The sequence below is a fragment of the Streptomyces sp. JLSY215 genome (genome assembly GCF_059682825.1).
The window spans coordinates 7734340-7957957 of sequence record NZ_CM185022.1 but is presented as its reverse complement, the minus strand read 5'-3'; the positions used below and the strand labels follow the sequence as shown (position 1 = coordinate 7957957).

Genomic DNA, 223618 nt, shown 5'->3' with positions numbered 1-223618 from the left:
GCGTGGACATCTGCCGCATCTGCTGGCACGCGCCGGCACCGTCTCCGCCCTCACGATGGTCACGGTCGCGGGCACCACTGTGGCGCCAGGAACGACCCCGGACGCCGAGGCGGCCGCCGTCTCCTCGGCGGCGCTGCGGATCGCGGCCTCCAAGCGGGGCTCCCCCTACCAGTGGGGCGCCCAAGGCCCGCACCGCTTCGACTGTTCGGGGCTGACCCGGTACTCGTTCAAGCACGCGGGCAAGGTGCTGCCCCGTACCGCGGCCGCGCAGTACAACGACACCAGCCATGTCTCCCGCTCGGCGCGCCGGAGCGGCGATCTGGTCTTCTTCCACGCGGGCCGCGGTGTGTACCACGTCGGCATCTACGCGGGCAGCGGCCGGATCTGGCATGCGCCGAAGAAGGGCGCGGTGGTGCGGCTGGAACGTATCTGGAGTTCCGCCGTCTGGTACGGGCGGGTGGGCTGACCTGCGGTGATCGGGCGGACCACCGACGGCGGCGGCGCGCGGGAGCTGCCCGCCCGCCGCCGTCGGCCCCAAGGCCTCAGGTGAGAACCAGCTCGGCGAGCAGGACGCCGCCCAGGGCGGTCAGCAGCGCCCCGGTGGTCACTTCCAGCGCCCGGGACACCCGCGGACGGCGCAGCCAGGTGCCGAGCCGGTCGACGAGCAGCGCCACGGCGGGAAACCACACCGCCGCCATGCCGACGACGATGGCCGCCAGCAGCAGCGTGCGGGGCAGCGGGGGCTGCCCCGCCGGGACGAACTGCGGGAGCAGGCTGAGGAAGAGAACGGGCGCCTTGGGGTTGAGCGCATTGGTGAGGAAGCCCTGGCGCAGGTAGCGCGCGGTGCCGGGGCGGGCCGTCGGGTGCGTATCCGCGTCCGCGCCCTGCTCGCCGGCCCCCGTCCGGGCGGCGGCCGGCCGGCGGGCGACGGCGATCAGCGCACCGGCACCGAGGTACAACAGGTAGGCCCCGCCCAGGAGTTGGACGGTCTCGAACAGCGCGGGCACGGCGACCAGCAACGCCGCCAGCCCGGCCACCGCCAGCGCGGTGTGCACCAGCAGTCCGCCCGCGACCCCGATGGCGGTCGCCACCCCAGCCCTGCGTGCGGCGAGTGCATTGCGCACCACGACCGCGAAGTCCGCGCCCGGCATGGCGACCATGCCCGCGGCGATGCCGGTGAAAGCCATCAGCTGTCCGTCCATGACAGCAGCATCGCCCGCCGGAGCCTTTAATAGGTATGGGCAATTTCCTGGGTCGGTGTAAAGAGGTTCTTAAGGGAGGCGGGGTTCCGTGTACGACCCCACGCGGCTGGCCGCCCTGGTGGCGGTGGCGGAGGCCGGCTCGATCACCCGGGCGGCCGAGCGGCTCGGCTACACCGCGCCGGCCCTCTCCCAGCAGCTCAGCAAGCTGGAACGGGAGGCGGGGGCGGCGCTGCTGGTACGCCACCACCGCGGCGCCCGGCTGACGGCGGCCGGTGAGCTGCTGCTCGTCCGGGCGCGGCGGGTGCTGGACGAACTGGATCTGGCGCGGCACGAGCTGTCCCGGCTGGCGGGGCTGTCCGGCGGGCGGCTGCGGGTGGGCACGTTCGAGACGGCCGGTACGCATCTGCTGCCGCCCGCGCTCAGCGCGTTCCGGCGGGCCCACCCGGATGTGGAGCTGAGCGTGACGGAGTTCGTACCGCCGCAGGAGATGACGGCGGTGGCGCTCGGCGAGGTGGATCTGGCGCTGACGCATGAGTATGTGCCGGGCGAGGCGGTGCCGGTGCCGGACGGGGTGCGGCTGGCGCCGCTGCTCACCGAGGAGCTGGTGCTGGTCACGGCCCCCGGGCATGCGCTGTCGGCGGGCAGCGGGCGGCTGGCGCTGTCCGAGCTGGCCGGGCAGCCGCTGGTCAGCATGGCACCGGCCAATCCCAACCGGCGCGCGGTGGAGGCGGCGCTGGCGGCCGCGGGGGCGAGCGTGGCCGTGCGCTGCGAGTCACCGGGCTACGGGGTGGTGTGTGCCCTGGTGAGCGCCGGCCTCGGAGTGGCGGTGGTACCGCGGATGATGGCGACCGGTTCGGTCACCCCGCTGGGTATCCGCCCGCTGGACCCGCCCGAGCTGCACCGCACGATCTCCGTCGCCTACCGCGCGGGCGGCGGCACCCCGGCCGCGGACACCCTGCGGGCCCTGCTGCACGGCGCGTTCACCCGCAAGTCCGCGGCGCCCTGACGGGTGACGGGCCCGCATGGCGCGTTCAGCGGACACCGGCCGTCCACGGCATCGCGATGCTGACGGTCTTCCCGCCGCAGGCCGAGGGCACGACGCTCAGCCGGCCGCCGGACTCCGCCGCGAGCGAGCGGATGATGCCCATACCGCGTCCGTTGTCCTGCTGGACGGCGGCGGGCAGTCGGCGCGGCCGGCGCGGGTGGCTGTCGGTGACACCGATCCGCAGCAGCTCCGCGCGGTCCAGGCGGAGGGCGACGGTGAAGGTCGGGGAGCGGCCGAAGGTGTGCTGAACGGCGTTGGTGGCGAGTTCGGAGACGATCAGGCGGACGGCGTCGGCGTACTCCGTGTCGGCGGGCAGGCCCCAGGCGGCGAGCACATCGAGCGCATGCCTGCGGGCGAGCGAGACCGAGGCCGGGGCGCTCGGCAGGGTGAGTGCGGATTCCTGGTGGTCTGCCATCGTGACGCCGTCCCTTTCCCGCCGGCGGCGTAGCGGATGCCCGCTGCGGCCCCGGGCCGGTGCTGTGCGCGTCAGGGTGCCACCCTCGTCGGCGGTGTTGCGGTCGATCCACCGAGATGTGCGGATATATGTCGCCCAATGCGGTGAACTCCGCGCCACAAGACCGTATTTGGGCTATGGGCGGGGCTCAGGACGGCGGTGCGGTCGCGGTGATCACGCCCACCGCGGTGTCGACCTGCGCGCTCGTCAGGTCCGCGCGGGCGGTGAGCCGCAGCCGGGAGATCCCGTCCGGCACGGACGGCGGCCGGAAGCAGCCGACCGCGAGTCCGGCCTCGCGGCAGTCGGCCGCCCAGCGGACCGCCTGCTCCGGAGAGGGCGCCTGTACGGAGACCACGGCGGCATCCGGCCGTACCGCCACCAGACCGGCGGCGGTGAGCCGGGCGTGCAGCTCGCGGGCCACCTCGCGGGCCCGGGTGGCGCGCTCCGGCTCGCGGCGCAGCAGCCGCAGCGCCGCGAGCGCGCCGCCGGCCGCCGCCGGGGCCAGCCCGGTGTCGAAGATGAACGACCGGGCGGTGTTGACCAGATGCTCGATGACCCGCGCCGGGCCGAGCACCGCGCCGCCCTGGGCGCCGAGCGATTTGGAGAGCGTCACGGTCGTCACCACATCGGCGTCGCCGGCCAGTCCGGCGGCCGCCATCGCGCCGCGGCCGCCCTCCCCCAGGATGCCCAGGCCGTGCGCGTCATCGACGACGAGGGCCGCGCCGTGAGCCCGGCAGGCCGCGGCGAGGCCGGTCAGCGGCGCGGCGTCGCCGTCGACGGAGAACACCGAGTCGGTGACGGCGAGCGCCCGGCCGTCGTGGCCGCTCAGCGCGGCGCTAACGGCCTGCGGGTCGGCGTGCGGGACCACCGCCGTACGGGCCCGCGAGAGGCGGCAGCCGTCGATCAGGGAGGCGTGGTTGCCCGCGTCGGAGACGACGAGGGTGCCCGGGGCGGTGAGCGCGGTGATCGCCGCGAGGTTGGCGGCGTAGCCGGAGGACAAGACCAGGGCCGCCTCGAAGCCGCAGAACGCGGCGAGTTCGCCCTCCAGCCGGGCGTGCAGTTCGGTGCTGCCGGTGACCAGCCGGGAGCCGGTCGCGCCGGCGCCCCACTGCCGGGCGGCGCGGGCCGCGCCGCCGGTCACCTCGGGGTGCCGGGCGAGTCCCAGGTAGTCGTTGCCGGCGAGGTCCAGCAGCGGGGAGTCGGCGGGGCGCGGGCGCAGCGTACGGACCAGCCCGGCCCGCCGGCGTTCGGCCTGCGCCTCGTCGATCCAGTCGAAGGCCGCGCTCCGCGTCCGCCGGGAAGTCTCGGCGGGGGCCGCGGGCGAGGCGTCGCGGAGCGGCGACGGGGCGGAGTCCTGAAGCATCGGCGTCCTTCGTCTGGCGGCCTCGTCCATCGGCCTCGATTGTGGGCTGTCGATAGACGTTAGCGGTCGTTCCGCACGGCTAGGGTGTGGCGATACACACACCCCGAACACGCCGCGTTGTGGGAATCCTCCTTGGCCGGGGGCGGTGCCGTACGCCAGGATCAACGCCATGGACCTGTTGAACACGCTGGTGGACAAGGGACTGCGGCGCGAGTTGCCGACCCGCGAAGAGGCGCTCGCCGTGCTGGCGACGTCCGATGACGAACTGCTCGATGTGGTGGCCGCGGCCGGAAAGGTGCGCCGCCAGTGGTTCGGGCGGCGGGTCAAGCTCAACTATCTCGTCAACCTCAAGTCGGGTCTGTGCCCTGAGGACTGCTCATACTGCTCCCAGCGGCTGGGGTCGAAGGCCGAGATCCTCAAGTACACCTGGCTCAAGCCCGATGACGCCTCCAAGGCGGCCGCCGCCGGGGTGGCCGGCGGCGCGAAGCGGGTCTGCCTGGTGGCCAGTGGCCGCGGGCCCACCGACAAGGACGTGGACCGCGTCTCGGAGACCATCTCCGCGATCAAGGAGCAGAACGAAGGCGTCGAGGTGTGCGCCTGTCTCGGCCTGCTCTCCGACGGCCAGGCCGAGCGGCTGCGCACGGCGGGCGCCGATGCGTACAACCACAACCTCAATACCTCAGAAGCCACTTACGGCGACATCTGCACCACTCACGACTTCTCCGACCGGGTCTCCACCGTCCAGCAGGCCCAGGCGGCGGGCATGTCCGCCTGTTCGGGACTGATCGCGGGCATGGGCGAAAGCGACGCCGACCTGGTCGATGTGGTCTTCGCGCTGCGCGAGCTGGACCCGGACTCCGTCCCGGTGAACTTCCTGATCCCCTTCGAGGGCACCCCGCTCGCCAAGGAATGGAACCTCACCCCCCAGCGCGCACTGCGCATCCTGGCGATGGTCCGGTTCGTCTGCCCGGACGTGGAGGTACGGCTCGCCGGCGGCCGCGAGGTGCATCTGCGCAGCATGCAGCCGCTCGCCCTGCACCTGGTCAACTCCATCTTCCTCGGCGACTACCTGACCAGCGAGGGCCAGGCCGGCAAGGACGACCTGGCGATGATCGCGGACGCCGGGTTCGAGGTCGAGGGCACGGACACCACGACGCTGCCGGAGCACCGTACGGACGCCGATGCGCAGGCGGCCGCCCCGGCCCCCGCCGCCACGGTCCCCGCGCCCCCCGCCGACGACACCCGCCGGGACCTGGTCTCGGTGCGCCGCCGCGGCGCCGGCACCGACCTTCCGCCCAATGCCTGAGCCGGCCCTGACGCCCGGGGAACTCCTCGCGCTCGACCGGCAGCACGTCTGGCATCCGTACGGGCCGATGCCCGGCCGCGCCGAGCCGCTGCTGGTGGAGTCGGCGGCGGGCGTGCGGCTGCGGCTCGCCCGGCCCGCCGAGGGGCAGGACGAGCTGGTGGACGGCATGTCGTCCTGGTGGTCGGCGGTGCACGGCTACAACCACCCGGTGCTCAACGACGCCGCCCGCGGCCAGTTGGAGCGGATGAGTCATGTGATGTTCGGCGGGCTCACGCACGAGCCCGCCGTACGTCTGGCGAAACGTCTCGTCGACATCACGCCGGAGCCGCTCCGGCACGTCTTCCTCGCCGACTCCGGATCGGTGTCGGTCGAGGTCGCCGTCAAAATGTGCCTCCAGTACTGGCGCTCGGTCGGAAAGCCGCGCAAACAGCGGCTGCTGACCTGGCGGGGCGGCTATCACGGCGACACCTGGCAGCCGATGGCCGTCTGCGACCCCGAGGGCGGGATGCATGAGCTGTGGCAGGGGGTGCTGCCGCGCCAGATCTTCGCGGAGGCGCCGCCGGCCGGCTTCGACGCCGCGCCCGATGCGGCCTACGCGGACCAGCTGCGCGAGCTGATCGCCCGCCACGCCGAGGAACTCGCGGCGGTGATCGTGGAACCGGTCGTGCAGGGCGCGGGCGGTATGTCCTTCCACTCCCCCGCCTATCTCCGGGTCCTGCGCGAGGCCTGCGACGCCCACGACGTCCTCCTCGTCCTCGACGAGATCGCCACCGGCTTCGGCCGTACGGGCGCGCTCTTCGCCGCCGAACACGCCGGTGTCTCACCGGACGTCATGTGCGTCGGCAAGGCCCTGACCGGCGGCTATCTGACGCTTGCGGCGACGCTGTGCACGTCCGCGGTCGCCGATGGCATCTCGCAGGGCGCACTCCCCGTCCTGGCCCATGGCCCCACGTTCATGGGCAATCCCCTCGCCGCCGCCGTGGCCGATGCCTCCATCGACCTGCTCCTCGGGCAGGACTGGGCGCAGGAGGTCAAGCGGATCGAGGCGGGGCTGCGGAACGGCCTGGCGGCGGCCGAGGAGATCGCCGGGGTGCGGGACGTCCGTGTCCTGGGCGCGATCGGCGTCGTCCAGCTCGACCATGCGGTGGACATGGCGGCCGCGACCCGGGCGGCGGTCCGCGAGGGCGTCTGGCTGCGGCCGTTCCGGGATCTGATCTACACCATGCCGCCGTACATCACCGGTGACGACGATGTGGCGCGTATCTGCGCCGCGGTGTGCGCCGCGGCGCGCGAGGGCTGACGGCGACGGGCCGCGAGGCCGAGGAGAGAGGCAGAGAAATGTCGGTGCTGTTCATCACGGGCACGGGCACGGAGATCGGCAAGACCGTGACCACGGCCGCGATCGCCGCGGCGGCGCTCGCGCAGGGCCGTCCGGTGGCCGTGCTCAAGCCCGCCCAGACGGGCGTCGCCGTCGACGAGCCGGGCGATGCGGCGGAGGTCGTGCGGCTGGCGGGTGCGGTCACCACGGCCGAACTCGCCCGCTACCCGGACCCGTTGGCGCCCGTCACGGCCGCGCGGCGGGCCGGCCGGCCCGCGGTCCGCCCGCACGAGATCGCCGAAGCCGTCGCCAAGCTGGACGCCTCGCACGACCTGGTGCTGGTCGAGGGCGCCGGCGGTCTCCTCGTGCGCTTCGACGACGACGGCAACACCCTCGCCGACGCGGCCCGCCTCGCGAAGGCGCCCGTCCTGGTGGTCGCCCAGGCCGGCCTCGGCACCCTCAACGCCACCGCCCTGACCGCCCTGGCCCTGCGCGCGTACGGCCTCCACTGCCCCGGCGTCGTCATCGGCAGCTGGCCCGCCGAGCCCGACCTCGCCTCCCGCTGCAACCTCGCCGACCTCCCCGAGGCGGCCCAGGCCCCGCTGCTGGGCCTGATCCCGGAGGGCTCCGGCGCCCTGTCCCCCGACGCCTTCCGGGCCGGGGCGCGGCAGTGGCTGGCGCCCGAACTCTGGGGTGCGGGGGCGCTGCACATCCCGTCCTGACGTCGCCCGCGGCGGGGCGGGGCGACCGGAGCGGCCCACCCCGACAGCCCCCGCTCCACAACAGCACCTTGTCCGCGGACAAAGGCGAGGAACACAGTGCGCGCGAGCGGCACACTGGCCGCATGACCTCCGCAGATCCCAAGGCCGACCTTCACTCGTACCTGCAGTCCGCCCGTGACGCGCTGCTGTGGAAGCTCGAAGGGCTCTCCGAGTACGACATCCGCCGCCCGCTGACGCCGACCGGCACCAACCTGCTGGGCCTGGTGAAGCACGTGGCCGGGGTGGAGCTGGGGTACCTCGGCGACACCTTCGGACGGCCGTCCGGCGAGCCGCTGCCCTGGCTCGAGGACGGCGCGGAGGCCAATGCGGACATGTGGGCGACCGCTGAGGAGTCACGCCGGTACGTCGTGGAGCTCTACCGCCGGGCGTGGCGGCACGCGGACGCGACGATCGAGGCGCTGGCGCTGGACACGGTCGGCACGGTGCCGTGGTGGCCGGGCAACAAAAATGAGGTGACGTTGCATCATGCCGTCGTGCGGGTGATTGCCGATACCCAACGGCACGCCGGGCACGCCGACATCCTCCGGGAGCTGATGGACGGTGCCGTCGGTATGAACAAGGGCAAGGACAGCATGGCGCCGGGCGATCCGGCGTGGTGGGAGAACCATCGGAGCCGGCTGGAGCGGGCAGCTCGGGAAGCCGACCGGGCAGCCGACCCGGGGGCGTGATGTCGGACCCGGTTGTATCCCGGCGTCCCCGCGTCGCAACGGATCCGGTCGGCGCCGTTCACAGGGCCGGGCCGAGGCCGGACCATGGGAGACGGAACAGCGGCGGGCGGTGCGCACGCGTCGGCCGGTTCAGCGGCGGAAGGGGCCATGATGTTCCAGCGCAGAAGCGTCCCTCGGACCACCGTCCACCACCCGGTCTTCGCGCGGTTCTACGCGCACTGCTGCGGACCGGCCGCCGACCGGCGGCTGGGGCTGGCGGCGCTGCGGGACGAGATGCTCGTGGGGGCCACCGGGCGGGTCATCGAGGTCGGGGCGGGCAGCGGACTGAACTTCGCGCACTATCCGCGGGCCGTCTCGGAGGTGGTGGCGATCGAGCCCGAGGCCACGTTGCGGGCGGCGGCCCGGACGGCCGCGGCGCAGGCCGGGGTACCGGTGGATCCGGTACCGGGGGTGGCGGAGGCGCTGCCGGTCAAGAGCGAGGCGTTCGATGTCGCGGTGGCGTCGTTGGTGCTGTGTTCCGTTCGGGATGTGCGGCGGGCGCTGGCGGAGCTGCGGCGGGTGCTGCGGCCCGGCGCCGAGCTGCGGTTCCTCGAGCACGGCCGGGCGCCGGGGCGGGGACCGGCGGCGGTGCAGTGGGCGTTGGACCGTACGGTGTGGCCCCTGCTGATGGGCGGCTGTCACACCTGGCGGGACCCGCTCGGGGAGATCCGGGCGGCCGGCTTCGAGGTGGTGCGGGTACGGCGGTTGACGGTGCCGGAGCGGGGGCCGACGCTGCCGACGTCCCCCATGGTGCTCGGGACGGCGCGGCGGCCGATCGACTGAGCCGCGGCCCGTCGGCCGAGCGGGGCCCCCGGCCGGGCCGGGGCGTTCACGCCGTCCAGGTGCGCAGTACGTCGGCGATGGCGCGGACGTCCGCCGTGCCTTCCTTGACGAGGCGGGCGAGTTCGCGGACCTGCTCGGGTGAGATGGCGACCTTCAGGCCGCTGGCGACGAGATAGCCGTAGGCGACGGCGGTCGCGAACATCGCGTTCGAGCGCTCCAGCGCCGGTACCTGGAGCAGGAGTTGGAGCAGCGCCGCGGCGCGGTCCTGGGGGTCCGTGTAGACGGGGACGCCGAATATCTCCGCCTCGTGGCGGCTGACGGCGGCCACCAGGGCACCCCAGTCGGTGACTTCGGGGTCTCCGGGGGTGTGCCGTTCGGCGATCAGGAGCAGCCAGGCGAGGTCGATGCGCAGGGTGATGTCGGCTCCCGGTGGGGTCTTGTGGGACTCGTCGGCCAGTGCCGTGATCTTCGCAGACGCGCGGCGGGCCGGCGGGGCCTCGCCGCACGGCCGGCGGCGGCCGGCGGGGGCCGTGGGGGCTTGCCTACATGCCCTGTCCCTGTCGGCCTTCCCGGTCCGGTGGCGTCGCGCGCCCGGCGGCCGGGCCGGGTTCGGGGTCGAATTCCTCGGTGAAGACCCGTTCGTACTGCTTCATGAAGTCGGCGGCGGCCTCGACGAAGGTCTGGCCGACCTCCCCGGCGTCCCGGAGGACGAGCTCCTCGATATAGCGGTTCACGCTCACTCCCCGCTGCAGGGCGCGCTCCCGCGCCGCGTCGGCGGTGGCTTCGTCCACTCGGACGTTCAACTGTGTCTTCGCCACGGTTTCACGCTAGCGCGGAGGCGCTAGCACCGGCAAGCATCCGCCTCCGGGCCGTCGGCGCCCCGCCCGGGTGCGTCCGGGCCCTCGCGGTCCCCTGTTCGCCGTTCGTCGGCCGTGCCCGGCCAGCCGCGCAGCCCGCGCAGTACCTCCAGGAATGCCCGCTCCGCCGGGGACAACAGCCGGTCCCTGCGGCGTATGAGGCTGATGGGGCGCGGCTGCGGGGCCGGGGCGGCGGGCAGGACGGCCAGGGTTCCGGCGCGTATCTCGTCGACGACGGCGTGTTCGGAGATCAGGGCCAGGCCCATGCCCGCGGCCACGCACTGCTTCACCGCCTCCGGCCCCCAGATGTCGGCGCGCGGCGCTTCGGCCAGGCCCCAGTCGGCCAGTACCCGTTCCTGCAGTGCGCGCGTCTGGGAGCCGGGTTCGCGGAGCAGGAAGCGGGCGCCGGTGAGGTCGTCGGGGCCGATGCCGGGGCGACGGGCGAGGGGGTGGCCGGGGGCCGCGATCAGGACGAGGCGCTCGTCCAGGACGGACTCGACGACGAAGCGGTCGCCGTGCGGGGTCCCGGCCACGACGGCCACACCGATGTCGCCGCCGAGCAGCCGTTCCTGGACCGCCTCGTAGTTGCCGACGAAGACATCGCAGTCGATGCCGGGGTGCCGGCGCTGGTAGCGGGCGAGGAGGGCGGGGAGCAGATACGTCCCGACGGTGGTCGAGCCGCCGATGAGGAGCCGTCCGGTGACCAGCCCGCCGACCTGCTGGACGGCGGCGACCGCCTCCTCCGCGAGCAGAAAGACCCGCTTGCCGTAGGCGGCGAGGACCTCGCCCTCGGCGGTGGGGCGGGCGCGGGTGCCGGAGCGGTCGATCAGCGTGACCCGGAGCGACTGCTCCAGCCTGCGGACCTGGTTGGAGACGGAGGGCTGGCTCATATAGAGCTTATGGGCCGCGGCGGAGAAGCCCTGGTGCTCGACGACCTGCATGAAGATCCACAGTCGGTGGAGGTTGAGTTCCATGGCCCTCCCTCGGTGCCGGCGCCCGGCAGCCGGGCGGTCCATGATCGACAGCGCGGCGAGCCTAGCCCGGTACGTCGTTCCTGGACAGGGGTCGGACCGGAACGGCGGGCGGCGCCCGGGAGGGCGAAGGGCTATGGCCGGTATAGCGATTTCGGTGGTTCTGCGGCGCTCGCGGCCGGTGCTACCCATGAGGGGCGGGGCGGATCCGACCGCCCGGCCGACTTCGATCTCAGGGGTGGATCCGTACATGAAGCATGCCGGTGCCGAGCAGCTGCGGGTGAACGGACGTGACTACGCCTGGCCGGCCCGCCCGGTCGTCGTGGTGTGCATCGACGGCAGTGAGGACGCCTATCACGAACGGGCCGTCGCGGACGGGCGGATGCCGTTCCTGGAAGAGATGCTGCGACGTGGCAGCGATCTGCGCGCGGACTGCACGATGCCGTCCTTCACCAATCCCAACAACCTCTCGATCGCGACCGGTGCGCCGCCGTCCGTGCACGGGATCTGCGGCAATTACTTCTACGACCCGGACACGGACAGCGAGGTGATGATGAACGACCCGGCGCTGCTGCGCGCCCCGACGCTGTTCGCCGAGTTCTCGCAGCGCGGCGCCCGGGTCGCGGTGATCACCGCCAAGGACAAGCTGCGGCGGCTGCTGGGGCACGGTCTGCGGAACGGGATCTGCTTCTCGGCGGAGAAGGCGGACCGGGTGACGGAGGCCGAGCACGGCATCGACAAGGTCCTGGAGCGGGTCGGGATGGACCTGCCGTCCGTCTACAGCGCCGAGTTGAGCGAACTCGTCCTGGCGGCGGGCGTGGACGTGCTGGAGCGGGAGCGTCCGGAGCTGATGTATCTGTCGCTGACGGACTACATCCAGCACAAGCACGCTCCGGGCTCGCCGGTCGCCAATGACTTCTACGCCATGCTGGACCGCTACTTCGCGCGGATCGATGCGCTGGGCGCCGTTCTGGTGGTCACCGCCGACCACGGCATGAACGCCAAGAGCGACGGGGCGGGCGAGGCCCAGGTGGTGTACGTCCAGGACCTGCTGGACCGCGAGCTGGGCGAGGGTACGGCGCGGGTGGTGCTGCCGATCACCGACCCGTACACGGTCCATCACGGGGCGCTCGGCTCGTATGCGACGGTGCATCTGCCGGCCGCGGTCGACGCGGCGGGCATCGATGCGCAGGCCGCCCGCCTCGGCGCGGTGGCGGGCGTGGCGGCGGTGCTGACGCGCGCCGAGGCCTGTGCGCGCTTCGAGCTGCCCGGGGACCGGATCGGCGAGCTGGTCGTCATCGCCGAGCGGAACACCGTGCTGGGCACCACGCCCGCCCGGCACGACATCTCGGGCTTCACCGAGCCGCTGCGCTCGCACGGCGGGCTGACCGAGCAGCGGGTCCCGTTCCTGGTCAACGCGCCGACCGGGCCGCTGCCCGAGGGGCACCGGCTGCGGAACTTCGACAGTTACTGGGTGGGGACGGCGCTGGCCGCGGACCGGCCGCTGACCGGCTGACCCCGCGCCCCGCACCGCCCCCGCCCCTCCCCGGCCCCGGCGTGCGCCGAGGCGCGCGCCGGGGCCCCGCCATGCCGCCACCCCCCTCAACTCCCCCGATTCCCCCGTCACTTGACGCCGAGGAGAGGACACCGCCATGGCCGGCCTCGCACCGCAGCACGTCCCGCCCGACCCGCCCTCGACGCCGGTCGGCGCCCGCAGCACCCCCACGGGCGCGGCCCGCTGGCGCCGTCAGATCTTCGCGATCACCTGGATCGCCTACGCCGGGTTCTACTTCGTGCGGCAGGCGTTCTCCGTCGCCAAGCTGGGGATCCTGGACGATCCCACCGTCCACACCGTCCTCACCGAGCGGGTCCTGGGGGTGATCGACGCGGTGTATCTCGCGGCGTACGCCGTGGGCCAGTTCCTGTGGGGCATGTGGGCCGACCGCTTCGGGCCGCGGGTGGTCGTGGCCGGCGGCATGATCGGCGCGATCGTGGCGTCCTGTGTGATGGGCGTCAGCAGCGCGCTGCTGGTGTTCGGCGGCGCCATGGTCGTCCAGGGGCTCTCCCAGTCGGCCGGCTGGGCACCGCTGTGCAAGAACATGGGCAACTTCTTCGGGGTGCGCGAACGCGGCCGGGTGCTCGGCATCTGGAGCAGCAATTACGCGTTCGGCGGGCTGGTCGCGCCGCCGTTCCTGGGCTGGTGGGCGTACTCGGTCTTCGACAGCTGGCGGGTGGCGTTCCTGGCCGGGGCGGGGACGCTGGCGGTGGTGCTGGCGGCGTTCCTCGTCTTCCAGCGGAACACGCCACCGTACGAGGGCGGCCCGACGGCGTCTTCCTCTCCCGCGGCCTCTCCCTCCTCCGCTGCCCCACCCTCCTCCACTGCCGGGGAGGAGGGCGAAGAGCGCCCGGCGCAGCCGCGGCGGGCGCCCCTCGCCCTGTACCGCGAGGCGCTCAAGGACCGCATGGTGGTCACCCTCGGCGCCGCCTACTTCCTGCTCAAGCCGGCCCGTTACGCGATTCTGCTGTGGGGCCCGGTCATCGTCAGCCGTCGGCTGCCGGAGGTCGGCAAGGTGGGCGCCACCCTCATCCCGATCGCCTTCGGGGTGGCCGGGGTGCTCGCCCCGGTGCTGGTGGGCTGGCTCTCCGACACCGTCTTCGGCTCCCGGCGGACGCCGCCGTGCGTACTGGCGCTGGGGCTGCTGACGGTCGCACTGGCGCTGTTCATGCCGCTGACGGCGACCGGCAGCACGGGCGTGATGATCGCGGTGCTGGCGGTGATCGGCCTGACCGTGTATGCGGCGGACGCGATGATCTCGTGTGTCGCCGCGGTCGACTTCGGCAGTTCGGGCGGCGCGGGGACGGCCGCCGGCCTGGTCAACGGCTGTGGCTCGGTCGGCGCGGTGCTCGGCGGCCTGCTGCCCGGCTTCCTGTCCGGCACCACCCTCTTCTACGGCTTTGCGGCCGCCGCCCTGGTGGCCGGGCTGCTGATGCTCCCCCAGTGGAACCGCGTGCCGGTCACCGCCTGATCCACGCCTCCTGGCACTCCCGTTCAGCGCTCCCCTCCGTGCTCCCCTTCCGTGCTCCCTTCGGTGCTCCCCTTCCGCGTTCCTGTCTCGAGAGAGGGCTTCATCCATGGCGATCAACCAGGTCCATCGCGCCGACACGGCGGTCGTCGGCGGCGGAATCGTCGGCCTCGCGCACGCCCTGGCCGCGGCCCGGCGCGGCGACCGGGTGGTGCTCTTCGAGCGCGACACCTACGCCGTCGGCGCCTCGATCCGTAACTTCGGCATGATCTGGGCGGTCGGACAACAGCGCGGCGCGGCGTATCTCCGGGCGCTGCGCAGCCGCGAGATCTGGCAGGAGATCAGCGCCAAGACGGGGTTGTGGGCGGCGCCGACCGGCTCGCTGCATCTGGCACACCGGCCCGACGAGCTGGCGGTGCTGGAGGAGTTCGTCGCGACGACGGAGCCGGCCCGCGAACACGGCACGACGATGATCACCGCGGCGGAGGCGGTACGGCGCGGTCCCGCGGTGCGTGAGGAGGGCCTGCTCGGCGCGATGTGGAGCCCCACGGAGCTCAATGTCGATCCCCGCCGGGCGATTCCCGCGATCGCGCGGTATCTCATCGAGGAGTACGGCGTGGACGTCCGCTTCGGTACGACGGTGCGCGACGTGTCGGCCCCGGTGGTGTCCACCACCGCCGGTGAATGGCGCGCGGACCGGGTGCTGGTGTGCAGCGGCAACGACTTCGCGACGCTGTATCCGCAGGTCTTCGCGGAGAGCGGGCTGGTGCGCTGCAAGCTGCAGATGCTGCGCACGGGGGTGCAGCCGGGCGGCTGGCAGCTGGGGCCGATGCTGTGCGGCGGGCTGACGCTGCTGCACTACGCGGCGTTCGAGGACTGTACGGCGCGGGCGGCGCTGGATGCCCGGATGCGCGCGGAGCTGCCGTTCCACCGGGAGCACGGGATCCATGTGCTGCTGTCGGCGACCGCGGACGGCCGGCTGACGATCGGCGACAGCCATGCCTATGCCGCCACCCATGACCCGTTCGCCGACGAGCGGATCAATGCGGCGATCCTCGGCTATCTCGGGGGCTTCGCGCGGCTGCCCGACACCCGGATCACCGAACGCTGGACGGGCTGCTATCCGTCGCTGCGGGACGGCCGTACGGAACTCGTCGTCGACCCGGAGCCGGGGGTGACGGTCGTCAACGGTGTGGGCGGCGCCGGGATGACGCTGTCGTTCGGGCTGGCGGAGGAGGTATTGGCCACCCGCTGAGCGCCCGGCGAGGGCCGGTCACCCGCGGAAGGGTGACCGGCCCTCGTCATGTCGTGCGCCCCGGGGCGGCCCGTGAGGCACTCGCCGGGCCGCCGGGTTCAGTAGCTGATGCAGGCCGAGTGCCAGGTGGTGTAGAAGTCCCAGACCTGCGGGGAGCATTCCGGCGGGCCGTACTGGGAGGCCTTGGCGCCGACATGCGGGAGGTGCGCGTAGGCGCCCACGCCCGGCCGGTTGACGTGCAGCATGCCCGCCTCGAAGCGGTCGACGGCCTCGAAGGCGCGGGACTGGGAGGCGGTGAAGACGGTGCCGGACATCCCGTACCGGACGGAGTTGGCGATCCACATGGCGTCGTCGAAGCCGTCCGCGTCGACCACGGCGAGGACCGGGCCGAAGATCTCTTCCTGGGCGAGTTCGCTGTCCCAGGGGACGTCGCGGATGACGGTCGGCCGGACATAGCAGCCCTCCGGCAGGCCGGGACCGACGGCGCGCTCGCCGCCGCACAGCACCTTGCCGCCGTCCCGCCGCGCCCCGGCGACGGCGTCCAGCGCGGCCGCCATCCGGGCGGTGTCGACGACCGGGCAGATCTGGGAGTCCGGGTCGTCACCGGGGCCGACCCGCAGCGCGGCGACCCGGTCGACCAGCCGGTCCAGGAACGCATCCCGTACCCGGTGGTCGACGACGGCGCGGCTGGTGGCGCTGCAACGCTGGCCCGCCTGCCCGAACGCGCCGTGCACCACCGCGTCCACGGCCCGGTCGAGATCGGCGTCGTCCAGCACGATCACCGCGTTCTTGCCGCCGAGTTCGAGCTGGGTGCGCAGCAGGCGGTGGGCGCCGCCGGTGTGGATGGCGGTGCCGACGGCGAGCGAGCCGGTGAAGCTGATGCCGGCCACGTCCGGGTGCGCGACCAGCGCCTCGCCGGCCGCCGCATCGCCCTGGACGAGGTTCAGCACGCCGTCGGGCAGGCCCGCGCGGCGCCCCGCATCGACGAGCAGGGCCGCGGTGAGGGGCGTGAGCGGGGAGGGCTTCAGGACCGCGGTGCAGCCGGACAGCAGCGCGGGGGCGACCTTCCATACGGGGATGGCGAGCGGGAAGTTCCAGGGCGAGACCAGTGCGACGACGCCGATGGGGCGGCGGAAGGTGTAGGCGAAGGTGCGGTCCTCCTCGGCGGGTGCGGTGACGCCACCCAGCAGCCGGGCCTGGCCGGCGGTGAAGTCGAGCACCGCGCGGGCGCGGGCGACCTCGCCGCGCGCCTCGCTCAGCAGCTTGCCCTGTTCACGGGTGATCGCCGCCGCGAACTCCTCGGCGCGCTCGGCAAGTTGGCGTCCGATCTCGGTCAGGTACGCGGCCCGCCGGATCGGCCCGAGCGCCCGCCAGGCGGGGAGCGCGGCGGCCGCCGCGTCCACGGCCCGGTCGGCGTCCACGCCACCGGATTCGGCGAACTCCCCGAGGTGGTCGTGGAGATCGGCCGGATTGACATTGGTCCGGGTCTGTCCCGACTCGGCCGGCGTCCACCGGCCGTCGATGAAGTTCAGCAGCTGGTGCGCCGCCACCGGGTGCCGCTGCGGTACGTAGGCCATGGTCTGCCCCTCCGTCGGACGTCTCGGTCCCGGCCAGGCTCACCCACCGCACGGCCCGAGACCATCCGCTGATTGCGAATGCGGGCGATAGCCGGGGCCTATCGGCGGCGGGAGGCGTCGGCCATGGCCGCGGGCGCCCCGCCCCCGGGCGCCACCGGGAATCGCCAAGTCGGCCACGGCATCGCGACGATGATGATTTTCTGGCCGTGATCGAGCACGACCGTACGCACCGCACACGCTCTCAGGGGGTCCCATGCCGCGCCCGTTCCGCTTCGGCGTCAACATGATCACGCTCGACGACGGAGAATCCTGGCGCCAGAGGTGCCGTCGCGCCGAGGAGCTGGGCTACGACGTCCTGCTGGTCCCGGACCACCTGGGCATGCCGGCGCCGTTTCCCGCGCTGATCGCCGCGGCGGACGCGACCGAGCGGCCGCGGGTGGGGACGTTCGTCCTCAACGCCGGTTTCTGGAACCCGGCGCTGCTGGCCCGTGAAGTGGCCACCACGGACGCGCTCACGGGTGGTCGGCTGGAGCTGGGGCTGGGCACGGGATATGTCCGCGCCGAGCACGAGACGGCCGGGCTGCCCTGGGGCACACCCGGTCAGCGGGTGGACCATCTCACCCGCACCATCGAGGAGTTGGACCGGCTGCTCGGCGACCCCGAGCAGGCACCGCGGCCCGCGCAGCGGCCCCGCCCGCCGCTGCTGATCGGCGGCAACGGCCCCCGGATGATGCGGCTGACGGCCCGGCACGCCGAGATCGCGGCATTCACCGGCGGCCGGCAGTCGCCCGGCAAACCCGAAGGCGTGCTGGAGCTGCTGCCGGCCGAGGAGCTGGCGGCCTCGGTGGCCCGCTACCAGGAGTACGCCGCCGAGCGCCCGGAGCCCGCCGAACTGAACATCCTCGTCCAGCAGGTGCTGCCCACCGACGACCGCCGGGCCGCCGCCCGGGAGATCGCCGCGCGCGGCATCGGGCTGGACGAGGACCAGGCACTCGACACGCCGACCTTGCTGATCGGCACGCCCGCGCAGATGGCGGAGCAGCTGCGGGAGCGGCGGGAGCGCTTCGGCTTCTCGTACATCACCGTGCTGGAACCGTTCATGGACGCGTTCGCTCCGGTGCTGGAGGAGTTGAAGGGCAGCTGAAACAGACGGAGAGAGGCTGCGGCCGGCCGCGGCCTCTCTCCGTGTGGCGGAGTTCTCACCGGGCCGCGGAAGCCGACCCGATGACCACCACGCGCGCCCAGTCGGGAGGCGAGTCCGGCACGTAATCGGGGTTGTCCTCGTCCCATGACCGGGCCGCCCGCTGCCGGGGGAAGAGACCCACCACGGTCCGGCAGGGCGGCCGCGTGCCCGGCCAGGGCGTCTGTCCGTCGGTCAGGGCCACGATGACATCCGGCCGGGGCCGCGCTCGCAGCGCCCTGGCGAAGCCCCGGCGCAGATCCGTCCCCCCACCGCCGATCAGCGGGATGCCCTCGGCGCGGCACAGCGGGTGCACGATCCGGGCCGCGGCATCGCACGACAGCACGGTGACCAGGTCGCGGCGACCGCCCACGGCACGGCAGATCGCGGCAACCTCGATGAGCGCGCTGCCCAGTTCGGTGTCGCTGACCGACCCGGACGTGTCGATGACCACGGAGACATGGGGCGGTCTGCGCCGCAGGCTCGGCAGCACGGCGCCGGGCACCCCGGCCGAGCGCCGGGACGGCCGGCCGTAGGTGTAGTCCTCGCCCGCGCCGGCTCCGGAGGCCGCCGAGCGGACCGCCGCGCCCAGCAACTCCCGCCACGGCTGCGGCGGATGGAACGCCTCCTCCGCCCAGCGCTGCCAGCCCTTGGGCGCGTTCCCGGGACGCCCGGCGATGCCCTGCGCCACACGGAAACGGACCGCGTCCTGTTCCTGGGCGCTCAGCCCGTGGGCGCCGTCCGGACCCAGGTCCCACTCCCGCTCCAGCCCGTCGGCGCCGCTGCCGCAGTCCAGCCAGGAGAGTTCCTGTGTGCGCGGCCCGAGCCGGAACTGGTACAGGTAGTCCTCCATGAGTTCCCCCTCGGGCAGCCCCAAGGACTCCGGATCGACGGCGCCTTCGGGCCCGACCAGCCCGTCCCCGAAGACATCGTCGTTGATCTCGCAGTCCGCCGCGATGTTCATCCGCAGCCGCTCCCCGGGGCCGGTCAGCCCGCGCTGGCGTGCGACCCGGTCGCTGCGCCCGTGGTGGTCCCGCAGCAGGTGCGAGACCTCGTGCACCCACACCCCCGCCAGTTCCTCCACCGGCGTCCGGTCCACGAACGCCGGTGAGACATAGCACCGCCAGTGCCGGTCGACGGCCATCGTCGGGACCCGCCGCGACTCCACGGTGTGCAGCGCGAACAGGGCCGTCGCCAAGTAGGGCCGGACCCGGGCGGCGTGCAGTCGGGCCGCGAAGAGTTTGTCGAGGTCCAGTGCCCCCGGTGCGTCCGCGGTCATCGGCCCGCCTTCGCGGCGACCGCGGACCGGGCCGCCGCCCGGTCCGCCCGCCGGGACAGCGACACCACACCGGCGAGCTGTTCGATCGCGGGCGGCACGTCCCAGTCCTCCTGGCGCAGCGAGGCGAGGGTGGTCGCCGGGACGACCACCAGGTCCGGTGCTCCGGACTCCACCGCCCGGACCAGGAGCGCCCAGGCCGCATCCCAGCGGGACTTCGCCGGGCGCCGGCGGACCGCGTCCACCACGCCGTCCAGCACGGCCTGGCGCAGGTCGCCGCGCTCGGGCAGGACGGCGCCCGCCGGGTCGGCCAGCAGCTCCTCGGGGTCCGGGAGGTCCATCCGGTCCAGGCAGGCCAGCAGCTCCAGCCCCGGCCCGTCTCCCACGGCGCCCCGGACCAGCAGGGAGAGCACTTCACGGGAGGAGCCGGCCGCGGTCGCGAAGGCGATCAGGCACAGCGCCGTCTCCCAGCTCCGGGGCGACGGCCAGGCGCCGCCCCGGCGCGTTTCGGTGCCGGGCAGTTGGTGGACGAGCTTGGGGCGGGCGGCGAGAAGGCCGCACACCGCACGGCGGGCGAAGTCCACGGCCTCCGGCAGTTTCTCCGGGTCGAGCCGCGGCAGGGTCGCCCGGGGCCAGGTCCCGCCGAGGCCGCGTACGACGACCTCGTGGTCGTGGGCCCACTGAAGATGAACGAAACGGTTGGCCAGCGGCGGACTCAGCTCCCAGCCGTCGGCGGCCGAGGAGCGCGGATTGGCGGCGGCCACGATCCGTACGCCGGGCGGCAGTTGCAGGGTGCCGATCCGCCGTTCGAGCACCAGGCGGAGCAGGGCGGCCTGCACGGCCGGTGGTGCGGTGGACAGCTCGTCCAGGAACAGCAGTCCCCGGCCGGCCCGTACCAGGCGGACGGCCCAGTCCGGCGGCGCCATCGGGACACCGTGCTCGGCCGGGTCGTCGCCGATGATGGGCAGGCCCGAGAAGTCGGACGGCTCGTGGACGCTGGCGATGACGGTGGTCAGCGGCAGGTCCAGGGCCTCGGCAAGCTGTGTCAGGGCCGCGGTCTTGCCGATTCCCGGCTCACCCCACAGCAGTACGGGCAGGTCGGCGGACACGGCCAGGGTCAGGGCTGCGAGTTGGGTGTCGGGGCGCGGTTCGGTGGTGGTGGTACGCAGCAGGGCCAGCAGCTCGCCGGCGACGTCGAGCTGGGTGGTGTGAGCCGCGTCGGAGGGGGTGCCGGTGGCGGTGCACGGGGCGTGGGAACGCATGGAGGATCACCTTTGGGTGCGTGGTGGACCGAATGTGTGCGGGGTGGACCGAAGGAACGAACGCAGGGGGACGGCGCCCCCGGGGTCAGTGGGACGTCGTGTGGCGTGGGTGTGAGCGGTGGTCACGGGGACGGCGGACACCTGGGCGGATGCGGTCGGGTCCGGGCCCGGTCAGGCCCGACCTGTACAGCCCGTAGGTGATCCGGCGCCGCGCGGCCGTCTCCAGTGCGTCCCGCAGCGGGCCGTCGCGCAGCAGCGCGTCGGGGCCCAGCAGGCCCTCGACGGCGGCCAGCGCACCGGCGATATCGCCGTGCTCCAGGCGTTCGCGTACGCCTTCGAGGCAGTCCGGATGACGGTGTGCCTCGTCGATGGCGCGCAGGCAGGGAAGCGGGGTGCCGGTCAGGGCGACGAGCAGTTCCTCCCGCCGGATCTCGGCCGGGTCGTGGTCCAGCGGGGCCAGTACACCGTCGACCAGGCCGATCCGGTGCAGAGCGCCCCGGCACTCCACGAGCCGCGGTTGTCCTGCCCGGTCCGGGGCCGGGGATGCACCGGCCGGCGCCCGATCCGGTACCAGTGCCGCGGCGACCAGCGGGTGCAGCCGACCGGCCTCGATCGCCCCGGCGCGGAGCAGTTCCAGATCGGGTGGCAGCCAGGTGGCCGCGTCGGGCAGGACCGGCAACGTCCGGGCGCCGCCGTCCCGGCACGCCGCGATCCGTACGCCGGGCGGCCCGGGACCGTCCCCGTCCGCCACCAGGTCCAGCACCAGCCGACGTCGGGCCCCGAGCCACACCGTGACGGGACCGGTGGACCGCCCTTCGGCGCGGAGCAGTAGCTCCGCCTCGGCCGCCCAGCGGTCAACGGCACAGTGACGCCCCGGCGGCAGCCACCGCAGCAGATCCGTGTCCCTCGCGGTACGCCCGCCGACAGCCGGTCGATCGGCCCCGGACCGCATCCGCAGCTCCGCACTCCGGCGCGCGTCCCACAGGTGACGGTGCAGGTCGAGACGGAACCGCGGGTGGGGGTGGGGATGAGGATGCGGATACCGGCGGGCGCAGTCCGCGGAGCGGGATCCGTCCCACAGCGCAAGGCTGATCCGCTGCCCGGCATCCGCCCAGGCCGGCGGCGTCCGGACCACGAGGTGCACCGGGCCGGCGCCGTCACGTCCCGCGACGTCGTACCTGGCCAGCGCGATGGTCACGCCGGGGCGCAGCAGCCCGTCGGGAGCGACCCTGGGCAGATGCCAGCGCAACAGGTCGGGTGCCAGATGGCGCAGATCGGCCCGGACCCGGGCCGCGAGCTCCTGGCCGTGGGTACGCGCCAGGGAACGCATGTCAAGATCGACATCGATGCCTGCGGCGGCGCACGCCCCCGCCCAGTCCCCGGCACAACGGCGGGCGGTCGCAATCTCGATCATGGACGGCGGCACGGCGTAGGCACGCACGCGCCGCCAGAGGGAAAGGCGGGAATCCTCGTTCGCGGTCTGAGTGAGCATCAGCACTCACCTTGCGCGGACGGGACCCCCAATCTGCTGGCAGTGTGAGTCATCATCACGGAGATCGTAACGCTCCCCGCCTCGACCCGTCAGGGAATTTCCGGCTGAAGCGCCGTCCGGGGAAACCCTTCGCCAGACCTGCGAGCCATCTGCTTGGCTCGCCGTATGAGCGATCTTCACATCCGGCACGCCACTCCCCCGGACATCGACACCGTGCTGACGTTCTGGCGCGAAGCCGCGGAAGGCACGAGCATCAGCGACGACCACGACGGAGTGGCCCGCCTCATCGCGACGGACCCCGAAGCCCTGATCCTCGCGGAGCGCGACGGCCTCCTCGTGGGGACGGTCATAGCCGGTTTCGACGGATGGCGGTGCTCCGCCTACCGCCTGGCCGTACATCCGGACTGCCGTCGGCAAGGCATCGCCACCGCTCTGATGGATGCGGCGGAACAGCGGTTCGCCGCCCTGGGCGGGCGACGGGTCGATGCCATGGTCCTGGAGGTCAACGAACCCGCGCACCACACCTGGGCCTCGGCAGGCTTCCATCGCGAGGATCACTGGCGACGCTGGGTCAAGCCGCTGTAGGCGTCCCGGGGCCGGCCGGTCCGGTTACGCCTACGAGCCCGCCCCTCGCGGAGGGGGCGGGCTTTCGTCACCCCGCCGACTTTGCTGTTCCTTTACTATTGGGGGGCTTCCTTGACTTCCCTTCCCCCAGTGAAAGGTGTGTGAGCGTCCAGCCATGGACGAGCCTCCCAGTTGCCCGGCCGCCGGCCGGGTGTCCTCCCGACGGAGGGCGAACCTCCCGAACCTGTTCGATCATGGGACGGAGGTGACCCGATGACCGACCTGCTTCTGCTGGGCGTGGCGCTCCTCCTGACTCTCGCCTGTGGCATCTTCGTCGCGGCCGAGTTCTCGCTGACGACCGTCGAGCGCAGCGACCTCGAACGCGCCGCCGAGCGCGGCGAGCGCGGCGCGGACAGTGCCCTCAAGGCCGTCCGCAGCCTCACCTTCCAGCTCTCCGGCGCACAGCTCGGCATCACGGTCACCGGCCTGGTCATCGGCATGCTGTCCAAACCGGCCATCGCCACCTTGCTGGCCGGGCCGCTCGCCGCGATCGGCCTGCCGCACTCCGCCGCCGAATCGGTGGCCCTGGTCCTCGCCACGGCGATCTCCACGGTTGCCCTGATGGTCGTCGGCGAGCTGGTCCCGAAGAACTGGGCCATCTCCAGCCCGCTGGCCATCGCCAAGAACGTCGCCACCGCCCAGCGCGGCTTCAGCGCCACGTTCAAGCCGCTGATCCGGCATCTCAACAACGCCGCGAACCACATGGTCCGCCGGATGGGCCTGGAGCCCGCCGAGGAGCTGGCCTCGGCCCGCGGTCCCCAGGAGCTGATGGCGCTGGCCCGGCACTCCGCCAAGGAGGGCGCACTGGAGCCGGACACCGCCGAGCTGTTCGTCCGTACCCTCAATCTCGCCGATCTGACCGCGGAGAACGTGATGACGCCGCGGGTGCAGGTGGTGGCCCTGGAGGTGCAGTCCACGGCCGAGGACATCGCCAATGCGACCCGGGCGACGGGGCTGTCCCGCTTTCCCGTCTACCGCGGCAGCCTGGACGCCGTCGTCGGTGTCGCGCACATCAAGGACGTCCTGACGGTCCCGGCCGACCGCCGTCCCCGTCACCCCGTTTCCGAGCTGCTGCGCGAGCCGCTGCTGGTACCGGAGACGCTCACCGTGGACCGGCTGCTGGACCGGCTGTCCGGCAGGCGCACCATGGCCGTGGTCATCGACGAGTACGGCGGCACGGCCGGTGTCGTGACGCTGGAGGACATCGTCGAGGAGGTGGTGGGCGAGGTCCGTGACGAGCACGACCCGCTGGAGACCCCCGACCTCGCGCCCGCCGGTTCCGACGCCGACGGCCGCGGCCTCTATCAGGCCGACGGCGCCGCCCGCACCGACCAGCTCGAACGGATCGGCCTGCGGCTGCCGGACGGTCCGTACGAGACGCTGGCCGGGCTGATCGCCACCGAGCTGGGCCGGATCCCGGTGCGCGGCGACAGCCTGGAGGCGGCCGGCTGGACGATGGACGTGCTGGATGCGTCCGGGCACCGCGCCGCGCGGGTGCTGCTGCACGCGCCCCTTGCCGACGGCACGGGGGACGCGGACGCGGAGGCCGGCCGATGACCGCCCTCCAGCTCTTCGTGGGCCTGTTGACGCTGGTCGTCAACGCCTTCTTCGTGGGCGCCGAATTCGCGCTGATCTCGGTGCGCCGCGGTCAGATCGAGCCGCATGTGGAGCGCGGTGACCGCCGCGCCACCAGCGTGCTGTGGGGCCTGCAGCACGTCTCGGCCATGCTGGCCGCCGCCCAGCTGGGCATCACGCTGTGCACCCTGGTGCTGGGCGCGGTCGCCGAGCCCGCCATCGCCCATCTGCTGGAGCCGGTGTTCCATGCCGTGGGCATCTCGCAGACCCTGATCCACCCGATCTCGTTCGTGATCGCGCTGTCCCTGGCCACCTATCTGCACATGCTCTTCGGCGAGATGGTGCCGAAGAACGTCGCGCTGGCCGAGCCGGTGCGCAGCGCCCTGATGCTGGGTCCGCCGCTGGTCGCGCTGACCCGTGCGCTGCGTCCGGTGATCTTCGCGATCAACGCCTTCGCCAATGTGCTGCTCAGGCTGCTGCGGGTGGAGACCAGGGACGAGGTCGCCGCGACGTTCTCGGACGATCAGCTCGCGAAGATGGTGGAGGACTCGCGGGCCGCCGGCCTGCTGGACGAGCGGGCCAAGGAGCGGCTGCGGGACGCCCTGGAGCTGGGCCGCCGGCCGGTCCGGGACGTGGTGCTGCCCGCCGAGCGGGTCGTTTCCGCGCGCATGGGCGTCACCGCCGACGACCTGGAGCGGCTGGCCGCCCGGTCCGGTTTCTCGCGCTTCCCGGTCATCGACGACAACAGCCGGATCCTCGGCTATCTGCACGTCAAGGACGCGCTGGACGCCACCCCGCGCGATCTGCCGTTCCCGGTCGGGGCGCTGCGCCCGATCGCCCGGGTCAGGGCGGCGACACCGCTGGACGACGTGCTGACGGCGATGCGCGCCTCCCGTACGCATCTGGCCGCGGTGATCGACGACGAGGGGACGCTGGCCGGGCTGGTGACGATGGAGGACGTCCTGCGGGAGCTGGTGCTGCAGCAGCCGCCCGCGGCCTGATCCCACCCCCGCAACCCGCGGGACTGACCGATCGGTTAGATTACTGACCGATCGGTTAGTCGCGGGGGCGTACGCGCGGCCGGTCGCCGTGTCCGTATGCGTCGAGGGGGCAAGAGCATGGACCGCACAACGTGCTGCATCGTGGGCGGGGGCCCGGCCGGAATGATGCTGGGGCTGCTGCTGGCCAGGGCCGGCGTACGGGTCACCGTCCTGGAGAAGCACGGCGACTTCCTGCGCGACTTCCGCGGGGACACCGTCCATCCGTCGACCCTGCGCCTGCTGGACGAGCTGGGCCTGGGCGAGGCGTTCGCGCGGTTGCCGTTCCCCAAGCTGGAGGAGATGCGGGCGCAGATCGGCGGCACGACCGTCGTGATGACCGATATGCGGCGGATCCCGGGCCGGCACAAATACTTCGCGATGGTCCCGCAGTGGGACTTCCTCAACCTGATCGCGAGCGCGGCCGCCGAGGAGCCGTCCTTCACCCTGCGGATGCGCACCGAAGTCACCGGACTGCGCACCGAGGGCGGACGGGTGACGGGGGTGCGGTACGTCGATGAGCGGGGCGCCGCGGGTGAGCTCGCCGCGGATCTGACGGTGGCCTGCGACGGCCGGGACTCGGTGGTGCGCGGCGCGGCCGGGCTGCGGCAGGACCTGTTCGAGGTGCCGATGGACGTCTGGCAGATCCGGGTGGACGGGCCCTCCGACGCCCGCAAGGACGGCCGGGTCTTCGCGCGGTTCGGCGGCGGCCAGGCGGCGGTCACCATGGACCGGGGCACGTACTACCAGACGTCGTATCTGATCGCGAAGGGCCGGGACGCGGAGCTGCGCGCCCGCGGCATCCAGCGGCTGCGCGACCGGCTCGGCGTGCTGTTCGACTGGGACGACGAGGTCACCGGCGCGATCGGGTGGGACGACGTGAAGCTGCTGGAGGTGACGTTCGGGCGGCTGCGGCGCTGGCACCGGCACGGTCTGCTGTGCATCGGGGACGCGGCGCACACCATGTCGCCGGTCGGCGGGGTGGGCGTCAATCTCGCGCTGCAGGACGCGGTGGCGGCCGCCCGGATCCTGGCGGGACCGCTGCGCCGGGGCACGGTGACCGCCGCCGACCTGGCGCGCGTGCAGAAGCGGCGGCACCTGCCGATGGCCGTGGTGCAAAAGGCACAGCAGGCCGAGCACGGGATGATCCGGGACGCCCTGAACGGCACGCTCGACGAGCGGCGGCTGCCGGTGCCGATGCGGCTGCTGCGGCGGGTTCCGGCGCTGCGGACGGTCAGCGCCGTACTGGGCGGGTTCGGTATCCGTCCCGAGCGCGCTCCGTCCTTCGCCCGGGTCAGTCCCGGCGTTCGATCGCGTTGAGGGTGAAGGTCACCAGCTCGGCGGCGGCGGCATCCAGGTCGAGGTCGGGGTGGACGAGCCAGTGCGCGATCACCCCGTCGATCGCGCCGCCGATCGCCAGGGCCACCGTCTCGGGATGGAACTCCCGCAGAGCGCCCGCCTCTTGACCCTCTGCCAGGAGCGCGGCCAGGGCCTGCCAGCGGCCCTGGGTGTCATGTGAGGACGGTGTCTTCAGCTTGGTGCCGCCCTGGTCGTCGAGCAGCATCTCGGTGATCACGCGGACGTGCCGGCGGTTGGCCTGCTGGTAGCCGATCATCGCCCGTACGTAGGCGATGACCGCTTCCCGGGGGTCGGCCGCGCACGCCAGCCGCTCGGCGACATACGCGCGGAACCGGCCCATCACGTGGTCGAGCGCGGCCCGGGTGAGGTTGTCCTTGGAGGCGAAGTGGTAGAGCACCGCGGCCTTGGAGAGCCCGGCCCGCTCGGCGATCGCCGACAGCGAGGTCGAGGGATAGCCCCGGGTGGAGATCAGGTCGATGGTGCACTCGATGAGCTGCTGCCGGCGGGCCTGCTCCGTGAATGTGGGCGCATGGGGGCTGCCGTCGCCCCGGCGGGGAGTCATGGCGCGTTCACCTCTACCTTTCCTCGCCCTCCGGACGACATCCGACCGTACACCGGGAATACCGGCCGTCCGGCGCGGGATAGGATCTCCGCGCCATGGAGATGAATGCCCACTACACCAGTTTCGTCGCGGTCGGCGACAGCTTCACCGAGGGAATGTCCGACGGCCTGCCCGACGGCTCGTACCGCGGCTGGGCCGATCTGCTCGCCGCCCGCCTCGCGGCGGCTTCGCCCGGTTTCCGCTACGCCAATCTCGCGGTGCGCGGCAAGCTCATCGGCCAGATCGTCGACGAGCAGTGCGGCCCCGCGGCCGCGATGGGCGCGGATCTGGTGACGCTGGTGGGCGGACTCAACGACGTACTGCGGCCCAAGTGCGATGTGGGCCGGGTGTGCGCGCAGCTGACCGAGGCCGCCGGGCGGCTGGCCGCGGGCGGCGGGCAGCTGGTGCTGATGCGCAGCCCGGGGCGCGAGGGACCGGTGATGGAGCGGTTCCGGCCACGGATGGAGCAGCTGTTCGCGCACATCGACGCGCTGGCGGAGCGGCACGGCGCGGTGGTCGTGGACCTGTACGCCTCGCGGGCGCTGGCCGACCCCCGGCTGTGGGCGGACGACCGGCTGCATCTGAACGCCGAGGGGCACCGGCGGGTGGCGGAGGCCGTCTGGCAGGCGCTCGGGCTGGCCGCCGCGTCGGACTGGGACGCGCCACTGCCGGCCTCGGAGCCGCCCGGCTGGGGCGCGCGGCGGGCCGCGGACCTGCGGTTCGCGCGCGAACATCTGGTGCCGTGGATAGGGCGCCGACTGACCGGACGGTCCTCGGGGGACGGCCGGACGGGCGCCCAGTTCAGCGCCGAGCTGGGCAAGGCCTTCTGGGTCAGCCCCGCGGACCACACGAACCCGGGGCCCGTGACGGGCTGGCAGCGCGTGGGGGCGTAACCACCGGAGCCCGGTCGCAGGGAGCGACTCGGGCGGGGTGCGAGGCGTTGGCCGGGCGCGGACCGGCGTGCGCAATACTGCCGTCCACAACTGCTGGTCATGGGTGGGGGTATGGGTGCGACCGTTGGCGAAGGACGATCCGCAGCAGATCGGACCGTTCGAGATCGTCGGGCTGCTCGGGGGCGGCGGCATGGGCCGGGTCTATCTCGGCCGGACCGGGGACGGACGGATGGTGGCGGTGAAGACCGCGCGGTCCGAACTCGCCGACGACCGGGGCTTCCGTACCCGCTTCGCCCGTGAGGTGGCCGCCGCCCAGCGGGTGGGCGGGCCGTTCGTGGCGCCGGTGGTCGATGCCGCGCCGCACGACGACGTGCCCTGGATGGCGACCGACTACGTGCCGGGCGTCTCGCTGGCCGATGCCGTGCACGACTGCGGACCGCTGCCCGAGCAGACGGTGCGGCTGCTGACGGCGGGCCTGCTGCACGCCCTGACGGCGGTGCACGCGCACGGCCTGGTGCACCGCGACCTCAAGCCGTCGAACATTCTGCTCACGGCCGAGGGCCCGCGCGTCATCGACTTCGGCATTGCCTACTCCGCCGCGGACACCGCGCTGACGATGACCGGTACCGCCCTCGGCACCCCGGGATTCATGGCGCCCGAGCAACTCGTCATGACAGGCCCCACCATCACGGGCGCGGCGGATGTGTTCGCGCTCGGCGGGGTGATCGTGTTCGCGGCGACGGGCGGCGGCCCGTACGGCGGCGCCGAGCCGCAGATCCTCATGTACCGCACCGTGCACGAGGAACCTCGCCTCGATGAACTCCCTTACGGGCTGCGGGAGTTGGCGGCGTCCTGCCTGGCGAAGGAGCCGGAGCGGCGGCCCGCCCTGCCCGCCCTCATGGCATCGGCGGGCGCACCGGGCCCGTACGGCGACTGGCTGCCCGCCCCCGTCGCCGAACAGCTGCGCCGGCTCGCCGCGCAGCTCCGTGACGTCGGATCCCCGGCCACCCTCGCGCTGCGGCCGCCGGCCGCGCAGCCCACCGGCGTCCCCTACCACCAGCTGCCGACCCGTACGACGGTCGGCGGCGCACCGCCGGCGTACGGCGTGACGCCCCCGCTGCCGCACCCCGCCGGGCAGCCCCCGGCGCCGGGGCCGAGCCGGCGCCGTGTGCTCGCCGCGCTGTCCGCCGTCGGGGGCGTGGCCGGCGGCGGGGTGCTGGCCTGGGCGCTGTGGCCGGACGGCGGCGGTGCCGGTGCGAGCGCCGGGAACAAGCCCCGCGGCAGCGGCGGCCCGAGCGCCGCGGAAACCCCCGACCACACCGGCGAACCGTCGGGCCGGTTGCCGCAGCAGATACGCAGCAAGGGCATCGTCACCGTCGGCTCGGACATCAGCTACTCCCCCATGGAGTTCAGCAAGGACGGCTCGCCCGCCGGCTTCGACGTCGATCTCGCGAACGCCCTCGGCCGTGAGCTGGGGGTGCGCTTCCAGTTCGAGGACACCGCCTTCGGCTCCCTTCTCCCCGGTCTGGCCGCGGGCCGCTTCGACCTGGTCATGTCCGCGATGAACGACAACAAGGACCGCCAGGAGGGGCGCTCGGGCGGCACGAAGACCGGCGCGGGCGTCGACATGATCGACTACCTCAATTCCGGACTCATGCTCGTCGTCCGCAAGGGCAACCCGGAGGGCATCAAGAGCCCCGACAGCCTGTCCGGCCGGACGGTCGCCGTCCTGCGCAGCTCGTATGCCGGTGACTTCCTGAACAATCTCCGCCCCGCCCTCTCCGGGAAGCTGAAGATCCGGGAGTTCGACTCCGGGGCCGAGGTCTACGACGACGTCGCCAAGGGCCGGTCCTCGGCCTGTCTCGACGAGTTCATGGTCGCGGCCTACACCGCCGCCACGCACTCGGGCGGCGGCGCCCTGGAGCGGGCCGGCAAGCAGATCGCCCCTCTCCCCTACGGCATAGCGGTCGCCAAGACCAATACGGCGCTGCGGGACGCCGTGCGGGAAGCGCTCGGCCGCCTCATCGCGAGCGGCGAGTACCGGAAGATCCTCAAGGAGTGGTCCCTGGAGGACGGTGCGGTGGAGCGGGCGATCGTCAACGGGGGCCATTAGGGGCGGGCGGGCCGGAGCCACTCCGGGCGGATGCGGAGCGGACCTGCGGCTTGGAGGAACGCACGACCGGGGCCGGGGCTCCGGCCTGCGTAAACCGCCAGTAGACTCTGACCACGTGACTGCTGTGTCTGCGAAGCCTCGCATCCCCAATGTTCTGGCCGGCCGCTATGCCTCCACGGAGCTGGCCGTGCTCTGGTCCCCCGAGTACAAGGTGAAGCTGGAGCGGAAGCTGTGGCTTGCCGTGCTGCGTGCACAGAAGGACCTGGGGGTGGAGGTCCCCGAGCAGGCACTCGCCGATTACGAGCGCGTCCTGGAGAACGTCGACCTGGCCTCCATCGCCGAGCGGGAGAAGGTCACCCGGCACGACGTCAAGGCCCGGATCGAGGAGTTCAACGCCCTCGCCGGTCATGAGCAGATCCACAAGGGCATGACCTCCCGCGACCTGACGGAGAACGTCGAGCAGCTGCAGGTGCGGCTGTCGCTGGAGCTGATGCGCGACCGCACGGTCGCCGTCCTGGCGCGCCTGGGCTCGCTGGCCGCCCAGAACGCCGAGCTGGTGATGGCGGGCCGCTCGCACAATGTCGCCGCGCAGGCCACGACGCTGGGCAAGCGCTTCGCGACCGCCGCGGACGAGCTGCTGGTGGCGTACGGGCGGCTGGCGGACCTGCTGGCCCGCTACCCGCTGCGCGGCATCAAGGGCCCCGTCGGCACCGCACAGGACATGCTCGACCTGATGGGTGGCGGCTCCGCGGGCGCCGCCAAGCTCGCCGAGCTGGAGCAGCGGATCGCCGCGCACCTCGGCTTCGGGCAGGCCTTCACCTCCGTCGGCCAGGTCTACCCCCGTTCGCTGGACTACGACGTGGTGACCGCGCTGGTGCAGCTGGCCGCCGCTCCCTCGTCGCTCGCCAAGACCATCCGGCTGATGGCCGGGCACGAGCTGGTGACCGAGGGCTTCAAGCCCGGCCAGGTCGGCTCCTCCGCGATGCCGCACAAGATGAACACCCGCTCCTGCGAGCGCGTCAACGGCCTGATGGTGATCCTGCGCGGCTACGCCTCGATGGCCGGTGAGCTCTCCGGCGACCAGTGGAACGAGGGCGACGTCTCCTGCTCCGTGGTCCGCCGGGTCGCCCTCCCCGACTCCTTCTTCGCGCTGGACGGCCTGCTGGAGACGTTCCTGACCGTGCTGGACGAGTTCGGCGCCTTCCCCGCCGTCGTCGCCCGTGAGCTGGACCGCTACCTGCCGTTCCTCGCCACGACGAAGGTGCTGATGGGTGCCGTACGGGCCGGGGTCGGCCGCGAGGAGGCGCACGAGGCGATCAAGGAGAACGCCGTCGCGTCGGCGCTGGCGATGCGCGAGCAGGGTGCGGAGCGCAACGAGCTGCTCGACAAGCTGGCCGCGGACTCGCGGATCCCGCTGGACAAGGGGCAGCTGGACGCCCTGATGGCGGACAAGCTCTCCTTCACCGGCGCCGCGGCCGACCAGGTGGCGTCCGTCGTCGCCCGGATCGAGGAGATCGCCAAGCAGCACCCCGAAGCCGCGGCGTACACCCCGGGCTCGATCCTGTGACCGCGGGCCGCTGACGTGCGCTTCACCCCCGAAGAGCTGCAGGCCGCTCGCGATCGCCACGTCCCCGACGTGGCCGCGAGCGGGCTGCGGGTGCTCTTCTGCGGCATCAACCCCGGGCTGATGACGGCCGCCACCGGCCATCACTTCGCCCGCCCCGGCAACCGCTTCTGGCCCGTCCTGCACGCGTCCGGTTTCACCCCTCGGCAGTTGCAGCCGGCCGAGCAGGAGGAACTGCTCGCGCACGGCCTGGGCATCACCAATGTCGTGGCCCGGCCGACCGCCAAGGCGGACGAGCTGAGCGCGGAGGAGTACCGCGAGGGCGGGCGGCTGCTGGCCGAGAAGGTGGCGCTGCTGCGGCCGCGCTGGCTGGCGGTCGCGGGCGTCACGGCCTACCGCGTCGCCTTCGGCGACAAGCACGCCGCCATCGGCCCCCAGGAACGCACCCTGGGCACCACCCGGATCTGGGCGCTGCCCAATCCCAGCGGTCTGAACGCCCACTGGACGCTCGCGACCATGGCGCAGGAGTACGGCCGGCTGCGCGCCGCGGCCTTCAGCGACGACTGACGTCCCACGCCGGGCCGGGAAAGCCCCGCACCGCCCCCTCCTCCGCTGTCGCCGCCAGCACCTGGCACGGCTGCTCCGGTCCGCCCTGCCCGGCGCCGACCGCCACCCAGCGGCCCGCCGTCCGCCAGGTGTGCAACCGGGGCACCAGGCCGCACAGGATGTCCAGCGGCGGCGGCACGGGCAGGCCCATCGCCACCCGCTCCAGGGGCCCGGCGAGATCGAGGACGCCGGGCTCCCCCCACCGTAAGGACAGCAGCGCGGTCAGCGCCGCCAGGGCGGCCGCGCAGTCCTCGCGTATCTCCTCGGCATCCGCCGGGTCCGCGTCCCACAGCGGCGGGCCCGCCCACAGCCGCACCACATGGAACCCGGGCCCGCTTTCCCCTTCCGCGGACCGCTCCCGCCGGGCCGGGAAGGCGCGGCCGCGCAACGCGTCGATCACCGCCAGCTGCTCACCAGTCGTCATACCGTCAGTAAACCGCCGGGGTCTGACAATTGGCCGTCCGTCAGGCCGGGTGGGGTCCGGCGGGCCGGTGACGTGGCGGGGGCGCGGCCGCTTCGCGCACCGTCCTCGATGGCCGAAGGCGCGTCCCCGGTAGCCCCTCCCGCCCCCGTCGGGTCTCGCCGCACACCCGCTGACCGGCTACGATCCGCCAGACACGCAACGCGAGGGAGAGTGACCTTGGGGCGGCTCACGGGTGGGGACCCCTCCCTGCTGCGACGGATCAATTCCGCGGTGGTGCTGCACGCGCTGCGCGCCGCGGACTCCCCCACGCTCACCCATCTCGTCCAGGTGACGGGCCTGTCCCGCCCGACGGTCGAGGGCGTGGTCGAGGGGCTCATCGAGGCGGGGCTGGTCGCCGAGGCGGCCGCCGAGGAGGGCGAGACGCGGCGCCAGGGGCGGCCGGCCCGCCGGTTCCGGTTCCGTACGGAGGCGGGTCATCTGCTGGGCATCGAGATCGGTCCGCACCGCGTCGCGGCCCAGCTCGCCGATCTGAGCGGGCAGGTGCTGGACTCGGCGCAGCGCCCGGTGGCGGTGACCGCGCCGGCCGACGAGCGGCTGGAGCGGGTCCGTGGCGTGGTGGCCGACCTGCTGCGCCGGGCGGGCGTGCCGCGCCGTTCGCTGCGGGCGGTCGGCGTGGGCAGTCCGGGCATCGTGGAGGCGGACGGCACGGTGCGGCTGGGGACGGCGCTGCCCGGCTGGACCGGCCTCCCCCTGGGCGAGCGGCTGCGGCGTTCCTTCCGCTGTCCGGTCCTGGTCGAGAACGACGCGAACGCCGCCGCGGTGGCCGAGCACTGGAAGGGTGCGGCGGCCGCGTCCGGCGATGTGGTGTTCGTGCTGGCGGGGCTGAGTCCGGGGGCCGGTTCGCTGATCGGGGGGCGGCTGCACCGCGGGTTCGGCGGCGCGGCCGGGGAGATCGGGGCGCTGCATCTGCTGGGGCGGGAGGCGACGCCGGAGACGCTGCTGTCGACGACCGGGGAGCCGCTGCATCCGCTGGACGAGGCACAGGTCGCCGCGGTCTTCGCGCTGGCGCGGGACGGCGATGTCCGGGCGCGGGAGGCGGTGGAGCGGTTCATCCGGCGGCTGGTGCACGATGTGGCGGCGCTGGTGCTGGCGCTGGACCCGGAGCTGGTGGTGATCGGCGGCTGGGCGGCGGGCCTGGCCGGTGTACTGGAGCCGCTGCGCACGGAGTTGGCGCGCTACTGCCTGCGTCCGCCGCAGGTCGCGCTGTCGGAGCTGGGTGAGGCGGCGGTCGCCACGGGGGCGTTGCGGCTGGCGCTCGATCACGTGGAGGGGGAACTCTTCGCGGTGGAGGGCACGGTGACGGGCCGCCGGTAGCACGAGGCGCGGCGGGCCCGTGCCGCAGCTCGGCACGGGCCCGTACGGCCGGACGGATCACCGGCCGGACGGATCACCGGCGGGTGGATCAGCGGCCGACCGGATCGGCAACCAGGCGGATCAGCTCGCGAGCAGCGCGACCGCGTCGCTTTCGCCGAAGGTGAGCCGGCAGGTGTCGGCGCGGTAGGTCGAGACCGCCACGGCCGCCGTCCGGCCCCCGGAGACATAGCGGGTGGTGACGACGAGCACCGGCGCGCCGGGCAGCCGGTCCAGCTGCTTGGCGTCCTCCGCGCGGGCGGAGCCCAGCTCGACGGTGCGGTCCTGGCCCTCCAGCTCCCGCTCCCGCAGGGCGTTCAGGACGGCGCGGGCGCGGCCCGGCGCGCTGAGCGCGGCCACCGTGGAGCACCCGGGGACCACGGCCGACGGTACGTACAGCAGCTCGGCGGCGACCGGCTGACCGTTCGTGACGCGGCTGCGGCGGACGATGTGCACCCGGTCGCCGGGCGCCGTCTCCAGGAGGCGGGCGACGGCGGCGGGCACCGCGTCGGTTTCGGTGGCGTCCAGCGGCTGCCAGTCGTCACCGGCGGCGCCGGGCCAGGTGTGCCGGGCGGGGTCCACGGCGACGCCGACGCGGGGCGGTGCGACGGTGGTGCCCACGCCGCGGCGGCGCTGCAGCCGGCCTTCCAGTTCGAGCTGTTCGAGCGCCTGACGGAGCGTGGCACGGGCGACGCCGAACCGCGCGGCCAGCTCACGTTCGTTGGGCAGAATCTCGCCGACCGCGAATTCCGAGTCCAGCGCCTCGCTGAGCACGGTCTTGAGATGCCAGTACTTCGGCTCCGGCGCCGTTTCGAGCTGCGTGGTCCCCACCCTGTCCTCCGCACTGGCCGTTGCCCCGCGGGGCCCCATGGACCGGGTCCGCCCACGGGACCCGCTTCCACCGGTCCCGCCGGCGCACCCGATTATGAGCGCTTCTTTATTAAAGGTTGTTGCAGTATCCCGACGATATGGCCGGTCCACACCTTGGTCAAGACCAATCCGCGGGCCTTTCGCCGCATGGGCGCCGCCTGGTGGACGGGCCCGCAGGCCCGCCGTACCACGGGCTACCCTGCGGTCATGCTCACCCTGCTGCACACCTCGCCCGTCCACGTCCCGGTCTTCGACGCCCTGCGCGACGAGGAGGCCCCCGGCCTCGCGCTGCGGCACCTCGTACGGCCCGAACTCCTGGACCGGGCAAGGGAGCTGGGGCCCGACGCGGTGGCGGACGAGGTCGCGGCGGCGCTCCTGGGGGCGGCCCGCGAGGGGGCGCGGGCGGTGCTGTGCACCTGCTCGACGATCGGGTCGGTGGCGGAGGCGGCCGGTGCCGCGGCGGGCCTGCCCGTCCTGCGGGTGGACCGTCCGATGGCCGCGGCCGCGGTCGCCGCGGGCCCGCGGATCGTGGTGCTCGCCGCGCTGGAGAGCACGCTCGGCCCGACCCGGGACCTGATCGCCGAGGAGGCGGAGCGGGCCGGACGCGAGGTGCGGGTGCGCACGGTGCTCGTGCCGGGCGCCTGGGAACGGTTCGAGGCGGGCGATGCGGAGGGCTATCTGGGGGCGGTGGCCGCCGCGGCGCGGGACGTACCGGCGGCCGATGCGATCGTGCTGGCCCAGGCGTCGATGGCGCCCGCGGCGGACCGGCTCACCGGCCGGGTGCCCGTGCTGTCGAGCCCGCGGCCCGGCCTGCGGGCCGCGGCTCAACTCGCCGCGAGCGACGCCAGCTTGTCGGGGTTGCGGACGACGTAGACCGTCTGGATCCGGCCGTCCTCGACGTCGAGCTGGAGGACGGAGTCCGGCGTGCCGGCGCGGTGCGCCAGCAGCGCGATGCCGCCGTTGAGTTCGAGGAGGGCGAATTCCATCCCCGGGAGCAGATTCCTGGTGACGCCGAACAGGAACCGGGCGACCTTGTCGGCGGACTCGATGATCCGCAACGGGGCCTTGGCCTTGCCGCCGCTGTCCCCCACCAGCCGCGCGTCCGCCGCCAGCAGCTTCAGCAGGCCCTCCAGGTCGTCACCGGCCGCGGCCGCCATGAACCGTTCGGTCAGATCGCGCTGCCGGCCCGGATCGACCTCGAAGCGCGGCCTGCCCTCGTCCACATGCCGGCGGGCCCGCCCGGCCAGTTGGCGTACCGCCGCCTCGCTGCGGTCGAGGGCCTCGGCGATCTGCGCGTACGGATAGCCGAAGGCCTCGCGCAGCACGAACACGGCGCGCTCCAGAGGGGAGAGCGACTCCATGACGACGAGGACGGCGAGCGTCACGGACTCGGTGAAGACCGCCCGCTCCGCGGTGTCGGGTGCGGTGGCGCCGATGTCCGTGGCGAGGGGCTCGGGGAGCCAGGGCCCGACGTACGACTCGCGACGGGACTGCACCTGGCGGAGCCGGTCGATGGCCAACCGGGTGGTGATGCGGACCAGATAGGCACGCGGTTCGCGTACCTCGCTGCGGTCGGCGGACGACCAGCGCAGCCACGCGTCCTGGACGACGTCCTCGGCGTCGGCCACCCGGCCGAGCATGCGGTAGGCCACGCCGTGCAGCATGGGGCGGTGCGCCTCGAAGAGGTCGGTGGCATCGGTCGCGTAATCGGTCTGCACCCTGCCATCCCAGCGGGCCGTCACCGCGTTGTCCAGCGCAAACGGCGGTCGGCGGGCGGTGGGTGACGTGGTGTGCGGCACACTGCCGGGCCGAGTGGGCCGCGCACCGGCCACGGCTGGCATCGTGAGTGCCCACGCCCCGGCACCACCGCACGCCTCACCCCCCAGGAGTCCCCCTCATGGCCGCCTCGGTCTCCTTCGCCCGGATCCTCCCCGACGACCGGCCGCCCTTCACGCTCGCCTACGAGCGCAAGGGCGCGGGCGAACCCATCGTCCTGCTGCACGGCATCGGCCACCATCTCCAGGCCTGGCGCCCGGTGCCGGACATCCTCGCCGCCTCCCACGAGGTGATCGCCCTGGACCTGCCCGGCTTCGGCGCCTCGCCCGCGCTGCCCGGCGGCTCCTCGTACGACCTGCCGACGGTGGTGGCGCTGCTCGTCGCGGCCTTCAGGGAACTGGGCGTGGACCGGCCGCATGTCGTGGGGAACTCGCTGGGCGGGCTGCTGGCGCTGGAGCTGGGCCGGGCGAAGGCCGTACGGTCGGTCACCGCGCTGTCGCCCGCGGGCTTTTGGACGCCGGCCGAGCGCCGGTACGCCTTCGGGGTGCTGCGCGGCATGTACGCGGGGGCGCAGGCGCTGCCGGAGCCGGTGGTGGAGTCGCTGGCCCGCTCCGTCATCGGGCGGGCCACGCTGACCGGGTCCATCTACGCCCATCCCGGGCGCCGTTCGGCCGAGGCGGTGGTGGCGGAGACCCGGGCGCTGCGCGAGGCGCCCGGGTTCGCGCCGACGCTGGCGGCCGGGCAGGCGGTGCGGTTCACCGACGATGTGCCCGACGTTCCGGTGACCATCGGCTGGGGCAGCCGGGACCGGCTGCTGCTGCGCCGTCAGGGCGTACGCGCCAAGCAGACGATCCCGGGCGCCCGGCTGGTGCGGCTGCCGGGCTGCGGGCATGTCCCGATGAACGACGATCCGGGGCTGGTGGCCCGTGTCATTCTCGACACGGTGGGCTGAGGCCGGCATCCGCTCCCGGGCGGGGCACCCGCCGTTCGGGCGCCCGTCACCGTCCGTTCGGGCGCCGGGCATCGGCCCCCGGTACGAACAGCACAGCACCCAAAGCCGCTTCGACGATGGAGGTTTCAGATGGCGCAGGGATCCGGCGACGGCTTCGGCCGGCGGTCGTTGTTGCGGGGCGCGGCGGCCGGTTCCGGGATGCTGGCGCTGCCCTCGCTCGCCTGTGCCGCGCCCGCGCAGGCGCGCAGCGGGCGGCCGAGCGCCGACTGGGGCGTCCAGGTCGGGGACGTGACGACGTCCTCGGGTCTGGTGTGGGTACGGTCCGACCGGCCGGCCCGGATGGTCGTGCAGACCGCCGCGACGGAGTCGTTCCGGGGCGCCCGGACCTGGCACGGCCCGGTGATCGGGGCCGGTACGGACTTCACCGGGGTCACCTCGCTGCACGGGCTGCCGTCCGGGGAGCAGATCCACTACCGGGTGCTGCTCGCCGATCCGGACGATCCCCGGCGCAGCGGCGAGCCGGTCACCGGGACCTTCCGCACGGCGCCCGAGCGGCGGGGCGGCAGGGTCCGCTTCCACTGGTCGGGTGATCTGGCCGGGCAGGGCTGGGGCATCAATCCGGACCGGGGCGGCTATCGCATCTACGAGGACATGCGGCGCCGCGACCCGGATTTCTTCCTGTGCAGCGGCGACAACATCTACGCCGACAACCCGATCCTGGAGCGGGTGACGCTGCCGGACGGGCGGATCTGGCGGAATGTGACGACCGAGGAGAAGGCGAAGGTCGCCGAGACGCTCGGGGAGTTCCGGGGCGCGTTCCGCTACAACCTGCTGGACGACAATCTGCGCCGGTTCAATGCGCAGGTGCCCACGATCACCCAGTGGGACGACCACGAGGTGCACAACAACTGGTATCCGGGACAGCTGCTCGACGACGACCGGTACACCGTCAAGGACGCGGATGTGCTGTCGGCGCGGTCGCTGCGCGCCTTCAGCGAGTACTTCCCGATCCGTACGCTGCGGGCCGACCGCGGGGGCCGGGTCTACCGGGTGGTGCGGCACGGCCCGCTGCTGGATGTGTTCGTGCTGGACATGCGCCGGTACCGCAACGCCAACTCGCCGGGCCGCCAGACGGACGACCCGCAGGGCATTCTCGGCGCCGAGCAGCTGCGCTGGCTCAAGCGGGAGCTGTCGCGCTCGCGTGCGGTGTGGAAGGTGATCGCCTCCGATATGCCGCTGGGGCTGGTCGTCCCGGACGGCAAGACCGACTTCGAAGCGGTGGCGCAGGGCGATCCGGGCGCTCCGCTGGGGCGTGAGCTGCAGCTGGCGGAGCTGCTGCGGCACATCAAGCACGAGCGGGTGACCGGCACCGTGTGGCTGACGACGGACGTTCACTACACGTCGGCGCAGCATTACGCGCCGGAGCGGGCGGCGTTCAAGGACTTCGCGCCGTTCTGGGAGTTCGTGTCCGGGCCGCTGAACGCGGGCGGGTTCCAGGCGCTGAAACTGGATGGAACGTTCGGCCCCACGCAGCCGTTCATCAAGGCGCCGGACCGTGCCAATACCTCTCCCGCGGAGAGTCCGCAGAACTTCGGCGAGATCGACATCGACGGGGACAGCGGGGAGCTGACGGTGCGGCTGCGCCAGGAGGGTGGAGTGGTGTTGTTCAGCAAGGTGCTGCAACCAGGACGGGTAGGGCAGTAGGGACCAATGCGTCGATTGCACCTTTTACTGGTTTTACTCGTCGGACACAAACTGTTGGCGATCAGGCAACACCGGTCGGCAAGGCTGTCTGCATGACTGAAGCCTCCTCTGCCAATTCCGCCCGCCGCCATCACTGGCGCCGGGAAGCCGTCGAGCTCGCCGCCCTGTTCACGGCCGTGGCCGTGGCGGACATGGTGGCCAATACCGTCGCGCACGGCCCCCGGGGCCCGCTGCTGCTGTGCGCCTCGGCGGTGGCCCTGGTCGCCACGGCCGGGTTCCACATCTGGTGGTCACGCCGCCATGAGAACGCCCCGCCGCCGACCGATACCGGCGCCACGGCACCGTCCTCCGCCGGCCGGCCCGCCGTGGCCGGCCGGCAGGAGACGGCGCTGTGGCGGATGCGGACCACGGTCCGGGACGAGCCGGGCAGCCTGGCCGCGCTGTGCACGGCGCTGGCCGGGCAGCGGGTGGACATCCTCAGCCTGCAGGCGCACCCGCTGTCCGACGGTACGGTCGACGAGTTCCTGCTGCGCGCGCCGGCCGCGCTCGCGCCCGGGGAGCTGACCCGTACGGTGGCCGGTGCGGGCGGCGCGCACACCTGGCTGGAGCGGGCCGACACCCACGATCTCGTCGATGCGCCGACCCGGATGCTGGGCCTGGCGACCCGTACGGCCCTGGATTCCGCCGAACTCCCGCTCGCCCTACGGCAGTTGCTGGGGCGCTGCACGATCCATTCGGTGCCCGCGCGTTCGCTCCGCGGGCAGCCGCTCGCCGAGAAGGTGCCCGCCGAGGGCGTGCTGGCCGAGCACACCATGAAGTTCCGCGACCCCTCCGGGGGGTCCTTGACCATCGAAAGGCCGCAGTTGCCGTTCACGCCCACCGAGTTCGCCCGTGTGCGCGCCCTGGTCGACCTGGATGCCAGGCTCGGTCAGCGGGTGCCGCCGCGGCGTGATGTGCTGACGCTGCCCGAGGGCAACGAAATCACCATCCGCCGCGCCGACACCAGCGATCAGGCAGCCGCCCGCGAGATGCACGACCGCTGCTCCTCGGCCACGCTGGGGCTGCGCTACCACGGCCCGGTCGCCGACGCGGACCGCTATCTGGGGCATCTGCTCAGCCCCCGGTTCGGCCGCACCCTCGCGGTGGAGACCGCGTCCGGCCGTCTGGTGGCGCTGGGCCATCTGCTGTGGGACGGCGACGAGACCGAGGTCGCGCTGCTGGTCGAGGACGCCTGGCAGCAGCGCGGCATCGGCACGGAGCTGCTGCGCCGGCTGGTGGCGATGGCGGCCGAGGCGGGCTGCGAGAGCGTGTACGCCATCACGCAGGCCTCCAACACCGGCATGGTCGCCGCGATGCGCGGCCTGGGGCTGCCGCTGGACTACCAGATCGAGGAGGGCACGCTGGTGATCACCGCGCGCCCGTCCGGGGTTCCCGCCCAGGTGGCGGCCCCGTCGCCCGCCCTCGAGACCGTACGGACCCAGGACGGCCCCGGCCGTCGCTGAGCAGGTCACCGCGGGGCCGGCCGGGCGCAGTGACGCCCGGCCGGCCCCTCTGCGTCGGGCCCTCGGCGCGCGCCGTTGGGCAATGGGCACGCAAAGCGACAGGAACGTCCGGCCTATTGTTGGTGACGCGGCGGGGTGATCCGTACAAGGATGGCCCGCATGTCCAACACCACTTCTTCCGACGGCGGCCTGCTGCCCCGTCAGATCGCCGATGCCTACGTCGACGCCCTCGTCGAACTGGACCCCATCACCGGCACCTACCTCGGTATCGCCGAGAGCTCCGGCAAACTCCCCGACTTCTCCCCCACCGGCCAGGAAGCGCTGGCCCAGCTGGCCCGTACGACGCTGGAGAAACTCACCGAGGCCGAGGCCCGGCCGGGCGCGGACAGCCCGGCCGAACAGGTCTGCGCGCGGCTGCTGCGGGAGCGGCTGACCGCGGAGCTGGCGGTGCACGAGTCGGGCGAGGGCCTGCGCACGGTCAGCAACCTCAGCTCGCCGCTGCACCACGTCCGCGAGGTCTTCACCATCACGCCCGCCGAGACCGACGAGGACTGGGCGGCGATCGCCCGGCGGCTGCGGGCGGTACCGGACGCGCTGGAGGGCTACCGCGCCTCGCTCGACGCCGGTCTCAAGCGGGACCTGCCCGGTGGCCCGCTCCAGGTCACCACCGTCATCGGACAGTTGGACGAGTGGATCGGCGCGGACCGCAGCTGGTTCGCCGAGTTCACCGACCCGGGCCCCGAGGCGCTGCGCGCCGAGCTGACCACGGCGGCCGAGGTGGCGACCGGCGCCCTGGTGGAGCTGCGCGACTGGTTCCGGGACAGCTATGCGCCGGCCATCGAGGGCGCGCCGGACGTCGTCGGCCGGGAGCGTTACGCCCGTCTCGCCCGCTACTACAACGGCGCCGACCTCGACGCGGACGAGGCGTATGCGTACGGCTGGTCCGAGTTCCACCGGCTGCTGGCCGAGATGGAGACCGAGGCCGAGAAGGTCCTGCCCGGCGCGAAGACGCCCTGGGAGGCGCTGGCCTGGTGCGATGAGCACGGCGAGGCGGTCGAGGGCGTCGAGGAGACCCGGCAGTGGCTCCAGTCGCTGATGGACGAGGCCATCGACGCGCTGGACGGCACCCACTTCGAGCTCGCCGAGCGGGTGCGCCGGGTGGAGTCGCGGATCGCCCCGGCGGGCAGCGCCGCGGCCCCGTACTACACGCAGCCGTCGCTGGACTTCTCCCGTCCCGGCCGCACCTGGCTGCCGACGATGGGCGAGACCCGTTTCCCGGCCTACGACCTGGTGTCCACCTGGTACCACGAGGGTGTGCCGGGCCATCACCTCCAGCTGGCGCAGTGGGCGCATGTCGCCGACCGGCTCTCCCGGTACCAGACGACGGTGGGCATCGTCAGCGCCAACGCCGAGGGCTGGGCGCTGTACGCCGAGCGTCTGATGGACGAGCTGGGCTTCCTGACCAACGCCGAGCGGCGGCTGGGCTATCTGGACGCCCAGATGATGCGCGCGGTCCGGGTCATCATCGACATCGGCATGCATCTGGAGCTGGAGATCCCGGCGGATTCGCCCTTCCACCCGGGCGAGCGCTGGACGCCGCAGCTGGCGCACGAGTTCTTCGCCCGGCACAGCAGCCGCCCGGCCGACTTCGTCGAGAGCGAGATCATCCGCTACCAGGGCATGGCCGGCCAGGCCATCGGCTACAAGCTCGGTGAGCGGGTCTGGCTCCAGGGCCGGGAGGCGGCCCGCGCCCGGCATGGCGCGGACTTCGACCTCAAGGCCTGGCACATGGCGGCGCTCTCGCAGGGCTCGCTGGGCCTGGACGATCTGCTGAGCGAGCTGTCGGCGCTCTGACCGGGGGTCTGCGCAACGGCGGCCGGCCACCGCGGAATCGTGTTGTGGCCGGCCGCCGCCGCCCGTAGGGTCCGCTGACATGACCGAGGACCGCACGCCCGCCCCACCGCTGTTCCTGCTCCCCGGCGACCCGCTGCGCCCGCGGCGTACCGACCCGCACTTCGCGGCCGAGGCCGCGGCGGCGGGGGCGGCCGGCGCGGCGAGGGCGGTCCTCGACCATGAGGCGCTGCTGGCCGGTGACGCGGAGGCAGCGGTCTCGCGGGTCCCCCGCGCCGACGGGCCGGTCTGGTACCGCGGCTGGATGCTGCCCGCCGAGCACTACACCGCGCTGGCCGCGGCCCTTGCCGCCCGCGGCCGCCGGCTGCTGACCTCCCCCGCCGCCTACCGCACCGCCCATGAACTCCCCGGCTGGTACGCGGCGTTCCGCGCGCTCACCCCGGACAGCGTCTGGCTCCCCTGCGCCCCCGGCCGCGCCCCGCAGGACGCGGAACTGGCCCGGCTCGCCGCGCCGTTCGGCGACCGCCCGCTCGTGGTCAAGGACTGGGTCAAGTCCCGTAAGCACGAGTGGGCGGAGGCCGCCTACGTCCCGAACGCGGCCGACACCGCCCGCCTGACCTCGGTCGTGGCGCGCTTCATCGCGCTCCAGGAGGAGTTCTTGACCGGCGGTGTGGTGCTGCGCGCCTTCGAGGACTTCGTCCCGGCGGCCGGCGAGGCGCGGGTGTGGTGGGTGGACGGTGAGCCGGTGCTGACCGGCCCGCATCCCGACACCCCCGGGCTGTGCCCCGCTCCCGATCTCGCTCATGTGGCGCCTGTGGTACGGGAGTTGGGGCCGCGGTTCCTCACGACGGATCTGGCGCTGCGCGCCGACGGGGTCTGGCGGGTGGTGGAGGTGGGCGACGGCCAGGTCAGCGGCCTGCCCGCGGAAACGGACCACCGGCCGCTGTTCGAGGCGCTGGTCACCGTGGGCACCGGCTGAGCGGCGGCGCTCACGAGCGGCCGGGCTCCGTCGTCCGGATACCCCTTTATGCCGCGGTGCCGGACGGTGCCGCCCCTCGCCCCGCTCAGCAGCCGCAGTCCTCCGCATCGAGGGGCGCGGTCAGCGGGTCGGCCGGGCGCCGTTCCGTGCCCTGCCAGGTCTCCACCTCGTACCCCTCGCGGATCCAGTACTCGATGCCGCCGAGCATCTCCTTGACGCGGTAGCCGAGCCGGGCCAGGGCGAGTGCGGCGCGGGTGGCGCCGTCGCAGCCGGGGCCCCAGCAGTGGACGACGACGGGGACGGCGGGGTCCAGCAGCTCCCCCGCGTCCTGGGGGATGCGGGCGGTGGGCAGGTGGACGGCACCGGGCACATGCCCCTGGTCCCAGGCCGCGGTGCTGCGGGAGTCGACGACGACGAAGTCGGTGGCACCGGCCGCGAGGGCGCCGTGCACATCGGCGACATCGGTGTGGAAGGCGAGGCGCGCGGCGAAGTAGGCGGCTGCGTCGGCGGGCGCGGCGGGCGGGGTGGCGAGGACGGGGCTGGTGGCAGGAGCGGAAGCGGGTCCCGGCGTCCGGATCGCCGCAGTCCTCCCGTTCGTCGCACTCGTCCGGTCCGTCACGGTCGTCTCGGTCTCTTCTGTGATCATGGCCGATAATCTACGGTCCACCCGTCGGGCCGAGAAGCGATGATCACCGGCAAAACCCTTGATCCGCCGGGGATTCCCCTGCTAGACAGCGGAGATGACCGGCTATTCCCCCGACGCCACCGACTGGCGCATCCTCGACGTCCTGCAGCGCAACGGCCGCGCGGGCTACGCCGAGCTGGCGCGCGCCGTGAACATGTCCGCGAGCGCCGTCACCGAGCGCGTGCGCCGCCTGGAGGAGGCCGGGGTGATCTCGGGCTATGCGGCGGTGATCGACCCGGAGCGGATCGGCCTGCCGGTGCTCGCCTTCGTCCGGCTGCGCTATCCGAACGGCAACTACAAACCGTTCCACGATCTGCTGGAGAGCACGCCGGAGATCCTGGAGGCCCATCACGTCACGGGCGACGACTGCTTCGTCATCAAGGTCGCCGCGCGGTCGATGCGGCATCTGGAGGAGGTCTCGGGCCGGATAGGGGCGCTCGGCGCCGTGACGACCAGCGTCGTCTACTCCTCGCCGCTCCCCCGCCGCCCCGTCGGCCACTGACCGGCCCGGCGGCGGGGACCGTGCAGGCCCCGCCGCACCGCACCGGCCCGTGCGGCTCAGCCCTGCACCCGGTGCCGCACCGTCGAGCCCGACCGGTCCTTGACGACCTCCAGCTGGGCGGGGATACGCGCGCGGAGGTCGGCGACGTGACTGACGATGCCGACGCTGCGGTTGCGTTCCCGGAGCCCGTCCAGGACGTCCAGGACCTCGTCCAGGGTCTGCTCGTCCAGGCTGCCGAATCCCTCGTCGATGAAGAGGGTGTCCAGCCGGGTGCCGCCCGCCTCGTCGGTGACGACATCGGCGAGGCCGAGGGCGAGGGCGAGCGAGGCGAAGAAGGTCTCCCCGCCGGAGAGGCTGGAGGTGTCCCGCTCCTGGCCGGTCCAGGCGTCGATGACGTGCAGGCCCAGGCCGGAGCGCCGGGTGCCGCCGGCCCGTTCGTCGGAGTGGACGAGGGTGTAGCGGCCCGAGGACATTCTGTGCAGCCGCTCGCCGGCCGCGGCGGCGACCTGTTCGAGCCGGGCGGCAAGGACGTACGACTCCAGGCGCATCCGCCGTTCGTTCTCGCTGGAGGTGCCCGAGGCCAGCCCGGCCAGGCGCGCGATGCGGTCGTGGGCGGCGCGCATCGGGGCCAGTTCGCGGGCGTCGGCGGCCGCGCGGGCGGAGAGCCGGTCGAGTTCGCCGCAGCGGTCGCGGGCCGCCGCCTGGGCCGCGGCGGCGCTCCGCAGCCGGTGCCCGGCGGCCTCGTGTGCGGTGCGCGCGGCGTCCGGATCGGCGGGCGGCAGCGCCGCCGCGGCGACGACCTCGGGGTTCGCCAGCTCCGCCGCCACGGCGGCCGATTCGGCCCCCCACTCGTCGAGGCGCTGTTGCAGCGCCCGCCATTCGCCGTCCCCTACGAGTGCCTCGGCGGCGGCCTGCGGGCTGTCGAATCCGGCGCGGCCGGCGGCGTCGGACAGCCCGGCGGCGGCGTCCTCGTACCGCTCGGCGCAGGCGCTCGCCGTACGGGATGCCTCGGCCGCGGCGGCCAGCTGCCGTACCTGCCGCTCCAGCCGCCCGGCGCGCTCGGCCACCCCGGCGCAGTCGCCGCGCGCGCGGCTCACCTCCTCCTCCAGCGCGGCCCGCTCGCGGTCCAGCGCTTCGCGGTGGGAGGTACGGGCGGCGACCCGGCGCTCGGCCTGCTGGCGCTCGGCACGGCGGCGCTCGTACTCGCGCTCCGCCCGGTCGAACGCCTCGCGTGCGGCATGCAGATCCGCGCCGGTCGCGTGGTCGCGGGCGTGGTCCTTGCGCAACTCCTCTACCTGCATGGCGAGTTCGGCCGTTGACACGTCCCCTGCCGTGGCGGCCGCACCGGCCAGCGCCTCCTTGCGCGACTGACAGGCGGCCTCCGCGTCCCGGCGGCTCTCCTCGGCCCGGCGGTGCCCGGCCAGCGCGGCCTCCTCGGTCGCCCGGTCGACATGTCCGGCGCCCGGACGGGCCGGTTCGGGATGGTCGGTGGCGCCGCACACCGCGCAGGCCTCGCCGTCCCGCAGCCCCTCGGCCAGCTCGGCGGCGATACCGCGCAGCCGCCGGTCCTTGAGGTCGAGCCAGCTCTCGTGGGCCGCCGCGGCGCGCTCCCGGGCGCGCAGCAACTCCCCTTCGGCGGACCGCACTTCGTCGCTGAGGGCGTCGCGCCGACGGGCCGCTTCGAGGCGTTCGACGGCGGGCCGGAGCGTCGTGGCGAGCTGTTCGGCGCGGGTGGCGGCCTCCTGCGCCGTCGCGATGCGCCGCTGGTGGGCCTCGCGGGCGGCTTCCCAGCCGGCCAGCCATTCGGCGGCATCCAGCAGCGTCTGCTCGTCGGCGCGCGCCTCGCGGTCCAGTCCGGCGCGCTCCAGGCCGATGTCGGCGGCCCGCCGCTCGGCCCGTTGCGCCGCCGCCAGCGAACCCAGATCGGCCCTCAGCCGGCGTTCCAGCGCGACGAGTCGCTCGCCTTCGGCCTCCGCGAGTTCCGGCGACAGTACGGCCCTGGCCCGCCGTTCGGCGTCCTGCGCGGCCGCCAGCTCACGCCGGGCGGCGTCGCGCAGCGCGAGGGCCGGGGCGACCGCGGCGGCCGCACGGGCCCGCTCCAGCCTGCGCCGGGCCCGCTCCCGCTCCTCGGCGCGGGCCTCCAGATGGGCGGCCCGCCGGCGGGCGTCGTCGTACCGCCGCTGGAGCCGGTCCCGCTCGTGCGCCTCCTCCAGCCGCCCGGCGGCGGACCGTTCCGCCTCCTCGGCGGCGCGCACCGTGGCCTGGGCGACCTCCAGCCGCTCGCGGGCGCCGACCCGGGCGATGGCGGCCCTGGCCAGTACGGCGTCGGCGAATCCGGGAGCACCGGGACCGGCGACGGGCCGCTCGGCGCTCCGGCTCTGCTTCGGGACGGCGGCCGCCGGCCGGCCCCCCGTACGGCGCGGCGCGTCGGCGACCTCGCGCTCCGGGACCGGCCCCGCCGCCTCGTCGAGTTCGTCGCTCTCCCCGGCCGCCTGTGCCATCCGGTGCGCCAGCGCCAGCAGCCGTTCGTCGCCCGTCGCGACCCGGTCGGCGGCGGCCTTGCGCCGCGCGTTGAGCTGGTCCTCCAGGGCGGCGAACCTGCGGGTGTCGAAGAGCCGGCCGAGCAGCCGGGCGCGGGCCTCCGCATCGGCCCGCAGAAAGCGCGCGAAATCGCCCTGCGGCAACAGCACCACCTGGCAGAACTGCTCCTTGCTCATTCCGAGCAGCTGGCCGATCTCCTCGCCGATCTCCTGGTGCGAGCGGCTCAGCGCCTTCCACTCCCCCGCGGCCGCGTCGAACTCCCGCAGCCTGCTCTGCGCCTTCTCCCGGGTGGTCCCGCTGCCCCGCTTCTTGGGGCGCGGCTGCTCGGGCAGCCGGGTGATCTCCAACCTCCGTTCGGCCACGGTCAGTTCGAGGACCACCTCGGTCAGCGTCAGCGGCTCCGCCAGATCGCTGCGCAGCGCCTGGCCGCTCCCCCGCACCCCGGGCACCGACCCGTACAGCGCGAAGCACACGGCATCCAGGACGGAGGTCTTGCCCGCCCCCGTGGGGCCGTGCAGCAGGAAGAGCCCGTCGCGCGAGAGCCGGTCGAAGTCGATGACCTGATTGCCGCCGAACGGCCCGAACGCCGTGAGGGACAGCCGGTGCAGCCTCATCGCGCCACCTCGTGCAGGGTGTCGTCCAGACGTACGTCATCGATGGCCGACCGCAGTTCGGCCCGTTCGTCCGCGTCGGCCGCGCGTCCGGCCCGTACGTGTTCCACAAAGTCCTCGGCGATCTCCTGGTCGCTGCGCCCGCGCAGCCGCTGGGCGTAGGAGGCGAGCGTGCGGGCGGGGCCCTCGTCGGGGTCGAAGACGAGGCTGACGATGCCCGGGAAACGCGCGGCGAGCCGGGCCATCGGCTCGTGCGGCCGGGAGCTGTCGGTGAGCGTCGCCTCCACCCACGCCGCTTCGTGCACCGCCAGCGCCGGGTCGTCGAGCAGCCGGTCCAGCGGCCCCCGGATACGGGCCAGCGGCCGCGGCACCGGGCAGTCCACCCGTTCGGCGGTCACCGCGCCCGCCGCATCGAGGTCGATGATCCACATCGATTTGCGGTGGGTGGTCTCGGAGAAGGAATAGGCGAGCGGCGAGCCGGAGTAGCGGACCCGTTCGGTCAGCGTCTGGCAGCCGTGCAGATGCCCCAGCGCGGCGTAGTCGACGCCGTCGAAGACCGCCGCGGGCACGGAGGCCACCCCGCCGACGGTGATGTCGCGCTCGCTGTCGCTCACGGCGCCGCCGGTGACGAAGGCGTGCGCGAGCACCACGGAGCGGGTGCCCGCGGGCCGTTCCGCCAGGTCGGCGCGGACCCGCTCCATCGCCGCGCCCAGCACCTCGGCGTGATCGGCACGCCGGGCGCCGAGTGTCTGCCGCACCATCGCCGGTTCCAGATACGGCAGTCCGTAGAGCGCCACCGGGCCGTGTGCGTCCTCCAGCAGCACCGGGGTGCCGCAGGTGGCCGGGTCGGTACGGAGATGGATGCCGGCCTGCCGCATCAGGCCGGAGCCGACGCCGAGCCGGCGGGCGGAGTCGTGGTTGCCGGAGATCATGACCGTCGGGACGCCGAGGCCGGCGAGGCGGTGCAGTGCCTCGTCGAAGAGTTCCACGGCCGCGAGCGGCGGCACCGCGCGGTCGTAGACATCGCCCGCGACGAGCACCGCCTCGATCCCCCGGGCGCGGACCGTCTCGACGAGGTGATCGAGGAACGCGCGCTGGGCCGTGAGCAGGCTCACTCGGTGAAACGACCGTCCCAGATGCCAGTCGGAGGTGTGCAGGACTCTCACGTAACCGCCCCGGGACGCATTTCTTCTCTTCTCCTCACAGATCCCCGTCAACCGGCGCCGGAGGCCGCGCAGTGCCCCGGACGCCGGCGACCACGCTAGCCTCCGGCAGCCCGTGGTCCCTCACCCGCCTCATCCTTTCACCCACGTCAGGGCTCTGGTGGCGGTCCGGGAGATCCGGGAGTTCATCGGCCCGAAATGCGGTCCGATGCCCCGCTCATCCATGCTCATCCGTCCGCGCGGAATAACGGAACGTGACCGGGGTAGATGGCCGCTGCGACCGGGACAGACGTTGCGCGGCAGGTCAACGCCCGCGACCGGGCGCCGGCCCTGCAGTGATCGTGAGAAGGGATTGACGCTTCGTGAACAGCATCGCGGCGAACCTGATGAGCAGCACCGCGGGCCTTCGACCGAACCCGTCGCCGCCGGCGCACGCGGTGACGCTGGAGCGCTGCCCGCAGGCCGCGGCCACCGCACGGGACGTCGCCATGCGGTTTCTGGCGGGTCTGCGGCCCCCGGTGCACGAGGCGGCCGCCGACACGGTGGTCCTCGTCGTCTCCGAGCTCGTCACCAACTCCGTACGGCATGCGCAGGGCGACTCGTGCTCCTTGCGGCTGGCCGTCTGCGGGGACGCCGTGGTGGTGTCCGTGAGCGACTCCAGTCCCGTCCCGCCCGTGGGGCGCTGTCCCGACGTCGATGGGGACGGCGGCGGTTTCGGCTGGCCCATGGTCCGCCGGCTGGCGGTCGCCACCTCCGTGTGTGTCACGCCGCGGGGCAAGACCGTGCATGCGCTCATGCCCTGCCGCGCGCTGCGAAGCCGCGAGCCCGGGGGCGGTGCGCCCGCCCACTGATGACCGGCCGGGGGCTCACCCGGGGGCTCACCGGATCGTCGGAGGCTCATCGGGGCCTCGTTCCGCCCTTGCGAGCTGCACCGCCGCGGGCCCGCCGGAAGCGGGTCCGGCCGCCGGTCCGCGCACCGCTGGCGGCCTGCGCGATATTGCGGGCCATACCGCCGAAGACCACGGAGTGGAACGGCGAAATGCACCACCAGTAGGCGTGCCCGAGCAGTCCGTGCGGATGGAACAGCGCCCGTTGCCGGTAGCGGGCGCCGCCCGACGCACCGTGCTCCACCCGCATCTCCAGCCAGGCCAGTCCCGGCAGCCGCATCTCGGCGCGCAGCCGCAGCAGCCGGCCGGGGTCGATCTCCTCGACGCGCCAGAAGTCCAGCGAGTCCCCCACCCGCAGCCGTTCCGCGTCGCGCCGGCCGCGGCGCAGCCCGACGCCGCCCACCATCCGGTCGAGCCGGCCGCGCACGGCCCAGGCGAGCGGGAAGGAGTACCAGCCGTTGTCGCCGCCGATGGCTTCGACGACCCGCCACAGCGCGTCCGGGGAGGCGTCGACGGAGAGCTCGCGGCGATCGGTGTAGAGGCTGCCGCCGGCCCAGTCGGGGTCGGTGGGCAGCGGATCGCTCGGCGCTCCCGGCACGGCCGCGGAGGACCAGCGGGTGGTCACCTTGGCCTCGCGTACCCGTTGCAGGGCCAGCGACAGCGCGTGGGGGAACGGAATGGGGCGGCCCGGCAGGTCGGGGACGTAGCGCGCGATGTCGTGTTCCTGGCAGACGACTTCGTACCGCAGCGATTCGGTCAGCGGCCGGGCGATGCCGTGCGGGACGGGCGTCACCAGGCCGACCCAGTAGCTGGACAGCCGCGGCGTGAGCACCGGCACCGGCATGATCAGGCGTCGCGGCAGGCCGGAGACCGCCGCGTAGTGCCGCATCATCTCCAGATACGTGAGGACGTCGGGGCCGCCGATGTCGAAGGTGCGGCTGACCTCGTCCGGCATCCGGGCGGAGCCGACGAGATAGCGCAGCACATCGCGGACGGCGACCGGCTGGATCCTGGTCCGCACCCAGCTGGGGGTGACCATGACCGGCAGCCGCTCGGTGAGGTAGCGCAGCATCTCGAACGACGCCGAACCGGAGCCGATGATGACCGCCGCGCGCAGTGCCGTGACCGGTACCCCCGAAGCGAGGAGGAGGCGTCCCACCTCCGCGCGCGAGCGCAGATGCGGGGACAGCTCCCGCTCCGGTACGCCCGCGGGGGTCAGGCCGCCCAGGTAGACGATGCGCCGCACGCCCGCCGCACGGGCCTGCTCGCCGAAGATCCGGGCCGCCCTGCGGTCGGTCTCCTCGAAACGGGAGCCGGTGCCGAGGGCGTGCACCAGGTAGTACGCGACGTCGATGCCCGCCATCGCCGTCCGTACCGATGCCGCGTCGGTGACATCGCCGCGCATCACCTCCGCGCGGCCGGCCCACGGGTGGTCCCGCAGTTTCTCCGGCGAGCGGGCCAGGCAGCGCACCTGGTACCCGGCGTCGAGCAGCTCCGGCACCAGCCGCCCGCCGATATAGCCGGTGGCCCCGGTCACCAGGCACCGGTCCCCGGATTCGCCGTCGTCCCTCGTCATGCCGCGCCTCCGCCGGAGTAGGCCGGGCTCAGGCAGACGCCCGTTCGGTGGTGCCGTCCGCCACCTCTCCGAACGGCCGCTTCACCCTCCCCGTGTCCCTCCCCCTCCCCTACTTCTACTTCCCCAGGGCGGCCGCTTCGCCCGTACCGGCGCGTACGGTGTGGCGCGGCGCCGGACGGCTCCCGGCCGGGGGACCGCGGCCGCGGGCAGCGGCTACACCGGCTCGGCGTCCGGATCCGCCCGCTGTGCGTCCGCCGCGCCCTCCGCACCCCGCACGCTGTCCGTCAGATACTCCTCGCTGATCCGCTTCGGGCCGAACGGCCATTCCTTCTCGTAGCGGGCCCACAGCACAAAGGCCACGACGCCCGCCGCGACCCACGCCAGCGACCACTCGATGGGGTGCCGGCCGGGCGCGTTCCGGTCCGCGTAGCCGTAGATCACCAGCCAGCCGGCCAGCGCGACGATGCTCGGCAGCGGGTAGAGCCACATCCGGTACGGGCGGCGCAGCGCCGGCTGCCGGCGGCGCAGCACGGTGACCGCGGCGACCTGGGCCAGCGCCTGCACGATCACCATGACGGTGGTCAGCAGCTGGATGATGGTGGCCAGGTCGGTGTGCCGGCCCAGGAGGAAGCCCGCGCCCATGATGAGCCCCATGGTCAGCAGTCCCAGTACGGGGAAGCGGTGGCGCGGGTGGAGTGTGCCGTACGGGCGGAAGAAGACCCGGTCGCGGGCGGCGTCGTAGGGGATCCGGGAGCCGCCGAGGAGTCCGGCGAGGACGGAGGCGACGGCGGTGACGAGGATGAGCACCGTGACGGCTTCGGCGGGGCCCTTGCCCCAGGCGCGCTCCAGGACGGCGGAGGCGACGGACGAGGATGCCGGATTGTCCGGGTCGAGCATGTCCTGCCAGCGGATGACGCCGAGGGTGCCGATCTGCAGGAGCAGATAGATCGTCATGATGCCGAGGATGGAGAAGAGGACGGCGCGCGGGATGGTGCGTCCGGGCTCTTTGATCTCGGCGCCCATGTAGGCGACGGTGTTGTAGCCGAGGTAGTCGTAGATGCCGATGGTCAGGCCCGCCGCGAAACCGATCCAGAAGTGGGACGACGTCAGCTCGAAGGCGTGCGCGGGATAGGTGAAGGCGCTTTCCGGGCTGAAGTGGGTGAAGGCGGCGGTGATGACGAGGACGACGGAGACGATCATCACCGTCCACAGCACGACGGTGAGCTTGGCGATGCTCTCCACCCGGCGCCACAGCAGCACGACGATGCCCACGGTGACGACGAGGCCGACGGCGTCGCCCTGACCCTGGCTCATGTCCGGCCAGAGGTAGCCCAGATACTGCACGAAGCCGATGACTCCGGTGGACATCCCGAGCGGGACGAAGAGCATGGCCGTCCACACGAACAGGAACGGCATCAGCTTTCCGGTGCGGTACTGGAAGGCCTGCCGCAGATAGACGTAGCTGCCGCCCGCGCCCGGCAGGGAGGCGCCCAGTTCGGCCCAGATCAGCCCGTCGGCGAGTGCCAGGACCGCGCCGGCGAGGAATCCGATGACGGCCTGCGGTCCGCCGAACGCCGCCACCATCAGGGGGATGGTCACGAAGGGGCCGATGCCGCACATCTGGCTCATGTTGAGGGCGGTGGCCTGGAACAGTCCGATACGGCGGACGAATCCCACGCGCTCGTCGAGGAGTTCAGGCATCGGGCGGCCCCTCTCGTGCCGACTGTGCTTGCCGGATCGCGGCGGCGCGCGCCGCGCCACAGGCTGACACGATCGGCGGCCGGGCGCACCGGTGCGGACACGAATTCCCGGTCCCTGCGTCACCGGGGCACCCCGCGCCTCACACCTCCCCGTACGCCTCGCCGCCGACCTCCAGCACCGCCGTCCCGGCCGTCGCATCGGCCAGCCAGGCGCGGAAGCCGTCCAGATCGGCTTCCGGCAGCCCGACCTCGATGCGTACATCGGCCCCGTACGTGACCTCGCGCACCGCACGCCCCGTCGTCCGCAGGTCGTTCTCGACCCGGCCGGCCCTCTGGTGGTCGACGCGGATGGTGACCAGCCGGAAGCGCTGCCGGGTGACCGTGCCCAGCGCGTCCAGCGCCTCGCCGACGACTCCGCCGTAGGCGCGGATCAGGCCGCCGGCGCCGAGCTTGATGCCGCCGAAGTACCGCGTGACCACGGCGACCACAAAGCGCATCTCGCGCCGCAGCAGCATCTGCAGCATCGGCACACCCGCGGTACCGCCCGGCTCCCCGTCGTCGCTCGCCTTCTGGACGCCGCCGTCGGCACCCAGGACATACGCCCAGCAGTTGTGCCGTGCCCCCGGGTGCTCCTTGCGGATACGCGCGATGAAGTCCTGGGCTTCGGCCTCGCCGGCCACAGGGGCGAGCGCGCAGAGGAAGCGGGACTTGTTGATCTCTATCTCATGGACGCCCTCGCGCGCGAGAGTCCGGTACTGCTCCTGCATCCGACCAGCCTATGCGGCCCCTGTGACACACGGACACCGGCCGGTCCCGGTGCCCCTCGGCGCGCTGCGGTGTCCGCCGTACGGGCGCAGGGCGCACGGCCAGGCGGCGTACCCACGGGCTCCCCACGGTGCGTCGGGGAGACGTCCGCGCCGCCCGTGGGCAGGGTGAGCCAGGGCGAACGCCTTGGTGTTTGCGGGGTCCGCCCGTGCACTCAGGAACGGAACGGCGGCGGAGGGCTTCATGGACGAGAGCACACAGTCGGCGATGACGGCGGGCGTTCCCGTGACGGGCGACGACATGCCCGAGCCGCCTCCGGAGGTCGTCGAGGCGGCACGCACCGCCCCCGATCACTGGCTGGCCATGGTCGATCTGACCTGGCAGGGCGAGGGGGCGCCACCGCTGTGGGCACTGATCGGGCAGTGGCGTTCCGGCCCGACCGGCGAGATCGAGGAGTGGCGGGACAACCCCGAGTACCGGCCGTCGCCGCAGGCGCTGGACTGGGCGGAGCCGGCCGACGCCGTCGACGGCGCGGTGCAGCTCGCCGCCACCGGCTACGGTCCCGCCGATGACGTCCATGCCACGCTGGCCCGCGCGGAGGTCTCGGTCCTGGTGACCGCCACCGGTACGCCGCTGGCCGCGGCCTCCCCGGACGGCACCCCGGTGATCCCCGTCTACACCTCCCCCGGCCACCTCGAATCGGTGGGCCGGCTGCTGTACGACCGGCGGCCGGTGGCCGAGCTCATCGAGCAGCTGCCGCCGGGGCATGCCCTGTATCTGAACCCGACCGGTCCGGTGAGCATGCTGGTGGAGACCGAGCCGCTGCGGGCGGCGATCGCGGCGGCCGGGACCGGGGCCGGGACCGGGGCCGGGCAGCAGACGGAAGAGACGCACGAGCCGGGCGCGGGTGCGCTGCGCCCGGGTACGGCGGCCGCCGGGATCGAGCCGGTGGCCGGTGGCGCGGCGATCGGCAAGCCCGCCCGTACCGCGAACGGCAGCCCGGTCGTCGGAGCCGGAGTGGTCGGCGGCGCCGGCTGACCCACCCAGGAACTCGCCCCGCCCGTCTTCCCCTTCGGGCGGGGCGTCTGCATGTCCGGCGTACGCCCCGGCCACCGTCGGCGGGCGGGGCCGGGAATCAGCGCGGCCGGCCGCTGGTTGTGCTCCTGCAGGACCATGAACCACTCAAGGAACCACAGGAGGCAGCCATGTACGGCGACCCGGCGACGATCCGCAGGATCCTGACCGGCCTCGGGGACACCTGGGCCATCGTCGGGCTGTCCTCGAACCAGCAGCGCGCCGCGTACGGCGTGGCCGATGTGCTGCGGCGCCACGGCAAGCGAATCGTCCCGGTGCACCCGAAGGCCGAGACCGTGCACGGGGAGGTGGGCTATCCGTCCCTCGACGCCGTTCCCTTCCCGGTCGATGTCGTCGACACCTTCGTGAACAGCGACCTCGCCGGGGCCGTCGCCGACGAAGCCGTCGCGATCGGCGCGAAGGCCGTCTGGTTCCAGCTGGGCGTCATCGACGAGGCCGCCTACGCCCGCACCCGCGCGGCCGGTCTCGCCATGGTCATGGACCGCTGTCCGGCCATTGAGATACCCCGTTTGGGCTGAGTTCCGGGTGCGTTAGCGTCCGCATATGATCACGCCCCGCGCCGCTCGCCCCGAAGACGCCGCCGAGCTCGTCCGGCTGCGCCGGATGATGTTCCTGGCCATGAACGGGCGTGATGAGCCCGGGAGTTGGGAGCGGGAGGCGGAGGCGGTGGCGCGTCGCCAGCTGACCGGGCCGGATGCGCCGCTGGTCGCGTTCGTGGTGGACGGCGAGGGGGCGGGGGCGCCGCATCTGGCGGCCTGCGCGGTCGGACGGGTGGAGGAGCGGCTGCCCGCGCCCGGACATCCGTCGGGGCGCTTCGGGTTCGTCTTCAGCGTCTGCACCGACCCCCGCTACCGCGGCCGCGGCCATGCGCGCGCCACCACGGAGGCGCTGCTGGACGGCCTCGCCGAGCGGGGCGTCACCCGCGTCGATCTGCATGCCACGGACGCGGCGGAGCCGCTGTACCGGAGCCTGGGCTTCACCGAGCACTCCACGCCGCTGTCGCTGGACCTGCGCTCCCGCGCGCGGCCCCGGCAGGCGGAGCGGACCGAATAGCGGCCGGGAGCCGCAGTTACCCGACGCCCAGCCCGTCCAGAACGGTGGCGCCGGGCAGTTCGGCCAGCGCCTTGCCCGGCACGATGAGCTTGCCGCGCCGGCTGCCGCTGCCGATCAGCGCGTACGGGATGTCCGCGACGGCGGCGTCGACCAGTACCGGCCAGCCGGCGGGCAGGCCGATCGGGGTGATGCCGCCGTACTCCATGCCGCTGTCGCCGACCGCGGTGTCCATCGGCGCGAACGACGCCTTGCGGGCGCCCAGTTGGCGGCGGACGGTGCCGTTGACGTCCACCCGGGTGTGCGAGAGGACCAGGCACGCGGCCAGGGTGACCTCGCCGCCGCGCTTGCCCGCCACCACGACGCAGTTCGCCGACTGCTCCAGCAGCCAGGCGCCGTGGTGCGCAACGAGCAGCTCGGTGTCCGCGATGGCCGGATCGGTGTCCACGTAGCGGAGTTCCTGCACCGGTACGGATCCGCTCCAGTTGCGGATCGCCGCGGCAACCGGCGCCGCCAGCACGTCCAGGCACTCGGCGGCGGGGCGGACATCGTCGAAGGCATCCATGGGCGCGCGCATGTCCGTCAAGCTAACAGGCACGGGCCATACAGGGCGGCCCGTCTCGGGGAGTGGATCAGCGCCCCAGCGGGATGATCACCGACATGGTCATCTCGACCGGATCCGACCCGTCGTTGCGGTATGCGTGCGCCACCTTGGCCTCGAAGGTCGCCGAGGCCCCGGCGGTCACCGTGTGCTCCGCGCCATCCACGACGAGCGTCAGCGTGCCGGACCGGACGTGCAGCAGCTCGACGGTGCCCGGGGGGTGCGGATCCGAGGCGCTGTGGTCGCCGGGCATCAGCCTCCAGTCCCACATCTCGAACGGGCCGGGCGCCTCGGCTCCCACCAGGAGCGTGGTGCGGCTGCCGGCGTCGGTGGACCACAGCCGCACGGCCTCGCCCGGCGGCACGATCCGTACCTGCGGACCCTGTTCGTAATCCAGGAGCGTCGTGATGCTGACGCCGAGCGCATCGGCGATCTTGACGGTGGTCCCCACGCTCGGGTTCGTACGGGCCTGCTCGATCTGAATGATCATGCCTCGGCTGACCCCGGCCCGCGCCGCCAGCGCGTCGAGGGTGTAGCCGCGTTCGGTGCGCCAGTGCTTGAGGTTGCGGGCGAGCGACTGGGTGAGCTGATCGAGATCCGTCACGGGTCCGTCCAGGTCGAGGTCCATCGGAGTGCAAAATATTCAATTCCGTAGTCCAATTCAATGAACTACCGTGTGGTGTACTTCAGCGTTCACGTCACTGTACTGCGAGGTTTCACCATGACTGCGGTCTTCGCCCTGGCCACCAGCCTGCTCTTCGGGCTCGCCGACTTCGGCGGCGGACTGCTCACCCGACGCCTGCACCCGCTGACCGTGGTGGTCGTCTCGCAGACCCTGGCCTCCCTCGTCCTGGGCACCGTCGTGCTGGCCACCGGCGGCTGGCGGGAGGCCGGTCCCCAGCTGTGGTTCGCGGTCGCGGCCGGCGTCGTCGGCCCCGCCGCGATGCTCTGCTTCTACCGCGCCCTGGCGCTCGGCCCGATGGGCGTGGTCTCCCCGCTCGGCTCCCTGGGCACCGTCCTGGTACCGCTGAGCGTCGGCTTCGTGGCGGGCGAACGGCCGGGGCTCATCCAGGTCGGGGGCATGCTCGTGGCCGTGATCGGCGTTCTGCTGGCCGGCGGACCGCGGATCGGCGGGGCATCGGTGGAACGCCGGACCATTGCGCTCACCCTCATCGCGGCGTTCGGCTTCGGCACGGTGATGACGCTCATCTCCCAGGCGTCCACGACCGTGACCGGCCTGTTCCTCGCCCTGTTCGTCCAGCGGGTGTGCAATGTCGCGGTGGGCGGCGCCGCGCTGTACGCCACGACGCGGCGCGGCACCCCCGCGCTGCCCGAGGGCGGGTTCACGGCGCTGCGCGGCTCGCTTCCCGCGCTCGCCTTCATAGGCATCGCCGATGTCGCCGGCAACGGCACCTACGCCCTCGCCGCCCAGAACGGCCCGGTCACCATCGCGGCCGTCCTCGCCTCGCTCTACCCCGTCGTCACCGCCCTCGCCGCGCTCGGCCTCCTCAAGGAGCGGATGCGCGCCGTCCAGACGGCGGGCGCCTCGCTCGCCCTGGTCGGTACGGTCCTGCTCGCGTCGGGCGGCTGACGGACGCGGGCCGGCGCGGCTGACGGCGGCTCAGGAAAGCTGCGTCCGGTCCGCGGCCAAGGGCGCCTCGTACGCCTCGTCGGCCGCGACCCCGGCTTCCACCGGCGCCCACCCCTGCAGCGCGAGCAGCTGCTCCGGCGTGACGCCTTCGGGGATCGGCACGGGCGTCGGCGTACGCAGCGGCGGCTGCCAGCCCGCCTCGGGGTCCCAGCTGCGGACGACCTTGGCGGGCGCGCCCGCGACCACCGCATGGTCGGGCACCTCGCCACGCACCACCGCACCGGCCGCGACCACGACGTTCCTACCCAGCCGCGCGCCGGGCAGGATGACCGCCCCGGTGCCGATCCAGCTGCCGGAGCCGATGCTGACGGGGTCGGTGCGCGGCCACTGCTTCCCGACCGGCACCTCGGGATCGTCGTAGCTGTGGTTGGTGGTGGTGACATACACCCCGGGGCCGAAGAAGCAGTCGTCGCCGATCGTCAGGCGGACATCCGCGATCACATGACTGCCGCGGCCCAGGACGACGCCGTTGCCCAGCGTGAGAATGGGGTCCGGGCCGAGATCGAGGTCCGGCATCATGCCCGCCGTCAGGGTCACGTCCTGCGCGATGATGCAGTGGTCGCCGATCTCGATCCACGGGTCGCCGAAGACCGTGCCCTGCGGGAAGGCGAGCCGGGCGCCGGCGCCGATCCGGCGGAAGCGGTACGGGCCGGGTCGTTCGGCCGTGACGGCGGCGGTCCGCCTCACCCAGCGCACGCCCTGATGGACGGCGCTCGACACGGCCCGGCGCCGCCAGGCCGCAAGGGACGAGAACACGTTCTTATGTGACGGCACCCGCACACCGTACTCAGCGCACCGGCCGGCCGGTCGCGCCCCGCGCTGTGATCTTCGCCCTACCGGCAGCCGCGCCCGCCCGCCGGTGCGGCCGTCGTCTACGGTGCTGTTGGCGCGGCACGGTTTCGGCAAGGAGATACGGACATGGCAGGACGGGCGTTGATTTCAGGGGTGGCCGGCAAGGAACCGGCGGTCGATCCGGCGGCCTTCACCGCGCCCACCTCCGTCGTGCTCGGCGAGGTCACGATGGCACCGGGGGCGAGCGTCTGGTACCACGCGGTGCTGCGCGCCGACTGCGGCCCGATCGTGCTCGGCGCCGACAGCAACATCCAGGACAACTGCACGGTGCATGTGGACCCGGGCTTCCCGGTAACCGTCGGCGAGCGGGTCTCCGTGGGGCACAACGCCGTCCTGCACGGCTGCACCGTCGAGGACGACGTCCTGATCGGCATGGGCGCCACGGTCCTCAACGGCGCACACATCGGCGCCGGCTCGCTGGTGGCCGCGCAGGCGCTGGTCCCCCAGGGCATGCGGGTGCCGCCCGGTTCGCTGGTCGCCGGGGTGCCGGCGAAGGTCAAGCGGGAGCTGACCGACGAGGAGCGCGAGACGATAAAGCTCAATGCCGCGATGTACCTCGAACTGGCGGCGCAGCACCGGGAATCGGTCCGGGCCACGGAAGACTGAGCGGCCCCCTCGGGCGCCGCCGCCCTCCCCTCCCGTCAAGCGTTCCCGTCGCGTTTCCCCCGATAGATAAGCGCACTTGCCCTGTTTGCCGCACGGTCGGTTCTGGCATCGTTGGTCGTTCACAGGACGGCGCGGGGCTGTGCCGTGGACGAGGATGACGGATGAGCGCGTGGGCCGAGCTCCGGCCACTGCCCGAGGTGGTGGGACGGGCCGTTGAGCACGAGCGGGTGTCCGGGCTGCTGGACGGCTCCCCTCTGGTGACGCTCACCGGGGCCGCGGGAGTGGGCAAGAGTGTGCTGGCCCGCGCCGTACTGGACGAACGCCTCGCGCGGCACGGTGGCACGGTCGTCCGGGTCGGCTGCTGGGACGGCCTGGCCGAGGGCGCTCTGACGGACGCTCTGCTCCGGGCCGTCGGCCTGCCCGCCGCCGCGCCGGCCGCCGCGGGGGGCGCCCCGCGCCCGTACGAACCGCGCCACGGCCGGCCCGAGCGGACGGATCCGGCGGGCGGCGCCACCCTCGCGGAGCTGGCCGCGCACTGCGTCCGCCGGCGGGCGATCCTGCTGCTGGACGACTGCGACCCGGTGCTCGACGCATGCGCGCTGCTGGTGCGGCGGCTGCTGCGGGCCGAACCGGCGCTGCGGATCGTGGCGACGTCCCGCCGGACGCTGGGGCTGCCCGGGGAGCAGGTGGTCGAGGTCGGGCCGCTCCCGGTGACGCTGGGCGAGGGCATCGCGGGAGCGGCCGTCGAGCTGCTGGCCACGCGGGCCGGGGCGGCCGCCCCGGAGTTGCTCGTCGCCGTGTGCGAGGCGCTGGAGGGCTCGCCGCTGGCGATCGAACTGGCCGCCGGGCAGCTGGACCGGCTGACGCTGCCGCAGCTCGCGGCGCAGGTGGACGCGGACGGCCCGCTGTTCTACTCGGGCCCGGCACCGACCGCGCGGCACACCTCCCTCTACGCGGCACACGCCGCCGGCTACGCCCTCTGCTCGCCCACCGAGCGCCGGGTGTGGGCGCGGCTCTCGGTGCTTCCCGGCGATTTCGACCCCTGGCTCGCGGGGTGTGTCTGTGCCAGCAGTGACGTTCCTGCACCGGAGATCGACGCCGCTCTCGAACGGCTCCGGCTGGCCTCCGTGCTGGAGTGCGCACGGGATGCGGGCGGCGCCCTGGAGGGCACCCGGGCCGCGCTGCCGCCGCGCTACCGGCTGCCGCGCGGCGCCCGGGACTTCGGGCGGGCCCAACTGCGCGAGGCGGGCGAGGAATCGGCGGCGCTGCGCCGGTTCCGGCAGGCCTGTGCGGCGCTCGCGGCCGAGGCCCAGATCGCCTGGCAGGGGCCCGACCAGCAGATCGCCGTCCGGCTGGTGGAGGACGAACAGCACCATCTCGACGCGGCGCTGACCCGGCCGCCGCAGGACGCGGACGATGCGCTCGGCGCCCTGGAGATCGCGGTCTCGCTGTGGTTCCAGTGGGGCGCGTGCGGCTTCCGCCGTGAGGGCCGGGCGCATCTGGAGCGGCTGCTGCTGCTCTCCCGGGACGACACCCCGCTGCGTGCGCGGGCGTTGTGGCTGGCCGGCTGGCTCGCCGCACAGGAGCATGCGCCGGCGGCCGCGGAGGCGCTGCTGGACCAGGCGTGGACGGCGGCCGTGATGCACGCGGACTCCGACGGCCTGGCCCGGATCGCGCATGCGCACGGCGTGCTGGCGCTGTACCGGGAGGACACCGGGACGGCCGTGGCGTGCCTGGAGGAGGCGGCCGGGCACCGGTCCGCGGACCCGTGGTTCGGCCCCGGGCCCGCCCACAGCTGGGCGCTGCTGGCCATCGCGCTGTCGGCGGTGGACGCGGAGGGGGCGACGGCCGCCGCCCGCCGCGCCTGGGAGTTGCGGCACTCCGACGGCGACTTCTGGCTGCACTCCACCATCCTGTACGCCCGCGCCCTCACCGAACGGGCCCATGGCCGGCCGGAGGCGGCGCTGCGGGCCTGCCGTAAGGCGCTGGCGGCCAAGAGGCTCGTCGGGGATCCGCTGTTCATCGCGGGGGCCCGCAATCTGCTCGCCGCTCTTCGGCGCGAGGTGCGCGAGGGCGGCTCCGGGCCGGACTCCGGCGGGGGTGCCCGGTGGTGGCGGCGCGGCGGCGGGGTGCGGCCGGCCCCGTTCTTCTCCCGGCTGCGTACGGGGTCCTGAGGCGCGGCCCTCGCCCGGCGGCCGGCCCCGCCGCCGGGCGAGGGCCGCGCAGCGCCGATGGCCACACAGTGTGACCGGGTGTTCGCGTTCGGGATGCGGAGGCGCCGGGTCCGTCACATCCTGGAGGGCATGAAGCGTGCTCCCGTGATCGTGCACCCGCCCTGTACCGGCGGCCGCCGCGTCACGCTCTACGGACAGGACCTGGGCCGCGCACTGCGCCCCGGCGACGTGGCCGCGTATCTGCGCCGGGCCGGATTCCCGACCGCGGAGTTCGCCTGGGACGACACCCGGCTCATCGAATGGCGCGACGGCGGCCCCGACGTCTGGTCGACGCCCTGACCCACCGCGCCCGGCTCCACAGAAAACCACCGGCCCGGTAGCGCGTGCTACCGGGCCGGGCGTTCACGGGGCTCATCCCCGCGGAGATCCGATGGACGTCAGTCGACCGCCGCCGGGATCTGGTCCTGCGCCTGCGCCTCCCGCTCGGCGGCCGCCTTCTTCGTGCGGCGCTTCATGACCAGGAAGGAGCCGAGGCCGAAGAGCAGCGCGGCGACCAGGCCGAGCCACTGGAAACGCCGCAGCCACGACTCGGCGACCATGCCGACGCTGTAGATGAGCGCCGTGGTCCCGCCGGCCCAGACGATGCCGCCGAGGACGTTGGCGATCAGGAACTTCCAGTACGGCATCTTCAGCACGCCGGCGAGCGGCCCGGCGAAGATGCGCAGCAGGGCGATGAAGCGGCCGAAGAACACCGCCCACATGCCCCACTTCTCGAACTTCTCCTCGGCCATCGCGACATGGTCGGGGCCGAAGTGCTTGGGGAACTTCCGGCCGGCCCAGTCCAGCAGCGGCTGGCCCCCCTTGCGCCCGATCAGATACCCGATGGAGTCACCGACGATCGCGCCGACGGACGCACAGGCGCCCAGCACGAACGGGTTGATGTGGTCCGTGGTCGCGGCGAGGATCGCCGCACTGACGAGGACAATCTCACCGGGCAGCGGAATCCCCAGGCTTTCCACTCCGATGACCACCCCCACCAGGAGGTAGACGCTCACGGCCGGTACGGTCTCGAGCCACTCCTGGATGTGCAAAGCCGCTTCCTCCACTTGGTGTAGGGCCCCCGTGGGCCGCTGCCCGGCCGTATGTGCCACCGGGCCGGTCGATTCCCCTGGCGCGCCGCAGCGGCGCGCCAGGGAAGCGTACTCGATTGCCCGGTTCGGACGCGGATCGACGACGGCCCGCCGTGCAGTGCACGACGGGCCGGGGAGCGGTCTTCGCCTACTGGCTCACTTGTGGGGACGCAGCGTCCACACGATGGTCATCTCGCCCGTGACGGCGCCGTCCTCGCGGGTGATCGTGACCTTCACCGGGAACTCCGGGCGCTCACCGGCATCCAGGTCGGCGACCACCTCGGCCACCGCCCGGCCGAGCTCGGCGGTCGCGGTGACCGGCCCCATGGCGAGCTTCTTGTAGCCGATCTCGGCGTTCACGGCCAGCGGCACCGCGCGGCTGAGCTGATCGCCGAAGGCCGTCATCACGATCGCGCCGCTCGCCGACTCGGCGAGGGTGAACATCGCGCCGGCGTGCGGCCCGCCGACGTGGTTGTGGAAGTCGGACTGATCCGGCATGCGGACCACGGCGCGCTCGGCGGTGGTCTCGGTGAACTCGAGGTTCAGGGTGCGGACCATCGGCACGGAGGCCGACATCATTTCGCCGATCGACGGCAGGGTCTCGGAGGACATGGCGCCATGTTACCTAGCGGTAGCTTAGGTTGGGAAGAGCACGCCCCGCACCCGGCCCCGGCGGGCTTCGCGTACCCCCAAATCGGCGTGCGGCGGCGCTCCGGGCCCGCATATCGTTGACGCCCATGTGGCCAGGACGAACCCGACGAACCGCGCACCACCCGAGCCCGATACGACGCCGGGCGGTGCGAGCGTGGTGACGGCCCGCCCCGCCTGGGCCGGGCGTAACTTCCTGTTGCTCACCGGCGCCACCGTGATCGCCGGCCTCGGCAACTCCGGAGCACAGATCGCGACCGCGTTCGCGGTGCTCGCCGCCGGCGGCTCGGGCACGGACGTCGGCCTGGTCGCCGCCGCCCGCACGCTCCCGCTCGTCCTGTTCCTGCTGATCGGCGGCGCGCTCGCCGACCGGCTGCCCCGGCATCGTGTGATGGTCGCCGCGAACACCCTCAACTGCGTCTCCCAGGGTCTGTTCGCGCTGCTCGTACTGACCGGGGATCCGCCGCTGTGGCAGATGGCGGCGCTGGCCGCGCTCGGCGGCACCGGGCAGGCGTTCTTCGCCCCGGCCTCCGAGGGCATGGTGCTCGCCAGCGTCTCCGGCGCGCACTCGGGGCGCGCCTTCGCCGTGTTCCGGATGGGCATGAACGGCGCGAACATCGGCGGCGCGGCGCTCGGCGGAGCGCTGGTCGCCGCCGTTGGCCCCGGCTGGGTGCTGGCCGTCGACTCCGCCGGCTTCGCCCTGGCCGGAGTGCTGCGGGCGTTCCTCGACGTCAGCGGGGTACCGGCGCGCACGCCCGGCGGAGGAATGCTGCACGACCTGCGGGACGGCTGGCGAGAGGTCGCCTCCCGGCGCTGGCTGTGGGCGATCGTGGTGCAGTTCTCCCTCGTCAACGCCGTGATCGCGGCGGCCGAGGCGGTCTACGGGCCGCTGGTCGCCGAGGAGCATCTGGGCGGCGCGGGGCCGTGGGGACTGGCGATGGCCGCGTTCGGCGTGGGCACGGTGGGCGGTGCGCTGCTGATGACCCGCATCAAGCCGCGCCGCATCCTGCTCACCGGCACGCTCTGCGTCTTCCCGCTCGCGCTGCCCTCCGCCGCGCTGGCCGTACCGCTGGCCACCCCGGGACTGACCGCGGTCATGTTCGGTACGGGTATCGCCATCGAGGTCTTCGCCGTGACGTGGATGATGGCGCTCCACCAGGAGATACCCGAGGAGAAGTTCTCCCGGGTCTCCTCCTACGACTGGTTCGGCTCCCTGGTCGGGGTCCCGATGGCCACCGCGCTGGCCGGCCCCGTGCAGGACCTCATCGGCCGGTCGGCCGCGCTGTGGGGCTGCTCCGCGCTGGTCGCGCTGCTGACGGCGGCCGTGCTGTGCGTACGCGACGTCCGGGGACTCGTGCGGCGGGACACGCTGTCGGACGGCCACCGCCCCGCCCCGGCCACTGAGCAGCCGGCGCGGCAGGCGGAGGAAACCAACACCCCATGACCCACAGCGGGTGAGGCGGCGCAGGAGCCGTACGTCCCGCGGCGTCAGCCGACGCTGAAGGCTCCCGAGGGCGGTTCCGGTGACGCGACCGCGTCGGCGTCCCGCACGGGCAGCGCGTCCGCGATCAGCCGCCGCAGCGCCGCGCCGTGCTCGACCCGGGCCGGGAACGCGTCACCGGCCACCCGCCGGGCCAGCGCGGCGAGCGGCAGTTCCGTGGGCGAGGCGAGCAGGACCGCGTTGCCGAAGCGGCGACCGCGCAGCACCGAGGGCTCGGCGATCAGCGCCAGATGCGCGAAGACCGTGGCGAAATTGGCGAGTTGGCCGCGCAGAAAGCCGAACGGCGCACTGTCGGCGAGGTTGGCGGCGTACACACCGTGCGGTCGCAGCACCCGCGCCGCGGCCTGCGCGTATTCGACCGAGGTGAGCTGGGCCGGCACCCGCGAGCCGCCGAAGACGTCCGCCACGATGACATCGGCGCTGTGGTCCGGCGCCGCCTCCAGTGCCGTACGGGCGTCCTGGGCGTGCAGCGCGATGCCGGAGCGCTCGGGCAGCGGCAGGTGTTCCGTCACCAGGGCGAGCAGCCCGCGGTCGGCGTCGACCACGTCCTGCCGGGAGCGCGGGCGGGTGGCCGCCAGATAGCGGGGCAGGGTCAGCGCGCCGCCGCCCAGGTGGAGCGCGTCGAGGGGCTGTCCCGGGGCCGCGGCCTCGTCCAGGACGTGGGCCAGCCTGCGGACGTACTCGAATTCCAGGTGGGTGGGCGCGTCGAGGTCCACGTACGACTGCGGTGCGCCGTCGACCGTCAGCAGCCATGCGCGGGGGCGGTCGACATCCGGCATCAGCTTGGCGGTGCCGCAGTCCACGGTGCGGATGACGGGTATCGGACCGTCCGGGTCGGGCTCGTCCGCCGCCGGTCCGGGGTGCTCGGCCGTGGGCCCGGTGTGCTCGTTCACCGTGCCATTGTGCCGGGCGGGACGGGACGGTGGTCAGTCCGACCAGATCCGGCGGATCTCCTCGGCGTGGTCGGCGGACTGGCGGCGCCCGGCGCGGGCCGCGTCCGCGCGCTTGGCGGGATCCAGGACGTTGCGCCCGAACGCCGCCCTGGCCGCCCGGTCGGGTGTGATCACACGGACCCGGGCTCCCTCGCGGGCGAGCGTCTCGCCCTGTCTGCGCGGGGCGGCGATCGGCCCACCGCTGACCGCCATCGGCGCGATGACCACGACGCGGCGGTACCCGGCGGCCAGGTCGGCATTGGCGCTGGAGTGCACACCGCCGTCGATCCAGCGCTTGCCGCCGAGGCTGACCGGCGGAAACACCCCGGGCACGGCGCAGCTGGCGGTCACCGCGTCGACCAGCGGCACCCCGCTGGCGCCATCGAAGGCGGTCCGCTCCCCCGTCCCCGCGTCCACGGCCGTGATCATCAGCCGGCGCGCGGGCCATTCGGCATGGTCCAGGGTCCGGGCGATCACCGCGCGCTGTTCCGCCTCCGGGACGGTACGGGCCGCCAGCGCGAGCCGTCCCATCCGCACGCCGAAGGACGTCGCGTTCCGCGAGCGCAGCGCGATGGCGGCGAACCGTGCCATCGCCGCCGGGCCCATGCGCGCGGCCGACCGGTCCTCGGGCGCGGCCAGCTGGCGCGCGTACATCTCCTCCAGCGTGAGCCGTCCGGAGGCGACATGGGCGCCGACGATCGAGCCGGCGGAGGTGCCGATGACGACCTCGGCGGAGGTCAGGTCGATCCCCGCCTCGATGAGACCGGCCAGCATCCCGATCTCCCAGCCGATTCCGGTGAGTCCTCCGCCGCCCAGGACCAGTGCCGTACCCGCCATCCGACGTCCCTCCCTGTCCTGTGGATCCGCCCCTGTGCTGTGGATCTGCGTCCTGTGGATCCGCCTTCGTCCGGGCGAGCAGTTTCGCATCCCGCCCGCGCCGCGGACAGCAGGCGACTGCGCCCCGCTCCCGAGAGGATGCGGGGCGCAGTGCGCGGAGTACAGGCTTACGGCCCGGGGCGGCTCAGTCCGTCACGGAGCGCACCGTGCCCGCGCCGACCGTCCGGCCGCCCTCGCGGATGGCGAAGCCGAGGCCGCGCTCCAGCGGTACCGCACGGCCCAGTTCGACGGAGACGGTCACGGTCTCGCCGGGGCGGGCCACACCGCGGTCCCCGAGGTCGAGGTCGCCGACCACATCCGCCGTCCGGATGTAGAACTGCGGCCGGTAGCCGGTGGACAGCGGCGTACGGCGGCCGCCCTCCTCCGTCGAGAGCACATAGACCTCGGCGGTGAACCGGCGTCGCGGGGTGACGCTGCCCGGCGCCGCGACCACATGCCCGCGACGTACCTGGTCGCGGTGCAGGCCGCGCAGCAGCAGCGCGACATTGTCCCCGGCCTCGGCCGACTCCATGGGCTTGCCGAAGGTCTCCAGTCCGGTGACCGTCGTCTCGGTGTCCGCGCCGAGCACGGCGACCCGGTCGCCGACCCGCACCGTGCCGCGCTCGACGGCCCCGGTGACGACCGTGCCGCGCCCGGTGATGGTCAGGACGTTCTCCACCGGCAGCAGGAACGGGGCGTCGACATAGCGCTCGGGCATCGGGACATAGGTGTCCACGGAGTCCAGCAGCGCGCCGATCGCCTCCGTCCAGCGCGGGTCCCCCTCCAGGGCGCGCAGTCCCGAGACCCGTACGACGGGGACGTGCTCCCCGTCGTAGCCGTGCGCGCCGAGCAGTTCGCGTACCTCCAGCTCCACCAGGTCGGTGAGCTCCGGGTCGCCGGCGTCGGCCTTGTTGAGGGCGACGACGATGTGCCGTACGCCCACTTGCTTGGCGAGCAGCACATGCTCGGCGGTCTGCGGCATGATCCCGTCGAGCGCGGAGACGACGAGGATCGCGCCGTCGAGCTGGGCCGCGCCGGTGACCATGTTCTTGATGAAGTCGGCGTGGCCCGGCATGTCGACATGGGCGTAGTGACGGGTGTCGGTCTCGTACTCGACGTGCGAGATGTTGATGGTGATACCGCGGGCGGCCTCCTCCGGAGCCCGGTCGATGCGGTCGAACGGGACGAAGGTGCCGCTGCCCCGGTCGCTGAGGACCTTGGTGATGGCGGCGGTCAGGGTGGTCTTGCCGTGGTCGACATGGCCCATGGTGCCGATGTTCAGATGCGGCTTGGTGCGCACGTATGCCGTCTTGGGCATGGTGTTCTTCCTCGCAAAGATGCGGTGAGAACGGCGACTTGGCGCCGTGGGGACCCCTGAGCCACTCCGACCCTCCCCCTGTGGGGTCCGCCGGACGATCCGGAGAGGGTCAGCTTCGTGCGCCGCCGGTGGCTGCGACGACCGCGGCGGCTGCGGCCGCGGCCGCGGCCGGGAAGAAGACGACGGCAGCCTTCGGCGCGTCCACGACTGCGGACGGCAGGGAGAGGAAGGCGTGCCGGAACATGTGTCACATCGTGCCGGGTGCGGGGCTCTGCGTCGAACGATTTATCCGCGGCGGGCCGTTGGCGGCGGGCGATGTCCGACGACCGGTCGCCCGGCCGCCGGACGGCAGCTGGACGGCAGCTGGACGGCAGCCTGCCGGGGCTCTTGATGGACCCGTCATCTCCGGGCGTTACGCTGCCTGCGGCCGCCGATGATCCCCGTCCGCTGCCACCGTCCCCCTTGTCCCCGCGCGCCGGCAAGCGCTCGATCACCCCTGGATATGTCGTCCCCATGACCTGGTTTGAATCCTTCGTCCTCGGACTCGTCCAAGGGTTGACGGAGTTCCTGCCCATCTCCTCCAGCGCGCACCTCCGTCTGACCGCGGCGTTCGCCGACTGGCAGGACCCTGGTGCGGCGTTCACCGCGATCACCCAGATCGGCACCGAAGCCGCCGTCATCATCTACTTCCGCAAGGACATCGCGCGGATCATCTCGACGTGGGCACGCTCCCTCTTCAACCGGGAGCTGCGGCACGACCACGACGCCCAGATGGGCTGGCTGGTGATCGTCGGTTCCGTCCCCATCGGCGTGCTGGGCCTCGCGCTCAAGGACGCCATCGAGGGCCCGTTCCGCGATCTGCGGGTGATCGCCACCACGCTGATCGTGATGGGCGTCGTGCTCGGCATCGCCGACCGGCTGGCGGCCCGCGACGAGGCCGGCGGCCGGCACCGCGCCGCCAAGCAGCGCAAGGATCTCGCCGATCTTTCCGTCAAGGACGGCCTGCTGTACGGCGTGTGCCAGGCGATGGCGCTGATCCCCGGCGTCTCCCGCTCCGGTGCGACCATCAGCGGCGGCCTCCTGATGGGCTACACCCGCGAATCCGCCGCGCGTTATTCGTTCCTGCTGGCCATCCCGGCCGTACTGGCCTCGGGCGTCTTCGAGTTGAAGGACGCCGGTGAAGGCCACACCGCCTGGGGCCCCACTCTCTTCGCGACGGTCATCGCCTTCGTCGTCGGATACGCCGTCATCGCCTGGTTCATGAAGTTCATCTCCAACAAGAGCTTCATGCCGTTCGTGATCTACCGCATCCTGCTGGGCATCGCCCTGTTCGCCCTGGTCACGGCCGGAGTGCTGGCGCCGCATGCGGGGGAAACGGCGGGCTGAGGGAGGACTCTGGAGCGCCAATCCGGCTCGCACTCCAGCCGCCATTTCTCAGTAGGTACCAGTAGAAACTCGTACCTACGTGCAGGCGCCTACCTAGATCATCTCCCATTCGTCTCCCATCTCCCACTCGCGGACGACGAAAAGCCGGCCCCGGGCCACCCACTTGGGAGGTGGGAAGGCGGTCCGGGCCGGGCGTCACACAAGGGAGTGCGACGCCCGCTGGCCGAGGATTCGCCAAGCGGGCGAACGGGTTTCAGCTGATGATCACCCCTTCGGGACGGGGCGCTCAGTCGTCGGCGATCTGCAAGGCCAGCACGAAGTGCTCACCGTCCGTCCCTGCGAGCAGACTGTCGAACAGAGGGGTGAGCCCATTCACTGCGCCGCATTCGGCGTCGTGGTTGGTCCACCAGCTGGCCTCCGGTCCGAGCAGGGACACCACCCGGTCCGCCGCGCGCTCGGCGCTCTCGACGGGCAGGTGCCGGTGGCTCGGCCAGAGCAGGTCGACGGCCGCGACCTGGGCCAGGAAAGAGGCGGCCTCGTGCGTCTCCACCGGTTCCAGAGCGGCGCAGATCTCGGGGGCGGATGGCGGGGCGTACCCGGACAGGAAGCGCCGCCAGGCCTCGTCCGCCGCGATCGCGACCAGCAGCGAGTGGATCCGGGCCGCCAGCTCCGGCAGGTCGGCTTCCGGCTCGGTGAAGCGGCCGGCCGCCACGTACACCCGCACCGGCGTGGACAGCTCCGCCATGCCGGCTTCCAGCTCGGCCAGGACCCCCATGGACGTCACATCGTGATTCTGCCGTAGGCCCCGCGCGGTCCGCTTCCAGGCCACCGTCCTCGTTGCCGCCATCAACGGGTGGTGGTGACGTACTGGTCCGACGACAACGCGAACACCCGTACTCGCCGACCGGAGGTGGGATTGACGGTCTCACGGACCGGACGCATCCCCAGTTTGGTCATGATCCGTTCGGAGGCGTCGTTGCCCACTTGAGCGATGCTGACGATCCGCTCCAGCCCTCGCTCTTCGAACCCGAACCGTACAGCGGCCGCAGCGGCCTCGGTGGCCAAGCCCTGCCCCCAGTGGGAACGTCCCAGCCGCCAGCCGACCTCGACCGCCGGCAGTACCTCCGGCAAGAAGTGGGGCACCGAAAGGCCGGTGAACCCGGCCAGCTCGCCAGTGGACCGGATCTCCACGGCGAACAGGCCGAAGCCCTCGGACTCCCACTCGCTCTCCCACGCCTGGACCCCGCCGCGAGTCTGCTGTTCGTCACGGACGCTGCCGTCACGGATCCACCGCATGACCTGGGGGTCGGCATTGATGGCAGCCATGGGCGCAACGTCTTCCTCGCGCCAGCGACGCAGGATCAAACGGGGAGTCTCAAGCGTGACCATCCCATCATTCTGGATCGCACATGGGCTCTCCGCTATCCCCACCAGGCACTTTCGACACACGCTTCAAGCGTGTTGCAGTCCGGTGTTGGTGTAGGCGCCGTCGCCCGGCGACCGTCACGCCCTCACACCGCTCGGCCGGACCGGAATCGCGCCAGGCCCTCGCATTGGCGGTGGTGCCGGGCACCGGGCGGGCCGCGGCGACCACCGGCCTGGAGTCTTCGTCCGCCAGCCGGCACGTCCGCCAGCCGGCAGGGCCTGGGTAGATCTGCCCTACGGCTCATATCGCTGACGACAATTGAGCACGTTGAGCCATCTGGCCATGCGCGACAAGACGCCCCGCCGCCTGCGGCTTGAGTTCTAGTACGAGGGGCCCCATCCCGGAACGTAGCGGGATGGGGCCCCTCGCTGAGCATCGTTTCCTGTCCTGGCTCAGCCGGTTGCGTCCTGCTTGCGGCGTCGCATCCACCAGGTGAGTGCCGCACCGGTCACGGCGAGCGCCGCCGCGATGCCCACGATCAGGCCGACGGGGGCATGGGATCCGGTGTCGGCGAGGTCCCCATCAGGATCCTTGGCGGCCGGCGGCCGGCTGTGGTCGCCACCGGGCGTGGACGGGTCCGGTGCCGGAGTTGACGGATTGTCCGTCGGGGTGGGCTTGCCGGTATCCGTCGGGCTCGGGGTGGGCTCGCCACCGCCGCCACCGGTGCCGCGCTCACCGGAGGATCCGAGGAAGACCTGCTCGGTGCCGTGGTGGGTGGTCTCGGCCAGGGTGGAGGTCTTGGTGGTCTTGTCCAGGTCGCGGTGCTGGGCATTGAACTGGCCGCGCGTGATGTTGCGCTTGGGGGCCTTGGAGAAGTCGACCCCACCCATGGACAGGATCCACACCTTGCCGCCGTAGTTCCGCTTGAACTTGTAGTCGCCGTTCCTGAACGAGGTGACGTACTTGTCGTAGACGGTCTTCTTGTCCCAGTTCTGGTTCGGGGCGCGCAGCTTCCACTTGCTGATCTCGTTGCTGTTGATGATCTTGCGGAAGTCGGTGGGCTTCGCCGCATCCGCGCGGCGGACGTGCTCGGCGGCGACGCGGGAGCGGTAGACGTAGCGCAGGTCCTTGTAGGCGGCGTCCTCGTTCACGCGGCGCTCCACCTCCGGCAAGATCATGGAGCGGATGAGGGCTTCGGCCTGCTTGGTCTGCGCGTCGGTGATCTTGCAGGCGTTCGGCGGCACGTCGGGGCCGGTGGGCACCTCCATGTTCACCTTCAGCGGCGCATCGAGGATGTAGATGCCGCCGTCCTGCTCGCGGACCTTGGCGGGCTTGGGCGTGATCCACTGCCGGATGATCGGCAGGCACGGCTGGCCGTCGGCGGTACGCGGCACCGAGCGCCAGAAGCGTTCCCCGCGGTCGTACTTGTCGGGGTTCATGACGTCGGCGTAGTCGTGCTTGAGGGTGAGGTCCGCCTCCAGCAGGATGCGGCCGGCGTCGGTCTTGGCGAACTCCTTGTCCATGACGACGTCCGGCCGGATCGGGTTGAGGTTCACCCAGAACTTGTCGGGGGTCAGGGCGAGCCACGTGAAGAACGCGTCGTTGGCCAGGTTCAGGCGGGCTTCGCCGCCCCAGCCGGGCTTGTTCTCCTGGTCGGCGACGTAGTGGGACTTCATGGAGTACTTCATCCCCTTGCCCTTGACGGGCGTGGAGACGTAGTTGAGCTGCATGTTGGAGAAGTCGATGCCGCCGGGGCCTCGGTTGAAGTAGCCGCCACGGTTGTTGGCCTCGTACTGCTTCTGCAGCCGGTACGCCTCCTCGGGCGTCTTACCCGAGCGCAGCGCCTGGTCCATGATGTCGGAGTAGCCGGCCTTGAGCGGATCGGCGTTGAAGCGCCTGTCGTAGCTGGTGTAGACGTTCGGCTTCTGCGGGCGCTCGATGGCGTTGGACCGGCGTTCGACGATGTTGGCCTGACGCTCGCTGGTGCCGCGGGCCGATTGCATCTCCTTGTTGAAGGCGTCGACCTTGTCCTTGGTCCCCTTCTCGGTCGTCTGCCCGGTCAGGTACTGGAACTTGTCCTTGGGGTACTGCTTGGCGAGCTGCTTGTCGCCCTTCATCTGGTCGTTCTCGACGTGACCGTTGGACTTGCCTTCGACGTTTATGCCCTTGGCGCGGTTGCGGGCGTCGATGCGGCGTTCTTGTTTGTTGCCCTTCTCGTCGGTGTATTCGAGGGTGTCCTCACACCACCAGTCCGGGCCGACCATGTTGTACTTCTTGACCATCCGCTGCATGAACGCGAACCCGCGGGGCGGGTTGCCGTGGGGGGGCGAGCCAGCGGATCTGCTTCCACTCGTCCCAGTTCTGGTAGCCCTTCGGCTTGTTCTTCTGCTCGTTGTAGCGGGCGTACATCTCCATCACGCGGTCGGCCGGGTTGCCGTTCTTCTCCCACAGGCGCTGCCACTTGCGGTAGTCCTTGCCCGCGGCTTCGAGCTGCTTTTCGGTGGGCGCGAGAACCCCGTCGAAGTCCTTCGCGGGGTTGACGTACGTGTAGTTCTCATCCGTCGGGAAAGGGTCGTAATCCGCGTCCATCGGCGGCCCGGAGTTCTCCGGGGTCTTGCCGTAGCGGTGCCCGAGATACATCTCGTCGCAGCGCTTCGGCTTGGGCTTGGCCTCGGCCTTCTCGACCTGTAACCCGGGAATCCCCGGAAGTCCGGTCAGGGCGATAGCCGTTGCCGCGCTCAGGGCGAGCGCGGTGCGCGCCCACAGGCGGCGCGCGCGGCCTGGCGGCCGTATCTGGGTGGTCACGTTCTTTCTCCCCCCGGAGAGCCCGTGAACTTCCGCGCCGCGTGGGGCTCCCGTGGTTGTCTGGAAGAGTGCGGCGCCGGAGACTTGTCAACCTTTAGAGGTGACCTGGCCGATCGAAGCAGATGGTGCGGCGATCGATTTCCTCCAACTCCCCTTAGTTTCAGGATTGTTACTCTTCGAGCCAGGTCTCTTCCAGGTGCGCGGCGGCCTCTTGGGTGCGCTCCACGCGGAAGGTAGACAGGAGCTGTTTGCGCCGGTCGATCGGCATCAGGGTGCTCAGAACCGCGTCTTCCACCTCGGAGAGGTCCATGACGCTGGGCTCGGCGTCGATGTCGAAGTCGGAGTCCAGCGCGGTGTGCGCCTCGAAGACACCCAGGATGTCGTCGACGCTGCCCTCCACGCTCCACGGCTCGTCACCTGGCCACCCCTCGGCCCACAGCTGCTTCCCGCCCGGGTGGATGAAGATCCACGCGCCGTAGCGGATGGAGAAGTCGATCCGGGCCGACCCGATCACCGCGGCCCCCGGGTTCTGCTCCGCGAGGGCCTCGGCCTGCTCGGCCAGCGGGAAGAACCCGCCCCGGTAGGCGAGTGCCGGATCGGTGATCTCGGTGACCGGGCCCCAGCAGCCGATTCGCACCTGTTCCAGATCCGCGCGGGTGTCATGGACGATCCGGTCCGTGGCACGCTGCCGACCCAGCTCCGCGGCGACACCGGCGACCGATACGAGGGACGCCGCCACCTCGCGGGCCCTGGCGTGATCGTGCGGGGGAAGGGACTGGATCTTGTGCGGAGCGGGGTTGTTGATGACGGTCAGCGTGAACGAGCCGTCGCGGACCACAGGGGCGTCGGGCGGGTAGTCCCAGATGTTGTTGTCGGTCATAGCCGCACACCGTAGTGGCAGCCGCCGACAGCAACCTGCTTATGGACGTGGCAGGTTGGCGCCTGCGGCGAGCTCCCGCGAAAGGGCATCCGTCCCGCCCGGCTCCGGCAGCCCGACGGCAGCCCCGCTCTGGCTGCCGTGCGGCTCCTGTCCTCGGAACGAGACGGTCACCGGGAACTCCTTGAGGAGCCACGCCATGTGTGCCCACGCGGGGGACAGCGGAAGCGGGTCCACATGGTCTCGGCGCGCTCGTCTTCATCGGCCGGGACGTGCCCGTAGGTGACCAGGGTGCGGGGGTCGGGATCGCGGGCCGGTGATGGTGCGTGAGGTGACGTCCGGACAGGAGCCGTGGGCCGTGCACGGTTCGGCTTCAACAGTCGAACACCGACCAGCAGATGTCGTTGCGCAGCCGCTGGTCATCAAGGACGAGCTCGCGGATCGCCTCCGGGAGCTGATCGCGCTGCCACTGGCACTCGAGTCGCCCCGCGGTCTCGCTCTCGCCTTCCGGTGCCGCTGCACGTGCGGCCTTGATCGCGTAGGCGGCCGCGCCGAGCTCGTGCGCGGCGACGTGGGCGACGACCCCGGCCTGGCCGGCGGCGTACGCGGCATGCCGTGCCGCCCCACGCAGGTCTCTGGCTGCCCCCATCGCATGGCCGCCCGCCGCGCGGGCCTGCATCATCTTGACCTCGCCACGCACCCAGGCCCGGGCATGCTCGATCGCCTGGCGCGGTCGCGGGTCCTCAGGCCGGGCCGACTCGAAGAGGCCAAGGACGTGCTCTGCACAGGCGGCAGCCCATAGAGCGAGGAGACGGTGATCCGCATCGGTGAGAGTCCCGCCACGGCGGATGGTCACGAAGCGGGGGTCGCGGACCTTCGGGAGGATCATGACGTGTGCTCCCTTCTGCGCACATCGGCGCCACTTGCTGCGGTGTGCCCTGGCGGCCGGTCGGCCGCCTGGCGCAGGGAATGATCCAGAGTGCTCATCAGCCGGGCGACACGACTGCTGCCGCCTGTCACGGGCGGGTAGCGGCAGAGCACGTCGATGAGCACCGGTGTCGCACGCCGCCGCGACCGTTCCAGCAGGGCATCCCCGATCGCGGGATCACCGCCCGCCTCCAACTCCCCGATGCGCGCAGCGCTCGCGCAGGCCCGCAGGATGTGGCCGACCTGGCCGGCCTGGGCGATGGGGTGCAGGTATGCGGCCGATGCGGCGTCACCGGCGGATCGCGCGGCCAGTCGCGCGGCTTCGGAGGGTGCGGACCGGGCGGCTCGATGAGCGTCGAAGGAAGTGACGCGCTGCAATTTCGTCCTTCTGGCACCGTTGACGAACGTCCAGGCCGCGTCGATCGCCGCACGGGGGCGCGGATCATCGGGAACAGCCTGCTCAAAGACAGACAGGACGTCCTCCGCGTGCCGGACCACGTAACGCGCCACGACGCGCAGCTCGTCCATCGTCAGATCGAAGTCTCCGGAAACGGTGTGCGTGCTCTGTGCCATGGCCCTGAATCGTATCCTTGAACGCCCGGTGGAGACTCTGCGACGAATCCTCCGCTCATCTGCGTCGGAACCCTCAATCGCAGGTCACATGCGGCCCGTTGACCTGGCCGGTCGCCATGGCCTCTCCACGCACACGGTCCGCAACTACGAGGACGTCGGCCCTGCGCGATCAGCAGGCAGCGGAGCGGGCCTTCGGGGCCCTGCGTGCCGAACTGGACGACCGAGCCGCCCGATGGCCAGGGGACCGAGGGGTGCTTTCACAGGCGGCTCCATGGTTGCTCTCATCGTGGTTTCATCGTGGGTTTCATCATGGGACCCAAGGATGGGCCGAGGGTGGGAAGCCGCCTTCGACGTCATGCCCCATTGACGCAGGTCAGGCTGCAAGGGCACACCCTTCCGACGTGCCGACATCATTTCCACGAGATAGTCGGAGGTAGGGAGTCCCTGATCAGCATGCCGCGCGACGCCTCGCCACGATCGCGGCCGGCAGGCGAACAAATCGGCGGGGCGCCGTTTCCTGGGCCTCTGAACGGTCGCGCATGCTTACCACTCTCTGACCTGCGGTGATGCGCCGGGTGACTGAGCTCAGGGCGGAGCCCTCGGAGTCCATGGGGTGGTGGGACGCCTCGTGTCCGAGCGTGTCACGGCGGCGGTCGGCAGCCGGGATCCGGGGGTCGGCGCGCGGCGCATCCCGATCCTGCGGTCGCCCGACGACCTGCCCAGCCGCGGCGACGGGCGGTCGCCCGTCGCGTCAGCGCGCGGACCGCTGTGCGGCGGTGCCCGCGCGCCCGGAGAGATGCGGCGGCGCGGCGATCCCGGAGGCCAGGTCGGGGTCCGGCTGGAGGGCGCCCCATGTGGAGTGCAGCGGCAGCACCCCGGCCCACACGCCCAGTTCCGCATCCGGGCCGTCGCCGTCGTCCGGCGGGCCGGTGCGTATCTTCACCGAGGCCTCGTCGAGGGAGAGGGCGAGCAGCGCGGTGGCGGCCAGTTCCTTGCGGCTGGGACGCCGGGCGTAGGCCCACTGGCCCGGTGCGGATTGCTCGGTCAGGCACCGCAGACCGGCGAGCTTCTCCTCCTCGTCGGTGACCGGGCGGGGAACCCCGTAGATCATCGCGCTGCGGTAGTTGACGCCGTGCTCGAAAACGGAGCGGGCGAGGACGAGCCCGTCGACATGGGTCACCGTCACGCAGACCGTCGCCCCCGGTGACGCGACAAGGCTGCGGCTGGCCACCGAGCCGTGGAAGTAGAGCGTGTCGCCGTCCGAGCCGTAGACGGTGGGGACGACCATCACGGTGCCGTCGACCGTCACCCCGAGATGACACACGAACCCGTCCGCGAGCACGGCATCCAGCTCGCCCCGGTCCAGGCTGCCCTGCTCACGCAGGCGGCGGTGGCGGGTGCGTTCCGTTGACGACAGGGGACGGTCGGGGGCCGGGGTGGTCATGGGGGTTCCTTGGGGATTCCTCGGGGTTCCTTGCACGTGGTGGCCGCCGTTGACGACGACGAAAAGGGAGCCTACCGATTCCACATCAGAGCGGCCACACTTTCCACCGAATTCGTTGTCGATCCACTTCGGTGCCACCGATTTCGCAGAGTCCCCCTCCCCGCCGCCCCCTTCTTCTCGTCAGCGATAGCCGCTGTCATCGGCGGCAAGGCCTGCGTCCTGGACCTCCACGAGATAGCGCCAGCAGTCCGGCCGGGTGCCGTCCGTGTCCGTGAAGCCGTAGAGCGGGGCGAGTTCGCCACTGGAGACGACCTTGCCCGTCCAGCGGGCGACGTCCGGGTCGGCGGCGAGCGCGGTCACCGCACGGGCGACGTACGCCGGGGATTCCGAGATGCAGAAATGCGGTACCCGGGCCGTCGCATCCCGCCAGTTCTCCTCGGTCACGCCGAAGGCCTCCAGCATCTTCTCCGAGCGCAGCCAACCGGGAGTCACGGCGACGGCCGCGCAGCGGTACGGGGCGAGTTCATGGCTCTGCGCGAGGGTCATGCGCTGGACGGCGGCTTTGACCAGGTCGTAGAAGAAGCCTTCATGGTGGCGGTAGGCCGCGTTGTATTCCGCCGTTCCGTCGGTCATCTCGATCACCAGCCCGCCGGGGCGGCGGATAAGCAGCGGGAGCGCGTAATGGCTGGTGATCGCGTGGGTGTCGATTCCCATACGCAGCATTCGCAGGCCCCCGGGGAGGCTGTGCTCCCAGAGCGTGGTGCCGAACTGCGCGTAGGTATCGCCGCCGAAAATATCGTTGACCAGCACATCGAGGCGGCCGTGGTCGCGGTCGATGCGCTGGACGAGGGCGCGCACCTGATCGCCGTCGAGATGGTCCACCCGGAGAGCCGTACCGGTGCCCCCGGTGGCGGCGATGAGCTCGCCGGTTTCCTCGATGGTCTCCGGCCGGTCGATCTCCGAGCGGCCGGCCGTCCGGCTGCTGCGTCCGGTGGCATAAACGGTGGCGCCCGCGCGGGCCAGTTCCACCGCGATCGCGCGCCCGGCGCCGCGCGTGGCGCCGGCCACCAGTGCCACGCGCCCCGCCAGCGGTCCTGCGGGAGCTTCCGTGTTCCCCATCGTTCCCCTTCCCCCCTTCTCTTCCTCCCTTGCCGCCTCGGGCTACGCCCCCGCCCACAGCGCCGACAAAGCCCCGCCGGTCGGTCACCGAGGCGGGGCGGGGTACGCAGCAAGAAAAGAGCGTGTCAGGAGCTGAGGTGGTACTGGGTCCAGGGCTGGTGGGCCGGCTCGGTTTCCTCGTGGGGCTGCGTGATGGTCCCCCACGGGGCGAGGGCGCTGTCCCAGTCGGGGGTGAGGGCAGCCATATCCGCCACGGCGTCGGCCATTTGCGTCGTTCCCGGGTGCCAGGACCCCATGGCGCTGCCGGAAGCGGAGGCGTTCCAGGCCGCGGTCTGCTGTGCCGGAATGGTGCACTCGGCCTCGTGCAGATCGCCGTGGCCGCGGCGGTGGCGTCCCATCTGGGTCTCACCGGCATGCTGGTGGAATCGCCCTTGAGCCGCCAACTGCTGTGCACGGGAGAGCAGTCGGCTGAAATCGAGGCCGAATTCGTTGGCAAGTTCCCGCAGATCCACGCCGGTCTGCCAGCTGCCGACCAGTACGGCGTCCAGGGCGGCCGACCATGATGGCTCCGGCGCCGCACCCGGACTCTCCCGGCTCTCGCGCGGCGTGGCGGCCGGACGGCTTCCGGAAGCGGACGGGCCGGCGTCGGCAGCGTGGGCGGCAGTGGATTCGGCCTCGGATGCCATCGCATCGGGGTCCCGGGCGACCGCGGTGGGAGCCGCGGCGAGCAGCTGCTCGGCGACCGCACGGGCATCGTCCTTGCCCACCGTGCGCCGGGCGATCCGCACTTCCCGCTCGTTCAGGCCGAACAGGCCCGCGACCGCACCCGTGCTGCCCACGGTCACCGCAAATGCCGCCAGGACCCGCGACCGGTCGGCCTGCGCCTCGTCCAGCCTGGCCTGGGCCTCCCGCACTCCCTCATCCCGAAGGCAAAACGCTTCTGCGAGTACGGCGTTGCGGTCCCACAACTCTCTAGGCTCCATACCCAGACAACGCCGCACCTCCGCAGGTGATCCGATCTTGTCTAGCAAAGCACCCCAAAGCAGGCATCCACCGACCAACTGAAAATATCCCTGCAAGCATCTCGGGCGTGCGCCAAGAGCACCGGCCGGGCGCGATATCGGCGCTGAGCTGCGGCTCCGCCCGCATGGTCGCGATGGTGCGCACGGCGGAGTGTCAGTGCCGTGGGTTACTGTCTCCGTCAGACAGACATTCGAGTGGTCGCCGATCCGCGATTCCTGGGCCATGGCCCTGAGTCATGGCTCGTGCGCCGCGCTTCATGTCCGCACTCATTGGGGGGGGCCATGGCTCATCGTTCTTCGCTCGCACTTTCCCGTTCCACGGTCCGTACCGCGGGGGCCCTGCTCGCCGGCGTGATGCTGTGCGGCACGGCGGCATGTACGTCGCCCGGCGGCGGGTCGCACGACCGGTCGGCCAAGCCGGAGAAGTTCAATGCCGCGCCGGTCGCCGCGGTGCGCAAGGCCGTCGACAAGGGCGCCAAGCTCAACTCGGTGTCGTACCGCATCAACGGCAAGGTCGCCGGTCAGGGGACCGTCGAGGGCAAGGTGTCCTTCAGCCTCCACCCGCGGGCCGCGGACATGCGGATGAAGGCGTCCGGCGGTGCGAAGGAGGGCGAGTTCTCGCTGCGGATCATCGGCGACACGATGTATGTCGGCGGGGGCGCGCAAGCGGCCGCCGCGTTGCACGGCAAGCACTGGCTGAAGTTCCAGATGAAGGGGAAGGGCGCGGGCGGCTTCGGCGGAATGCGGCAGCAGGCCGACCAGGACCCGGCGGCGCAGGCGTCCTTGCTGACGCAGTCCGGTGACGTCAAGAAGGTCGGCGAGGAGACCGTCGACGGCGTGAAGGCCACGCACTACGCCGGGACCGTCGCGGTGGAAAAGCTGCTGAAGCGGGGGGACGTCCAGGGCGCGCCGGCCGCCGAGCGACGCCGGCGGGCGGTCGAGCAGTACAAGGCACTCGGCGTGAACACTCTGAAGCTCGACCTCTGGGTCGGGCCAGACGACCGTACGGTGAAGTTCCGTGAGCGCGCGCAGACCCTGCGCGGACCGCTGGACCTCACCATCCACTTCTTCGACGTCAACAAGCCGGTCACGGTCAAGGCGCCGCCCGCGTCCGACACCATGGATCTGACGCAGAGGTTCAAGGGCCTCAAGGGCGCCCGCATATGAATCCTGGGCTGAGTCCCGGACTGAATCCCGGACTGAATCCCGGACGGTGATCGCGCCGCCGGCTCCCCGGCGGCTCAACCCACCGACTCGTACACATCCGCAAGAACGCAGTCCCACGTCGGCAGGCGCGGCGCGTCCTCGGCCGCCTGGTCGCACTCCTCCGACCAGGCGGGCTGCGTCCCCTCGAAGGGCAGCGGATCGGCCCGGATCATCCGCTCCCGGAGGGCCTCCGCCACTCCCTCCGAGTCGGTGACGTCGTCCGACACCGTGAAGTCGTAGCCGGGGCGCTCGCGTTCCAGCAGATAGAGGAAATAGCCGAAGGAGTCGAGGCTGAGGTTCAGCGGGCGTGCGGTGTACTCCCCGTCCGGCAGGCAGTGGACAGCCCCGGAGGCGGGGTCCAGGATGACGGCGTCATAGAAGATTTCCCCGATGACCAGCCAGTTCTCCCAGCCCTTCGGCATGTCCCGGTAATTGGAGAAGAAGTCGAGGTCGGCGCACCGGCGAAACCCGCGGGGAGTGCCTTCCTCGAAGAGCCCTCCGTCGATCACGAAGAAGGAACTCCGGTCGTCCGGTAGGCCAATGCTGGTCAGGAACGCATGGGCCGACTCATGAAGTCCGGCAGGCAGCTTCTCGTCGTCCAGCCTCAGCAGGCTCTCCGGAGGGAAGACCGACTCCATCATCGTGCGGTCGACGAGCTGGGGCATGCGCTGTCCTGTCGGGTAGGCCGTCTTGGTGCGGCTTGGTCGTCCAGGCCGTCCGGTGCGTCATCATTCCGGGGCCGCCGGTGTCGGCCTATCGACTCGATGTGCCGGTTCGCCATAGCGATTCGACGTAGCGATTCGCCGTAGCGATTCGACGTATTCGGCGCGCCGGTTCGGTGCGCCGGTTCGACGTGCCCGTGTCGAGAAACGGTATCCCGCCGGACGTTCCGGCTGCGCGCTGGGCCGCTTGCTGCGGCCGACGGCGGCCGCCTACCCCCAGGACTCGCTCTCGGCGGGATGCGGCAGGCCGATCGGATTGGGGAAGGGCAGCGCCTCCGCGGCCAGGATGTGGCGTACGACGCCCTCAAGTCCGTGCAGGAGCCGGTCGGTCTCCGGTCTGAGGAGCGGGCCGAGCAGACGCGCCGCCAGGCGGTCGGTCTCCGCCTCGATGCGGGTCCGCTCCTGCCGGCCGCGGTCGGTGGCCTCGCCGTGCTCGTCCACCAGCCCGCGGGAGCGCAGCCGGTCGGCGGCGGCCGCCCATTCCTCTTCGGTCCAGCCGCGGTCCTGCCGCATGGTGTCCTTGGGTACGCGGCCGGAGGCGGCGGCGAGGACCAGGGCTTCGCAGCCGTCGAGGCCTTCGTCGGCGAGTACGGCCAGGTGCGCGTCACCCCTGAACTCGCGGAGTGCGGTGCTCAGTTGCCACAGCCGCTCGACCGGGTCGGCGTGGTCGCACAGCGCACGGTTCGCGGCGAAGAGCGGCCGTGCGACGGTGGGGGCCTGCTCGACGATCATCCCGAGCGGGTCCGACAGCTCGGCGGCCGTCTCGTCCAGGTCGGGATGGATCCTGCGCAGGGCGTCGGCGGCGCGGCGGGCACGCTCGTCGAGCACATGTGCCGGGCTGACGATCCCCCAGGCCGCGGGCAGCGCACGGGCGATCATGCCGGGCGCGAACACCCCCAGTACGGCGGTGGCGAGTGCGGGCTCCACGGCGCCCAGCGGCGCGGTGCGGGAGGCGAAGTAGCCCATCCAGAAACCCTTGAGGCCAAGGGCCTTCCCCAGGCCGCGGCACTCCTCGTCGAAGTATGTGACGGCGTGCAGCGGTTCGGTCAACAGCCAAAGCGATCGTGCGCGCAGCTCCATGCGCGCACGCTACCGCGCTCCGCTCACCAGGCGCGGCCGGCAACGCGCGCATCATGCAGCACCCTCGAACGCGCGGCGTGTGACGCGCGGCGTGTGACGCGTGGCGTGTGACGCGTGGCGTGTGACGCGTGGCGTGTGACGCGTGGCGTGTGACGCGTGGCGTGTGGCGCGCGGCGTGGCGGAGATCAGCGGCGGGTCAGCGGCAGCGGGTCACAGGGCGGGGCGGCCGCCCGCTCCGAAGCCCGACTGCCAGGCCCAGAGATGGGTGCAGTTGGGGCACTGGAGGTGCAGCAGGCTGCCCTCGTTCGACAGGAGGTAGCGCCAGTGGTCGGCACAGGTCCGCCCGTCGAGGCAGACGGCGCAGTCCCGGTCGTCCTCGCATCCGGGGCACGACACCCATGCCCGGCGCCCGATATCGGCGGTGGGATCGAGCGGCAGCATGCTCATGCCTGCCCGGAGGCCGGAAGGACGTTCGCGGCGACCAGCATGTCGTAGGTGGCCTGCTGTTCGGCGTCCAGGCCGGAGTAGAGGAGCCGCTGGGCCTCCTGTTCGGCCTCCATCACCTCGATGGGGTTCCAGGTGTCGCCCAGCGCCGCCAGGACTTCGGTCCGACGCCGCGTCTCGTGCTCGGCGAGGTCGAACGCGAATATGTGCTGGTCCGAGGTGTTGCGGTCGATCATGGTGCGCGTCCCATGCCACTTGGGGATGATTCGGACGTTTGTACCAAGGGGAATGGGATTGAGGAAGCGTCAGGTGGGGACGGTGGGGCTTCACGGCGAGACGTGCATCACAGCGAACAGGGGGCCCGTGCCGCAATTTTGGTGATACCGGACAAATTCCCCTCGCCTTTCGTGGTGCTATGCCCGATATAAGGGGCAAGGGCGAGCGTGACGCATCTCATCGCCGCCGACCCGGCCACTGCGCACCCGGCGGCGACGGACGGCGATCGATGCACGGCGGACGGCGGCGGCGGGCTCACCGCGGACGGCGCCTCCGAACCCACAACACCCGCCCCGCCGAGCCCAGTTGACGCCCCCGGCCCGTCGGGTCACGCTCGGAGCCCTGCCCTTCCCCCAGGAGGTACCCATGCTCCGACGCCCCGCCGCGATCGGCACCGGCATTGTCATGCTCGCAGCAGCGTCCCTGGTGGGCGGTGCCACCACCACGTACGCCGCGACCACGTACGCCGCCACCGCCGCCCCGCTCGCCAAGCTCAGCCATGCGCAGGCCACCGGTAAGTTCCGCGCGGCCGGTATCAGCTGGTCCTCCAGCGGCGGCTGCGCGGACCGCAACAACGCCACCTGCACCTCGTTCGACCAGATCAACTCCGCCACCGTGGACGGCGTGATCACGCTCAAGAGCGCCAGCGGCTGCGCGGTCAACCTCACCGGCGGCACCGAGACCGGTCACGCCAGTGGCACCTACAGCCACTGGAACGGCTACAAGGTCGACTTCAGCCTCTCCACGTGCCTGACCCACTACATCACCACCGCCTTCGCCTCCATCGGCGGCTCCAAGTGGAAGTCCGGCAGCGGGAACGTCTACTACAAGGAGGGCAACCACTGGGACGTGACGTACTACAACTGCGGTGGTTGCCTGACCGCTCGGCGGCCGTAGGCCCTGGTACGCGGCGGACGGCTGGGCAGCCGCCGCACGGCGACCGCGGCGGCGTCGTCGCCCAGCCGGCCGTCCGTATGCGTCAACAGCTCCTCGCGCAGGCACCGCAGCAGCTGCTGCGGACTGCTCGCACTCCAGGCGGCGGCCCGCTCGACGAGCGGGTAGAACACCCCTCTGCTGTCACGGGCCTCGATCACCCCGTCCGTGTACAGCAGCAACAGGTCACCGGGCTCAAAGGGAAAGGTCTCGACCTCGTACTCAAGCTCTCCGGCCAGGGTGCCGAGCCCAATGGGCAGGGCGGGCCGCTGGGCATGCAGGATGACGGTCTTCCCCTCGTGCAGCAGGAGGGCGGGCGGGTGGCCGCAGGTGATGGTGCGGAGCACGGGCCACCGGTCGGGGATGTCGAAGAGCGAGGCGGTCGCGAAGGTCTCTTCGGAGTCGGAGTCGGAGTCGAGGTCGAGGTCGGAGCCGAGGTCCGGGTCGGTGGCGCCGTGCCCGCGCTCCGCCCGTTCCTTGGCCGCCCCCGCGGCGGCCGGATCCGCGCGCCACTGGCAGCTGTCCCAGCTGACCGCGCCATCGAGGTGGATGGCCAGATTCGGCAGGGTGGCCTGACGGTGGGCGGCCGCGCGGAAGGCCCCCAGAATGAGGGCGGCGTTGCCGTACGCCGGCAGGCCCTTGCCGCGCACATCGCCGATGATCAGCCGGGTGCTCCGCGCGGTGCGCGCCGCCGCGAACAGATCGCCGCCCATCTCCGCCTCTTCCTCGGCAGGCAGGTAGAGCGAGGCGATCTCCAGCGCGCCGCTGCGCCGGGGCAGCGGACGCAGCAGCACCTGCTGGGCGACGCCGGCCACCGAACGACTCTGGACGAGCCGCCGCTCATTGCGGTCCCGTACGACGGTGAAGACGACGACCAGCGCGGAGACGACCACCAGCGCGGCGATCTGGGCCTGGAGGTTCTCGGTCAGCAGTACGCCCCGTGCGACGCCGATGCCCACCTGGGCGGCGACCGCCAGGGCGCCGATCGCGGCCGTGCGGCGGGGGCCGGAGAAGGCCGCCGTGATGGCGGGGGCGGCGACGAGCAGCGGTCCGAGATGGACATGGGGCGGCGCCAGCACGTCGATGACCACGACCGCGACGATGAGACCGATCGGGATCAGGGTCAGGTACGGGCTCAGATTTCGCCGTCGAGGCGATCGTCCAGGCATATGCACCAGCCGTCGAAGGGGCATGCACCATGTTTGCACCCGCGCGAGAGAAATACCCGATTGGATACGCTATCCATCTGTTTAGTAATGATTCATCGCTCTAACCGTGATCCACCGCTTTACTCCTGAGTAGCGCGCGCACCCGCCCCGACGGCAACCCGGCTGCGCGCGGCGGCCCACCGATGACCCCAAACGCGCGCAGCCGCCTCAACTCCCCATGCTACGGACGCAGTTGGCAACGCCCCACACGCCCCACACCCCCCGCGCCCCGCCCTACCGCGCCGCCCGCAGCCCCGCGATCAGCAGATCCAGCGCCGCCTCGACCGCCGTGCCCGACATGAGCGGAAGGTGGTCCCGTACGCGATGGACGTTCGGGTACGTGTCCTCGGACAGGCCGCCGTACGCCGCCTGCCAGGCCTCCTCGTCCGCGGCGCGCTGGGCGGGCGCCAGCCGCAGGAACGCGGCGTCCACGGCCGCGTGCCCGAGGACGGTGTCGACGAGGGCGTGGTAGTGGCGTACGGCGGTGGCCTCGTCGAAGCCGGCCTCCAGGAGCAGGCCGATGCCGGTGTCGACGGCGCGCTGCTCGTGCGGGCGGCCCGTGACGCGGACGGTGCTGAACACCGCGATCTGCGGATGGCGCAGCGCCGAGCGGTAGGCGCGCAGCCCGAAGTCACGCAGGTCGGCGGCCCAGTCCCCGCTCGGCGCGAAGCCCGCCATGGACTCGCCGATCAGCCGGTCGGCCAGCGCCAGCAGGAGGTCCTCGGTGTTGCGGAAGTAGCGGTAGACGGCGGAGGGATCGGCTCCGAGGGCCGCGCCCAGTTTCCGTACGGTGAAGGCGCCCGCGCCCTGCGCGTCGATCAGTTGGCACGCCGTGTCCACGATGAGGTCGGCGGACAGCACCACACCCGAACTCGTCGGCCGGCGCCGTTTGCGCTCGGCCGGAACGCGTTCGCTCTCCGTCACGCCGATCCCCTCCGCTTCGCCCGCCGCCGCCTCGGCCCTGACCCGGGCCAGTTAATCACCAGGTTACGTCAACACCGTTGACACAAGGCGGAGCGGACTGTTTCATCGGCGGACACACGGCCCCGCCGGAACCGGCCCGGCCCACCCGCCCAAGGAGCGTGTGCCATGCCCCCCTCCGAAGTGCAGCAGGCGCAGCAGGCGCCACCAACCCCCGGACCAGCGACGATGCGCCGCTCGCTGGGCGTGAAGGACGGGGTGGCGATCGCCGCGTCGAGTACCGCCGCCACCACGAGCATCGGCATCGGCATGGGCACGCTGGCCATGTACGCGGGCCGCCAGACCCCCGCCCTGCTCCTGCTCGCGTTCCTCCCGATCCTCGGCATCGCGCTGTCGTACGCCCGCCTCAACCGCACCGAGCCGAACTGCGGCAGCGGCTACACCTGGGTGGGCCGGTCCATCGGCCCCTGGCCGGGCTTTCTGACCGGGTGGGTGGTGCTGGTCGGCAACGTGATCTTCATGGCGTACACGGGCGCGGTCACCGGCTCCGTCGTGCTGCAGTTCCTGAACAAGCTCGGCGTGCACAGCGTGCTGGGACTGCGGATGGACCCGTCCTCCACGGGCATCAGCACCGCGGTCGGGCTGGTCGCCCTGGTGGCCGTCACGATCACCGCCATCACGGGTGTGCGGTCCGCGACCCGGATGCAGCTGGGACTGCTGATCTTCGAGTACGTGGTGCTGCTGGGCTTCTGCGGCTACGCCCTGGTCGTCGGCGACCAGCCGTTCTCGCTCTCCTGGCTCAACCCCTTCGAGATCGGTTCGCCGCAGGACCTCGCGCAGGGCATGGTGATCGCGGTGTTCATCTACTGGGGATGGGACGCCGCGTTCAGCGTGAACGAGGAGACCCGCAGCGCGTCCGATGCCGCCCGCGGCGGCCTGATAGCGCTGGTGGCGATGCTCGGCCTGTTCCTGGTCGGAGCGTTCGCCTTCCAGCGGGTGATGGACAACGCCGAGCTGATCCACAACGGACCGCAGGCGCTCACCTTCCTCGGTAACCGGCTGGCTCCGGAGCCCTGGGCGTCCCTGCCGCTGGCCGCCCTGATGTGCTCCGCGTTCGCCTCGCTCCAGTCCAGCGTCATCCCTACCGCCCGGGGCGCGCTGGCCATGGCGCGGGACCGGACCTTGGGCGGGGTGTGGCAGCGGGTGCATCCGCGGTACGGATCCCCCGCCGCGGGCACGCTCCTAATCATGGCCCTCGCCGCGCTGCTCGCCGTACTCGCGGTCGGCATCCCCAAACTCAGCGACATGATCCTCACCGCGGTCAACTCGATCGGCCTGACGGTGGCCCTCTATTACGGGCTCACCGCGCTCGCCTGCGCGGTGCGGTTCCGCGCGAGCCTGCGGGAGGGGGTGGCCCGCGCGCTGCGGGATGTGGTCATCCCGGCGGCGAGCGCGCTGGCGCTGTTCGGGCTCGGCGGCTACCTCGTCTGGGACTACGCGACGATGAGCGACCACTTCGAGGCGAGCCCGGACAACGGCTGGTTCCTGCTGTTGCTGCCCGCGCTCTTCGTGGCGGCGGGCCTCGCGGTCGCCGCCTGGGCCAAGTGGGTGCGCCACGCCCCGTACTTCCGTACCGGCCGTGGGACGGACGCCGACGCGATCACGCTGCCGATGGATGGGGAGGGCGGGCGGCTGCCCGGCACCGCCGAGGGATGATCATCCTCCCGGTCCGCCCGGTCCCGTGACGGCGCGGACCGCGCGCCTCCCCTCTCCCCCTCTTCCCGCCTCTCCTCCTCTCCCCATCGACTCCACCCACTCCCCGACCCGCCCCCAACGCCACAGGAGCAGCCCCCCATGGACACCACCACCCCCGCCGACCTCGTCTTCCTCTCCGGTCCCGTGCACACCGTCGACTCCGCACGGAGCCGGGCGAGCGCGGTGGCCGTGCGCGGGGACCGGATCGTCGCCGTCGGACACGACGGGGAGAAGGGCGGGATACCCGACCTGATCGGGCCCGCCACGGAGGTCGTCGACCTGCGGGGCAAGCTGCTCATCCCGGGGTTTCAGGATGCGCATGTCCACCCGGTGGGCGGCGGGCTGGAGCTGGGCCAGTGCGATCTCAGCGCGGCGGTGACCTCCGAGGCGTACCGCGAGCTGATCCACGCCTACGCCACCGCGCATCCCGACGCGCCCTGGATCACCGGCGGCGGCTGGTCGCTCGAGGCGTTTCCCGGTGGCATGCCGACCCGGGACTTCCTGGACGCCATCGTTCCCGACCGCCCGGTGTTCCTGGTCAACCGCGACCACCACGGCGGCTGGGCCAACTCCCGCGCCCTGGAACGGGCCGGGCTCACCGCCCGTACCCCCGACCCGGCCGACGGGCGGATCGAGCGCGACGCCGCCGGCGAGCCGACCGGCATGCTGCAGGAGGGCGCCATGCGGCTGGTCGGCGACCTCGTCCCGGAGCCGACCCTCGCCGAACGGACCGAAGGGCTGCTCCGGGCGCAGCGACTCCTCCACGGGTACGGCGTGACCGCCTGGCAGGACGCGATGCTGGGCCGCGGCCCCGGTGTGGCCGACGCCACCCCCGCCTATCTGGCGGCCCGCGACGAGGGGAAGCTGACCGCGCGGGTGACCGGGGCCCTGTGGTGGGACCGGTCCCGCGGGGCCGAGCAGATTCCCGAACTGCTCGCACGCCGGGCGGAGTTGAGCGGCGGACGGCTGCGCGCGACCAGCGTGAAGATCATGCAGGACGGGATCGCGGAGAACCACACGGCGGCCATGCTCGGCCCGTATCTGACCGCGTGCGGGTGCGCCTCCGACAACAGCGGGATCTCGTTCATCGACCCCGAGGCGCTGCGGGCGTATGTCACCGAGCTGGACGCCGAAGGGTTCCAGGTCCACTTCCACGCGCTCGGTGACCGGGCGGTCCGGGAGGCCCTGGACGCCGTCGAGGCCGCCCGGACGGCCAACGGGTGGCGGGACACCCGGCCGCACCTCGCGCACCTCCAGGTCGTCCACCCCGATGACGTACCGCGCTTCCGCAGGCTCGGTGCGACCGCGAACATCCAGGCGCTGTGGGCGGCCCACGAACCGCAGATGGACGAGCTGACCATTCCCTTCCTGGGCGCCCAACGGGCTTCCTGGCAGTACCCGTTCGGTGATCTGCTGCGCTCCGGCGCCACCCTCGCGGCGGGCAGCGACTGGCCGGTCAGCTCGCCCGATCCGCTCGCCGCCCTGCATGTCGCGGTCAACCGCCGGGAGCCGGAGGCCGGGCCGTCGACGCCGGTCTTCCTGCCCGACCAGCGGATCGACCTGGGCTCGGCGCTCGCCGCGTACACGGCGGGCAGCGCCTACGCCAACCATCTCGACGACACCGGCACCATCGCGCCCGGCAAGCTGGCGGATCTGGTGGTCCTGGACCGCGATCCCTTCGACGGCCCGAGCGAGGCCATCGCCGAGACCCGGGTCCTGCAGACGTTCGTGGGCGGGCAGCGGGTGTATGCGGCGGGCGACGCCTGAGGGGGCCGCCCGCGCGGACCGGCGTGCGGTGCAGGGCGGCCGGGCGCTCGTCGCGCGGCCGCCGGGCCCGCCGCGCCGCCCTACTCGATGACGAGCTCGACGTCGATGTTGCCGCGGGTGGCCTTGGAGTACGGGCAGTACTGGTGGGTCGCCTCGACCAGCCGGCGTCCGGTCTCGCCGGCGAGGGCGTCCGGCAGCTCCACCCGCATGATCACGCCGAGGCCGAAGCCGGTGTCGTCCTTACCGATGGAGACCTCGGCGGTCACCGAGACGTCCTTGGTGTCGATCTTCATCTGGCGTCCGACATTGGCCATCGCGCTGGCGAAGCAGGCCGCGTACCCGGCGGCGAAGAGCTGCTCGGGGTTGGTGCCCGCGCCGTTGCCCCCGAGCGCCGACGGCATGGCGAGGGCGAGGTCGATCTGCCCGTCGGAGCTGACGGCCCGGCCCTCACGGCCATTGGCGGTGGCGACGGCGGTGTACAGCGCGTCCATCGGATTCTCCCTGCGTCTGGTGGGTCCGGCGGCCGCTTCCCGGCCGCCCGATGCCCTCAACAATTGCACACACTTAAGTTGCACGCAACTAAGTTGTACACAACTAGATAGTCGGCGAGCTAGCCTGAACCCATGACCACGCTCCCGGTACCCGACTCCGAACTGCTCCGCCTCGACCATCAGGTCTGCTTCCAGCTGCATGCCGCCTCGCGCGCGTTCGGCGGCGTCTACCGGGACGCCCTCAAGGACCTCGGCCTGACCTATCCCCAGTACCTGGCGATGCTGGTCCTCTGGGAGCACGGTCCGCAGCCCGTCAAGTCCATCGGCGAGCGACTGCGGCTGGATTCCGGCACCCTCTCCCCCCTCCTCAAGCGACTGGAGGCGGCCGGCCTGGTACGCCGCGAGCGCAGCGCCGAGGACGAACGCTCGGTCACCATCCACCTGACGGCGGCGGGCGAGGACCTGCGCGCCCAAGCCCTGCCGGTCCCCCGCCGGATGCTGGCCGCGACCGGCCTGACCGTCGAGGAACTCCGTACGCTGCGGGGCCTGTTGGGGCGGGTCACCGAGGCGCTCGACCAGGCCTGACGGCCGCCGCAGGGGCGAGGTCCGCCGGGCCCGGCGGACCTCGCCCCGCACCCTCCGCCGGCCCGCACGATCAGCGCGGACGGGCGTGATCCGCACCCCGCACACCCTTGCCCACACCACCTCGATCCGCTCATCACTCCATTGAGCTACCGAGGTTGGGGGGTCTTTGGGGCCTGGGCGTATAAAGATGGCCAAACCAGCCGGAGCCGCCGGCGAGCACCCGCCAGGACGCGGTTGGCAGCACGCCTACGAACAGCGGAGGAGCGCCACGTGAATGCGGCAGAAGTTGTCAACGACCTGCTGGTCCAACGATTCGGGGTCGTCAGGGCCAACATCAGCCACGAGATTTCGCTGCGCGATCTGAAGATGGACTCCCTGGCGCTGGAGGAACTCCGCGTGCTCATCGAGGACCGGCTGGGCATCGACCTCGACGAGGTCGCGCTGTCCTCGCGGGACACGGTCGGTGCGCTGGTGACGGCCGTCGACGGCAAAGTCGCCGCGTGACGGCCCGGCAGCAGCCGTTCGCCGCGGCGGTGACGGGACTGGGACTGGTGACCGCAGCGGGCGTGGGGACGAAGGCCACCTGGCACTCCGTCACCCAGGACACCGTGCCGAGCGGAGTGTCCCGGCAAGAGGAACTGGTCGACCTGCCCTGCGACTTCATGTACACGATCGCGGATCTGGACCCGGCCGCGGTGCTCGGCGTGGCCACCCAGCGGCTGATGGACCGCTTCTCGCAGCTCGCCGTGATCGCCGCACGGGAGGCGGTCGCGGATGCCGGGCTGGACCCGGAGACCTGGGACAGCAGCCGGGTCGCGGTCGTCATCGGCTCGGCGCACGGCGGACTGCCGTTCTACGACGAGCAGCATGTCGCGATGTCGCAGCGCGGCGCCCGGCGGGTCTCCCCCAAGCTCGCCCCGCTGACCGTCATCAACGGCGCGGCCAGCAGCGTCTGCACGGACCTCACGGTGCACGGCCCGAGCTTCGGCGTGGCGACCGCCTGCTCCTCCGGGACCGTCGCCCTGGGCACCGCGCACCAGCTGCTGCGCGCCGGGGTCTGCGACATCGCCATCGCGGGCGGCGCCGAGTCGACCGTCTCCCGGCTGCTGATCGCCAGCGCCTGCCAGATGAAGGCGGTCTCCCTCCGGCGGGACGACCCGGCCGCCGCCTGCCGGCCGTTCGATGCGGAACGGGACGGCTTCGTCGTCGGCGAGGGCGCCGGCCTGCTCGTACTGGAGCGGCCCGAGCACGCCCGCGCCCGTGGGGCCACCGTCCGCGCCCAGGTCCGCGGGTACGGCGCGTCCAGCGATGCCTACGCGGCGGTCGCTCCCGACCCCGACGGCGCGGGCATCGAACGGGCGCTGCGCACGGCGCTGACGGACGCGGACCTGACGCCCGGCGACGTCGGGTACGTCAACGCGCACGGCACGTCGACGGTCGTCAACGACCTCATCGAGGCGACCATGCTGGGGCGGGTGCTCGGCGATCACCCCCTCGTCACGTCCACCAAGGCGATGACCGGGCACACGCTCGGCGCCGCCGGCGGTATCGAGACCGCACTCACCGTGCTCGCGCTGGAGCACCAGCTGGTGCCGCCGACCGCCAACCTCGACGTACCGGATCCGCGGATCCCGATCGAGATCGTGCGCAAGGAGGCCCGGCCCGCGCGATTCGACTGCGCGGTCAAGACGTCGCTCGGCTTCGGCGGGCACAACGCCGCGCTCGTGCTGACGCGCGGATAGCGCGGTTGTCCGTTGTCCGCACCCCACCGACAGTGACCGACGGGAACGGCCACGCCGCATCGGCGCGGCCCGTTCCCGTCGGCCTTCCCCAGAAGGAATCAGTCATGGCCGAGGAAACGATCCGCGCTTTGTCGGTGAGCGGGGTGTCCTATTCATACCGGTTGCTCCGGCAGCAGGACCGGGTCACCGAGCCCGTCATGGTGCTGGGCGGCGCACTGCAGGGAATGTTCGGCTGGCCACAGATGGAGGACCGGGTGGGGCCGGTGGCGGACGTGGTGACCGCCGACCTGCCCGGCATGGGCAGCGCCGACGCGCTGCCCCCTGGGCCGAGCACCAACCTCCTGTGCGCGGCGATCGTGCGCGTCATCGACGACCTGGACGTCCCCCAGATCAATCTCTTCGGCTTCTCCTACGGCGCCGGCCTCGCCTATGCGTGCGCCCAGCGCTTCCCGCGCCGTATCGCGCGGCTGGCGCTCGGCGGCGTACCGGCGCACATCACCGCCGCGCAGCTCGACCACTGGCGGCAGGCCGCCGACCATCTCGCACGCGGCGATGCGGAGTCCTTCGCCACGCTGGTCACCGAGGGTCTGATGTGCCTCGACGAGCGCCGGCACGTCACCAAGCGGCGGCTGGCCTACCGCTATGTCCGGCGCTCCCTGCTGCATGCGGCCCGGCACTCACCGCATGCCGTCGATGCGCTGCGCCGCGCGCTGATGGACCGCCCGGACTTCTCCGCCGGCCTGGCCGGCGTGCCGACGCTCGTCTTCAGCGGGGAGCACGACACGGTGACTCCCCCGGCCCGGCAGCGCGATTTCGCGGCCCGCATCCTCGGCAGCCGCTTTCTGACGATTCCCGACGCCGACCACTGGGTGGTGCTGGAGCGCCCGCAGGACGTCGCGGACCTGGCTGCGCGCTTCTTCACCGACGCGCCGCTGGCCTCGGCGCCGTGCCTGATTCCGGCGGGGCGGGAGGAGGAGGTGCCGGTGGGGGATCCGGCGTACGCGTAGCGGCCATGGGGCCGCGCGGCTCGGGGCGCTTGGGGCGTCCCGAGCTCGACGGGCGCTCTGACCTGCAGGGATTCACATTCCCTTGCGGTTATATAACCACTGAGCAATACTCTGGGCATGCCCATACCGTTCGACGTACTCGCGGAGCCGAGCCGGCGCAAGATCCTCGATCTGCTTCTGGAGCGACCGCATCTGGTCGGTGAGCTCACGGAGCGGACCGGGCTGAGCCAGCCGGGCACGTCCAAGCATCTGCGGGTGCTGCGCGAGGCCGGGCTCGTACAGGTCCGGCAGGACGCCCAGCGCCGCTGGTACGAGCTGCGGCCCGAGCCGCTCGCGGAGCTCGACGCCTGGCTCGCTCACTACCGGCATCTGTGGACCGGGAGCCTCGACGCTCTCGAACGGCATCTCGACGCCATGGAGGACGACCCCCTATGAACCCCCACTCCGACACCCTCAGCACCGCCGACGGCCGCACCGCGCTGCGAATGGAGCGGCGGCTCGCCCATCCGCCCGAGAAGGTCTGGGCCGCGATCACGGACCCGGCGCAGATCGAGCGGTGGTTCCCGTCCGAGGTCACGGTGGAGCTCAGGCCCGGCGGGACGATGACCTTCTCGATGCCCGGGGTGAGCGGCGCCGCCATGACCGGCACGGTCACCGATGCGGACGAGCCCCGCCTCTTCGCGTTCACCTGGGGCGAGGACCATCTGAGCTGGGAGATCACCCCCGATGGCGACGGTTCGCTGCTGACCTTGGTGCACACCTTCGGCGACCGCTTCGGCGGCGCGAGCTTCGCCTCCGGCTGGCATCTGTGCATCACCGCGCTGTCGCAGCTGCTCGACGGCGAATCGACCGCCGTGTATCCCGACTCGGGCGCGCTGCACGAGGCGTATCTGGAGCAGTTCGATCTGGGCCACGGCACCGTTGAGGACACCCCGGACGGCCCCCGGATCCGCTTCGAGCGGCAGCTCGTACGGCCCGCCGACGCCGTCTGGGCCGCGCTGACCGGGGGCGACGAGCCCTCGCCGGGCGCGCCCGCCCCGGAGGGCTTCACCGCGGAGAAGGTTCCGGCCGGGCCGGTCACCGAGGTGCGGGCGCCCGAGCTGCTCGCCTACCGCTGGCACCCGGAGGGCACCGTCCGCTGGGAGCTGCGGCGGGGCACCGGCCACGGCCCCCGGCTCGTCCTCACCCAGACCGGGCCGCGGGGCTTCGATACCGCCGCGGCGCTGGCCGCATGGCATTCCCGGATCGAGCACCTGGCCGCCCGACTGCTGGAGGACTGACCGCCGAGCGGCCCGCGTCACGCCCCCCGCGCCGCGACGCGCGGGGGCGTCGTCGCGTTTCGGGAAAATCCCCCATGAAACGCCCATCGACCGCGTGAGCCAGGCCACTTTGGCGGCCTCCGGGAGCCGGAAAAAGGCGCCCGCCAGGTGATGCCGGGCACAGGGCGTACGTCACTTACGAGCCCCCCTAGTCGGTGCATATCCGGCACAGGGCGCCAACCGCGGCCTTTACATCGGACATTTCACTGCAACTCACGAACATAGGTAGTACTCGGCATCATTGCCACGATCCAGGGCGCTCGCTAAACATTGTTTCCGGCAGCACCGAGGACGACCCGACGAACGCCGCCCGCAGCGGCAAGTCACCGACTCCCGGACCGCACAAGCCACCGAAGACCAATACCCCCGCCCCCCTGGAAGAGGTCACTTCGTATGCCCAGCATCACCCTGCCCCGCACCTCCCGCATCGGCCGCAAGCACAAGTTCTCCGCGGCGCTGGTGGCCACCGCGAGCTGCGCGGCAGCCGTGGCGCTCGCCTCCCCGAGCCAGGCCGCGACGCCGGCCGACCACGCGGTCACCGCGTCCGTCGCCAACCACGTCAAGGTCACGGCCGTCAACACGCAGGCGCACACGGCGAAGCAGGACGCTTCCCAGGGCGAGAACAAGCAGTACTCGAACAACCTGGACGGCTGGATCCGCCAGTCGCTGGACATCATGAAGGCCAAGGGCATACCCGGCTCCTACGAGGGCCTGCACCGCAACATCATGCGCGAGTCCAGCGGCAACCCCAACGCCGTCAACGGCTGGGACGTCAATGCCGTCAACGGCATCCCGTCCAAGGGTCTGCTGCAGGTGATCCAGCCCACCTTCAACTCGTACCACGTCGCGGGCACCGCCAATAAGCTCACCGACCCGGTCGCCAACATCACGGCCGCCGCCAACTACGCGGCCGACAAGTACGGCTCGATCGACAAGGTCAACTCCGCCTACTGAGCCACCGGCTCATGGCGCCGCCGTGCTCCGTCACGGCACCAGCAACGGCAGTGGCCCTGCCCGCATGATGCGGGCAGGGCCACTGCCGTTTTTCTTGCCGATCAGACGTCAGATCCCGCCGTGACCGTAGAGGAAGTGGCCGCCGAGCAGCGCGTGCAGCAGGCGGCCGACGAGGAACAGACCCTCGCGGTCCTCTTCGCGCTCCTTGCGCTGCTTGCGCTTGCCGCCGTCCTGACGGGCGCCTTCGATGCGGACCTCGACGCGGGTGCGGCGGTGATCGCCGCCGACGCGCTTGTGCTGAGCCTGGCTCTGGTGCATGCGCTGACCGTGCTCGGGGGCGGGCGCCGCGGCGGCGCCCCCGGTGGCGATGACGCCCGCCACGAGAGCGCCGGCGAGAACGGTGGATACACGACGAAGCATGAGCGTTTCCCTACGATGAGTGAGCGGGGGACTACTGCTTGCCGACTCACCATCAGGCACGGCAGGTCCCGGAGCCACGCGACAGTCCGGTTGATGCTGCGAACGGACCATCGACACCGCCGCTTCGCCGTAACGGAACTCCCTGACGGGCTAGTGCAATGAGCGCTTCGGGGCGCGGTGACGTACCGCACTCATTCCTGCCCCGCGAGAGGCATTTCCCGCTCACCCGGGGCTTCGGAAGGTGCCTTGCACCACATTCGGAGAATGCCGCGGCGGACTCCCGCGAATTAACTCGCATTCCCACCACCTCGTCCGGGCAGACGGTGGGTACGGGAATGGCCAATTCGCATGTGAGCCAGGCAACTTTGCCGTGGGACGAGAAGCGATTTCGGGGCCCCGCCAGGTGATGCCGGGCACAGGGCGCAGGTCACGTACGACCTCGGCTAGTGGGTTAAATCCTGGCCCTCGGGCGGGAAATGAGCCCGGCTTCGGGCATTGCCGCCTTTCGCACGAAGGCGCCTAGTACAAGCGGCCATTGCCAGCGACCGGGCCGGTCGCTAACTATGGATTTGCGCCGGGAACGAGCCAGCGAATTCCGCCCCTAAGGGCAAACGCAGCGAATAACTCCCGGACTCTCTACGCGCCGTAGAAGGCCGCCTCCCCGTCCCCAGTACCTGGAAGAGGTCATCGCATGCCCAGCTTCACCCTGCCCCGTACCGCCCGCATCACCCGCACCCACAAGGTCGCCACCGCCGTTCTGGTCGCCGCCGGCGCCACCACGGCCCTGACGATGACCGCCCAGCCCGGCAACGCCCAGGCCGCCTCCGCGCACGCCCCGGCCGCCGTGAAGCCGGTCAGTGCGAACGGTATGCCGGTCGCGGTGCACGCAAAGGGTGACGCCCCCAAGGCCGAGCACCCCGCGATCGAGACCGTCGCCGCCCAGCTCAAGGTGAAGGAAGCCCCGAAGCAGGCGCACACCGCGAAGCAGGCCGCCAACCGTTCCACCGAGCGCAAGGCCGAGCCCAAGCGCTACGCGAACAACCTGGACGGCTGGATCCGCCAGTCGCTGGACATCATGAAGGCCAAGGGCATACCCGGCTCCTACGAGGGCCTGCACCGCAACATCATGCGCGAGTCCAGCGGCAACCCCAACGCCGTCAACGACTGGGACATCAACGCCATCAACGGCATTCCCTCGAAGGGTCTGCTGCAGGTGATCCAGCCCACCTTCGACACGTACCACGTCGCGGGCACCGCCAATAAGCTCACCGACCCGGTCGCCAACATCACGGCCGCCGCCAACTACGCGGCCGACCGTTACGGCTCGATCGACAACGTCAACTCCGCCTACTGAGCCACCGGCAACAATCGGCGAACCGGCGATGAGCACGACGCGAGACATCAGAAAAAAGCCGACAGGGTGGTCGGCGTAGGCAGTGCGAAGCGGCGGAATGGCGCGTTCGCCGCTGCGCAGTGAAGCGGGCCCCGGCAATTGCCGGGGCCCGTTTCCCATGGGGATATGACGGCCGGTCGGGTGAGATGCCCCGGCCGGTCGGCGTACGGATGGCCGGTCGGGTCTTGGCTGCGGTCAGTTCAGCGTATGAGTCTTCTTATCGGCAGAATTCTGCTCGCATTCCGCCGCACCGACCCAACCGAAGGACTTCGGAGGCACGCGATGCCCTTGCGCACATCCGGTCCGGCCCGCCGCCCACGCCCTCTCGCGGCCGGAACGTTCGTCACTCTCTTCTCCGTGCTCGTGCTGCCCCTCGCACTGCCCGGTACCGCTGGGGCGTCGGACGCGGGAAAGAGACCCGCGCACCCGGAGCAGGACTGGATGGGCTCCACCATCGCCGCCCACGAGGGGGGCGACCGGGCCGGCGGCTCCGAGCCCCGGGCGACGCGTCCCACCGTGGCCGGCGTGGATGTCTCCAGCCACAACGGCAACGTCAAGTGGTCGGCGCAGCGCGAGGCAGGCGCGAAATTCGCGTACGTCAAGGCCACGGAGGGCGTCAGCTACCGCAACCCGTACTTTCTGCAGCAGTACAAGGGCGCCTATGACGCCCGCCTGATCCACGGTGCGTACCACTTCGCGCTGCCGGACCATTCCACCGGTGCGGCACAGGCGAACTATTTCGCGGCGCACGGCGGTGCCTGGTCCAAGGACGGCAAGACGCTGCCGGGGGCGCTCGACATGGAGTACAACCCGTACGGATCGACCTGTTACGGCAAGACCCACCCGGAGATGGTCGGCTGGATCGCGGACTTCGTGAAGACCTACCGGGCGAAGACCGGGCGCGATGCGGTGATCTACACCTCCTTCAACTGGTGGAAGCGGTGCACCGGCAACTCGGCGCAGTTCGGGAACAGCAACCCGCTGTGGATCCCGCGCTACGCCGGCTCGGTCGGCTCGCTGCCGGCCGGCTGGAAGTTCCACAGCATCTGGCAGCACACCTCTTCGGGCCCGGGGGTCGGCGACCGCAACCGTTTCAACGGCTCGATCGCCCGTCTCAAGGTGCTCGCGAACGGAGGCTGATCCCGCGGCACCCGAGCAGCAACGGCCGGTCCCCGACGCCTTCTTCGGTGTCGGGGACCGGCCGTTGTGCCCAAGTTGATGCGTACTTCATGGAGTTGCCGAAATACGGCACAACCATCCCGGTACGTCCGGTGTCCAACACTGCGACATGACCACGCGGTGCATACACCCGACGGGGGTATTCCATGAAGCGTTCACGTGCCATCGCAGGATCGGCGGTACTGGCCGTGGCGGGCATCGCCACCATGGCCACGGCCACCACGGCCACGGCCGCCCCGGCCCGCGCCGCCGCATACAACGGAGCGTGCGGCAGCGGTTACAGCGTAGTGAATTCCGTACCGATCACCGGAAAGGGGACGGTATATCTGACCTACAGCGCGAAGACCGGCAAGAACTGTGTCGTGACGGTGCGCAACAGTCCCGGTAAGCCCGTGTACATGTACACCTATCTCGGGCCGAGCGACGGAAGTGCCGACGCGGTCTTCGACAGCGGTCTGTACACCTCGTACGCCGGTCCGGTGTATCTGCCGGCGAAGGGGCGTTGCGTCGACTGGGGCGGCACCATCGAATCCGTCAGCGTGAGCGTCTCGGGCTCGAACTGCGGCCGGCTGGCGGCGGGAGTCGTGACGCATCACTGATGCGGATCGCACCACATGAAGGGGAGCGGGCCGCAACGGCCCGCTCCCTCCTGGCCGTTCACCGGATACGGCTCAGCTCTCGGCGTTCCCGTACGGCTGGGTGAGGATCTCCATGGCGTGCCCCGAGGGATCGAGGAAATAGACGCCGCGGCCGCCGTGGTTGTGGTTGATCTCGCCCGGATGCTGCTGCCGGGGATCGGCCCAGTACGTCAGCCCGGCCTCCTCGATGCGGGCGAACGACGCGTCGAACTCTTCCTCCGAGACGAGGAAGGCGTAATGCTGGATGGTGATCGACCCGGGGTCGACTTCGGCGAAGTCCAGCGTGACGCCATTGGCGGTCTCGACCGGAATGAACGGACCCGATTCGGTCCCGACCGGCAACCCGAGGATGTGCGCCAGGAATTCGGCGGAAGCCCGGCTGTCCCGGGCGGAAATGATGGTGTGGTTCAACTCGACTGACACTGTGGAATGCCTCCAACAGGCAACTCCCGGACACCTCCACGCCTCACCCTGCCGGTGACCGACGCGCGATGCCGTGCGGTGATCCTCGGACGGCACGGGCGGCGCTGTCAAGGCGCTCCGGTGCTCTCCCGTGCTTCCAGGCGCGGGAGTTCGCCCTGCACGGTGCGCGGCGCTCCGCCGTCGAGGACGGCGAGCAGCTCCTGGGCGGCGAGCCGGCCGAAGCCGGGGGTGTCGCGGACGAGCGCGGTCAGCCGGGGGTGGGTGACCCGGCAGAGGGCGGAGTCGTCCCAGGCGACGATCGACAGCGCGTCCGGTACCCGGATGCCGCGCTCGGCGGCGACCGAGGCGCCGGCCACGGCCATCACGTCGTTGTCGTAGATGATCGCCGTGGGGGGCTCGGCCGCGTCGAGGATGCGGCGGGTCGCCTCGGCTCCTTCGGCGTCGGAGTAATCGGTGGTCACCGAGCGGACGCGTCCTTCGCCGAGGCCCCGCAGGTCCGCTTCGGTACGCAGCGAGCGGATCCGGCGCTCGGTATGGGCCAGCCCCGGCAGGCCGGCCACATGCGCGATGCGGCGGTGCCCGAGGCCGTAGAGGTGGTCGAGGACGCGGGCCATGGCCTTGGCGTCGTCCGCCCAGACCGTGGAGAGCGGGGGGTTTCCGGCGGCCGGTCCCGGGTCGGCGAGGCCACCGACGACGACCGCGGGCAGGCCGAGCGAGGCGAGCAGCCGCGGCCGCGGGTCCTGAGTGCGCGGGTCGACGACGAGGACGCCGTCCACGCGGCGTTCGGCCCACCAGCGGCGGTAGAGCGTGCATTCGGCGTCGAGGTCCGGCACGACCTGGAAGAGCAGCGCGGTCTTCCGTGCCGAGAACACTTCCTGGATGCCGGAGACGAGCTGGAGGAAGAAGGACTCCACGCCGAGGGTCTGGGCGGGGCGGGCGAGGACCAGGCCCGCGCAGCCCGCGCGGTCGCCGGACAGTGCGCGGGCGGCGCTGTTGGCCTGCCAGCCCAGCTCCTGCGCCACCCGCCGTACCCGGGCGCGGGTGTCCTGGGAGACGCCCGGCCGGTCGTTGAGCGCGAAGGAGACGGCGCTCTCCGACACCCCGGCCCGGCGGGCGATGTCCTTGATCGTCGGCCGGCGTGCCGGTTTGCGGCGGGCGGCCTCACCGGGCGCTGTCATGGCGGGCCCCCTCCGGACTGAACCGCATTAGTACGGCCAGTCTGATCAGCGGAGAAGGGCCTGTCAATCGGCCTGCCAATCGGCCTGCCGAACGCGCCTCACCGGCGATTCCTCACCCGGGTATTGACACTCACTAAATCGCATTAGTACGGTCTGCCGCGGCGTTACCCGAGAGTGGCTCTCGCACAGCATTCCCCGTCCGGGAAAGTCGGAGCGAAGGGGTCGGACAGCCATGCGTATCTCCCGCAGAACGGCCATTGTCAGCGCGGCCGTCATGACATCGGCGCTTGCGCTGACCGCATGTGGGGCCGGAGGAGGATCCGGCGGATCCGAGGATGTTTCCGGGAAGGTCGAGGGGCAGGTCACCTTCCAGACCTGGAATCTCAGGGCACATTTCAAGAAATACTTCGAGGGCGTGATCGCGGACTTCGAGAAGAAGTACCCGGACGCCAAGGTGAAGTGGATCGACCAGCCGGCCGAGGGGTACGCGGAGAAACTCAGCGCCGATGCGGTCGGCGGTACGCTGCCCGATGTCGTGAACGTCTCGCCCGATCTCGCGTATCCGCTGGCCAGGGCCGGTCTCGCGCTGGACCTGGAGAAGGCCGCCGGGAAGTATCGCGGGGAGTATCTCGACGGGGCGTGGCGGAGCCAGGAGATGCCGGGCATGCCGGGGGTCTACGCCTTCCCCTGGTATCTGAACACCGGGCCGATGTTCTACAACAAGGAGCTCTTCCGGCGGGCCGGGCTGGATCCGGAGAAACCGCCGAAGACCTACGGTGAGCTCTTCCGGGACGCCGTGTCCATGGCGCGGAAAAGCGGCCGGCGGACGGCGATGCTCGCGAGTACGCCGGCCATCGAGGATTTTGGGCGCTATGGCGTCCGGCTGATGAATGCGGAAGGCACCCGGTTCACCTTCAATGAGCCCAAGGGCGTCGAGCTGCTGGGCCACTACAAGGAGCTGTATGCGGCCGGGGCGCTGGATTCCCAGGCGCTCACCTCGAACGCCGAGTCCGCGGGGCGGAAATTCCAGCAGCAGTCCGTGGCCATGAATCCGGGCGGTGCGCTCGATCTGCAGAATTTCAAGAAGGAGGCGCCGAGCCTCTACCGGAACATCGGGATCACGGACACGGTCAACAACACCGGTAAGGCCAATATGTACGTCCAGGGCCTGATGGTGAACGCGCAGAGCAAGGTGAAGCCGGCGGCCGTCGCGTTCGCGCACTTCGTCACGGACAGGAAGCATCAGATGGCCTTCGCCAAGGAGGTCACGATCTTTCCGAGCACCAAGGGTTCGCTGGACGATCCGTACTTCACCAAGGAGGACGGCACCGACGCGACCCGGGTGCGGGTGGCCTCGGCCGCATCGCTGAAGACCGCGGTGAATTACACGCCGGCGCTGCTCAGCGATCAGATGAAGACCGTGCTGCGCAATGCGGTCGCCAGGGCAGTGCAGGGCAAGGAGTCCCCGAAAGCGGCGCTGGACGGCGCGGTCGCCGAGTGCAATCGCCTGCTGAAGACCGGCTGAGACGGAGGCGCGGGGTGAAAACGCACGGTCCGGCCACCCCCTGGCTGTTCCTGGCTCCCGGGCTGCTGATTGTCGCGGCGTTCGGTCTGTATCCGTTCCTGAGCACGGTGGCGTATTCGTTCACCGATGCGCGGACACTCACCGAGGGGCACTCCATCGGCGGCGCCAATTACCGGGAGCTGATGCATGACGCGATGTTCTGGACGGGGCTGCGCAACAGCGTGCTGTACGTCCTGGGGGTCGTCCCGCTGCTGGTGGTCCTGCCGCTGCTGCTGGCCGTGCTCGTACGGCGGCACATTCCCGGGATCGCGTTCTTCCGGGCCGCGTTCTACACCCCGGTGGTGGCCTCCGTCGTCGTGGTCGGGCTGATCTGGGTATGGCTGCTGGACGACCGCGGGCTGATCAATGCGCTGCTGGAGGCCCTGGGCTTCGGCCGGGTCGGGTTTCTCAGCGATCCCTGGCTGCTGCTGTTCAGCGCGATGGCGGTGACCGTGTGGAAGGGCCTCGGCTACTACATGATCATTTATCTGGCGGCGCTGGCCGACGTCCCGCGTGAGCTGCACGAGGCGTGCGCGGTCGACGGCGCGGGCGCGGTGCGCCGGTTCATGACCGTGACGGTGCCCGCGGTGCGGTCGACGATGGTGCTGGTGGCGGCGCTGTCCTCGGTGGGCGCGTTCAAGGTGTTCTCCGAGGTCTATCTGATGGCCGGGCCGACCGGCGGCCCCGGCGGCGAGGACACCACTCTGGTGATGCTCGTCCAGCAAGCCGGGACGGGCCTCAGCGGCCGGGTGGGCTATGCCTCGGCGCTGTCCGTCGTGGTCTTCGTCATCACGCTCGGCCTGATGCTGCTGGTCCTGCGCGCCAACCGGCGGGGGGACGCGGCATGACCCGGGAATCCGGCGAACGACGGCTGCCCGCCTGGCAGTTGGCGCTGCGCTATGTGCTGCTGCTGGCCGTGCTGGCGCTGACGGTCGGGCCGTTCCTGTGGCAGCTGTCCACCTCCCTCAAGGGCCCCGGCGAGGACATCTACCGCTCTCCCCCGGGCCTGCTTCCGCAGCGGCCCACCCTCGGCAACTACTCCGGCGTCGCGGACATCATCCCGGTCTGGGACTTCGCGCTGAACTCGCTCAAGGTCGCGTCGGCGAATGTGCTCACCAACTGCGTGGGCGCGGCGCTGGCGGGCTATGCGCTGGCCCGGTTGCGCTTCCGGGGCCGCGGGACGGCACTGGTCGTGTTCGTCATGGCGATGCTGGTACCGGTCGAGAGCATCATGATCGCCCAGTTTGTGACGATGCGGGAGCTGCAGCTCAACAACACCTTGATCGGTGTACTGCTGCCCGGCTGTATCGGTGCGATGAATGTGCTGCTGATGCGCAATGCGTTCGCGGGGCTGCCGTACGAGGTGGAGGAGGCCGCGTTCGTCGACGGCGCCAATGCCTGGCAGCGGTTCGTACGGATAGCGCTGCCGTCGGTCAAGGGGACCCTCGCCGTCGTCGCGATCTTTGCGTTCATGGGCGCCTGGGACGACTTCCTGTGGCCGCTGATCGTGCTCAGCGACCAGTCGAAGTTCACCCTGACCATCGGTCTGAATTTTCTGCACGGCACGTTCGCGGACAATCAGCGGCTGGTCGCGGCGGGCACCGTCATCGCCGTCCTCCCGCTGATCGTGATGTTCGCCTGTCTGCAGCGTTATTTCTTCCGCGGTGTGGGCGAGGGGGCCGTCAAGGGCTGACCCCGTCGCCGCACTCCCCCGCTGCCGTACTCACAGGAAGCGCAGGAAGCCCATGCCCGTACCGCATACCCGCCAGGTGCGCTTCGGCGCCAACTACACGCCCGCGCAAGGGTGGTTCCACCACTGGCTGGACTTCGACCTGGATGCCGTACGCGCCGACCTCGACTCGCTCGCCGGTCTCGGCCTGGACCACGTCCGGGTCTTCCCGCTCTGGCCGCTCTTCCAGCCCAACCGCACCCTGATCCGGCCGCGCGCCGTGGAGCAGCTCGTACAGCTGGCGGACGCCGCCGCGGAGCGCGGCCTGGAGGTGAGTGTCGACGGCCTTCAGGGGCATCTGTCGAGCTTCGACTTCCTGCCCGCCTGGACGCAGACCTGGCACCGCCGCAACCTCTTCACCGACCCCGAGGTGCTGGCCGGCCAGGAGGAGTATCTGCGGACGCTCGCGGCCGCCCTCGCCGACCGGCCGCATTTCCTCGGCATGACCCTCGGCAACGAGATCGACCAGTTCTCCGACGGCCCGCACCCGGACCCGGACCGCATCACCGCCGCCCAGGCCACGGCCTGGCTGGAGCGGATGCTGGCCGCGTGCGAGCGGGGCGCGCCGGGCCGGATACATCTGCATGCCGCGTACGACGCCGCCTGGTACCGCGACGGGCATCCCTTCACGCCCGCCCAGGCCGCCCGGCTCGGCGCCGCGACCGCCGTGCACTCCTGGGTGTTCAACGGCACCGCCCAGCGGCACGGTCCGGCCGGCACCGCCACCGAGCAGCACGCCGCGTATCTGATCGAGCTGTCCAAGGCCTGGGCCACCGACCCGCACCGCCCCGTATGGCTTCAGGAGGTCGGTGCCCCCGCCCCGCACATCCCCGAGGACCGGGCGGCGCGCTTCACCGAGGCCACCGTCCGCAATGCGCTGGACTGCCCGGACCTGTGGGGCGTCACCTGGTGGTGCTCGCACGACGTCGCGCGGTCGCTGGCGGACTTCCCCGAGCTGGAGTACGGGCTCGGGCTGCTGCGCAACGACCGTACGGTCAAGCCCGCGGGGAAGGCGATCGCCGCGCTGGTCGAGGAGTGGCGCGGCCGCGCGCACCGCCCTGCGGTACGGAGCACCGCGCTGGTCGTGGACGTCGGCGGGGCAACGGCCGCGCCGTACCGCTCGGTGTGCGCACCCGGTGGCGCCGTCTTCGACGCCTGGATGAGGCTCACCGCGCAGGGCGTGCGCCCCTGTCTCGTACTGGCCGAACTGGCCGATGACGGGCGGCACTTGGCCTCGCGCGGGATCACGGAGGTGTGCACGCCCGACGAGGTCGGCTGAGGCGGCCGACCGTCGCCGGAGAACGGCCGGAGAGCGCCAGAGGCCCCTCTCCGGAGGAGCACCCGCCATGCCCCGGTCCCAGCCCCAGCTCCCCTTCCCGCTGTCCCGCCGCCGTGTCCGAGCTGTTCACCGTCTCGGACGCCGCGGAGCCCACGCACCCCTGGAAGTCCCTCCTCTCCCCCCTCCCTGTCCTCTCCCACCACCCTCCCCGTCTCTCTCCCCGGAGCCGCCCCATGCATGACGATCGCGCCCTGGTCGAAGCCCGTCTCACCCGTGTGCTGAACGAGCGCATCCGGCCCGCCCTGTACCCGGAATCGGTCCCCCTGGAGGTCTCGGCCTGGGTCGCGCCGGGTGGGGAGGTGCCCGTGGCGGAGGGGCTGGCGGCGACGCACACCCCGGTGGCCGTGGGCGACGCCTGGGGTGCGCCCTGGGCGACGACCTGGTTCAAGGTGCGGGGTCAGGTGCCGCCGGAGTGGGCCGGGCGCACCGTGGAGGCGGTGCTGGACCTCGGGTTCGACGAGCGGATGCCGGGTTTTCAGTGCGAGGCGCTCGTCCATACACCCGACGGCAGCCCGGTGAAAGCCCTCAATCCGCGCAATCAATGGGTGCGGGTGGGCGCGCCGGTGCGGGGCGGGGAGCGCGTCGAATGGCATCTGGAGGCCGCGTCCAATCCGGTGATCCTCGGCGTCCCACCCTTCCGGCCCACCCGGCTGGGCGACCCCGAGACGGCGGGCGGCGAGCCCCAGTACCGGCTGGCGCGCCTGGATCTGGCGGTGTTCGACACGGCGGTGTGGGAGCTGATCCAGGATCTGGAGGTGCTCGGCGAGCTGATGCCGGAGCTGGCGGTGGACAGCCCCCGGCGCTGGGAGGTGCTGCGGGCGGTGGGCCGGGCGCTGGACCTGGTGGATCTGCAGGACGTCAACGGGACGGCGGAGCGGGCGCGTGCGGCGCTGCGCGAGGTGCTGGCGGCGCCCGCGGCGGCGTCCGCGCACCGGATCAGCGCGGTGGGGCATGCGCATATCGACTCGGCATGGCTGTGGCCGCTGCGGGAGACCGTACGGAAGGTGGCGCGTACGGCGTCGAACATGACGGCGCTGCTGGAGGACGAGCCGGAGTTCGTCTTCGCCATGTCGCAGGCGCAGCAGTACGCCTGGATCAAGGAGCACCGGCCGGAGGTATACGCCAAGGTCAAGAAGGCGGTGGCGGATGGACGGTTCGTGCCGGCGGGCGGGATGTGGGTGGAGTCGGACACCAATATGCCGGGGTCGGAGGCGATGGCCCGGCAGTTCGTGCACGGGAAGCGCTTCTTCCTGGAGGAGTTCGGCGTCGAGAACGACGAGGCGTGGCTGCCGGACACCTTCGGCTTCGCCGCGGGGCTGCCGGGGATCATCAAGGCGGCGGGCTCGAAATGGCTGCTGACGCAGAAGATCTCCTGGAGCCGGACCAACGCCTTCCCGCATCACACCTTCCGCTGGGAGGGCATCGACGGCACCCGGATCTTCACCCACTTCCCGCCGGTGGACACCTACAACTGCCAGATGGCGGGCGGAGAGATCGCCCATGCGGCGCGGAATTTCAAGGACAAGGGCGTGGCGCGGCACTCGCTCGCGCCGACCGGCTGGGGCGACGGCGGCGGTGGCACGACCCGCGAGATGATCGCCAAGGCCCGGCGGCTGCGCGACCTGGACGGGTCGGCCACGGTGACGTGGGAGAGGCCCGCGGACTTCTTCGCGAAGGCGGCGGCGGAGTACCCCGACGCGCCGGTGTGGGTGGGTGAGTTGTACCTGGAGCTGCACCGGGCGACGCTCACCAGCCAGGCGCGGACCAAGCGCGGCAACCGGCGCAGCGAACAGCTGCTGCGGGAGGCCGAACTCTGGTCGGCGACGGCCGCCGTTCTGACCCAACATCCTTATCCCCACGAGCAGTTGGACCGGATCTGGAAGACCGTGCTGCTGCACCAGTTCCACGACATCCTGCCGGGATCGTCCATCGCCTGGGTGCACCGCGAGGCGGAGCGGACCTATACCGCGGTGGCCGCCGAGCTGGAGGAGATCATCGCGGCCGCGCTCGCGGCGCTGGCCGGCGACGGGGATCGCGCCCTGACGGTGAACTCGGCGCCGCACGCCCGCGGCGGGGTCGCCGCCGGGGCGATCGGCAACGCGGCGGAGGAGGGACCGCGGGTACGTGCCGAGGCCCGGCCCGACGGCGGATTCACGCTCGACAACGGCCTGTTGCGCATCGGGATCGACGCCCGCGGGCTGGTCGGCTCGGTCCACGACCACGCCGCCGACCGCGAAACCCTCGCGCCCGGCAGTGCCGCCAACCTCCTCCAGATCCACCCCGACTTCCCGAACATGTGGGACGCCTGGGACGTGGATTCCTTCTACCGCAATGTCGTCACCGATCTCACGGAGGCCGACGAGGTGACGCTGTGCGCGGCGGCGCCGGAGGCGGCGACGGTGCGCGTCACCCGCTCCTTCGGCGCCTCGCGCGTCGTACAGGAACTGACCCTGGCGCGCGGTCAGCGGCGCCTCGACATCGCCACCGAGGTCGACTGGCACGAGACGGAGAAGTTCCTCAAGGCCGCCTTCCCTCTGGATCTTCATGCCGAACGGTATGCGGCGGAGACCCAGTTCGGGCATCTGTACCGGCCCACTCACACCAACACCAGCTGGGAGGCGGCCAAGTTCGAGGCCTGCGCGCACCGTTTCGTACACGCCGAGGAGCCGGGGTGGGGCGTGGCGCTGGTCAACGACTGCCTCTACGGGCACGACGTCACCCGCACCGTCCGGGAGGACGACGCCCCCGGCACGACCACGACCGTACGGCTCTCGCTGCTGCGCGCGCCGCGCTTCCCCGACCCGGAGACCGATCAGGGCCTGCACCGTTTCCGTTACGCGCTCGCTCCCGGTGCCACCCTCGCCGACGCCGTGCGCGAAGGCCACCGCATCAACCTCCCCGAACGGCGCATCGCCGGTTCGAGCCCCGTACCGCCGCTGATCACGGTCGACAACGACGCCGCGGTCGTCACGGCCGTCAAGCTCGCCGACGACGCGAGCGGTGATGTGATCGTCCGCCTCCACGAGGCGCACGGCGGACGGGCCAGGACCTGCCTCACGGCCGCGTTCGCGCTGAGCGACGCGCTCGCCACGGACCTGCTGGAACGCCCGGTGGACGACGGCCCGGCGGTGGAGCGCGCGGGGAACCGGGTCCGGATGGCGCTGCGGCCGTTCCAGATCGTCACCCTGCGGTTGGTGCGGGCGGACCGGCGCTGAGCGTCAGCCGGTTTCGCCCGACCGCGAGCGCGCGTCGGCGCAGGTGTCGCGGCGGGTGTCGGGCCGGCGCTCGCGTCCGGCGTCGCGCTCGTGGTCGGCCGGCGGGTCCTGGGCCGCGTCATGGCAGGGGTCGCCGGCCGGGTCCAGGCCCAGCATGTCCATCAGCAGCGACAGGTCGTCCGCGTTCCGGGCCCGGCCGGCCAGCGCCCTTCGGGCGAGCCGTCGTTGCTCGCGGGACGGCATGCGGCGGGGCTCGGTGTCGTCGGCAGTGCACTGTTCATCGCTCACCGCTGCATTGTCGGCCGGGCCGCGGCGCGGTGCGCGTCGAGCGGGCCGACGGGCTGTCGTGCCATGTCCCGGGGACAGCTTGACCCGAACGGGTGACGGCGGTGGGCTCGCGCCGTTCCGCCGCGCGGATGCAGATCGCGCGGCAGGGGGTGATGCTGGAGGCGTGGGGGATCGTCGTGAGGAAGGTGTCCCATGTCCATGCTGGACAAGATCAAGCAGATGCTCAAGGGCCATGAATCGCAGGCCGACAAGGGCGTCGACAAGGCCGGGGACTACATCGACAGCAAGACCCAGGGCAAGTACGAGCGGCCGGTCGACACCGCCCAGGACAAGCTCAGAGGGCAGTACGGCAGTCAGGGAGACCAGGGTCAGCCGCCGCAGCCCTGACGACGACGCATCGCGCCGCCCGGCCGGCGCGGCCATCGGCTCCCGTAGCGTCCTCGACGCCGACCGGCGTCCTTGAAGGACCGCGGGAGGCGTCCCGGCATGCCAGGGCGCCCGCTCCCGGTACGGGGCGGGCGCCCTGGCCATGGGCAGGGATCAGACCGCCTGCGGGCGGATCCTCTCCGCCTGGGGGCCCTTGTTGCCCTGGGTGACCTCGAAGGTCACCTTCTGGCCTTCCTGCAGCTCACGAAAGCCCTGGGCGTCGATGTTCGAATAGTGCGCGAATACGTCGGCGCCGCCGCCGTCCTGCGCGATGAATCCGAAACCCTTTTCGGAGTTGAACCACTTCACGGTGCCGCTGGCCATAAAACCTGTCTCCTTCGTCAAAAAACGGGCTTGAATCGGGTTCCGCGACCTGCGGAACCCGGAGGTGATCGCCCTGGTCCGGAGACGCACTGCACACAAGCAAGAACGCCCGTGAATGCGACACGGGCGCCCGGCACTTCGGAACCACGACAGCTGATCAGGACGCTACACCGAGCAGCGCCCATCCGCGCGCAATGCCCGCCCCAATGAGGTCGGGAATGTCCGCCAGGAAAATCGGACCGGCCTCGGCGGACCGCCGCCACACGGGCCGCCCCGGCCGCCGGCAACCCCGGCCGGGCGCCGGTGGGCTCGCGCCGTACGGTGCGGCGGCCGGGGGTGCGGGTGACCTACGGGGCGGGAGCCCCGCGGGTGTCGGCTACCAGATCGCGTCGACCCACTCGGGGTGGTCGATGAACGGGTTCCGGTTGTGCTGGTACTTATCGAATATCACCTGGTTGCGGTGCTGTTCGAAGGAGGACGGCGGGTCCTGGTCGCTCCACTGCTTCAGTACGGAGAGCCGCCCGATGTTCGGCGCGGAGCCGTTGTCCACCTTGTCGTTGGGCTCCAGGTCGGGGAACCCGTCGCCGCCGTCGTAGCGGACGGCCATGTAGAGGATCATCCGCGCGACATCGCCCTTGTCGGCGTCGCGGGGCTCGAAGGAATCGGCGTCGGTGTAATTGCCCGGCGCCTCGCCGATCTCCGTGCCGCCGTTGTCGAAGTCCTTGTTGCCGCGGGTGCTGTTGACGGATACATCCGCCGGGCGGAGATGGTGAATGTCGGTGCCGGGCCCGGTGGCCGTACCGAAATCGCCATGGGATTTCGCCCAGACGTGCTCGCGATTCCAGTCGTCCGGATTTCCGCCGCTGGAGCTCTTGCTCTGGGACTTGCCGGTATACAGCAGAATGACGTTCGCGCTGTTGGCCGGATCCTGGTCGGTTTCCTTGAGGGCGTCCCAGACCTGGGAATAGGACAGTTTCCCGGTCTGGGTGCTGCTGATGATCTGGTGCAGCGAATTCTTGAGTTCCTGACCGGTCTTTCCTATCGCGTCCTTGTAGTACGTGTCGTCGTACGCGGTCACGGATCTGCCGTGCGCCACCGCGCCGGTCGCCGTACCGGCCGTGGCAGTGGACGGGATCTGGACGGCCAGCGCCGCCAGTGCGGTGCCGGCGGCCACGGTCAGCGCGATGCGCGCGCGGCGCGTCAAGCGGGTGTTGTCCACGGATGGTGTCCTCTCCCCGAAATGTGGCACCGAGCCGTGAAATGTGGGGGCACGACCGGCGCCGGCCGTTGGGTATACGGCCTCAGGAAGCCTTCCATCGCGACATTCACCACAGTGTGAACACCGGGCGAGAATTATGTGGTTCCTCCGTGGCGAACAGGCAACTGGGCCGATGACTCATCAAAAGCGGCAAGCCGGGGAATTGTTCATTCGCCGTCAGGAAACACCGTCAAAAGGTCGCCCGGAGACCGCCGGCAAGGGATGCCGGAAAGGAATGCCGGAGAGGTCGTCAGAAACCTTCGCGGCAAAGGAGTCACAGCGGACGGCCCGGGAGCGGCCTGGCCCGGTCGGGGTCGAGGAGCGGGGCGAGCAGGTCGCCGTGGCGGGCGAGGCGGGGCGCGATGTCGTCGAAGCGGAAGGCGAGTTGGCCCGGGTCGGCGCAGGCGGCGACCTCGTCCCAGGTGACGGGGGTGGAGACGGTGGGGGTCGCGCGGGCGCGCAGCGTGTAGGCGACCGCGGTGGTCTTGGCGGCGGCGTTCTGGGAGAAGTCGATGAAGACCTTGCCGGGGCGCAGCGCCTTGGTCATCTTGTGGACGACGAGGTCCGGGAGGGCCGCCTGCGCCTCGACGGCGAGGCTCTTCGCGTAGGCCGTGGCCCGTTCCGACGGGGTCGGTTCGAGGGGGACGAGGAGGTGCAGTCCCTTGGAACCGCTCGTCTTGGCGTGGACGTTGAGGCCGTCGGCGGCCAGCCGGTCGTGCAGCCAGGCGGCCGCGGCGCAGCATTCCACGATGGTGGCCGGGTCGCCGGGGTCGAGGTCGAGCACGAGACGGTCGGCGGAGCCCGGCGCCCCGCTGGTCCATTGGGGTGCGTGCAGCTCGACGACCAGGTTGGCGGCCCAGACCAGCGAGGGCAGGTCCTGCAGCAGGACCTGGCGGGTGGGCCCGGAGGACGTGTGCGGCACCTCGCAGGTCTCCACCCAGGAGGGCGTCCCGGGCGGCACGTTCTTGGTGAAGAAGCGCTGGCCGTCGGGCCCGTCGGGGTAGCGCAGAAAGGAGAGCGGCCGGTCGTGGAGGTGCGCGAGGAGCGGGCCGGCGGTGAGGGTGCAGTAGTGCACCACCTCGCCCTTGGTCGTGCCGGTCTCGGGATAGATGACCTTGTCCAGGTTGGTCAGCGAGAGGCGGCGCCCCTCCACGTGCGTGATCGGCGACATACGATGAGAATTCCACAGATCCCGACTCAAGGGATGAAACATGCGTTCCATCTGGAATGGGTCCATTTCCTTTGGCCTGGTCACCATCCCCGTGAAGACGTACAGCGCCACGGACCGCACCTCGTCGGTCTCGTTCGCCCGTATTCACACCAAGGACGGGGCGCAGATCCGGTACCGCAAGATCTGTGAGCTGGACGGGGAAGAGGTGCCGAACGAAGAGGTCGGCAAGGGGTACCAGGCACCGGACGACGAGACGATCGTGCAGATCACCGACGAGGACCTGGCACGGCTGCCGATGCCGACCGCCAAGACGCTGACGATCCTGGCGTTCGTCGACGCCACCGAGATCGACCCCCTCCAGCTGGACAAGGCCTACTACCTCGGCCCGAACGGCTCCTCCGCCACCAAGCCCTACGCGGTGCTGCGGGAGGCCCTGGAACACCAGCGGAAGGTCGCGATCGGCAAGGTGGCGATCCGCGGGCGGGAGTCGCTGGCGATGCTGCGGGCGCACGACGGGGCCATCGTGATGCACTCGCTGCTGTGGCCCGACCAGATCCGGCCGGCCGCCGGGCTGGGGCCGCGCGCCGACGTCTCGATCCGCGAGAACGAGCTCACGCTCGCCGAGACGCTGATGGATGCCCTGGGCGAACTGGACCCGGACGAACTCCACGACGACTACCGCGCGGCCGTCGAGCAGCTGGCTGCCCAGAAGCTGGCGGGCGGGGTGCCGGCCACGCCCGCCGCCGCGGGCGCCGGTGGTCAGGTCATCGATCTGATGGCCGTGCTGGAGAAGAGCGTCAAGGCGGCCCAGGGCGGCGGCGCGGAGTCCGGACGGTCCGCGTCGGTCACGCCGCTACGGGGACGCAAGGCGGCCGGGAAGACGGGCTCGGCGCCGGCGGAGAAAACCGGCGGCACGGCCGGGGCCGCGACGAAGAAGACACCCGCCAAGAAGGCCGCCGGCCGTAAGACGACCGCGAAGAAGGCCGCCGCGAAGAAGACGGCGACGGCCAAGAAGGCGGGGACGGCGACGGGGAAGAAGACGGCGACGGCCAAGACGAGCGCCACCAAGGCCGCCGCCAGATCCACCGGCAGATCCACCGCCAAATCCACGCCGAAGGCCACCGCCGAAGCCACCGCCAAGAAGGCCCCCGCGAAGCGGGCGGGCCGGAAGGCATCCGCTTAATTCGCTCACGCCCGCCGCCGCTCGGCCTAGAGTCGTGTCATGGCTTCAGACGAGGGGACCACCACCCGTATCGACAGCTGGATCTGGTCGGTACGGCTGATCAAGACGCGTTCGCAGGCCACCGCGGCCTGCCGTGCCGGTCACGTACGCGTCAACGGCGACCGGGTGAAGCCTGCGCACGCCGTGCGCAACGGCGACGAGGTGCGGCTGCGGTACGCCGGCCGGGAGCGGGTCGTGGTCGTCTCGAAGCTGGTGCGCAAGCGGGTGGGCGCGCCCGTCGCCGCGGAGTGCTTCATCGACAACAGCCCGCCGCCCCCGCCGCGCGAGGAGGCCCCCGTCGCCCCCGTCCGCGACCGCGGCGCGGGACGCCCCACCAAGCGCGACCGCCGCGAGATCGAGCAGCTGATGTTGCGCGGGCGGTAGGTCCGGGTCAGGGCGTGCTACGCCCTGGTTACGGTCCGGCAGGCCCGGGTCAGGCGGACGGCAGGGCGTCCAGGTAGACCCACAGGCCGTTCTCGCGGACGAAGCGGCTGTTCTCGTGCTGGCTCTCGGCCTGCCCCTGCAGCGAGTAGTGCGCGCGGAACTCCACCGTGCCCTCGGAGTGGAAGGCGCTGCCGCCGGTGGCGCCGAGGATCTCCAGGCCGGTCCACCGCTGCCCCGAGACGAATTCCAGGCCCGCGGGCCGGGTCGTCGGGTGCCAGGTACGCAGCAGATATCCGGCGTCGCCGACGACGAAGGCGCTGTAGCGCGAGCGCATCAGCCGCTCCGCGGTGGGGGCGGCGGCGCGCCCGGCATGGCAGGCGCCGCAGCAGTCGCCGTAGGTCGCCTCGCGTCCGCAGGGGCAGGGCGAGTCGGGGGTCACGGCGGCCGGGCGGTGCGGCTTCTTCTTCGACTTCTTCGACACCCCCCGATTGTGCCGGAGGGCGCGCGGCCGCCGGGCGGCGGGACGGTACCAGGGCGCGACACGCGAAGCACAGTTCCAGACGACGCGCCCTACAGAAGGGGCCCGTCTGGGGGGTTTCAACGACAAATCACCCATTCGCTGCTTTTGATGGCTTGATACTTGCTGTGAGGTTGGAAGAACTCTTGGTGATCGTCCCCACCACCCAGGAGAGAACCCCCATGATTCTGTCCATTTCCGGCGTCATCCTGCTCGGCGTCATCGTCTTCCTCTTCTTCCGCAAAGACGGCCTCAAGCTGTCCCACGCCCTGGTCTGCGCGCTCTTCGGGTTCTATCTCGCGGGCTCCGCCATCGCACCCAGCATCAAGGCCGGCGGTGCCAGCCTCGCGAGCCTCCTGGGAGGGCTGAAGATCTAGCCCGCCGCACCGCCCAGGCTCGCCGCCCGCGTCGAGCCGTCACGACCCACCGCACGAACAACAGGAGACAGATGTGGCCCGGCGCCCCTTGCCCCGCATCCTGACCGACAGCGCTTCCCTCGCGCGCAGCAGAGACATCGCGCGCACCGCCGCTGACAGCGCCACCGATGTGTTCCATCCGCTGATCACCATCAGCCGTGGACTGCGTCGGCTGGCCGCCACCGGCAGACAGCGCTGGGATGCGACGCCCAAGGATCGCCGGGGTCCACTGTTCTTCTTCGTTGCCGCGTGCGTACTGGCCGTGGTGGTCGTGCCGTACGGGCCGCTGCTCGCGGCCCTTTCGGTGATGGGGGCGGCGGCCTGGGCGGGGCGGGACCCCACATCGTCGGAATCCGGCCCCAGCGAGGCCGAGGCGGAGCGGCTGCAGGCGCTGTACGAGGCGCTGGTGCCGTACTTCTCGGCGGACGGTGATCCCAGTCCCCTCTACTCCCACGGCGGCGAGTGGGATCAGGCCTTCACGGAGTTCAGCTTCGACGACAGCGGGCGGCTGGAGCACCTGCAGCTGAAGTACCCGGCGTATTTCACCGACGGCGAGGACCAGTCCCGGGCCCGTATCGAGCAGGTGCTGCACGCCAAGTCCGGCCGCGGCCGGGAGTATCACTTCGCCTGGGACGAGGCGGCCAATCAGCTGGTGCTGAGCGTTCTCGACGCGCTGCCCACGGATATCGCGGCGCAGCGCTTCGTCACCTCGCCGGGCGAGACGGTCCTGGGATTCACCGATCCGGATGCCGTGCACCGGACCCTGCCGGTCGTCCAGGGCGGGGAGCCGGAGGATGCGCCGCCGGTGCTGTGGCGTACCGGTCAGCGGTCCACCGAACCGCATCTGCTGGTGCTGGGGCAGCCGGGGACGGGCGGCACGACGCTGCTGCGGTCGATCGCGCTGCAGGCGCTGACCGACGGCGATGTGCTGGTCATCGACGGCAGCGGCGCCGGGGAGTTCGCGTGCCTGGCCGGGCGGTGCGGTGTGCTGGGGGTGGAGAGCGGGCTCGCGGGGGCGCTGGCGACACTGGAATGGGCCGCGCACGAGACCGAGCGGCGGCTGATCTCGTCGAACCGTGCGCGGCAGGCGGGCCATTCCGCGCCGGAGGACACCCGCCGGCCGCTGTGGGTCATCGCGGACCGTCCGACGGCGCTGGCCCATCTCGCGGCCGCGGAGGGCCGGAGCGATCCGCAGCGGCTGCTCCAGGTGCCGTTGCGGCACGGCGGGGCGGCCAATGTCACCGTCGTGGTGGCCGATCAGTACCAGAGCGCCGAGCTGCTGAGCGATGCCGTACGGACCTACACCAGGGCGCGGGTGGTCCTCGGTCCCGCGACGACGGAGATGGTGGGGGCGGTGCTCGGGGCGCCGCCGCACACCACACCGACCGCCCATGTGCCGCCCGGCCGCGGCTACGCCCGGCTCGGCGGCGGGCCGGTGCTGCGGCTCCAGGTGCCGGCCACGCCCGATCCGTTCGACGAGGCGACCTGCGAGGCGGACCGGCTGGCGGTCATGGCGCTGCTGCCCGAGCGGACCGTCCCGATGGCCAAGGCGACGTCGTTCGCCAAGCCCGCGTCCTCCGCGGCCGAGACCGGGCCGCGCGGTGCCGGGCCGCTCGGCGGCGGCCCCTTGGGCGGGGGCCCGCGGGTGACGACCGTCGACGGCGGCGGTTCCGTCGCCGTCAACGGCTCCGAGGCCGCGCACCTGGAGGGCTGAGCCCCGTCGCCTGAGGTCCCGTCAGGCGTCGAAGGCGTCAGCCGACGAAGGCGTCAGGCGACGAAGGCGTGGCGCGGTTCGGAGGCGATCGGGGCGCCGCTGGCCACCAGCCGCGCGGCGCCCGCCAGCCGTACGGCGGCCTCCTCGGCTACCGCGCCACTGACCGTGAACGGCAGCCGCACGAAGCCCTCGAAGGCGCCGTCGACCCCGAACCGCGGGCCGGACGGGACGCGGACCCCCAGCCGCTCCCCCGCCTCGGCGATGCGGGAACCGGACAGGCCGCCCGTACGGGCCCACAGGGTCAGGCCGCCGTGCGGGACCGTGAACTCCCAGTCGGGCAGGTGCCGGCGGACCGCGGCGACGATCGCCTCGCGGTTCTCGCGGGCCTGCTGCCGGCGGATCTCGACGGCTTCCTCCCAGCCGCCGCCTTCCAGCAGCGAGGCGATGGCGAGCTGTTCGAGGACGGGTGAGCCGAGGTCGGAGTAGGCGCGGGCGGCGACCAGGCTGCGGATGATGTCGGGCGCGGCACGCACCCAGCCGATACGCATACCGGCCCAGAACGCCTTGCTGGCCGAGCCCACGGTGATCACGGCGCTGCCCGCGGGGTCGAAGGCGCAGACCGGGCGCGGCGGTTCGGGATCGTCGTCCAGGTGGAGTTCGGCCATGGTCTCGTCGACGACGAGCAGCGTGCCGGCCGAGCGGGCGGCGTCGACGAGGCGGCGGCGCTGGTCGTCGGTGGCGAGCGAGCCCGTGGGGTTGTGGAAGTCGGCGACGACGTACGCCATGCGGGGGGCCGCATCGCGCATCACCTGGCGCCAGACGGGGATGTCCCAGCCGGCCAGCCGCTCCGCCAGGGCGACGGGGACGAGCCGGGCGCCGGCGTCCCGCATCAGCTGGAGGATGTTGGCGTACGAGGGCGAGTCGACGGCCACCCGCTCGCCGGGGCTCGTACACAGGCGGCAGATCGCGGCGACGGCGCCCATCGCGCCGGTCGTCACCATGATCTGCTCGGGCATGGTGGGGATGCCGCGGGCGGTGTAGCGGTCGGCGAGGGCCTGGCGCAGGACGGGCAGGCCGGCGGGGTAGTCACCGTGGGTGTGGGCGTAGAGCGGGAGGTCGGCCATGGCGCCCTGGACGCCGCGGGTCAGCCAGGGCTCCGGCGCCGGGAGGGCGGCGCAGCCGAGGTCGATCATGGAGCCGGTGGCCTCCGGCGGCAGGGGCTCCAGGCCGCGGGTGGGCAGGGGGTTGCCGGCCGGGACGGCGGTCCAACTTCCCGAGCCGCGGCGGGACTCCAGGAACCCTTCGGCGCGCAGCGCCTCGTAGGCGGCGGCGACGGTGGTACGGCTGACGCCGAAGGCGGCGGCCAGCTCCCGCTCGGCGGGGAGCCGGGCGGCGACCGGTACCCGCCCCTCCAGTACGAGCAGGCGCACGCCGTCGGCGAGGGTCCGGTACGCGGGCAACTTGCGCCCGGCTGCGGTGAGTTCGGCGTCCCGAGGGTCCTGCGACCGGAGCAGCCGGGCGAGTTGGGGCGCGCCCACCGCCGAAGTCCACTGAGCCATGGAAATCAGTCCACCTTCGCCGAATTGGCTCTACTTCCCGAATCCGTACCTGCCACATCGTGTCATGCGTCAGTCCAATTCTGCCAGGAGGGGGAAGATTCATGTCCATCACCGGGGGTTCCGGCGCCATCACCGGGGAGTCCGGCACCGGCGGGTCCGGCACCGAGGCATCCGGCACCGCGGCACCCCGCGATGCCGCATCCGACGGAGAGGCGGCCGACCCCACGGGATCCCGCATACCGCGGGCCCTGCTGCCCCGGCGGCTGGTCCAGCTCTACGTGGGGCTGGTGCTGTACGGCGTGAGCATGGGCCTGATGCTGCGCGCCGAGCTCGGCCTGGAGCCATGGAGCGTGCTGAACCAGGGCATTTCCCGGCATACGGGACTGACGATCGGCACCGTCACCATCGTCTCCGGCGCGCTGATCCTGCTGCTGTGGATTCCGCTGCGCCAGCGTCCGGGCCTGGGGACGGTGTCGAACGTGGTGATCCTCGGGCTGGTGATGGACGCGACGCTGGAGCTGGTCCCCGAGCTGCACGCGCTCGGCGCCCGTATCCCCCTGCTGGCCTTCGCCGTCCTCCTCAACGGCGCCGCGACCGGCCTGTACATCTCCGCCCGCTTCGGCCCCGGCCCCCGCGACGGCCTGATGACCGGGCTGCATCTGCGGACCGGCCGCCCGGTGCGGCTGGTGCGGACCTGCATCGAGGTGACCGTCCTGGCGGCGGGCTTTGCGCTCGGTGGCTCCATCGGGGTCGGCACGGTGGTCTACGCCCTGGCCATCGGACCGCTGGCGCAGTTCTTCCTCCGGCGCTTCGCGATCAAGGGACTGCCGGAGCGGCCGTCCCCGGTGGTGGCCCGCGGAGGGGCTTCATCCCGGCGCGCAATACTGCAGAAGTGACCTCAGCGATACGCATCCGCCACGCCTATCTCGACCACCCCGCCCCGCTCCCCTTCGCCCACCGGGGCGGGGCGGCGGACGGCCTGGAGAACACCGCCGCCGCGTTCCGGCGCGCGGTGGATCTCGGCTACCGCTATCTGGAGACCGACGTCCACGCCACCTCGGACGGCGCGCTCGTCGCCTTCCACGACGCGACCCTCGACCGCGTCACCGACACCCGCGGCGAGATCGGGGCGCTTCCCTGGCGGGCGGTGAACCGGGCCCGGGTCGGCGGCCGGGAGCCGCTGCCGCTGTTCGAGGAGCTGCTGGAGGAGTTCCCCGGAGCCCGCTGGAACGTCGACCTCAAGGCGGAGGCCGCCCTCGCGCCGCTGCTGGATCTGCTGCGCCGCACCAACGCCTGGGACCGGGTGTGCGTGGGCTCCTTCTCCGAGGCCCGGGTCGCCCGCGCGCAGCGGCTGGCCGGCCCGCGGCTGGCGACATCGCTCGGCACCCGCGGCGTGGCCGGGCTGCGGCTGCGCTCGTACGGGCGCGGCGTGGTGCCGCTGGACCGGCTGCTGGGCGCGGCGGTGCGGCGCAACGCGGTGTGTGTGCAGGTCCCCGCGCGGCAGTCCGGAATCCCCGTCGTCGACCCGCTGTTCCTGCGTGCCGCGCATGCGCTGGGCATGCAGGTCCATGTCTGGACGGTCAATGACGCGAAACGGATGGCGGCGCTGTTGGATCTTGGCGTGGATGGCATCATGACCGACCACATAGAGACGTTGCGGAAGGTACTGACCGAGCGGGGCTCCTGGGTCTGACCGCCCACCGTCGGTCCTCCGCGGCGACGGGGACGATATGTCGGGGGTGGGCGCGGTGGGCGCACAGGCCGTGATCGGGGACGTCGACGAGGGGACGGCTGCCAGACGCCGGGAACAACGCGGCTGGTACTGGTACGACTGGGCGAACAGCGTCTACTCGACGAGCGTCCTGACGGTGTTCCTCGGGCCGTATCTGACGTCGGTGGCCAGGGCCGCCGCGGACCCGGACGGCTTCGTCCACCCCCTGGGCATTCCGGTGCGGGCGGGTTCCTTCTTCGCGTACTCGGTTTCCGCGTCCCTGCTGCTGGCGGTGCTGGCGATGCCGGTCGCCGGGGCGCTGGTCGACCGGACCGGACGCAAGAAGCCGCTGCTGGGCGGCTGCGCGTATACGGGGGCGGCGGCGACGGCGGGGATGTTCTTCCTGGCCGGCGACCGCTATCTGCTCGGCGGGGCGCTGCTGATCATCGCGAACGTCTGCTTCGTCGTGTCGATGATGCTCTACAACTCCTTCCTGCCGCAGATAGCCGAGCCGGACGAACGGGACGCGGTGTCCTCCCGGGGCTGGGCGTTCGGCTACGCGGCGGGCGCGCTGGTCCTGATCGTCGATCTGGCGCTGTACGCCGGTCACGACTCCTTCGGCGTCTCCGAGGGCACCGCCGTACGGATCTGTCTGGCCTCGGCGGGGCTGTGGTGGGGCGCGTTCTCGCTGATCCCGCTGCGCCGGCTGCGCGACCGGCGGGCGGCGCGCAGTGCCGTGGCCGGCGGATCCGGTGGCGCGGCGCTCGGCCAGGGCTGGCGGCAGCTGCGCGAGACCCTGCGCGAAATGCGCCGCCATCCCCTGACGCTGGCCTTTCTTCTGGCGTATCTCGTCTACAACGACGGGGTGCAGACGGTGATCAGCCAGGCGTCCGTCTACGGCTCCGAGGAGCTGGGGCTGGACCAGACGACGCTGATTCTCGCCGTGCTGCTGGTGCAGATCCTGGCAGCGGCGGGCGCGATGGTGATGGGTCGGATGGCGCGGCGGTACGGCGCCCAGCGCACCATCCTGGGATCGCTGGCGGCCTGGGCCCTGACGCTGGCGGCGGGATTCTTCCTGCCGGCGAAGGCACCTGGCTGGTTCTTTGCGCTGGCGGCGGCGATCGGTCTGGTCCTGGGCGGCAGCCAGGCGCTCTCCCGGTCTCTTTTCTCGCATCTCATTCCGCGCGGCAAGGAGGCGGAATACTTCTCCGCGTACGAGATGAGCGACCGGGGCGTGAGCTGGCTGGGTCCGCTGGTGTTCGGGGTGACCTACCAGCTGACCGGGAGCTACCGGGATGCGATCGTGTCCCTGGTGGCCTTCTTCGCGGTCGGATTTGTCCTGCTGGCGAGGGTGCCGGTGCGGCGGGCGATCGCGGCGGCGGGCAACTTCGTCCCGGACCGGATTTAGGTTCGGAGGGCGCGGGCCGGTAGTGTACGCCTTTGGCTCACCAGGCGGACCGTTACTGCGCGCTCAAATCGGGAAAGCGTTGGGTGACATCTGCTGCCAGATGTGACAAACCGGGCGCTGGTGGGTACAACAAGGGGCGGCACGACGGGCGACGCAGATTACGGGAATCTTCACCGCCGACCGGACGTTGACCGGATGACGACGACAGCGACACCTGTCCTGTGGGCGACAAGCCCGGGAGGCACGATTCATGAGTGAGCGAGCTCTCCGCGGCACGCGACTCGTGGTGACCAGCTACGAGACCGACCGCGGCATCGACCTGGCCCCGCGCCAGGCGGTGGAGTACGCATGCCAGAACGGCCATCGATTTGAGATGCCGTTCTCGGTTGAGGCCGAGATTCCGCCGGAGTGGGAGTGCAAGGTATGCGGTGCACCCTCTCTTCTGGTGGACGGTGACGGCCCCGAGGAGAAGAAGGGTAAGCCCGCGCGTACGCATTGGGACATGCTCATGGAGCGGCGCACCCGCGAGGAGCTGGAGGAGGTGCTGGCCGAGCGGCTGGCCGTCCTGCGCTCCGGAACCATGAACATTGCCGTGCATCCGCGCGACAGCAACCGCAAGTCCGCCTGACAACCGGACTGCGCCTGAGAAGTACGCAGCACAAGGGCCGGGGCCACTGCATCGCGCAGTGGCCCCGGCCCTTGCTCGTTCCCCGGCTCTCAGCCGGTCAGCGGCGGGTCCTGGCGGGGCGGGGCCGGGGGTCCGTCGTCGCGGATGACCTCGCCCTGGACGACCTTGCCGTCCGGCCGGTGGATGCGGGCCTGCTGGAAGGCATCGCCGAACGACCCCGGGGCGTAGGCGGTCCGCCGCCGGGACAGCAGCTTCTCCGCGCGGCGCGCGATCAGCCTGCCGGTCGGCGGGAAGAGGCACAGCAGCGCCGCGGCATCGGACACCAGCCCCGGCACCATCAGCAGCAGCCCGCCGAGCATCGGCAGCGTATTGCCGTTGCCCGATGCCCCGCTGCCCGAGGACGCGGGTTTCCCGGGCGCGGTGGGGTCGGCGGCCTGGAGGGTCTCGGTGAGATTGCGCCAGGCCCGGCGGCCCGCCCGCTTGATCACCAGCGAGCCGGCCACGATGCCCGCGAGCAGCAGCAGGAAGACCGTCAGCCCGCTCGTGGCGTCCGCGACGACGATCAGCAGCCAGACCTCGAGCACCACCCAGACGGCGATGCCCAGCGGAAGGAACCGGCGGGCACGCGAGCGCCGGGGCGGACGGGGGCTGGGCGGTGGCACGGCTGCGAACGTCATGCCTCAAGTGTGCCTGGCCCAAGGGGCGCACCGGCTCCGAGGGGCGGCCGGGAGCACCGCCGGGACCTGCGGCGGGTCAGCGGCGGCGGATCTTGTTCACCTTGGTGTCGACGCCCCAGGCGGTGATCCGCCAGAGCGCCTCGACCATGATGTCGCGGCTCATCTTGCTGTCCCCGTGCTCCCGGTCGACGAAGGTGATCGGGACCTCGACGACATGGAAGCCGGCTCGCACCGCGCGACGGGCGAGGTCGACCTGGAAGCAGTAGCCCGCCGAGGCCACCTCCTCCAGCCCCAGCCCGTTGAGCGTCTCCACCCGGAAGGCCCGGAAGCCGCCGGTCACATCGCGGATCGGCACGTCCAGGAGGGCGCGGGAGTAGGCGCTGGCGCCGCGGGAGAGGAACTCTCGGCTCTTGGGCCAGTTCACCACCCGCCCGCCGGGCACCCAGCGCGAACCGAGGACGAGATCGGCGCCCTTGAGGGCGGTGAGCAGCCGCGGCAGCTCCTCGGGCCGGTGGGAGCCGTCGGCGTCCATCTCGACCAGTACGCCGTAGCCGTTCTCCGTGCCCCACCGGAAGCCCGCGAGGTAGGCGGCGCCGAGTCCTTCCTTGCCCTTGCGGTGCAGGACGTGGACCTGGTCGTCCTCGGCGGCGAGCTCGTCGGCGAGCTTGCCCGTGCCGTCGGGCGAGTTGTCGTCCGCGACCAGGACGTGCGCCTCGGGGACGGCGGACCGCACCCGCGAGACGATCGGCTTGATGTTCTCCGCCTCGTTGTACGTCGGAATGATCACCAACGTGGTGCCGAGCGGACCGTACCGCCGCTGACCGCCGTCTGTCACTGCTGCCCCTTCTCGGTCTTCGAACGCCCGCGCCGGCCGACGACAACCGCGGCGGCGCAGGACAGAAGACCCACGATAGCGAGCGCCCACTCGGGTGCCGCACCGACGCGGTCGGCGAGCGTCGTTTCGTCGCGCAGCGGGATCCGCGCCGAGACCACGCCCTGGGTGAACTCGGGAATCTGGTGGGTGACCGTGCCGTCCGGGGCCACGACCGCGCTGATCCCGCTGGTGGCGGCGGTGACGATGGCCCGGCCGTGTTCGACGGCGCGGAGCTTGGACATGGCCAGCTGCTGCTCGGGCTGTCCGGTGCGGCCGTAGGTGGCGTTGTTGGTCTGGATGACCAGGGCGCGGGCGCCGGCGTCGACGGTATCGTGGACGATCTCGTCGTAGGCGACCTCGAAGCAGATGACATCGCCGAGCCTGGCGGGGCCGACGTTCAGCACGCCGGTGTGGTCGCCGGGGTAGAAGTCGCGGGGCACCCGCTGGAAGCGCGTGATGATCTTGCTCAGCTGCTCCCGGAAGGGCACGTACTCGCCGAACGGCACCGGGTGCTGCTTGGTGTACGAGGCTCCCGGCCCCTTCTTCGGGTCCCAGACGATGCCCTCGTTGAAGACATAGCCCTTCTTGGTCGGGTGATCGACCAGGGCGCCGACGAGCACCGGCACGCCGATGGCCTTCACGGCCTCGTCGATCCGGTCGTAGGCCTGCGGGTACTGGAAGGGGTCGAGGTCGGAGGAGTTCTCCGGCCAGATGACCAGGTCCGGCTTCTTGGCCTTGCCCGCCTTGATGTCGGCGGCGAGCTTCTCGGTGGCCGTGGCGTGGTTGTCGAGGATCTTCATGGGGCGGCCCAGGAAGTCCATGCCCGGCTGCTGGACGTTGCCCTGGACGACGGCGATGTCGACGCTGTCGTCGGCCTTCGTCGGGACGGGTACGGCCGCGCCCGCGACCGTGACGGCGGCGGCGAGCCCGAAGGCCTCGAGTGCCGGCACCGCCTTGCGCAGCGAGCCGGAGTCGCGCAGGCCCCACAGGGTGGCGGCGCACGCGGCCAGGAGCGTGCCGGCCAGCGCGACGGCGAAGGTCACCAGCGGGGCGCCGCCGAGCGCGGCGAGCGGGGTGAACGGGGAGCCGGTGTTGGCGAACGCCAGCCGTCCCCACGGGAAGCCGCCGAACGGCAGCCGGTCGCGGGCCCATTCCTCGGCGACCCACAGGCAGGCGGCCCACAGCGGCCAGGCCCGCAGCCGCGAGGTGCCGGCCAGCGCCGCGCCCAGCACCATCAGGAACAGCGCCTCGGCGACGGACAGTCCGATCACCGCGTCCCAGCCGACCACATGCAGCCACTTGAGCAGGATCACGAAGAACGGCAGCCCGAAGACAAAGCCCGTCCAGGCGCCCTGCCGCACGGTCCGGCCGCGCGTCAGCAGCGAGAACGCGGCCACGCCCACCAGGGACAGCGGCCACAGGTCGTACGGCGGGAAGGCGAGGCCGAGCGCGATGCCGCAGACGGCCGCGAGGGCGGTGCGCAGCGCCTCACGGCGGGCCAGGGCGGCGAGCCGGCGGGCCCGGCCGGGGCGGCGCGGGGCGTCGGTCGCTTCCGTCCCGGCGGGCGGCACCGGGCCGTCGGGCGAGGAGCCGCTCGCGGCTTCTTCGGTGGTGTCGGAGACCGATGGCACGGTCGCGGCCTTCCTGCAGGTCGTGTGCGGGTCCCTCCCCGCTCTGCAAGAGCTCGAGGGAGAGTGAGCTGACCGTACATCGGGAAGCCGCCGTCGCGGGTGGCAGGTGCGCAAGATGACGCGGGCGCGGGGGAAACGGGAGGTGCGGATAGGGGCCCGGTGCCCTTCGGGCCGACCTGGGACCCGCTGGCTGCGGGTCGACCGAAAGCCGTTGTCTACTGAGCGTCCGGGCCCCACCCGGGTCGCACCTTCCCCCAAGCCCTTGACGAGCAGGGAGGGACTCCCATCCAGCTGAGACTTTCCGCCGCACCGTGCCGCGGACGCTGGACCTGGCTCCCAGTGGCGGTGCGCCGGTGTGGCGCCCCGTCCCATGGCCCAGCTGCGTTCGACAACGGTGCGGAGGTCTCCCGTTCGGACGTCCTGTGGTGGACTCGGCCGAACCTACCGGCCGCCGACCGCCCGCTGTCAACAGGTCCCCCGCCTGCGTCGTTTTCGCGTCGTCCCAGGTCACCGCCGAGCTTCCCCAGGTGGGGCAAGCAGCTGCACGCGCGCCCTTCGGCGACACCCGGGCACCCGATGTCACTCGATCGGCCGCTCGAAGACGGTACGACCGCCGACGACCGTGGTCAGGCACACCGGCAGGTCGCTGCCGGGGGTCAGATCGGGCAGGCCGGGGGTGCCCGAGCGGGGGTCGGTGGACCAGCGCTCCACCCGTTCGTCGGGGGCCTGGACGAGCAGCTCGCCGGTGCGCCAGACCGCGTAGTCGGCGGGCGCACCGGGCACCAGGACGCCCGCGTCGTCCCGGCCGATGGCGCGCCAGCCGCCGCGGGTATGGGCGGTGAACGCGGCGCGGGCGGAGATGCCGTGGGCGCGGGTGCGGTGGAAGACGGCGGCGCGCAGGGTGCCCCAGGGGTCGAGCGGGGTGACCGGGCTGTCGGAGCCGAGAGCGAGCGGGACACCGGCCTTGAGCAGGGCGGCGTAGGGGTTGAGGGTGCGGGCGCGGTCGGCGCCGAGGCGGGTCGCGTACATGCCGTGCTCGCCGCCCCAGGCCGCGTCGAAGGCGGGCTGGACGGAGGCGGTCAGTGCGAGGTCGGCGAAGCCGGCGACGGTGCGGTCGGTGAGCATTTCGGCGTGCTCGACGCGGTGCCGGGCGGCGCGGATCCGGTCCAGTCCGACGCGGTCGGCGGCGGCCCGTACGCCGTCGACGACGGTGGTCAGCGCCGCATCGCCGATGGCGTGGAATCCCGCCTGGAGTCCGGCTTCGGTGCAGGTGGCGACGTGGGCGGCGACGGCCTCGGCGTCGAGCTGGGCGGTGCCGGAGTGCCCGGCGTCCGCGTACGGGGCGTGCAGATGGGCGGTGTGCGAGCCGAGCGAGCCGTCGGCGAACAGGTCCCCGGCCGCGCCGATGGCCCCGAGTTCACGGATCCGCCCCGCCTCCTTTGCGGATGCGACCAGCTCGGCCCAGTAGCCGACCACCCGCGGGCCGTTGCCCTCCGCCGCCAGCGCGAGCAGCGCGGTGAAGTCGTCCTCGCCGGAGATCTCCGGGCCCGCGCACTCATGGACGCTGCCGATGCCGAGGGAGGCCGCGCGGGTGAGCGCCGCCGCTTGGGCGTCGGCGCGCTGGGCGGGGGTGACGGCGGCGTAGGCGGCCCGTCGTGCGGCGTGGTGGGCGTCGCCGGTCAGCGGGGCGTCCGCGCGGAAGCCGGCCCGTTCGCGGATGCCGGGGACCAGGTCCAGCAGCGCCGTCGTGACGACCGCGGAGTGCACGTCGACGCGGGTGACATAGAGGGGACGGCCGCCGGTCGCCGCGTCCAGTTCCGCACGGGACGGCGGACGTCCCTCGGGCCAGGCGCTGGCGTCCCAGCCGTGGCCGAGGAGGATCTTGTCCGCCGGGCGCGCGGCCGCGTGGTCGCGGATCCGGGTCAGCGCGTCGGGGAGCGTAGCGGCGCCGGACAGGTCGAGTCCGGTGAGCGCGAGGCCGGTCGCCGTGGTGTGCACATGTGCGTCCGTGAACGCCGGGGTGACCAGCGCACCGTCGAGCCGTACGACCTCATCGACGCCGTCGGCGAACGAATCGGCCGCGCCCTCCTCCCCCACCCAGGCGATGCGGTCGCCCTCCACGACCATGGCGGTGGCGAAGGGGTCGGCGGGACTGTGCACCTCACCGCCGCGCAGCAGGACGGTTCGGGGCCGGGCCGGGGTGGGGAGAGGCTGCCGGGCGGGGGTGGGACGGGGCTGCTCTGGGGTGCGCGCGCTCATACCGGACAGTTTGGCCCCTTCGCGTGGGTGCGCCGCGCGCGGGGTGGGGATGCCGCCGGTTCAGATTCGGGGCGGCCGGGCCTCGTACGGAGTGGAGAGCACGACCGTCGTACGGGTCGAGACGCCCGCCAGGGACCGGATGCGGGTGAGCAGATGCTCCAGCTCCAGCGGGGTGGCGACCCGGACCTTGAGGATGTAGTTCTCGTCGCCCGCGACGCTGTGGCAGGCCTCCAGCTCGGGGACCTCCGCGAGCCGGTCGGCGATGTCGTCCGGGGCGCTGGGGTCGAAGGGTTTGACCGAGATGAAGGCCGTGAGCGGCAGGCCCACGGCTTCGGGGTCCACGATGGCGGCATAGCCCCGGATGACACCGCGCTGCTCGAGACGGCGCACCCGCTGGTGCACCGCCGAGGTGGACAGGCCGGTGGCCTTGCCCAGGTCGGTGTAGCTCATCCGCCCGTCCTTGACGAGCAGATCCACGATTTGTCGGTCCAACTCCTCCACCCGTTCAACCTACTGTGCTCGGCCGCGGATGCGCAGCGCACGCCGGATCGTGGACACCCCCATACCGGTCCGTGTGAGGAATGCCACACCCATGGCCCCGTGTATGTCAGGCGCCGGTGATTATGCGCGCGGCATGAAGGGAATTGCTGGTGGTGGCCGGGACCGCCCGTCACAGGAAGTCAGCGGTCCGAGTGGGCCCACCCGAGGGGGATGGACATCATGCGACGCCTCAAGCAGGAATCCGCCGCGCCGAACGTCGGCGCTCAGGAGGGCGACAGTCTCGGTTTCTCCGGCGACGACGGTACGTACGAAGCCTTCGAGACCTTTGACATCTACCGCGTGACCTGCCCGGATTGCGGGCAGCCGATTGCACTGCTGGCCGACGAGGACACGCTGCCGGAGCACGCGCTGTGCCCCTCGCCGTGGAATCCCTTCGGCCTGACGGTGTGCCAGGGGTCCGGCCGTCCGGTGGCCGAGGCGCCGGAGACCGACGACACGATGGACGCTCAGGAGCAGGACGCGGCCGTGCTGCTGACGCTCCCGGAGAGCCTGGACTGGCGGCGCCAGCCGTTCTCGCACATCGTCGGGCAGGTCACGTGGCCGGCCCGGGTACCGCAGATGCGCCGCGGGGCCTGAGCCGGCTCACGGACAGCGGCCGCTCACCAGTAGCGGCCGGCGATCATCGCTTCCAGGGTGTCCCGGTGCAGGATCAGCGCATCGGCGTCGGCCGGCACCGGCACCTCTCCGAAATGCACCTGCCGATACGCCACCCGCAGCATCACGATGGCCTGCCGCAGGGCGGCATAGAGGGTGTGGAATTCCATATCGCGGGGTGAGTGTCCGGTGAGCCGGGCGTAGCGCCCCTCGATACGGTCGCGGCGCAGGAATTCGGGCAGTCCCGCCTCCCCACTGCTCTCCGTGAGGTCCTGGAAGAAGCGGTGGAGATACACCATCCAGCCAAGGTCGAGTTCGCGCGGCCCGAGGGCCGCCATTTCCCAGTCCAGGACGGCCGCCGGCGCGAAGGCATCGTCGTAGACGATATTGCCGATCCTGGCGTCTCCCCAGGTCAGAACGGTCTCACCGGGGTCCGAGGGCCAGTGCTCGGCGAGCCAGTCGAAGCCGCGCTCGATCACCGGGGAATGCGGGCGCCCCTCAACCACCCAGGCGTAATAGGCGCGTTGGTTCTCGACATGGCGGTGGAGTGCCGTTGCCGGGTCCTCCCCGGCCCCCAGGAATGCGGCCTCCGCCGGCGGCACCTGGCCGTGCAGCCGGGCGAGCACCGCAACGCTCGCGGCCTCGAGGCGTTCCCGTTCGTCGTCCGAGGCGTCGAAAAGCCAATTCCCGGCGTAGGTATAGGGCATGACGTCCGGTGGTACGCGGCCCGCGGCCCGCTCCATGACGAAGAAGGGCGCGCCGAGGTGCCTGGGGTCCTCCTCCAGCCAGAGGGCGCGCGGCACGGGGAGGTCGGTGCGGTCGGCGACCAGGCGCATGGTCCGGTACTGCTGGGCCATGTCGTAGCGCGGGAAGATCGTGTACGCGGCGGGGTCGCCGGCGAGGCGCAGCGCGCAGGACCGGAACGGCGCATCGGGGTGGTCGATGTCGAACAGGAGGGTCTCGCTGGACATGCCGTTGGAGTCGGGGACGGTGGCTCCGGTGACGCGGGCGCCGGGAAGCCGGGTGCCGAGCCAGGCGGTGAGGCGCCGGGTGACGGCTTCGGGGTCGCGGGTGGTGGTGCGGGGGCGGGGGGACGTGGTCACTGTCCGGGCTCCTTCGCTACCGAGTCATAGCCGGTGAAGCCGCTCGGGTCGTGGCGTCCGAAGCTGCCGTGCTCGAAGATGCCGTAGCCGGTCCGGCCGTCGAGGGTGAAACGGGCGGCGTGGTCGGTGACGCCGTACGCGGCGAGGGGGTGCGCGGCGGGGTCGGAGAGGTCGTAGCTGCGGCGGTCGGTCCAGCCGCGGCCGCGCCAGGTCCCGTGCTGCCAGTCGTCGGCGGGCGGGTAGCCGGCGCCGATGGCCAGGGGGGAGGAGGTGAGGATCTCCGCGGTGAGTTCGAGGGGTTTGCGGGACGGGTCGGTGAGGTGGAGGACCGCGCGTTCGGGGTGGCGGGTGCCGGGGCGGTAGCGGATGTCGCCGGCCGGCCAGCCGAGTTGGACGTCCGGTACGCCGTTGCGGACCAACAGGGCCTCGTTCAGGGTGCGATGGCCGTCGGCGTCCTCCTGGACGATGACCATGACGAAGCGGTCGTCGAAGCGGACCGGGCACCAGATCCAGTGGAAACCCTCGGGTCGCATTTCCTCACCGGCCCGCCCGGCGTCCTCCCCGGGGATCGGGCGCACGCCCCAGCTGCGGTCGCGGGTGCCGGTCCACTCCCCCTCCGTCACCGTCAGCTCCTCCCCCGCGACCCGGATGCTGCCGGTGCAGGTGCCGGCCTGGACGAAGCGCCGCCCTTCGAGGGTCAGCCGGTCGCCGCGGTACTGGGTGTGGTGCGGCTCCCAGGTGGCGGGGAAGGCCGCGGTCCAGGTCAGGTCGTACGCCAGGCCGTCCGGGTCATCGGGGTCGGCGGCGCAGGTCAGCCGCAGGCGGGCGAGGGGCTCCTCGACGGTGATGGTGAGCGGTCCGACGCTGAGCGTGAGCCGGTCGTCGGTGAGCGCGTCGGAGGCCCGTACGGCATACAGCCGGTCGCCGAGGCGGAGCGTGGCATAGGCGTCGATGACCCCGGTGTTGGGGTAGACCCCGAGGCCGGCGATGAGCAGGGCGCGGCCGGAGTGGTCCATGACGTGGAAGATGCACCGGTCGTAGGCGTTGCGGTCGCCGGTGACGACATGCCGCATGGACAGCGGGGCCTGGTGGATCGGGTATTCGTCGAGCGCGATCGGGCGGTCGGGCACGGGGTCCTCCTGGGCGCACGGTCGGCCGGAAGCCGTCCGGGACGGCGGGAGTTGACGGTACGTCAGGTAATGAACAGCGACCAGACCCCCGGGCAATTCGGTTGGGCCTCCCGGACGGCGTCGATAGCTTGACGGTCATGGAATGGTCCGGCTGGAATCACGCCGAGTTCGAAAAGGTGGTGCGGCAGCTCTCCCGTACCGATCCCGACGCGGAGCAGATCGACATCTACGCGGAGGGCCTGCTCGCGCTGCCCGACGAGCTGTGGGGGTTCGAGCGGCTGCGGGAGCTCAGCATCCACTGCGAGTACCTGGACGAGATACCGGCGGGCATCGGCCGGCTGACCCGGCTGGATCCCTGGAGACGGTCTGCGCCCCGATCGCCGCCCTGCCTCCGGAGATCGGGCTGCTGAGTGAGCTCCGGGAACTGGAGCTATGGAGCGGTGAGTTGACCCGCTTTCCACCGGAAATCGGCGCGCTGCGACGGCTGCGCACGCTGTCCCTCCCCAGCGCCCGGGTGAAGGAACTCCCGCCGGAAATTGGCTTGTTGGAGAATCTGGAAGTGCTGTTCCTGCCGGCCGCGGATCTGACGGCCGTCCCGACGGAGATCGGCCGGCTGCAGGCACTGGTCAAGCTGACGCTGAGCAGCGACGACGAGGCCGAGGACGATGTCACCATCCCGAAGGAAATGTGGCAGCTGAGCCGCCTCGAGGAGCTGCGACTGGACGAATTCTGGGCCGACGTGCTGCCCGAGGGCATCAGCGGCCTCCGCTCGTTGCGGAAGCTCGATCTGTCGGGCCTGTACACCATGGCCAACGACTACCTGACGGAACTCCCCGCCGACCTGTGGGATCTCACGGGCCTCGAAGAGCTGCGGCTGCCCGCGTGCACCCTCACCGAGCTGCCGCCCGCCATCGGACGGATGACGAAGCTGCGTCGTCTCGAACTGAACGGCTGCGATGTACGCGAACTCCCGCCCGAGATGGCCCGGCTCCTCGATCTGGAAACCCTCGATCTGAGCCGGTCCCGGGTGGAATCGGTCGGCGAAGAGATCCGCGGCCTGCCGCGCCTTCGCAGCCTCACCATGAGCCGTCCGCGGGAGTTCCGGTCTGGGCAGGACGGCTGATGGCCCTTGCCGCCCGGGGATCCCGCCTCATCACCGTCGACGGAACCCGGTACCGCTGGACGGTCTCCCCCGACGCTTCCGGCCTCGCCGTGGTCGTGGGCCGGGCGGACGGCGACGGCGCACGCATGGTGACCTGGCTGGACCACAGCACGGTCATCGCCCCGGGCGAAGTGGCCCGCCTGATCCGTGCGGCCCGGGAGAACGGTTGGCGGCCGCGGGAGCGCGGCCCGGAGATCGTCTTCCGTGGCGGCGCGGAGGGGCACCGGGCACGGTGAAGCGCCCGGCCCGCCCCCTGCGGCCGCTCAGCGCGTTTCCGGTCCTGCCAGATGCCGTGCGATGACCATCCGCTGAATCTGGTTCGTGCCCTCGACGATCTGCAGCACCTTGGCCTCGCGCATATAGCGCTCGGCCGGGAAGTCGAGGGTGTAGCCATAGCCGCCGAGGAGCTGTACGGCGTCGGTGGTCACCCGCATCGCGGTGTCCGTGCAGAAGAGCTTGGCCATCGCCGCCTCCTTGGAGAACGGCTGCCCGGCGTCCCGCAGCCGGGCGGCGGCCAGGTACAGCGCCCGGCCCGCCTCCACCTGGGTGGCCATATCGGCCAGCATGAAGCGCAGGCCCTGGAAGTCGCCGATGGGGCGGCCGAACTGGCGGCGTTCGGCGACATAGCCGAGCGCCTCGTCCAGCGCCGCCTGGGCGACGCCGATGGCGCAGGCCGCGATGCCGAGACGGCCGGAGTCGAGGGCCGAGAGGGCGATCGCGAAGCCCTGGCCCTCCTCGCCGAGGCGGCGGGAGTCGGGGATGCGGACGTCGTCGAAGTGCAGCTGGGCGGTCGGCGAGCCCTTCATGCCCATCTTGCGCTCGGGCGGCGCGGAGCTGAGGCCTTCGGCGTCGCCGGGGACGAGGAAGGCGGTGATGCCGTGGGCGCCGCTGCCGCCGGTGCGGGCGAGGACGGTATAGAAATCGGCCACCCCGCCGTGGGTGATCCAGGCCTTGGTGCCGTTGATGATCCAGCCTCCCCCGTCATTGCGGGTGGCGCGGGTGGTCAGCGAGGCGGCGTCGGAGCCGGAGGCCGGTTCGGAGAGGCAGTACGCGCCGAGCAGTCCGCCGCCGAGCATGGCCGGCAGATGTTCGGCGCGCTGCTCCTTGGTGCCGTATCCGGCGAGCGCATGGCAGGCGAGGGTGTGCACGCTGACGCCGAGGCCGACGGTGAGCCGGGCGGCCGCGAGTTCTTCGAGGATCTGGAGGTAGACCTCATAGGGCTGGTCGCCGCCGCCGAACTCCTCGGCGTACGGCAGCGACAGCAGCCCGGAAGCGGAGAGCAGGGCGAAGGTCTCGCGCGGGAAGCGGCCGGCGGCCTCCTCCTCGGCGGCGACCGGCCTGATCTCGCGCTCGATGAGTTCGCGTACGAGCGTGAGCAGGTCGCGGGCTTCTTCGGTGGGCAGCCTGCGGTCCACCGGCCGGGGGCCGTACTCGGTCATGGCGGCGCTCTCCTCCCTGTCGGGCGCTGCGGCGACGTGCGCGCGGGGTGAGGCGGCGCCGCCGGATTTCGTCATGCCCAGCCGATGATCGCCGTCCGGGTCTCGGTAGGCGATGACCTGCAGCTGTGGCGCTAGGAGTATGCCCGATCGGCGGCCTCACGTCACGGGTTGATCATCCCAGGATGCGGCCGGTCCGGCAGGTGGTCGGCAGGCCGTCCCACCCGCCGTCCCACCGGCCGTCCCCGGCCGTCACTTGGATACGCAATTGGTCCGAACCATTGACCCCACTGGTCTAGTCCTTCTACCTTCTCCCTCAACGTTCTACGCGTTCATGCCAATTCACGATGAGCGCCCCTTCGCGTTCATGCCCTTCGGAACGCAGGTCAGGCTCCACCTCGCCCCCCTCCGAGGAGACGACATGCTCAGACCGCACCGGAAGCGATCGCCGCGCAGGCTGATCGCCGCCGCCACCGCGCTGTGTACGGCGGCGCTGGCCGGCACCCTGCTCGCGGGGTCGGCCGCGGCCGGCCCGGCCACCCCCACCGCCCCCGTGGCCAAGGCGAAGCCCGCGGTCGCCGCGGGCAACAAGGTCGTCGGATACTTCACCAACTGGGGTGTCTACGACCGCAATTACCACGTCAAGAACATCGAGACGTCGGGGTCGGCGGCCAAGCTGACCCATATCAACTACGCCTTCGGCAACGTCCAGGGCGGCAAGTGCGCGATCGGCGACTCCTACGCCGACTACGACAAGGCGTACACCGCGGACCAGAGCGTGGACGGCAAGGCGGACACCTGGGACGACGGTGCACTGCGCGGCAACTTCAACCAGCTGCGCAAGCTCAAGAAGCTGCACCCGAACCTCAAGGTGATCTGGTCGTTCGGCGGCTGGACCTGGTCGGGCGGCTTCGGCGAGGCCGCCAAGAATCCGGCCGCCTTCGCGCAGTCCTGCTACGACCTGGTCGAGGACAAGCGCTGGGCGGATGTCTTCGACGGGATCGACATCGACTGGGAGTACCCCAACGCCTGCGGTCTGACCTGCGACACCAGCGGCAAGGACGCCTTCACCAAGGTCATGAAGGCGCTGCGGGAGAAGTTCGGGCAGAGCAATCTGGTGACCGCGGCGATCACCGCGGACGCCTCGAACGGCGGCAAGATCGACGCCGCCGACTACGCGGGCGCGGCGCAGTACGTCGACTGGTACAACCCGATGACGTACGACTACTTCGGCGCGTGGGACGCCAAGGGCCCGACGGCACCCCACTCCCCGCTCTCGTCGTACAACGGCATCCCCAAGGCCGGGTTCAACACCACCGACACCACCAAGAAGCTGATCGGCCTGGGCGTTCCGGCGAACAAGCTGCTGCTGGGCATCGGCTTCTACGGCCGCGGCTGGTCCGGCGTCACCCAGGACGCCCCGGGCGGCACGGCCACGGGAGCGGCCCCGGGCAAGTACGAGGCGGGCATCGACGACTACAAGGTCCTCAAGGACCGCTGCCCGGCCACCGGCAAGGTGGGCGGCACGGCCTATGCCAAGTGCGGTGACCAGTGGTGGAGTTACGACACCCCGGAGACCATCGGCACGAAGATGGCCTTCAAGGACGCACAGGGCCTGGGCGGCACGTTCTTCTGGGAGCTGAGCGGTGACACGGCCAATGGCGAACTGATCAAGGCGATCAAGTAGCCGGGGCCCGCCCCCGCGAAGCCGGCCCCGGGACGCCGTCCACCGGAGAGGTGGGAGGCATCCCGGGGCCGGCGCTTGTCGGCCGCCGTGGTGCGGCCGGCGCGTGACCGGCACCATCCAGCCCCGCCGCGATCATCGTCGGGCCGGCCGAGCAGCTCGGCCGAAGGCTGCCGAAGGGGCCGCGCAGACGCGAGGCCCGCGCCCCCTCGCCGTCGGCCGTCGCACCGCGGGTCAGGCGGGCGGCCGGGGCGGCGCCGGGCAGGTGGGCTCGTACTCCTCGATCAGCCGGAGGGTGTCGCCCAGGCTTCGCACCAGGAGGGCGGCCACCGTCGCGCGGGGTATCTCCTGCGCCGCGATCCAGTCGAGGGTGACGCCCTCGACGCTGGAGAGCCAGCCGGTCAGGGCCGTGCGGGCGAGCGGCGGAAGGTCGTCCCGGCCCCAGGCGCCGCGGGCGATGGTGCCGAGCAGCCGGGCGCGTACGGTGTCGCGGATCGCCAGCACCTCCGCGTCGAAGCCGACGCCTCCGGTGACGATGGCCCGATAGGCGGCCTGGTGATGCTGGGCGTAGCGCAGATAGCCGTCGATGGTGCGCCGGACGCGCTCGACGGGCGGGAAATCATGAGCGCTGCCCGCCCGCTCGACCAGCTGGGCCACCGCGTCCTCGATGATCGCGAGGTAATAGCCGCGTTTGTTGGTGAAGTAGTAGTAGATCAGGCCCTTGGCCACTCCGGCCTCGCGCGCGATGTCGTCCATGGACAGCGCGTCGTACGAGGTGTCGGCGAACAACTTGCTTCCGGTGGCGATGAGTTCGGCGCGACGCGCCTGGGAACGCACGGTGCCCCGGGCACCGGGGGATCCACCCTGTCCGCGCTGTTGACTATTATTCAAAACCCGCCCTAGTCTCCCACTGAGTCTCCAACTGCCAAAAGTTTTCGCAGTATGACAGAACGTCAGGAGCGCCTACGCGCTCTCCATGGCGGTCTCGGTGACTGTTCCGGCGGTCTCTCAGCGATCTTCTGCCGGGCTCCTCCGGCGGCGTACCGAGCACTTCCCTCGCGCATTCGACCACTGCCCCGGGGAGGACGCAGTGAGCTCTACGATCCGTACATCGCCCGAGGGGCGAACCTCCTGGAAGAAGACCGCCGTGGTGGCGGTGCCCGCCCTGCTCGCCGTGGGCGCGCTGGCGACGGTCATGGCCCAGGGCGCGCTGGCCGCCTCCTTCGCCGTATCGGGCACCAACTTCCAAGTGGCCTCGGGGAAACTGACCAGCAGCGGCCTGTCCTCGTACGTGCACACCGACCGCGACGCTGACGGCGCGGGGCACCCCGTCGCGCTGCTCGGCATCGGCAAGGCCACGCTCGCCGACATCTGCCAGTCGGCGCAGGTCAAGACGCCGGTGGGCACGGTGGTGTTCAAGCTGACGGCGGGCGGCAAGGCCGGTGCGGTCACCGCCGACAGCCTGGTGATCGACGGCGAGGACCTGGTGGGCGACGCCCGCTTCGGTACGGCGCAGATCGGCCGCGACGCCGCCACGCTGGACGCGGTGCCGGGGGTCAAGGGCCCGAAGGGCAAGTTCGGGCTGCAGGCCGGGGACATCGAGGTCGCCGGGGTCAAATCGCACGCCTGGTCCGCCACCGGCGGCAACTTCCGTCTCAAGGGGCTGCGGGTGAGCGTGAGCCTGGACGGCGACAAGTGTTTCTGAGTGCGCACCGCGCCCGGTGGGGCGCCCGGCTCGAACGGGCGCTGCCCTGGCCCGAGCGGCGGGCGGCGCTGCGGCGGTGGCGCCGGACCCGGCCGTTCTGGGCCGGGCTGCTGCTTCTGCTCGGCGGGGCCGAACTGCTGCTGGTGCCGCTGTCGCCGCTGACCGTGCTGGTGAGCCTGGGGCTCGGCGGGCTGGCCGCGCTCGGCATCGGGCTGGCGCTGATGGTGGCGGGCGTCTTCCTCTGGTGCGCACCGGCGGCGCACCACTATGTGAGCATCAATGCGCTGATCCTTTCCGTGCTCTCCTTCGCCGCGACCAATCTCGGCGGGTTCCTGGTGGGCATGGGGCTGGGCATCGCCGGCAGCGCGATGGGGTTCGGGTGGACGCCGGTGCGGGAACCGGCACCGGACCATGCGGGGGACCCGGCGGAGGAGCCCGTGCGGAAGGCGCGTGCAGGCAGCGGGCCCGAGGAGCATGCGGCCGCCCCCGCCCCCTCCCCCGCCCGCCGCGGCACCGGCAGCAAGACCCTCGCCGTCGGCCTGCCCCTCGCGCTGTTCGCGGCCGTCGGGGGCCCGGCGCAGAAGGCCGACGCCACCGCGGTCCCGGCGCCGCCGACCCCGCCGACCGTGCGGACGACCCTGTTCGCGCCGCGCGGCTTCACCCTCGCCGGCGTCACCGAAGTGCCCACGGCCGACGGCCCCCTGAAGGCGATGGTCCTGAAGATGAAGGCCGCCTCGCTCACCGACTACCACCTCACCACCCGCGACCCCTCAGGCCCCCAACTCGGCCTGAACGCCGACTCGTTGAACCTCAGCGGCGAGGTGACCCTCTATCTCACCAAGTTCAGCGGCTGCCTGGAGGGCGTCCTCTGCCTCACCTTCACGCCCGACGCCCTCCCGGTCCCGCCGGTCGTGCCGCCCTTCGTCTTCATGACCGATGTGGAGGCCGAGCAGGCGCTGGTCACCTCGGACCTGATCGTCGCGGACGGGCTGCGGCTCCAGGCCGGCGACCGGATCGGCGCCCGCGTGTGACGCGGGGTTTACGACGCCGCCCGGTACGAGCACCATCGGCGTGCGGGGGCCGGATCCGTGACGAAGAGGTGACAGGTGGTCAACCCTTGGCTGGCGCTGGAGTCGGGCGCCGACCCGGCGGCGCACACCCGTACGGTGCGGCGTGCCCATGAGGCGTTCCTGGCCGGCGGGACCGTGGCACCGCCCGTGCGGCGCGTGGTCGCGGACTCCTGGCGCCGCTCGGCCCGAGCACGGGCCGCCTCGGACGGCGCCGCGCCCATCGAGCTGGACGAGCCCGCGCTGCGCGCCTACCGGGACCGCCACCCGCTCGCCCGTGCGATGCCCGTCTTCCGCGAGTTGCTGGGCACCATCGCGCAGGACGGCGCGCATCTGATGGCGGTCTGCGATCCGCAGGGACGGATGCTGTGGGTCGAGGGGCACGCCGGGGTACGGCGTCAGGCGGAGCGGATGAACTTCGTCGCCGGGGCCCGCTGGGACGAACGGCATGCGGGCACCAACGCGCCGGGCACCGCGCTCGCCGCCGATCACGCCGTACAGATCTTCGCGGCGGAGCACTACAACCGGCGGGTGCAGCCCTGGACCTGCGCCGCGGCACCGCTGCACGACCCCCGGACCGGCCGGCTGCTCGGCGCCGTGGACATCACCGGCGGTGACCATCTGGCGAGCCCGCACAGCCTGGCCCTGGTGCAGGCCACCGCCCGCGCCGCCGAGTCCCATCTCATGGGCGCGGTACCGGAGTTGGGGGTGTATCTGGCCTCGCTGGGCCGGGACGAGGCGCTCTTGACCGTGGACGGGACGCGGCTGCGGCTGGGGCGCCGGCACAGCGAGATCATGGTGCTGCTCGCCACGCACCCCGCGGGCCTGACGGGCGAGCAGCTCTCCGTACTCCTCTACGGCGAGCGCGAGATGCGCCCGGTCACGCTGCGGGCCGAACTGTCCCGGCTGCGGCAGCTGGTCGGCCCGCTGCTCGCCTCGCGGCCGTACCGTCTGACCCGCCCGGTGGAGAGCGATCTCGCTGCCACCGAGGCGGAGTTGGCCACCTGCGACGTCACAGCCGCACTCGACGGCTACCGCGGGCCGCTGCTCCCGCTGTCGGAGGCGCCCGGTGTACGGCGGCTGCGCGCCTCCCTGGAGGACCGGCTGCGCCGCGCCCTGCTCGGTGCCCGCGAGCCCGACCAGCTGCGCCGGTGGACGGAGACGCCGTGGGGCGAACACGACCTGGAGATCTGGGAGGCCCTGGTGGACGCCCTGCCGGCACGCTCCCCGGCGCGCAGCGCCCCGCTCGCCACGGCCGGCCGGCTGCGGGCGGCGTACGGGCTGCCGGGCGCCTCCCCCGCCTCGTAGGGCGCCTCCTGCCCGGCCTCTCCGGCAGGCTCCGCCGTACCCGCCGGGGCCCGCCCGCCGCGCAACGTTCCCGCAACCTCCGCCGCCCTAGCCTGCGCGCATCGCCCGTCGCCCGGGAGCGGCGGGCACCGCGTCGAGAGCGATTGGGAGGCCGCCCCATGGCCCGTTACGCCAGCCCGGGTTCCGCCGATGCCGTCATGAGCTACCGGAGCCGCTACGACCACTGGATCGGCGGCGAGTTCGTGGCGCCCGCGCTGGGCCGGTACTTCGAGAACCCGACCCCGGTCAACGGACAGCCGTTCACCGAAGTCGCCCGCGGCACCGCGGAGGACGTGGAACGCGCCCTGGACGCCGCACACGCGGCCGCGCCCGGCTGGGCCCGCACCCCCGCCGCCGAACGCGCCGCCGTCCTCAACAAGATCGCCGACCGGATGGAGGCGAATCTGGAGGCGCTGGCGGTCGCCGAGAGCTGGGAGAACGGCAAGCCCGTACGGGAGTCCCTGGCGGCCGATATCCCGCTCGCCATCGATCACTTCCGCTACTTCGCGGGCGCCGTACGCGCCCAGGAAGGCACCCTCTCGGAGATCGACGAGGACACCGTCGCCTATCACTTCCACGAGCCGCTCGGCGTCGTCGCCCAGATCATCCCTTGGAACTTCCCGATCCTGATGGCGACATGGAAGCTCGCACCCGCGCTGGCCGCCGGCAACGCGGTGGTCCTGAAGCCCGCCGAACAGACCCCCGCCTCGGTGCACTTCTTCATGTCCCTCATCGCGGATCTGCTGCCTCCGGGCGTGGTCAACATCGTCAACGGCTTCGGCGTGGAGGCGGGCAAGCCACTGGCCTCCAGCCCGCGGGTGGCCAAGGTCGCGTTCACCGGCGAGACCACCACCGGCCGCCTGATCATGCAGTACGCCTCCGAGCATCTGCGGCCGGTGACCCTCGAACTCGGCGGCAAGAGCCCCAACATCTTCTTCGATGATGTCTCCACCCTGGTGGACGACTTCCAGGACAAGGCCCTGGAGGGCTTCACCATGTTCGCCCTCAACCAGGGCGAGGTGTGCACCTGCCCGTCCCGGGCGCTGATCCAGCGCGGGCACTACCACGACTTCCTTGCCGCGGGCGTGGCCCGTACCGAGAAGATCGTCCAGGGCCATCCGCTGGACACCGACACCATGATCGGCGCCCAGGCCTCCAACGACCAGCTGGAGAAAATCCTCTCCTACCTGGACATCGGCCAGAAGGAAGGCGCCCGCGTCCTGACCGGCGGCTCCCGCGCCGAACTGGGCGGGGAGCTGGAAGGCGGCTACTACGTCCGCCCGACCATCTTCGAAGGCAACAACGACATGCGGGTCTTCCAGGAGGAGATCTTCGGCCCGGTGCTCGCGGTCGCCCCCTTCTCCGACTTCGACGACGCCATCGGCATCGCCAACGACACGCTGTACGGCCTGGGCGCGGGCGTCTGGACCCGGGACGGCTCCACCGCCTACCGCGCCGGCCGCGCCATCCAGGCCGGCCGGGTATGGACCAACTGCTACCACGCCTACCCCGCACATGCGGCCTTCGGCGGCTACAAGCAGTCCGGCATCGGCCGGGAGAACCACAAGATGATGCTGGACCACTACCAGCAGACGAAGAACCTTCTCGTCTCCTACTCGGCGAAGAAGCTCGGGTTCTTCTAGTACCGGAAGAAAGGGCGCCTGACCAGGGCAGATACCTGGCAGGCGCTCTTTTGTGGGCACACCTAAGACGCGAGGTGAAATTCGGTCTTGCAGCCGATGTCCCCCAACTGCATCCCAGGCCTGCCCAAGTGCGGCCCGGACACGCCCGGGCCGCACTCGCAGGAACGCACCCTCCGTGGCGTGGCCCCGTGTCCTGGGGCAGCAGGCTGTCAGCAGCTGCAATGCCCCTGGTGGTCGACAGGCGCGACAGTGGCTTGGTCCGTGCAGCCCGCCTCGGTCTCAGGACGGTTTTCGGTACCAGTCCCCCTAGCTTCGTGTCCCGCCCCATCGGCGACCGTCACGATCTCGCCGCCGTGAGGATGAGGTCCGCCTCGTCGTGCGTTGTCACCGCCGGGAGATTGCCGTCCTCATTCGCCGTCGCCTGATCGCTCATTCCGATCCCCTCGGGCTGCATGCACCGAGTATCGACTTGACTACCCTATGCGGTCGCGCTCTGGACATGAACTTCCGTACCGGCGCCGGGCCTTGTGGCCGGAGCGAAAAGCCAAAGGCCGCACAATCTGCGATTGCTCTCGATTCGACGCGCACGTTGGGTGTGCAACCTCGTGGCTGCGGACGCACGAAGTCGAGCTGCCCGCTGCTGTGCGAAGAGAAACGGCCGGACGAGCTGAAAGCTCGAAGAGAACGGTGAAGTGAGCGAGGCGGTCCTGAGCCCCTGCTCCAGGGCTCTCCGGATCGCAACACAACTCCGTGCGCCCGGGAATACCGCCTCTCACCTGCGGAGAAGGAAACGGGAAACAGCAACATTCGCCTTGTCCGTCCGGCCGGGGTTGCCGCAGGCTTTCGAGCGGCAACCCCGCACCTGGATGGATGGTTATGGAGGTTCCCGTGCCACAGCCGTCCGCCGAGTTCGGCGAAGAACTGAGGAAGCGACGTCTGGACGCAGGACTCAGCCTCACCGCACTGTCCACTGCCGTGCACTACAGCAAGGCACAGCTGAGCAAGGTGGAACGAGGCATCAAGGCGCCCAGCCGTGATCTCGCCCGGCTCTGCGACGCCGCCCTCCGGGCCGGCGGAGCACTGATCGCCCTGGTCGCCACGTCCGTTTCCGGCGTACCGGATGGACCGGCAGCAGGCGGAATCGACGAGGAGGAGTGGACGATGCAGTTGTCACCGGACGGCTCGGGCCGGTTCCAGCCCGTGGGCCGACGCCAGGTCGTGAGCGCCGGCGCCGCCTCGTTGATGAGTTGGCGTACCGGCAGTCAGGGCCCGGTCTCGCCCGCCACGGGTGCCGGAATGTTGGAAGCGTCCCGCTCCCTGTTCACGCACTATCGGCGGCTCGGCCAGACCGTCGAGCCCGGCTTCCTCCTGCCTGGGCTGATCGCGCAGACCCACACGCTGCGGGAACTGTCGGCGCATGCCGATGCCCGCACCCGCCAGGGACTGCTCGCGCTCGGCTCCAGGTACGCCGAATACATCGGCTGGTTGGTGCAGGAGACCGGAGACGAACAGGCGGCACTGTGGTGGACCCAGCGTGCGGTGGACCTTGCGGCCGCAGGCGGTGACCGGGCACTCGCCGGATATGCGCTGGTCCGCCGGGCGTTGGTCACGCTGTACCAGGACGACGCCGAACAGACGGTCGCTCTGGCGCAGCGGGCACAGAGCGGCACTCTGCCGCCCCGGATCCGCGGTCTCGCCGCACAGCGCGAGGCGCAGGGCCACGCACTCGCAGGCGACCGCGCCGCCTGTCAGTGTGCCCTGGACCGAGCCCGGGCGCTGCTCGCCCGCCAGGCGGACGACGCAGACGCACCGGTGATCGGCAGCATGCACCTGCCCGATTCCGTCGGCATGGTCACCGGCTGGTGTCTGTTCGACCTGGGTCGCCCGCAGGAGGCGGCCGAAGAGCTGGACCGCCAGCTCGCGAGAGTCTCGCCCGACGCGGTACGCACGCAGGTGCGTTACGGCGTGCGCCGGGCGCTCGCCTTCGCGACGGACGGCGAGATCGACCATGCCTGCACATTGACGGAGGAACTGCTCGACGGAGTTGCGGCCGTACGGTCAGCGACCGTCACGCTCGATCTCCGACGTCTCGCGCGCGTCCTTGCCCGCCACTCGGATCACACTTCGGTGCGTCAACTGTCCCCGAGGCTCGGCACGTTATCCCGCTACGCCCCTTCCTGAGGAGGAACTCACGATGACCGATGTGTTCATCAACTACCGGACAGGCGACGGCAACGACACCGCCGCCCTGATCGACAACGAGCTTTCCAACCGTTTCGGGAAGGAACGCACCTTCCGCGCCTCGAAGTCCATCCCTCCGGGCACCGCGTACCCCGATGCCCTGCTGACGAGCTTGCGCCGCAGCGCGCTGCTGCTGGCAGTGATCGGGCCCGACTGGACCAACTTCCGGTCCAGGCTGCGCGCCCCGGAGGACTGGGTACGGAAGGAGATCCTGGAGGCGTTCGCCTGCGGACTACCGGTGATCCCCGTCCTGGCCGGCAGGACTACCGAGCGCCTGAAGAAGGATGACCTGCCGGACGAACTGGCGCGACTGGCCGAACTACAGTCCGTACGCCTGGACACCCAGAACGCCGAAGCCGATCTGAAGCGCCTCGGTGACCTGGTCGCCGAGATGGTTCCCGAGCTGCATGACCGCGAGCACGCCGACACACCGACCGCCGAACCGGGCTCCGTGTCCAACTCGGCCGACGGCGTCCACGGACCGGCCGTACAAAGCCGGGACTTCACCGGAGACGTCGGTGGCACCGTCATCAAGGGGACCGGCGGGACCGTGCATTCCGGCAACGGCAACATCTATCAGAATTCCCGCCATGTGTCGGGTGACCGTCACTACTCGGGTGACGGCATGACGAACGTCGAAGGCGACCATCACGGTGACATCCGGCACCGGTTCGGTGCACCGGGGCGGCACGAGGACGACGAGCGGTGAACGAAACGTTCACGCGGGTCGAACGTACCAGCGGCTCGGTGCATGCCGGCCACGGCAACATCTACAACCACTACTACACCTCCACCGGCCCGTTGAAGCAGGGGATCGCCGGCCCGAGTCCCCGCCGTATTGCGGATGACCAGCTTCGTCTGCTCAGGCAGCGGTTCGTCGACCCCGAAGGCATGGGCGAGGCACGCCGCCTCCTGGCAGAGCACAGCACCGTGATCCTGCACGGCCCTCAGGGCAGCGGCAGAACTGCCGCGGCACGCGTCCTCCTGTACGAGCTTCACCAAGCCAACGGGATTTTCCGCGAATTGCTGCCCGGCGACCCGGAGGAAGCCACTCTCACAGATGCCGGGCTGGTCGGCCCCGGTGACCGGCTGCTGCTGGACCTTGCCGAAGCCGAAGACATCCGATGGAGGAGGAATCGCAGGGACCTGTCTGCGCTCCGCAAGGCCGTTCAGGAGCAGCAGGCACATCTGGTGGTCGTCATGCCGTACGACTGCACTCTGGAATCCGACCTCCAGTTCTACCGGGCCGAGATCAAACCTCCTCCGGCCCAGGAGGTGTTCCGACGCCACCTACGGCTCCACCAGATTCCGCCCGAGGACTACCTGCAATCCGCGCCCGCATGGTCGGACTTCCTGAACGAGCGCTGTTCTCTCGAGGAGATCGCGGACTTCGCCGACCGCGTGCGACGGGCCCGTACAGCACATCCACCACGCGATGATTTCGCCGGCTGGTGCGAGCAGGCCCGCGACGCCCGGAAGACCTGGCGGAAGGAGGTCGCCGATCTCGTCGCCGAAAAGCGCGAGGCACCGCAGCGGGCATTGCTGCTCACCACGGCCATGCTGCACGGCGCGCACGCCGACGTCATCCACCACGCTGCCGCACTGCTGCTCTGCACGTTCAAGGCCCCTCAGGACGAGGTTCCCTTACTCGAAGGCAAGGACCTCGCCGAGCGCCTGAAGGAGATCTCCGCGTCGGCCGGACCGGACGGCCACGTACGGTTCAACAGGCTGGACTTAGACGCCGCCGTACGCGCCCATTTCTGGGACCACATGCCCGACCTCAGGCGCCTTCTCAGCACCTGGACCGCTCGCAGCACGGAGCGAAGTGATCCGCACCTCACCCCGGACCTCCGCAATGAGCTGGTGAAACGCCTCGCCGACCAGTACCTGCGCACCGGGCAGTGGAAGGAACTGGCGGCCCTGACGGAGGAGTGGGGTGCCAAGGCCACGAGCCCGTCTCTTCTGGAGGCGTCCCTCCACGCGCTCACCCACGGCCTCGACAACAAGCAGTACGGAGGGAACTTCCGGCAGCTGGTCTACACGTGGTGCAAGGAAAAGCAACTGACGGGAGATCTCGCATACGTTCTGCTCCGCGTCTGCACCGAAACGATCGCGCCGACCCATCCCGACCAGGCAATAGTCCGGCTCCACCACCTCGCCCGCCGTGAGCGCGGGTCCACCCCCGCGCTGGACGCTCTGTGCGATTTGGTGGCGACGAGCAGCCGGCTCAGGCGCCGCATGCTCGAGCGCCTCACCCGGAGTTCGTCCGCCCCAGCTCGCGACGCCCGGCTCTTCCTGAAGATTTGCGACCCGGTGCCGCTCACGGACCCCGGCAGCGCACCCCGCGCTCTGGTGGACGAGGACTACGTTCAAGGTTGCGTGATCATCGGCTGGCGGGAGGTGCTCGCCCAGCTGCCGTGGCCGCACTGGCAACCGTTCGCGCAGCGCTGGCTGCACACTGCCGCCGGCGCCGGCAACCGCCGTGACCTCCTACTCGACCTGCTGGTCAACGCCGCCGGCCGGAACGGCAAGCAGCTCGCGGCGCTGTACTCCGTGGCCCGCGCAGCGGAACCCACCACCGCGGGCGGCCCAGAACTCGGCGTCGACACAACCGATCGCCTGCTCCAGAAGATCTCCGCGGCACAGGGGCTCCGCCCGTCGGCCGCATCATCTCGACCGGCACCACCCAGGGGGACGACACCGTGACGACCGGCTGCAAGACAACAACCGTCTTTCTCACCATCCTGTGCGCTCTGCTGATGACAATCCTCGGCCTGGTGCAGAAATGGCATACCTGGGCGTGGGGCGCACTGGCCGTTCTCCTGGTGTGCGTGCCCGCGGCAGCTTTCAAGATCGCCGCGGCGCGGCGCGTCGGCTCCGTACCCGTCGACGTCGAGGAGCAACACACCGCGTTGCCCATCGCACGCAGGGAGCACCGCGTCAGCCTCGTAGCCCTGCCCAGCCAATGGCCCGACTACGACTTCCTGTTCTCCGCGACCGTACGGTGGTACCCCCTCGAAGCCAACAGCGACCCCGTCGTCAACCCGGCAGGCCTCGCCGTCGAAGCGGTGCTGGACCACGCCCGCGCGATCACGGAACAACGGGAGCCCGGCAGGGTCTCACTTGTCCAGCACGAGCTGAGTGGCGCGCTCAGCAGGATGCGCCCGGATCACACCGGGCACCTCCAGGTCATGGCGGAGGATGTCACGCTCACCTTGCTCGAACATGATCAGGAGCGGTTGGACAAGCTCGCTGAAGTACGCAAGGACAAGGCGGTCTGGGAACACCAGCGGAAGTACGAGCAGAGCAAGCGCGAGTATTTGGGCGAAGACGTGCTCAAGGACACCGGCAGCGCGGTGGTCTGGTGGCTTGCGAAGAACGACGATCACGTGGAAAAGACCGTGGCGGACATCGGACTACTCACCCAGCTCACGTCCGCCGCCAACGACACCGACGTGCCTGAGCGACTGCGGGATTTCCTGCCTCAGCCGCACATCGGGCGACCCGTCCCGGAAGCCGTGGACGGGCCACCCGCTTCCTTCGAACGCGAGCCGACGGCCGCCGACCACTTCGAAGGCTTCCTCACCGGCATGGGCTTCTCGGACGGAGATGTCCGGCGGGGGATGCTGGCCAAGCAGATCGCCGACATCATCAAGACGCAGGACCGGCACGAGACGGCAGAGGAACTGCTGAAAAGGTTCGACCCGCCGGCGAGTTACGCACCGGAGAACGACGCGACCGACGAGACGCCCGGGCACTGACCCCCTTGGAGGAGACACGATGGACAGCGAGTTGGCCTCTCTCGCCGCATCAGGAGCGACCACGTTGGTCTCTCTCATGGTCACCGACTCTTGGGGGCACGCCCGCGAGCTGGTAGGACGGTTCTTCTCCCGTACCGGTGCAGACGGTGCCACGGTCGCAGACCTGGACACTGCCCGGGCCCGTCTGCTTGCCGCCGAGGCTGCGGGCGGTACGCAAACGGCCGACGACATCACCCACCAGTGGCACGCCTACCTACAGCACCTTCTACAGGCTGGCTCCGCCACTGACGCCGACCTACGCGACTTGCTCTCAACCTTGCAGCAGCTCGCGAATGGCCCAGGTACACAACGGGTCACCGTACACAACGACATCAGTGGCGGGGTCCAGCACGGCCCCACCATCCAATCCGGCCGGATCACGGGGCTCACCTTGCACGTCCACCATCCCGCCGCCTCCTCGCAGGACTGACCTACTGCCCTCAGTACCTGGCCAGGCCACCATCCCCCTCGCTTCCTCCGTGTTCGCTGGCGTGATGGCGGGCCAGGGACAAGGTCCAGCCAGGGGGTGCCTGTGCAGGCTCGGGCGGTGGCGATGGTTCTGGCTGCATGGAGAAAGCGCAGCCGCCTCACTACGTGTCGACACCTGCCATCTGCATTCAGGTAGCCGACCCCAAGATCCGGACCGATCATGGACCAACGCTCTGCGGAAAGCGGCCAAAGCCGCCATTTCAGCAGGTCAGCAACCATGTGAGCGCTGTACCACCGGATAACGAAGAACCTTCGCGTCTCCTACTCACCGAAGAAGCTCGGGTTCTTCTAGAACTGGTGGTACCGGAAGCAAGGGCGCCTGACCGGGATCATTTCCTCGTCGGGCGCCTTTTGCCGGGCCCCTCCTGGCGGGGCCCGGATCCCGTCCGCCTGGCGGCCTGCCGTGCCGGGCGAGCGGCCGCCGCCGGGCCGGTGCGTCGCGACCGGCTCGACGCGTGACCGGACTCGCCTCCGCGGACGAGCGCACGCTTACCAACTCCGTTGCCGGCCCCGCGCCTTCGCTACGATCCTCGACACGTGAGGACGACGGGAGCGCTCTGTGGCACGAGTGGTGGGTGTGCACGGGATCGGCCAGCAGCTGAAGGGGGAACGCCAGATCGCAGCGGAGTGGGGTGTCGCACTTGCCGACGGGGTGACCCGCGCCAAGGGGGCCCTTGCCCCTGAGGAGGTCGGCATCGCCTTCTACGGCGACCTGTTCCGGCCTCCGGGCCGAGCCCTGGCGGTCGGCGAGCCGCGCCACACCGCCTCGGACGTCGAACCCGGAATTGAAACGGAGCTGTTGCAGGCCTGGTGGCGTGAGGCCGCCCGGATCGACCCCCGGATTCCCGCACCTGATGCCCGGACACTGGCACGGACCCCGTCATCGGTGCAGGCCGCGCTGCGGACGCTCTCCCGGGTTCCGTTCTTCGCGGACATCGCGTTGCGGGCGATGATCTCCGACCTGAAGCAGGTACGCCGGTATCTGACCGAGCCGGGTCTGCGCGAGCGGGTCTGGGAACGCCTCGACGCCGCCGTCGGCAGCGACACCCGCGTCCTGGTCGCGCACTCGCTCGGCTCGGTGGCCGCATATGAAGCGGCGTGGCACCGCCCGGACTGGCCGGTCACCACCCTGGTCACGATCGGCTCACCGCTGGGCATCAAGGACCTCGTGTTCACGCGGCTGCGTCCGCCGCCGGAGGTCTCCGTCTCGGGCCGGCCCCGGGTCGGCCACTGGCCCGGCGGGGTACGGCAGTGGACCAATGTGGTGGACGGCGGCGACATCGTGGCGCTGCAGAAGGACCTCCGGCCGCTGTTCGGCGATCGGGTCGTGAACCGTCTGGTGCACAACGGGACGCACGCCCACGATGCCCGGCCCTATCTCAGCAGCGAGGACGTGGGTGACGCGGTCCGGGCGGGGCTCGATGACGACGACCGGTGAGCGGGACGCCGGCCGGCGCTATCTGCTGACCACCGCGGTCTGCCGGCATCGCCACCAACAGGACTGGGACCGGCCCGAGTTGACGGAGGACCTGGACCGCATCACCACCCTCTTCACACGCCACTTCGGATACACCCACGTCCCGGTCCTGGGCGTCGATCCCACCAAGGCCGACCTGCTGCGGCAGCTGCGGGCCTTCTGCACCAGTCCGGAGCGACGTCGGACGGACTACCTCGTCGTGTACTTCGCCGGCCATGGCGAAGTACGCGAGGCCACCGGGGAACACCTCCTCGTCACCGCGGACACCGACCCCGCCGACCTGGCCTTCACCGGCCTGCGTACCGAAGAGCTGGGCCGGGTCCTCGTCGATGAGACCGAGGTCCGCCGCATCCTGCTCATCCTGGACACCTGCGACTCGGGATCCGGCGGCGCGCAGGTCGCGGCGAGCGCGGTCGTCATGGACCCGTCGTGGCGGGAGAGCGACGACAGCCGGGGCCTGGTCGTCGTCTCCTCGTCCCAGCCCTATCAGCTCGCCATGCCCGGCGCCTTCACCAGGCGCTTCACCCGCGCCGTGCAGAGCCTGGCGTCGGCCGGGTCCGCTCCCGACGTGCTCCAGATCGGCGCGGTGGTCGACGTCATGCGCGGAACGGGAAAGCCCGAGGCCCAGCAGGTGGTGTGGGACGCGGTGCGGATGACGGGCGAACTCCCCGCGTTTCTGCCCAATCCCCGGCGGGCCGACGATGCCGGCGAGATCGATGGGGTGCTCAGGAGCCAGGCGGACCAAAGGGTGCTGCGCGCCCGGGAGTTCCGGCAGGAGCTCCTGCCCAAGGCACGGGCCGGAGTGCACGACGACGGCTGGCACTTCACCGGCCGGCACGGCGCGCTGCGCACGCTCAGCACATGGCTGCGCACCGCGCGGGCGCCGCAACCGGACACGTCGGGACGGGGAAAGAGTCTTCTGCTCACCGGCGGGCCGGGCTCGGGCAAGTCGGCGGTGCTCGGGCTGTTGGCCGCGTCGGCCCACCCCGACTGGGGCCGGGCCGTTCCGTGGGGCGATCTCGGGCTGCCGCAGGACGCGCTTCCGCCGACCGGCGCCATCGATGCCGCCGTCTACGCGCGGGGGGCCACCGAGGCCGACGTCCTGGCGGCGATCGCCGCGGCTGCCGGTACCCGGGCCGGCTCCGCGGGAGCCCTCATCGAACATCTGCGCAGGTGGGACGAGCCGGTGACGGTGGTGGTGGACGCCCTCGACGAAGCCGCGGACCCGGCGGAGCTCGTCGGGCGGGTACTGAGGCCCCTCCAGGAACACGGCGCGGGCAACGGACTGCGGCTCCTGGTCGGCACCCGGCCGCACCTTCTGCCGCTCTTCGCGCCCGGCACCGCGACCGTCGACCTCGACGCACCGGAGTACCTCGACCCCGACGCCGTGCGCACGCACGTGGAGCGCACGCTGCGGGCGGCGGCACACGGCACCCCCTTCGCCGCCGCGGACCGGGAGCTCGTCGCTTCCGTGGCGGGGGCCGTGGCCGACGCCGCCGGCCGCTCCTTTCTGGTCGCCCGGATCATCACCCAAACCCTGCTGCGGTCGGACCGGTTGCCGGACCCGTCCGACCTCGTATGGCGCGGCTCGCTGCCGAAGCTCCCGGGTGAGGCGATGCGGCGCGACCTGGAACAGCGCTTCGGCGAGGACGCCCGCCGGGTGGTGGACCTGTTGCTCCCGCTGGCCTACGCCGAGGGCCAGGGGCTCCCCTGGGAGAACCTCTGGGCTCCCCTCGCCTCGGCGATCGCCGGTACGCCGTACCGCGACGAGGACATCGTGTGGCTGCGGGAACGCTCCGGGTCCTACCTCGTCGAGGACACCTTCGCCGGCCGGTCGGTCTACCGGATCTTCCATCAGGCGCTCACCGAGTACGTGCGTACGCTCAAGCCTGCGGGCGACGTCCATGCGGCGATCACCGGCGTCCTGCGCGCAAGCGTCGGAAGCCTCCCCGGCGGCGAGTCGCCGCAGCCGGAAGACTGGCGCCGGGCGCATCCCTACATCCGTCACCACTTGGCCGCGCATGCGGCGGCCGGTGGCCAACTGGGCCCGCTCGCCGGCGATCCCCACTTCCTGCTGGCCGCCGAACCCGAGCGGTTGCGCCGAGCGCTCGTCGCGGCGGACATGGAGAGGAGCGCCGGCGCCACCGCCTACCAGGAGTACTCCCTCCAGCAGCGCGGTGACAGCACGCCCGAGCAGCTCTCGTACCTTCTGCTGGCGGCCCGCAGAGCGGGAGCGGCCACGCTGATCCGGCGCATCGAGGAGAGCACGAGCCGTCCGTCCGCAAGGCTGCCCTGGACCACCCTCTGGGCGTGGAGGGACCCGAACTGGCGGGTGCGGCGGATCCTGCAGCATCGCGCCGAGGTGGTCCGGATGACGCCGGCGGAGGACGGCAGGCTGCTGACGCTCGATGCGACCGGTGTCGTACGGGAGTGGCCGCCGACCGCGGAGGCGGCCGAGGCGACCGGTGTCGTCGACATGCCGACCGCGGCCTGGATGGGAGTAGGCGCGGCCGGTGACGCAACGGTGGCCGCTTGGGACGGCGACGAGGTGGTCCTGCGCGGCGCGCTGACCGGCGAGCCCCTTGTCCCGCACAGCAGGCTCGTTCTCCCCCCGCACACCGGCACCGGCTCCAGGGAACGGGGACCCCTGGCCTCACTGGATACCGCTCGGGGCCGCTATGTCGCCGCGCTCTGCTACGAGGACCGGCATCTCGGGACGCCGCAACGGCCCTGCGTCCGTTACGCGGTGTACGTGTGGTTCCTGCCGTGCGACGGTGGACCGCCGCAGCGGTTCGTGCGCGTGCGCGACTACAGGATCCGGGAGTTCTGCGCGCTGGCTCTGGTGGAGGACGCCTCCGCGGGCGTCACGGTCGTGGTCGCGGACACCCATGGAGTGTCCAACCGCCGGATCCGGATCGACCAGGCGCGCCTGATGGTCTGGCATCCGGCCACGCAGTCCGAATACATCCTCAAGGAGCCGGAGGGCGCCAGTTTCTTCTCGCTCCACATGGCGCGTGCCACGGCGTGCGCGGCCGCGCGGATCGGCGCGGAGACACTGGTCGCGCTGGGCACGTCGAAGGGACATGTCATGGTGTGGCGGCTGCGGGACCGGAAGCGGTTGCGCAGTACGCAGACGGGCGCCCCCCACGCGGTGCATCCGTCGCACGCCGGCCTGGCGCGTGGGCCGGTCACGGCGTTGACGCTCGACACGGTGCACGGCCGTCCGGTGCTCGTCTGCGGGCATGCGTTCGGCCGTGTCGAGATGCTCCGCGTCGACTCCGGGGCCGGTCATCCCCTTCCGTTCCCCACCGGGGGTCAGCCCATCACCAGCCTGGCCGTGCTGGACGGCCGGCAACTCTCCATCGCCACGCAGGGAGGAGAGGTGCTGGTGTGCGACGTCCCGGCGCTCAGCAGCGCGTCGTCGACCGCGCGGCGGCAGTTGGCCGTGGCCGCCGCGGACGGCGCTTCCCCCGCTCTGGGCCTGGTTTCCGATGCCGCGGGCAGGGTCGAGGCGTTCGAGGTGTCCGACGGGAAGCCCTACGGTCGGCTGGAGTCGCCGACCGGGGCCGTCGTGAGCCTCCTCCCGCTTCCTACGGCCACGCGGACGTTCGCCTATCTGACCGAGGGGGGCGACCGGCCGGGACTGTGGCGGCCCGACGATCCGACGGGCGGGTTCGCCCCGCGCCACGGCGGCGACGACCGGCCCGCCGAGGTCGGCAAGCTGGCACTCGTGCGGGCGGATACCGTTCTGGCGTGGACACCGGGGGCGTCCACGCGGTCCCCGCAGCAGCTACGAGGGCGGATGTGGCGGTTGGGCGGGGCCGACTCGGCGGAGCCCGTTCCCGAGAGCGCGCGCAGAACTCTCCCGGGCCTGTCCGCCAACGCCACGGTTCTGGCCTCGGCGAGCGGGACCGTGCGGGGCCGGACCCTGACGGTGTTCGCCCTGGAACGGCCCTTCGGCAGGACATTGCAGCTCTGGGACGTCGGCGGCACGGGCACGCTGCTCGGCTCCCTCCGGCTCGGACGGTGTCACCCCTCGGCACTCGCCGTGGGTGCCACGCCGGAAGGCGCAGCGGTGGTCGTCGGCGACAGCGAGGGCGGCGTGGTCCTCTACGACGCCCAGCAGTTGAGGCCGTTGCCGATGCTGCCGGAGCGGCACGCCACCCGCGTCCGGACGGTCGCGCTCGGCGCCGAGGGTTCGTGCGGAGTCCTGGCCTCGGCGGACGAGGACGGCATCCTGCACCTCACGCCGCTGTCCGGCGGGGCCCCTGTGACCCTCGCGCTGGACGAGCCCATCCTGACGCTGGCCGTCGGCGAGGGTGCGACCGTCCTGGCCGTGACGGACTCGGGAGCCGTCGCCCTCACCTGTGACTTCTCGCGAAGTCACCGCGCTTGAGCTGCGTCCGCCGCGAGCGGGCCCGGATCGCGAAAGGCGCCCGACGTGGTCTCCTGCCCGTCAGGCGCCTTCCTGCGCATCGGCAACTGCCCCGGGAATCCGGCTCCGTGGCCGGAATCGGAGCGTCAGCCGCCGCGCCGGTCCCGCCAGTGCTCAGCGGCGGTCCACCGCCGGCACGGAGCGGCCGGCCGGCACCGTGGCGGCGTCATCGGCGCGGGGTTGTCTGCTGCTGCGGTTGAAGACGGTGATCGAGGCCACGATGACCGCGAACCCGATGATCTCCGACACGGTCGGGCGCTGGTTCAGTACGGGCCAGGCGATCAGCCCCGCGGCGATCGGTACGCCGTAGAAGTACGACGCCACCCGGTCCGCGCTCTCCGAACGCATCAGGACGAACAGCAGGCTGAGCGCACCGATCGACACCCCGACCGACATCCACAGTTCCGACAGCAGGAACTTCGGTGTCCACCGGATGACGCCCTGCTCGAAGATCAGTCCACCGACGAGCATGACGACGGCCGACGAGCCGGACTGCACGAACCCGTTGATCAGCAGATGCGCACCGGGGTTCTTCATCTGGTAGTAGAACTGTCCGGTGGACAGCCCCACCAGGCCGAGGACGCCGAAGGCGATGTTGGTGGGGGTGAGGCCGGACGAGGACTCCAGGCCTCGGTACACCGTAATGGCGACACCGACGACGCCGCCGATCAACGCCAGCACCGACAGCAGCCGGACCTTCCGCGCGGTCACGACGGAGACCATCAGCCACACCAGAATGGGCTGCAGCGCGATGATCAGCGCCGAGACCGCGGGCGTCATGCCGTGGTAGAGCGCGTAGAACACCCCGACGGAGAACACACCCTGGAGCAGGATGCCGCTGAGGATGAGATGGACATAGCCCGAGCGCGGCCAGCTGACCCTGAGGCACATGATCAGGACGAACAGGATGACCGCGGTCGCGCCGAACCGGATGGCCAGGTAGTAGAAGGGCTCCGCGTACGGCAGGCCGTAGCGGCCGCCCACAAAACCTGAGCCGTAGAGGATGACGAACACCAACGCGATGAGCGAAACCTTGAGGCTCTTGGTCTCGCCGGTCACTGGTGCATTCCCACCTTGGAGTCGAAGGTGACCACGGTGGTGTGCGGACGCATCGCGCCCGGCACCGGCGGGGTGCCGACGAGTCGGCCGGCCAGCTCGTATTCGTTCACCAGGCCCACGATCTCGTTCTTCAGCACCGCGATCGCCTTGGGGTAGTCGGCGTCGTCCACGGCGAGCCGCGCGCTGGGCGCGGCAGATCGGGACGACTTCTGCAGCATGCTGATGCCGAATATCCGCGACAGAATGCGCCCCAGGATCACGACCTTGTCCTGCGAAGGCGCGTCGGCGATATGGCTGAGGTTGATGTCGGTGAGGTGGCCGAACGCGTCCTCCAGATATCCGAACCGGCCGAGGAACTCCAGCGGCGACCGGAGTCCGGATTCCCGGAACCGACGCAGGAACAGCTGGGCCAGATGCTGGCACAGCAGATCGTTCGTGCCGTCGAAAACGGTGTAGACGCGCGCGTCGAGCAGGGCGTAGGCGGCGATATTGTCCGGCGCGCCCGTCCGGTATCCCTCGCCGCCGCACAACTGCTGGTAGTCGATGGCCGATTCCAGCATGAGTTCGGAAGACAGCACCTTGGTCGCGAGTGAGGCGAACATGCTGTCTTCGAGGTCGGTGGTGTAGTCCTCCGCCAGCATGAGATGCCGGTACAGCGCATTGCACACGACATAGCTCTGCTGGATGCGATTGACCTTGTACCGCACATAGTCGATGTCGTGCAGTGTGCCGTCACCGATCTTCCGTGTGCTGACCTGGCGCAGCGACTCCTTGGTCAGCCGGCGCAGGAAGCCGCTGGCCATGGCGGCCTTGCTGAAGCGGGACGCGCACAGGATCTCGGCGGCGTCGCCGAGGCCCTCCCTGGTCTTGGTGAGCCGGTAGTGGCGCGGCACCCGCAGGTCCAGGGTGTTCAGTCCGTATCCGAGGTTCTTCAGCCCCAGGCTGTCGTAGACCTCGGTGGTCACGAATCCGCCGTCGGACCGTCTGTGGGCGAAGTAGGCGAACTCCTTGCGCTCGGGATGCTTGGCGCAGATGATCCACCAGTCCGCCTGCTCGCTGAACGCCTGCCAGTGCTTGGTTCCGGTGACCCGGTACGTGTCACCGTCGTCGTGATACGTGGTCTTCATGCGCGCGAGGTTCGAGCCGCTGCCCGGTTCGGTGAAGGCGAGACCGCCGATGACGGGATTGCGGGCGAAGTCGTCGAAGACCTCTTTCTTCAGCGCGTCATCACCGCCGGACGCCACGTTGCGGAGGAAGAGGACGGTCACGATCATCGTGTACATACCGAGCGGCAGATTGCGCTCGGACATGATTTCAATGACCTCGCACATCTCCCGGTGGCTTTCCCGGCCACCGTACTTGCGCGGGATGGCCGGTAAGTAGATGCCTAACTCGACCAGCTTGCGCAGGTTTTCCCTGGACAGCGGCTCCTGCGGCAGCCGGGCGCTGTCGAACTCGTCGATACTGCGCCGAAAATTGTCCAGGAACTCGGACGAATCGAGGTCGGCCAAAGCGTTGCGTGAGATGCTCAAGGTAAGGGTCCCGTCTCGGCTGGCGGATTGATGTGGGTACTACAGCGCGCTCAGTTCGGCTCGCAGGTGGTCCGGGATGCTCGCGGTGGCTTCCCTTTCGTAATCGAAATGGACCATGACGCAGGTGCCGTGGGCGACTTCGGCGCCCTTCTGCGTGGCGGTCTGCTCGATGGTGATCGAGGTGTTCCCGACCTTCGCCACCTTCGTCTCGATGACGACGTCGACGGACGCGAAGATCTGCCGGGTGAAGTCGATCTCGTACCGGCGCAGGATGAGCGCGAGGTCGCGCATGTTCGCTTCTTTGCTGAACAGTCGGAAAATCGGCAACCGACCATGCTCGAACCAGACCGGCACTGCGGAGTTCGTGACATGGCCGAGCACATCGACTTCGGAGAAGCGCGGCGAAATGGTCACCTTCACGTTCTGCCCCTCAATGATGCATTTGTTCGAGTTGTTGACAGTGTCTCATCACTGACCTTCCGCCCGTTGGTATACCAAGATCCCTTTAGCTGTGACTTGTGACACGGATGTCTACTCCTGGGGCGCAGTGCCACGGGACCGTCCATGGGGAGCCTGAACGAGCGCCATCGCTCGTGGAGTTGGAGGCTCATGGGCACTACGAGGGCGGCCGGACGACGGCCTGGCTTCCGGCCGCCTCAGCGGCCGGGCGACGCCGGGCGCCCCTTGCCGGTCTCCCGGCGAAGCCCGGCCACCGCCCATTTCGCCTGCGTGGACAGCCGGCTGAGCGCCTTCGCCGACTCCTTGCCGATCGTGTCCAGCAGGAGCCTGCCGTGCGCCATCGTCGCGCGGGCGAGTTCCTCGTCACCCGCCTCGGCCGCGGCGAGCGTCAGCTCCAGATGCTGCTCCGTGATCAGCCGGCCGAGCCCCCGGCGGTGCCACTGGGCAACCGCTCCGTCGGGCGTGGCCCCCTCGACGCCGACCGCCGCCCGTGCCCGCTCCAGCGCCCGCCCCGCTGCCGCGAGGTCGCCCTTCCGGCGCTCCAGGCGGGCAAGGACGTACGCCTCCGACGCCCGGTCCCACGCCGTGTCCTGCAGCGAGAGAAGGTTGAACTGGGCGCGGGCCGCCTGTGCGTGATCGCCGATGCGCTCCAGCGCCCGGCTCAGCTCCCGGAGCCGGTCCGCGTCCGGGCCCGTGTCGTCCAGCAGGCGGATGAGCGCGACCCGGGCGTGCTCGACACGACCCTGCCGGTGAGCCAGCTCGACCCAGGTGAACTCGCTCTCCGCGGCCGCATCCCGCCCGTACCGCTTCGCCTCCTCGGCGCGGGCCCACTCCACGGCTCCGGCGCCGTCGGTGACCTGCCCGGCGGTGGCCGACCGCAGCAGCGGAACGTCCCCGTCCTGCCCGTGCCGCGCCACCAGCACCGCGGCCAGCCGCCGCTCCTCGAACCGCTCGGTCCGCACGGCGTTCTCGTGCTCCAGCAGGAATCGCAGCAGCGGCAGATCCCCGTCACGGCGGTCGTACTGCGCCGCCCGCAGTACCCCCGCCCGCAGCACCGGATCCGCGGCCGCCGCCTCCCGCGCGCCGAGGTCGCCGGAGCGCATCCGCTCCAGCGCCTCCCGTCCCGGAGCGAGGACGACGTCGCGCAGGCACTGCCGGTAGGACTCGTCCAGCCGGTACGCGCAGAGCTCCAGGGAGTTGAGCAGGACGTGGTCCGGCTCGGTGCGCCTGGCGGCCGCCTCCGACAGGGCGAGGAGTTCGACCAGCGGCCGGTCCGGCAGCCCCAGACCGGCGATCAACGCCGCCCGCTGCGCGTCCAGTTCGGGGGCGAACTCCGCCCGCGCTTCGTCGTCCGACGCACCCACTGCGGCGGCCAGGCCCTCCTCGTCGAGCCCGGGGGTGAGGTCTTCGCACCACTCGGGCAGCCGGACCAGCATCTCCAGCGCCTCGCCGACACTGTCGGCGAGCAGCACGGCGTCCCCCTCGGAGGACGCATGGAGCACGGCCGTTCCCCCGCACAGGAAGTACGTGCCGCCGGTGTCGTCGCCGGCGATCGGCTCCAGCGACGCACCGGACGCCAGGTGCACGTCCTCGACGTGGTAGGCCCGGCTCACATCGAAGTTGAACGGAAACGCGGCCAGTTCGGCCAGGTCGGGGCGGGTACGCAAGAGTTCCAGAACGCGGTCGGTCATACGGCCGAACCCTAACGAGGCTCCGGAGTGCGGCCCGTTCGCGGGCTACCGGCCCATGGTGTCGAAGGCGACATCCTTGGTCGCGATCGTCCCGGCCGTACGCCCTGGCGCCGTCTGGTAGGTCCAGTAGAGGTTCGTGTGCGCGATGACCTGCTCCGGCTGCGGCGCCCCCCACTCGGTCCTGTCGTCCGTCGTGTGGGCGTCGCTGACCAGTATCGCGTCGTACCCCCTGACGAACGCGCCATGGAGGGTCGAGCGGATGCAGGCATCGGTCTGTGCGCCGACGACGACCAGCCGTCCGACCTCGAGGCCCGACAGGACGGCCTCGAGGGTGGTGTCCTCGAAGGAGTCGCCGTAGCTCTTCTCGACGAGCGGCTCGGCGTCGCCCGGAGTCAGCTCCGAGACGATCCGCCAGCCATCGCTCCCCTTCACGAGATGCTCGTCGGCGTGCTGGACCCAGACAACCGGAATTCCTGCCTGCCGCGCCTGCTCGACGAGGCCGCCGATGTTCGCGACGACCGCGTCGCGCTCATGCGCCTTCTCGACGACGCCGCTCTGCACATCGACGACGAGGAGTGCCGTGTTCGGCCGGTCCGCGAGTGTGGTCATGGTCTCTCCTTGGTCCTGCCGAGTTGATCCTGGCGGTTCGGTCATGGTGGTTCGGTCATGCCGGGTCGGTCATGCCGCTCATGTCTCTTCGTACGGTAGCCCCGGCCACTGACAACGGGTCGGTCGCACGCGTAGGGCGGCGGTCCGCCCACGGGGTCACTCCGCTCCCGGAGCGTCGAGCAGACGGGTGCGGAAGAGGTCGAGCACCTCGTCCAGCGCCGCGCGGGTCGGCTGGCCGGGTTCGTCGATGAGGTGCCCGGTCAGTACTGAGTGCGGCGCCTGCGCGTAATGGGGATTCGCGGCGGAGTCGTCGAGTTCGACGGCGGTGAACGCATCGCCGAGTTCGCGGCGCAGAAAGTCGAACCGGTCACCCGGCACCATCCGGTCCCCGCGGAACCGCAGCCCCATGACCCGAAGACCGTCACGTTCGCAGCGGCCCCGGACGGCGGCGAGGTCCTCGGCGGAGATGTCGATGGTGGCCGCCCGGTTCTTGGTGACGGCCAGCGGGAGGGACGGCTGGGACAGGACGGGGGCGAGCAGGCGTTCATCGGTGGCCATGGCCAGGGCGAAGCCGCCGGTGAGGCACATGCCGACGGCCCCGACCCCGGGGCCGCCGCAGCGCTCGTGCTCATGCGCGGCCAGGGCCCGCAGCCAGGTCACCACGGGGGACGTCTTCCCGGTGGCCAGCACCGTGAATTCCCGGCTCACGCACACTTTCCCCACCGAGGAAGCCAGGTACCGCCCGAACTTCAGCCGCCCGGCCGCCGGGTCGGCCTCCCGGCCGGGCGTGCCGAAGAGCACCGGGAGCACGGCCGTGCAGCCGATCGCGGCCACGCGTTCCGCGAACTCCAGCACCTTGGGCGTGACGCCCGGAATCTCGGCAATCACGATCACGGCGGGTCCTGTGCCGCGCCGCAGAATCCGGTGGGTGACGCCGTCGTGGGCGAAGGTGCCGCGGTCGAAGCCGGTCAGATCATGGTCTGCCATGGAGTGCCGCCGTCCTGGTCGGTTGCTGGTCGAGCTGCGCCGTGGCTCGGGGCGCCCGGTGCCGTCGTGCCGTCGTGCCGTCGTGCCGTCGTGCCACGTAGATCAACGCGAGGCTACCCGGCGGAAGTTCCGGCCGGCCGGACAGGCTCGGACCACGGCCGAGCTGCCGGAACGCAGGCAACGGGCAGGTCATCCGGACGGCCGGATGACCGGTCGGCCGACCGGCTCAGGGCGCCAGGACCTTGTCCACGAAGAGGTGCAGATTGGTGAGGGTGCGGGTGATGCGCTCTTCCATCGTGAGTGACTCCTCATAACGCAGCAGTCCGCTCTGCTTCTTGCCCCGGAGGTAGAGAGAGCAGGCCAGGTCGGCGCAGAAGTAGGCGCCGACGGTGTTGCCCTGGCGGCCCGCGGCGCCGGCCCGGGGCGCGGCGAGCAGGGACACCCCCGATCCCGGATGGCCGGTCAGGCACATCGCGCAGGCGGTGGTCCTGGTGAAGCTCCGGTAGGCGGTCTGCGGGGTGCGGAGCGTGATGCCCACGAGATCGCCCGCGTACTCGGTCACGAGATAGCCGCGGTCGGGTGCTCCGGGGTCGCGCCAGCCCAGGAAGTCCAGGTCGGACCAAGGGAGTTCGGGCAGATCCCGCGGCACGCTGAGCCGGCGCGCCTCACCCTTCGAGCAGTTCACAAAGGAGGCACGGAGGTCTTTTTCGCCGAGGGGTTCCATGGTTGCGGAAGCTAACACTGCCCATTGCCCTGCGTCGCGGGATTTTTTGCGGCGCTCCGGCGTGCCTGAGGTGCGGGGCGTTGCGGACGGGGAGTGGTCCGGCTGCGGCAATTTTCGGTCATACCCGTGAGTTACCGATCACATTCACTGCGTGTTTGCATACAGTCCCGCCATGATGCATCGGCATGACAACCAACCGGTCTCCGGAGCGGCTGACTCCGGCCGGCCGGCCGCCGCTCTTCGGAGACGGCGGCACACCCGGGTCTGTGTGGGGGGCCGCTGATGGACCACGGGGAGCCGGACGTTCCGGCCGGGCCGGTGCGTGCCGCCGCGGCGGGCGGCCGGGTGCTCGTGGTCGGCGCGTATGCGGTGGACCTGGTGTTCCGGGAGCTGGCGGGTCCGGTGGCGTTCGGCGGCGAGGTCTGGGCCCAGGGGTTCGGCATGGTGCCCGGCGGGGCGTTCACCCTGGCCATGGGGTTACGGCGGCTGGGACGTGAGGCGGTGTGGGCCGCGGACTTCGGCGACGATGTCTTCAGCCAGCAGGTCCTGGCGGTGGCGCGCGCGGAGAAGATGAACGAGCAGGGCTTTCGGCACCACCCGCGCCCGGTGCGCAATGTCACGGTCGCGCTGTCCCGCCCGGATGACCGGGCGATGGTCGCCTACGAGGATCCCGTTGACGCCCGTCCGCTGGGTGAACTGATCGAGACCTACCGGCCGACGGCCCTGATGCTGCCGTTCCTGCAGTACGGCCCGGATGTCTCCGAGGCGCTGGATGTCGCGGCGCGGCTGGGGGCGACGGTGTTCATGGACTGTCAGGACTACCCGGGCAGCGTAGATGTGCCCGCGGTGCAGAAGGTGCTCGGCCAGGTCGATGTGTTCGCCCCGAATGCGGCGGAGGCGCTGCGGATGACCGGGGCCGGCACGGTGGGCGAGGCCGTGGAGGTGCTGGCGGGCCTGGTCTCCACGGTGGTCGTCAAGCAGGGCGGCCGGGGAGCCGTCGCGGCGGAGAACGGTGAACGGATCGCGCAGCGTGCCCTCCCGGTGGAGGTCGCGGACACCACGGGAGCGGGCGACTGCTTCAACGTGGGCTTCCTGCACCGCCGGCTGGCGGGCGCGTCGCTCGCCGAGTGCCTGGCCGCGGGCGTCGCCTGCGGTACGGCGTCGGTGACCGCCACGGGCTCCAGCGCCGCCCTGGACGCGGCGGGTCTGGAGCGGTGGACGGCGCGCCTTCCGGCGTGATGCGTACGCACTCCCGCGGCGGCTCCGTACGCACTGCGGCGACTCCGTGCGCGGTCCGGTGGCGGCGTGACGGTTCCCCGTCCGCATCCCGGCGGCAGCGAGACGGCTCCGTACGCATCCGGGTGACGGCTCCGTGCGCGGTCCGGCGGCGAGACGACTTCGTAGGCATTCCGACGACAACAGGGGCGATGGATGGCTGGACTGCTGACGGGCGAGCAGGCGGCGCGCGAGCCCGCGTCCGTGGACGGTGTCAGGGTGCTGGTGACCGACCTGGACGGCACGCTGCTGGGCGGGGACCCCGGCGACCGCCGGCGGCTGCGGGAGGCGCTGGACCGCCATCCGGAGATCACGGTGGTGTTCGCGACCGGCCGGGGGCTGTCCTCCGTCGAGGACGTCCTCGCCCGCGATCCGCTCGTCCCGCGGCCCCGGTGGATCATCGCGGACGTCGGTGCGAGCGTCATCGACGCCACCGACATGAGCCGCCTCGACGTCCTGCAGAACCAGCTGCGCACCGGATGGCCCGGACAGGACGGCGTACGGGCTGCCCTGGCACGCTTTCCCGGGCTCGTCCACCAGGACGGGGTGGCCCAGGACGGGCGCTGCTCGTTCTATCTCGCCCCGGAGCTGCTGTCTTCGGAGATCACCGCCGCGGTGGCTGCGCTCGGCTGCGGCTGGACCTACTCCGCCGGCCGCTACTTCGACGTCCTGCCCGCGTCGGCGAGCAAGGGCAACGCCCTCGCCTTGCTCGCGGGCAAGCTGCAATGGCCGATGGCGTCCATCCTGGTGGCCGGCGACTCCCTCAATGACCTGTCGCTGTTCCAGCTGGGCGCGCACGGTGTGATCATGGGCAACGCCGAGCCCGGCCTCCGCGAGCGGCTGCCGCCCCGCTCCCCCGTGCACCGGCCGGATCGGCAGGGTGCGGGCGCGATCCTGTCCGCCCTGGAGCGGCTGGGCTGGGTGGAACCCACCTTCCCCACCGTGATCGGCTACCACCGTCCGCCGGTGCACTGGGCCGGCGGATCATGGCAGCAGCCGGTGAGCCCCAACGGGATCCTGCCCACCTTGCAGGGCCTGTTCCACGCCGGCCGCGACAGCCTTGACGCCGTCTGGACGGCCGCCCTGGTCGGCGACTTCGCCGGCGCCCGGCCGGACCCGCACAACACCGGCCTCCCGCTGGCCTTTCTGCCGGTGACGCCCGCGCACTGGCAGGGTTACTTCCACCGCGCGTGCAAGGAGACGCTCTGGCCCGCCCTGATGTCGCGACCCGGTCTCATCCGGCACGACCCCTCGTCCTGGGCCGACTACGAGCGGGTCAACGCCGCGTTCGCCGATCACATCAGCGCCCATGCCGCCCGTGGCGCCACCGTCTGGCTCCACGACTACAACCTCTGGCTGGTCCCCGGCATCCTGCGCGCCGCACGGCCCGATCTGCGCCTCGGCCTGTTCCACCACACCCCGTTCCCCGCACCGGAGGTGTTCGCCCGTATCCCCACCGCGGAACGGATCCGTACCTCCCTGGCCTGCCTGGACTGGGCCGGCTTCCACACCGCCGACTACGCCACCCACTTCCGGCAGGCGCTCGCCGGGGTGCCCCGCCCGCCGCGCGTGGGGGTGCACCCGCTGCCCATCGACCGCGCGGCGGTCGAGACGCTGGCTCGCGCCCGCCCGCCCCGGCCCCTTGCCGACGGCTCCGCGCTGATCCTCTCGGTGGAACGCCTGGACTACGCCAAGGCTCCCCTGCAGAAGGTGCAGGCGCTCGCCACCCTGCTCTCCCAACGACCCGATCTGCGCGGCCGGTTGCGCTTCCGCCTCGTCTGCCCGCCGCCCGAACCGGGAATCCGCGCCTACGACACCACCCGCAGCCGCCTCGAACGCGCCGTCACCGCACTGAACCGGGCCTGGCGCACCGGCGGCTGGGAACCCGTCGACTACATCCCCGAGGCCCTGCCGTTCGCCGAGGTGGTCGACCACTACCTCGCTGCCGATGTGTTCTGGGTGACGTCGCTCGCCGACGGGATGAATCTGACGGCCAAGGAGTTCATCGCCGCGCAGGCTGCCGTCGGCCGCTCCGGAATGCTCGTTCTCTCCCGTCACGCCGGAGCCGCCGCGCAGTTCGGCTCCGCCGCGCTCCTCACGGATCCGCATTCCCGCCGCGATCTCGTCGAGACACTCGACCGCGCGCTGAGCATGCCTCCGGAGCAGCGCAGGAACCATCTCACCCGACTCGCCGGCCTGCTGGACGACCACACCCCGGCCCAGTGGGCCCGCCGGATCATCACCGCCATCCGGAGCGCCTGACACGGCGCCCGGTGCGCGGCGGCGGGCCCGGCCGGCCTGCGCCGAGGCCGGCCGGGCCCGCCGGTCCGTCGTGCGGGCGAACGGCGGATTCCCTTGTTACGGGGCCATCTCGTACGTCCCGGCCAGTGCCTCGACGCGCTCCCAGACGCGCGTCGAGCGTGCGTCGTCGACGACCGGGCGCCGGACCGCGCCGAGCGCCCAGCTCTGCTGTGCGGCGGTGGCGGAGTCCTTGCCGTGCAGTTCGACGGCGTGCGCGGAGAAGTCGCGTACGAGGACGGCGAACAGTTCGTCGAGGACATCCTCGTCGAGGCCGGTCAGACGTGCCTGTTCCAGGATCAGCTGGCCGTGCACGACCAGCGCGAACAGCTGGCCGACGGCGAGCAGCAGGTCGAGGTCGCGGCTCTGCTCCTCGTCCGGGGCGGCGGTGGTGACGAACTCGCAGAGGGCGTCGGCCTGTTCGCGGAAGCGGGCGACGTTGGGCACCTGGGTGTAGCTGTCGTAGGCGGGGCGCCAGTCGTGGAAGCGGATGGCGCCCAGGCCGCGGGCCGGTCCCTGGCGGAAGAGGAAGGCGTCGTCGGCCGCGTCGAGGCGGGTCGGCACGGGCGCGTACTCGGCCGGGTTGAGCAGGTGGTTGCCCATGAACTTGAGGATCAGGGCGAGGTTGACGTGGACCGTGCCCTCCAGCTTGGGCAGGCCCCGGATCTCGGTGGCGGCCTGCGCGAAGTAGGTGTCCTTCTCGAAGCCCTTGGCGGCGATGACGTCCCACATGAGGTCGATGACCTTCTCGCCCTCGGTGGTCACCTTCATCTTCGTCATCGGGTTGAAGAGCAGGTAGCGGCGGTCGTCGGGGCCGGCGGAGCGGAAGTAGTCGACGGCGCGGTCGCTGAACAGCTTCATCCCGACGAGGCGGACGTAGGCGTCGGTCAGCTCGCGGCGCACATGCGGGAAGGCGGTGACGGGGCGGCCGTAGAGGATGCGGTTCTGCGCATGGGTGACGGCCTCGTACATCGCGTGCTCGCAGATGCCGATCGAGGCGGTGCAGAGGTTGAACTTGCCGACGTTGACGGTGTTGAGGGCGGCGTCGAAGGCGGCGCGGCCGGTGTGCAGGACGTCGTCCGGGCCGACCGGGTAGTCGTCGAGGCGGAACTCGCTGACGTACTTGGAGGAGTCCACGACGTTCTTGACGAGGTGGTACGCCGGGTGACGGCTGTCGGCGGCGAAGAAGACATAGCCGTCCGGGCCCTCGATGTCGGTGCGGCGGCCGAAGACGGAGACCAGCCCGGCGGCGTTGCCGTTGCCGATGTAGTACTTGGAGCCGCTGGCGCGGAAGCCGCCGTTGCCGTCGGGCTCCAGCAGCATGTCGGTGGAGTAGATGTCGGCGCCGTGCGTCTTCTCGGACAGACCGAAGGCGAACACCTCGCCCTGGTCGAGGAGTTCGGCCGCACGGGCCCGGACGGTGGCGTTGTCGCTCTGCCAGACCGGGCCGAGGCCGAGGATGGTGACCTGCCAGGCGTACCAGTAGTCGAGCCCGTAGAAGCCGAAGATCTCGTTCAGGGCGGCTATCCGGGCGGTGTCCCAGCGCTTGTCCTGCTGCCCGTCGGCGGCGGCCGACGGGGTGAGGAAGGCCGCGAACAGTCCCTCCTTGGCGGAGAACGCGAGGAAGTCCGCCAGCCAGGCGCGGGAGCGGTAGTCCTCGATCAGCTTGCGCTTGCCGCGCTCCTCGAACCAGTCGACGGTGGCGCGCAGCAGCCTGCGGGTCTCGGGGTCGAAGTGCGCCGGGTCGTAGGTGCGGGGGTTGAACAGCAGCGGGTCGGCCATGGGTGGGTTCGCCTTTCCGGGGTGTGGGTTGAGGGGTGGCGGGCTGCGGTGCCGGCGCGCGGTCAGCGCTCGGAGCCGAGCCGGTGGAGGGTGGCGAGTACGTCGTCGAGCCAGGCGATCGTCATGCGTTCGTACGCGATGCCGCCGCGCAGCACGACGTGCTGGAGCTCCTGGCCGGCGTCGAGCGCGGCATCGGCTCCGGGAGCGGTGAAGTCGCGCCGCTCGCCTGCCAGATAGTGCGCGAGCCGGTCGGTGTGCGCCTGGTGGTGCCGCTCGACCTCCCGGATCAGCGCGGCCGGGTCGTCGAAGGCCGCTCCGCGGATCTTCACGGCGAGCTCGTGCCGGACGCTCTCGGGTTCGATCGGCTCGTGCAGCCACTGGGAGAGGGCCGCTCGCCCGAGGGCGGCGACGGAGTACACCTTCTTGTCCGGCCGGGCCTGCTGCGGCACCTCCCGGACGTCGATCCAGCCGTCGCTCTCCATGCGCTTGAGGACGCGGTAGATCTGCTGGTGGGTGGCGGTCCAGAAGTATCCGATGGACCGCTCGAAACGCCGGGACAGCTCGTAGCCGGAGCCCGGCTTCTCCAGCAGGGAGACGAGGATCGCGTGGTCGAGCGCCATGCCCCGATCCTGCTATGCAACTCGTTGCATAAACAAGCGGCGCAGCCCGGGTGAGACGCGGCTCACCCGGGCGGGACTCCGGCGAACGGGCGGTCGAGGCGCGGGCGGTCGAGGCGCGGGCGGGAGCATTCCGCGCCGGCGTGCAACCATCGTGCAACCTGGCAGCGGGTTGACTGGGCCACCGCCGGCATACCGCCTCGGTGACCGTGATCCGGACCGGCTCCGGAGGGTGCGCCGCCGACACGGGCTCCGGCGGGCGTTCGTTCTGGCTGGTCAGGAAGGGGTTGGCGGATGTACCACCACGGGATGCAGGATCTGCCGGTCGGCCGCTCGGCGACGGTGCCGGGGGCCCTTCGATGACTGCGGAGCGCGGGGACGGGGCGGCAGCGGAGGCGGCACGGATCGGGCTCACCGCGGCGGCCGTGGAGCTGCTGCGTCTGCTGCGCGCTCAGCACGGGCCGCTGATGTTCCACCAGTCCGGCGGCTGCTGCGACGGCAGCGCCCCCATGTGCTACCCGGCCGGGGAATTCCGTACCGGATCGTCGGATGTACTGCTGGCGCGGCTGGCCGTGGAGGGGGTGCCGGAGCGGGTGGGCTTCTGGATGTCGGCGGACCAGTTCGCGCGCTGGCGGCATACGCATCTGACCGTGGACGTCGTCCCGGGGCGGGGCAGCGGTTTCTCGCTGGAGGCGCCGGAGGGGGTGCGCTTTCTGATCCGGTCGCGGCTGTTCACCGAAGAGGAGCGGGCCGCGCTCGGGGAGTGAGGGTGGGACGGCAGTGGTGAGGCCCCGCGCACGGGGGAGAACGCGGAGCCTCACTTAGGAGAACGGGCAGAAGGCGGACGGGGTTCCCGGATCGGACGGAATCCTTACGGATTCGATGCGGCCGCGGGACGCCCCCGGCGGGGCCGACGCCCCTGACCACGGCTGCCAGTGTCACTGCCACTGCCACTGCCACTGCCACTGCCATCGGGGAATCCGGACGGCTCACGCCTCGTCCTGCACCAGCCGCTCCAGCATGTCCTGGAAGTCCACGTCCACGACCACCCGCAGCCCGTCGCCGTGCGGCTCGCTCAGCGGGGTCAGCACGCCCCGGCGCCACCAGAACACCTTGGGGCTGATGGCTCCCGCCGCATCCTCGTGCCCGGCCGCCGCGAACTGCGCCATGGCCTGGAGGGCCGGGATGACCTGGGCGTCCTGGATGCGGTGGAAGGCCAGCTGGTGCCGGAACGGCATCGCGACCAGCGCACCGTCCGGGGTGAGATCCGTGCCCATGAGCCGCCGCACGAGGTCGTCGAGCACCAGCACCCGGCTCGCGGTGAAGAACGAGTCGCCGAGCAGCACCTCGAACGCCGAGCCGTCGCCGCGGCGCACCGTCTCGTGCCCCTCCACCGGCAGCGCGCGCAGATTGTTCATCGCCCGGATCCGCAGCTCGGCCACGTCCCCGAGATCGGCCAGCGAGTCCTCGCTCAGCGTCTGCACCGCCTCGGGCAGATCGAGGGCGAGCACCTCACGCAGGCCCGGGGCATGCTCGCGTCCGTACCGGAAGGAGTCCGAGGCGGGCAGCGTCTCCTGGGCCACGATGCGGGGGTAGAGGCAGGCCCGGATCTCTTCCTCGGAGAGGATCTCCAGCGGCTGCGGGCCGTCCATGGTGCGCAGGACCTTGCCGACGTGGTCGCGGATCAGCGCGGGCCAGCTGCGCTCACCGCGCCGGTCGCGGTGGCAGACTGCGGCGAGGTTGCCGAGGCCGAACTGACGGCCCGCGGAGTCGGTGACCACCCCTGCGTACGCGGTGACTTCCAGGCCCAGTTCGGCGAAGGCCTGCCGCACCTGCGATCTGAAGAAGCCGCCCTCGCGCTCGGAGAAGAAGGTGAACTCGGCATCGCGTGCGACGTCGCGGGAATCCCGTTTCGGTCCTCGGCGGAACAGTCCCATCTCTTCCTCCCGGCAGCGGCCACGAACGACGGCCATGATGGGCCGATCGTAACGGGTGCGTCCGCCGCACCGGGCATGCTCCTCCTCCTGCTCGGAGGCGGTACGGGAACGGCGCGGCGGCGGTACCGACGCCGCCTGCGCCCGCGCACGCCTCCACCGGGCGCCCGCCCGCCGTCCCGGCGGTCGTACGGGGGCCGGGACGGCGGGACTTCGGGCCTACTTGCCGTGCGTCCGGCCGCCGATGGTGACGTCGATGCAGGCGTAGAAGGCGTTCGCGGTATCGGCGATGTTCCAGACCGCGAGGATCTTCTGCTTGCCGGTGATGCCTCCGAAGTTGACCGTGTGGGTGACCGTCGCGGGCGGCTGCGCACCGCCGTCGTTGAATTCGGCGACCTTCTTGCCGCCGACGAAGTACTGCCAGGTGCTGGTGGCATGACGCGCCGTCAGCTTCCAGTTGAAGGTCTGGGAGCTGCCGACCGGGGTGACCTGCCAGCCCTTGGAGTCGTCGTCGAGGTCGGCGAACTGGCTGTTGCCGCCGCTGCAACTGGTCAGCCCCTTGGGCCCCTCGACGCTCTGCGGCTCCCATTTGATCGGGCCGCATTCGATGGTGCCGGCGGCGCATTGCGCCTGCCTGCTGGGCGGAGTGGAGACATAGCCGTGGGCGCCGGCCGGGGCGGCCGGCATGGTGACGACGAGGAACGGAGCGATTGCGGCGCCGATGGCGACGGCCAGCCTTCTCTTCCGGTTCATGTCAACTGTCAACCCTTTCGCGCGCGTTGAGTGGGGGTGAGGGGGATGACGCGAGGGTGGCCCAATTGGTCTAGACTTTACTCTCTGACCGCGTACGGTCAAGAGGCGCGACCCGCTCCGCGGACCCTCCGCGCAGACCCTCTCCGCACACCGAAGGCACGCCCACCGAAGGCACGCACCCGGACGGCACGCCCAGCGAAAACACTCGTGTTGAAAGCCCCTTGCGAAGGGAGGAGAATTCTGGGTTGACGCGCCGCTCGTTCCGACGTGCCGCATGTTCCGCGAGCGGACGTGCCGCATGTTCCGCGAGCGGACGTGCCGCTTGTTCTGCGAGCGGAGGAGGCCATGACGTCGTCTGCTGCCCCGCCCCCTGCGGGCCCCTCCGGCGGAGCGCCCTCGGCCGGCACGGACAAGGGCCTCAAGGGTGGCGCACTCGGACTGTTCTCCAGCACCGTGATCGGTCTGGCGTCCACCGCCCCCGCCTACAGCCTGGCCGCCACGCTCGGCGTCATCGTCGCCATCGTCGGCGTCCAGTCGCCGGTCATCATCATCCTGGCGTTCATCCCCATGTTCTTGATCGCCTACGGCTACAAGGGGCTCAATCAGGTCGACCCGGACTGCGGGACCACCTTCACTTGGGCCTCACGGGCGTTCGGGCCGCACACCGGCTGGCTGGGCGGCTGGGGCATCGTCGCCGCGGACATCATCGTCATGGCGAATCTGGCGCAGATCGCCGGCCAGTACGGGTTCGAGCTGGTCGGCGCCCCGGGGCTGGCGCGCAGCACGCTGTGGACCATGGTGGCCGGTGTGGTGTGGATCGCCCTGATGACGTGGATCTGCTACATCGGCATCGAGGTATCGGCCAACCTCCAGAAGGTCCTGCTGACCGTCGAGGTGCTGATGCTGCTGGTGCTCGCGGTGACGGCGCTGGTGAAGGTCTACTCGGGCACGGCGCCCGGCTCGTCCCTGCACATCGCCTGGTCGTGGTTCGACCCCACACAGGTCAGATCCCTGGACGCCTTCACCACGGGCATCCTCACCACCGTGTTCATCTACTGGGGCTGGGACAGCTGCGTCTCCGTCAACGAGGAGACCGCGGACCGTACGCGCACCCCGGGACGCGCCGCGGTCGCCTCCACGGTCATCCTGCTGTGCGTCTATCTCCTGGTCGCCACGTCCGCGCAGAGCTTCGCCGGCGTGAAGACCACCGGCATCGGGCTGGCCAATCCGGAGAACTCCTCGGATGTGCTGTCCCACCTCGGCAACGAGGTCTTCGGCAGCGGCGCGGGCGGCCAGGCGCTGACCAAGCTGCTGATCCTGATGGTGCTGACCTCCGCCGCGGCATCCACCCAGACGACCATCCTGCCCACGGCCCGTACCACGCTCTCGATGGCCACGTTCAAGGCCCTGCCCAGCCACTTCGCCCGCATCCATCCCCGCTTCCTGACGCCGACGTGGTCCACCGTCGGCATGGGCCTGGCCTCCATCGTCTTCTTCGTGCTGCTGTCGCGGGTGAGCGAGAACCTGCTGGCGGACTCCATCGGGTCGGTCGGCCTGATGATTGCCTTCTACTACGGGCTCACCGGCTTCGCCTGCGTCTGGTACTTCCGCAAGGTGCTCCGGCTCAGCCCCCGAGCCCTGTGGACCAAGGGGATCATGCCGGGCCTGGGCGGCGTGATGCTGCTGTACTTCTTCGTCTACGCCTGTGTCGTCTACGCCGCCCCGGACTACGGCAGCACCTCATGGACCCTGCCGTTCCCGCCGCACTGGCAGCTCGGCGGCGTCTTCGTCACCGGCCTCGGCGCGCTGATCCTCGGCGCCGTCCTGATGCTGATTTACCGCGTGCTCAGCCCCGCATTCTTCCGTAAGGAAATCATTGTGGTCTCGGCCCATGAGAAGGACGAGGAAAAGCGAAGCTGACATCCGCGGACACGGCCTCCAGGGCCGCGCTTTCGCCGTCGAAGCATTCCTGGACCGCCGGTCCGTGCCGCATTGCCGCTCTCGTCGTCCGAGAAGCCTCTCGGACCTCTCCCCCACCCGGCAATTCGACTCCACGCAAAGCCTCCCGACAGCTACCGGAATTTCCCCCACAATCCCCCACAAGCCCGCCTGACCTCGCACAATGCCCTCTCGGATGCCGACCCGTAGACGACGTGTCAGTCTGGTTCAGGAGGCCGCGTGTCGGCTGGCGCGGACCGCGGCGACTTTCGCGCAAAGGAGCCCGACATGGCCACTCACGCCGGGGAAACCCCGATGGGCAGCACACCTCGCACCGGCGAAAGTACCGCCGCGGCGGGGTGGACCCTCTTCGCCGCGGTGCTGATGATATTCGGCGGCATCATGGCGATTTTCGAGGGCATCTCCGCCATCGCCACGAACAGGATATTCGTCACCACGCCCCAATACGTCTTCCAGTTCAACCTGCACGCATGGGGCTGGATCCATCTCATCCTCGGCATCGTCGTCGCCATCGCGGGCATCGCGCTGTTCAGCGGCGCCACCTGGGCGCGCGTCGTCGGTGTGATCGTGGCGGGCGTGAGCATGGTCCTCAACTTCATCTGGCTGCCCTACTTCCCCTTGTGGGCCATCGTCGTGATCGCGATCGACGCCTTCGTCATCTGGGCGCTGTGCACGTCCTCGCAGCGACTCGTCGGGGACTGAGACCGCTCCCCCGCAGACGGATGCGGCGCCGCACAGGTCCGTGCGGCGCCGTCGGTGTGCGCGCCGCGGGCTGGGGGGCTTCTCCGCGACGGCCGCGCGGTGTCGCGCGATGTCGGGACGTGGCCGTGATGCACGGGGATACGTGTGGGCGCGCCAGGACGTTCCTGTATACGCCCGGATGTGCCGTGGATACGCCCGCAGTCCGGGAGCGGGAGGAAGGCTCCGGCGGCAATGCCGGAGCGGCCCGATTCGGACGATCCCCCGCATCTATCCGCCGCTGACTCCTGACCTGCGCCTTTTGCGCTGAAGGCCCGCTGGCCTGCGAAAACGCATCCCGGCGGGTCTCGTCATATCCCGATAACTCCCTGGTCCATGTGCACGGCATGTGCACGATGGCCGCCCCTACCGAAACCCCCGTCACACGCCGTGGCGGGGGTTCTTTATGCCCTCGGAAAGGGTGATCACGATGACGCTGCCCCACTGGGACACCCAGGAACTCAAGATCGTCATGCAGGCCAAGCGGACCCTCACCGAAGAGGAAGTCGCCCGCCGAGCGGCCGAACACCACGCGGAAGACCTTCCGGCCCGAGAGCGCTTCGAGGCGCTCGCAGGCAGATGAGCACCCGAACGAAATGGTCGATCGTCTGGGGCGGCTGGGTGGCGTACTTCGTGGCCGCCGAGGTGGCCGCAATCCGTACCGCCGAGTACGACGCCCCGCTGACCGCACACATGCGTTACGCCCTGGGCGCGAAGAAGCACCCGCTCATACGCACCGCAGGGCAAGCCGCACTCCTCGGCGGAGTCGTGTGGCTGGTCGACCACCTCTACCGAGGGATCGAGCCGTGAAGCACTGCAAAGACTGCCTGACCGAGCGGGTAGAGCCCGGGCCCGGCTATCACCGTCCTGCGCCGCACCCCGGCCCCCGCTGCGCCACGCACTGGCGAGCCGAACAGAAGCGCCGCAAGGAAGCCGCACACGCCTCACGCGTAGCCAACGTCTACGGGCTCGGCCACCGCGACTACGACCGCCTCAAAGAACTCCAGGGCGGCGTCTGCGCCATCTGCCAAAGAGCCACAGGGGCCACCAGGAGATTGAGCGTTGATCATGACCACAAGACCGGAGCTGTTCGAGGACTGCTCTGCCGACCCTGCAACAACATGCTCGGACACGGCAGAGACTCCAAAGACTTTTTCGCCAGGGCAGTCGCCTATCTCATCGCACCCCCGGCGCACAGGCTCGCACCGGAAGCCGACCAGTAACTACAGATTCACCGTGCTTGCCATGGCCGCAGTGCTGATGTTCCTCATCCTCTGCAGCACGGTGATGGACCTCGTGAACGGAACGACACCATGAGCAGCTACCGCGAAGGTCAGTTGGCAGAGCAGCGCCACCAGTTCCTCGACCTGGACCCCAACCTTCAGGCCAAGTGGCACAGGCGGGATCACCTCGCCCAGGTTCTCGCAGAGTGCGGCTACCCCGCTGACGACATCAAGGCCATGGCCAGTGTCATCGCTGACGCCTACGAGCGGTACGGGCATGGATGAAGCCAACGAGTGGCTCATGGGAAGCGCAGACAAGCCCGCTCGGCGGTCGGCCCCAGCAATGGAGGGGCTGGCCACCGAAATCGCAGGCAGGGTTAAGGAACTCTTCTACGCCTACGACAACCGGGAAAGCGCCGACAACCGGTCCGCGCAGGCCCACCTCGGACCCTCCGAGATCGGCACCCCATGTGACCGGCGCATAGCCATGTCCCTGATGCAGGTCCCTCCCGTCAACCCCGGCGGCGACGGGTGGGCCGCCTTCGTCGGCACCTGCATACACGCCGGCCTCGCCGACATGTTCCGGTGGGCCGACCACGGGACCGGCCGCTACGCCACAGAGATGCCCCTGACCCTGCCCTCCGCGACCGTGCCCAAAGGGACCGGGGATCTCCTGGACAGGACGATGCTCCTGTTCGCCGACCACAAATGCATGGGCAACTCGTCCCTCAGCAAGCTCAGGCTCGACGGGCCCTCCAACACGTACCGCGTCCAGGTCCACACCTACGCGTACGCCGCCATCCGCGACGGCGAGCACGTAGAGCACGTCGCCATCGTCGCGTGGCCACGCGAGGCCAGCTCACTCAAGGGCCTGCACGTCTGGACCGAGCCGTACGACGAGTCGATCGCCCTGGCCGCTCTGGCCAGAGCCGATGACATCGCTGCCCGAGCACACCACCTCGGCCGGGACGGCAATCCACGCCGATTCGACGCGTTCACCACGGCCGACGACTGCCGGTTCTGCCCCTTCAAAACGAACACCGCCAAAGGCTGCAAAGGACACACCCAATGACGTACCCAACCCCCGGCCCCACGCCCGACCCGTCCGACTGGCTCATGGGAGGCGGCACCAAGTCCGCATCCTTCAACGGCCCGCCGCCGATCAGCTGGTCCGGCGCCATCACCACCGAGCCGGTACTCGTCCAGAAGCGGGACTTCGACACGAACGAGCCGCTGTTCTGGCCCGACGGCAGACCCAAGCAGATGCTCCAGGTCAACATCCAGACCGACGAGCGAGACCCGCAGGACCCGGACGACGAAGGCGTACGAGCCCTGTACCTGGAATACCGCAAGGCGAACGCCGTGCGGGACGCAGTACGGGCGGCCGGGGCCCGCAAGCTCGAAGTGGGCGGGCTCCTCGCGCTCACGTACACGGGCGATGACCTGGCCGCGAAGAAGGGCCGGGGCATGCCGCCGAAGAACTACAGCGCCACCTACACCGCGCCAGACCCGCTCGCCCAGACCGCTCCGGGCGACATCGGCGCATGGGCAGCAGCCGCAGCCCCCGCACCGCAGCCGCAGCCGCCCGCCCCGTAGCGGCAGGCATAGACCCGCGACTGAAGTCCTTCCTTGAGTCCCGGGGCATCCAGACCGCGAACCTGGACCAGGCCACGGCCGAGATGATCGCCAAGAGCCTCCCCCAGTAAAGGGGCACCGGGAAGCCGCTTGACCGTGTTCGGGGCGCCGGGGCGCACAGACGGCGGGTTACGTGCGCGCACCGAGGGAGGGGGAGGCGGCACCCGGCGAGTGGTGCCGCCGGGATCCCCCCTCCCTCGCATTCGGACCTTTCTCTTCACACCACAGGAATCCCGTTATGCCGGGAAAGAAGCCTTGCCATCACTGCGGGCAACTCGCAGAGATGACGGAAGCCGAGTACAGGGCCGACCGGGCCGATGCCTACCGCGAGGCCAACGGCCTCATACGGTCCGTTGTCGGCGAGATCGGCGACGACGAAAACGCGGCCATGACCATCCTCGCCGTCGCCGAATTCCTCTGCGGCGACAACATCAACCAGGGAGGTTCGTGATGCCTCTCAAGGAATGGCTGGCCGTGGCCGTGTCCATCGCCTCAGTCATCGCCTACGGGTCCATCACCTTCCACCTCATCCGCACGCGGAACCGGTCCCGGGATGACCAACCTCGTCGGTGACGCGCTCAACTGCGCACAACGCGGCTGGTACATCTTCCCCCTACCGCCCGGCGAGAAGTTCGACAAGCGGCTCCGCTGGTCCCAAGCAGCCACCAACGACGTCACACAGATAGCCCGTTGGTGGTCGGCACGCCCCGCTTCGAACATCGGCCTCGCGTGCAAACCGTCCGGGCTCCTGGTCGTCGACTGCGACCTGAAGGACGACGGCGACGGGTGGGACCAGTACACGCAACTGGCATCCCGCTACGCCGGCCACGACTCGTGGAAGGCGTTCGAGACGTACACCGTGCGCACCGGTGGCGGTGGCGCCCACCTCTACTACCGGTGGCCCCCGCACATGCAGGCGTCGCAGGGCAGCATCTCCACCCACGTCGACATCCGATCCAACGGCGGCCAGCGAGGCGGCTACGTCCTCGCCGCAGGATCCGGCACAGACAAAGGCCGCTACGAAGTAGAGAACCCCGTACCCATCATCGACGCGCCCCTGTGGCTGGTCGAACTCGTACGGGAGAAACCACCTCTGCCACGCCCCCCGAGGCCGCCGGTGCGGCCACCCGGGGAAGCGGCCTGGCATGGGCTGGTGACAACCGTCAGCACGGCACCCGAAGGAGACCGCAATAACGCGCTGCTGTGGGCAGCGCGGTCAATGGTCTCCGACGGCGCCCCCGAATCAACCATCTTGGACGTGCTGCTATCCCCAGCCACAGCGAACGGCCTAGGGGAAAGGGAAGTGCGTCAAACGATCCGGTCCGCATGCCGGTTGCAGCAGCTGAAAGAGGGACCATGACCACTCCCCCGCCCGAAGAATTCATCGTCGCAGCCCGCGAAATGGCCGCACCGCTGGCGCAACTCGAAGAGATCGAGAAGCGAATAGCCGGATACCACGCCGTCATTGACGAGTACACCGAACTCATCAAGCTCGAACAAGCCAACCTCGCCGCGGCAAGGGGAGCCGTCGAAGAAAAGGCGCGAGTCGTCGCCGAACGACTGCCCGCCAGCAAGACAACAACCGCACGGCCCAACTGAATAGGGAGCCACACATGAGCAAGTGGGATGACTTCGTCTCCGAAGTGGAACGCGAGACCTTCAACCGTGGCCCGGAGTGCACGGTGAAGGTCTTCGCCGACGGCCTGGACTCCGACGCCCGCGAAGCCGTCGTGAACGCCATGACCAACCCCAAGCTGACCAGCTCCGGCATCTACCGCGCCCTCCGCGCGCGGGTCGGCGACATCGCACCCAGCACGCACACCATCAACCGGCACCGCCGGGGCGACTGCAAGTGCAGCAGCGACCAGGGGCCGGCATGAACGACTGGGACGGCCTTGCGGAAGACGCGGATGCCTCCACCGAACTCGCCCGCGTCAAAGCCGAACGGGACAGACTCGCGAGGCAGCTGCACGAGACGAAGCACAAGCACGCCGACTACCTGGACACAGTCGACACAGCCGTACGCGACGCCATAGGACGCATCCAGATCCCGCCCGTCCAGCCCGCGCCCCCGGCCGACATCGGAACCCAGGAGGAGTACGCGGTTGCCCTGCTCTCCGATCTTCAGACCGGGAAGCTCACACCCGACTACAACTCCACGGTCGCGCGTGAGCGTGTCATGCGATACGCACAGAAAATCGTGGATCTTGCGGGCATCCAACGACTGCACCATCCAGTCCGCCACTGCGTCGTCCCAATGCTGGGAGACATGGTTGAGGGCGTCGATATCTTCCCCGGGCAGCAGTGGCTCATAGATTCGACGCTCTACGACCAGCTGTTCAACACCACGCCCGCGCTCCTGGCGGACTTCGCGCGTCATCTCCTCGCGCACTTTGAGACCGTCACGGTGTACGCCGTCGACGGAAACCACGGACGAATCGGCCGACGCGGCCAGTTCGGCCCGATGGACAACGCCGACCACATGCTCTACCGCATCCTCGCCCTACTCATGCGCGACGAACCACGGTTCCAGCTCCACATGACCGACCCGCAGGGCGAATGCAACTGGTACCAGGTCATGCAACTCGGCAACTACACGGCCATGTTGATCCACGGCGACCAGATCCGCGGACACTCCGGATTCCCCTGGTACGGCCTCGGCAAGAAGGTGAACGGATGGGGATCGGGCGGGATCCCGGAAAAGTTCCGGGACGTATTCATGGGGCACTACCACCAGTTGGCGCGTATACCCCTGAATCAGAGATCTGTCTGGGTGAACGGGTCTACGGAATCCACGAACACCTACGCCTCCGAATCGCTCGCCGCGCAATCGGAACCTTCACAGTGGTTGCTGTTCGTGGATCCGAATGCAGGGCGGGTTACAGCATCGTACGGCGTTGACCTCAAAGAGGACTCATGAGCGACCACAATCCCCGCCCCGTGGGAGCCCACGCCACTGGCCCCGCCCACTACCAGACGGAACGGGGCCTCCAACCCTGGGACGTCATCGACGCGTTCGGCCTGGACTTCTACCTCGGCAACGTCATCAAGTACGTGCTCCGCGCAGGCAAAAAGGGCCCCGCACTCGATGACCTACGGAAAGCCCAGCACTACATACAGAAGGCCATCGAGAAAGAACACGAACAATGAACGACAACACCCGGTGCTACCTCGTCACCAAGAACGGCGTCACCATCTTCCCCCTGAAGGCGCTGAACCGGATGGTCCACCTGTTCCAGACCTACCGGCCCGGCCCCTGGTACATGCTCGACGAGCAGTTCACGCTGCTCGCCAATCGCGACCAGGCCGCGAAGCAGGTGCCCCTCGCCGATGAAGGCGAACCCCGCGAGTGACGCGATGAACGGCGAGACACCCGAAGAAGAGGGGGTCTGCCCCCACTGCGGGCGGCTCGTACCCCTCACGCCGAAGCTCCGCCTCATAGCCAGCCACCAGACGTACATGTGGCACGAGGGCAAACCCGACTTCATCCCCGCCAAACCTGGCCTCTGCCCAGGGTTCAGGCACTCCCCCGCACTGCCCCCAAACGAGTAAGGCCCCGCCATGCCAGAACCCGACTACGACCACGTAAACGCCGACCTCTTCGTATGGGCTGAAGACGGCCTCGTCGTCATGAGCGTCGGAGAAGCAGACGCCGAGGACGCCGCCACCACCTTCGTGCTCCACGCGGCCGACGCCTACCACCTCGCGCAGACCATCACCGTGGCCGCCATGAAAGCGGAGGAGCTGCTGAAGTGACATCACTGTGCCGCAACGGCCTCCACCGCATGGCCGAAGACAACACCATCCACCGGGCCGACGGGTCCAAGTCATGCCGCGAATGCCGCCGGGCCCGCGACCGGTTCCAACGCAGAGCCCCAGACACCCGCATATCCAAGGTGGAGACCGCAGAGTTCGAAGCCGGCCGCTGGGTGGCGGAAGCAGCCTGCCGCGACGAGAAGGACAAGAACATGTTCTTCGACGCCGCGCAGTGGCACAAAGCCGCCCGGATCTGCGGGGGCTGCCCCGTCAAGCAGCTCTGCCTCGCCACCTACATCGAGGAGCCGTACGGCTACTTCGGCGGGTCGACGCCCGGCCAGCGGAAGCGGATCAGGCGAGCACGCAGGCACGGCAACCCCGACCCGAACACCAGGCCGCCGCGCAAGCCCAAGCCCGCCCTGGCCGACAAGAAGAAGCTCGACCGGGTCAGCTCCCAGACCCGGCAAGAAGTCGTCGACATGTACTCGGCCGGCATGAGCCTGCGCACCATCGAGCGTGACCTCGGGGTGCCCCGCACCACCGTGCGCCGCATCGCCAAGGACGCCGGGATCGAGCGAACCCCGGAGGAACGCCGAGCCATGCAGCTCGAAGCCGCCGCCAACCGGGGCCGCTCCCACATGACGCGCATCATCCTCAAGCTCCTCGACGAGGGCTACACGTCGCAGGAAATCGCCCACGACGCCGGATGCCACATCAACAGCGTCTACCGCGTCAAGCGCGAAATCTGGGGGAAAGAGTGACCGTTCCCAGCAACAACCTGGACGTCGAAGCGTTCAAGGTCGCGGTCAGCAACAGCCGCACGCTGCAGACCGAATCGGTCTGGATCAGCGTCGACAACGAGACCGGGTTCCTCACCCACGAATCCATCGGCCGCTTCATGCAGTTCGCGGCCCGCCTCTACGCCACCGGGTGGGACCTCCACGAATTCGAAGTCACCGACGTGGAACACCGCACAAGGAAGTGACCCGCATGTTCCTGACCACCTTCAACGCCAAGCCGCTCGGCTTCAGCAAGTCCCAGACCGCCAGCCAACAGGTTGCCGAACGCTGCGTCGCCGAAGACGGAGCGTTCTGGACCGACACCGGCAAGCTCATGGTCCCCATCGACGGCCGCATCCGCTTCACCGGCTGGGAAGTCGTCCCGCTGCACCGCATCGAGACCGCCCTCGCCCGCATCGACGGGGCCGTGGCATGAACGACGACCACATCGTTGCCGAGGCCCTCGAAGCGACCCTCAAGCACAGCGAACTCGTGTCCACGGTGCTAGCTAGCTAGCCACGACACCGCCGTGGACCTGCTGACCAGCATCGTCATGGAACAGTCCAAAGCCATCGGCGACCTCCGTGCCCGGATACGGCACCTGGAGCAGTGGCACGAGAGCACCGGGAGCAACGGCCATGGGTGACTACGGGCCCGGCTACTCGCCCCTCAGCAAGGTCAGCGTCCGCCGCTGGTACAAGGCATACGACCCCGACGGCAAATTCAAGGAATGCGTACAGCTCGACCACGAAGCCGTCAAACGGTACGAGGCCAAGGGCTGGACCTTCCAAAAGACCACCTCCGGGGAAGCCCACCTGTGGGTAGATAAGTGAAAGGACACGCGTGGACATCGACGAACTGTTGGCCACCGTTCCCCTCGACGAACACGCCGAAGAAGTCGTCTACCGAATAGCCCAGGACGCCGAAACGCAACAGGTACTGGACCTCGCCCGGTACGAAAAGGTCCGGCACCTCGCCCGGCGCAAAGGCCAAGAACAAGCCGAGCAAGCCGAAAAGCAAGAACAGCGCTGGGGCAGCACCAGACTCAGCGATATCGGCGACCGCCCCACCTACTGGCTATGGCGCCACCGGATCCCCATGGGCGAGATCACCCTCGTCGCCGGCCGCGGCGGAATCGGTAAATCGCTCGTTCTGTGCACCATGACCGCATGGATAACCACCGGCACCATGAAAGGAGAATTCTACGGGCACCCTCGGGACGTCATCTTCGTCGCCAATGAAGACTCCTACGAGAAGACCGTGGTGCCCCGCATGCGAGTCGCCGGGGCAGACCTGAGCCGCGTCCACCGCGTCGATATCGAAATGCCCGACGGCGCATACGGGCGGCTCGTTCTGCCGACCGATTGTGCGCGGCTGTTCGCCGAACCTCACGGATCGGGTTGACCACGCCCGCGTTGGTGAGGATCACCGTCGGGTCGAGCTGCACGGGAACCGCGAAGCCGCCGGAAGAGTCCGTGCCGAGGGTCTGGGCGCGCTCCACCAGGGCGGCGTGCTCCTCGCGCGTCAGGTAGGACGTGGTCCCTGCCTTCACGGCCTTGCCGAAGGCCCGCTCGTACACCGGGTCGCCGGTGACGAGGAACCGCCGGGCGAGGTCGCCCCGCTCGGTGTCGTGCTCGTTCAGGAAGATCTCCATCTGCTCCTGAGCGGCCTCGCGCTTCACCACGCTGGAGAAGCGGGCGCCCTCCACGAAACGCATCGCGTTGTCGTGCATCTTCTGCCGGAAGTCCTCTTCCGAGCGGGACGACGACCGCAGCTCGTTGAGGTCGTGGATGTTCTCCGGCGCCTTGTGGAAGGCCGGCGCGCCGCGGTCGCTGCCCCGCTCCACGGCCTTCGGGGTGTTCGTCGCGAACTGCTTGATCCGCTCGCGGCGCTCCTCGATCGCGTTGATGGACCGCTCCGTGGCCTGGTGCTCGGTCTCCAGGGCGTCCCACTCCGACTGGACTTCGGCGTCCAGCTCCGCGTCGCGGAACTCCTCGCCGATCTCACTCATGCGCGCAGTCAGCTCGCCGAGCCGTGTGCGCAGTTCTTCAAGAGTCTTCATTTTCGGTTCCGCCTTTCGGGGCGCGGGAATGTCGTCCCGCTGTTCGTCTCCTTCGTGGCCCGATGAGGTGCCCGACCGGGCGGCGTCCTCGGGTGTCCCGGCAGCCGCGGAGGTGCCCGCATGGGCGGCGTCCGGCGCCGGAAGTTCGCGTGCCGATGTGTCGGCATTGGGGGTGCGCGTGTCCGCGGCTTCACGCTCGGCGGACGGGGCGGCGGCCTGCTGCTCGTCGTCCACGGCGGTGCGTGCGTATTCCGCGATCAGGCTTTCCCGCTCCTCTGGCGACAGCGACCGCACGGACACGCTGGTCTCTGAGTACGCCGGGAACACCACGGGGCCGGCCTCGAAGAGCTGGACCTCTTTGATGGTGCGCTGAAGCGGGCCGCGATTACCGGGCTCATACAGCAGACGGCCCAGCTCGTCGCCACGAACGAGCTTCGGTGCTGTCACGCCACTCGTCGCGGTTGACCTTGAACCGGAAGGACATGCCGGAGATGGCGCCACCTTCGATGGCCTGCCGGACGGGTTCGACCACCGGGTTGTCGAAAAGCCGCGCCTGGCAGTACAGCCCCTGGTCGTCCTCACGCAGCTCGGCGAACGCTCCGACAGGGGTACTCCCCACCCGTGTGTCGCGGCCGTGATCGAATTGCAGGACGGGCTTGCGCTCCCCGAGGGTCTTCTTGAACGCGCCCCGCGCGATGACCTCGGTAAAGTGCCCCTCCCACGAGTTGATCTCGGTCGGTGTGTCGAATACGGCGGCGTAGCCTTCCATGGTCCGGCCGTCGCCGGTCTGCCCGCCGTCGGTGTCTGTCGCCGCGCGGAAGTCCACGTCCCGGACGCACAGGCGATTCCGATCAGGCTTCATAGGGTTACCTCCTCATGCGTCGGGAGCCGCCGGGGGCGGCTTCTTGCTTCCGGGGGCGGGCTTGTCGGCACCATCTGCGGGGGCCGCAGTGGGGTCGGGCTTGCCGCCCATGACGGTGCCGGGCGGCTGGAGCTGGACGCTGTAGAGGCCCGAGTGCTGCAACAGGCCGATGTCACCGTGCAGCTGTGCCTGCACGATGGAATCCGGCGTGAAGCCCGACTGGATGTAGGCGCTGACGGTCTGGGATTCCAGCTGCCGAATCTCAGCAACCTCGCGCCGGTCCTGTCTCAAGAACGCGATATCGCGGTCGTCGTACCACAGCCGCGAGTTCGGGAACGACCCAACCAGGGGCGAGTACGCATTGGCCAGGGACCGCCACAGGGGGCGCAGCGTGCCATCCGCGAACTGGTTCTTGGCTGCCTTGAAATTCCCATCGTTCAGCGTCGAGCCGTGCATCCCTTCGGCCAGACCGACGATGGTGGGATGGATCCTTGCCGCCGCCGCGATGCGGGTCTCCCCGTGCCCCATGGACGACTTGAAATCCATCTGCTGAAGGTTCGCGCCGATCACCGTCACATCGGCCCCACCAGCAAGGAACATCGTCTCGTGGGCGTGGTCGACACCGCCCTTGGCGCGCATCGCCTCCATGAACTTCTCGAACTGCTCGTTGGTGACCGTCTCCTTGAAGCTGACGGCCAGAGCGGGCGTTGCCGCGTTCTCGAAGAACTTGCCCTTATGCTTCGTGGCCGCCCTGTCCGCCTGAATCTCGCGGAGAACCGGCGTCAGCCACGACATGCCCCGGTACTGCGCCTCGGGGTCCGGAATGGGCGACCAGTGCGCCACGGGCGTCGTTCCGTCCACGAGGTACAGGCGCGCCAGATCGGGATCGCGGCTGCCGCCGGGCCGGTACAGGTAGCCCTGCACATCGGACGCCACCGCCTCATCCGGTGCCGCCGTCAGGATGATGTCCACCCAGTCCGGGCGGAGCCGCCGCAGCCGGCCACCTTCACGCACGACGTAGTGGTTGCCCGCGAGGTCCGCGTCCTGGAGGGCGCGCACCAGCAATTCCCCGGTGTCGCCGTTGGGCCACGGCTTCTCCAGGATCGCCAGCTCCTTGGATCCGAAGAGGTCGCCGGGCCGGCCTGCGTTCAGCTGCTGGTACTGGAAGCGGGCCTCGGAGAAGATCAGCTGGCGGGCGAGCATGCACGCGAACACCACGCCCGACGACTTGTACGCGCCCTGGACGTAGCCGACGAAGTCGTTGTCGATGGTCTCGGTATTCGAGCCGTGCAGCCCCGTCCCCATGATCGGGTAGGAGTTGCCGTTGAAGCTGAACATCTCGGCCCAGTCATCGACGGACAGACGTTCTTCCGTTTTGCCGCCACGGAACAGGGATGACCAAAGCACGGGCGATCACTCCCTGTTCTTCTTGGGCGGCATGTCGATGGGGTCCACGAACGTCAGCGCCAGCAGGGCCGCAGCTCCGGCCCCGATGAGTCCGTACGGGCCGAACTGCCACACCACGCCGACAGCGACCATGGCGTACGCAACAGCCACGGCGACGAGCGTTTCGATTCTCTTCACGTGTCGCCCCTTTCACAGCCAGGCGATAGCCGGCGCGGCCGTCTTCTTCTCATGCACGTGCTTGCGGTACCCCCATGCCGCCAAGGTGGCGGCGACAAGCGGAGAGATGTCCACCGACGATGAACGCTTCGACCACGCCCACGAATCACTCAGGTCCCGCTTGTCCGCTCCGGCCACCGCGGACGTCAGCGGCGGCTGATCCCGGTGCACGAGCGTCGCCCGCTCCCCCTTCCTCGGGATCACCGCCGAATAGAACTCCCCGCAGGCGTGCGCGAACTCCTGCGTGTTGGGTGAGATGACCGTCACCTCAGCGGCCAGCAGTTCATCGACAAACGAGCCCGCCTGGCCCTTCTTGTCGATGACGACCGCTGCGAACCGGCGGGACTTCCACATCGCCAGCACTGCCGGGACGACCCACTGAGTCCCGGGGCGGTGGTCGTACTCCTCGCAGCCTGTGATCTCGACATGGGTGCCGCCGTCCTCGTTGATGCCGGCCGCGGCAATACACGAGTATTTGCGGTCCGGCGACGTGTCGATGGCGAGCACCATGGGCTCAAGGGGCTCCGAGGCTTCGTCGGCCCTGGCCATCCACGAGTCGCGGCCGATGACGCGCCACTCGTCGCCCTCTACCGGCCAGTCCCCAACCCCGAGGCGTTCTTGCGCGAACGTCTCCGGGTCCATCGAGCGGCGTTCCGATTCGACGTGTTCGACCGAAAGCCGGATGCCGAGTGCGGGGTTCGCTTTGGCATATGAGTCAACGGCGTCCGGCGGATCATGGTCCTCGCAATCGGGGGTGCAAAAGTCCGTGCAGGGGTTGATGGACCACTCGGCGTAGAACAGGCGGGGGTCGTCGCCCTTGAGGGCGCGGGCGCGTACCCGGCCCAGCTGGGTGGATTCCTTGTCGCCGGCCGAGCCCGTGTACCAGAGCTGGGCGTTGGGCCGGGCCGACAGTGTCGGCATCAGCGCGCCGACCGCCTGCGACCCGAGGTACATGGCCTCGTCGAGTATCAAGCAGTCGCAGGTGAATCCCCGGCCGCCGCCCTTCGTGCGAGTGCGGAAGCGAAGCCTCTGCCCGTTGCGAAGTTCGATGCCTTCCTCGCCGTGGGACCGCGAGACCCGCTGGACTTCGGCTTCCAGGACGGGGGCGTTCTCGACCAGCATCAAGATCCGCTCGAAGGCTTCCTTGCTGGTGTCGAATTGGTGAGCGCTGTGGATGATCAGCCGCTCACCGAAGAGGAAGAGGCCGGCCAGTTCCCTGGCTTCGAGGAGGGAGCCTTTGCCGTTCTGGCGGCTGACGACCAGGCCCACCTCGAAGGCCGCCCACCGCGGCTCCATGCGGCCCGTGTACGGGTTCCAGTACTCGTCGTTGAGACGGACCGAGCACGCCTGCTCCATGACCCAGATCTGCCACGGGTCCAGCTGAAGGCCGGCGAGCTTGGAGAGGTCGGCTACTTCACGCCCCAGGCTTCCGAGTGCCGGAGGCTGCCCGGCCGCCCTGACGGCGAGGTCCGTGCTTGGTCCCCAAACCGGAAGGTGCTGAAGGCGGGGCCGCTGGTGTCCCATTGCGACGGGCGCGGATGGCGTCAAGGTCGGACACCTCCCCGCTCTGTTCGGGCATGGCCTCGATCTCTTCCATGACCTTCGTCAGGCGCAGCACCAGGGCCGCCGTATCACCGGTCCGCAGCTGCGACATGGCGCACTTCGAGCACCGATTGCCTTCCAGCTCGTGAGCCAGGTAGTCGCGTAGGGCGATGAGTGACCGTCGTCGGTCGCCCGACTGGATGGCTTGTTGCAATGACCCGTGAACCATCGAAGCCTCCATGAACTCGGATCTCGACCAGCCCTCACGCATATCCAGCCCCGGCCCGAGTGCAGGACTTCCGATTCGAGGATCAGAGAGCGTCGATCACAGCCATTCGCTGAATACGTACCCGACCGCCTGTCGGGTCAATTCTTCCTCAATGCGTTGTTGCCGAGCACTGCTCGGGGTGGGCATCGTGTTCTCCTGCGGGGTGTGAGCCCACCATAAAGGGCTACCTCCGGGAAGTGCAGCTATTCCGCCAAACCGCATATCACCAGCGAACCACACAAGCCCCCGCCCATCCCGCATGCCGATCCATACTTCGTCAGGCATAGGCGATAGAAATGTTCGGGCGGCCGTACCGTCCGGACCGAGCAGTACCAGCTGCTTAGGTCCCATTTTGGTCCCTTCCTCAACGCGGCATGGCCAAGCTTGCCAAGGGCTTGAAAGGGCCGCGTCTGCGGCCTGACGGATCGCCGACAGTCCTCTTTCCTTATCCTTGGAAATTCCATGGTGCAAAAAGAGCATTAAAATCGCAAATGCGCACGCGAAGAGGAAACTGCTTAATTTACCTCCGAAGATCGCTATCGCCGCTAACGCAGCCGTAAGGAATGCTGCGCCAATCCCTCCCGAACGAGTCTGCGCCCATTTCTTCGTAGCCTCCAGCTCCGTGCTCACTTCCAGTCGCACGGCCGGTGTCAACTCTGACGCTAGCCTCGCTGTGACCTGGTAGCCGAACTCTTCCGCCAGCATGACGCCCCCCAGTCTCTGCTTTTCCCTCCATTGAACCGCCGAGTGGCCGGGGCGGCTAGAAGTCCGATGAGGTGCAAGGGGGCGCGCGGCGTGCGCGGATGAGGGGTTCCCGGCACGAAAGTGCCGGGAACCCCTCGCGTTGCGGGGGCGGTGGGGGACACTAGTGTCGCCACTCAGTTGGGAGAGCCCGGATGTCCGACCTGGCCACCGTATCCGCCGAAATAGCCCCCTATCTCGCCCTGGCGGCGAACAGTCTGGGCACCTCCGTGCTCGCCGCCGCCCAGGACCGGATCGCCGAACGCACCGTGACCCCCGGCGAGGGCTTTTTCCGCCGCCTGCTGCGCCTCCGCGACACCGCCCTCGGCGACGACCCCGCGCAGCCGCTCTTCAACGCCGACCGCGCCGACGCCTTGGACCGCCTGCTGGACACCCTCGACGGCGGCGAACGCCGGCTGCTCGCCGCCGCCCTGGCCGCCTGGCTGAACTCTTCCGAGCGCGACGCCGACGGCTTCCTTCGGCACGTCGCCCAACTTGCCGCCGACGCCCCGCGGACCATCCACAACGGCCCCACCGCGACCGGCCACATCAGCATGGGAGGCAGCGGACACGACGGCCACACCCCACCCGGCCCGGTTTTCGGCGGCGGCAACGGCGAAGCAGACGAATGGTGAGACAAAGAGCCCTCCTGAAAAACCACAGTAGGCACCGGCCTCATGGGTGACATCGCGAAGAGTGTCCTCGGTGGCGCCTGGACGCTGATCGTCGGCTGGATCCTGCCCACGGCCCTCAACATCGCCGTCTTCTGGATCGTCCTCGCGCCCGGCCTGCGCCACACCGCCCCCATGGCTCGGCTGTGGCCGACGACTGGCGTCGGCACCACGCTGCTACTGCTCTGTGCCTCCCTCTTCCTCGGGCTGGTCCTCAACGCCCTCCAGACGCCCCTGTACCGGATCTTGGAGGGCTACAGCCTGTGGCCTTCCAGAGCATACGCATGGGGATGCCAGCGCCAGCGCGCCACCAAGCGGCTGCTCGCCGACCGCATCGCGCTGCTGCAGCTGGAGCGACGCGCCCTCACCACAGACCCCTTGCCGCCCGCCGACGCCGAAGAACTCGCCCGGCTCCGTGCCGACCCGCGCACCGCCCGTACAGCCCACCAGGATCTTCGGCGCACCGCGGCTCAACGCGCCCTGCTCGGCGAACGGTTGAGCCGCTATCCGGTCGACGACGACCAGATAGCCCCGACGCTCCTCGGGAACGCCATCCGCCGCCTGGAGGAGTACGGCTACGACCGCTTCCGGCTCGACAGCCAGGTGCTATGGAACGAGCTGACCGGCACTGTGCCGGAGCAGATCCGCAGGCAGGCCGAGCTGTCCCGTACCAACGCGGATTTCTTCGTCGCCCTGCTCTACGGGCACGCTGCCCTGGTCGTCTTGTCACTGGGCGCGCTTGCCTGTGCCGGCGGCGAGTCGGTCACGCTGCTGGGCACCGCGGTCGCGCTCGTCCTGCTCCTGCCGCTGTGGTATCGGTGCGCGGTGAACGCCACCGACGAGTGGGCCGCAGCAGTTCGCGCCCTGGTCAACACTGGCCGCAAACCGCTGGCCGAGGCGCTGGGCGTTGTACTGCCGCACCGGCTGGCGGACGAGCGGCGTATGTGGCGGCTGCTATCTACCCTGCACCGCCGCCCCTACCACGAGCGGGCTGCCGCCCTTGACGCGTATCGCATCGCCCCGCCCAGCACGGACGAGCCCGCAGGCGGCGACTCCTAAGAGTTCTGTACCACATCCTCCGGAAAGGTCAGCAGCCTGCTCATCCACTGGAGCGCCGCGGGCAGTTTGCGCCGCCAGGTGGGGAAGTTGTGGCTGGCGCGACGAGTCACCAAGAGTCGATGCGGGAATTGCCGAAGGGCCGGCTGACAGCGGCCGCGTAGCTGGCTGTAGTACAGCCAAGCACTTCAGATGGCACCTCCTAGACGTACTGCTCGGCGTCGATCAGCGCCGGGGCCTTGACGTACACCGTGCGGTTCTCGACCGGGATCCGGATCGCGCGAACTTCAGCGGGCACCCGCACCGTGTGCGGCGCCGCCCCCACCACGGTCAGCCGGTTCTCGGCACCAACGACCACGACTCGTGTTTCGGGCCGCACACGGACGACCCGCGGGCCGGCGAGCCGTTGCGAGATGATGAACACCGTTGCCGTGTCCGCTCCGGTCCCGGAGTCCACGACGAGCACCAGCGCGCCCGGCACGATGCCCAAGTCCACGCCGGAACCACTGTCCGCGCCGAAGACGTGGACGATGACTCCCGCCGTGTCGGTCGCGCTACCTGTATCCGGGGCGTTGGGCCACGCGCCAGTGGAGTCGGTCCAGGTCGCGGCGTCTACCACAGCCACAGTGCTGCATGCGGTTGCCGTATCGCCGCCAGCTCCCGTATCTCCTGCTGCGGTGATGGCCGCCACGGTGGCTGTGTCCGTGCAGGCCCCAGCGTCCGCGCCCCGATCTCGGACGCTGGCCGAGTCGATGCCCGAGCCGGTGTCGCCGGAGAGCGCAGTGTTCGAGGCGAAGGCAATATCGGTGCCCGTGCCGGTGTCGGCCTCCCGAACCCGGACGCTGGCGCTGTCCGAAACCGAACCGGAGCCGGCCCCCACCATGGTCGCCAAGATCAGCAGACCGACCTCGGTGCCCAATCCGGTGTCGCCGGCGCCCACGGCACCGGTCGCCGCGTCGGCGGACGGGGCCAGCGCGGCGACTGTCGCGGTATCGAGGCTGGCCCCGGTGTCGCCGTCGGCGATGGTGGCCCTGACAGCGGTGTCATCGGCCAGTGCGCCAGGGTCATCGCCCAGCTTCGTGGCCAGAGCGGAGCCCGCCTTCGGGTGGATCGGGCGAAGGGAGGAAACCGGGTACGAGCGCCCGATGCGTGCCACGGCCCAGCCTCCCTACCGCCTTCGAACTCAGTTCAGAGAAAGAGCACCCGAACGGCCCATAGGCGCTCGCGTCTAACGCGCCATGTTCCCTCATTCAGCCCAGCCTGGGCTGGGGGCATTCTGCCTGGACTGCTGTATCCGGAGGCTTCATGGTCGTCATAGCTCTGCTGCTGCCCGCCGCACTCATCCTGATCCTCTTCGGGATGGACGCCGTCGAGAACATCTTGTTTCCTCACTCGCCGGCTGACCCCGCCGGCCAGGAGGAATAGGTCGTCACTGGGGGCGTCATCAGCTGCCCACTGCCGTCGTCGTCATTCCTCCCACACCAGGTAGCAGGACATGTTGATCGTGGTCCCGGTCGTCACTCGGATACGCAGAGACGTACCGGACCCGATCTCAGGCTCCCGGCCGAGCGGGAACTGCTGCTTGAACTGCTGGCCCCACTCGTGCTGATAGGCCAGCAAGCGCGTGGAAGTGATGTCAGCGTGACGGTCGTGAAGGCAATGAAACTCCATCACACGGAGTACCCCGGGGCTCCCGATGATGCGGTGTTCGCCAAGGGCCCCATGTTCGCCCGGGTGCTGTGGCCGGAGGCCGTGAAGAAGGCAGGGCTGCCGCAGAGGACCGGAATGCACACCTTGCGGCACACCTACGCGAGTGTGCTCATCGCACACAAGGCCGGGCCAAAGACCGTGGCCACGCGACTCGGCGACACCGTCGAGGTCGCCATGGCCACGTACGCGCACCTGTTTCCGGACGAAGATCAGGGCACTCGCGAAGCTGTCGAAGACTTCCTCGGGAGTGCCCCAGATGTGCACTGAATGTGCACTGCGTCGATCTGCCTGACACAAAACCCCAGGTAGACCGACATAAAGCGCCCGATTCGGACGATCCCCCGCGTCGCCCGAATCAGGCAGCCTGACCGGATGCCCTGCTCAGACCGGCAGAAATCCGGCGCCTGCCGAGTATACTGGCTCCCAGCCAGTCAACGCAGGAGTACAGCATGTCCCCCCGGAGCGCATCGGTCAATGAAGCCTTGCGGCGGCGCTCCCGGGAGCGGCTGCTCCAGGCGACCGTCGATCTGGTCGGCGAGCGGGGGTTCGAGGCGACGACGCTCGGCGACATCGCGGAGCGCGCGGGGGCGGCCCGCGGCCTGATCTCGTACTACTTCCCCGGTAAGCGGCAGCTGCTGCAGTCGGCCGTGCACCGCCTGATGCATCTGACGCTGCAGGCGGCGCTGGAGCGGGAGCCGCAGCCGAGCGGCCCCGATGCCGGGCGGGAGCTGCTGGCCCGCGCCATCGACGCGATCCTCGGGCTCGCGCGCGACCGCCCGCTGCTCATGCGGACCCATATGGCCGGAATTCTGACGGCCGAGGGATTCATCCAGTGCCCCGAGCAGCAGCGGCTGGCGCAGTTGCTGCGCGGGGTGGTCGTCGCGTACGGATCGCCGGAGCCCGACGCCGACTACCCACTGCTGCGGGCGCAGTTGATGGGTTCGGTGGTGCCGATGCTGCTGCCGGGGGCCCAGATCTCACAGGCGCTGATGCGCGCCGAGCTGTTCCAGCGGTACGGCCTGGAGTGGGAGCTGGGGACGCCGCCGGAGGAGCAGCCGCCGGGCGGCCGTCACGCGGGAACGGCGCCGGGCCCGTACGCCGCCGAGCGGGCCGGGACGTGACCCGGGGGCGCCGTTCAGCGCTTGTTGTGACGTGGCGTCAGGAATCCTTCGTCGCGGGCTCCGGCGATCAGGCGCAGCGCCCTGCGGCGGTTGCGGCCGGTGGCGTTCATGACGGCCAGCACCGGGTCCTGGCCGTTGCGCTGCGCCGCACGGTAGGCGTCCGCGGCGAGCTTGCGGCGTTCGGTGGTGCGTGACCGGGTGAGGACGGCGGGCCCGGCCGGCTCTGCGGACTCGGTGGGCCCGGCGGATTCGGCGGACTCGGTGGGCCCGGCGGGCTTCGGGGTGCGGTCGTAGACGAGGGCCGCGGGCGCGGTGAACGCGGCCGCCGCCGTACGGCCGATGTCCCCGGAGCCGGTCCCCGGACCGCAGAGCACGCCCTCACCTCGGACGACGGCGTCGACCGGTGCGGCCTCGGCCTCCTCCGCGCGCCGGGCCCCGATCACCTCGTCCCCCGCCGCATCAGGATCCGCTCCCGGGGCGGGCTCCGGTTCCGGGTGCGGCTCCAGCCCCTGACGCCCCTTGCGCGGCCGTCCCGTCGCCAGCCGGCAGGCCTCGTCCAGGGGGCCGTCGATCCAGCGCGCCAGAGTGGCCATGCCGTCGAGCGTCAGGGGCGGATCGGCCCGCATGTCCTCGACGGTGAGGCCGTCGTCGGAGACCGTCACCAGGACCTCGATCCAGGCGCCGCCGGCGAAGGTCAGCCGGGCGCTGAACCAGGGCCCCAGCGGATCGAGGCGGGGCGGCGGGGCCTCGAACCCGAACGGTCCGTCCGGGTCACCGAGGACGGCGGACTCCGGCGCGGGCGCGGCCGAACCGCACCCCTGGAGTTCCCAAGCGGGCCACTCCATGGCCGCGTCCCGAGCTTTATATCGGCTATTAACGGTATAAAAGTCGCTTTCCGACACAGGGAAAAACGTAGCTCCCTGTTCATCAGCCCCAGTGGCGCGGCACGCTCATCGCACCGGGAGCAACCCCGATAGCTCATCTCCCGTCGCGGGCCCGCCGGTGCGATCCTGGGGGTACTCCGCGGAAGGGGCCACCCGTGCTTCGTGTCGCAGTCATCGGATCGGGACCGAGCGGTGTGTACACCGCGCAATCCCTGGTCGAGCAGCAGGCCGTACCGGACATCGAGGTCTATGTCCTGGACCGGCTGCCGTGCCCGTACGGTCTGGTCCGCTACGGCGTCGCGCCGGACCACGAGAAGATCAAGTCGCTGCAGGGCAACCTGCGTACGGTCCTGGAGCACCCCCGGGTGCATTTCCTGGGGAATGTGGAGGTGGGCGCCCCGGGACTGGGGGCGGCGGAGCTGCACGAGATCTTTCACGCGGTGGTGTTCTGCGTGGGGGCCGCCACCGACCGTCACCTCGGCATCCCGGGCGAAGACCTCCCCGGCAGCCACTCCGCGACCGACTTCGTCTCCTGGTACAGCGCGCATCCGGACGCCGCGGCCGCCCGCTTCGCCCTGGCGGCCCGCTCCGCGGTCGTCATCGGGGTGGGCAATGTAGCCGTCGATGTGGCCCGGATCCTGGCCCGCGGCGCCGCGGAGCTGGCCACCACCGACATGCCCCAGGGGGCGCTCGGCGCGCTCACCGACAGCCGCGTCGAGGACATCTGGATGGTGGGCCGACGCGGCCCCTCGCAGGCCAAGTTCACCACCAAGGAGCTACGGGAGCTGGGGTCGCTGCCGGGTACGGAGGTGCTCGTACGGCCCGAGGAACTGGCGCTGGACCCGGCGTACGGCGATCCGTCCGGCCTGCCGGCCGTGGGGCGGCGCAATGTCGAGGTGTTGCGCGGCTGGGCGGAGCGGCCGGCGACCAAGGGGGCGGTGGGGTCGGGGCCGGCCCGGCGGATTCATCTGCGGTTCTTCCTGCGGCCGGTCGAGATCGCCGGCGACGGCGCCGACGGGGTGCGCGCGGTCCGGTTCGAGCGGACCGCGCCGGACGGGCGCGGCGGGGTCACCGGGACCGGCGAATACGAGGACATCGAGGCGCAGTTGGCGCTGCGCTCGGTCGGCTACCGGGGGACGCCGCAGGCGGGGCTGCCCTTCGACGAGGCGCGCGGGACGGTGCCGCATCTGGCGGGTCGGGTGCTGCGGGACGGCGCGCCCTGTCCCGGTGTCTATGTGGCGGGCTGGATCAAACGCGGCCCGACCGGGGTGATCGGCACCAACCGCCCGTGCGCGAAGGAGACCACGGCGTCGCTCCTGGAGGACGCGCCCGCCCTGGCGGAACGCGGGACGACGGACGAGCCGGTGGTGGCGGCGCTGCGGCGCGCGGGGCAGACACCGGTGCCCTGGACGGGGTGGCTGGCCATCGAGGCCGCGGAGGCGGAGTGGGGTCACCGGCTGGGCCGCGGGACCGTCAAACTGCCGGACTGGGAGCGACTGTTGGAGGCGGCGCGCGCCGCCGGGTGAGCCCGGCGCGCAGGCGAGTCCGTACGGGGGTCCGACCGGGCTCCCGTACGGGAGCGGGTCAGCCGTCGCCGAGGCGCCGGGACTGGAGTTCCGCCGCGCGCAGCACGCCGTCGATCAGGCCGGGGAAGAGCGCGTCCAGGTCGGCCCGGCGCAGCCCGTTCACCTTGGCGGTGCCCCGGTAGATCTGCTGGATGACGCCGTGCTCGCGCAGCACCCGGTAGTGGTGTGTACAGGTCGACTTGCTGACCGGCAGCTCGATGTCGGCGCAGGTCAGCTCGCCCTCGGCGGCCAGTGCGCAGACGATCCGCAACCGCATCGGGTCGGCGAGGGCGTGCAGGACGTCGACGAGGGCGATGTCCTCGCGGGCCGGGTGTGCCAGGGACCGGGCGCCGGCCGGGGCGCCCTTGGACGTCGTATCGGTCGTCATGACGGCTCCTGGGTGCTGCTCGGTCAGCGGGCCTTCATTGTACGAGGAACATCGTAGTTTGACATCCACCGTAGTACGACGGCTATCGTACGAGCGCATCAAGCCGAAGCACTCGCGAACCGACCCCCGGAGAATGCCGTGAGCACGCTGTTCCAGCCCGTCACCCTGCGGTCCCTGACCATCGCCAACCGCCTCTGGATGGCACCGATGTGCCAGTACTCGGCGGCGGCCACCGGGCCCGACACGGGCGTCGCGAACGACTGGCACTTCGCCCACTACGCGGCGCGGGCGGCCGGCGGCACCGGCCTGATCCTCACCGAGGCCACCGCCGTCAGCCCGGAGGGCCGGATCAGCCCGTACGACCTCGGGATCTGGAACGACCGCCAGGTGGCGGCGCTGCGCCGGATCACCACCTTCCTCAAGGAGCAGGGCACCGTCCCCGGCATCCAGCTCGCGCACGCCGGCCGCAAGGCGTCCACGGACACCACCTGGCACGGCGGCGGCCCGCTGACCGCCGACGAGGGCGGCTGGACCACGGTCGCGCCGAGCCCGCTGCCGTTCGACGAGGGGCACCCGGTCCCCGACGAGCTCGGCGTGGCACAGATACAGGAGATCGCCGGGAAGTTCGCGGACGCCGCGCGGCGGGCGCTGGATGCCGGTTTCCAGGTCGCCGAGATCCACGGCGCGCACGGCTATCTGATCGGCCAGTTCCTCTCGCCGCACACCAACCACCGCACCGACGAGTACGGCGGCTCGTACGAGAACCGGACCCGCTTCGCCCTCGAGGTGGTGGACGCGGTGCGCGCCGTATGGCCCGAGGAGCTGCCCCTGCTGTTCCGTATCTCGGCGACCGACTGGCTGACCGAGAACGAGGACGACGAGCGCGAGGGCTGGACCGCCGAGGAGACGGTGCGATTCGCCGCCGATCTGCAGGCGCACGGGGTGGATCTGCTGGACACCTCCACCGGCGGCAATGCGCCGCGGGCCCGGATCGCGAGCGGTCCCGGGTACCAGGTGCCGTTCGCGGAGCGGGTGAAGCGCGAGACCACCCTGCCGGTCGGGACGGTGGGCCTGATCACCGAGGCGCGGCAGGCCGAGAAGATCGTCGCGGACGGCCAGGCGGACGTGGTGCTGCTCGGCCGCGAACTGCTGCGCAACCCGTCCTTCGTGCGCCACGCGGCCCGCGAGCTGGGCGGCGAGGTGGCCACCCCGCAGCAGTATCACCGGGCCGTCTGACCTGCACGGACACGCTTCGGAACGCCGTTGTCAGTGGTCGGGTGCACACTGACCACTACCTGAGACAACGGCGTTTCGGAGGTGCTTCGACATGACTGACGTGCTCCTCGCGGTGGGCACCCGCAAAGGCCTCTTCCTCGGCCGACGGCGGCACGGCGAGTGGGAGTTGAGCGGCCCGCATTTCGCCGCGCAGGCGGTGTACTCCCTCGGGATCGACACCCGCCGCGGCACACCCAGACTGCTGGCCGGCGCCGACAGCGCACACTGGGGCCCGTCGGTGTTCCACTCCGACGACCTGGGCGAGAGCTGGCGGGAGCCCTCGCGCCCGGCGGTGAAGTACCCGAAGTACACCGGGACTTCACTGGAGCGGGTGTGGCAGCTGCATCCGGCCGGCCCCGCCGCCCCCGACGTGGTGTACGCCGGCACGGAGCCCGGCGGGCTGTTCCGGTCGGCGGACGGCGGCGAGACCTTCGAGCTGGTGCGGCCGCTGTGGGACCACCCGAGCCGGGAGAGCTGGGTGCCGGGCGGGGGCGGGCTGGCCGTCCATACGGTGATCACCGACCCGCGGGACGCCGCGGCGGTGACGGTCGCGGTCTCGACGGCCGGGGTGTTCCGCACCCTCGACGGCGGCGCGAGCTGGGCGCCGTCGAACCACGGCGTCAAGGCGGTCTTCCTGCCCGACCAGCACCCCGAATTCGGCCAGTGCGTCCACAAAATCGCCCAGGACCCGGTGGACCGCGACCGGCTCTATCTGCAGAACCACTGGGGCGTCTATCGCAGCGACGACGCGGGGGCCGAGTGGACCGACATCGGCGACGGACTGCCCTCGGACTTCGGTTTCGCGGTGGCCGCGCATCCGCGCCGGGGCGACGTCGCCTACCTCTTTCCCATCACCGCCGATATCGACCGGGTGCCGGCCGATCACCGCTGCCGGGTCTACCGCACGGCCGACGCCGGCGGCAGCTGGGAGCCGCTGAGCGCCGGGCTGCCCGAGGAGGACCACTACGGCACGGTGCTCAGGGACGCGCTCTGCGTCGACGACGCCGACCCCGCGGGCGTCTATTTCGGCAACCGCAACGGCGAGGTGTACGCGAGCGCGGACGACGGCGACAGCTGGCAGCAGCTCGCCGCCCATCTGCCGGATGTGCTGTGCGTACGGGCGGCCGCCGTGGGATGAGCGCGGGCGTCCCCGGAGACGCGGCGGGCGGCCTCGGCCGGGGACCGGCAGGCGACCGGGCAGGGATTGGCCATGGATTGAGGGCGAGCGGTGTTCGGCCAGTAGGGTGATCTCGTGGCTGCACGACCTCTTCATGACATCGTTGAACCGGGCTGGGCCAAGGCACTTGAGCCCGTCGCCGGACAGATCGCCGCGATGGGCGACTTCCTGCGGGCCGAGATCGCCGCGGGACGGACGTATCTCCCGGCCGGCAGCAATGTGCTGCGCGCCTTCCAGCAACCCTTCGACGAGGTGCGGGTGCTCATCGTCGGCCAGGACCCCTACCCCACTCCGGGGCATGCGGTCGGGCTGAGCTTCTCGGTGGCGCCGGATGTGCGCCCGCTGCCGGGCAGTCTGGAGAACATCTTCCGCGAGCTGCACTCCGACCTCGGGCTGGCCCGGCCGTCCAACGGCGACCTCACCCCCTGGACCGAGCAGGGCGTGCTGCTGCTGAACAGGGCCCTGACGACGGCGCCGCGCAAGCCCGCCGCGCACCGCGGCAAGGGCTGGGAGGCCATCACCGAGCAGGCGATCCGCGCGCTGGTGTCGCGCGGCGCCCCGCTGGTGTCGGTCCTGTGGGGCCGCGACGCGCGCAATCTGCGGCCGCTGCTCGGCGATCTGCCGGCCGTCGAATCGGCGCACCCCTCCCCCATGTCCGCCGACCGCGGCTTCTTCGGCTCCCGGCCCTTCAGCCGGGTGAATGATCTTCTCGTGCGGCAGGGGGCGCAGCCGGTGGACTGGAGGCTGCCGTGATGCCGGGCGATATCGTGCCCGCATGACGAACGCGAACATCCCTGCGGGTTGGTACACCGACCCGCAGGGCACCCCCCAGCAGCTGCGCTGGTGGGACGGCTCCCAGTGGACCGGACACACCCATCCGGGACAACAGCCGCAGGCACCGGCCCCCACCCAGGCCCGGACCCAGGCGTCGCATCCGGCGCCGCAGACTCTCCAGAAGCAGGCCCCCCAGCAGGCCACGCACACCCCGCAGCAGACCGCCCCCCAGCAGGCCCCTCAGCAGGCCGCCGGGCAGCCGATGCCCCAGCAGCACGCGCCGCAGCAGTACGCACCCCAGCAGCCGGACCGGCCCCCGTATCAGGGCGGACCGCAGGCCGGCGGCGGCAGCCTGTTCACGGAACCGGTCCTGGTGGTCAGCCAGAAGGCCAAGCTGATCGAGGTCACCAACGAGTACGGCGTCTGCGACCAGCACGGCAACGCCCTGGGCACGGTCGTCCAGGTCGGCCAGAGCACGGCCAAGAAGGTGCTGCGGGTCGTCTCCAGCCTGGATCAGTACATGACCCACAAGCTGGAGATCCGCGACGCGTACGGGCAGCCGCAGCTGGTGCTGACCCGGCCCGCGAAGATCATCAAGTCCAAGGTGCTGGTGCAGCGGCCGGACGGGCAGCCGGTCGGTGAGATCGTGCAGCAGAACGCCATCGGGAAGATCAACTTCTCGATCATGGCCGACGGCCGGCAGATCGGCGCCATCAAGGCGGAGAACTGGCGCGCCTGGAACTTCGCCATCGTGGACCACACCGACACCGAGGTCGCCCGGATCACCAAGACCTGGGAGGGGCTGGCCAAGACGCTGTTCACCACCGCGGACAACTACGTGCTGCAGATCCACCGGCAACTCCCCGACCCCCTGCTGAGCCTGGTCGTCGCCACGGCACTGACCGTCGACACCGCACTCAAGCAGGACGCCCGCGGCCTTGGCTGACCCGGCCCGGCGCGGTCCGTTCGTCCTGGGGGCCGACTCGGGCGGCTCGGGGCTGCGGATCGCCCTCGCCCGCGCCGACGACGGCCGCCCGCCCCGCCCGCTCGCCACCCGCGCCTCGCAGGAGCCGGTCCGCACCGGCGCCGCCGGTATCGACGCGGCCCATTTACTCTCCCAACTGGTGCCCGCCGCCCGGGAGTTGCTGGACGACGCGGGCGCGGACGGCATCGCCGCGATCTGTATCGGCGCCGCCGGGATGGCCACGCTGGGAGACGATCTGCGCGCCCGTCTGCCCGCCGCGCTGGCCGAGGCGTTCGGGGTGCACCACCTGGCGCTGGCGGCCGACGCGGTCACCGCGTACGCCGGGGCGCTGGGCCAGCGGCCGGGTGCCGTGGTCGCGGCGGGCACCGGCATGATCGCCATGGGGACGGACCTGACGGCGGCGGGCGGCTGGCGCCGCGCCGACGGCTGGGGCCATCTGCTGGGCGACTGCGGCGGCGGCGCCTGGATCGGCCGCGCCGGACTGGAGGCGGCGATGCGCGCGTACGACGGCCGGCCGGGCGGCTCGCACGCCCTCCTGGCGTGCGCGCAGGCGCAGTTCGGACCGGTCACGGGGCTGCCCGGTGCGCTCTACCCTCGCCCGGACCGCCCCGCCGTACTGGCCTCGTTCGCGCCGGAGGTGGCCCGCTGCGCCGCCGACGCCGACCCGGTGGCCGCCGGCATCCTGGAGGACGCCGGGCGCCATATCGCCGATGCCGCGGCCGCGGTCTGCCCGCCCGGTGGCCACCCCGTGGTGGCGCTGACCGGCGGCCTGTTCCGGATGGGCGAGCCGCTGCTGGCCCCGGTGCGTACGGCGCTCGCCGAACGGCTGCCGTACGCCCGCCACGAGACGGCCGCGGGCAGCCCCCTGGACGGCGCTCTGACCATCGCCGCGGCGCTGCCCGAAGGCCGCCTGAAACTCCCCGTCGACCCGAAGTTGTTGCAGATCACACGCCCTATGGGGTGACCGCGCCACCTCAACGCGCGGGATAAATCGGGACGGATACCTCGACGTCGAACCCTCCCTCCGCGCGGGAGGGGTCCGAGGCGTTAGCATGCGGCGCCATGAGTTCCCCCACTGGGCCCGCACCTGGCTCGCCCTATTTTGACGCCGAATCCCCGAGCCCGGGGGCCGCACCCGGCCTGCCCGTACGAATGCCGCGCGCACGGCAATCCGGCCGCCACCGCAAGCCGGAGCCGCTCGCCGCACCCGAGGGCGCACCCGCCCTGGTGCTGGCGGTGCCCGGCACCCCCACCCCCGCCTCCCGCAGCCTGGCGGAAGAGGTCTCCAGCATCGCCCGCTCGGAGCTGCCCGGCCTCGACGCCCGGATCGGCTATGTCGACGGCGGCGACGACGAGTTCCCGGCGCTGGAGGCCGTCCTGGCCCAGGCCGGCGCCGAGCAGAAGGAGCGGATCGGCCACGACGGGCCGACCGACCAGCCCGCCGCGGTGGTCGTGCCGCTGCTGGCGGGTCCGGACAGTTCGCTGCTGCGCCGGATACGCGAAGCCATCATGAAGAGCGGCTCCGGCGCCGACCTGACCGATGCCCTCGGCCCGCACCCGCTGCTCGCCGAGGCGCTGCACGTCCGGCTCTCCGAGGCCGGCCTGGCGCGCGCCGACCGGGCCCGCCTGTTCACCGTCGCCACCGCGGCGGACGGCATCATCCTGGCCACCGTGGGCGGCGAGGAGGCCGTGCAGGCCGCCGGGATCACCGGCATGCTGCTCTCCGCGCGGCTGGCCGTGCCGGTGCTGGCGGCCGGGCTGGACGAGGCGGGCGCCATCGCCCGTACGGCGGAGCAGCTGCGCGCCTCCGGTTCGCAGCAGCTGGCGCTGGCCCCGTACCTGATCGGCCCCGAGCTCGCCGACGGCCTGCTGGGGGCGGCCGCGGCGGAGGCGGAGTGCGCGGCGGCGGAGGCGCTCGGCGCGTACGGCGCGGTGGGCCGGCTGGTGCTGTCGAACTACGCCGCGACGGTGGGGATCACCCTGCAGCAGGGCGCACCGGTCCGTTAGGACCCGGCCCCCAGGGCAGACCTTCGAGGGCCGCCTCGCGCACTGCGCGGGGCGGCCCTTCGCACGTCCGGGTGCGGGCGGGCGGCGCAGGCGCCCCTCAGATGGCCTGCGGAAACTCCGGGCGCGCATGGGGTGGCCGGGCCGGCGCGCGGCCGCGAGCGGCCCCGTCAGGGCCCTTCCTGGCGCGCCGACGGCTACGGTGCGGAGGGTGCGGAGGGTGCGGAACGGATGACGTGCCACGTCCCGGCCTTGGACATCCGCGCGAGGCCACCGTGAAAAGACCAGGAAAGGAAGGCGCCATGTCGAACGCCGATGTCGTCCGCGCCTGTTTCGCGAGCTATCTCGCCCAGGACCGCGCGGCCATGGACCGGTTGCTCGCCGAGGACTTCGTCTTCACCAGTCCCCTGGACGACCACATCGACAAGGCCGCGTTCTTCGACCGCTGCTTCCCGACGGCGCACCGGCTGCGCTCGCAGGAGATCCTCGAGGCCGTGCCGGCCGGCGACGACCAGGTCTTCGTCCGGTACGAGTACGAGCTCACGACCGGCGAACGCCATCGGAACGTCGAGGTGATGACCGTGCGCGCGGGCAGGGTCACCGAGACGCAGGTGTACTTCGGCGGGCGCTTCCCGCAGCGCTGAACGCGGGCCGGGCGAAGACCACGCAGGACGCCGCCGGCGCATCGACGGATCCGGACCTGGCGGGGATGCCGGTGTCCGGGTCGAGGGTGAACCACGTGACGTCGCCGGAGCGTTCGTTGGCGGCGTAGAGATGCCGCCCGTTCGGGTGCAGTGCCAGGTCACGGGGCCAGTGCCCGCCGCACGGGACGGTCGTGCGGAGCGTCGCGGTGTCCCCGGATGCGTCGAGGGCCAGTACGGAGATGCTGTCGTGACCGCGGTTGGCGGCCCAGGCGAACCGGCCGTCCTCGGCGATGACCAGCGCGGAGGGGAAGGTTTCGCCGAGGTGCGTGCCGCCTCCGTCCGTTGACTGGTCCTGGGCGGCGGAGCGCGCGTCGGAGCCGTCCGGGAGCAGGCGGGTCTCGCCCAGTGGCGTGAGGGTTCCCCGGTCGGCGTCCCAGCGGCAGAGGGTGACCGTCGGGTCGAGTTCGTTGATGACGTAGGCGCGGTCACCGCGTGGGTGAAAGGCGAGATGGCGCGGTCCGCTGCCGGGGCGCAGGGCCACCTCGTCCCGCACGGTCAGCGCCCCGTCGGTGCCGTTGAGGGCGCACACCCGGACCGAGTCCGTGCCGAGGTCGACGCTGAGCAGCCAGCGGCCGCTGGGGTCGGGCAGCACGGCATGGGCGTGCGGGCCTTCCTGACGGTCGCTCCGGGGGCCGCTGCCCTGGTGGGCGAGGACCGCGGCGCGGTCGCCGAGGGCGCCGTCGGGCCGTATGGGGAGCGAACTGACGCTGCCGGAGCTGTAGTTGGCGGTGATCAGGTGGCCGGCGGCCAGGGTGAGGTGGGTGGGATCGGCGCCGCCCACCGGGACCGTGGGTCCGATCGGCGCGGGCCCCTCCGGGGTGAGGGCGAACGCCGCCGCGGCTCCTTCGGGGAGCTCGCTGACCGCGTAGAGGTACCGCCCGTCGGGGCTGGGGGCCAGGTAGGAGGGGTTGGGTACGGCGGCGGTGGAGCGTTGCAGGCCGAGCGCGCCGGTCCCCGGGTCGACGTCCGCGGTGGTGATGCCGAGACCGCCCGCGGACGTGAACGAACCGATGTATGCCCGCAGGTTGTTGTCCGTCGTCCCCATGGGTCTGCCCTTCGTCCGCCTGCCGCCGCGCGCCGCCCGTGAGAGGTTCCCGGGCGACGCTAACAGCCGGGGCGCGGCATGGGTGCGGATGGCCGGAATCCGCCCGTGCGGGTGTGCCCCGGCGCGTCCTCAGAAGGCCGCGAACGGGGCGCGCGCCGGAGCCGCGGACGGGCCGGGCCCGAGGGCGGTGGGCGCGCGATCCCGGACGTACACGACGGCCCCCGGGGTGGAGACCTGTCACGCCTCCTGCTGGCTGATCGGCGCGTTGACCTGGGGTGATCGGGCGGCGTAGCCGTGGTGTCGGCGGCATGTCGGGGACTGTCGGTCCGATGTCGGCGGGGTCTGGCAGCTTTCGAGAGGTCCTGCCGGGTGCCCATCCGGCCGGGAGTTGGGGAAGGGAATCTCTCGTGCATGACGTAGTGATCGTGGGCGCCGGCCCGGTCGGTCTGTTCCTCGCCTGCGAGCTCGGCCTCGCGGGCTGCTCTGTCCTGATGCTGGAGCGGGAGCCGGAGGGCCGCTCCCCGTTCAAGGCGAAGCCGCTAGGAATGCGGGGCCTGTCCGCCGCGTCGGTCGAGGCCTTCCACCGCCGCGGGATGCTGCACCGGCTGCTGACGGCATCGGGTGTCCACGACGGTCCCGGCGCGGACCTCGACGCGCACGAGCCGCCGCCCCCTCGTAGCGTGGGCCATTTCGCCGGCATGGTGCTCGATCCGGCCCAAGTCGACGTCGCCGCCCTGCCGTACCGGCTCCCCGGCCCGGCGACGGAGGGCATGCCGACCTACCTCGACGTGGTCGAGACGCTGCTGTCCGAGCGGGCGTCCCGGCTCGGCGTGGACATCAGGTACGGCGTGCCGGTCTCCGCCCTCGCCCGGAACGAGGAGAGCGCGGTCGCGCGAGCCGGCGAGCGGGAGTACGCGGCGCGCTGGGTCGTCGGCTGCGACGGCGGACGCAGCGCGGTCCGGAGGCTCGCGGGCTTCTCATTCGTCGGCACCGAGCCGCAGTTCACCGGCTACACCATGCACGCCACCGTCGCCGATCCCGAGAAGCTGCGCTCCGGATTCAACCTGACGCCCACGGGCATGTACCTCCAGCCCGCGGAAGGGCACATCGGCATGATGGACTTCGACGGCGGCGCGTTCGTCCGCTCGCAGCAGCCGACCCGCGACCATCTCCAGGCGGTGCTGCGCCGGGTATCCGGCACCGACGTGACGCTGAGCGACGTGCACCTCGCCTCGAGCTTCACCGATCGGGCGATGCAGACGACGACCTACCGGCGGGGACGCGTCCTGCTCGCGGGCGACGCCGCCCACATCCACTCGCCCCTTGGCGGGCAGGGCCTCAACACCGGCATCGGCGACGCCATGAACCTGGGGTGGAAGCTCGCGGCGACCGTGCACGGGTACGCGCCGGACGGGCTGCTCGACACCTACACCCGCGAGCGCCATCCGATCGGCGCAGGAGTGCTCGACTGGTCGCGCGCCCAGGTGGCGGTCATGCGGCCGGACCCGCACGGCCGGGCGGTCCAGGGAGTGCTGCGCGACCTGCTCGGGACCCGTGACGGAACGACCTACGCGTTCGAGCGGATATCGGGATCGTCGATCCGTTACGACCTCGGCAGCGAGCATCCACTGGTCGGCCGCAGCGCCCCGGACCTCCACCTCGAGGACGGCACTCGCCTCGGCGACCTGATGCGGGACGGACGGGGCGTCGCGCTCGATTTCAACACCGGCCGATGCCTGCGCGGTGCAGCGAGGGGCTGGGAGAGCCGGATGCGGTATGTGGCCGGTCCGGCGAGAAACGACCTCGGGCTGGGTGCCGTGCTCGTCCGGCCCGACGGCGTGGTCGCCTGGGCAGGTGATCGCGCCCCTGATCGTGAAGCGTTCGAGCGGGCCGCCGGCCGGTGGTTCGGCGGTCCGGAAATCTGACGCCGCTCCCTCGTTCTCCTCAGTGGCCACCCCGTTCCCGTTTTCCTCTTCTCACCCGAGTTCAAGGAGTCCATATGACGATCACTGTCCGACCGGGAAGCACCGTGATGTTCACCGGCGATTCGATCACCGACTGCCAACGGCTGGAGAGCGAGGACGGCCTCGGGTTCGGCTACCCGCTGCGCGTCGCGGGCGAGTGGGGACTCCGGCACCCGGACCGGCCCGTTACCTGGCTGAACTCCGCGATCGCGGGCCACAAGGTGAGGGACCTCGAACCCCGGTGGCAGACGGATGTGCTCGATGCGCGCCCGGACGTGGTGTCGATCCTCGTCGGGGTCAACGACATGGGCTGGCACACGCTGGACCCGGAGGGGTACGTGATCCCCGTGGCGGAGTTCGAGGCGGGCTATGACCGCCTGCTCGCGCCGCTCGCCGAGGCGGGCACGCAGCTGATCCTCATCGAGCCGTTCCTCCTGCCGGTTCACGGCGTCGTCGACGCCGGTGTCGCGGTCATCGGAGAGGAGGAGCGAAAGGCATGGCGCACCGACCTGGACCCGAAGATCCAGGCGGTGCGCAGGCTCGCCCACAGGTACGGCGCGCAGCTGCTCGCCGCCGACGGCATGTTCGCCGAGCTCGCCGCGACGACCGGACCGGAGTACTGGGCCGCGGACGGCGTACACCCGACGCCGGCCGGTCACGCGGCACTCGCGGCGGCCTGGCTGCGTCTGGTCGCGTGACCGGGCCTCGCGATCACCGGCGACACCGGCGATCGCGGAGAGCTGCAGCGGCCGGGCCGCCCCGGGTGGGCCGCGGGAACCGGGGGGAGCGGGCGACGGGAATCGAACCGCGCTCCGAGCCCGGGAAGCTCAGGCGCCCATCGGGATCCGGTCGGCCCGGCCGAGAGGCACCGCGAGCGCAAGCAGGGTCTGCTCCAGGGCGTGCAGATGGGCCAGGTGGGCCAGCTCGGGTCCGCCTACGCCGGTGTGCCCCACGGCCTCGGCCTCGGCCTGGCTGCGGCGCCCCTCCAGCGGGGCGTCGGTGAGCGCGTCGACAGCGGCCTCCACCCGCCAGCAGGCCGCGACGAGCCGGGCATCGTGCGAGGCCTCCGGGTCGGCCGCGACGGACGCGAGGCCCCGCACCTCGCGCGCACAGTCGTCGAGCAGCGCAATCACCTGTCGGGCCCGTCCCTTGCGCGCCCTCAGGGGACTGAGCGGATGCACGAGCGGGACGAGCGAGAACCGCACACGAGCGATGATCGCCTCCAGCTCGGCGACCCGCGGCGCCGGATCGGCATCGCCGTGCCCCGCGAGCCGGGCGGCGGCCTCCGCGGTGCACGCATGCACACACCGCACGGCCCGCTCCACCCCCTCATCGGTGACGGAGTGCGTCGTCACGGGCAGCACGAAGAGCACCGCGAGAACGGCGCCCAGGGCACCGACAGCCGTTTCGCCCACCCGGAGGGCGAGCAGCGCCGGGTCGAGCACGCCCAGCAGCCCGTACAGCATGCTCGCCATCACCGTCACGGCGAGCATCATCCAGGTGTACGAAACGGCCGCGGTGTAGAAGATCCCGAAGATGCTGAGGGCGACGATCACGGCCGCCGCGACCGGCTCATCGTGCAACGGCACGGCGACGGCGAAGCCCAGCACCACCCCGAGCACCGTTCCCAGGAACCGCCGGAACCCACGGACGAGCGTCTCGCCCCGCGAGGTGGTGTTCACGAACACCCACCAGGTGGCGCCCACGGCCCAGTACCACCGCTGGTCGGACAGCACCTGCCCGGCCGCAAGGGCGAAGGCGGCTCCCACGGTCGCCTGCACGGCCTGCCGCGTCGTGATCCGCGCGAGGCCCGTCCCACCGGCCGGCGCGGCGACCGCGTCGGGCGCCGGCAACCGCCGCTCGTAACACCAGACACCGAACCGCACCACCGACGACGCCACGAGCGAAAGCAGCACGGCGGCGTACAGCTCCGGGAGCTGCTCGGGAACGGTGTGCAGGAACTGCGCCGCGAAATAGGTCATGAACGCGAACACGCCCAGCGAGTGCCCGCGCGGTCCCCACCGCCGCGCGTACACCCCCGCCCCGACGACGGCCAGGAACGCCAGGTCACGCGCGAGGGGCAGATCGTGCAGCAGGGCCGCGAGCGCAAGCACCGGAAGGCCGACGACCGGCAGCAATACGGTCGTCACGGCCTGGCCGCGCACGGTCGGATCAGTGACCGTGAAAAGGGCGAGCAGGGCAGCCAGACCACCGGTGATCGCGGCGACGAGCGAATGCCCGGCCACCCCGCACAACGTCACTGCGAGCCCGATCCCGATCACGGCCCGAGTCGCGAACCGCAGACGCATACGCCCCGGATCCGACGCCATGAACGCCCCCTTCAGCAAGATGCCCCGCCCCTTCCGCACACAGGTGCACCGCGACATGAGAAAGGCGCCGCGGGGATCCGCAGCGCCATCGACACCCACATTTCAGCACCCGGTCGGCCGATGGCTCAACCGCACCCGAAATCACTGGACCAATGGCCCGGCGCATGGCGGTTCGCGGCTACCGCCGACGGGCCATTGGCCCACTCGCCACACTCGTCTTCACGTCGCCGCCGACGCGGAGGAGGCCGTGGTCAGCACGTCCCGGTGACACGTGCGGCGACCTTCTCCACCGGGCCGGCCGCGTCCCCGACGAGATCCGTTCCGCCCTGCGGCGGAAACCAACCGGTCCACAACTCCCGGCGATTCCCCCTCATGCGCCTCGTTGCGCCTGGTGCCCACTCGCAGGATGCGGGCGGGCACCGTTGGCGCTCCGCACGAGGTCACCAGGGCCTTTCCGGCCCTGGCTCAGCGGACCGGCGACAGGTCCTAGCAGTCGCAGCCGCAGCAGTCACAGCCGTCGCAGCAGCAGTCGCAGCCGCTGCAATCGCAGTCACAGCAGTCGCAGTCCTGGCAGCACCCCTCGCGCTTCTTGCGCGACCAGGGCCCCTCGTAGTGGTTGGCGCAGCAGATCTGGCAGGTGCAGAACAGGCCGGTGAAGGCCGCGCATCCGGCGAAGAAGCCGCGGGGCTTCTTCGGCTGGTGCGGGATCCGCGGCAGCCCGCCCTCCGCGTCGCCGGAGCCGCCGCCATGGCCTCCGTGCCCGCCGCCGTGCCCCCCTTCGTGGCCGCCACCGGGTCCGGCCGGCGGCACCGGGCCCCCGATGTACGGGGCCTGCGGGCCGTTCAGCTGCTGCCCCTGGACGTACGGGCCACCGGCCGGTGCCTGCCCGTACTGCGGCGGCTGCCCCTGGCCGGTCGCCCCGTGCCCCTGGTGGGCGCAGGTGGACGTCCCGAAGGCGCGGTCCACCGAGCGCCGCAGTTCGTGCACCAGCAGCACATGCACCAGGGCGGAGTCGGCGAACTCCACATCGCGCAGCGCGAGGCGGATGCCGTGCACGGCGTCGTCGCACAGGCGGCGGGCCTGCGCGGTGGTGGCGCCGGTGGCGGTGAGCGGGTTCCAGGCGCCTTCGGCGGCGTCGGCCGCGCGGTCCTCCACGGCGTCGAGGAGGTGCGCCAGCCGCCCGAAGAGCCGGCCGGCCTCGGCCAGCGGCGCGGCGTTGCCCGGCCGGCCCGCGAGCACGGCGGTGTGCGCGAACGCCGCGGCGGTGGCGGTCTCGGTCGGTTCGGTGATGACCGTCAGCGGGGTGCCGGGCCCGGCCAGCTCCTCGATGCCCACCTGGCGGTCGACCGCGTCGACGAGGAGCGCGGTGTCAAAACCGAGCGTGGCACCGGTGCGCGCCCCGGCCCGGTCCCAGCCCGCGGCGACCTTCCGCGCCGCGGCGGCCACCGGGCGGCGGCGCAGCAGTCCGTTCCGGTCGGCGACATGGTCGCGTATCTTCGCCGAGGCCAGGACGAGGGAGACCGAGGCCGCCAGTCGCGCGCCCGCACCCTTCGCCACCGAAGCGGTGCGCATGCCCCGCAGCGGGCAGGGCCCCGCGGTACGGCGCGCGGCGTCCGCCGTGCCGGTCTGAGCGTCCGTCAGTACGGACACGATCAGCCCGTCATAGTTCGTGACGACCCGGGCGAACTGCCCGTGATCGGCCCGCAGCGCGAGGCAGAGGCCGCACAGATGCGCCATCCACTCCGCCTTGAGCCCTTCGGACAGGCGATGGGAACAGGGCCTGACAATTCCGAACAATGCGAAAACCCCCCGTGGGACAACGTCGGCATGAACCGAGACAGATCGGCAGCGGGACGAAAATCTACCGGTCGCACCGGCTGACCTGCACACACCCCTCGCATCGGATCCCGCGATGCTGACATGTCATCAGATCGCGGGCGACGGCGCCATTGGTACAGTCCAGAGGACACCACCCCGTGACCGTGAGGATCCCGTCCGACCATGCCCGTCGACGCCCTGGACGCCAAGATCCTCCGGCTGCTGCTGGAGCAGCCGCGCACCAGCGTGCGGGAGTACGCGCGGGTGCTCGCGGTGGCCCGCGGGACCGTTCAGGCGCGGCTGGACCGGATGGAGCGGGACGGGGTGATCACCGCGTACGGCCCCCGGTTGTCGCCCGCGGCGCTCGGGCACCCCGTACTGGCCTTTGTGCACATCGAGGTGACACAGGGGCATCTGGAGGAGGTGGCCGGCGCGCTGGCGCAGGTGCCGCAGATCATCGAGGCGTTCTCGACGACCGGCGGCGGGGATCTGCTGACCCGGGTGGTGGCCCGGGACGCGGCGCATCTGGAGGATGTGATCCAGCGGCTGATCAGCATCCCCGGCGTGGTCCGCACCCGTACGGAGATGGCGCTGCGGGAGCGGGTGCCGCACCGGATGCTGCCGCTGGTCGAGTCGGTGGGCGGCGGCGCCGCGACGTCACGGTGAGCGGCGCGGCGGACTCGGCAGGGTGGCGGGCATGAGCGACTCCCCCGGCCACCAGCCCGCTCCCGCCCCGCTCACTCCGGTGATCTTCGACCTCGACGGCACGCTGGTCGACAGCGAACCGAACTACTACGAGGCGGGACGGCGGTTGCTGGCCGGCCATGGGGTGACGGACTTCGACTGGGCGCACCACACCCGTTTCATCGGTATCGGGACGCGCGAGACCCTGGAGATCCTCAGCCGGGAGTACGCCCTCGACGCCCCGGTCGAGGAGCTGTTGGCGGCCAAGAACCGGCTCTATCTGGAGCTGGCGCGCAGGCACACCGAGGTGTTCCCGGAGATGCGGGAGTTCGTTGCGCGGCTGCATGCGGCCGGGCATCCGATGGCGGTGGCCTCGGGGTCGTCGCGGGCCGCGATCGAGGCGGTGCTCGCCGGTACGGGGCTGGCCGCGCCGCTGACCACGATGGTGTCGGCGGAGGAGGTGGCGCGCGGCAAGCCGGAGCCCGATGTGTTCCTGGAGGCCGCGCGCCGGATGGGCGTGGCGCCCGGCACGTGTGTGGTGGTCGAGGACGCGCCGCCCGGCGTGGTGGCGGCGCACCGGGCGGGGATGCGCTGCATGGCGATCCCCTACGTGACGGACACCGCCGACGACCCGGCGTTCGCGCACGCCGGGCTGCTGTTCCGGGGCGGGCAGCGGGAGTTCACGGCGCGGGCCGCGTACGACTGGTTCGGGCGGCTCCCGCGGTCATAGCGGACCGGGCGGCGGGGGCGCCTGGCGGTGAGACAGGCGCCTGGCGGTGAGACATACGTCTCAAGGGCGGCGGAGCAACCCCCGGGCCTCCGCTGCGGTCTCCCCCACCAGCACCGGGAACACAGTTGGTCACCTCGCGGCTACCGAAGGCTGATCAATTGTCAAATTTCGATTTAACCCGGTCGAAAAGCGAACTTCTGGCTTTACATGCCCATGCCAGAACACGCAGGGTGTGCGCGGGGTCTTCCGGCCCCCGCGGCGCGCAACAGCGCCGCGCGTAGGGGCGGTTGGTGAGCCGACCGCCCCCCTGTGCACAAAGGACCCATATAGTGCGTAGACCCCACATACGCAGCCTGGCGATCGCCGTCGCCGTGACGGCGGCCGCGACCGTCACGGCAGGCGTGGCGGGCACCGCCGCCGCGACCCCCTCGGTCACCAAGGGCTCAGCTCCCGCCTCCGCCCCCTCCCATGCGGCCATCGTGGACGCGGCCCGCGCCGCCGCGTACGCCCACGCCGCCGCCACCGGCGTCGGCAAGAAGGACCAGCTCCAGGCCACGGACCTGCTGGTCGACCCGGACGGCAAGCAGCACGTCCGCTTCCAGCGCACCCACCGCGGCCTGCCGGTGCTCGGCGGTGACCTCGTCGTCCACCTGGACGCCAAGTCGGCCTATCAGGGCGTGACCCGGGCGGCCCGGCAGCAGGTCGCGGTGGCATCCACCAGCCCGAAGCTGTCGGCCGGCCAGGCCGAGACGAAGGCCGCCGCCGCGGCGCAGGGCCGGGCCGGTACCGCCCAACTGGTCGTGGACGCCCGCGCGGACCGTACTGCCGCGCTGGCGTACCAGGTGGAGGTGAGCGACAGCCGCGCCGACGAGGCCGATGGCGTCCGTACCGTCGTCGTCGACGCCGCCTCGGGAGCCGTGCTCAGCAACATCCCGGCCAACGACTCCTTCCTGTCGCCCGCCGTCCAGAAGAAGCTGCGCAAGCGGGGCGAGAAGCTCAGCCCCACGACCGGACTGACCGGCGCCGCCGCCCCGGCCACCACCGGAAAGGCCGCCAAGGCCTACCCCGGCGCGGCGACCGGTACCGGCTCGTCCCTCTTCGTCGGCAAGGTGCCGCTCTCCACCACGCAGACCGCGAAGAACGCCTTCACGCTGAAGGATCCCACCCGCGGCAAGACCGAGACCCGCGACGCGGGCGGCAAGGAACTGGAGAAGTTCGCCGACGGCAAGGCGTTCACCAGCACCACCAACCGCTGGGGCAACGGCACGACCGGCAACCGGGCCAGCGCCGCCGTCGACGCCCAGTACGGCATAACGAGCACCCTGGACTTCTACAAGAAGACCTTCGGGCGCAACGGCATCAAGAACGACGGCCGCGGCGCCCACGCCCTGGTGCACTTCGGCAAGAACGTCGGCAATGCCTTCTGGTCCTCCGACTGCGGCTGCATGCTCTACGGCGACGGTGACGGGAAGACCTTCACCAAGCCGCTGGTCGTCCTGGACGTCACCGGTCACGAGCTCACCCACGGCGTCGTGGACGCGACCGCCGCCCTCCAGCCCACCCGCGTCGACGAGGAGGGGAACCAGTTCGGCGAGCCGGGCGCCCTCAACGAGTCGCTGGCGGACATCTTCGGCAGCTCGGTCGAGTTCGCCGCCAACAACCCGAAGAACCCGCCCAATTACCTGATGGGCGAGAAGCTCGGCCTTGAGCAGAAGTTCCTGCGCCGGCTGGACAAGCCGTCCCTGGACAAGCTCGAGGGCACCGTCGACTACTGGTCGAAGGACTCCTACGACGCCGAGGTGCACGCCGGTTCGGGCGTCTCCTCCCACGCCTACTACCTCCTGGCCGAGGGCAGCGGCAAGAAGGTGATCGGCGGCGTCTCCTACGACTCCCCCACCTTCGACGGCTCCACCGTGACCGGCATCGGCCGGACCAAGGCGACGGCGATCTACTACCGGGCGCTGACCCGGTACATGGTCTCCACCACCGACTTCCACGGTGCCCGGACCGCGACCCTCAAGGCCGCGAAGGACCTCTACGGGGCCAACAGCACCGAGTACAAGACGGTGAACAAGTCGTGGGCCGCCGTGAACGTCACGGCCGCCAACACGCCTGCCGCCCAGCACTGATCACGATCCGGCCACCGGTGCCCCCGTCCTCGGCGGGGGCACCGGTGGCCGCGGCAGCACCGCGGAACCCGTCGCCGGGCCGGGATCACCCCCGTCCGTGAAGCACCGGCGGTCACCGGCGCGCATCGCTGACATCGGGCGCGGCCCCGGCGCCCGGCCCGCTCACCACGTCCTGGATCAGCGCGACGCGGGAGAGCAGCACGGCGCCCCACAGCACCAGCCCGACGCCCAGCGCCTCCGGGGCCAGCCACCAGCCGGTCCGCACCCGCTCGTCGAAGAGGGTGACGCCCAAGGACAGGCTGACCAGCGCGTCCCCGAGGGTGAGGACGGGCTGGGAGGCGGTCAGCGGGCCGGACTGCATGGCGTTCTCCATGAGGAACAGGGCCAGCACGCCGACGGCCGCGAAGCCATAGGTCTGCCAGGCCAGGAAGAACTCGCCGGGGCCGCCCTGCTGCCAGGCGTGCGTCGCGTCCTTCATCAGGGCTGCGGTCAGCGCGTAGGCGACGGCGGTCGACGCGCCGAAGGCGGCGGCCCGTACCGCACCCGCCGGCCGGCGCAGCGCCACGCCGACGGCCACCACGATCACCGCGCCGCAGGCCACCAGCGCGCCGATCCAGCGGTCGAGCGGCGCATGGGTGGTGCCGGCGGTCGGCGCGGCCGCGGCGAGCGCCGAGCCCAGCCCGACCACCAGGAGCCCGACCCCCCGCCAACCGCGGCGCGAGACCCGCCCGCCGAGGAGTACGCGCCCGATGAGCAGGGCGAGCGGCAGTTCCAGGACGAAGAGCGGCTGCACCACCGACAGCGCCCCCATGGACAGCGCGAGCGCCTGGAAACTGGCGGCGGCGATGACCGCGAGCATCCCGCAGAGCCACACCGCGCGGTGCAGCAGATCCACCAGCAGGCCCAGCCGCAGCCCCGGCGCCAGCGGCACCGTACGGGCCGCGCGCCGCTGCAACACCGTGGCCAGCGCATTGCTGGCCGCCGCGAGCAGCGCGAACAGGACGGCCGGCCACATGACGCCCGCCACCACCTCCTTGCCGCCGGTCCCCGTTCCGACGCTAACCGGAGGGCGGACGGGGCGCCTGGCGGGCGTGCGGGGGCGGTCGGGGCGCCGGCGCACCCGGCCGTCGGTCAGTGCTCCTGGGCGGTCGGCCGCACCATGATTTCGTTGATCGCCACATGCGGCGGCTGCGTGATCATGAAGCTGATGGAGCGGGCGACGTCCTCCGCCCGCAGCCAGCTCCGCTGCGGCATCCCGAACGCCGACTCGCCGCCGATCGTCATCTCCGTCGTCGTCATCCCCGGCTCGACCAGCCCGACCCGTACGCCGCGCCCGGTCACCTCCTGGCGCAGGGACTCGCTGAACGAGCACACCGCGTGCTTGGTGGCCGAATAGACGCTGTTGTTCTTACGGGCCAGCCGTCCCGCGACCGAGCTGACGGTCACCAGGTCGGCGACGCCGCGCGCGCCTTCCTCCGCCGCGCGCAGCAGATGCGGCAGCGCGGCGTGCGACAGATGCAGTACGGCCCGGAGATTGAGATCGACCATGCGTTCCCAGTCGTCGAGGTCGCTCTCCTCCACCGCGGCCCGCGCTCCGTACCCCGCGTTGTTCACCACCACGTCCAGCCGGCCGAAGTGACCGACCGCGTCCTCGACCACCCGGCGCGCCTGCGCGGGGGCACTCAGGTCGGCGGTCAGCGGCAGGGCCGCGGCGCCCTGTGTGCCGATCGCATGGGCCAGCTCCGTCAGCCGGTCCGTACGGCGCGCGACCAGCACCAGGGAACACCCCAGCCGGGCGAGCGACAGCGCCGCCGCCTCACCGATCCCGCTGGAGGCGCCGGTGACCAGGGCGACGCCGCCCGCCAGGGGCTTGTCCGCGCCATCGGCCGGGGTGTGGTTCGACTCCTTGGCATCCATGGCGTACGTATACCTCTGGCGATCGGCCCGTACGCCCTGAATGCCGCTCCGTGGGCCACCTGCGCGGCCCGGCGGCCGCGGCCGCCCGTCCGGGTCAGTTCAGCCCGAGCGACTTGCACGCGGCGGCGAGGTCCTTCGTGCAGATCCAGTCGGTGGGGACGGCACCGTCGCGGATCACGGTGTCCTCCATGTTCTTCCGGGTGACGACCTGCGCGTTGAAGAGCTTGGCCGGGATGCCGGACTTGCTCTTGCTGTCGGCCGTCGTCGAGGTGAAGGACTTGATGCTCTTGCCCCGCAGCAGGCGGAAGGCGATCTCCGCGGCGGTTTCGGCCTCCGGCCTGACCTGCTTGTAAATAGTGAACGACTGCGTACCGCTCACCAGGCGCTGCAGAGCGGGGAGTTCGGCGTCCTGACCGCCGAGCGGCACATTCTTGATACCGGCCGACTTCAGCGCTTCGGCGGCTCCGCCGGCCATCCCGTCATTGGCCGAGTAGACGGCGTCGAAACCCGCCGGACCGCGGTCCCTGATGACCTCGCTCAGCTTTTTCCCGGCTTCCGCCGCCGACCACTCGGGAATGTCCTTCTCGTAGACGATCTTATGGACCTTGCCGTCGAGAACTGCGTGGGCGCCCTTCTTGAAGTACGGGGCATTCGGATCGGTCGGGGAGCCGTTCAGCATGACGACATCGGCACTCGCCGCCTGGGATCCGAGGGCGGCGAGAAGTGCCTTGCCCTGCAGCTGGCCGATCTTCTCGTTGTCGTAGGAGACATAGGCCGCGACATTGCCCTCGGCGAGCCGGTCGTACGCGATGACCTTGACGCCCTTCTTGGCCGCCGCATCCACCCAGCTCTTGGCGGCCTGGGCGTCGACCGGGTCCAGAATGATGACCTTGACGCCCTTCTTCACCAGGGCCTCGAACTGCTCCTTCTGAACGGCCACTTGAGCGCCGGCGTTGCGGTAGTCCACTTTGCATTCGAGGCAGAGCGTGGATATCCGGCTCGAGATGATGCGGCGGTCGAATGCCTCGTAGCGGGCCGCTTTGTTCTCCGGAAGGAGCAGCCCTATGGACTCCTCGTGGGTACCTGTGTCGTCCCCGCTGCTGCAGGCCGCCAATGGCACGGCGAGCGAGATTGTCATTGCGCCGGTGATTATACGACGCAGTGCTGCATTCATTTCAGGTACCTCCGCAAGGGGCCGCCCTGACCGGCCCGGAACGGCTGAAAGTGAACGTCACCGCCACCCGCATCGTCAAGAATCGAAGCAGGACCGATGCGAAAGCGAGCCATGCGTTGACAATCCGAAGGCGTGCGGCGCGATCACCCTTACACCGTCCCGTCAGTGTGCCGTATTTCGCGCATCTCCTCCACGGAGCCGCCCAATTCATCCCCCTTGGGCAGATATCGCGGTATGACCTATTGCTCCGTATCGATGGCGACGTGTACGCCCCCGAGCGATGACGGCACGAGGCCCCGGCAGGCGGGCCGCCGCTCGGTGAGGCTGCGGGTGCCTTGGTCAACTCGTCGAAGAGGGGGGCGAGTTGGAACCGCCAAAGGCATCTCCGTGACGGTGAGGTCGGCTCGCTTGACCCGGTTGCGGACGAGGGGAAGCACCAGCCGGGGATCGACGAGGTGAACGACGCCGCCGAGGTGCCGGAGCCGACCGGCAATGCCACCCATCACGCCCCCACCCCCACCTGGGCGCTTTCGCACCAAGATGCGATCTCCGCCTTCTGGGCGTGCGATGGATGAGGAAGCATTGTCGGCTCGGCACGTCCGGTGGTGAGCGGTGCCCTGACGCTGCCGGAGACTCACGACGGCAGCGCAGCTCAAGGAGAACCGCGACGGACGGGGGTTCGTTCCGCAACTCTGGAGGCGCCAAGTGGCCATGCAACACGGTACGGACAAGACGGGCCCCGCCCGGGACGACGTGATGAAGAAGGAGCTGCGCGCAGAGCTGACCAGGGACCGTTCCCTGCGCACGATGGAGGAGCGAGCACTCCAGCCGTCCGGGGAGGACCAGCCCGAAGCGGCCCAGGCACCCGACACCGCGTTCCGGGGCGGCACACCGCACGGAATGTCGCAGGAGGACGTCGCCGTGCGCTCCGAACTCGCGCAGCACCTCGGCCGGAGCATGTATCCGGCCGATCGGCTCGCCATAGTCGAGAAGCTCGTACGCGACAACGCACCGGACCGGTTGATCGACCTGGCCAAGAAGCTTCCCGAAGGGGAGCGGTACGGAAATGTGCAGAGTATCGCGGAGTCCCTGGGGCTCGGCACGGAAGATCTCCGCGACTGATCGCGGAACCATGCGCCACGGCCATTTCCTGAACGAGTTACCGAACGTCCGCTGAATGCCGCCAAGAATGAGCTTTCCGCACGTCGGCATGGTATGAGGTAAGCACCTCGAAGGGCATTTGAGTACGATTATCACCTGCCCTCTCTGTTGACGGACGGGAGCGCCGATGGCACGGATTCAGCGGGACTTGCGGCAGGCTCTTCCACGGGACTCCCCCAGCGGGGCGGAGCGCAAAAACCGAACGATTCCCGGCCGGGTGCTTTTGCGCTGGATGACCACCACCGACCACAAGGTCATCGGCAACATGTACATGGTGACCGCGTTCGCATTCTTTCTGCTGGGCGGGACGCTGGCCATGCTGATGCGGGCGGAGCTGATGCGCCCGGGTCTCCAGATCGTATCGAACGAACAGTACAATCAGCTTTTCACCGTCCACGGCACCATCATGATGCTGCTGTTCGCGACGCCGATGTTCGCCGGCTTCGCCAATGCCGTGATGCCACTCCAGATCGGCTCACCGGACGTGGCTTTTCCGCGGCTGAATGCGTTTACCTACTGGGTTTTTCTGCTCGGCGGCACCATGGTGGTTTCCGGGTTCCTGGTCCCCGGCGGGGCGGCTTCGTTCGGCTGGTTCGCCTATGCACCCCTGAACGGGCCGGTGTTCTCCCCCGGCAAGGGCGCGGATCTGTGGACCATGGGCCTGGTGGTCGCCGGGCTCAGCACGATTTTGGGTGCGGTGAACTTCATCGCCACCATCGTGTGCCTGCGCGCTCCCGGCATGACGATGTTCCGGCTGCCGATCTTCACCTGGAATGTGCTCTTCACCTCCGTTCTCGCTCTGCTGGCGTTTCCCGTGCTGACCGCCGCGCTGCTCGTGCTGGAAGCGGACCGCAAGTTCGGCGCGCATGTCTTCGACGCCGCATACGGGGGTGCACTGCTGTGGCAGCACCTGTTCTGGTTCTTCGGTCATCCCGAGGTCTATATCGTGGCGCTTCCGTTCTTCGGCGTCATCACCGAAATCATTCCGGTATTCAGCCGCAAGCCCGTCTTCGGATACGTCGGCATGGTCGGCGCGACCATCGCCATCACGATGCTCTCCGCTTCGGTCTGGGCCCATCACATGTTCGCGACCGGGGCCGTGCTGTTGCCGTTCTTCTCCGTGATGTCTTTTCTCATCGCGGTGCCGACCGGCGTGAAGTTCTTCAACTGGATCGGAACCATGTGGGGCGGCAGCATCTCGTTCGAGACGCCCATGCTGTGGAGTATCGGGTTTCTGGTGTCGTTCTTGCTGGGCGGGCTGAGCGGGGTGCTCATCGCCTCTCCCCCGCTGGATTTCCACGTCACCGACAGCTATTTCATCGTGGCGCATCTGCATTACGTACTGTTCGGCACCGTGGCGTTCGCGATGTTCGGCGGGTTCTATTTCTGGTGGCCCAAATGGACCGGAAAGATGCTCGACGAGAGACTGGGGAAGATCCATTTCTGGACCCTGTTCATCGGGTTCCAGGGCACCTTCCTGGTGCAGCACTGGCTGGGCGAGATGGGCATGCCCCGCCGCTACGCGAACTACCTGACCGCCGACGGCTTCACCACGTTGAACACCATCTCCTCGGCCAGTTCGTTCCTCCTGGGCGCCTCGACACTGCCGTTTCTGTTCAATGTCTGGCGCACCCGCAAATATGCTCCCAAGGTGGAAATGGACGATCCATGGGGATTCGGCCGGTCTCTCGAATGGGCGACCTCCTGCCCACCGCCGCGCCATAACTTTCACACCCTGCCGCGGGTGCGCTCCGACTCCCCGGCATTCGACCTGCACCACCCCGAGGTGGGGCTGGGAGCCGCCGGGCCGGCCCTGACCGGCGGCCCGGGTGCGGGCGGTACGTCCACCCCCGACACCCTGAGCGAGTGAGCCGGTGAAAATCGAGACCCTTCTCTTCGGCGGCGTCGCCCTCTTCTTCGCCGTGACCTCGGTCGGTTATGCATGGTGGTCGGACCGGGAACCGGCGGGAACGGCCGCGCTGATCTTCGCTTTCATCATGTCGTCGCTGGTCTGCTTCTTCTTTTTCATGCAGCACCGCCGACGGGGCACCCGTCCCGAGGACCACAAGGACGCCGAGGTGCAACAGCGCTCCGGTCCCCTGGACTTCTTCCCGCCGCACAGCATCTACCCGCTGCTCACCGCCGTGGGCTTCACGATCAGTGCGCTGGGCGTGGTGTACGGGGCGTGGCTGTTCCTCATCGGTGTGGGGGTGCTGGGCTCCGGCGTGTTCGGCTTCGTGTTCCAGTTCCTGGAGCGCGACACCTGACGCCTGCGGACGCGCGCGTCGATCGCCCACCGGCAGCCGTCGGTCGCCAACCGGCAATCGGCAATCAGTCGTCCGGCTGTGCGTTCAGTGCCGCGATTTTCTCCCGCTGCTCCGGCGTTGCCGGCATCTTCACCTGGTCGCCGTAGTACCACCGGTTCAGCGCGACCCGCAGACGGTCCTGTCGGGAGAGCCCCGCCGCCCCGGCGGGGCCGAATTCCAGGGGCTCCGGATCCGACCGTGCCAGCAGCGTGTGCCGTTCCTGCGCGGCCATCGCCCGCCGTCCCTCGGTCAGGTCGCCATAGATCGACTGGGTCACCAGGCCCGTTTCGTCGCCCTCGATCAATCGCTCCCGCTCACGCCGCTGCAGCGCCAGGCAGATCCACTTGGTGAGGAAGAAGGCCAGCGGCGGCGCGACCACCACCGCCACCCGGAACACCCATGTCAACGTGTTCAACGAGAGCTCGAAGCCGAACGCGATGACGTCGTTGCCGCCGGCCAGCAACAGGACCGCGTAGCAGACGATGACGGCCACGCCCAGTCCGGTGCGGGTGTGGCGTTCCCGCGGCCGGTCGCACAGATGGTGTTCACCGCGGTCGCCGGTCACCCATCGTTCGAAGAAGGGATACAGATACAGCGCCGCGAACAGCACTCCCGGCAGGACCACGGCGGGCAGGAACACATTCCACATGATGGTGTGGCCCCACAGCTGCGTTTCCCACGGAGGCATCAGGCGCATCGCGCCCTCAAGGAAGCCTACGTACCAATCGGGTTGCGCATCGGTGGACACCTGGTCCGCACGGAAAGGGCCATAATTCCAGATCGGGTTGATCTGGGCCACCGCGCCGAGGACCGCCGTGCATCCGAAGACGATGAGGAACAGCCCGGTCGACTTGGCGAGCCACTGCGGAAGCATCGGCTGCCCCACGACGTTCCTGTTCGTTCTTCCCGGCCCGCGCCACTGGGTGTGTTTGAGGAAGACCACGAGGATGAGATGGGCCGTCACCATGGCGATGAGAATCCCGGGTACCAGCAGGATGTGGACCGTATAGAGGCGCGGAATGATCTGCTGTCCGGGGTATTCACCGCCGAAGGCGAAGAACGACAGATACGTTCCCACGATCGGGATGGATCCGATGATGGTGTCCGCGGTGCGCAGACCGGTGCCGGAGAGCAGGTCGTCGGGGAGCGAGTAGCCGCAGAATCCCTCCAGCAGCGCGAGCAGAAAGAGCGTCACCCCGATGATCCAGTTTCCTTCGCGCGGCCGGCGAAAGGCGCCGGTGAAGAAGATGCGCAGCAGATGCACACCGACGGACGCCACGAACGTCAGCGCCGCCCAATGATGGATCTGCCGGATCAGCAGCCCGCCCCGCACATCGAAACTCAGCCGCAGCGTGGAGGCGTAGGCCTGGGTCATGCGCGTGCCGTGCAGCGGGGCGTACGAGCCGTGATAGGTGCTCTCCGCCATGACCGGATCGAAGAAGAGCGTCAGGAACACTCCCGTGAGCACCAGCACCAGCAGGCTGTACAGCGCCAGTTCACCGAGAAAGAACGCCCAGTGATCCGGGAATGCCTTGCGCAACAGCTTGCCCGCCTCAGCCGCCGGCAGCCGTTCGTCCAGGCGGTGAAATCCGCGTTCGGCCGCTCGCCGAGCCCTCGGCTGAAGGCTCTCTTCACGCTTGCGGAAAGGCATGCACTGTGCTCCCTCGTCCTTGCGGCAGTCGCGGGCCGCCGCCTCGGCCTTGCGGATGACTAACCGATATCCGGGGTGCTCAAGCGGAGTCATCATGCGTCCGGTTGTCTCTTCCTGGCCCCGTAGTGGTGCCGGGCCCATGCGGGGAGCACAAACCAGCACAGCGCGAACCACACCACGAGCCCGGCGATGATCCACGGCACCACGGCGTCGTGCACGGCAATGCGCAGAATGAGCAGGATCGCGGAGGTGACGGTGGCCAGCAGGAGAACGACCCCCACAATGGTCAGCCTCGATGCCCAGATCACCATTTCCGGCTTGAGATGACGGCCGGTCACAAACCGATGGAAGGTCACCGGGCCGATCAGTGCGCCGGTTGTGGCGGCACCGAGAATCACCGTGACCACATAGATGGTTCTGTCGGTCGCGCCGAGGGTGGCGAACCTCGGAGTGAAGACGACGGTGAGGAGGAATCCGAACAGAATCTGCACGCCGGTCTGCGTGACCCGGACTTCCTGCAGAATGTCGGTCCAGCGACGGTCGGCCCGCTCTTCCTCGGACTCGTCCCGGCCATAGGCAGGACGATGCGCATCGTGTTCCGGATGTGGGTGCGGGTCCGGTTGCGGATGCGGCTGCGGATCCGACTCCATACGACCTCCCGGCCCCATTCCGTACTGTTCACGCGCCGCAGTCCCGGACCGTCAGGCGAGGCCGTCCCGCACCCGACGCCATCCGGCCGGGCGGGCCGGCGCATTCGGCTCAGCCGTCGACCGTGATCTCGAACTCCTGCGCGACGGCGCCCTCGGCGGTGACGAGAAAGGTGGCGGTGCCCGCCGCGTCGCCCGCCACGAGCGGCGGGGTCTGCGCGTATCCCTGCGCATCGGTGGGCGCGATGACATAGGGCCGGTCGCCTTCGAAAAGGGCCTGCTGGGTCATGGACTCCCAGGAGAACGTCACCGGGGCATCGGACACCGGCGCGCCGGTCCGGCTGTCGACCAGCCGGACCTTCAGCGGCTGCCCAAAGGTCTGATGGGGACGGGCGTGCTGTCCTGTTCCCCCGGCCGGCTGAATGGTCAGCGTGTGGTCCGAGCCCGCTTTCGCCCGCATACCGCCTCCTGGCTGAAATATCTTGTTGGTGGCACGGCGCCCGGATTCCTCCCGGGGATGCCGGTGATGGTAAGCACGGCGCCGCGGCGCTCTCGCGTAGGACCACCTCGTTTCCGGGGAGTTCCTGCGGTGGGGTGACAGGCGGTGGGGCGACAGGCGCAAGGGTGGCGCACTCCTCCTCAAATGCCGCGGCCCGGCCGACGGCGTAACGTCGGCACTGTCCCGGGAGAAGCGTCATGACGTGAGGAGCGGATCGTTCTCCTCCGTGCCGGCCGTCGGTGTCGACCATCGGTGCCGACTGGTGCTCGGCACGGGGCGGCAGCAGGTCGCAGAACGGCAGCGGGTCGCAAAAGCGGCAGGTCGCAGAGGTCTCGCTGGGTCGCAGAGGTCTCGATGTCCCGACGGCAGCTGGGTGAAGGTGCGTGATGAACGGCGGGGCCGACTCCGATCCGGTGGACCGGGCGTTGCTCCGGGCGATGCTGACGGCCGGGGCCTCCGCCGGCGGGCTCTATGTCCTGGCGCCGGACGAGCCCGTGCTGCAGCTGACCGTCATGAGCGGCCTGCCGGCGCCGCTTCTGGAGCCCTGGGGCCGGGTCGCCCTGGCAGCCCCGATCCCGGTGGCCGTTGCGGCGCGCCGGCAGCGCCTGGTGTGGGCGGCGGGCCATCAGCAGCTGGCGCGTGACTTCCCGCGCACGGCGGTGGCCGTGCCGTACGACTTCGCGCTGGTGGCGGCGCCGGTCGGCGAGGGGGCGGAGTGCCGGGGCGCCTTGCTGCTGCTGTGGCCGACCGGTCATGCGTCGCAGCTGTCGGTGGCCGAGCGCGAGGCGGTGGACGAGGGCTGCCGGCACCTGGCGACGGTGCTGGACGAGAGCCCGCAGACGGGCGGCGGCCCGCCACCGGCCGGTGGGCCGCGCGTGCTGATGGCGCCGCCCGCGCGGCGTGTGCGCCCGGAGGAGGCGCAGGCGGCGGTCGACTACGTGGAGCGGCTGCCCGGCGGCTGCTGCGCGCTGGACCTGGACGGACGCGTCACGATGGTCACGACGGGTGCGGCGGACCTGCTCGGGGAGGCGGAGACCCGTCTGGTCGGATCGCGCCCCTGGGAGAGTCTGCCGTGGCTGGGCGACCCGATGTTCGAGGACCGCTACCGCGCCGCGATGATCAGCCGACGGCCGATGTCGTTCACCGCCTGCCGCCCACCGCACCAGTGGCTCACCTTCCGGTTGTTCCCGGACGGCCGGGGGCTGAGCGTGTGGATCAGTCCCGCGGACCGGGATTCCCGCGCCGCGACGCCCGTCCCCGTGGCGAGCGAGGTCATGCCCGTGCGGGCCGGGCAGATCTACCACGTCCTGCATCTGGCGGCCGCGCTGACGGAGGCCGTGGGGACACGGGACGTCGTCGACCTCGTGGCCGACCAGATCGTGCCGGCCTTCGGCGCCCAGGGCGTGCTCATGTACGCGACGGAGGGCGGACGGCTGCGGACCCTGGGCCATCGCGGGTACTCCGCCGAGGCCGTCGCCGCCTTCGAGGGGGTCGCCCTCGGCGCCGCCAACAGCCCCGCCGTGCACGCCCTCGCCAGCGGGGAGCCCCGCTTCTACTCCAGCCCGGAGGAGATCGAACGGTACTACCCCGGTTTGCCGCGTCTGACGGGCAAGGCGGCGCGGGCCGTGCTGCCGCTGATCGTCTCCGGCCGCCCGGTCGGCTGCTGCATCCTCGCGTACACCCGCCCCCGTACCTTCAGCCCCGAGGACCGCCAGGTCCTCACCTCGCTGGCCGGGCTGATCGCCCAGGCGCTGGACCGTGCCCGGCTGTACGACACCAAGCAGCAGCTCGCCCATGATCTGCAGGCCGGCCTGCTGCCGCACCGGCTCCCCGCCGTCCCCGGGCTCGCCGTCGCCGCCCGCTATCTGCCGTCCACCCGCGGGATGGACATCGGCGGCGACTTCTACGATCTGATCCGCCTCGACGAGGACTGCGTCGCCGCGGTCATCGGTGATGTGCAGGGCCACAACGCCGCGGCCGCCGCCCTCATGGGGCAGGCCCGTACCGCCGTGCACGCCCATGCGTCCGCCGGTGCCTCCCCCGGCGAGGTGCTGGCCCGTACGAACCGGCTGCTCACCGATCTGGACCCGGACCTGTTCACCAGCTGCCTGTACGTCCATATCAACGTCCGCACCCGCCGGGCGTGCCTGGCCAGCGCCGGCCATCCGCCGCCTCTTCTGCGCCGCGCCGGCCGGCCCACCACCGTGGTGGACGTCCCCGCAGGGCTGCTGCTGGGCATCGATCCCGACGCCCGCTACTCCGCCACGGAGACCGATCTGCCGCCGGATTCGGTGCTGGCGCTCTACACCGACGGCCTCGTGGAGACGCCGGGCGTCGACCTCGACCGCTCACTCGCCGAGCTCGCCCAGCGCCTCGACGACGCGCCGAACCTGGGCCCGGACCGCCTCGCCGACGTCCTGCTGAAGAGCCGCCATG

At 71.1% G+C, this 223618-nt stretch carries 218 protein-coding genes and 1 pseudogene (2 of these 219 running past the window's edge); 126 read left to right on the top strand and 93 right to left on the bottom strand.

The genetic code is table 11. The features are described 5' to 3' along the window. Positions 1-466 carry the 3' portion of a C40 family peptidase gene (locus AC5677_RS35285; protein WP_497191959.1) on the top strand. 8 nt of this gene lie to the left of the window's left edge, so 466 of the gene's 474 nt are visible here — the last part of the coding sequence; its start codon lies off the left edge, out of view; it ends in the stop codon at positions 464-466. Between the two features lie 76 nt (positions 467-542). On the opposite strand, the gene AC5677_RS35280 is transcribed toward AC5677_RS35285, so the two are convergent. Beyond that, positions 543-1202 carry a LysE family translocator gene (locus tag AC5677_RS35280; RefSeq protein WP_497191958.1) on the bottom strand — a complete coding sequence of 220 codons (660 nt, stop codon included), beginning with the start codon at positions 1200-1202 and terminating at the stop codon, positions 543-545. 88 nt (positions 1203-1290) lie between these two features. On the opposite strand from AC5677_RS35280, the gene AC5677_RS35275 reads away from it, so the two are divergent. Next, the gene (locus tag AC5677_RS35275; protein ID WP_497191957.1) at positions 1291-2208 is read left to right on the top strand and encodes a LysR family transcriptional regulator; all 918 of its coding nucleotides are present in this window, start codon (positions 1291-1293) and stop codon (positions 2206-2208) included. A gap of 25 nt (positions 2209-2233) precedes the next feature. On the opposite strand, the gene AC5677_RS35270 is transcribed toward AC5677_RS35275, so the two are convergent. Beyond that, complete coding sequence (locus AC5677_RS35270) at positions 2234-2662, bottom strand: ATP-binding protein (protein WP_497191956.1); 429 nt, start codon at positions 2660-2662, stop codon at positions 2234-2236. A gap of 187 nt (positions 2663-2849) precedes the next feature. Beyond that, positions 2850-4064, bottom strand: coding sequence for an 8-amino-7-oxononanoate synthase (locus AC5677_RS35265; protein WP_497191955.1), 1215 nt, complete (start codon positions 4062-4064; stop codon positions 2850-2852). 169 nt (positions 4065-4233) lie between these two features. Here AC5677_RS35265 and bioB point away from each other — a divergent pair, with 169 nt between their 5' ends. From bioB to AC5677_RS35240, 5 genes are all read left to right on the top strand, one after another. Then, positions 4234-5370, top strand: a complete 1137-nt coding sequence (bioB, locus tag AC5677_RS35260) for a biotin synthase BioB (RefSeq protein WP_497191954.1) — start codon at positions 4234-4236, stop codon at positions 5368-5370. After that, a complete protein-coding gene (locus tag AC5677_RS35255; protein WP_497191953.1) occupies positions 5363-6670 on the top strand; it encodes an adenosylmethionine--8-amino-7-oxononanoate transaminase in 1308 nt (435 codons plus the stop codon). Before bioB ends, AC5677_RS35255 begins: the two co-directional genes overlap by 8 nt. 38 nt (positions 6671-6708) lie before the next feature. Further along, positions 6709-7410 (top strand): dethiobiotin synthase, encoded by a 702-nt coding sequence (gene bioD, locus AC5677_RS35250; protein ID WP_497191952.1) that lies wholly within the window; start codon positions 6709-6711, stop codon positions 7408-7410. A 122-nt stretch (positions 7411-7532) separates the two neighbouring features. Continuing rightward, positions 7533-8138: a DinB family protein gene (locus AC5677_RS35245; RefSeq protein ID WP_497191951.1), complete on the top strand. Its 606-nt coding sequence runs from the start codon at positions 7533-7535 to the stop codon at positions 8136-8138. Between the two features lie 147 nt (positions 8139-8285). After that, positions 8286-8960: a class I SAM-dependent methyltransferase gene (locus AC5677_RS35240; RefSeq protein ID WP_497191950.1), complete on the top strand. Its 675-nt coding sequence runs from the start codon at positions 8286-8288 to the stop codon at positions 8958-8960. A gap of 46 nt (positions 8961-9006) precedes the next feature. Here the strand turns inward: AC5677_RS35240 and AC5677_RS35235 are convergent, their stop codons facing one another. The 3 genes from AC5677_RS35235 to AC5677_RS35225 all read right to left on the bottom strand — a co-directional run bounded on the left by AC5677_RS35235 (position 9007) and on the right by AC5677_RS35225 (position 10791). Further along, entirely contained in the window at positions 9007-9378 is a 372-nt protein-coding gene (locus AC5677_RS35235) for a fic family toxin-antitoxin system, toxin component (protein WP_497196873.1), read from the bottom strand. A 124-nt stretch (positions 9379-9502) separates the two neighbouring features. Further along, positions 9503-9778 (bottom strand): hypothetical protein, encoded by a 276-nt coding sequence (locus tag AC5677_RS35230; protein WP_497191949.1) that lies wholly within the window; start codon positions 9776-9778, stop codon positions 9503-9505. A gap of 23 nt (positions 9779-9801) precedes the next feature. Then, positions 9802-10791, bottom strand: coding sequence for a LysR family transcriptional regulator (locus AC5677_RS35225; RefSeq protein ID WP_497191948.1), 990 nt, complete (start codon positions 10789-10791; stop codon positions 9802-9804). Between the two features lie 247 nt (positions 10792-11038). Here AC5677_RS35225 and phnA point away from each other — a divergent pair, with 247 nt between their 5' ends. The 3 genes from phnA (at position 11039) to AC5677_RS35210 (ending at position 15066) form a co-directional block, all read left to right on the top strand. Next, positions 11039-12304, top strand: a complete 1266-nt coding sequence (gene phnA, locus AC5677_RS35220) for a phosphonoacetate hydrolase (RefSeq protein WP_497191947.1) — start codon at positions 11039-11041, stop codon at positions 12302-12304. Between the two features lie 136 nt (positions 12305-12440). Beyond that, positions 12441-13814 (top strand): MFS transporter, encoded by a 1374-nt coding sequence (locus AC5677_RS35215; RefSeq protein ID WP_497191946.1) that lies wholly within the window; start codon positions 12441-12443, stop codon positions 13812-13814. A 106-nt stretch (positions 13815-13920) separates the two neighbouring features. Then, the gene (locus AC5677_RS35210; RefSeq protein ID WP_497191945.1) at positions 13921-15066 is read left to right on the top strand and encodes a TIGR03364 family FAD-dependent oxidoreductase; all 1146 of its coding nucleotides are present in this window, start codon (positions 13921-13923) and stop codon (positions 15064-15066) included. A 98-nt stretch (positions 15067-15164) separates the two neighbouring features. Here AC5677_RS35210 and AC5677_RS35205 read toward each other — a convergent pair whose 3' ends face one another. Further along, positions 15165-16643, bottom strand: a complete 1479-nt coding sequence (locus AC5677_RS35205; RefSeq protein ID WP_497191944.1) for an aldehyde dehydrogenase family protein — start codon at positions 16641-16643, stop codon at positions 15165-15167. A gap of 253 nt (positions 16644-16896) precedes the next feature. On the opposite strand from AC5677_RS35205, the gene AC5677_RS35200 reads away from it, so the two are divergent. Next, entirely contained in the window at positions 16897-17787 is an 891-nt protein-coding gene (locus AC5677_RS35200; protein WP_497191943.1) for an LLM class F420-dependent oxidoreductase, read from the top strand. A gap of 55 nt (positions 17788-17842) precedes the next feature. Here the strand turns inward: AC5677_RS35200 and AC5677_RS35195 are convergent, their stop codons facing one another. The 3 genes from AC5677_RS35195 to AC5677_RS35185 all read right to left on the bottom strand — a co-directional run bounded on the left by AC5677_RS35195 (position 17843) and on the right by AC5677_RS35185 (position 21853). Then, positions 17843-19102 (bottom strand): vWA domain-containing protein, encoded by a 1260-nt coding sequence (locus AC5677_RS35195; protein ID WP_497191942.1) that lies wholly within the window; start codon positions 19100-19102, stop codon positions 17843-17845. Continuing rightward, the gene (locus tag AC5677_RS35190; protein WP_497191941.1) at positions 19099-20361 is read right to left on the bottom strand and encodes an AAA family ATPase; all 1263 of its coding nucleotides are present in this window, start codon (positions 20359-20361) and stop codon (positions 19099-19101) included. The genes AC5677_RS35195 and AC5677_RS35190 overlap by 4 nt, the downstream gene beginning before the upstream one ends. An 85-nt stretch (positions 20362-20446) precedes the next feature. Further along, on the bottom strand, positions 20447-21853 hold the full coding sequence (locus tag AC5677_RS35185; protein WP_497191940.1) for a hypothetical protein: 1407 nt from the start codon (positions 21851-21853) through the stop codon (positions 20447-20449). Between the two features lie 165 nt (positions 21854-22018). Here AC5677_RS35185 and AC5677_RS35180 point away from each other — a divergent pair, with 165 nt between their 5' ends. From AC5677_RS35180 to AC5677_RS35165, 4 genes are all read left to right on the top strand, one after another. Further along, complete coding sequence (locus tag AC5677_RS35180) at positions 22019-22438, top strand: GNAT family N-acetyltransferase (RefSeq protein ID WP_497191939.1); 420 nt, start codon at positions 22019-22021, stop codon at positions 22436-22438. 252 nt (positions 22439-22690) lie between these two features. Continuing rightward, positions 22691-24034 carry a hemolysin family protein gene (locus AC5677_RS35175; RefSeq protein WP_497191938.1) on the top strand — a complete coding sequence of 448 codons (1344 nt, stop codon included), beginning with the start codon at positions 22691-22693 and terminating at the stop codon, positions 24032-24034. Next, the gene (locus AC5677_RS35170) at positions 24031-25053 is read left to right on the top strand and encodes a hemolysin family protein (RefSeq protein WP_497191937.1); all 1023 of its coding nucleotides are present in this window, start codon (positions 24031-24033) and stop codon (positions 25051-25053) included. Before AC5677_RS35175 ends, AC5677_RS35170 begins: the two co-directional genes overlap by 4 nt. A gap of 117 nt (positions 25054-25170) precedes the next feature. Continuing rightward, a complete protein-coding gene (locus AC5677_RS35165; protein ID WP_497191936.1) occupies positions 25171-26409 on the top strand; it encodes an FAD-dependent oxidoreductase in 1239 nt (412 codons plus the stop codon). On the opposite strand, the gene AC5677_RS35160 is transcribed toward AC5677_RS35165, so the two are convergent. After that, the gene (locus AC5677_RS35160) at positions 26384-27010 is read right to left on the bottom strand and encodes a TetR/AcrR family transcriptional regulator (protein WP_497191935.1); all 627 of its coding nucleotides are present in this window, start codon (positions 27008-27010) and stop codon (positions 26384-26386) included. The two genes, AC5677_RS35165 and AC5677_RS35160, sit on opposite strands and share 26 nt — an antisense overlap. 95 nt (positions 27011-27105) lie before the next feature. Between AC5677_RS35160 and AC5677_RS35155 the strand changes: the two genes are divergently transcribed. The 4 genes from AC5677_RS35155 to mug all read left to right on the top strand — a co-directional run bounded on the left by AC5677_RS35155 (position 27106) and on the right by mug (position 32186). Then, positions 27106-27942, top strand: coding sequence for an SGNH/GDSL hydrolase family protein (locus AC5677_RS35155; protein ID WP_497191934.1), 837 nt, complete (start codon positions 27106-27108; stop codon positions 27940-27942). Between the two features lie 124 nt (positions 27943-28066). Next, positions 28067-30055, top strand: coding sequence for a bifunctional serine/threonine-protein kinase/transporter substrate-binding domain-containing protein (locus AC5677_RS35150; RefSeq protein ID WP_497191933.1), 1989 nt, complete (start codon positions 28067-28069; stop codon positions 30053-30055). Between the two features lie 124 nt (positions 30056-30179). Continuing rightward, on the top strand, positions 30180-31622 hold the full coding sequence (gene purB / locus AC5677_RS35145; protein WP_497196872.1) for an adenylosuccinate lyase: 1443 nt from the start codon (positions 30180-30182) through the stop codon (positions 31620-31622). Positions 31623-31637: 15 nt separating this feature from the next. After that, complete coding sequence (gene mug, locus AC5677_RS35140; protein WP_497191932.1) at positions 31638-32186, top strand: G/U mismatch-specific DNA glycosylase; 549 nt, start codon at positions 31638-31640, stop codon at positions 32184-32186. Here mug and AC5677_RS35135 read toward each other — a convergent pair. Beyond that, complete coding sequence (locus AC5677_RS35135; RefSeq protein ID WP_497191931.1) at positions 32173-32649, bottom strand: hypothetical protein; 477 nt, start codon at positions 32647-32649, stop codon at positions 32173-32175. The genes mug and AC5677_RS35135 overlap by 14 nt on opposite strands. A gap of 216 nt (positions 32650-32865) precedes the next feature. Here AC5677_RS35135 and AC5677_RS35130 point away from each other — a divergent pair, with 216 nt between their 5' ends. Continuing rightward, positions 32866-34023, top strand: a complete 1158-nt coding sequence (locus AC5677_RS35130; RefSeq protein WP_497191930.1) for an ROK family protein — start codon at positions 32866-32868, stop codon at positions 34021-34023. Positions 34024-34143: 120 nt separating this feature from the next. On the opposite strand, the gene AC5677_RS35125 is transcribed toward AC5677_RS35130, so the two are convergent. Then, positions 34144-34890, bottom strand: a complete 747-nt coding sequence (locus AC5677_RS35125; RefSeq protein ID WP_497191929.1) for a GntR family transcriptional regulator — start codon at positions 34888-34890, stop codon at positions 34144-34146. Between the two features lie 246 nt (positions 34891-35136). Between AC5677_RS35125 and AC5677_RS35120 the strand changes: the two genes are divergently transcribed. Next, on the top strand, positions 35137-35802 hold the full coding sequence (locus tag AC5677_RS35120; RefSeq protein WP_497191928.1) for an aspartate/glutamate racemase family protein: 666 nt from the start codon (positions 35137-35139) through the stop codon (positions 35800-35802). Here the strand turns inward: AC5677_RS35120 and AC5677_RS35115 are convergent. Beyond that, on the bottom strand, positions 35754-36647 hold the full coding sequence (locus tag AC5677_RS35115) for an RNA polymerase sigma-70 factor (protein WP_497196871.1): 894 nt from the start codon (positions 36645-36647) through the stop codon (positions 35754-35756). The two genes, AC5677_RS35120 and AC5677_RS35115, sit on opposite strands and share 49 nt — an antisense overlap. 179 nt (positions 36648-36826) lie before the next feature. Between AC5677_RS35115 and AC5677_RS35110 the strand changes: the two genes are divergently transcribed. From AC5677_RS35110 to AC5677_RS35090, 5 genes are all read left to right on the top strand, one after another. Next, positions 36827-37657 carry an alpha/beta fold hydrolase gene (locus AC5677_RS35110; protein WP_497191927.1) on the top strand — a complete coding sequence of 277 codons (831 nt, stop codon included), beginning with the start codon at positions 36827-36829 and terminating at the stop codon, positions 37655-37657. A 129-nt stretch (positions 37658-37786) separates the two neighbouring features. Further along, entirely contained in the window at positions 37787-39361 is a 1575-nt protein-coding gene (locus tag AC5677_RS35105; protein WP_497191926.1) for an alkaline phosphatase D family protein, read from the top strand. Positions 39362-39453: 92 nt separating this feature from the next. Continuing rightward, positions 39454-40863 (top strand): GNAT family N-acetyltransferase, encoded by a 1410-nt coding sequence (locus tag AC5677_RS35100; protein WP_497191925.1) that lies wholly within the window; start codon positions 39454-39456, stop codon positions 40861-40863. A 159-nt stretch (positions 40864-41022) separates the two neighbouring features. Then, entirely contained in the window at positions 41023-42717 is a 1695-nt protein-coding gene (locus AC5677_RS35095; RefSeq protein ID WP_497191924.1) for a DUF885 domain-containing protein, read from the top strand. Between the two features lie 79 nt (positions 42718-42796). Then, positions 42797-43693, top strand: coding sequence for an ATP-grasp domain-containing protein (locus tag AC5677_RS35090; protein ID WP_497191923.1), 897 nt, complete (start codon positions 42797-42799; stop codon positions 43691-43693). 85 nt (positions 43694-43778) lie between these two features. Here AC5677_RS35090 and AC5677_RS35085 read toward each other — a convergent pair whose 3' ends face one another. Further along, positions 43779-44339 carry a rhodanese-like domain-containing protein gene (locus AC5677_RS35085; protein WP_497191922.1) on the bottom strand — a complete coding sequence of 187 codons (561 nt, stop codon included), beginning with the start codon at positions 44337-44339 and terminating at the stop codon, positions 43779-43781. 94 nt (positions 44340-44433) lie between these two features. Between AC5677_RS35085 and AC5677_RS35080 the strand changes: the two genes are divergently transcribed. Continuing rightward, on the top strand, positions 44434-44880 hold the full coding sequence (locus tag AC5677_RS35080; protein WP_497191921.1) for an Lrp/AsnC family transcriptional regulator: 447 nt from the start codon (positions 44434-44436) through the stop codon (positions 44878-44880). A gap of 56 nt (positions 44881-44936) precedes the next feature. On the opposite strand, the gene AC5677_RS35075 is transcribed toward AC5677_RS35080, so the two are convergent. Together AC5677_RS35075 and AC5677_RS35070 are read right to left on the bottom strand one after the other, a co-directional pair. Further along, complete coding sequence (locus AC5677_RS35075; protein ID WP_497191920.1) at positions 44937-48035, bottom strand: AAA family ATPase; 3099 nt, start codon at positions 48033-48035, stop codon at positions 44937-44939. Then, positions 48032-49198 (bottom strand): exonuclease SbcCD subunit D, encoded by a 1167-nt coding sequence (locus tag AC5677_RS35070; RefSeq protein WP_497191919.1) that lies wholly within the window; start codon positions 49196-49198, stop codon positions 48032-48034. The genes AC5677_RS35075 and AC5677_RS35070 overlap by 4 nt, the downstream gene beginning before the upstream one ends. A 359-nt stretch (positions 49199-49557) precedes the next feature. Here AC5677_RS35070 and AC5677_RS35065 point away from each other — a divergent pair, with 359 nt between their 5' ends. Beyond that, positions 49558-50046: an ATP-binding protein gene (locus AC5677_RS35065; protein WP_497191918.1), complete on the top strand. Its 489-nt coding sequence runs from the start codon at positions 49558-49560 to the stop codon at positions 50044-50046. A gap of 46 nt (positions 50047-50092) precedes the next feature. On the opposite strand, the gene AC5677_RS35060 is transcribed toward AC5677_RS35065, so the two are convergent. The 3 genes from AC5677_RS35060 to AC5677_RS35050 form a co-directional block, all read right to left on the bottom strand. Continuing rightward, a complete protein-coding gene (locus AC5677_RS35060) occupies positions 50093-51658 on the bottom strand; it encodes an SDR family oxidoreductase (RefSeq protein WP_497191917.1) in 1566 nt (521 codons plus the stop codon). A 213-nt stretch (positions 51659-51871) separates the two neighbouring features. Then, a complete protein-coding gene (locus AC5677_RS35055) occupies positions 51872-53359 on the bottom strand; it encodes an APC family permease (protein ID WP_497191916.1) in 1488 nt (495 codons plus the stop codon). A gap of 139 nt (positions 53360-53498) precedes the next feature. Further along, positions 53499-54125: a YigZ family protein gene (locus tag AC5677_RS35050; protein WP_497191915.1), complete on the bottom strand. Its 627-nt coding sequence runs from the start codon at positions 54123-54125 to the stop codon at positions 53499-53501. Positions 54126-54366: 241 nt separating this feature from the next. On the opposite strand from AC5677_RS35050, the gene AC5677_RS35045 reads away from it, so the two are divergent. The 3 genes from AC5677_RS35045 to AC5677_RS35035 all read left to right on the top strand — a co-directional run bounded on the left by AC5677_RS35045 (position 54367) and on the right by AC5677_RS35035 (position 56271). Next, the gene (locus AC5677_RS35045) at positions 54367-55161 is read left to right on the top strand and encodes a type VII secretion system-associated protein (RefSeq protein ID WP_497191914.1); all 795 of its coding nucleotides are present in this window, start codon (positions 54367-54369) and stop codon (positions 55159-55161) included. Between the two features lie 167 nt (positions 55162-55328). Then, positions 55329-55736 (top strand): CoA-binding protein, encoded by a 408-nt coding sequence (locus AC5677_RS35040; protein WP_497191913.1) that lies wholly within the window; start codon positions 55329-55331, stop codon positions 55734-55736. Between the two features lie 25 nt (positions 55737-55761). Next, positions 55762-56271 carry a GNAT family N-acetyltransferase gene (locus AC5677_RS35035; RefSeq protein ID WP_497191912.1) on the top strand — a complete coding sequence of 170 codons (510 nt, stop codon included), beginning with the start codon at positions 55762-55764 and terminating at the stop codon, positions 56269-56271. A gap of 16 nt (positions 56272-56287) precedes the next feature. Here the strand turns inward: AC5677_RS35035 and AC5677_RS35030 are convergent, their stop codons facing one another. Together AC5677_RS35030 and AC5677_RS35025 are read right to left on the bottom strand one after the other, a co-directional pair. Then, a complete protein-coding gene (locus AC5677_RS35030; RefSeq protein WP_497191911.1) occupies positions 56288-56845 on the bottom strand; it encodes a YbaK/EbsC family protein in 558 nt (185 codons plus the stop codon). 55 nt (positions 56846-56900) lie between these two features. Further along, a complete protein-coding gene (locus AC5677_RS35025) occupies positions 56901-57473 on the bottom strand; it encodes a helix-turn-helix domain-containing protein (protein ID WP_497196870.1) in 573 nt (190 codons plus the stop codon). Positions 57474-57590: 117 nt separating this feature from the next. Between AC5677_RS35025 and AC5677_RS35020 the strand changes: the two genes are divergently transcribed. After that, complete coding sequence (locus AC5677_RS35020; protein WP_497191910.1) at positions 57591-58460, top strand: EamA family transporter; 870 nt, start codon at positions 57591-57593, stop codon at positions 58458-58460. A 30-nt stretch (positions 58461-58490) separates the two neighbouring features. On the opposite strand, the gene AC5677_RS35015 is transcribed toward AC5677_RS35020, so the two are convergent. Then, a complete protein-coding gene (locus AC5677_RS35015; RefSeq protein ID WP_497191909.1) occupies positions 58491-59294 on the bottom strand; it encodes an acyltransferase in 804 nt (267 codons plus the stop codon). Between the two features lie 144 nt (positions 59295-59438). Here AC5677_RS35015 and AC5677_RS35010 point away from each other — a divergent pair, with 144 nt between their 5' ends. The 3 genes from AC5677_RS35010 (at position 59439) to AC5677_RS35000 (ending at position 62491) form a co-directional block, all read left to right on the top strand. After that, on the top strand, positions 59439-59978 hold the full coding sequence (locus AC5677_RS35010; RefSeq protein ID WP_497191908.1) for a gamma carbonic anhydrase family protein: 540 nt from the start codon (positions 59439-59441) through the stop codon (positions 59976-59978). A gap of 161 nt (positions 59979-60139) precedes the next feature. Then, the gene (locus AC5677_RS35005; protein WP_497191907.1) at positions 60140-62152 is read left to right on the top strand and encodes an ATP-binding protein; all 2013 of its coding nucleotides are present in this window, start codon (positions 60140-60142) and stop codon (positions 62150-62152) included. Positions 62153-62281: 129 nt separating this feature from the next. Beyond that, a complete protein-coding gene (locus tag AC5677_RS35000) occupies positions 62282-62491 on the top strand; it encodes a hypothetical protein (protein WP_497191906.1) in 210 nt (69 codons plus the stop codon). A gap of 98 nt (positions 62492-62589) precedes the next feature. Here the strand turns inward: AC5677_RS35000 and AC5677_RS34995 are convergent, their stop codons facing one another. Both AC5677_RS34995 and AC5677_RS34990 read right to left on the bottom strand, forming a co-directional pair. After that, positions 62590-63243 carry a DedA family protein gene (locus tag AC5677_RS34995; protein WP_497191905.1) on the bottom strand — a complete coding sequence of 218 codons (654 nt, stop codon included), beginning with the start codon at positions 63241-63243 and terminating at the stop codon, positions 62590-62592. Positions 63244-63438: 195 nt separating this feature from the next. Further along, entirely contained in the window at positions 63439-63894 is a 456-nt protein-coding gene (locus AC5677_RS34990; protein WP_497191904.1) for a DUF4442 domain-containing protein, read from the bottom strand. 196 nt (positions 63895-64090) lie between these two features. On the opposite strand from AC5677_RS34990, the gene AC5677_RS34985 reads away from it, so the two are divergent. Beyond that, positions 64091-65374 (top strand): MFS transporter, encoded by a 1284-nt coding sequence (locus AC5677_RS34985; protein ID WP_497196869.1) that lies wholly within the window; start codon positions 64091-64093, stop codon positions 65372-65374. 44 nt (positions 65375-65418) lie between these two features. Here AC5677_RS34985 and AC5677_RS34980 read toward each other — a convergent pair whose 3' ends face one another. The 4 genes from AC5677_RS34980 to AC5677_RS34965 form a co-directional block, all read right to left on the bottom strand. Next, positions 65419-66210 carry a spermidine synthase gene (locus AC5677_RS34980; RefSeq protein ID WP_497196868.1) on the bottom strand — a complete coding sequence of 264 codons (792 nt, stop codon included), beginning with the start codon at positions 66208-66210 and terminating at the stop codon, positions 65419-65421. A 147-nt stretch (positions 66211-66357) separates the two neighbouring features. Then, positions 66358-67200, bottom strand: coding sequence for a patatin-like phospholipase family protein (locus tag AC5677_RS34975; RefSeq protein WP_497191903.1), 843 nt, complete (start codon positions 67198-67200; stop codon positions 66358-66360). A 184-nt stretch (positions 67201-67384) separates the two neighbouring features. After that, on the bottom strand, positions 67385-68557 hold the full coding sequence (gene tuf / locus AC5677_RS34970) for an elongation factor Tu (protein ID WP_497191902.1): 1173 nt from the start codon (positions 68555-68557) through the stop codon (positions 67385-67387). 109 nt (positions 68558-68666) lie between these two features. Continuing rightward, the gene (locus AC5677_RS34965; protein ID WP_497191901.1) at positions 68667-68801 is read right to left on the bottom strand and encodes a hypothetical protein; all 135 of its coding nucleotides are present in this window, start codon (positions 68799-68801) and stop codon (positions 68667-68669) included. 269 nt (positions 68802-69070) lie between these two features. On the opposite strand from AC5677_RS34965, the gene AC5677_RS34960 reads away from it, so the two are divergent. Next, positions 69071-69943 (top strand): undecaprenyl-diphosphate phosphatase, encoded by an 873-nt coding sequence (locus tag AC5677_RS34960; protein WP_497191900.1) that lies wholly within the window; start codon positions 69071-69073, stop codon positions 69941-69943. A 286-nt stretch (positions 69944-70229) separates the two neighbouring features. Here the strand turns inward: AC5677_RS34960 and AC5677_RS34955 are convergent, their stop codons facing one another. From AC5677_RS34955 to AC5677_RS34910, 10 genes are all read right to left on the bottom strand, one after another. Next, positions 70230-70718 (bottom strand): hypothetical protein, encoded by a 489-nt coding sequence (locus tag AC5677_RS34955; RefSeq protein WP_497196867.1) that lies wholly within the window; start codon positions 70716-70718, stop codon positions 70230-70232. Positions 70719-70789: 71 nt separating this feature from the next. After that, a complete protein-coding gene (locus AC5677_RS34950; RefSeq protein WP_497191899.1) occupies positions 70790-71332 on the bottom strand; it encodes a GNAT family N-acetyltransferase in 543 nt (180 codons plus the stop codon). A 429-nt stretch (positions 71333-71761) separates the two neighbouring features. After that, positions 71762-73600 carry a hypothetical protein gene (locus AC5677_RS34945; protein ID WP_497191898.1) on the bottom strand — a complete coding sequence of 613 codons (1839 nt, stop codon included), beginning with the start codon at positions 73598-73600 and terminating at the stop codon, positions 71762-71764. Continuing rightward, entirely contained in the window at positions 73548-74114 is a 567-nt protein-coding gene (locus tag AC5677_RS34940; RefSeq protein ID WP_497191897.1) for a hypothetical protein, read from the bottom strand. The genes AC5677_RS34945 and AC5677_RS34940 overlap by 53 nt, the downstream gene beginning before the upstream one ends. A 169-nt stretch (positions 74115-74283) precedes the next feature. Next, positions 74284-74994, bottom strand: a complete 711-nt coding sequence (locus AC5677_RS34935; RefSeq protein WP_497191896.1) for a DUF6333 family protein — start codon at positions 74992-74994, stop codon at positions 74284-74286. Between the two features lie 370 nt (positions 74995-75364). After that, complete coding sequence (locus tag AC5677_RS34930; RefSeq protein WP_497191895.1) at positions 75365-75880, bottom strand: putative immunity protein; 516 nt, start codon at positions 75878-75880, stop codon at positions 75365-75367. After that, entirely contained in the window at positions 75877-76491 is a 615-nt protein-coding gene (locus AC5677_RS34925; protein WP_497191894.1) for a putative immunity protein, read from the bottom strand. The genes AC5677_RS34930 and AC5677_RS34925 overlap by 4 nt, the downstream gene beginning before the upstream one ends. A 751-nt stretch (positions 76492-77242) precedes the next feature. Beyond that, on the bottom strand, positions 77243-77935 hold the full coding sequence (locus AC5677_RS34920) for a pyridoxamine 5'-phosphate oxidase family protein (protein WP_497191893.1): 693 nt from the start codon (positions 77933-77935) through the stop codon (positions 77243-77245). Between the two features lie 180 nt (positions 77936-78115). Then, entirely contained in the window at positions 78116-79054 is a 939-nt protein-coding gene (locus AC5677_RS34915) for an SDR family oxidoreductase (RefSeq protein WP_497191892.1), read from the bottom strand. A 125-nt stretch (positions 79055-79179) separates the two neighbouring features. Then, the gene (locus AC5677_RS34910) at positions 79180-79968 is read right to left on the bottom strand and encodes a hypothetical protein (protein ID WP_497191891.1); all 789 of its coding nucleotides are present in this window, start codon (positions 79966-79968) and stop codon (positions 79180-79182) included. 390 nt (positions 79969-80358) lie between these two features. Between AC5677_RS34910 and AC5677_RS34905 the strand changes: the two genes are divergently transcribed. Then, the gene (locus AC5677_RS34905; RefSeq protein WP_497191890.1) at positions 80359-81243 is read left to right on the top strand and encodes an SCO4651 family lipoprotein; all 885 of its coding nucleotides are present in this window, start codon (positions 80359-80361) and stop codon (positions 81241-81243) included. A gap of 74 nt (positions 81244-81317) precedes the next feature. Here AC5677_RS34905 and AC5677_RS34900 read toward each other — a convergent pair whose 3' ends face one another. The 4 genes from AC5677_RS34900 to AC5677_RS34885 form a co-directional block, all read right to left on the bottom strand. Further along, entirely contained in the window at positions 81318-81947 is a 630-nt protein-coding gene (locus AC5677_RS34900; protein ID WP_497191889.1) for an SUKH-4 family immunity protein, read from the bottom strand. A 267-nt stretch (positions 81948-82214) separates the two neighbouring features. After that, positions 82215-83084 carry an SCO6745 family protein gene (locus AC5677_RS34895; RefSeq protein ID WP_497191888.1) on the bottom strand — a complete coding sequence of 290 codons (870 nt, stop codon included), beginning with the start codon at positions 83082-83084 and terminating at the stop codon, positions 82215-82217. A gap of 210 nt (positions 83085-83294) precedes the next feature. Beyond that, positions 83295-83525 (bottom strand): hypothetical protein, encoded by a 231-nt coding sequence (locus AC5677_RS34890; RefSeq protein ID WP_497196866.1) that lies wholly within the window; start codon positions 83523-83525, stop codon positions 83295-83297. Positions 83526-83527: 2 nt separating this feature from the next. Next, positions 83528-83764, bottom strand: coding sequence for a DUF6400 family protein (locus AC5677_RS34885; protein ID WP_497191887.1), 237 nt, complete (start codon positions 83762-83764; stop codon positions 83528-83530). 406 nt (positions 83765-84170) lie between these two features. Between AC5677_RS34885 and AC5677_RS34880 the strand changes: the two genes are divergently transcribed. Beyond that, positions 84171-84701 (top strand): hypothetical protein, encoded by a 531-nt coding sequence (locus AC5677_RS34880; protein ID WP_497191886.1) that lies wholly within the window; start codon positions 84171-84173, stop codon positions 84699-84701. Here AC5677_RS34880 and AC5677_RS34875 read toward each other — a convergent pair. Together AC5677_RS34875 and AC5677_RS34870 are read right to left on the bottom strand one after the other, a co-directional pair. Continuing rightward, on the bottom strand, positions 84662-85906 hold the full coding sequence (locus AC5677_RS34875; protein WP_497191885.1) for a PP2C family protein-serine/threonine phosphatase: 1245 nt from the start codon (positions 85904-85906) through the stop codon (positions 84662-84664). The genes AC5677_RS34880 and AC5677_RS34875 overlap by 40 nt on opposite strands. A 273-nt stretch (positions 85907-86179) precedes the next feature. Next, on the bottom strand, positions 86180-86869 hold the full coding sequence (locus tag AC5677_RS34870) for a TetR/AcrR family transcriptional regulator (RefSeq protein WP_497191884.1): 690 nt from the start codon (positions 86867-86869) through the stop codon (positions 86180-86182). A gap of 165 nt (positions 86870-87034) precedes the next feature. On the opposite strand from AC5677_RS34870, the gene AC5677_RS34865 reads away from it, so the two are divergent. Beyond that, positions 87035-88582: an APC family permease gene (locus AC5677_RS34865; protein WP_497191883.1), complete on the top strand. Its 1548-nt coding sequence runs from the start codon at positions 87035-87037 to the stop codon at positions 88580-88582. A gap of 138 nt (positions 88583-88720) precedes the next feature. Continuing rightward, on the top strand, positions 88721-90388 hold the full coding sequence (locus AC5677_RS34860; protein ID WP_497191882.1) for an amidohydrolase: 1668 nt from the start codon (positions 88721-88723) through the stop codon (positions 90386-90388). Between the two features lie 80 nt (positions 90389-90468). On the opposite strand, the gene AC5677_RS34855 is transcribed toward AC5677_RS34860, so the two are convergent. Continuing rightward, a complete protein-coding gene (locus AC5677_RS34855) occupies positions 90469-90879 on the bottom strand; it encodes an organic hydroperoxide resistance protein (protein ID WP_497191881.1) in 411 nt (136 codons plus the stop codon). 132 nt (positions 90880-91011) lie between these two features. Here AC5677_RS34855 and AC5677_RS34850 point away from each other — a divergent pair, with 132 nt between their 5' ends. From AC5677_RS34850 to AC5677_RS34820, 7 genes are all read left to right on the top strand, one after another. Beyond that, positions 91012-91464 (top strand): MarR family winged helix-turn-helix transcriptional regulator, encoded by a 453-nt coding sequence (locus AC5677_RS34850; protein ID WP_497191880.1) that lies wholly within the window; start codon positions 91012-91014, stop codon positions 91462-91464. Positions 91465-91734: 270 nt separating this feature from the next. Then, positions 91735-91968, top strand: a complete 234-nt coding sequence (locus tag AC5677_RS34845; protein WP_497191879.1) for an acyl carrier protein — start codon at positions 91735-91737, stop codon at positions 91966-91968. Beyond that, positions 91965-93206, top strand: a complete 1242-nt coding sequence (locus AC5677_RS34840) for a beta-ketoacyl-[acyl-carrier-protein] synthase family protein (RefSeq protein ID WP_497191878.1) — start codon at positions 91965-91967, stop codon at positions 93204-93206. The genes AC5677_RS34845 and AC5677_RS34840 overlap by 4 nt, the downstream gene beginning before the upstream one ends. 104 nt (positions 93207-93310) lie before the next feature. Then, positions 93311-94213 (top strand): alpha/beta fold hydrolase, encoded by a 903-nt coding sequence (locus tag AC5677_RS34835; protein WP_497191877.1) that lies wholly within the window; start codon positions 93311-93313, stop codon positions 94211-94213. A 117-nt stretch (positions 94214-94330) separates the two neighbouring features. Continuing rightward, the gene (locus AC5677_RS34830) at positions 94331-94648 is read left to right on the top strand and encodes an ArsR/SmtB family transcription factor (RefSeq protein WP_497191876.1); all 318 of its coding nucleotides are present in this window, start codon (positions 94331-94333) and stop codon (positions 94646-94648) included. Continuing rightward, on the top strand, positions 94645-95493 hold the full coding sequence (locus tag AC5677_RS34825) for an SRPBCC family protein (protein WP_497191875.1): 849 nt from the start codon (positions 94645-94647) through the stop codon (positions 95491-95493). The genes AC5677_RS34830 and AC5677_RS34825 overlap by 4 nt, the downstream gene beginning before the upstream one ends. A 432-nt stretch (positions 95494-95925) precedes the next feature. Continuing rightward, positions 95926-96486: a transglycosylase SLT domain-containing protein gene (locus AC5677_RS34820; RefSeq protein WP_497191874.1), complete on the top strand. Its 561-nt coding sequence runs from the start codon at positions 95926-95928 to the stop codon at positions 96484-96486. A gap of 108 nt (positions 96487-96594) precedes the next feature. Here the strand turns inward: AC5677_RS34820 and AC5677_RS34815 are convergent, their stop codons facing one another. Then, positions 96595-96906, bottom strand: a complete 312-nt coding sequence (locus AC5677_RS34815; RefSeq protein WP_497191873.1) for a hypothetical protein — start codon at positions 96904-96906, stop codon at positions 96595-96597. Between the two features lie 691 nt (positions 96907-97597). On the opposite strand from AC5677_RS34815, the gene AC5677_RS34810 reads away from it, so the two are divergent. The 3 genes from AC5677_RS34810 to AC5677_RS34800 all read left to right on the top strand — a co-directional run bounded on the left by AC5677_RS34810 (position 97598) and on the right by AC5677_RS34800 (position 100077). Further along, entirely contained in the window at positions 97598-98260 is a 663-nt protein-coding gene (locus AC5677_RS34810) for a transglycosylase SLT domain-containing protein (protein WP_497191872.1), read from the top strand. Between the two features lie 321 nt (positions 98261-98581). Beyond that, positions 98582-99439 carry a lysozyme gene (locus tag AC5677_RS34805; RefSeq protein WP_497191871.1) on the top strand — a complete coding sequence of 286 codons (858 nt, stop codon included), beginning with the start codon at positions 98582-98584 and terminating at the stop codon, positions 99437-99439. Positions 99440-99624: 185 nt separating this feature from the next. After that, positions 99625-100077 carry a spore-associated protein A gene (locus AC5677_RS34800; protein WP_497191870.1) on the top strand — a complete coding sequence of 151 codons (453 nt, stop codon included), beginning with the start codon at positions 99625-99627 and terminating at the stop codon, positions 100075-100077. 72 nt (positions 100078-100149) lie between these two features. Here the strand turns inward: AC5677_RS34800 and AC5677_RS34795 are convergent, their stop codons facing one another. Next, on the bottom strand, positions 100150-100539 hold the full coding sequence (locus AC5677_RS34795; RefSeq protein WP_497191869.1) for a VOC family protein: 390 nt from the start codon (positions 100537-100539) through the stop codon (positions 100150-100152). Between the two features lie 107 nt (positions 100540-100646). Continuing rightward, on the bottom strand, positions 100647-101717 hold the full coding sequence (locus AC5677_RS34790) for a LacI family DNA-binding transcriptional regulator (RefSeq protein WP_497191868.1): 1071 nt from the start codon (positions 101715-101717) through the stop codon (positions 100647-100649). A gap of 232 nt (positions 101718-101949) precedes the next feature. On the opposite strand from AC5677_RS34790, the gene AC5677_RS34785 reads away from it, so the two are divergent. The 5 genes from AC5677_RS34785 (at position 101950) to AC5677_RS34765 (ending at position 109564) form a co-directional block, all read left to right on the top strand. Next, entirely contained in the window at positions 101950-103242 is a 1293-nt protein-coding gene (locus AC5677_RS34785) for an ABC transporter substrate-binding protein (RefSeq protein WP_497191867.1), read from the top strand. Beyond that, the gene (locus tag AC5677_RS34780) at positions 103215-104129 is read left to right on the top strand and encodes a carbohydrate ABC transporter permease (RefSeq protein ID WP_497191866.1); all 915 of its coding nucleotides are present in this window, start codon (positions 103215-103217) and stop codon (positions 104127-104129) included. The genes AC5677_RS34785 and AC5677_RS34780 overlap by 28 nt, the downstream gene beginning before the upstream one ends. Then, the gene (locus AC5677_RS34775) at positions 104126-104974 is read left to right on the top strand and encodes a carbohydrate ABC transporter permease (RefSeq protein WP_497191865.1); all 849 of its coding nucleotides are present in this window, start codon (positions 104126-104128) and stop codon (positions 104972-104974) included. Before AC5677_RS34780 ends, AC5677_RS34775 begins: the two co-directional genes overlap by 4 nt. 52 nt (positions 104975-105026) lie before the next feature. After that, positions 105027-106289 (top strand): glycoside hydrolase 5 family protein, encoded by a 1263-nt coding sequence (locus AC5677_RS34770; RefSeq protein ID WP_497191864.1) that lies wholly within the window; start codon positions 105027-105029, stop codon positions 106287-106289. Between the two features lie 233 nt (positions 106290-106522). Beyond that, positions 106523-109564 carry an alpha-mannosidase gene (locus AC5677_RS34765; RefSeq protein ID WP_497191863.1) on the top strand — a complete coding sequence of 1014 codons (3042 nt, stop codon included), beginning with the start codon at positions 106523-106525 and terminating at the stop codon, positions 109562-109564. A gap of 3 nt (positions 109565-109567) precedes the next feature. Here the strand turns inward: AC5677_RS34765 and AC5677_RS34760 are convergent, their stop codons facing one another. Continuing rightward, positions 109568-109852: a hypothetical protein gene (locus AC5677_RS34760; RefSeq protein ID WP_497191862.1), complete on the bottom strand. Its 285-nt coding sequence runs from the start codon at positions 109850-109852 to the stop codon at positions 109568-109570. Between the two features lie 192 nt (positions 109853-110044). Here AC5677_RS34760 and AC5677_RS34755 point away from each other — a divergent pair, with 192 nt between their 5' ends. Next, positions 110045-110239, top strand: a complete 195-nt coding sequence (locus AC5677_RS34755; RefSeq protein WP_497191861.1) for an antitoxin — start codon at positions 110045-110047, stop codon at positions 110237-110239. Between the two features lie 153 nt (positions 110240-110392). Here AC5677_RS34755 and AC5677_RS34750 read toward each other — a convergent pair whose 3' ends face one another. The 3 genes from AC5677_RS34750 to ligD all read right to left on the bottom strand — a co-directional run bounded on the left by AC5677_RS34750 (position 110393) and on the right by ligD (position 113031). Beyond that, positions 110393-110602, bottom strand: a complete 210-nt coding sequence (locus tag AC5677_RS34750) for a cold-shock protein (protein WP_497191860.1) — start codon at positions 110600-110602, stop codon at positions 110393-110395. Positions 110603-110978: 376 nt separating this feature from the next. Next, positions 110979-111821: an endonuclease I family protein gene (locus AC5677_RS34745; RefSeq protein WP_497191859.1), complete on the bottom strand. Its 843-nt coding sequence runs from the start codon at positions 111819-111821 to the stop codon at positions 110979-110981. Positions 111822-112134: 313 nt separating this feature from the next. After that, positions 112135-113031, bottom strand: coding sequence for a non-homologous end-joining DNA ligase (ligD, locus tag AC5677_RS34740; protein ID WP_497191858.1), 897 nt, complete (start codon positions 113029-113031; stop codon positions 112135-112137). A gap of 40 nt (positions 113032-113071) precedes the next feature. On the opposite strand from ligD, the gene ku reads away from it, so the two are divergent. Both ku and AC5677_RS34730 read left to right on the top strand, forming a co-directional pair. Beyond that, complete coding sequence (gene ku, locus AC5677_RS34735) at positions 113072-114214, top strand: non-homologous end joining protein Ku (protein WP_497191857.1); 1143 nt, start codon at positions 113072-113074, stop codon at positions 114212-114214. A 39-nt stretch (positions 114215-114253) separates the two neighbouring features. Beyond that, positions 114254-114637 carry an RNA-binding S4 domain-containing protein gene (locus AC5677_RS34730; RefSeq protein WP_497191856.1) on the top strand — a complete coding sequence of 128 codons (384 nt, stop codon included), beginning with the start codon at positions 114254-114256 and terminating at the stop codon, positions 114635-114637. A 49-nt stretch (positions 114638-114686) separates the two neighbouring features. Here AC5677_RS34730 and AC5677_RS34725 read toward each other — a convergent pair whose 3' ends face one another. Then, the gene (locus AC5677_RS34725; RefSeq protein ID WP_497191855.1) at positions 114687-115118 is read right to left on the bottom strand and encodes a YchJ family protein; all 432 of its coding nucleotides are present in this window, start codon (positions 115116-115118) and stop codon (positions 114687-114689) included. Positions 115119-115336: 218 nt separating this feature from the next. On the opposite strand from AC5677_RS34725, the gene AC5677_RS34720 reads away from it, so the two are divergent. Next, the gene (locus AC5677_RS34720) at positions 115337-115531 is read left to right on the top strand and encodes a hypothetical protein (RefSeq protein WP_400059771.1); all 195 of its coding nucleotides are present in this window, start codon (positions 115337-115339) and stop codon (positions 115529-115531) included. Between the two features lie 73 nt (positions 115532-115604). Then, entirely contained in the window at positions 115605-117284 is a 1680-nt protein-coding gene (locus AC5677_RS34715) for a hypothetical protein (RefSeq protein WP_497191854.1), read from the top strand. A 53-nt stretch (positions 117285-117337) separates the two neighbouring features. Here the strand turns inward: AC5677_RS34715 and AC5677_RS34710 are convergent, their stop codons facing one another. Then, positions 117338-118843 carry an SCO1417 family PLP biosynthesis transcription factor gene (locus AC5677_RS34710; RefSeq protein ID WP_497191853.1) on the bottom strand — a complete coding sequence of 502 codons (1506 nt, stop codon included), beginning with the start codon at positions 118841-118843 and terminating at the stop codon, positions 117338-117340. A gap of 101 nt (positions 118844-118944) precedes the next feature. Between AC5677_RS34710 and yczE the strand changes: the two genes are divergently transcribed. The 4 genes from yczE (at position 118945) to AC5677_RS34690 (ending at position 122590) form a co-directional block, all read left to right on the top strand. Continuing rightward, entirely contained in the window at positions 118945-119739 is a 795-nt protein-coding gene (gene yczE / locus AC5677_RS34705) for a membrane protein YczE (RefSeq protein WP_497191852.1), read from the top strand. After that, complete coding sequence (locus AC5677_RS34700) at positions 119736-120536, top strand: glycerophosphodiester phosphodiesterase family protein (RefSeq protein ID WP_497191851.1); 801 nt, start codon at positions 119736-119738, stop codon at positions 120534-120536. Before yczE ends, AC5677_RS34700 begins: the two co-directional genes overlap by 4 nt. A 37-nt stretch (positions 120537-120573) precedes the next feature. Continuing rightward, positions 120574-121962, top strand: a complete 1389-nt coding sequence (locus AC5677_RS34695) for an MFS transporter (RefSeq protein ID WP_497191850.1) — start codon at positions 120574-120576, stop codon at positions 121960-121962. A 250-nt stretch (positions 121963-122212) separates the two neighbouring features. Then, positions 122213-122590, top strand: coding sequence for an RNA polymerase-binding protein RbpA (locus AC5677_RS34690; protein WP_026170122.1), 378 nt, complete (start codon positions 122213-122215; stop codon positions 122588-122590). A gap of 89 nt (positions 122591-122679) precedes the next feature. On the opposite strand, the gene fxsA is transcribed toward AC5677_RS34690, so the two are convergent. From fxsA to AC5677_RS34665, 5 genes are all read right to left on the bottom strand, one after another. After that, positions 122680-123267 carry an FxsA family membrane protein gene (gene fxsA / locus AC5677_RS34685; RefSeq protein ID WP_497191849.1) on the bottom strand — a complete coding sequence of 196 codons (588 nt, stop codon included), beginning with the start codon at positions 123265-123267 and terminating at the stop codon, positions 122680-122682. 76 nt (positions 123268-123343) lie between these two features. After that, positions 123344-124102, bottom strand: coding sequence for a polyprenol monophosphomannose synthase (locus tag AC5677_RS34680; RefSeq protein WP_497191848.1), 759 nt, complete (start codon positions 124100-124102; stop codon positions 123344-123346). Further along, positions 124099-125772, bottom strand: a complete 1674-nt coding sequence (gene lnt / locus AC5677_RS34675; RefSeq protein ID WP_497191847.1) for an apolipoprotein N-acyltransferase — start codon at positions 125770-125772, stop codon at positions 124099-124101. The genes AC5677_RS34680 and lnt overlap by 4 nt, the downstream gene beginning before the upstream one ends. Positions 125773-126351: 579 nt before the next feature. Next, positions 126352-128031 (bottom strand): amidohydrolase, encoded by a 1680-nt coding sequence (locus AC5677_RS34670; protein ID WP_497191846.1) that lies wholly within the window; start codon positions 128029-128031, stop codon positions 126352-126354. Between the two features lie 60 nt (positions 128032-128091). Continuing rightward, positions 128092-128532, bottom strand: coding sequence for an Lrp/AsnC family transcriptional regulator (locus AC5677_RS34665; protein WP_026248099.1), 441 nt, complete (start codon positions 128530-128532; stop codon positions 128092-128094). 210 nt (positions 128533-128742) lie between these two features. Here AC5677_RS34665 and AC5677_RS34660 point away from each other — a divergent pair, with 210 nt between their 5' ends. Beyond that, positions 128743-129168, top strand: coding sequence for a hypothetical protein (locus tag AC5677_RS34660; RefSeq protein ID WP_497191845.1), 426 nt, complete (start codon positions 128743-128745; stop codon positions 129166-129168). A gap of 23 nt (positions 129169-129191) precedes the next feature. On the opposite strand, the gene AC5677_RS34655 is transcribed toward AC5677_RS34660, so the two are convergent. Both AC5677_RS34655 and AC5677_RS34650 read right to left on the bottom strand, forming a co-directional pair. Further along, positions 129192-130289, bottom strand: coding sequence for a phosphotransferase family protein (locus AC5677_RS34655; RefSeq protein WP_497191844.1), 1098 nt, complete (start codon positions 130287-130289; stop codon positions 129192-129194). After that, positions 130286-131419, bottom strand: a complete 1134-nt coding sequence (locus AC5677_RS34650; RefSeq protein WP_497191843.1) for an Rv3169 family protein — start codon at positions 131417-131419, stop codon at positions 130286-130288. Before AC5677_RS34650 ends, AC5677_RS34655 begins: the two co-directional genes overlap by 4 nt. A 137-nt stretch (positions 131420-131556) precedes the next feature. Here AC5677_RS34650 and AC5677_RS34645 point away from each other — a divergent pair, with 137 nt between their 5' ends. Genes AC5677_RS34645 through AC5677_RS34635 form a run of 3 tightly spaced genes read left to right on the top strand, consistent with a single transcriptional unit; the run spans position 131557 to position 132817 of the window. Continuing rightward, entirely contained in the window at positions 131557-131829 is a 273-nt protein-coding gene (locus tag AC5677_RS34645) for a hypothetical protein (RefSeq protein WP_497191842.1), read from the top strand. A gap of 35 nt (positions 131830-131864) precedes the next feature. Further along, positions 131865-132542: a leucine-rich repeat domain-containing protein gene (locus AC5677_RS34640; RefSeq protein ID WP_497191841.1), complete on the top strand. Its 678-nt coding sequence runs from the start codon at positions 131865-131867 to the stop codon at positions 132540-132542. Then, positions 132542-132817, top strand: coding sequence for a hypothetical protein (locus tag AC5677_RS34635; protein ID WP_497191840.1), 276 nt, complete (start codon positions 132542-132544; stop codon positions 132815-132817). Before AC5677_RS34640 ends, AC5677_RS34635 begins: the two co-directional genes overlap by 1 nt. Before the next feature lie 27 nt (positions 132818-132844). On the opposite strand, the gene AC5677_RS34630 is transcribed toward AC5677_RS34635, so the two are convergent. Continuing rightward, on the bottom strand, positions 132845-134020 hold the full coding sequence (locus tag AC5677_RS34630; RefSeq protein WP_497191839.1) for an acyl-CoA dehydrogenase family protein: 1176 nt from the start codon (positions 134018-134020) through the stop codon (positions 132845-132847). A gap of 418 nt (positions 134021-134438) precedes the next feature. Between AC5677_RS34630 and AC5677_RS34625 the strand changes: the two genes are divergently transcribed. Further along, positions 134439-135704, top strand: coding sequence for a glycoside hydrolase family 18 protein (locus tag AC5677_RS34625; RefSeq protein ID WP_497191838.1), 1266 nt, complete (start codon positions 134439-134441; stop codon positions 135702-135704). A gap of 231 nt (positions 135705-135935) precedes the next feature. Here AC5677_RS34625 and AC5677_RS34620 read toward each other — a convergent pair whose 3' ends face one another. Continuing rightward, positions 135936-136592, bottom strand: coding sequence for a TetR/AcrR family transcriptional regulator (locus tag AC5677_RS34620; protein WP_497191837.1), 657 nt, complete (start codon positions 136590-136592; stop codon positions 135936-135938). Between the two features lie 304 nt (positions 136593-136896). Between AC5677_RS34620 and AC5677_RS34615 the strand changes: the two genes are divergently transcribed. From AC5677_RS34615 to AC5677_RS34565, 11 genes are all read left to right on the top strand, one after another. Next, positions 136897-137406: a DUF6230 family protein gene (locus AC5677_RS34615; protein WP_497196865.1), complete on the top strand. Its 510-nt coding sequence runs from the start codon at positions 136897-136899 to the stop codon at positions 137404-137406. Next, the gene (locus AC5677_RS34610; protein WP_497191836.1) at positions 137397-138437 is read left to right on the top strand and encodes a DUF6114 domain-containing protein; all 1041 of its coding nucleotides are present in this window, start codon (positions 137397-137399) and stop codon (positions 138435-138437) included. Before AC5677_RS34615 ends, AC5677_RS34610 begins: the two co-directional genes overlap by 10 nt. A 75-nt stretch (positions 138438-138512) precedes the next feature. Then, positions 138513-139781 carry a GAF domain-containing protein gene (locus tag AC5677_RS34605; RefSeq protein ID WP_497191835.1) on the top strand — a complete coding sequence of 423 codons (1269 nt, stop codon included), beginning with the start codon at positions 138513-138515 and terminating at the stop codon, positions 139779-139781. 158 nt (positions 139782-139939) lie between these two features. Beyond that, a complete protein-coding gene (gene exaC / locus AC5677_RS34600) occupies positions 139940-141463 on the top strand; it encodes an acetaldehyde dehydrogenase ExaC (protein ID WP_497191834.1) in 1524 nt (507 codons plus the stop codon). Between the two features lie 888 nt (positions 141464-142351). Next, positions 142352-143644, top strand: coding sequence for a helix-turn-helix domain-containing protein (locus AC5677_RS34595; RefSeq protein WP_497191833.1), 1293 nt, complete (start codon positions 142352-142354; stop codon positions 143642-143644). A 13-nt stretch (positions 143645-143657) separates the two neighbouring features. Further along, entirely contained in the window at positions 143658-144413 is a 756-nt protein-coding gene (locus AC5677_RS34590) for a toll/interleukin-1 receptor domain-containing protein (protein ID WP_497191832.1), read from the top strand. Next, positions 144410-146410 (top strand): hypothetical protein, encoded by a 2001-nt coding sequence (locus tag AC5677_RS34585; RefSeq protein ID WP_497191831.1) that lies wholly within the window; start codon positions 144410-144412, stop codon positions 146408-146410. Before AC5677_RS34590 ends, AC5677_RS34585 begins: the two co-directional genes overlap by 4 nt. Continuing rightward, entirely contained in the window at positions 146407-147465 is a 1059-nt protein-coding gene (locus AC5677_RS34580; RefSeq protein ID WP_497191830.1) for a hypothetical protein, read from the top strand. Before AC5677_RS34585 ends, AC5677_RS34580 begins: the two co-directional genes overlap by 4 nt. A gap of 19 nt (positions 147466-147484) precedes the next feature. After that, the gene (locus tag AC5677_RS34575; RefSeq protein ID WP_497191829.1) at positions 147485-147934 is read left to right on the top strand and encodes a hypothetical protein; all 450 of its coding nucleotides are present in this window, start codon (positions 147485-147487) and stop codon (positions 147932-147934) included. Between the two features lie 618 nt (positions 147935-148552). Then, positions 148553-149431: a hypothetical protein gene (locus AC5677_RS34570; RefSeq protein ID WP_497191828.1), complete on the top strand. Its 879-nt coding sequence runs from the start codon at positions 148553-148555 to the stop codon at positions 149429-149431. Further along, entirely contained in the window at positions 149415-153866 is a 4452-nt protein-coding gene (locus tag AC5677_RS34565) for a caspase family protein (RefSeq protein WP_497191827.1), read from the top strand. Before AC5677_RS34570 ends, AC5677_RS34565 begins: the two co-directional genes overlap by 17 nt. Before the next feature lie 153 nt (positions 153867-154019). Here AC5677_RS34565 and AC5677_RS34560 read toward each other — a convergent pair whose 3' ends face one another. The 7 genes from AC5677_RS34560 to AC5677_RS34530 all read right to left on the bottom strand — a co-directional run bounded on the left by AC5677_RS34560 (position 154020) and on the right by AC5677_RS34530 (position 160966). Further along, entirely contained in the window at positions 154020-154964 is a 945-nt protein-coding gene (locus AC5677_RS34560; protein WP_497191826.1) for a DMT family transporter, read from the bottom strand. After that, positions 154961-156496, bottom strand: a complete 1536-nt coding sequence (locus AC5677_RS34555; RefSeq protein WP_497191825.1) for an acyl-CoA dehydrogenase family protein — start codon at positions 156494-156496, stop codon at positions 154961-154963. Before AC5677_RS34555 ends, AC5677_RS34560 begins: the two co-directional genes overlap by 4 nt. Positions 156497-156535: 39 nt before the next feature. After that, on the bottom strand, positions 156536-156916 hold the full coding sequence (locus AC5677_RS34550) for an acyl-CoA thioesterase (RefSeq protein WP_497191824.1): 381 nt from the start codon (positions 156914-156916) through the stop codon (positions 156536-156538). A gap of 236 nt (positions 156917-157152) precedes the next feature. After that, positions 157153-158646 carry a hypothetical protein gene (locus AC5677_RS34545; RefSeq protein ID WP_497191823.1) on the bottom strand — a complete coding sequence of 498 codons (1494 nt, stop codon included), beginning with the start codon at positions 158644-158646 and terminating at the stop codon, positions 157153-157155. Positions 158647-158691: 45 nt separating this feature from the next. Further along, positions 158692-159255, bottom strand: coding sequence for an isochorismatase family protein (locus AC5677_RS34540; RefSeq protein ID WP_497191822.1), 564 nt, complete (start codon positions 159253-159255; stop codon positions 158692-158694). 156 nt (positions 159256-159411) lie between these two features. Further along, positions 159412-160242: a dienelactone hydrolase family protein gene (locus tag AC5677_RS34535; RefSeq protein WP_497191821.1), complete on the bottom strand. Its 831-nt coding sequence runs from the start codon at positions 160240-160242 to the stop codon at positions 159412-159414. 226 nt (positions 160243-160468) lie between these two features. After that, a complete protein-coding gene (locus AC5677_RS34530; RefSeq protein ID WP_497191820.1) occupies positions 160469-160966 on the bottom strand; it encodes an FBP domain-containing protein in 498 nt (165 codons plus the stop codon). 282 nt (positions 160967-161248) lie between these two features. Between AC5677_RS34530 and AC5677_RS34525 the strand changes: the two genes are divergently transcribed. Then, positions 161249-162205, top strand: a complete 957-nt coding sequence (locus AC5677_RS34525; protein ID WP_497191819.1) for a carbohydrate kinase family protein — start codon at positions 161249-161251, stop codon at positions 162203-162205. Positions 162206-162397: 192 nt separating this feature from the next. Continuing rightward, a complete protein-coding gene (locus AC5677_RS34520; protein WP_497191818.1) occupies positions 162398-164503 on the top strand; it encodes a trehalose-6-phosphate synthase in 2106 nt (701 codons plus the stop codon). Between the two features lie 96 nt (positions 164504-164599). On the opposite strand, the gene AC5677_RS34515 is transcribed toward AC5677_RS34520, so the two are convergent. Together AC5677_RS34515 and AC5677_RS34510 are read right to left on the bottom strand one after the other, a co-directional pair. Next, positions 164600-166321: an acyl-CoA dehydrogenase family protein gene (locus AC5677_RS34515; protein WP_497191817.1), complete on the bottom strand. Its 1722-nt coding sequence runs from the start codon at positions 166319-166321 to the stop codon at positions 164600-164602. A gap of 62 nt (positions 166322-166383) precedes the next feature. Beyond that, positions 166384-166941, bottom strand: coding sequence for a PadR family transcriptional regulator (locus AC5677_RS34510; protein ID WP_497191816.1), 558 nt, complete (start codon positions 166939-166941; stop codon positions 166384-166386). Between the two features lie 356 nt (positions 166942-167297). On the opposite strand from AC5677_RS34510, the gene AC5677_RS34505 reads away from it, so the two are divergent. Next, positions 167298-167705 (top strand): DUF779 domain-containing protein, encoded by a 408-nt coding sequence (locus AC5677_RS34505; protein WP_497191815.1) that lies wholly within the window; start codon positions 167298-167300, stop codon positions 167703-167705. Positions 167706-167927: 222 nt separating this feature from the next. On the opposite strand, the gene AC5677_RS34500 is transcribed toward AC5677_RS34505, so the two are convergent. Continuing rightward, positions 167928-168875, bottom strand: coding sequence for a DUF1444 domain-containing protein (locus tag AC5677_RS34500; RefSeq protein ID WP_497196864.1), 948 nt, complete (start codon positions 168873-168875; stop codon positions 167928-167930). A 216-nt stretch (positions 168876-169091) separates the two neighbouring features. Then, complete coding sequence (locus tag AC5677_RS34495; RefSeq protein WP_497191814.1) at positions 169092-169625, bottom strand: lytic polysaccharide monooxygenase auxiliary activity family 9 protein; 534 nt, start codon at positions 169623-169625, stop codon at positions 169092-169094. Between the two features lie 345 nt (positions 169626-169970). Between AC5677_RS34495 and AC5677_RS34490 the strand changes: the two genes are divergently transcribed. The 21 genes from AC5677_RS34490 to AC5677_RS34390 all read left to right on the top strand — a co-directional run bounded on the left by AC5677_RS34490 (position 169971) and on the right by AC5677_RS34390 (position 181119). Beyond that, a complete protein-coding gene (locus AC5677_RS34490; protein ID WP_497191813.1) occupies positions 169971-171545 on the top strand; it encodes an APC family permease in 1575 nt (524 codons plus the stop codon). A 333-nt stretch (positions 171546-171878) separates the two neighbouring features. After that, positions 171879-172286: a DUF7144 family membrane protein gene (locus AC5677_RS34485; protein WP_497196863.1), complete on the top strand. Its 408-nt coding sequence runs from the start codon at positions 171879-171881 to the stop codon at positions 172284-172286. Between the two features lie 466 nt (positions 172287-172752). Further along, on the top strand, positions 172753-172905 hold the full coding sequence (locus tag AC5677_RS34480) for a hypothetical protein (protein ID WP_497191812.1): 153 nt from the start codon (positions 172753-172755) through the stop codon (positions 172903-172905). Continuing rightward, positions 172902-173132, top strand: coding sequence for a hypothetical protein (locus tag AC5677_RS34475; protein WP_497191811.1), 231 nt, complete (start codon positions 172902-172904; stop codon positions 173130-173132). Before AC5677_RS34480 ends, AC5677_RS34475 begins: the two co-directional genes overlap by 4 nt. After that, positions 173093-173545: an endonuclease VII domain-containing protein gene (locus AC5677_RS34470; protein WP_497191810.1), complete on the top strand. Its 453-nt coding sequence runs from the start codon at positions 173093-173095 to the stop codon at positions 173543-173545. The genes AC5677_RS34475 and AC5677_RS34470 overlap by 40 nt, the downstream gene beginning before the upstream one ends. 90 nt (positions 173546-173635) lie before the next feature. Next, entirely contained in the window at positions 173636-173830 is a 195-nt protein-coding gene (locus tag AC5677_RS34465; protein ID WP_497191809.1) for a hypothetical protein, read from the top strand. Continuing rightward, positions 173823-174617 (top strand): hypothetical protein, encoded by a 795-nt coding sequence (locus AC5677_RS34460; RefSeq protein ID WP_497191808.1) that lies wholly within the window; start codon positions 173823-173825, stop codon positions 174615-174617. Before AC5677_RS34465 ends, AC5677_RS34460 begins: the two co-directional genes overlap by 8 nt. Continuing rightward, positions 174614-175141, top strand: a complete 528-nt coding sequence (locus AC5677_RS34455; protein ID WP_497191807.1) for a hypothetical protein — start codon at positions 174614-174616, stop codon at positions 175139-175141. Before AC5677_RS34460 ends, AC5677_RS34455 begins: the two co-directional genes overlap by 4 nt. Positions 175142-175463: 322 nt before the next feature. Next, complete coding sequence (locus AC5677_RS34450) at positions 175464-175631, top strand: hypothetical protein (RefSeq protein WP_497191806.1); 168 nt, start codon at positions 175464-175466, stop codon at positions 175629-175631. Between the two features lie 102 nt (positions 175632-175733). After that, complete coding sequence (locus AC5677_RS34445; protein ID WP_497191805.1) at positions 175734-176540, top strand: bifunctional DNA primase/polymerase; 807 nt, start codon at positions 175734-175736, stop codon at positions 176538-176540. Then, on the top strand, positions 176537-176779 hold the full coding sequence (locus AC5677_RS34440) for a hypothetical protein (protein WP_497191804.1): 243 nt from the start codon (positions 176537-176539) through the stop codon (positions 176777-176779). The genes AC5677_RS34445 and AC5677_RS34440 overlap by 4 nt, the downstream gene beginning before the upstream one ends. Before the next feature lie 14 nt (positions 176780-176793). Next, on the top strand, positions 176794-177060 hold the full coding sequence (locus AC5677_RS34435) for a hypothetical protein (RefSeq protein ID WP_497191803.1): 267 nt from the start codon (positions 176794-176796) through the stop codon (positions 177058-177060). After that, entirely contained in the window at positions 177057-178100 is a 1044-nt protein-coding gene (locus AC5677_RS34430; protein ID WP_497191802.1) for a hypothetical protein, read from the top strand. Before AC5677_RS34435 ends, AC5677_RS34430 begins: the two co-directional genes overlap by 4 nt. After that, a complete protein-coding gene (locus AC5677_RS34425) occupies positions 178097-178330 on the top strand; it encodes a DUF3310 domain-containing protein (protein WP_497191801.1) in 234 nt (77 codons plus the stop codon). Before AC5677_RS34430 ends, AC5677_RS34425 begins: the two co-directional genes overlap by 4 nt. Next, positions 178327-178533: a hypothetical protein gene (locus tag AC5677_RS34420; protein WP_497191800.1), complete on the top strand. Its 207-nt coding sequence runs from the start codon at positions 178327-178329 to the stop codon at positions 178531-178533. The genes AC5677_RS34425 and AC5677_RS34420 overlap by 4 nt, the downstream gene beginning before the upstream one ends. A gap of 208 nt (positions 178534-178741) precedes the next feature. Further along, positions 178742-178936: a hypothetical protein gene (locus AC5677_RS34415; protein WP_497191799.1), complete on the top strand. Its 195-nt coding sequence runs from the start codon at positions 178742-178744 to the stop codon at positions 178934-178936. A 140-nt stretch (positions 178937-179076) separates the two neighbouring features. Beyond that, positions 179077-179697: a WhiB family transcriptional regulator gene (locus AC5677_RS34410; protein WP_497191798.1), complete on the top strand. Its 621-nt coding sequence runs from the start codon at positions 179077-179079 to the stop codon at positions 179695-179697. After that, complete coding sequence (locus AC5677_RS34405) at positions 179694-179921, top strand: hypothetical protein (RefSeq protein WP_497191797.1); 228 nt, start codon at positions 179694-179696, stop codon at positions 179919-179921. The genes AC5677_RS34410 and AC5677_RS34405 overlap by 4 nt, the downstream gene beginning before the upstream one ends. Positions 179922-179926: 5 nt before the next feature. Continuing rightward, a complete protein-coding gene (locus AC5677_RS34400; protein WP_497191796.1) occupies positions 179927-180151 on the top strand; it encodes a hypothetical protein in 225 nt (74 codons plus the stop codon). A gap of 202 nt (positions 180152-180353) precedes the next feature. Further along, positions 180354-180548 carry a hypothetical protein gene (locus tag AC5677_RS34395; RefSeq protein ID WP_497191795.1) on the top strand — a complete coding sequence of 65 codons (195 nt, stop codon included), beginning with the start codon at positions 180354-180356 and terminating at the stop codon, positions 180546-180548. 10 nt (positions 180549-180558) lie between these two features. Continuing rightward, positions 180559-181119 (top strand): AAA family ATPase, encoded by a 561-nt coding sequence (locus AC5677_RS34390; RefSeq protein WP_497191794.1) that lies wholly within the window; start codon positions 180559-180561, stop codon positions 181117-181119. A 952-nt stretch (positions 181120-182071) separates the two neighbouring features. On the opposite strand, the pseudogene AC5677_RS34385 reads toward AC5677_RS34390, so the two are convergent. The 5 genes and pseudogenes from AC5677_RS34385 to AC5677_RS34365 form a co-directional block, all read right to left on the bottom strand. Continuing rightward, positions 182072-182224 (bottom strand): annotated as a pseudogene (locus AC5677_RS34385) (HK97 family phage prohead protease); the annotation flags it as partial. Further along, positions 182172-182639: an HK97 family phage prohead protease gene (locus AC5677_RS34380; protein WP_497191793.1), complete on the bottom strand. Its 468-nt coding sequence runs from the start codon at positions 182637-182639 to the stop codon at positions 182172-182174. The pseudogene AC5677_RS34385 and the gene AC5677_RS34380, both read right to left, overlap by 53 nt. Before the next feature lie 12 nt (positions 182640-182651). Then, positions 182652-183977, bottom strand: coding sequence for a phage portal protein (locus AC5677_RS34375; protein WP_497191792.1), 1326 nt, complete (start codon positions 183975-183977; stop codon positions 182652-182654). A gap of 75 nt (positions 183978-184052) precedes the next feature. Further along, complete coding sequence (locus AC5677_RS34370) at positions 184053-184223, bottom strand: hypothetical protein (protein ID WP_497191791.1); 171 nt, start codon at positions 184221-184223, stop codon at positions 184053-184055. Between the two features lie 12 nt (positions 184224-184235). Beyond that, positions 184236-185531: a terminase large subunit domain-containing protein gene (locus tag AC5677_RS34365; RefSeq protein WP_497191790.1), complete on the bottom strand. Its 1296-nt coding sequence runs from the start codon at positions 185529-185531 to the stop codon at positions 184236-184238. Between the two features lie 1437 nt (positions 185532-186968). Between AC5677_RS34365 and AC5677_RS34360 the strand changes: the two genes are divergently transcribed. Together AC5677_RS34360 and AC5677_RS34355 are read left to right on the top strand one after the other, a co-directional pair. After that, positions 186969-187448: a hypothetical protein gene (locus tag AC5677_RS34360; protein WP_497191789.1), complete on the top strand. Its 480-nt coding sequence runs from the start codon at positions 186969-186971 to the stop codon at positions 187446-187448. 42 nt (positions 187449-187490) lie between these two features. Continuing rightward, positions 187491-188543 (top strand): hypothetical protein, encoded by a 1053-nt coding sequence (locus tag AC5677_RS34355; protein WP_497191788.1) that lies wholly within the window; start codon positions 187491-187493, stop codon positions 188541-188543. A gap of 199 nt (positions 188544-188742) precedes the next feature. On the opposite strand, the gene AC5677_RS34350 is transcribed toward AC5677_RS34355, so the two are convergent. Then, positions 188743-189696: a hypothetical protein gene (locus tag AC5677_RS34350; protein ID WP_497191787.1), complete on the bottom strand. Its 954-nt coding sequence runs from the start codon at positions 189694-189696 to the stop codon at positions 188743-188745. A 311-nt stretch (positions 189697-190007) separates the two neighbouring features. Then, a complete protein-coding gene (locus AC5677_RS34345) occupies positions 190008-190160 on the bottom strand; it encodes a hypothetical protein (RefSeq protein ID WP_497191786.1) in 153 nt (50 codons plus the stop codon). Between the two features lie 21 nt (positions 190161-190181). On the opposite strand from AC5677_RS34345, the gene AC5677_RS34340 reads away from it, so the two are divergent. After that, on the top strand, positions 190182-190517 hold the full coding sequence (locus AC5677_RS34340; protein ID WP_497191785.1) for a hypothetical protein: 336 nt from the start codon (positions 190182-190184) through the stop codon (positions 190515-190517). 182 nt (positions 190518-190699) lie between these two features. After that, positions 190700-191371, top strand: a complete 672-nt coding sequence (locus AC5677_RS34335; RefSeq protein WP_497191784.1) for a TetR/AcrR family transcriptional regulator — start codon at positions 190700-190702, stop codon at positions 191369-191371. Between the two features lie 14 nt (positions 191372-191385). Here the strand turns inward: AC5677_RS34335 and AC5677_RS34330 are convergent, their stop codons facing one another. Next, positions 191386-192216 (bottom strand): DUF6214 family protein, encoded by an 831-nt coding sequence (locus AC5677_RS34330; protein ID WP_497191783.1) that lies wholly within the window; start codon positions 192214-192216, stop codon positions 191386-191388. 194 nt (positions 192217-192410) lie between these two features. On the opposite strand from AC5677_RS34330, the gene AC5677_RS34325 reads away from it, so the two are divergent. Then, entirely contained in the window at positions 192411-193781 is a 1371-nt protein-coding gene (locus AC5677_RS34325; protein WP_497191782.1) for an FAD-dependent oxidoreductase, read from the top strand. A gap of 58 nt (positions 193782-193839) precedes the next feature. Here the strand turns inward: AC5677_RS34325 and AC5677_RS34320 are convergent, their stop codons facing one another. After that, entirely contained in the window at positions 193840-194208 is a 369-nt protein-coding gene (locus AC5677_RS34320; RefSeq protein ID WP_497191781.1) for an ArsR/SmtB family transcription factor, read from the bottom strand. A gap of 138 nt (positions 194209-194346) precedes the next feature. Here AC5677_RS34320 and AC5677_RS34315 point away from each other — a divergent pair, with 138 nt between their 5' ends. The 7 genes from AC5677_RS34315 to AC5677_RS34285 all read left to right on the top strand — a co-directional run bounded on the left by AC5677_RS34315 (position 194347) and on the right by AC5677_RS34285 (position 201067). Beyond that, a complete protein-coding gene (locus AC5677_RS34315) occupies positions 194347-195444 on the top strand; it encodes an NADH:flavin oxidoreductase/NADH oxidase (protein WP_497191780.1) in 1098 nt (365 codons plus the stop codon). 91 nt (positions 195445-195535) lie between these two features. Further along, positions 195536-196621, top strand: coding sequence for a WD40/YVTN/BNR-like repeat-containing protein (locus AC5677_RS34310; RefSeq protein WP_497191779.1), 1086 nt, complete (start codon positions 195536-195538; stop codon positions 196619-196621). Between the two features lie 114 nt (positions 196622-196735). Continuing rightward, positions 196736-197413, top strand: a complete 678-nt coding sequence (locus AC5677_RS34305) for a uracil-DNA glycosylase (RefSeq protein WP_497191778.1) — start codon at positions 196736-196738, stop codon at positions 197411-197413. Positions 197414-197435: 22 nt separating this feature from the next. Further along, positions 197436-198380, top strand: coding sequence for an LURP-one-related family protein (locus AC5677_RS34300; protein ID WP_497191777.1), 945 nt, complete (start codon positions 197436-197438; stop codon positions 198378-198380). Continuing rightward, positions 198373-199383 carry an N-acetylglucosamine kinase gene (locus AC5677_RS34295; RefSeq protein ID WP_497191776.1) on the top strand — a complete coding sequence of 337 codons (1011 nt, stop codon included), beginning with the start codon at positions 198373-198375 and terminating at the stop codon, positions 199381-199383. Before AC5677_RS34300 ends, AC5677_RS34295 begins: the two co-directional genes overlap by 8 nt. Before the next feature lie 98 nt (positions 199384-199481). Beyond that, positions 199482-200426 (top strand): sirohydrochlorin chelatase, encoded by a 945-nt coding sequence (locus AC5677_RS34290; RefSeq protein WP_497191775.1) that lies wholly within the window; start codon positions 199482-199484, stop codon positions 200424-200426. A gap of 299 nt (positions 200427-200725) precedes the next feature. Continuing rightward, entirely contained in the window at positions 200726-201067 is a 342-nt protein-coding gene (locus AC5677_RS34285; RefSeq protein ID WP_497191774.1) for a nuclear transport factor 2 family protein, read from the top strand. Here the strand turns inward: AC5677_RS34285 and AC5677_RS34280 are convergent. Beyond that, positions 201021-202172 (bottom strand): lactonase family protein, encoded by a 1152-nt coding sequence (locus AC5677_RS34280; protein WP_497191773.1) that lies wholly within the window; start codon positions 202170-202172, stop codon positions 201021-201023. The two genes, AC5677_RS34285 and AC5677_RS34280, sit on opposite strands and share 47 nt — an antisense overlap. 407 nt (positions 202173-202579) lie before the next feature. On the opposite strand from AC5677_RS34280, the gene AC5677_RS34275 reads away from it, so the two are divergent. Both AC5677_RS34275 and AC5677_RS34270 read left to right on the top strand, forming a co-directional pair. Then, entirely contained in the window at positions 202580-204097 is a 1518-nt protein-coding gene (locus AC5677_RS34275; protein WP_497191772.1) for an FAD-dependent monooxygenase, read from the top strand. A gap of 74 nt (positions 204098-204171) precedes the next feature. Beyond that, positions 204172-204834, top strand: a complete 663-nt coding sequence (locus AC5677_RS34270) for a GDSL-type esterase/lipase family protein (protein WP_497191771.1) — start codon at positions 204172-204174, stop codon at positions 204832-204834. A 129-nt stretch (positions 204835-204963) separates the two neighbouring features. On the opposite strand, the gene AC5677_RS34265 is transcribed toward AC5677_RS34270, so the two are convergent. After that, positions 204964-206466, bottom strand: coding sequence for an FUSC family protein (locus tag AC5677_RS34265; protein ID WP_497191770.1), 1503 nt, complete (start codon positions 206464-206466; stop codon positions 204964-204966). Between the two features lie 486 nt (positions 206467-206952). After that, the gene (locus AC5677_RS34260) at positions 206953-208263 is read right to left on the bottom strand and encodes a DUF5685 family protein (RefSeq protein WP_497191769.1); all 1311 of its coding nucleotides are present in this window, start codon (positions 208261-208263) and stop codon (positions 206953-206955) included. 204 nt (positions 208264-208467) lie between these two features. Between AC5677_RS34260 and AC5677_RS34255 the strand changes: the two genes are divergently transcribed. The 3 genes from AC5677_RS34255 (at position 208468) to AC5677_RS34245 (ending at position 211827) form a co-directional block, all read left to right on the top strand. Next, complete coding sequence (locus tag AC5677_RS34255) at positions 208468-208950, top strand: Lrp/AsnC family transcriptional regulator (protein ID WP_497191768.1); 483 nt, start codon at positions 208468-208470, stop codon at positions 208948-208950. 31 nt (positions 208951-208981) lie between these two features. After that, positions 208982-209698: an HAD family hydrolase gene (locus tag AC5677_RS34250; RefSeq protein WP_497191767.1), complete on the top strand. Its 717-nt coding sequence runs from the start codon at positions 208982-208984 to the stop codon at positions 209696-209698. A 329-nt stretch (positions 209699-210027) separates the two neighbouring features. After that, positions 210028-211827, top strand: coding sequence for a M4 family metallopeptidase (locus AC5677_RS34245; RefSeq protein ID WP_497191766.1), 1800 nt, complete (start codon positions 210028-210030; stop codon positions 211825-211827). A 112-nt stretch (positions 211828-211939) separates the two neighbouring features. Here the strand turns inward: AC5677_RS34245 and AC5677_RS34240 are convergent, their stop codons facing one another. The 3 genes from AC5677_RS34240 to AC5677_RS34230 form a co-directional block, all read right to left on the bottom strand. Further along, positions 211940-212842 carry a DMT family transporter gene (locus tag AC5677_RS34240; protein WP_497196862.1) on the bottom strand — a complete coding sequence of 301 codons (903 nt, stop codon included), beginning with the start codon at positions 212840-212842 and terminating at the stop codon, positions 211940-211942. Between the two features lie 116 nt (positions 212843-212958). Beyond that, a complete protein-coding gene (locus AC5677_RS34235; protein WP_497191765.1) occupies positions 212959-213744 on the bottom strand; it encodes an SDR family oxidoreductase in 786 nt (261 codons plus the stop codon). Between the two features lie 94 nt (positions 213745-213838). After that, positions 213839-214918 carry a sugar ABC transporter substrate-binding protein gene (locus AC5677_RS34230; protein WP_497191764.1) on the bottom strand — a complete coding sequence of 360 codons (1080 nt, stop codon included), beginning with the start codon at positions 214916-214918 and terminating at the stop codon, positions 213839-213841. Between the two features lie 711 nt (positions 214919-215629). Between AC5677_RS34230 and AC5677_RS34225 the strand changes: the two genes are divergently transcribed. The 3 genes from AC5677_RS34225 (at position 215630) to ctaF (ending at position 218346) form a co-directional block, all read left to right on the top strand. Next, positions 215630-216040, top strand: coding sequence for a DUF2795 domain-containing protein (locus AC5677_RS34225; protein ID WP_497196861.1), 411 nt, complete (start codon positions 215630-215632; stop codon positions 216038-216040). Positions 216041-216311: 271 nt separating this feature from the next. Continuing rightward, entirely contained in the window at positions 216312-217949 is a 1638-nt protein-coding gene (ctaD, locus tag AC5677_RS34220; RefSeq protein ID WP_497191763.1) for an aa3-type cytochrome oxidase subunit I, read from the top strand. Positions 217950-217953: 4 nt separating this feature from the next. After that, the gene (ctaF, locus tag AC5677_RS34215) at positions 217954-218346 is read left to right on the top strand and encodes an aa3-type cytochrome oxidase subunit IV (protein ID WP_497191762.1); all 393 of its coding nucleotides are present in this window, start codon (positions 217954-217956) and stop codon (positions 218344-218346) included. Positions 218347-218410: 64 nt separating this feature from the next. Here ctaF and qcrB read toward each other — a convergent pair whose 3' ends face one another. The 3 genes from qcrB to AC5677_RS34200 form a co-directional block, all read right to left on the bottom strand. Beyond that, positions 218411-220036: a cytochrome bc1 complex cytochrome b subunit gene (gene qcrB / locus AC5677_RS34210; protein ID WP_497196860.1), complete on the bottom strand. Its 1626-nt coding sequence runs from the start codon at positions 220034-220036 to the stop codon at positions 218411-218413. 92 nt (positions 220037-220128) lie between these two features. Further along, positions 220129-220686 (bottom strand): DUF6328 family protein, encoded by a 558-nt coding sequence (locus AC5677_RS34205; RefSeq protein WP_497191761.1) that lies wholly within the window; start codon positions 220684-220686, stop codon positions 220129-220131. Positions 220687-220795: 109 nt separating this feature from the next. After that, complete coding sequence (locus AC5677_RS34200; RefSeq protein WP_497191760.1) at positions 220796-221143, bottom strand: Ig domain-containing protein; 348 nt, start codon at positions 221141-221143, stop codon at positions 220796-220798. 425 nt (positions 221144-221568) lie between these two features. On the opposite strand from AC5677_RS34200, the gene AC5677_RS34195 reads away from it, so the two are divergent. Further along, a protein-coding gene (locus tag AC5677_RS34195) for a SpoIIE family protein phosphatase (RefSeq protein ID WP_497191759.1) crosses the window boundary here: on the top strand, positions 221569-223618 show its 5' portion. Its footprint extends 68 nt past the window's final position; only the first 2050 of its 2118 coding nucleotides appear in the window; the start codon lies at positions 221569-221571; the stop codon falls past the right edge of the window.

Bases quoted from the DNA above. Each gene is read 5' to 3' on its own strand.
- AC5677_RS35280 (WP_497191958.1), bottom strand. From the start codon at position 1,202: ATGGACGGACAGCTGATGGCTTTCACCGGCATCGCCGCGGGCATGGTC.
- AC5677_RS35270 (WP_497191956.1), bottom strand. From the start codon at position 2,662: ATGGCAGACCACCAGGAATCCGCACTCACCCTGCCGAGCGCCCCGGCC.
- AC5677_RS35265 (WP_497191955.1), bottom strand. From the start codon at position 4,064: ATGCTTCAGGACTCCGCCCCGTCGCCGCTCCGCGACGCCTCGCCCGCG.
- bioB (WP_497191954.1), top strand. From the start codon at position 4,234: ATGGACCTGTTGAACACGCTGGTGGACAAGGGACTGCGGCGCGAGTTG.
- AC5677_RS35255 (WP_497191953.1), top strand. From the start codon at position 5,363: ATGCCTGAGCCGGCCCTGACGCCCGGGGAACTCCTCGCGCTCGACCGG.
- bioD (WP_497191952.1), top strand. From the start codon at position 6,709: ATGTCGGTGCTGTTCATCACGGGCACGGGCACGGAGATCGGCAAGACC.
- AC5677_RS35245 (WP_497191951.1), top strand. From the start codon at position 7,533: ATGACCTCCGCAGATCCCAAGGCCGACCTTCACTCGTACCTGCAGTCC.
- AC5677_RS35240 (WP_497191950.1), top strand. From the start codon at position 8,286: ATGATGTTCCAGCGCAGAAGCGTCCCTCGGACCACCGTCCACCACCCG.
- AC5677_RS35225 (WP_497191948.1), bottom strand. From the start codon at position 10,791: ATGGAACTCAACCTCCACCGACTGTGGATCTTCATGCAGGTCGTCGAG.
- phnA (WP_497191947.1), top strand. From the start codon at position 11,039: ATGAAGCATGCCGGTGCCGAGCAGCTGCGGGTGAACGGACGTGACTAC.
- AC5677_RS35215 (WP_497191946.1), top strand. From the start codon at position 12,441: ATGGCCGGCCTCGCACCGCAGCACGTCCCGCCCGACCCGCCCTCGACG.
- AC5677_RS35210 (WP_497191945.1), top strand. From the start codon at position 13,921: ATGGCGATCAACCAGGTCCATCGCGCCGACACGGCGGTCGTCGGCGGC.
- AC5677_RS35205 (WP_497191944.1), bottom strand. From the start codon at position 16,643: ATGGCCTACGTACCGCAGCGGCACCCGGTGGCGGCGCACCAGCTGCTG.
- AC5677_RS35200 (WP_497191943.1), top strand. From the start codon at position 16,897: ATGCCGCGCCCGTTCCGCTTCGGCGTCAACATGATCACGCTCGACGAC.
- AC5677_RS35195 (WP_497191942.1), bottom strand. From the start codon at position 19,102: ATGACCGCGGACGCACCGGGGGCACTGGACCTCGACAAACTCTTCGCG.
- AC5677_RS35190 (WP_497191941.1), bottom strand. From the start codon at position 20,361: ATGCGTTCCCACGCCCCGTGCACCGCCACCGGCACCCCCTCCGACGCG.
- AC5677_RS35185 (WP_497191940.1), bottom strand. From the start codon at position 21,853: ATGCTCACTCAGACCGCGAACGAGGATTCCCGCCTTTCCCTCTGGCGG.
- AC5677_RS35180 (WP_497191939.1), top strand. From the start codon at position 22,019: ATGAGCGATCTTCACATCCGGCACGCCACTCCCCCGGACATCGACACC.
- AC5677_RS35175 (WP_497191938.1), top strand. From the start codon at position 22,691: ATGACCGACCTGCTTCTGCTGGGCGTGGCGCTCCTCCTGACTCTCGCC.
- AC5677_RS35170 (WP_497191937.1), top strand. From the start codon at position 24,031: ATGACCGCCCTCCAGCTCTTCGTGGGCCTGTTGACGCTGGTCGTCAAC.
- AC5677_RS35165 (WP_497191936.1), top strand. From the start codon at position 25,171: ATGGACCGCACAACGTGCTGCATCGTGGGCGGGGGCCCGGCCGGAATG.
- AC5677_RS35160 (WP_497191935.1), bottom strand. From the start codon at position 27,010: ATGACTCCCCGCCGGGGCGACGGCAGCCCCCATGCGCCCACATTCACG.
- AC5677_RS35155 (WP_497191934.1), top strand. From the start codon at position 27,106: ATGGAGATGAATGCCCACTACACCAGTTTCGTCGCGGTCGGCGACAGC.
- AC5677_RS35135 (WP_497191931.1), bottom strand. From the start codon at position 32,649: ATGACGACTGGTGAGCAGCTGGCGGTGATCGACGCGTTGCGCGGCCGC.
- AC5677_RS35120 (WP_497191928.1), top strand. From the start codon at position 35,137: ATGCTCACCCTGCTGCACACCTCGCCCGTCCACGTCCCGGTCTTCGAC.
- AC5677_RS35110 (WP_497191927.1), top strand. From the start codon at position 36,827: ATGGCCGCCTCGGTCTCCTTCGCCCGGATCCTCCCCGACGACCGGCCG.
- AC5677_RS35105 (WP_497191926.1), top strand. From the start codon at position 37,787: ATGGCGCAGGGATCCGGCGACGGCTTCGGCCGGCGGTCGTTGTTGCGG.
- AC5677_RS35100 (WP_497191925.1), top strand. From the start codon at position 39,454: ATGACTGAAGCCTCCTCTGCCAATTCCGCCCGCCGCCATCACTGGCGC.
- AC5677_RS35095 (WP_497191924.1), top strand. From the start codon at position 41,023: ATGTCCAACACCACTTCTTCCGACGGCGGCCTGCTGCCCCGTCAGATC.
- AC5677_RS35090 (WP_497191923.1), top strand. From the start codon at position 42,797: ATGACCGAGGACCGCACGCCCGCCCCACCGCTGTTCCTGCTCCCCGGC.
- AC5677_RS35085 (WP_497191922.1), bottom strand. From the start codon at position 44,339: ATGATCACAGAAGAGACCGAGACGACCGTGACGGACCGGACGAGTGCG.
- AC5677_RS35080 (WP_497191921.1), top strand. From the start codon at position 44,434: ATGACCGGCTATTCCCCCGACGCCACCGACTGGCGCATCCTCGACGTC.
- AC5677_RS35075 (WP_497191920.1), bottom strand. From the start codon at position 48,035: ATGAGGCTGCACCGGCTGTCCCTCACGGCGTTCGGGCCGTTCGGCGGC.
- AC5677_RS35060 (WP_497191917.1), bottom strand. From the start codon at position 51,658: ATGACGAGGGACGACGGCGAATCCGGGGACCGGTGCCTGGTGACCGGG.
- AC5677_RS35055 (WP_497191916.1), bottom strand. From the start codon at position 53,359: ATGCCTGAACTCCTCGACGAGCGCGTGGGATTCGTCCGCCGTATCGGA.
- AC5677_RS35050 (WP_497191915.1), bottom strand. From the start codon at position 54,125: ATGCAGGAGCAGTACCGGACTCTCGCGCGCGAGGGCGTCCATGAGATA.
- AC5677_RS35045 (WP_497191914.1), top strand. From the start codon at position 54,367: ATGGACGAGAGCACACAGTCGGCGATGACGGCGGGCGTTCCCGTGACG.
- AC5677_RS35040 (WP_497191913.1), top strand. From the start codon at position 55,329: ATGTACGGCGACCCGGCGACGATCCGCAGGATCCTGACCGGCCTCGGG.
- AC5677_RS35035 (WP_497191912.1), top strand. From the start codon at position 55,762: ATGATCACGCCCCGCGCCGCTCGCCCCGAAGACGCCGCCGAGCTCGTC.
- AC5677_RS35030 (WP_497191911.1), bottom strand. From the start codon at position 56,845: ATGCGCGCGCCCATGGATGCCTTCGACGATGTCCGCCCCGCCGCCGAG.
- AC5677_RS35020 (WP_497191910.1), top strand. From the start codon at position 57,591: ATGACTGCGGTCTTCGCCCTGGCCACCAGCCTGCTCTTCGGGCTCGCC.
- AC5677_RS35010 (WP_497191908.1), top strand. From the start codon at position 59,439: ATGGCAGGACGGGCGTTGATTTCAGGGGTGGCCGGCAAGGAACCGGCG.
- AC5677_RS35005 (WP_497191907.1), top strand. From the start codon at position 60,140: ATGAGCGCGTGGGCCGAGCTCCGGCCACTGCCCGAGGTGGTGGGACGG.
- AC5677_RS35000 (WP_497191906.1), top strand. From the start codon at position 62,282: ATGAAGCGTGCTCCCGTGATCGTGCACCCGCCCTGTACCGGCGGCCGC.
- AC5677_RS34990 (WP_497191904.1), bottom strand. From the start codon at position 63,894: ATGTCCTCCGAGACCCTGCCGTCGATCGGCGAAATGATGTCGGCCTCC.
- AC5677_RS34980 (WP_497196868.1), bottom strand. From the start codon at position 66,210: ATGCCGGATGTCGACCGCCCCCGCGCATGGCTGCTGACGGTCGACGGC.
- AC5677_RS34975 (WP_497191903.1), bottom strand. From the start codon at position 67,200: ATGGCGGGTACGGCACTGGTCCTGGGCGGCGGAGGACTCACCGGAATC.
- tuf (WP_497191902.1), bottom strand. From the start codon at position 68,557: ATGCCCAAGACGGCATACGTGCGCACCAAGCCGCATCTGAACATCGGC.
- AC5677_RS34965 (WP_497191901.1), bottom strand. From the start codon at position 68,801: ATGTTCCGGCACGCCTTCCTCTCCCTGCCGTCCGCAGTCGTGGACGCG.
- AC5677_RS34960 (WP_497191900.1), top strand. From the start codon at position 69,071: ATGACCTGGTTTGAATCCTTCGTCCTCGGACTCGTCCAAGGGTTGACG.
- AC5677_RS34955 (WP_497196867.1), bottom strand. From the start codon at position 70,718: ATGGGGGTCCTGGCCGAGCTGGAAGCCGGCATGGCGGAGCTGTCCACG.
- AC5677_RS34950 (WP_497191899.1), bottom strand. From the start codon at position 71,332: ATGGTCACGCTTGAGACTCCCCGTTTGATCCTGCGTCGCTGGCGCGAG.
- AC5677_RS34945 (WP_497191898.1), bottom strand. From the start codon at position 73,600: ATGCAGCGGATGGTCAAGAAGTACAACATGGTCGGCCCGGACTGGTGG.
- AC5677_RS34935 (WP_497191896.1), bottom strand. From the start codon at position 74,994: ATGACCGACAACAACATCTGGGACTACCCGCCCGACGCCCCTGTGGTC.
- AC5677_RS34930 (WP_497191895.1), bottom strand. From the start codon at position 75,880: ATGATCCTCCCGAAGGTCCGCGACCCCCGCTTCGTGACCATCCGCCGT.
- AC5677_RS34925 (WP_497191894.1), bottom strand. From the start codon at position 76,491: ATGGCACAGAGCACGCACACCGTTTCCGGAGACTTCGATCTGACGATG.
- AC5677_RS34920 (WP_497191893.1), bottom strand. From the start codon at position 77,935: ATGACCACCCCGGCCCCCGACCGTCCCCTGTCGTCAACGGAACGCACC.
- AC5677_RS34915 (WP_497191892.1), bottom strand. From the start codon at position 79,054: ATGGGGAACACGGAAGCTCCCGCAGGACCGCTGGCGGGGCGCGTGGCA.
- AC5677_RS34905 (WP_497191890.1), top strand. From the start codon at position 80,359: ATGGCTCATCGTTCTTCGCTCGCACTTTCCCGTTCCACGGTCCGTACC.
- AC5677_RS34900 (WP_497191889.1), bottom strand. From the start codon at position 81,947: ATGCCCCAGCTCGTCGACCGCACGATGATGGAGTCGGTCTTCCCTCCG.
- AC5677_RS34895 (WP_497191888.1), bottom strand. From the start codon at position 83,084: ATGGAGCTGCGCGCACGATCGCTTTGGCTGTTGACCGAACCGCTGCAC.
- AC5677_RS34890 (WP_497196866.1), bottom strand. From the start codon at position 83,525: ATGCTGCCGCTCGATCCCACCGCCGATATCGGGCGCCGGGCATGGGTG.
- AC5677_RS34885 (WP_497191887.1), bottom strand. From the start codon at position 83,764: ATGATCGACCGCAACACCTCGGACCAGCACATATTCGCGTTCGACCTC.
- AC5677_RS34880 (WP_497191886.1), top strand. From the start codon at position 84,171: ATGCTCCGACGCCCCGCCGCGATCGGCACCGGCATTGTCATGCTCGCA.
- AC5677_RS34875 (WP_497191885.1), bottom strand. From the start codon at position 85,906: ATGCCTGGACGATCGCCTCGACGGCGAAATCTGAGCCCGTACCTGACC.
- AC5677_RS34865 (WP_497191883.1), top strand. From the start codon at position 87,035: ATGCCCCCCTCCGAAGTGCAGCAGGCGCAGCAGGCGCCACCAACCCCC.
- AC5677_RS34860 (WP_497191882.1), top strand. From the start codon at position 88,721: ATGGACACCACCACCCCCGCCGACCTCGTCTTCCTCTCCGGTCCCGTG.
- AC5677_RS34855 (WP_497191881.1), bottom strand. From the start codon at position 90,879: ATGGACGCGCTGTACACCGCCGTCGCCACCGCCAATGGCCGTGAGGGC.
- AC5677_RS34850 (WP_497191880.1), top strand. From the start codon at position 91,012: ATGACCACGCTCCCGGTACCCGACTCCGAACTGCTCCGCCTCGACCAT.
- AC5677_RS34835 (WP_497191877.1), top strand. From the start codon at position 93,311: ATGGCCGAGGAAACGATCCGCGCTTTGTCGGTGAGCGGGGTGTCCTAT.
- AC5677_RS34830 (WP_497191876.1), top strand. From the start codon at position 94,331: ATGCCCATACCGTTCGACGTACTCGCGGAGCCGAGCCGGCGCAAGATC.
- AC5677_RS34825 (WP_497191875.1), top strand. From the start codon at position 94,645: ATGAACCCCCACTCCGACACCCTCAGCACCGCCGACGGCCGCACCGCG.
- AC5677_RS34820 (WP_497191874.1), top strand. From the start codon at position 95,926: ATGCCCAGCATCACCCTGCCCCGCACCTCCCGCATCGGCCGCAAGCAC.
- AC5677_RS34815 (WP_497191873.1), bottom strand. From the start codon at position 96,906: ATGCTTCGTCGTGTATCCACCGTTCTCGCCGGCGCTCTCGTGGCGGGC.
- AC5677_RS34810 (WP_497191872.1), top strand. From the start codon at position 97,598: ATGCCCAGCTTCACCCTGCCCCGTACCGCCCGCATCACCCGCACCCAC.
- AC5677_RS34805 (WP_497191871.1), top strand. From the start codon at position 98,582: ATGCCCTTGCGCACATCCGGTCCGGCCCGCCGCCCACGCCCTCTCGCG.
- AC5677_RS34800 (WP_497191870.1), top strand. From the start codon at position 99,625: ATGAAGCGTTCACGTGCCATCGCAGGATCGGCGGTACTGGCCGTGGCG.
- AC5677_RS34790 (WP_497191868.1), bottom strand. From the start codon at position 101,717: ATGACAGCGCCCGGTGAGGCCGCCCGCCGCAAACCGGCACGCCGGCCG.
- AC5677_RS34785 (WP_497191867.1), top strand. From the start codon at position 101,950: ATGCGTATCTCCCGCAGAACGGCCATTGTCAGCGCGGCCGTCATGACA.
- AC5677_RS34775 (WP_497191865.1), top strand. From the start codon at position 104,126: ATGACCCGGGAATCCGGCGAACGACGGCTGCCCGCCTGGCAGTTGGCG.
- AC5677_RS34770 (WP_497191864.1), top strand. From the start codon at position 105,027: ATGCCCGTACCGCATACCCGCCAGGTGCGCTTCGGCGCCAACTACACG.
- AC5677_RS34765 (WP_497191863.1), top strand. From the start codon at position 106,523: ATGCATGACGATCGCGCCCTGGTCGAAGCCCGTCTCACCCGTGTGCTG.
- AC5677_RS34755 (WP_497191861.1), top strand. From the start codon at position 110,045: ATGTCCATGCTGGACAAGATCAAGCAGATGCTCAAGGGCCATGAATCG.
- AC5677_RS34750 (WP_497191860.1), bottom strand. From the start codon at position 110,602: ATGGCCAGCGGCACCGTGAAGTGGTTCAACTCCGAAAAGGGTTTCGGA.
- ligD (WP_497191858.1), bottom strand. From the start codon at position 113,031: ATGTCGCCGATCACGCACGTGGAGGGGCGCCGCCTCTCGCTGACCAAC.
- ku (WP_497191857.1), top strand. From the start codon at position 113,072: ATGCGTTCCATCTGGAATGGGTCCATTTCCTTTGGCCTGGTCACCATC.
- AC5677_RS34730 (WP_497191856.1), top strand. From the start codon at position 114,254: ATGGCTTCAGACGAGGGGACCACCACCCGTATCGACAGCTGGATCTGG.
- AC5677_RS34720 (WP_400059771.1), top strand. From the start codon at position 115,337: ATGATTCTGTCCATTTCCGGCGTCATCCTGCTCGGCGTCATCGTCTTC.
- AC5677_RS34710 (WP_497191853.1), bottom strand. From the start codon at position 118,843: ATGGCTCAGTGGACTTCGGCGGTGGGCGCGCCCCAACTCGCCCGGCTG.
- yczE (WP_497191852.1), top strand. From the start codon at position 118,945: ATGTCCATCACCGGGGGTTCCGGCGCCATCACCGGGGAGTCCGGCACC.
- AC5677_RS34695 (WP_497191850.1), top strand. From the start codon at position 120,574: ATGTCGGGGGTGGGCGCGGTGGGCGCACAGGCCGTGATCGGGGACGTC.
- AC5677_RS34690 (WP_026170122.1), top strand. From the start codon at position 122,213: ATGAGTGAGCGAGCTCTCCGCGGCACGCGACTCGTGGTGACCAGCTAC.
- fxsA (WP_497191849.1), bottom strand. From the start codon at position 123,267: ATGACGTTCGCAGCCGTGCCACCGCCCAGCCCCCGTCCGCCCCGGCGC.
- AC5677_RS34670 (WP_497191846.1), bottom strand. From the start codon at position 128,031: ATGAGCGCGCGCACCCCAGAGCAGCCCCGTCCCACCCCCGCCCGGCAG.
- AC5677_RS34660 (WP_497191845.1), top strand. From the start codon at position 128,743: ATGGACATCATGCGACGCCTCAAGCAGGAATCCGCCGCGCCGAACGTC.
- AC5677_RS34645 (WP_497191842.1), top strand. From the start codon at position 131,557: ATGGAATGGTCCGGCTGGAATCACGCCGAGTTCGAAAAGGTGGTGCGG.
- AC5677_RS34635 (WP_497191840.1), top strand. From the start codon at position 132,542: ATGGCCCTTGCCGCCCGGGGATCCCGCCTCATCACCGTCGACGGAACC.
- AC5677_RS34630 (WP_497191839.1), bottom strand. From the start codon at position 134,020: ATGACCGAGTACGGCCCCCGGCCGGTGGACCGCAGGCTGCCCACCGAA.
- AC5677_RS34625 (WP_497191838.1), top strand. From the start codon at position 134,439: ATGCTCAGACCGCACCGGAAGCGATCGCCGCGCAGGCTGATCGCCGCC.
- AC5677_RS34615 (WP_497196865.1), top strand. From the start codon at position 136,897: ATGGCCCAGGGCGCGCTGGCCGCCTCCTTCGCCGTATCGGGCACCAAC.
- exaC (WP_497191834.1), top strand. From the start codon at position 139,940: ATGGCCCGTTACGCCAGCCCGGGTTCCGCCGATGCCGTCATGAGCTAC.
- AC5677_RS34590 (WP_497191832.1), top strand. From the start codon at position 143,658: ATGACCGATGTGTTCATCAACTACCGGACAGGCGACGGCAACGACACC.
- AC5677_RS34575 (WP_497191829.1), top strand. From the start codon at position 147,485: ATGGACAGCGAGTTGGCCTCTCTCGCCGCATCAGGAGCGACCACGTTG.
- AC5677_RS34565 (WP_497191827.1), top strand. From the start codon at position 149,415: ATGACGACGACCGGTGAGCGGGACGCCGGCCGGCGCTATCTGCTGACC.
- AC5677_RS34545 (WP_497191823.1), bottom strand. From the start codon at position 158,646: ATGACCGACCGCGTTCTGGAACTCTTGCGTACCCGCCCCGACCTGGCC.
- AC5677_RS34540 (WP_497191822.1), bottom strand. From the start codon at position 159,255: ATGACCACACTCGCGGACCGGCCGAACACGGCACTCCTCGTCGTCGAT.
- AC5677_RS34535 (WP_497191821.1), bottom strand. From the start codon at position 160,242: ATGGCAGACCATGATCTGACCGGCTTCGACCGCGGCACCTTCGCCCAC.
- AC5677_RS34530 (WP_497191820.1), bottom strand. From the start codon at position 160,966: ATGGAACCCCTCGGCGAAAAAGACCTCCGTGCCTCCTTTGTGAACTGC.
- AC5677_RS34525 (WP_497191819.1), top strand. From the start codon at position 161,249: ATGGACCACGGGGAGCCGGACGTTCCGGCCGGGCCGGTGCGTGCCGCC.
- AC5677_RS34520 (WP_497191818.1), top strand. From the start codon at position 162,398: ATGGCTGGACTGCTGACGGGCGAGCAGGCGGCGCGCGAGCCCGCGTCC.
- AC5677_RS34515 (WP_497191817.1), bottom strand. From the start codon at position 166,321: ATGGCCGACCCGCTGCTGTTCAACCCCCGCACCTACGACCCGGCGCAC.
- AC5677_RS34510 (WP_497191816.1), bottom strand. From the start codon at position 166,941: ATGGCGCTCGACCACGCGATCCTCGTCTCCCTGCTGGAGAAGCCGGGC.
- AC5677_RS34505 (WP_497191815.1), top strand. From the start codon at position 167,298: ATGACTGCGGAGCGCGGGGACGGGGCGGCAGCGGAGGCGGCACGGATC.
- AC5677_RS34500 (WP_497196864.1), bottom strand. From the start codon at position 168,875: ATGGGACTGTTCCGCCGAGGACCGAAACGGGATTCCCGCGACGTCGCA.
- AC5677_RS34495 (WP_497191814.1), bottom strand. From the start codon at position 169,625: ATGAACCGGAAGAGAAGGCTGGCCGTCGCCATCGGCGCCGCAATCGCT.
- AC5677_RS34490 (WP_497191813.1), top strand. From the start codon at position 169,971: ATGACGTCGTCTGCTGCCCCGCCCCCTGCGGGCCCCTCCGGCGGAGCG.
- AC5677_RS34485 (WP_497196863.1), top strand. From the start codon at position 171,879: ATGGGCAGCACACCTCGCACCGGCGAAAGTACCGCCGCGGCGGGGTGG.
- AC5677_RS34480 (WP_497191812.1), top strand. From the start codon at position 172,753: ATGACGCTGCCCCACTGGGACACCCAGGAACTCAAGATCGTCATGCAG.
- AC5677_RS34475 (WP_497191811.1), top strand. From the start codon at position 172,902: ATGAGCACCCGAACGAAATGGTCGATCGTCTGGGGCGGCTGGGTGGCG.
- AC5677_RS34465 (WP_497191809.1), top strand. From the start codon at position 173,636: ATGAGCAGCTACCGCGAAGGTCAGTTGGCAGAGCAGCGCCACCAGTTC.
- AC5677_RS34460 (WP_497191808.1), top strand. From the start codon at position 173,823: ATGGATGAAGCCAACGAGTGGCTCATGGGAAGCGCAGACAAGCCCGCT.
- AC5677_RS34455 (WP_497191807.1), top strand. From the start codon at position 174,614: ATGACGTACCCAACCCCCGGCCCCACGCCCGACCCGTCCGACTGGCTC.
- AC5677_RS34450 (WP_497191806.1), top strand. From the start codon at position 175,464: ATGACGGAAGCCGAGTACAGGGCCGACCGGGCCGATGCCTACCGCGAG.
- AC5677_RS34445 (WP_497191805.1), top strand. From the start codon at position 175,734: ATGACCAACCTCGTCGGTGACGCGCTCAACTGCGCACAACGCGGCTGG.
- AC5677_RS34440 (WP_497191804.1), top strand. From the start codon at position 176,537: ATGACCACTCCCCCGCCCGAAGAATTCATCGTCGCAGCCCGCGAAATG.
- AC5677_RS34435 (WP_497191803.1), top strand. From the start codon at position 176,794: ATGAGCAAGTGGGATGACTTCGTCTCCGAAGTGGAACGCGAGACCTTC.
- AC5677_RS34430 (WP_497191802.1), top strand. From the start codon at position 177,057: ATGAACGACTGGGACGGCCTTGCGGAAGACGCGGATGCCTCCACCGAA.
- AC5677_RS34425 (WP_497191801.1), top strand. From the start codon at position 178,097: ATGAGCGACCACAATCCCCGCCCCGTGGGAGCCCACGCCACTGGCCCC.
- AC5677_RS34420 (WP_497191800.1), top strand. From the start codon at position 178,327: ATGAACGACAACACCCGGTGCTACCTCGTCACCAAGAACGGCGTCACC.
- AC5677_RS34415 (WP_497191799.1), top strand. From the start codon at position 178,742: ATGCCAGAACCCGACTACGACCACGTAAACGCCGACCTCTTCGTATGG.
- AC5677_RS34400 (WP_497191796.1), top strand. From the start codon at position 179,927: ATGTTCCTGACCACCTTCAACGCCAAGCCGCTCGGCTTCAGCAAGTCC.
- AC5677_RS34395 (WP_497191795.1), top strand. From the start codon at position 180,354: ATGGGTGACTACGGGCCCGGCTACTCGCCCCTCAGCAAGGTCAGCGTC.
- AC5677_RS34380 (WP_497191793.1), bottom strand. From the start codon at position 182,639: ATGAAGCCTGATCGGAATCGCCTGTGCGTCCGGGACGTGGACTTCCGC.
- AC5677_RS34375 (WP_497191792.1), bottom strand. From the start codon at position 183,977: ATGTTCAGCTTCAACGGCAACTCCTACCCGATCATGGGGACGGGGCTG.
- AC5677_RS34360 (WP_497191789.1), top strand. From the start codon at position 186,969: ATGTCCGACCTGGCCACCGTATCCGCCGAAATAGCCCCCTATCTCGCC.
- AC5677_RS34355 (WP_497191788.1), top strand. From the start codon at position 187,491: ATGGGTGACATCGCGAAGAGTGTCCTCGGTGGCGCCTGGACGCTGATC.
- AC5677_RS34335 (WP_497191784.1), top strand. From the start codon at position 190,700: ATGTCCCCCCGGAGCGCATCGGTCAATGAAGCCTTGCGGCGGCGCTCC.
- AC5677_RS34330 (WP_497191783.1), bottom strand. From the start codon at position 192,216: ATGGAGTGGCCCGCTTGGGAACTCCAGGGGTGCGGTTCGGCCGCGCCC.
- AC5677_RS34320 (WP_497191781.1), bottom strand. From the start codon at position 194,208: ATGACGACCGATACGACGTCCAAGGGCGCCCCGGCCGGCGCCCGGTCC.
- AC5677_RS34310 (WP_497191779.1), top strand. From the start codon at position 195,536: ATGACTGACGTGCTCCTCGCGGTGGGCACCCGCAAAGGCCTCTTCCTC.
- AC5677_RS34300 (WP_497191777.1), top strand. From the start codon at position 197,436: ATGACGAACGCGAACATCCCTGCGGGTTGGTACACCGACCCGCAGGGC.
- AC5677_RS34290 (WP_497191775.1), top strand. From the start codon at position 199,482: ATGAGTTCCCCCACTGGGCCCGCACCTGGCTCGCCCTATTTTGACGCC.
- AC5677_RS34285 (WP_497191774.1), top strand. From the start codon at position 200,726: ATGTCGAACGCCGATGTCGTCCGCGCCTGTTTCGCGAGCTATCTCGCC.
- AC5677_RS34280 (WP_497191773.1), bottom strand. From the start codon at position 202,172: ATGGGGACGACGGACAACAACCTGCGGGCATACATCGGTTCGTTCACG.
- AC5677_RS34270 (WP_497191771.1), top strand. From the start codon at position 204,172: ATGACGATCACTGTCCGACCGGGAAGCACCGTGATGTTCACCGGCGAT.
- AC5677_RS34265 (WP_497191770.1), bottom strand. From the start codon at position 206,466: ATGGCGTCGGATCCGGGGCGTATGCGTCTGCGGTTCGCGACTCGGGCC.
- AC5677_RS34255 (WP_497191768.1), top strand. From the start codon at position 208,468: ATGCCCGTCGACGCCCTGGACGCCAAGATCCTCCGGCTGCTGCTGGAG.
- AC5677_RS34250 (WP_497191767.1), top strand. From the start codon at position 208,982: ATGAGCGACTCCCCCGGCCACCAGCCCGCTCCCGCCCCGCTCACTCCG.
- AC5677_RS34240 (WP_497196862.1), bottom strand. From the start codon at position 212,842: ATGTGGCCGGCCGTCCTGTTCGCGCTGCTCGCGGCGGCCAGCAATGCG.
- AC5677_RS34235 (WP_497191765.1), bottom strand. From the start codon at position 213,744: ATGGATGCCAAGGAGTCGAACCACACCCCGGCCGATGGCGCGGACAAG.
- AC5677_RS34230 (WP_497191764.1), bottom strand. From the start codon at position 214,918: ATGAATGCAGCACTGCGTCGTATAATCACCGGCGCAATGACAATCTCG.
- AC5677_RS34225 (WP_497196861.1), top strand. From the start codon at position 215,630: ATGCAACACGGTACGGACAAGACGGGCCCCGCCCGGGACGACGTGATG.
- ctaD (WP_497191763.1), top strand. From the start codon at position 216,312: ATGACCACCACCGACCACAAGGTCATCGGCAACATGTACATGGTGACC.
- qcrB (WP_497196860.1), bottom strand. From the start codon at position 220,036: ATGCCTTTCCGCAAGCGTGAAGAGAGCCTTCAGCCGAGGGCTCGGCGA.
- AC5677_RS34205 (WP_497191761.1), bottom strand. From the start codon at position 220,686: ATGGAGTCGGATCCGCAGCCGCATCCGCAACCGGACCCGCACCCACAT.
- AC5677_RS34200 (WP_497191760.1), bottom strand. From the start codon at position 221,143: ATGCGGGCGAAAGCGGGCTCGGACCACACGCTGACCATTCAGCCGGCC.